The 230686-nt window shown below is 37.0% G+C and carries 206 protein-coding genes, 4 pseudogenes, 1 riboswitch and 1 other annotated feature; of the genes and pseudogenes, 52 read left to right on the top strand and 158 right to left on the bottom strand.

Features of this window, described 5'->3' with window-relative positions:
• Positions 1-85: 85 nt before the first annotated feature.
• From ACQKNC_RS04655 to ACQKNC_RS04535, 25 genes are all read right to left on the bottom strand, one after another.
• Entirely contained in the window at positions 86-322 is a 237-nt protein-coding gene (locus tag ACQKNC_RS04655) for a PRC-barrel domain-containing protein (RefSeq protein WP_049668351.1), read from the bottom strand.
• A 647-nt stretch (positions 323-969) separates the two neighbouring features.
• Positions 970-1743 carry an RNA polymerase sporulation sigma factor SigG gene (sigG, locus tag ACQKNC_RS04650; protein WP_004227313.1) on the bottom strand — a complete coding sequence of 258 codons (774 nt, stop codon included), beginning with the start codon at positions 1741-1743 and terminating at the stop codon, positions 970-972.
• A 114-nt stretch (positions 1744-1857) separates the two neighbouring features.
• Positions 1858-2565 (bottom strand): RNA polymerase sporulation sigma factor SigE, encoded by a 708-nt coding sequence (gene sigE, locus ACQKNC_RS04645; RefSeq protein WP_049668349.1) that lies wholly within the window; start codon positions 2563-2565, stop codon positions 1858-1860.
• A 13-nt stretch (positions 2566-2578) separates the two neighbouring features.
• Positions 2579-3412: a sigma-E processing peptidase SpoIIGA gene (locus ACQKNC_RS04640; protein ID WP_427423705.1), complete on the bottom strand. Its 834-nt coding sequence runs from the start codon at positions 3410-3412 to the stop codon at positions 2579-2581.
• A gap of 530 nt (positions 3413-3942) precedes the next feature.
• Positions 3943-5100: a cell division protein FtsZ gene (gene ftsZ, locus ACQKNC_RS04635; RefSeq protein ID WP_427423704.1), complete on the bottom strand. Its 1158-nt coding sequence runs from the start codon at positions 5098-5100 to the stop codon at positions 3943-3945.
• 53 nt (positions 5101-5153) lie between these two features.
• The gene (gene ftsA, locus ACQKNC_RS04630) at positions 5154-6437 is read right to left on the bottom strand and encodes a cell division protein FtsA (protein ID WP_427423703.1); all 1284 of its coding nucleotides are present in this window, start codon (positions 6435-6437) and stop codon (positions 5154-5156) included.
• Between the two features lie 96 nt (positions 6438-6533).
• Positions 6534-6905, bottom strand: a complete 372-nt coding sequence (locus tag ACQKNC_RS04625) for a small basic family protein (RefSeq protein ID WP_427423702.1) — start codon at positions 6903-6905, stop codon at positions 6534-6536.
• Positions 6906-6908: 3 nt separating this feature from the next.
• Positions 6909-7628 carry a DUF881 domain-containing protein gene (locus tag ACQKNC_RS04620; RefSeq protein ID WP_427423701.1) on the bottom strand — a complete coding sequence of 240 codons (720 nt, stop codon included), beginning with the start codon at positions 7626-7628 and terminating at the stop codon, positions 6909-6911.
• A 127-nt stretch (positions 7629-7755) separates the two neighbouring features.
• On the bottom strand, positions 7756-8484 hold the full coding sequence (locus ACQKNC_RS04615; RefSeq protein ID WP_427423700.1) for a DUF881 domain-containing protein: 729 nt from the start codon (positions 8482-8484) through the stop codon (positions 7756-7758).
• Positions 8462-9283 carry a cell division protein FtsQ/DivIB gene (locus ACQKNC_RS04610; protein ID WP_427423699.1) on the bottom strand — a complete coding sequence of 274 codons (822 nt, stop codon included), beginning with the start codon at positions 9281-9283 and terminating at the stop codon, positions 8462-8464. The genes ACQKNC_RS04615 and ACQKNC_RS04610 overlap by 23 nt, the downstream gene beginning before the upstream one ends.
• Before the next feature lie 20 nt (positions 9284-9303).
• Positions 9304-10383, bottom strand: coding sequence for an FtsW/RodA/SpoVE family cell cycle protein (locus tag ACQKNC_RS04605; RefSeq protein ID WP_427423698.1), 1080 nt, complete (start codon positions 10381-10383; stop codon positions 9304-9306).
• Between the two features lie 40 nt (positions 10384-10423).
• Entirely contained in the window at positions 10424-11773 is a 1350-nt protein-coding gene (gene murD, locus ACQKNC_RS04600) for a UDP-N-acetylmuramoyl-L-alanine--D-glutamate ligase (protein ID WP_427423697.1), read from the bottom strand.
• Complete coding sequence (mraY, locus tag ACQKNC_RS04595; RefSeq protein ID WP_427423696.1) at positions 11770-12744, bottom strand: phospho-N-acetylmuramoyl-pentapeptide-transferase; 975 nt, start codon at positions 12742-12744, stop codon at positions 11770-11772. Before mraY ends, murD begins: the two co-directional genes overlap by 4 nt.
• A gap of 125 nt (positions 12745-12869) precedes the next feature.
• Positions 12870-14786: a stage V sporulation protein D gene (locus tag ACQKNC_RS04590; protein ID WP_427423695.1), complete on the bottom strand. Its 1917-nt coding sequence runs from the start codon at positions 14784-14786 to the stop codon at positions 12870-12872.
• A 57-nt stretch (positions 14787-14843) separates the two neighbouring features.
• Complete coding sequence (locus ACQKNC_RS04585) at positions 14844-17054, bottom strand: penicillin-binding protein (protein WP_427423694.1); 2211 nt, start codon at positions 17052-17054, stop codon at positions 14844-14846.
• Positions 17051-17419 carry a cell division protein FtsL gene (ftsL2, locus tag ACQKNC_RS04580; protein WP_427423693.1) on the bottom strand — a complete coding sequence of 123 codons (369 nt, stop codon included), beginning with the start codon at positions 17417-17419 and terminating at the stop codon, positions 17051-17053. Before ftsL2 ends, ACQKNC_RS04585 begins: the two co-directional genes overlap by 4 nt.
• The gene (gene rsmH / locus ACQKNC_RS04575; RefSeq protein ID WP_427423692.1) at positions 17420-18370 is read right to left on the bottom strand and encodes a 16S rRNA (cytosine(1402)-N(4))-methyltransferase RsmH; all 951 of its coding nucleotides are present in this window, start codon (positions 18368-18370) and stop codon (positions 17420-17422) included.
• A gap of 33 nt (positions 18371-18403) precedes the next feature.
• Entirely contained in the window at positions 18404-18835 is a 432-nt protein-coding gene (gene mraZ, locus ACQKNC_RS04570; RefSeq protein WP_427423691.1) for a division/cell wall cluster transcriptional repressor MraZ, read from the bottom strand.
• 253 nt (positions 18836-19088) lie between these two features.
• Entirely contained in the window at positions 19089-20705 is a 1617-nt protein-coding gene (gene bshC, locus ACQKNC_RS04565) for a bacillithiol biosynthesis cysteine-adding enzyme BshC (protein WP_427423690.1), read from the bottom strand.
• Positions 20706-20979: 274 nt separating this feature from the next.
• Positions 20980-21375, bottom strand: coding sequence for a DUF3397 domain-containing protein (locus ACQKNC_RS04560; protein WP_427423689.1), 396 nt, complete (start codon positions 21373-21375; stop codon positions 20980-20982).
• Positions 21372-22274: a ketopantoate reductase family protein gene (locus ACQKNC_RS04555; protein ID WP_427423688.1), complete on the bottom strand. Its 903-nt coding sequence runs from the start codon at positions 22272-22274 to the stop codon at positions 21372-21374. The genes ACQKNC_RS04560 and ACQKNC_RS04555 overlap by 4 nt, the downstream gene beginning before the upstream one ends.
• A 351-nt stretch (positions 22275-22625) precedes the next feature.
• Positions 22626-23003, bottom strand: coding sequence for a transcriptional regulator (locus ACQKNC_RS04550; RefSeq protein ID WP_427423687.1), 378 nt, complete (start codon positions 23001-23003; stop codon positions 22626-22628).
• 110 nt (positions 23004-23113) lie between these two features.
• Complete coding sequence (locus tag ACQKNC_RS04545) at positions 23114-23881, bottom strand: enoyl-CoA hydratase/isomerase family protein (RefSeq protein WP_427423686.1); 768 nt, start codon at positions 23879-23881, stop codon at positions 23114-23116.
• Between the two features lie 163 nt (positions 23882-24044).
• The gene (gene rpmF, locus ACQKNC_RS04540) at positions 24045-24218 is read right to left on the bottom strand and encodes a 50S ribosomal protein L32 (protein WP_010858320.1); all 174 of its coding nucleotides are present in this window, start codon (positions 24216-24218) and stop codon (positions 24045-24047) included.
• A 24-nt stretch (positions 24219-24242) separates the two neighbouring features.
• Positions 24243-24776, bottom strand: coding sequence for a YceD family protein (locus ACQKNC_RS04535; protein WP_427423685.1), 534 nt, complete (start codon positions 24774-24776; stop codon positions 24243-24245).
• A gap of 201 nt (positions 24777-24977) precedes the next feature.
• Between ACQKNC_RS04535 and ACQKNC_RS04530 the strand changes: the two genes are divergently transcribed.
• A complete protein-coding gene (locus ACQKNC_RS04530; protein WP_427423684.1) occupies positions 24978-26189 on the top strand; it encodes a nucleotidyltransferase in 1212 nt (403 codons plus the stop codon).
• A 700-nt stretch (positions 26190-26889) separates the two neighbouring features.
• Here the strand turns inward: ACQKNC_RS04530 and ACQKNC_RS04525 are convergent.
• Positions 26890-27936, bottom strand: a complete 1047-nt coding sequence (locus ACQKNC_RS04525) for a SepM family pheromone-processing serine protease (RefSeq protein WP_427423683.1) — start codon at positions 27934-27936, stop codon at positions 26890-26892.
• A gap of 101 nt (positions 27937-28037) precedes the next feature.
• Here ACQKNC_RS04525 and ACQKNC_RS04520 point away from each other — a divergent pair, with 101 nt between their 5' ends.
• Positions 28038-28955: a hypothetical protein gene (locus tag ACQKNC_RS04520; RefSeq protein WP_427423682.1), complete on the top strand. Its 918-nt coding sequence runs from the start codon at positions 28038-28040 to the stop codon at positions 28953-28955.
• Positions 28956-29352: 397 nt separating this feature from the next.
• Here ACQKNC_RS04520 and coaD read toward each other — a convergent pair whose 3' ends face one another.
• From coaD to ACQKNC_RS04505, 3 genes are all read right to left on the bottom strand, one after another.
• Positions 29353-29844: a pantetheine-phosphate adenylyltransferase gene (gene coaD / locus ACQKNC_RS04515; protein WP_427423681.1), complete on the bottom strand. Its 492-nt coding sequence runs from the start codon at positions 29842-29844 to the stop codon at positions 29353-29355.
• Between the two features lie 56 nt (positions 29845-29900).
• Entirely contained in the window at positions 29901-30461 is a 561-nt protein-coding gene (gene rsmD, locus ACQKNC_RS04510) for a 16S rRNA (guanine(966)-N(2))-methyltransferase RsmD (RefSeq protein ID WP_427423680.1), read from the bottom strand.
• Between the two features lie 243 nt (positions 30462-30704).
• Positions 30705-32132 carry an RNA polymerase II gene (locus ACQKNC_RS04505; RefSeq protein ID WP_427423679.1) on the bottom strand — a complete coding sequence of 476 codons (1428 nt, stop codon included), beginning with the start codon at positions 32130-32132 and terminating at the stop codon, positions 30705-30707.
• Positions 32133-32187: 55 nt separating this feature from the next.
• On the opposite strand from ACQKNC_RS04505, the gene ACQKNC_RS04500 reads away from it, so the two are divergent.
• The gene (locus ACQKNC_RS04500; protein WP_427423678.1) at positions 32188-32577 is read left to right on the top strand and encodes a DUF7147 family protein; all 390 of its coding nucleotides are present in this window, start codon (positions 32188-32190) and stop codon (positions 32575-32577) included.
• Positions 32578-32579: 2 nt separating this feature from the next.
• Here the strand turns inward: ACQKNC_RS04500 and ACQKNC_RS04495 are convergent, their stop codons facing one another.
• Entirely contained in the window at positions 32580-32852 is a 273-nt protein-coding gene (locus tag ACQKNC_RS04495; protein ID WP_427423677.1) for a YlbG family protein, read from the bottom strand.
• Positions 32853-33099: 247 nt separating this feature from the next.
• Here ACQKNC_RS04495 and ACQKNC_RS04490 point away from each other — a divergent pair, with 247 nt between their 5' ends.
• Positions 33100-33999: a glycerophosphodiester phosphodiesterase gene (locus tag ACQKNC_RS04490; RefSeq protein WP_427423676.1), complete on the top strand. Its 900-nt coding sequence runs from the start codon at positions 33100-33102 to the stop codon at positions 33997-33999.
• A gap of 77 nt (positions 34000-34076) precedes the next feature.
• Here the strand turns inward: ACQKNC_RS04490 and ACQKNC_RS04485 are convergent.
• From ACQKNC_RS04485 to ACQKNC_RS04475, 3 genes and pseudogenes are all read right to left on the bottom strand, one after another.
• Positions 34077-34554, bottom strand: a pseudogene (locus ACQKNC_RS04485) (DinB family protein).
• Between the two features lie 202 nt (positions 34555-34756).
• Positions 34757-35809, bottom strand: coding sequence for a tartrate dehydrogenase (locus tag ACQKNC_RS04480; RefSeq protein ID WP_427423675.1), 1053 nt, complete (start codon positions 35807-35809; stop codon positions 34757-34759).
• 172 nt (positions 35810-35981) lie between these two features.
• Complete coding sequence (locus tag ACQKNC_RS04475; protein WP_427423674.1) at positions 35982-36428, bottom strand: YlbF family regulator; 447 nt, start codon at positions 36426-36428, stop codon at positions 35982-35984.
• A gap of 87 nt (positions 36429-36515) precedes the next feature.
• Here ACQKNC_RS04475 and ACQKNC_RS04470 point away from each other — a divergent pair, with 87 nt between their 5' ends.
• Positions 36516-37016, top strand: coding sequence for a PaaI family thioesterase (locus ACQKNC_RS04470; protein ID WP_427423673.1), 501 nt, complete (start codon positions 36516-36518; stop codon positions 37014-37016).
• On the opposite strand, the gene ACQKNC_RS04465 is transcribed toward ACQKNC_RS04470, so the two are convergent.
• Complete coding sequence (locus ACQKNC_RS04465) at positions 36997-38472, bottom strand: UDP-N-acetylmuramoyl-L-alanyl-D-glutamate--2,6-diaminopimelate ligase (protein WP_427423672.1); 1476 nt, start codon at positions 38470-38472, stop codon at positions 36997-36999. The genes ACQKNC_RS04470 and ACQKNC_RS04465 overlap by 20 nt on opposite strands.
• 152 nt (positions 38473-38624) lie before the next feature.
• Complete coding sequence (locus ACQKNC_RS04460; protein WP_427423671.1) at positions 38625-39737, bottom strand: CAP domain-containing protein; 1113 nt, start codon at positions 39735-39737, stop codon at positions 38625-38627.
• A gap of 147 nt (positions 39738-39884) precedes the next feature.
• On the opposite strand from ACQKNC_RS04460, the gene ACQKNC_RS04455 reads away from it, so the two are divergent.
• Entirely contained in the window at positions 39885-40250 is a 366-nt protein-coding gene (locus ACQKNC_RS04455) for a YugN family protein (RefSeq protein WP_427423670.1), read from the top strand.
• 207 nt (positions 40251-40457) lie between these two features.
• A complete protein-coding gene (gene ytvI, locus ACQKNC_RS04450) occupies positions 40458-41522 on the top strand; it encodes a sporulation integral membrane protein YtvI (RefSeq protein ID WP_427423669.1) in 1065 nt (354 codons plus the stop codon).
• A 15-nt stretch (positions 41523-41537) separates the two neighbouring features.
• Here ytvI and ACQKNC_RS04445 read toward each other — a convergent pair whose 3' ends face one another.
• The 7 genes from ACQKNC_RS04445 to cyoE form a co-directional block, all read right to left on the bottom strand.
• A complete protein-coding gene (locus tag ACQKNC_RS04445) occupies positions 41538-41999 on the bottom strand; it encodes a DUF420 domain-containing protein (protein WP_100545569.1) in 462 nt (153 codons plus the stop codon).
• 35 nt (positions 42000-42034) lie between these two features.
• Entirely contained in the window at positions 42035-42970 is a 936-nt protein-coding gene (gene ctaG, locus ACQKNC_RS04440; protein ID WP_427423668.1) for a cytochrome c oxidase assembly factor CtaG, read from the bottom strand.
• A gap of 1043 nt (positions 42971-44013) precedes the next feature.
• Positions 44014-44358: a cytochrome C oxidase subunit IV family protein gene (locus ACQKNC_RS04435; protein WP_427423667.1), complete on the bottom strand. Its 345-nt coding sequence runs from the start codon at positions 44356-44358 to the stop codon at positions 44014-44016.
• Position 44359: 1 nt separating this feature from the next.
• Entirely contained in the window at positions 44360-44986 is a 627-nt protein-coding gene (locus tag ACQKNC_RS04430) for a cytochrome c oxidase subunit 3 (protein ID WP_427423666.1), read from the bottom strand.
• Complete coding sequence (gene ctaD, locus ACQKNC_RS04425; protein WP_427423665.1) at positions 44986-46869, bottom strand: cytochrome c oxidase subunit I; 1884 nt, start codon at positions 46867-46869, stop codon at positions 44986-44988. The genes ACQKNC_RS04430 and ctaD overlap by 1 nt, the downstream gene beginning before the upstream one ends.
• Positions 46870-46910: 41 nt before the next feature.
• Positions 46911-47999, bottom strand: coding sequence for a cytochrome c oxidase subunit II (gene coxB, locus ACQKNC_RS04420; protein WP_427423664.1), 1089 nt, complete (start codon positions 47997-47999; stop codon positions 46911-46913).
• 100 nt (positions 48000-48099) lie between these two features.
• Entirely contained in the window at positions 48100-49017 is a 918-nt protein-coding gene (gene cyoE, locus ACQKNC_RS04415) for a heme o synthase (protein ID WP_427423663.1), read from the bottom strand.
• A gap of 336 nt (positions 49018-49353) precedes the next feature.
• Between cyoE and ACQKNC_RS04410 the strand changes: the two genes are divergently transcribed.
• A complete protein-coding gene (locus tag ACQKNC_RS04410) occupies positions 49354-50277 on the top strand; it encodes a COX15/CtaA family protein (protein ID WP_427423662.1) in 924 nt (307 codons plus the stop codon).
• 502 nt (positions 50278-50779) lie between these two features.
• Here ACQKNC_RS04410 and pyc read toward each other — a convergent pair.
• The 3 genes from pyc to ACQKNC_RS04395 are packed head-to-tail and all read right to left on the bottom strand — an operon-like array spanning position 50780 to position 55753.
• On the bottom strand, positions 50780-54214 hold the full coding sequence (pyc, locus tag ACQKNC_RS04405; RefSeq protein ID WP_427423661.1) for a pyruvate carboxylase: 3435 nt from the start codon (positions 54212-54214) through the stop codon (positions 50780-50782).
• Between the two features lie 12 nt (positions 54215-54226).
• Positions 54227-55411: an FtsW/RodA/SpoVE family cell cycle protein gene (locus tag ACQKNC_RS04400; RefSeq protein ID WP_427423660.1), complete on the bottom strand. Its 1185-nt coding sequence runs from the start codon at positions 55409-55411 to the stop codon at positions 54227-54229.
• A 60-nt stretch (positions 55412-55471) separates the two neighbouring features.
• The gene (locus ACQKNC_RS04395; RefSeq protein WP_049668302.1) at positions 55472-55753 is read right to left on the bottom strand and encodes a YlaN family protein; all 282 of its coding nucleotides are present in this window, start codon (positions 55751-55753) and stop codon (positions 55472-55474) included.
• Positions 55754-55935: 182 nt separating this feature from the next.
• On the opposite strand from ACQKNC_RS04395, the gene ACQKNC_RS04390 reads away from it, so the two are divergent.
• Both ACQKNC_RS04390 and ACQKNC_RS04385 read left to right on the top strand, forming a co-directional pair.
• Positions 55936-56436 carry a peptidyl-prolyl cis-trans isomerase gene (locus tag ACQKNC_RS04390; RefSeq protein WP_427423659.1) on the top strand — a complete coding sequence of 167 codons (501 nt, stop codon included), beginning with the start codon at positions 55936-55938 and terminating at the stop codon, positions 56434-56436.
• 11 nt (positions 56437-56447) lie between these two features.
• Positions 56448-56651, top strand: a complete 204-nt coding sequence (locus ACQKNC_RS04385; protein WP_427423658.1) for a YlaI family protein — start codon at positions 56448-56450, stop codon at positions 56649-56651.
• Between the two features lie 632 nt (positions 56652-57283).
• Here the strand turns inward: ACQKNC_RS04385 and ACQKNC_RS04380 are convergent.
• The 5 genes from ACQKNC_RS04380 to typA form a co-directional block, all read right to left on the bottom strand.
• Complete coding sequence (locus tag ACQKNC_RS04380) at positions 57284-58078, bottom strand: ABC transporter permease (protein WP_427423657.1); 795 nt, start codon at positions 58076-58078, stop codon at positions 57284-57286.
• On the bottom strand, positions 58071-58838 hold the full coding sequence (locus ACQKNC_RS04375) for an ABC transporter ATP-binding protein (RefSeq protein ID WP_427423656.1): 768 nt from the start codon (positions 58836-58838) through the stop codon (positions 58071-58073). The genes ACQKNC_RS04380 and ACQKNC_RS04375 overlap by 8 nt, the downstream gene beginning before the upstream one ends.
• 1 nt (position 58839) lies before the next feature.
• A complete protein-coding gene (locus ACQKNC_RS04370) occupies positions 58840-59832 on the bottom strand; it encodes an ABC transporter substrate-binding protein (RefSeq protein ID WP_427423655.1) in 993 nt (330 codons plus the stop codon).
• A gap of 262 nt (positions 59833-60094) precedes the next feature.
• A complete protein-coding gene (locus ACQKNC_RS04365) occupies positions 60095-60493 on the bottom strand; it encodes a YlaH-like family protein (RefSeq protein WP_427423654.1) in 399 nt (132 codons plus the stop codon).
• A 30-nt stretch (positions 60494-60523) separates the two neighbouring features.
• Positions 60524-62368 carry a translational GTPase TypA gene (gene typA, locus ACQKNC_RS04360; RefSeq protein ID WP_427423653.1) on the bottom strand — a complete coding sequence of 615 codons (1845 nt, stop codon included), beginning with the start codon at positions 62366-62368 and terminating at the stop codon, positions 60524-60526.
• A gap of 138 nt (positions 62369-62506) precedes the next feature.
• Between typA and ACQKNC_RS04355 the strand changes: the two genes are divergently transcribed.
• Positions 62507-62692, top strand: a complete 186-nt coding sequence (locus tag ACQKNC_RS04355; protein ID WP_427423652.1) for a DUF5325 family protein — start codon at positions 62507-62509, stop codon at positions 62690-62692.
• A 59-nt stretch (positions 62693-62751) separates the two neighbouring features.
• Here the strand turns inward: ACQKNC_RS04355 and ACQKNC_RS04350 are convergent, their stop codons facing one another.
• The gene (locus ACQKNC_RS04350; protein ID WP_427423651.1) at positions 62752-63546 is read right to left on the bottom strand and encodes an inositol monophosphatase family protein; all 795 of its coding nucleotides are present in this window, start codon (positions 63544-63546) and stop codon (positions 62752-62754) included.
• Between the two features lie 246 nt (positions 63547-63792).
• On the bottom strand, positions 63793-63990 hold the full coding sequence (locus ACQKNC_RS04345) for a hypothetical protein (RefSeq protein ID WP_427423650.1): 198 nt from the start codon (positions 63988-63990) through the stop codon (positions 63793-63795).
• A gap of 123 nt (positions 63991-64113) precedes the next feature.
• Here ACQKNC_RS04345 and ACQKNC_RS04340 point away from each other — a divergent pair, with 123 nt between their 5' ends.
• Positions 64114-64740 (top strand): YktB family protein, encoded by a 627-nt coding sequence (locus tag ACQKNC_RS04340; RefSeq protein ID WP_427423649.1) that lies wholly within the window; start codon positions 64114-64116, stop codon positions 64738-64740.
• 302 nt (positions 64741-65042) lie between these two features.
• Here the strand turns inward: ACQKNC_RS04340 and ACQKNC_RS04335 are convergent, their stop codons facing one another.
• Positions 65043-65330 carry a UPF0223 family protein gene (locus tag ACQKNC_RS04335; protein ID WP_427423648.1) on the bottom strand — a complete coding sequence of 96 codons (288 nt, stop codon included), beginning with the start codon at positions 65328-65330 and terminating at the stop codon, positions 65043-65045.
• A 290-nt stretch (positions 65331-65620) separates the two neighbouring features.
• Between ACQKNC_RS04335 and ACQKNC_RS04330 the strand changes: the two genes are divergently transcribed.
• Complete coding sequence (locus ACQKNC_RS04330) at positions 65621-65851, top strand: hypothetical protein (RefSeq protein WP_427423647.1); 231 nt, start codon at positions 65621-65623, stop codon at positions 65849-65851.
• A 34-nt stretch (positions 65852-65885) separates the two neighbouring features.
• Here ACQKNC_RS04330 and ACQKNC_RS04325 read toward each other — a convergent pair whose 3' ends face one another.
• A complete protein-coding gene (locus ACQKNC_RS04325) occupies positions 65886-66842 on the bottom strand; it encodes an NAD(P)H-dependent flavin oxidoreductase (protein WP_427423646.1) in 957 nt (318 codons plus the stop codon).
• 148 nt (positions 66843-66990) lie between these two features.
• Here ACQKNC_RS04325 and ACQKNC_RS04320 point away from each other — a divergent pair, with 148 nt between their 5' ends.
• Together ACQKNC_RS04320 and ACQKNC_RS04315 are read left to right on the top strand one after the other, a co-directional pair.
• The gene (locus ACQKNC_RS04320) at positions 66991-68460 is read left to right on the top strand and encodes an aminotransferase class I/II-fold pyridoxal phosphate-dependent enzyme (protein ID WP_427423645.1); all 1470 of its coding nucleotides are present in this window, start codon (positions 66991-66993) and stop codon (positions 68458-68460) included.
• Positions 68461-68849: 389 nt separating this feature from the next.
• The gene (locus tag ACQKNC_RS04315) at positions 68850-69446 is read left to right on the top strand and encodes a class I SAM-dependent methyltransferase (protein WP_427423644.1); all 597 of its coding nucleotides are present in this window, start codon (positions 68850-68852) and stop codon (positions 69444-69446) included.
• A 34-nt stretch (positions 69447-69480) separates the two neighbouring features.
• On the opposite strand, the gene ACQKNC_RS04310 is transcribed toward ACQKNC_RS04315, so the two are convergent.
• The 7 genes from ACQKNC_RS04310 to pdhA form a co-directional block, all read right to left on the bottom strand.
• Positions 69481-70158, bottom strand: a complete 678-nt coding sequence (locus ACQKNC_RS04310; RefSeq protein WP_427423643.1) for an LrgB family protein — start codon at positions 70156-70158, stop codon at positions 69481-69483.
• Positions 70151-70594, bottom strand: a complete 444-nt coding sequence (locus ACQKNC_RS04305; RefSeq protein ID WP_427423642.1) for a CidA/LrgA family protein — start codon at positions 70592-70594, stop codon at positions 70151-70153. Before ACQKNC_RS04305 ends, ACQKNC_RS04310 begins: the two co-directional genes overlap by 8 nt.
• Before the next feature lie 212 nt (positions 70595-70806).
• Positions 70807-71589: an SDR family NAD(P)-dependent oxidoreductase gene (locus ACQKNC_RS04300; protein WP_427423641.1), complete on the bottom strand. Its 783-nt coding sequence runs from the start codon at positions 71587-71589 to the stop codon at positions 70807-70809.
• A gap of 227 nt (positions 71590-71816) precedes the next feature.
• Complete coding sequence (lpdA, locus tag ACQKNC_RS04295; RefSeq protein ID WP_427423640.1) at positions 71817-73232, bottom strand: dihydrolipoyl dehydrogenase; 1416 nt, start codon at positions 73230-73232, stop codon at positions 71817-71819.
• 5 nt (positions 73233-73237) lie between these two features.
• Positions 73238-74572 (bottom strand): dihydrolipoamide acetyltransferase family protein, encoded by a 1335-nt coding sequence (locus tag ACQKNC_RS04290; protein WP_427423639.1) that lies wholly within the window; start codon positions 74570-74572, stop codon positions 73238-73240.
• Positions 74573-74619: 47 nt separating this feature from the next.
• Positions 74620-75597, bottom strand: a complete 978-nt coding sequence (locus ACQKNC_RS04285) for an alpha-ketoacid dehydrogenase subunit beta (protein ID WP_400721577.1) — start codon at positions 75595-75597, stop codon at positions 74620-74622.
• 3 nt (positions 75598-75600) lie between these two features.
• Positions 75601-76716, bottom strand: coding sequence for a pyruvate dehydrogenase (acetyl-transferring) E1 component subunit alpha (gene pdhA, locus ACQKNC_RS04280; RefSeq protein ID WP_427423638.1), 1116 nt, complete (start codon positions 76714-76716; stop codon positions 75601-75603).
• Between the two features lie 393 nt (positions 76717-77109).
• Here pdhA and def point away from each other — a divergent pair, with 393 nt between their 5' ends.
• Together def and ACQKNC_RS04270 are read left to right on the top strand one after the other, a co-directional pair.
• The gene (def, locus tag ACQKNC_RS04275; RefSeq protein ID WP_427423637.1) at positions 77110-77667 is read left to right on the top strand and encodes a peptide deformylase; all 558 of its coding nucleotides are present in this window, start codon (positions 77110-77112) and stop codon (positions 77665-77667) included.
• A 204-nt stretch (positions 77668-77871) separates the two neighbouring features.
• Positions 77872-78201: a hypothetical protein gene (locus ACQKNC_RS04270; protein WP_427423927.1), complete on the top strand. Its 330-nt coding sequence runs from the start codon at positions 77872-77874 to the stop codon at positions 78199-78201.
• Between the two features lie 55 nt (positions 78202-78256).
• On the opposite strand, the gene ACQKNC_RS04265 is transcribed toward ACQKNC_RS04270, so the two are convergent.
• Positions 78257-79027, bottom strand: a complete 771-nt coding sequence (locus tag ACQKNC_RS04265; protein ID WP_427423636.1) for a Cof-type HAD-IIB family hydrolase — start codon at positions 79025-79027, stop codon at positions 78257-78259.
• Between the two features lie 663 nt (positions 79028-79690).
• Between ACQKNC_RS04265 and ACQKNC_RS04260 the strand changes: the two genes are divergently transcribed.
• Both ACQKNC_RS04260 and rnjA read left to right on the top strand, forming a co-directional pair.
• On the top strand, positions 79691-79900 hold the full coding sequence (locus ACQKNC_RS04260) for a DNA-dependent RNA polymerase subunit epsilon (RefSeq protein WP_427423635.1): 210 nt from the start codon (positions 79691-79693) through the stop codon (positions 79898-79900).
• A 5-nt stretch (positions 79901-79905) separates the two neighbouring features.
• Complete coding sequence (rnjA, locus tag ACQKNC_RS04255) at positions 79906-81573, top strand: ribonuclease J1 (protein WP_427423634.1); 1668 nt, start codon at positions 79906-79908, stop codon at positions 81571-81573.
• Positions 81574-81919: 346 nt separating this feature from the next.
• Here the strand turns inward: rnjA and ACQKNC_RS04250 are convergent, their stop codons facing one another.
• Entirely contained in the window at positions 81920-82753 is an 834-nt protein-coding gene (locus tag ACQKNC_RS04250; RefSeq protein WP_427423633.1) for a TetR/AcrR family transcriptional regulator, read from the bottom strand.
• Between the two features lie 100 nt (positions 82754-82853).
• Between ACQKNC_RS04250 and ACQKNC_RS04245 the strand changes: the two genes are divergently transcribed.
• Complete coding sequence (locus ACQKNC_RS04245; RefSeq protein ID WP_427423632.1) at positions 82854-85943, top strand: efflux RND transporter permease subunit; 3090 nt, start codon at positions 82854-82856, stop codon at positions 85941-85943.
• A gap of 195 nt (positions 85944-86138) precedes the next feature.
• On the top strand, positions 86139-86693 hold the full coding sequence (locus tag ACQKNC_RS04240) for a GNAT family N-acetyltransferase (RefSeq protein WP_427423631.1): 555 nt from the start codon (positions 86139-86141) through the stop codon (positions 86691-86693).
• A 109-nt stretch (positions 86694-86802) separates the two neighbouring features.
• Here ACQKNC_RS04240 and ACQKNC_RS04235 read toward each other — a convergent pair whose 3' ends face one another.
• From ACQKNC_RS04235 to ACQKNC_RS04215, 5 genes and pseudogenes are all read right to left on the bottom strand, one after another.
• Positions 86803-87300 (bottom strand): N-acetyltransferase family protein, encoded by a 498-nt coding sequence (locus ACQKNC_RS04235; RefSeq protein WP_427423630.1) that lies wholly within the window; start codon positions 87298-87300, stop codon positions 86803-86805.
• 224 nt (positions 87301-87524) lie between these two features.
• Complete coding sequence (locus ACQKNC_RS04230) at positions 87525-87719, bottom strand: hypothetical protein (protein ID WP_427423629.1); 195 nt, start codon at positions 87717-87719, stop codon at positions 87525-87527.
• Positions 87720-87826: 107 nt separating this feature from the next.
• Positions 87827-90349: a bifunctional lysylphosphatidylglycerol flippase/synthetase MprF gene (gene mprF / locus ACQKNC_RS04225; RefSeq protein ID WP_427423628.1), complete on the bottom strand. Its 2523-nt coding sequence runs from the start codon at positions 90347-90349 to the stop codon at positions 87827-87829.
• A 328-nt stretch (positions 90350-90677) separates the two neighbouring features.
• Positions 90678-91382 carry a response regulator gene (locus ACQKNC_RS04220; RefSeq protein ID WP_427423627.1) on the bottom strand — a complete coding sequence of 235 codons (705 nt, stop codon included), beginning with the start codon at positions 91380-91382 and terminating at the stop codon, positions 90678-90680.
• Positions 91383-92871: pseudogene (locus ACQKNC_RS04215) on the bottom strand (Spo0B domain-containing protein). It lies immediately after the preceding gene.
• Between the two features lie 437 nt (positions 92872-93308).
• Here ACQKNC_RS04215 and ACQKNC_RS04210 point away from each other — a divergent pair.
• A complete protein-coding gene (locus ACQKNC_RS04210; protein ID WP_427423626.1) occupies positions 93309-94571 on the top strand; it encodes a dicarboxylate/amino acid:cation symporter in 1263 nt (420 codons plus the stop codon).
• A gap of 207 nt (positions 94572-94778) precedes the next feature.
• Here the strand turns inward: ACQKNC_RS04210 and ACQKNC_RS04205 are convergent, their stop codons facing one another.
• The 4 genes from ACQKNC_RS04205 to ACQKNC_RS04190 form a co-directional block, all read right to left on the bottom strand.
• A complete protein-coding gene (locus ACQKNC_RS04205; RefSeq protein ID WP_427423625.1) occupies positions 94779-95258 on the bottom strand; it encodes a hypothetical protein in 480 nt (159 codons plus the stop codon).
• Positions 95259-95264: 6 nt separating this feature from the next.
• Positions 95265-95927: a potassium channel family protein gene (locus tag ACQKNC_RS04200; protein WP_427423926.1), complete on the bottom strand. Its 663-nt coding sequence runs from the start codon at positions 95925-95927 to the stop codon at positions 95265-95267.
• A gap of 435 nt (positions 95928-96362) precedes the next feature.
• Entirely contained in the window at positions 96363-96815 is a 453-nt protein-coding gene (locus tag ACQKNC_RS04195; RefSeq protein ID WP_427423624.1) for a TlpA family protein disulfide reductase, read from the bottom strand.
• Positions 96816-96915: 100 nt separating this feature from the next.
• Positions 96916-97458, bottom strand: coding sequence for a peroxiredoxin (locus tag ACQKNC_RS04190; RefSeq protein WP_427423623.1), 543 nt, complete (start codon positions 97456-97458; stop codon positions 96916-96918).
• A gap of 405 nt (positions 97459-97863) precedes the next feature.
• On the opposite strand from ACQKNC_RS04190, the gene ACQKNC_RS04185 reads away from it, so the two are divergent.
• The 7 genes from ACQKNC_RS04185 (at position 97864) to thiW (ending at position 104796) form a co-directional block, all read left to right on the top strand.
• Positions 97864-98406, top strand: a complete 543-nt coding sequence (locus ACQKNC_RS04185; protein ID WP_427423622.1) for a helix-turn-helix domain-containing protein — start codon at positions 97864-97866, stop codon at positions 98404-98406.
• A 17-nt stretch (positions 98407-98423) separates the two neighbouring features.
• Positions 98424-99530 carry an ABC transporter ATP-binding protein gene (locus tag ACQKNC_RS04180; protein ID WP_427423621.1) on the top strand — a complete coding sequence of 369 codons (1107 nt, stop codon included), beginning with the start codon at positions 98424-98426 and terminating at the stop codon, positions 99528-99530.
• Positions 99520-100332, top strand: coding sequence for an ABC transporter permease (locus ACQKNC_RS04175; RefSeq protein ID WP_427423620.1), 813 nt, complete (start codon positions 99520-99522; stop codon positions 100330-100332). The genes ACQKNC_RS04180 and ACQKNC_RS04175 overlap by 11 nt, the downstream gene beginning before the upstream one ends.
• Positions 100329-101126 (top strand): ABC transporter permease, encoded by a 798-nt coding sequence (locus tag ACQKNC_RS04170; protein ID WP_427423619.1) that lies wholly within the window; start codon positions 100329-100331, stop codon positions 101124-101126. The genes ACQKNC_RS04175 and ACQKNC_RS04170 overlap by 4 nt, the downstream gene beginning before the upstream one ends.
• Positions 101123-102196 carry an ABC transporter substrate-binding protein gene (locus ACQKNC_RS04165; RefSeq protein ID WP_427423618.1) on the top strand — a complete coding sequence of 358 codons (1074 nt, stop codon included), beginning with the start codon at positions 101123-101125 and terminating at the stop codon, positions 102194-102196. The genes ACQKNC_RS04170 and ACQKNC_RS04165 overlap by 4 nt, the downstream gene beginning before the upstream one ends.
• Before the next feature lie 605 nt (positions 102197-102801).
• Positions 102802-103998 carry an MFS transporter gene (locus tag ACQKNC_RS04160; RefSeq protein ID WP_427423617.1) on the top strand — a complete coding sequence of 399 codons (1197 nt, stop codon included), beginning with the start codon at positions 102802-102804 and terminating at the stop codon, positions 103996-103998.
• Between the two features lie 60 nt (positions 103999-104058).
• A riboswitch (TPP riboswitch) is annotated at positions 104059-104166 on the top strand.
• A gap of 129 nt (positions 104167-104295) precedes the next feature.
• A complete protein-coding gene (thiW, locus tag ACQKNC_RS04155; RefSeq protein ID WP_427423616.1) occupies positions 104296-104796 on the top strand; it encodes an energy coupling factor transporter S component ThiW in 501 nt (166 codons plus the stop codon).
• Between the two features lie 79 nt (positions 104797-104875).
• On the opposite strand, the gene ACQKNC_RS04150 is transcribed toward thiW, so the two are convergent.
• From ACQKNC_RS04150 to fadH, 15 genes are all read right to left on the bottom strand, one after another.
• Positions 104876-105355, bottom strand: a complete 480-nt coding sequence (locus ACQKNC_RS04150; RefSeq protein WP_427423615.1) for an EVE domain-containing protein — start codon at positions 105353-105355, stop codon at positions 104876-104878.
• A 15-nt stretch (positions 105356-105370) separates the two neighbouring features.
• Positions 105371-105694 (bottom strand): hypothetical protein, encoded by a 324-nt coding sequence (locus tag ACQKNC_RS04145; protein WP_427423614.1) that lies wholly within the window; start codon positions 105692-105694, stop codon positions 105371-105373.
• A 179-nt stretch (positions 105695-105873) separates the two neighbouring features.
• A complete protein-coding gene (locus tag ACQKNC_RS04140) occupies positions 105874-106296 on the bottom strand; it encodes a MarR family winged helix-turn-helix transcriptional regulator (RefSeq protein WP_427423613.1) in 423 nt (140 codons plus the stop codon).
• A 415-nt stretch (positions 106297-106711) separates the two neighbouring features.
• Positions 106712-109309, bottom strand: a complete 2598-nt coding sequence (locus tag ACQKNC_RS04135; protein WP_427423612.1) for a VWA domain-containing protein — start codon at positions 109307-109309, stop codon at positions 106712-106714.
• Positions 109293-111038 carry a vWA domain-containing protein gene (locus ACQKNC_RS04130; protein ID WP_427423611.1) on the bottom strand — a complete coding sequence of 582 codons (1746 nt, stop codon included), beginning with the start codon at positions 111036-111038 and terminating at the stop codon, positions 109293-109295. The genes ACQKNC_RS04135 and ACQKNC_RS04130 overlap by 17 nt, the downstream gene beginning before the upstream one ends.
• A gap of 11 nt (positions 111039-111049) precedes the next feature.
• Positions 111050-111925 (bottom strand): DUF58 domain-containing protein, encoded by an 876-nt coding sequence (locus ACQKNC_RS04125; RefSeq protein ID WP_427423610.1) that lies wholly within the window; start codon positions 111923-111925, stop codon positions 111050-111052.
• The gene (locus ACQKNC_RS04120; RefSeq protein WP_427423609.1) at positions 111922-112917 is read right to left on the bottom strand and encodes an AAA family ATPase; all 996 of its coding nucleotides are present in this window, start codon (positions 112915-112917) and stop codon (positions 111922-111924) included. The genes ACQKNC_RS04125 and ACQKNC_RS04120 overlap by 4 nt, the downstream gene beginning before the upstream one ends.
• Positions 112918-112928: 11 nt before the next feature.
• Entirely contained in the window at positions 112929-114365 is a 1437-nt protein-coding gene (locus ACQKNC_RS04115) for a hypothetical protein (protein WP_427423608.1), read from the bottom strand.
• A 12-nt stretch (positions 114366-114377) separates the two neighbouring features.
• Positions 114378-115223, bottom strand: a complete 846-nt coding sequence (locus ACQKNC_RS04110; protein ID WP_427423607.1) for an ABC transporter permease — start codon at positions 115221-115223, stop codon at positions 114378-114380.
• Positions 115220-116155, bottom strand: coding sequence for an ATP-binding cassette domain-containing protein (locus ACQKNC_RS04105; protein ID WP_427423606.1), 936 nt, complete (start codon positions 116153-116155; stop codon positions 115220-115222). Before ACQKNC_RS04105 ends, ACQKNC_RS04110 begins: the two co-directional genes overlap by 4 nt.
• A complete protein-coding gene (locus tag ACQKNC_RS04100; RefSeq protein ID WP_427423605.1) occupies positions 116155-118539 on the bottom strand; it encodes a hypothetical protein in 2385 nt (794 codons plus the stop codon). The genes ACQKNC_RS04105 and ACQKNC_RS04100 overlap by 1 nt, the downstream gene beginning before the upstream one ends.
• Positions 118540-119169: 630 nt before the next feature.
• Positions 119170-120057 carry a LysR family transcriptional regulator gene (locus ACQKNC_RS04095; RefSeq protein ID WP_337992200.1) on the bottom strand — a complete coding sequence of 296 codons (888 nt, stop codon included), beginning with the start codon at positions 120055-120057 and terminating at the stop codon, positions 119170-119172.
• A gap of 68 nt (positions 120058-120125) precedes the next feature.
• Positions 120126-120566 carry a cyclic-di-AMP-binding protein CbpB gene (gene cbpB / locus ACQKNC_RS04090; RefSeq protein ID WP_427423604.1) on the bottom strand — a complete coding sequence of 147 codons (441 nt, stop codon included), beginning with the start codon at positions 120564-120566 and terminating at the stop codon, positions 120126-120128.
• Between the two features lie 253 nt (positions 120567-120819).
• Positions 120820-121059, bottom strand: coding sequence for a short-chain dehydrogenase (locus tag ACQKNC_RS04085; RefSeq protein WP_427423603.1), 240 nt, complete (start codon positions 121057-121059; stop codon positions 120820-120822).
• 67 nt (positions 121060-121126) lie between these two features.
• Entirely contained in the window at positions 121127-121894 is a 768-nt protein-coding gene (gene fadH, locus ACQKNC_RS04080; RefSeq protein WP_427423602.1) for a 2,4-dienoyl-CoA reductase, read from the bottom strand.
• A 318-nt stretch (positions 121895-122212) separates the two neighbouring features.
• Between fadH and ACQKNC_RS04075 the strand changes: the two genes are divergently transcribed.
• On the top strand, positions 122213-122419 hold the full coding sequence (locus ACQKNC_RS04075) for a hypothetical protein (RefSeq protein WP_427423601.1): 207 nt from the start codon (positions 122213-122215) through the stop codon (positions 122417-122419).
• Between the two features lie 373 nt (positions 122420-122792).
• Here ACQKNC_RS04075 and ACQKNC_RS04070 read toward each other — a convergent pair whose 3' ends face one another.
• The 5 genes from ACQKNC_RS04070 to ACQKNC_RS04050 all read right to left on the bottom strand — a co-directional run bounded on the left by ACQKNC_RS04070 (position 122793) and on the right by ACQKNC_RS04050 (position 127945).
• Entirely contained in the window at positions 122793-123617 is an 825-nt protein-coding gene (locus ACQKNC_RS04070) for a protein phosphatase 2C domain-containing protein (RefSeq protein ID WP_427423600.1), read from the bottom strand.
• Positions 123610-124062, bottom strand: coding sequence for an HIT family protein (locus ACQKNC_RS04065; protein WP_427423599.1), 453 nt, complete (start codon positions 124060-124062; stop codon positions 123610-123612). The genes ACQKNC_RS04070 and ACQKNC_RS04065 overlap by 8 nt, the downstream gene beginning before the upstream one ends.
• A 142-nt stretch (positions 124063-124204) precedes the next feature.
• Positions 124205-125389 (bottom strand): iron-containing alcohol dehydrogenase, encoded by a 1185-nt coding sequence (locus tag ACQKNC_RS04060; protein WP_427423598.1) that lies wholly within the window; start codon positions 125387-125389, stop codon positions 124205-124207.
• A 22-nt stretch (positions 125390-125411) separates the two neighbouring features.
• Complete coding sequence (locus ACQKNC_RS04055) at positions 125412-126173, bottom strand: 3-hydroxybutyrate dehydrogenase (protein WP_427423597.1); 762 nt, start codon at positions 126171-126173, stop codon at positions 125412-125414.
• A 251-nt stretch (positions 126174-126424) separates the two neighbouring features.
• Entirely contained in the window at positions 126425-127945 is a 1521-nt protein-coding gene (locus ACQKNC_RS04050; RefSeq protein WP_427423596.1) for a CoA-acylating methylmalonate-semialdehyde dehydrogenase, read from the bottom strand.
• A gap of 267 nt (positions 127946-128212) precedes the next feature.
• On the opposite strand from ACQKNC_RS04050, the gene ACQKNC_RS04045 reads away from it, so the two are divergent.
• Positions 128213-128827 carry a TetR/AcrR family transcriptional regulator gene (locus ACQKNC_RS04045; protein WP_427423595.1) on the top strand — a complete coding sequence of 205 codons (615 nt, stop codon included), beginning with the start codon at positions 128213-128215 and terminating at the stop codon, positions 128825-128827.
• A gap of 299 nt (positions 128828-129126) precedes the next feature.
• Here the strand turns inward: ACQKNC_RS04045 and ACQKNC_RS04040 are convergent, their stop codons facing one another.
• From ACQKNC_RS04040 to ACQKNC_RS04015, 6 genes are all read right to left on the bottom strand, one after another.
• Positions 129127-131130 carry an EAL domain-containing protein gene (locus ACQKNC_RS04040; RefSeq protein ID WP_427423594.1) on the bottom strand — a complete coding sequence of 668 codons (2004 nt, stop codon included), beginning with the start codon at positions 131128-131130 and terminating at the stop codon, positions 129127-129129.
• A gap of 29 nt (positions 131131-131159) precedes the next feature.
• Positions 131160-133316, bottom strand: coding sequence for an RNA degradosome polyphosphate kinase (locus ACQKNC_RS04035; protein WP_427423593.1), 2157 nt, complete (start codon positions 133314-133316; stop codon positions 131160-131162).
• The gene (locus tag ACQKNC_RS04030; RefSeq protein WP_427423592.1) at positions 133306-134859 is read right to left on the bottom strand and encodes a Ppx/GppA family phosphatase; all 1554 of its coding nucleotides are present in this window, start codon (positions 134857-134859) and stop codon (positions 133306-133308) included. The genes ACQKNC_RS04035 and ACQKNC_RS04030 overlap by 11 nt, the downstream gene beginning before the upstream one ends.
• A 383-nt stretch (positions 134860-135242) precedes the next feature.
• On the bottom strand, positions 135243-136145 hold the full coding sequence (locus tag ACQKNC_RS04025; RefSeq protein ID WP_427423591.1) for a chemotaxis protein: 903 nt from the start codon (positions 136143-136145) through the stop codon (positions 135243-135245).
• A 300-nt stretch (positions 136146-136445) separates the two neighbouring features.
• On the bottom strand, positions 136446-137774 hold the full coding sequence (locus ACQKNC_RS04020) for an MFS transporter (RefSeq protein ID WP_427423590.1): 1329 nt from the start codon (positions 137772-137774) through the stop codon (positions 136446-136448).
• A gap of 846 nt (positions 137775-138620) precedes the next feature.
• On the bottom strand, positions 138621-138938 hold the full coding sequence (locus tag ACQKNC_RS04015; RefSeq protein ID WP_427423589.1) for a winged helix-turn-helix transcriptional regulator: 318 nt from the start codon (positions 138936-138938) through the stop codon (positions 138621-138623).
• A 157-nt stretch (positions 138939-139095) separates the two neighbouring features.
• On the opposite strand from ACQKNC_RS04015, the gene ACQKNC_RS04010 reads away from it, so the two are divergent.
• Complete coding sequence (locus tag ACQKNC_RS04010; RefSeq protein ID WP_427423588.1) at positions 139096-139488, top strand: DoxX family protein; 393 nt, start codon at positions 139096-139098, stop codon at positions 139486-139488.
• A 322-nt stretch (positions 139489-139810) separates the two neighbouring features.
• Here ACQKNC_RS04010 and ACQKNC_RS04005 read toward each other — a convergent pair whose 3' ends face one another.
• From ACQKNC_RS04005 to ACQKNC_RS03995, 3 genes are all read right to left on the bottom strand, one after another.
• Entirely contained in the window at positions 139811-140677 is an 867-nt protein-coding gene (locus tag ACQKNC_RS04005) for an NAD(P)-dependent oxidoreductase (RefSeq protein ID WP_427423587.1), read from the bottom strand.
• Between the two features lie 370 nt (positions 140678-141047).
• Positions 141048-141224 (bottom strand): Spo0E family sporulation regulatory protein-aspartic acid phosphatase, encoded by a 177-nt coding sequence (locus tag ACQKNC_RS04000; protein ID WP_427423586.1) that lies wholly within the window; start codon positions 141222-141224, stop codon positions 141048-141050.
• A gap of 92 nt (positions 141225-141316) precedes the next feature.
• A complete protein-coding gene (locus tag ACQKNC_RS03995; RefSeq protein ID WP_427423585.1) occupies positions 141317-141505 on the bottom strand; it encodes a hypothetical protein in 189 nt (62 codons plus the stop codon).
• A 124-nt stretch (positions 141506-141629) separates the two neighbouring features.
• Between ACQKNC_RS03995 and ACQKNC_RS03990 the strand changes: the two genes are divergently transcribed.
• From ACQKNC_RS03990 to ACQKNC_RS03980, 3 genes are all read left to right on the top strand, one after another.
• On the top strand, positions 141630-141818 hold the full coding sequence (locus ACQKNC_RS03990; RefSeq protein ID WP_285400261.1) for a YkvS family protein: 189 nt from the start codon (positions 141630-141632) through the stop codon (positions 141816-141818).
• An 81-nt stretch (positions 141819-141899) separates the two neighbouring features.
• Positions 141900-142514: a CPBP family intramembrane glutamic endopeptidase gene (locus ACQKNC_RS03985; protein ID WP_427423584.1), complete on the top strand. Its 615-nt coding sequence runs from the start codon at positions 141900-141902 to the stop codon at positions 142512-142514.
• Between the two features lie 64 nt (positions 142515-142578).
• On the top strand, positions 142579-143265 hold the full coding sequence (locus ACQKNC_RS03980; RefSeq protein ID WP_427423583.1) for a hypothetical protein: 687 nt from the start codon (positions 142579-142581) through the stop codon (positions 143263-143265).
• A 255-nt stretch (positions 143266-143520) separates the two neighbouring features.
• Here the strand turns inward: ACQKNC_RS03980 and ACQKNC_RS03975 are convergent, their stop codons facing one another.
• Together ACQKNC_RS03975 and ACQKNC_RS03970 are read right to left on the bottom strand one after the other, a co-directional pair.
• Positions 143521-143967, bottom strand: coding sequence for a MarR family winged helix-turn-helix transcriptional regulator (locus ACQKNC_RS03975; RefSeq protein WP_427423582.1), 447 nt, complete (start codon positions 143965-143967; stop codon positions 143521-143523).
• A 121-nt stretch (positions 143968-144088) separates the two neighbouring features.
• Positions 144089-145555, bottom strand: coding sequence for a PAS domain-containing sensor histidine kinase (locus ACQKNC_RS03970; protein ID WP_427423925.1), 1467 nt, complete (start codon positions 145553-145555; stop codon positions 144089-144091).
• 211 nt (positions 145556-145766) lie between these two features.
• Here ACQKNC_RS03970 and ACQKNC_RS03965 point away from each other — a divergent pair, with 211 nt between their 5' ends.
• Positions 145767-147509, top strand: a complete 1743-nt coding sequence (locus tag ACQKNC_RS03965; protein ID WP_427423581.1) for a B12-binding domain-containing radical SAM protein — start codon at positions 145767-145769, stop codon at positions 147507-147509.
• 466 nt (positions 147510-147975) lie between these two features.
• Here the strand turns inward: ACQKNC_RS03965 and ACQKNC_RS03960 are convergent, their stop codons facing one another.
• The 7 genes from ACQKNC_RS03960 to ACQKNC_RS03930 all read right to left on the bottom strand — a co-directional run bounded on the left by ACQKNC_RS03960 (position 147976) and on the right by ACQKNC_RS03930 (position 160791).
• Positions 147976-149331, bottom strand: coding sequence for a TrkH family potassium uptake protein (locus tag ACQKNC_RS03960; protein WP_427423580.1), 1356 nt, complete (start codon positions 149329-149331; stop codon positions 147976-147978).
• A 114-nt stretch (positions 149332-149445) separates the two neighbouring features.
• Positions 149446-150201, bottom strand: a complete 756-nt coding sequence (locus tag ACQKNC_RS03955) for a TerC family protein (protein ID WP_427423579.1) — start codon at positions 150199-150201, stop codon at positions 149446-149448.
• Positions 150202-150552: 351 nt separating this feature from the next.
• The gene (locus ACQKNC_RS03950; protein WP_427423577.1) at positions 150553-151638 is read right to left on the bottom strand and encodes an SDR family oxidoreductase; all 1086 of its coding nucleotides are present in this window, start codon (positions 151636-151638) and stop codon (positions 150553-150555) included.
• A 17-nt stretch (positions 151639-151655) separates the two neighbouring features.
• Entirely contained in the window at positions 151656-154709 is a 3054-nt protein-coding gene (locus ACQKNC_RS03945; protein WP_427423576.1) for an efflux RND transporter permease subunit, read from the bottom strand.
• 918 nt (positions 154710-155627) lie between these two features.
• Positions 155628-157205 (bottom strand): peptide chain release factor 3, encoded by a 1578-nt coding sequence (locus tag ACQKNC_RS03940; RefSeq protein WP_427423575.1) that lies wholly within the window; start codon positions 157203-157205, stop codon positions 155628-155630.
• A 281-nt stretch (positions 157206-157486) separates the two neighbouring features.
• A complete protein-coding gene (locus tag ACQKNC_RS03935; RefSeq protein ID WP_427423574.1) occupies positions 157487-158953 on the bottom strand; it encodes a UDP-N-acetylmuramoyl-L-alanyl-D-glutamate--2,6-diaminopimelate ligase in 1467 nt (488 codons plus the stop codon).
• Positions 158954-159402: 449 nt separating this feature from the next.
• Positions 159403-160791 carry an aldehyde dehydrogenase gene (locus ACQKNC_RS03930; RefSeq protein ID WP_427423573.1) on the bottom strand — a complete coding sequence of 463 codons (1389 nt, stop codon included), beginning with the start codon at positions 160789-160791 and terminating at the stop codon, positions 159403-159405.
• A 214-nt stretch (positions 160792-161005) separates the two neighbouring features.
• Here ACQKNC_RS03930 and ACQKNC_RS03925 point away from each other — a divergent pair, with 214 nt between their 5' ends.
• Positions 161006-161161: a hypothetical protein gene (locus ACQKNC_RS03925; RefSeq protein ID WP_427423572.1), complete on the top strand. Its 156-nt coding sequence runs from the start codon at positions 161006-161008 to the stop codon at positions 161159-161161.
• A 219-nt stretch (positions 161162-161380) separates the two neighbouring features.
• On the opposite strand, the gene ssuE is transcribed toward ACQKNC_RS03925, so the two are convergent.
• From ssuE to ACQKNC_RS03850, 15 genes are all read right to left on the bottom strand, one after another.
• Positions 161381-161914: an NADPH-dependent FMN reductase gene (ssuE, locus tag ACQKNC_RS03920; RefSeq protein WP_427423571.1), complete on the bottom strand. Its 534-nt coding sequence runs from the start codon at positions 161912-161914 to the stop codon at positions 161381-161383.
• 372 nt (positions 161915-162286) lie between these two features.
• Complete coding sequence (lpdA, locus tag ACQKNC_RS03915; protein WP_427423570.1) at positions 162287-163624, bottom strand: dihydrolipoyl dehydrogenase; 1338 nt, start codon at positions 163622-163624, stop codon at positions 162287-162289.
• Positions 163625-164525: 901 nt separating this feature from the next.
• Complete coding sequence (locus ACQKNC_RS03910) at positions 164526-166619, bottom strand: catalase (protein WP_427423569.1); 2094 nt, start codon at positions 166617-166619, stop codon at positions 164526-164528.
• A 439-nt stretch (positions 166620-167058) separates the two neighbouring features.
• Positions 167059-168555: a glycerol kinase GlpK gene (glpK, locus tag ACQKNC_RS03905; RefSeq protein WP_427423568.1), complete on the bottom strand. Its 1497-nt coding sequence runs from the start codon at positions 168553-168555 to the stop codon at positions 167059-167061.
• Positions 168556-168601: 46 nt separating this feature from the next.
• The gene (locus ACQKNC_RS03900) at positions 168602-169405 is read right to left on the bottom strand and encodes an MIP/aquaporin family protein (RefSeq protein WP_427423567.1); all 804 of its coding nucleotides are present in this window, start codon (positions 169403-169405) and stop codon (positions 168602-168604) included.
• 164 nt (positions 169406-169569) lie between these two features.
• Positions 169570-170127 (bottom strand): glycerol-3-phosphate responsive antiterminator, encoded by a 558-nt coding sequence (locus ACQKNC_RS03895; protein ID WP_427423566.1) that lies wholly within the window; start codon positions 170125-170127, stop codon positions 169570-169572.
• A 56-nt stretch (positions 170128-170183) separates the two neighbouring features.
• Positions 170184-171827, bottom strand: a complete 1644-nt coding sequence (locus tag ACQKNC_RS03890; protein ID WP_427423565.1) for a glycerol-3-phosphate dehydrogenase/oxidase — start codon at positions 171825-171827, stop codon at positions 170184-170186.
• Between the two features lie 667 nt (positions 171828-172494).
• A complete protein-coding gene (locus ACQKNC_RS03885) occupies positions 172495-173070 on the bottom strand; it encodes an RloB family protein (protein ID WP_427423564.1) in 576 nt (191 codons plus the stop codon).
• On the bottom strand, positions 173067-174344 hold the full coding sequence (locus tag ACQKNC_RS03880) for an AAA family ATPase (protein ID WP_427423563.1): 1278 nt from the start codon (positions 174342-174344) through the stop codon (positions 173067-173069). Before ACQKNC_RS03880 ends, ACQKNC_RS03885 begins: the two co-directional genes overlap by 4 nt.
• Positions 174345-174701: 357 nt before the next feature.
• Entirely contained in the window at positions 174702-175628 is a 927-nt protein-coding gene (locus ACQKNC_RS03875) for an NAD-dependent epimerase/dehydratase family protein (protein WP_427423562.1), read from the bottom strand.
• A gap of 270 nt (positions 175629-175898) precedes the next feature.
• Positions 175899-176426: a YceI family protein gene (locus ACQKNC_RS03870; RefSeq protein WP_427423561.1), complete on the bottom strand. Its 528-nt coding sequence runs from the start codon at positions 176424-176426 to the stop codon at positions 175899-175901.
• Positions 176427-176733: 307 nt separating this feature from the next.
• Positions 176734-177303: a manganese efflux pump gene (locus ACQKNC_RS03865; protein ID WP_427423560.1), complete on the bottom strand. Its 570-nt coding sequence runs from the start codon at positions 177301-177303 to the stop codon at positions 176734-176736.
• Positions 177304-177532: 229 nt separating this feature from the next.
• Complete coding sequence (locus tag ACQKNC_RS03860; RefSeq protein WP_427423559.1) at positions 177533-179251, bottom strand: methyl-accepting chemotaxis protein; 1719 nt, start codon at positions 179249-179251, stop codon at positions 177533-177535.
• A 133-nt stretch (positions 179252-179384) separates the two neighbouring features.
• On the bottom strand, positions 179385-180386 hold the full coding sequence (locus ACQKNC_RS03855) for an HD domain-containing phosphohydrolase (RefSeq protein WP_427423558.1): 1002 nt from the start codon (positions 180384-180386) through the stop codon (positions 179385-179387).
• A gap of 68 nt (positions 180387-180454) precedes the next feature.
• Positions 180455-181948 (bottom strand): helix-turn-helix domain-containing protein, encoded by a 1494-nt coding sequence (locus tag ACQKNC_RS03850; protein ID WP_427423557.1) that lies wholly within the window; start codon positions 181946-181948, stop codon positions 180455-180457.
• A 936-nt stretch (positions 181949-182884) separates the two neighbouring features.
• On the opposite strand from ACQKNC_RS03850, the pseudogene ACQKNC_RS03845 reads away from it, so the two are divergent.
• A pseudogene (locus ACQKNC_RS03845) lies at positions 182885-183291 on the top strand (glycine betaine ABC transporter substrate-binding protein); the annotation flags it as partial.
• Positions 183292-183549: 258 nt separating this feature from the next.
• Here ACQKNC_RS03845 and ACQKNC_RS03840 read toward each other — a convergent pair.
• The 5 genes from ACQKNC_RS03840 to ACQKNC_RS03820 form a co-directional block, all read right to left on the bottom strand.
• Positions 183550-184305: a gamma-glutamyl-gamma-aminobutyrate hydrolase family protein gene (locus ACQKNC_RS03840; RefSeq protein WP_427423556.1), complete on the bottom strand. Its 756-nt coding sequence runs from the start codon at positions 184303-184305 to the stop codon at positions 183550-183552.
• Positions 184306-184336: 31 nt separating this feature from the next.
• On the bottom strand, positions 184337-185647 hold the full coding sequence (gene brnQ / locus ACQKNC_RS03835) for a branched-chain amino acid transport system II carrier protein (RefSeq protein WP_427423555.1): 1311 nt from the start codon (positions 185645-185647) through the stop codon (positions 184337-184339).
• 50 nt (positions 185648-185697) lie between these two features.
• A complete protein-coding gene (locus ACQKNC_RS03830) occupies positions 185698-186309 on the bottom strand; it encodes a GntR family transcriptional regulator (RefSeq protein WP_427423554.1) in 612 nt (203 codons plus the stop codon).
• An 843-nt stretch (positions 186310-187152) separates the two neighbouring features.
• A complete protein-coding gene (locus tag ACQKNC_RS03825; protein ID WP_427423553.1) occupies positions 187153-187770 on the bottom strand; it encodes a thermonuclease family protein in 618 nt (205 codons plus the stop codon).
• A gap of 328 nt (positions 187771-188098) precedes the next feature.
• Complete coding sequence (locus ACQKNC_RS03820) at positions 188099-188680, bottom strand: phosphatidylglycerophosphatase A family protein (protein WP_427423552.1); 582 nt, start codon at positions 188678-188680, stop codon at positions 188099-188101.
• Between the two features lie 112 nt (positions 188681-188792).
• On the opposite strand from ACQKNC_RS03820, the gene ACQKNC_RS03815 reads away from it, so the two are divergent.
• The 3 genes from ACQKNC_RS03815 to ACQKNC_RS03805 all read left to right on the top strand — a co-directional run bounded on the left by ACQKNC_RS03815 (position 188793) and on the right by ACQKNC_RS03805 (position 190541).
• Positions 188793-189512, top strand: coding sequence for an alpha/beta hydrolase (locus ACQKNC_RS03815; RefSeq protein WP_427423551.1), 720 nt, complete (start codon positions 188793-188795; stop codon positions 189510-189512).
• Positions 189513-189593: 81 nt separating this feature from the next.
• Positions 189594-190109 carry a YjcG family protein gene (locus tag ACQKNC_RS03810; RefSeq protein WP_427423550.1) on the top strand — a complete coding sequence of 172 codons (516 nt, stop codon included), beginning with the start codon at positions 189594-189596 and terminating at the stop codon, positions 190107-190109.
• Between the two features lie 3 nt (positions 190110-190112).
• Entirely contained in the window at positions 190113-190541 is a 429-nt protein-coding gene (locus ACQKNC_RS03805) for a GNAT family N-acetyltransferase (protein ID WP_427423549.1), read from the top strand.
• A 140-nt stretch (positions 190542-190681) separates the two neighbouring features.
• On the opposite strand, the gene ACQKNC_RS03800 is transcribed toward ACQKNC_RS03805, so the two are convergent.
• The 6 genes from ACQKNC_RS03800 to ACQKNC_RS03775 all read right to left on the bottom strand — a co-directional run bounded on the left by ACQKNC_RS03800 (position 190682) and on the right by ACQKNC_RS03775 (position 193565).
• Positions 190682-190930 (bottom strand): stage VI sporulation protein F, encoded by a 249-nt coding sequence (locus tag ACQKNC_RS03800; protein WP_337991518.1) that lies wholly within the window; start codon positions 190928-190930, stop codon positions 190682-190684.
• 153 nt (positions 190931-191083) lie between these two features.
• Positions 191084-191275, bottom strand: a complete 192-nt coding sequence (locus ACQKNC_RS03795) for a YjcZ family sporulation protein (protein WP_427423548.1) — start codon at positions 191273-191275, stop codon at positions 191084-191086.
• 65 nt (positions 191276-191340) lie between these two features.
• Positions 191341-191700, bottom strand: coding sequence for a stage V sporulation protein AE (gene spoVAE, locus ACQKNC_RS03790; protein ID WP_427423924.1), 360 nt, complete (start codon positions 191698-191700; stop codon positions 191341-191343).
• Positions 191701-191716: 16 nt separating this feature from the next.
• Entirely contained in the window at positions 191717-192712 is a 996-nt protein-coding gene (locus ACQKNC_RS03785; protein ID WP_427423547.1) for a stage V sporulation protein AD, read from the bottom strand.
• Positions 192706-193161 carry a stage V sporulation protein AC gene (gene spoVAC / locus ACQKNC_RS03780; protein ID WP_427423546.1) on the bottom strand — a complete coding sequence of 152 codons (456 nt, stop codon included), beginning with the start codon at positions 193159-193161 and terminating at the stop codon, positions 192706-192708. The genes ACQKNC_RS03785 and spoVAC overlap by 7 nt, the downstream gene beginning before the upstream one ends.
• On the bottom strand, positions 193161-193565 hold the full coding sequence (locus ACQKNC_RS03775) for a YhcN/YlaJ family sporulation lipoprotein (RefSeq protein ID WP_427423545.1): 405 nt from the start codon (positions 193563-193565) through the stop codon (positions 193161-193163). The genes spoVAC and ACQKNC_RS03775 overlap by 1 nt, the downstream gene beginning before the upstream one ends.
• Before the next feature lie 133 nt (positions 193566-193698).
• Between ACQKNC_RS03775 and ACQKNC_RS03770 the strand changes: the two genes are divergently transcribed.
• The gene (locus ACQKNC_RS03770) at positions 193699-194223 is read left to right on the top strand and encodes a CotY/CotZ family spore coat protein (protein ID WP_427423544.1); all 525 of its coding nucleotides are present in this window, start codon (positions 193699-193701) and stop codon (positions 194221-194223) included.
• Between the two features lie 64 nt (positions 194224-194287).
• Here the strand turns inward: ACQKNC_RS03770 and ACQKNC_RS03765 are convergent, their stop codons facing one another.
• The 6 genes from ACQKNC_RS03765 to ACQKNC_RS03740 all read right to left on the bottom strand — a co-directional run bounded on the left by ACQKNC_RS03765 (position 194288) and on the right by ACQKNC_RS03740 (position 199630).
• Positions 194288-194689, bottom strand: coding sequence for a hypothetical protein (locus ACQKNC_RS03765; protein ID WP_427423543.1), 402 nt, complete (start codon positions 194687-194689; stop codon positions 194288-194290).
• A gap of 52 nt (positions 194690-194741) precedes the next feature.
• Positions 194742-196118, bottom strand: coding sequence for a magnesium transporter (mgtE, locus tag ACQKNC_RS03760; protein ID WP_427423542.1), 1377 nt, complete (start codon positions 196116-196118; stop codon positions 194742-194744).
• Between the two features lie 693 nt (positions 196119-196811).
• Positions 196812-197747: an RluA family pseudouridine synthase gene (locus tag ACQKNC_RS03755; RefSeq protein WP_427423541.1), complete on the bottom strand. Its 936-nt coding sequence runs from the start codon at positions 197745-197747 to the stop codon at positions 196812-196814.
• Complete coding sequence (locus tag ACQKNC_RS03750; protein ID WP_427423540.1) at positions 197722-198516, bottom strand: NAD kinase; 795 nt, start codon at positions 198514-198516, stop codon at positions 197722-197724. The genes ACQKNC_RS03755 and ACQKNC_RS03750 overlap by 26 nt, the downstream gene beginning before the upstream one ends.
• Positions 198513-199184, bottom strand: coding sequence for a GTP pyrophosphokinase (locus ACQKNC_RS03745; protein ID WP_427423539.1), 672 nt, complete (start codon positions 199182-199184; stop codon positions 198513-198515). Before ACQKNC_RS03745 ends, ACQKNC_RS03750 begins: the two co-directional genes overlap by 4 nt.
• 62 nt (positions 199185-199246) lie before the next feature.
• Positions 199247-199630, bottom strand: coding sequence for a hypothetical protein (locus tag ACQKNC_RS03740; protein ID WP_427423538.1), 384 nt, complete (start codon positions 199628-199630; stop codon positions 199247-199249).
• A 160-nt stretch (positions 199631-199790) separates the two neighbouring features.
• Between ACQKNC_RS03740 and ACQKNC_RS03735 the strand changes: the two genes are divergently transcribed.
• The 5 genes from ACQKNC_RS03735 to ACQKNC_RS03715 all read left to right on the top strand — a co-directional run bounded on the left by ACQKNC_RS03735 (position 199791) and on the right by ACQKNC_RS03715 (position 203062).
• The gene (locus tag ACQKNC_RS03735) at positions 199791-199931 is read left to right on the top strand and encodes a hypothetical protein (protein WP_427423537.1); all 141 of its coding nucleotides are present in this window, start codon (positions 199791-199793) and stop codon (positions 199929-199931) included.
• Positions 199932-200088: 157 nt separating this feature from the next.
• Positions 200089-200679, top strand: coding sequence for a CYTH domain-containing protein (locus ACQKNC_RS03730; RefSeq protein WP_427423536.1), 591 nt, complete (start codon positions 200089-200091; stop codon positions 200677-200679).
• A 167-nt stretch (positions 200680-200846) separates the two neighbouring features.
• Positions 200847-201635 (top strand): lytic transglycosylase domain-containing protein, encoded by a 789-nt coding sequence (locus ACQKNC_RS03725; protein ID WP_427423535.1) that lies wholly within the window; start codon positions 200847-200849, stop codon positions 201633-201635.
• Between the two features lie 217 nt (positions 201636-201852).
• A complete protein-coding gene (locus ACQKNC_RS03720) occupies positions 201853-202260 on the top strand; it encodes a globin (RefSeq protein ID WP_049668151.1) in 408 nt (135 codons plus the stop codon).
• Positions 202253-203062, top strand: coding sequence for a DsbA family protein (locus tag ACQKNC_RS03715; protein WP_427423534.1), 810 nt, complete (start codon positions 202253-202255; stop codon positions 203060-203062). Before ACQKNC_RS03720 ends, ACQKNC_RS03715 begins: the two co-directional genes overlap by 8 nt.
• A gap of 99 nt (positions 203063-203161) precedes the next feature.
• Here the strand turns inward: ACQKNC_RS03715 and ACQKNC_RS03710 are convergent, their stop codons facing one another.
• From ACQKNC_RS03710 to spxA, 5 genes are all read right to left on the bottom strand, one after another.
• On the bottom strand, positions 203162-203452 hold the full coding sequence (locus tag ACQKNC_RS03710) for a hypothetical protein (protein WP_427423533.1): 291 nt from the start codon (positions 203450-203452) through the stop codon (positions 203162-203164).
• A gap of 535 nt (positions 203453-203987) precedes the next feature.
• Positions 203988-205799, bottom strand: a complete 1812-nt coding sequence (gene pepF, locus ACQKNC_RS03705) for an oligoendopeptidase F (protein ID WP_427423532.1) — start codon at positions 205797-205799, stop codon at positions 203988-203990.
• A gap of 48 nt (positions 205800-205847) precedes the next feature.
• Positions 205848-206969 (bottom strand): competence protein CoiA, encoded by a 1122-nt coding sequence (locus ACQKNC_RS03700; protein ID WP_427423531.1) that lies wholly within the window; start codon positions 206967-206969, stop codon positions 205848-205850.
• Between the two features lie 182 nt (positions 206970-207151).
• Entirely contained in the window at positions 207152-207820 is a 669-nt protein-coding gene (mecA, locus tag ACQKNC_RS03695; RefSeq protein WP_427423530.1) for an adaptor protein MecA, read from the bottom strand.
• 421 nt (positions 207821-208241) lie between these two features.
• On the bottom strand, positions 208242-208637 hold the full coding sequence (gene spxA, locus ACQKNC_RS03690) for a transcriptional regulator SpxA (RefSeq protein ID WP_024362527.1): 396 nt from the start codon (positions 208635-208637) through the stop codon (positions 208242-208244).
• A 606-nt stretch (positions 208638-209243) separates the two neighbouring features.
• Positions 209244-209476 (top strand) — a binding site (T-box leader).
• An 85-nt stretch (positions 209477-209561) separates the two neighbouring features.
• Here spxA and trpS point away from each other — a divergent pair.
• Positions 209562-210551 carry a tryptophan--tRNA ligase gene (gene trpS, locus ACQKNC_RS03685; protein WP_427423529.1) on the top strand — a complete coding sequence of 330 codons (990 nt, stop codon included), beginning with the start codon at positions 209562-209564 and terminating at the stop codon, positions 210549-210551.
• A 929-nt stretch (positions 210552-211480) separates the two neighbouring features.
• On the opposite strand, the gene fabF is transcribed toward trpS, so the two are convergent.
• From fabF to ACQKNC_RS03670, 3 genes are all read right to left on the bottom strand, one after another.
• Positions 211481-212722, bottom strand: a complete 1242-nt coding sequence (fabF, locus tag ACQKNC_RS03680) for a beta-ketoacyl-ACP synthase II (RefSeq protein WP_427423528.1) — start codon at positions 212720-212722, stop codon at positions 211481-211483.
• A 30-nt stretch (positions 212723-212752) separates the two neighbouring features.
• Positions 212753-213691: a beta-ketoacyl-ACP synthase III gene (locus ACQKNC_RS03675; protein WP_427423527.1), complete on the bottom strand. Its 939-nt coding sequence runs from the start codon at positions 213689-213691 to the stop codon at positions 212753-212755.
• Between the two features lie 387 nt (positions 213692-214078).
• Complete coding sequence (locus tag ACQKNC_RS03670) at positions 214079-215317, bottom strand: chloride channel protein (protein WP_427423526.1); 1239 nt, start codon at positions 215315-215317, stop codon at positions 214079-214081.
• Between the two features lie 585 nt (positions 215318-215902).
• Here ACQKNC_RS03670 and ACQKNC_RS03665 point away from each other — a divergent pair.
• A complete protein-coding gene (locus ACQKNC_RS03665; protein ID WP_427423525.1) occupies positions 215903-216097 on the top strand; it encodes a YjzD family protein in 195 nt (64 codons plus the stop codon).
• A 47-nt stretch (positions 216098-216144) separates the two neighbouring features.
• Here the strand turns inward: ACQKNC_RS03665 and ACQKNC_RS03660 are convergent, their stop codons facing one another.
• Complete coding sequence (locus tag ACQKNC_RS03660; RefSeq protein WP_427423524.1) at positions 216145-218271, bottom strand: ATP-dependent Clp protease ATP-binding subunit; 2127 nt, start codon at positions 218269-218271, stop codon at positions 216145-216147.
• Between the two features lie 271 nt (positions 218272-218542).
• Between ACQKNC_RS03660 and ACQKNC_RS03655 the strand changes: the two genes are divergently transcribed.
• Positions 218543-219229 carry a Crp/Fnr family transcriptional regulator gene (locus tag ACQKNC_RS03655; RefSeq protein ID WP_427423523.1) on the top strand — a complete coding sequence of 229 codons (687 nt, stop codon included), beginning with the start codon at positions 218543-218545 and terminating at the stop codon, positions 219227-219229.
• Positions 219230-219792: 563 nt separating this feature from the next.
• On the opposite strand, the gene ACQKNC_RS03650 is transcribed toward ACQKNC_RS03655, so the two are convergent.
• Positions 219793-220101, bottom strand: a complete 309-nt coding sequence (locus ACQKNC_RS03650; protein WP_427423522.1) for a metal-sulfur cluster assembly factor — start codon at positions 220099-220101, stop codon at positions 219793-219795.
• Positions 220102-220154: 53 nt separating this feature from the next.
• Complete coding sequence (locus tag ACQKNC_RS03645) at positions 220155-220919, bottom strand: prolyl oligopeptidase family serine peptidase (RefSeq protein WP_427423521.1); 765 nt, start codon at positions 220917-220919, stop codon at positions 220155-220157.
• Positions 220920-221040: 121 nt separating this feature from the next.
• Between ACQKNC_RS03645 and ACQKNC_RS03640 the strand changes: the two genes are divergently transcribed.
• Both ACQKNC_RS03640 and ACQKNC_RS03635 read left to right on the top strand, forming a co-directional pair.
• Positions 221041-221850 (top strand): Cof-type HAD-IIB family hydrolase, encoded by an 810-nt coding sequence (locus tag ACQKNC_RS03640; protein ID WP_427423520.1) that lies wholly within the window; start codon positions 221041-221043, stop codon positions 221848-221850.
• A gap of 375 nt (positions 221851-222225) precedes the next feature.
• The gene (locus tag ACQKNC_RS03635) at positions 222226-223083 is read left to right on the top strand and encodes a DegV family protein (protein ID WP_427423519.1); all 858 of its coding nucleotides are present in this window, start codon (positions 222226-222228) and stop codon (positions 223081-223083) included.
• A gap of 97 nt (positions 223084-223180) precedes the next feature.
• Here ACQKNC_RS03635 and ACQKNC_RS03630 read toward each other — a convergent pair whose 3' ends face one another.
• The 5 genes and pseudogenes from ACQKNC_RS03630 to addA form a co-directional block, all read right to left on the bottom strand.
• Positions 223181-224647 (bottom strand): alpha-amylase family glycosyl hydrolase, encoded by a 1467-nt coding sequence (locus tag ACQKNC_RS03630; protein WP_427423518.1) that lies wholly within the window; start codon positions 224645-224647, stop codon positions 223181-223183.
• A gap of 325 nt (positions 224648-224972) precedes the next feature.
• Positions 224973-225341, bottom strand: a complete 369-nt coding sequence (locus ACQKNC_RS03625) for a YisL family protein (protein WP_427423517.1) — start codon at positions 225339-225341, stop codon at positions 224973-224975.
• A 228-nt stretch (positions 225342-225569) separates the two neighbouring features.
• On the bottom strand, positions 225570-226472 hold the full coding sequence (locus tag ACQKNC_RS03620) for a fumarylacetoacetate hydrolase family protein (RefSeq protein ID WP_427423516.1): 903 nt from the start codon (positions 226470-226472) through the stop codon (positions 225570-225572).
• 398 nt (positions 226473-226870) lie between these two features.
• Positions 226871-228037, bottom strand: a complete 1167-nt coding sequence (locus tag ACQKNC_RS03615; RefSeq protein WP_427423515.1) for a DUF418 domain-containing protein — start codon at positions 228035-228037, stop codon at positions 226871-226873.
• 99 nt (positions 228038-228136) lie between these two features.
• A pseudogene (gene addA / locus ACQKNC_RS03610) lies at positions 228137-230593 on the bottom strand (helicase-exonuclease AddAB subunit AddA); the annotation flags it as partial.
• Between the last annotated feature and the right edge of the window lie 93 nt (positions 230594-230686).

Genomic DNA, 230686 nt, shown 5'->3' with positions numbered 1-230686 from the left:
ATTATCAATGAATAGCCTGACCTATGTGAAAGTACATTTTTAATCTTCTTGCACATAAAATTAATAATCATAAAAATTTTGCTCTTTAGGATAATGCTTTTACTAAAATGACATCCTTTCCAACTACAAGTACATCTTTCATATACACTTTCCTGACAGATTCTTCTCCGCGAAAAAAGCCTAGATATTTACGAGGCTCTGCAATCATAAAAGCCGTTACATAGCCTGTTTCTTTGGATACCTCTGCATCTACCACAAATCCTAAAAAGCGTCCGTTGCCTGCTTCAATAACTTCTTTTTGCTGTAACATTGAGAAACGCATTTTATCCCTCCTAAATCAATTACTCTCAACATCGTTTTATCTCAACAAACTATGTTTTCTCTTTATATTTATGTGTTTATTGTTGTTTAAATGAAAATGAAATGATTAAGGAATCTCTCTTCGGCAAAACGAGGAGGTGATTTCCGTTCCAGGCTACTCGCTTTCCTGTGGGCGAGCGTCGAGCCGCTTCCTTCGCTACGCTTCGTGCAGGGTCTCGTCTGTCTCGCTTTCCCACGGGAGTCGAGTAGCCTTCCACTCCAATCAGCAATAGCGTAGAATTTCAATAGTGGACGCTATAACAACATACCTTAAGTTAACACTTCGCCTTCGCACAGAAATCATTTGTTGCTGTCGCATAGACAAAACCTTTTTGCTAAAGTTACGTTTTATCACTTAAATTATAGCGATTGGAAGAGGATACATGCTATATGAATTGGTTGATTGAAGTGGAGACTGGGCGACTCCTTGGGGATCAGCGTCACAGATGAGACCCTGGAGCGAGCAACGCGAGTGAAGCGGCTCATCGGACGCCCCCAGGAAAGCGCACAATCGGAACGGAAATCAACTCCTCATTTTTGCAAGAGCTATTCTTTATTTCATTGGAATAAATTAAAATGCGCACCCTGAATTCGGATGCGCATGTTTTTCTACTTATAATCTTTCTGCATTGTTTCAATTGCATTTTTTTCTAGACGTGAAATTTGCGCTTGAGATATTCCCAATTCTTTTGCAATTTCAGTTTGTGTCTCACCGTAATAAAAACGCTTTGCAACAATCATTTGTTGACGTTCATCTAACTTTTGTAAACTTTCCTTTACCGACACATAGGCAACCCATTGATCTTCTGATACATCATCATCACGTAATTGGTCCATCATATAAACAGCGTCTCCACCGTCCGAATAAATGGGTTCCTGTAAGGAAACTGGGTCTTGAATGGCATCTAAAGCAAATAAAACATCTTCCTTTTTCATGTCAATCATTTCAGCAATTTCTTCAATCGTTGGTTCTCGTAAATTATCGGTTATCCATTGCTCTTTTGCCTGCATCGCCTTATACGCAATATCTCTTAGAGAACGAGAAACGCGTAATGCATGATGATCACGCAGATGGCGACGAATTTCACCAATGATCATCGGTACAGCGTATGTTGAAAATCGTACATTATGCTTCAAATCAAAATGATCAATGGCTTTCATGAGGCCAATACAGCCTACCTGAAATAAATCATCTGCCTGCTCACCCCTGTAGGCAAATCTACCGACAATACTAAGCACTAACCTTAAATTGCACATTACAAGCTCTTCCCTAATCTCAGTTTCTCCAGCCTGTAAACGAATGAATAATTCCTTCATTTCCTCGTGCTTTAAAATTGGCAAAGTCGATGTATCTAAGCCGCAAAGATCTACTTTAGTTCGCATATTCGATTCCTCCGGATGTTATTCTCTGACTAAACCGTTACATCAGTTTGTCCGAGAGAAACGAGAATATGCACAAAAGCTACGACCAATTTTAGGTAGGGTAAATTTCCCTCTCTAAGATATTGGCTGATTCAGATTTTCACGTAAATCTTGAATAATTTTCTTCTCTAATCGGGAAATATATGATTGCGAAATTCCTAAATGATCAGCAACTTCTTTTTGAGTCATTTCAATTTTCCCATTGAGACCAAAGCGACATTCCATAATATATCGTTCACGCGCACCTAGTAAATTAATGGCATGAAACATATGTTGACGCTCAATTTTCTTCTCTACATTGTCTAAAATAATATGCTCTTCAGTTCCTAAAATATCAGACAATAACAACTCGTTTCCATCAGCATCGGAGTTTAATGGTTCGTCTAATGAAACTTCACCCTTCATGCGACTTGTTTTACGTAAATGCATCAAAATCTCATTTTCAATACAACGAGACGCGTATGTGGCAAGCTTAATATTTTTATCTGTATTGAACGTTTCAATCGCCTTTATTAAACCGATAGAGCCAATACTTATTAAATCCTCAATCGGTGTACCCGTATTATCAAAACGTCTAGCAATATAAACAACAAGACGTAAATTACGTTCAATTAGTGTATCTCTAGCTCGTAAATCACCATTCATAAAGGATGCAATGACTGTAACTTCTTCTTCTCGACTTAGTGGCACTGGCAATGAATCATTTCCCCCTATATAGTACGTTTCACGACTCCGAAACTTACTCCAAAATTTTTTCAAGCTAGCAAGTAGCCTAAGAAGCAATAGTTCTCCCCCTCTATGAGTTATTTGAAAGCGCTGAAAAATGTAAAATTGCTGCTGTGCTATGTGGAAAATTTTTAGCTTTTTTTGTTAAAACGATATATTCATTCGTTTTCACTTGTGAGTGCTCCCCTTTGATATGCCACTCTTCAAAGCGAAAACCTAATACAACCGATTGCTGTTGTACTGTATTAACATGAATAAATCGAATGTAACGCTGATAATCTTCTGAAAACATGGATACATTATACGGATCAGTTTCTTGCCATTCTAACAATGATTTGCAAAATGCTGCAGGTAAATGTGGACGTAATGCTGAATAAGAGACAAAGTGAACAGGTTTTCCTGATAGTGGCTCAATCGCTTGATTTCCCGTATCTGCAAATGCAGAAAGCGGTATCTTTACATCAAAAATTTTTAATGTCGTTTCAAACACAAACTGACCACTTAACCGCTCAAGCTTTACAAATCCCCATTGCTTATAAAAAGCAACTAGATTACCAACAGCTAATAGTAGGCAAATAATAATAAAATGGACAACAGAAAGATTCTTTAAATACGGTTGTAATGCTGTTAACAGTCCACCGATAATGATAGTTGCTGTTAAAACAATCGGTCCTTGCTTTTGAAAACTTCGAATCTTGAAGCGAAAAGCTAGTCCAATTAGTAAGATAAAGCTTAGTAGCGTCGTCAACAGCATTTGTCCACCAATTACAGCTACAAAACTACTACAAATAGAACTCATTAATAATCTCGTGTTCTTTACAAAAACCCCTGTTACTTTTGCTGTAAACTTGAGTATCGCTAGATTAAAAAGTGTATTAATGAGCACCAGCCATTCTCCATACATAACAGCCGCCTCCTACATACAAAGTTAGCATGTTACTCCCACAAATATTGTCAAACAATCGCATCATTTTATTAAAATGTTTTGACAAAATACATCTTTTCCTTACACATTTGAACATAATTAATTTATAAGACTCTGAAAATATCAAGGAAACTTTTATGATTGTTGTAGCTTTTTAAATGGGGATGATTTCTGTTCCAGGCTATTCGCCGCTTTTCCGAGAGTCGAACATCGAGCCGTTTCCTCTCTTAGTGTTGTTGCTGTCGCTTCGTTACGTTTATCATCTAATTTAAAGCGACATGTCAGAGGGTACTTGCCATGCCATGTGAGTTGGATGTCATTTTGTTAAAACGTATGTCATGTGAACTAATTGATTGGAGTGAAACACAGATGAGACCCCGTGAAGCGAAGCAGCTCATCGGACGCCCCCAGAAAAGCCATACTCTATTTAATAGGACAACTTATCAATATAAAAAACTCGTATTTCACATAATGTAAAATACGAGTTTTTCAGAATGTTGGATGCTGATTTATCCGCGATTTTTACGGTTACGTAAAAATGCTGGCACCTCAAGCATGTCATCCTGTGCATAATTTTGTTGGTTTTGACGTGGTTGTTCTTGCTGTACATGCATATCTTGACGTTGTTCACGAATTGGAGCTTGCTGTTGCTGTACGGCTTGTCTATTTGTATTTAACGTCGGTCGTGCAGTATTACGCTGTTGCTGTAGAGCTTCCTCTGAGAAACCAGTCGCAATTACTGTCACAATAATTTCATCTTTTAGATTTTCGTTAATAACAGAACCGAAAATCATATTTACTTCTTCATCTGATGCTGAAGCTACAATATCTGCAGCCTCTTGTACTTCAAATAAGCTGAGGTTCGAGCCACCAGTGATATTCATAAGGACACCTTTAGCGCCATCAATTGATGATTCAAGTAAAGGACTTGAAATAGCTTTCTTAGCAGCTTCTGCAGCGCGATTTTCACCTGTAGCAATACCGATACCCATTAATGCTGAACCTTTGTTAGACATAATTGTTTTTACGTCTGCAAAGTCTAAGTTAATAAGGCCCGGCGTTGCAATTAAATCTGAAATACCTTGTACACCTTGTCGTAAAACATTATCTGCTTCACGGAATGCCTCTAGCATTGGCGTAGATTTATCGACAATTTGTAATAGCTTGTCGTTTGGAATAACGATTAAAGTATCTACAGATTCCTTCATGCCACCAATACCACCGATAGCTTGTGTTTGGCGTTTACGACCTTCAAATGTGAATGGACGCGTTACAACACCGACTGTAAGAGCTCCTAAATCACGAGCAATTTGTGCGATTACTGGCGCGGCACCAGTACCAGTTCCTCCGCCCATTCCAGCTGTAACGAATACCATATCTGCACCACGTAGAACCTCTTCTAATTGTTCACGGCTTTCTTCTGCAGCCTTTTTCCCTACTTCCGGATTTGCACCTGCACCTAACCCACGTGTGAGTTTCGTACCAATTTGTAGCTTTATTTCTGCTTTCGATAAATTTAGTGCCTGTGCATCTGTGTTTACTGCGATAAAGTCAACACCTTGTACACCATGTTCTATCATTCGATTGACAGCGTTGTTACCGCCGCCACCAACACCAATGACTTTTATTACTGCAAGTTGATCAACACTTGTATCAAATTCTAACATTTCTTTTTCCTCCCACGGTAACTCGACTCTGTATCATTCATTACGCATTCAAGTTAATCAAAAAACTTATCAAATAATTTTTTTGCTCTTCCAATTACGCTTCCTTTTGATTCTGAAGGTGCAGCATATTCTTGCTTTTTAGGTGTGGCTGCAGGAGATCCTACAACTGCATATTCAATAGGCTGCGTATTAGCACTTTTTCCATAAAAATCATCTTCTAAATAGGCGTAACGAATAAGTCCAACTGCCGTCGTAAATGAAGGCTCTCTAACGCCAATATAGTCAGGTGTGTATATTCTAACACGTGTTTGCAGAATCTGACGTGCCAATTGAGCAATACCCTCAAGCTTTGCGACGCCTCCTGTCAAAACAACACCGCCTGGTAAATCTCTAACACCTAGACGTGCTAACTCGTCGATGACTAACTCAAATAATTCTTCCAAACGAGCGCCAATTATTTCTGATATAAAGCGCTGGCTGTACTGATCTGTTGAATCTGTCCCTACAACCGGTACTTCGAAGAGTTCATCATCTGATGCGTCATCATAATAGGCATGTCCAAATTGATGTTTAATTTGTTCTGCCTGTTCTGTTGGTGTTTTTAACACGATCGAAATATCTTTCGTGATATGATCGCCACCAACTGGAATGACACCCGTATGTGTTAACAGTCCCTCTTCGAATACTGTTATAGTAGTTGAACCGCCCCCTAAATCAATAAAAGCGGTACCTTGGTTTTTTTCATCCTCCGTTAATGCAAAAAAACCTGCTGCTAATGGTTGTAAATAGATTTCTCGAATACTAAGACCTGCACGTTCTACACAACGTAAAACATTGTGTAAAAGTGTTTTGGAAGTTGTAATCATTGTGGCATCCATTTCTAAACGAATACCAATCATACCTCGTGGATCTTTAATCTCATCTAGATTGTCCACAATAAATTGTCTAGGAATAATATTTACTAATTCACGTTCAGGAGGTATTGACATGACTTGTGCAGATTCTACCACTCTATCTAAATCATCATCTGTAATTTCTCTATTTTCACTATTTACAGCGACAACACCTTTAACTAGCTGTAACATCGTCTGGTTAGCTGGAACACCTAAAACGACTTCATTAATTTGATATCCTGTCATTCTCTCGGCTTGTTCTATTGCTTTTCGAATCGATTGAACTGTTGCATCAATATCAACAATTGCACCTTTTCGAACTCCATTCGACTTTGCATTTCCGACTCCAATTACATGTAATTGACCGTCGCTCATTTCTCCTATTAATACCTTGATAGAGGATGATCCTATATCAAGTGAAATATATAAATCTTGCTGATTCAATTAGCTGCACCTCCTTGAAAAAATGCTCTTATTCTCATTCTATTGTAAATTCGGCATAATGTCTAAGCAAATCGAGTATTTTGCTGAATTTTTCTCTCATTCTATGGAATTTTTATTCCTTTTGTGACGTTTCTCCTCCAACCGAGTTAGTAAAATACGCCTAATTATTGCTATGTTTTGGAATAAACGTACTCCGAAAGCGAAAATAGCAGCTAAATACAAATCTATCCCTAAATACACACCTAAAAAGGCTAATCCCGCCGCCAGAATTATATTAAAAAAGAATCCTGATACAAATACTTTATCGTCATATACTTGCTGTAATTGAGCGCGAATACCGCCAAATAATGTATCTAAAGCTGCTAAAACAGCTATTGACAGATAATTTTCATATATAGAGGGTATTTGTATATTTGTTAACAAGCCAAGGGCAAGTCCAAATACCAAACCTAAAAATGGTAGCCACATATATTATTCTCCTTTTTTCACCTCTGTTAAATAATCATTTGTCAATGGCTGATCAAATGCCGGGATTGTTAAATGCTCAATTGGTTCCTCTATGATTAAATTAAAGTTATCTAAATAAAAGGAATCAATAAATGTTGAGGCTTGTAACGAATTGTACATTTTTTGAGCCTCCTTAAAAGAGCTTGTCCCAACATAAATTTCAAAGGGTGGTGAGGACAGTGGTACACTGTTCACTGTAGTCTTTCCATTTATATCTCGAATGGCTGTCGTATGGACAACGCGATTTCCATCTATCGAGACACTCGCTGCATTGTTTTTAAACAGAGCATTTAGTAATTGGGTTAGTAAATCAGGTGAAATCTCTTTGATTTTATACCCCATTTCTACTAATTCGGGCGCTGGTTCAACACGGAGTACAACTCCTGGTCCTGTGACTTCTGTTAGCCCTGCCTGTAGCTTTAAACGATTCAGCGTTTCATCTAATGCTGACTGTAAATTTGCTTTCTCAGATTGCTCATAGCGACCCACTACTTCATTTAGTGAGCGAATTTCTGCTAATAATGTGGAATGCCTTTGCTTTTCTTCTGCTAATTCCTCTCTTATGGCCCAAATATCTCGTGTATCTCGCTCAGCTGGTTGCTTTATGGTATTGTATTGTACCGCTATCATCAAACCGATAATAAATAGCACGATCGTTATTCGGGTGTACATATTTTTTTTCAAAATAGCCCCTCCTAGACGTATCGTAACCCCTCACAGATTTACGGTTTAGATCTTGAATCATGCAAAATCTATAACCTACCTGGAGACTATAACTAAATTTAATCTGTAAATATTGATTAGAAAATGTTTAACTTTCAATTTTCGCTTTTGGCATTGTTAGCTTTTGATCTTCTTCTAATGATACAACTATATTGTCATTTAATAATTGATCCACAATACCACCATTTAAGTTTAAGGAAGCTATTAATGTTGCCGAATCTCCTACTGCTTCGATGACGAATGGAGCTGGATGCTGCTTGCCATCAATAGTAATGACTGGTCCATTACAGCGTATATAAGAATTAGCCAGAACACGTTGCCCATTAATAGCAATTGCCTGAGCACCAGAAATTTTAAGCTCATTGAGCAATTTAAAAATATGGCTTTCATGCACGATATAATCATTAGGATTAGCAGATTTCGGATCGTAATCACCATCTTGAAGCGTTATACGTATGCCTTTTCCTTCTGCATTTAAATCTCCTAACAACAAGCGTAAATCCTCTGCTTCATTAACAAGCTTTGTATAATCCTTTTTGCTAGCGACAAATGACTTTTCATACTTGCGAATTTTTTCTTGTAAAGCATTCGCCTCTTCTGACAATTCTTTATTGCGCTCTTGCTGTGCAATTAACTCCTCACGATATGAATCCTCTTGCTCAAAAAGCTTTGTATTAGTCGAACCTGCATCTCGATTATCTTTTGCCTGGTTATATGAATAGCCAATGATAAACCCCATTGTTATACAAACAATAAGCAACTGAAATTGTTTTCTTGAAAAGAAATTTTCTTTGCTACTCTTTTTCTTGTTGTTCATCTTTTTTCACTTCCTGGTTGGCCACATCTTTTTCAATGTCAATGTTCGTATGGTTGTACTCATTATTGAAAGGACGATAATACGAGCCGACCTCTAAATCGATAACCCCCTTTTCCAAATTTGGAATTTGTGCCACAAGTGAGGGGTAATGATTTAGCTTTTCTGCTAAAGTTTGAATAACAGCACGAACTTCGTAGCCATCATTCATATAGAGCTTGATTGCATTAGGATTTGTATCATTACTGTTAGTATTGACTTGAGAAATTAATGCTAATACTTCCGGATTTAATTTTGCTAATTGCTTCACAAGTTTCTTAATTGTCTTTTCGCCAGTTATGCCGATAAATACAGGTGCATCAATCGGGATGTCATCCCCAGCTTGTTCAAAACGCTGGCCATTTTCAAGTAATGGATAATAAGTACCGTCACCAGCTAAGTACGCAACCTTTTTCCATTCTTTAATTTCTATTGTCACGCCTTGAAGCCAATTTCGTTTAACATGTGCTTCTTTCACCCATTTATCCTTTAGTAATATTTTCTCTACGTCTTCTACTTTAAATCCCCACATCGACTTTCCAGTTGCAAGAGTGCTTGCCTTCAAATAATATTGTTCTTCTACTAATCGAGCGCCGTTGACTGTTATTTTGTTGATTTTACTGTAAGGAGATTGAAAATAAAGGAGTACTGCTAACACGATAAAGAAAAGTAATATTAGCACTATAAATTTCCGATTTGTACGCTTTTTTCGTCGCTTTTTTAGCGTAGGTATGCGATCTTCTATATCAATTACTTTCTCCAAAAAGTACTCCTCCTTTATATTTATTTCGCTAATTGATAAATAATACCTATTATTAGCCACATTGTTACTAAAGATGTTCCTCCATAGCTGATAAAAGGTAATGTGACACCTGTTACAGGAACTAAGCCAATCACTACTGCTATATTTAGAAATGCTTGTACGGTCAGCATTGTTACAAGTCCAATGATCGCGTAATAAGATGTTCTTGTTTTAGCCCGCACTGCAAACTTATAGCCTGCATAAATCGCCAGTATGAAAAGCGCTAAAATAACAAGTCCACCAAGCAATCCAACCTCTTCAAGAATTATTGCGTAAATAAAGTCATTTTGTGGTTCAGGTAAATATAAAAACTTTTGCCTACTTTGTCCAAAACCATGCCCGAAAATCCCAGCAGGACCTATAGCCATTAACGATTGTACAGCCTGAAACCCACTTCCTAAAGGATCGACCCACGGATCTATAAATGCCTGAATCCGCTTTAGTCGGTATGGAGCTGTGACGATCAAGCCTACTAACCCAGCAATCCCAGCGATCAAAAACATCACATATAGCTTTAAAGGATACCCTGCCACAAAAAACAATAAAAACACAGAAACAACAAGAATAAAAACTGAACCAAAATCAGGCTGTAGCATAATAAGTACAACGGGCAATAATAAGATTAATCCATGCCGCCAATTAATAATCGACGTACCTGTTTTATGCTGCGCTAAAATATGGCTCATGTATACAATGACTGTAATTTTCGTTAGTTCTGCTGGCTGAATCGTTAAAGGACCTACGCCAATCCAGCTTTGAGAACCATTTCGTACAAGTCCAATCCCTGGTATTAGTACAAGGACTAGTAAAACTAACGAAAATATATAGGCCATTTTCCAAAAGGACTGCTCTTTCAAAATATTTAATCGAATAGTGATTAAAAACACTACAATGGCTACGGCAAAGTATAGACTTTGCTTCATATAAAACGGCATTTTTCCACTATAATGAACGGCACTCCAATAGGTACCTGCAGAATAGACGAAAATAATGCCGATTATAGAAAGCATCAATGTTGTGACGAGCAATAAATAGCTTTCTTTCCCTCTCAGTAATGCCATCCTTCCAAGTCAAGTATATTCTAAAATAGTTACAGGCTCATTACAGCTTCATTACAGCATCAATAAAAACATCGCCTCGTATTTCAAAGCTGTCATATTGATCCCAGCTTGCACATGCTGGGGATAATAAAATTACATCGCCTTCTGCCGACATCGGCGCCGCATAATGTACGGCATCTTCAACATTTTGTGCAATGACAGTTTGTTGTACACCACACGACTTCGCAAATTCTACAAAGCGTAGCCCTGTTTCTCCGAATGCAACAACACCTTTTACATGGCTCATGCATGGACGTAATTCTTCAAACGAATGTCCTCGATCTAAGCCACCTGCAAGTAAAATAACAGGTGCTTGGAATGCATCTAAAGCACTTTTTGTAGCTAAGCAGTTTGTAGCTTTGGAGTCATTGTAAATTTTGCGTCCGTTCCATTCACGCACGAACTGAGTACGGTGACGAACTCCTTCAAACTTTGCTAAAACTTCTTCCATTTTAGCTTTGTCACAGCCGACTAAAATACAAGCTGCGACAGCTGCTAAAATATTTTCTAAGTTATGCTTACCAGGTAAAGCGATTTTTGCTCGTTCTAGATACGGTTCACCTTGCCAGTAAATTGTTGTGTCATCCGCACTAATACCTTCATCCATACGTCCCTTAGAACTGAATGGTATCTTATTAGCATTAGATTTTGTTGCATAGCCAACAACAATCGGCTGGTCAGCATTATAGATAAAATAATCGCTTTTATCTTGATTACGTGTAACACCAAATTTTGCCTCTGCATAGTTGTCAAATGTCCCATGATAATCAAGATGCGCATCATAAAGATTTGTTAAAATAGCGATTTTCGGCTTATATGTTTTCGTCCCCATTAATTGGAAAGACGATAACTCTGTAACAATTACATTATCCTTTTGTGCCTCTCTTGCAACACCACACGCAACTGTTCCTATATTCCCTGCAATTAAAGGTTTTAAACTACCGTTATTCAGCATGTCAAAAATTAATGTTGTCGTAGTTGTTTTACCGTTTGATCCTGTAATACCAATAAATGGAGCTTCACTAATTAAATAGGCAAGCTCAATTTCTGTCCATACGGGAATTTCACGGCTTATTGCATCTGCTACGATTTTATTGCTATATGGAATCCCTGGATTTTTCACAACTAATTCAAAGCCTTCATCTAGTAAATCCTCTGGGTGACGCCCACAAATAACCGTAATACCCTTTTGCAATAGGCCTTGTGCATCTGGACTTTCATCAAATGGTTTTGAATCATTGACCGTCACAAAGGCGCCTAGCTCATGTAAAATCTCAGCTGCAGCCACCCCACTTTTAGCTAGACCTAAAACAAGGACTTTTTTATGTTGTAAATCTGTAAAGTTTCTCATAAGAACGCCTCCGATAAAACTGCAATCAATGCTACTGCTAAAGCAGTTGACCAAAAGACAAGTACTACCTTCCATTCTGACCAACCTGATAATTCAAAATGATGATGAATAGGACTCATTTTAAAAATACGTTTTTTACGAAGTTTGAAGCTACCTACCTGTAAAATAACGGATAATGTTTCAATAACAAACACCAATCCAATTAATAATAGTAAGAATTCTGTTTTTACTAAAACAGATACCATGGCTAAAGCTCCACCTAATGCTAACGAACCCGTATCTCCCATAAATACCTTTGCTGGATTCGCATTAAAAAGTAAAAATCCTAATAATGCACCTGTCACCGCAAATGCAAATAAGGCGATATCAGCCTGATCTTGGAATAGAGCAATAACACCAAATGCCGCAAAGGCAATGGATGCAGTACCTGCCACTAGCCCATCTAATCCGTCTGTTAAATTTACTGCATTTGAGAAGCCCACTAACCAGAAAATTAAAAAGGCTACATAGAAATTACCAAGATCGATCGTCCAATCTGTAAATGGTATAGCAAGTGTAGTATCAAATGATCCTACATGTAGTAAGAAATAGGCCACAATCGCAATGACAATTTGACCAATAAGCTTTTGAAGCGATGTAAGTCCTAAATTACGTTTAAAAACAACCTTTAAGCTATCATCTAACAAGCCGATTAACCCAAACCCTACTAATACTAATAACAGTACAACGGTTTGTGTTGTAAATAAATCTAAAAAGCTACCTACACCAACAGTAGTAAGGATAATGGCAAGTAAGAAAATAATGCCTCCCATTGTTGGTGTACCAGCTTTTTTCATATGGGATTTTGGTCCCTCTTCACGAATACTTTGACCGAACTTTAATCGACGAAGAAGTGGAATACTAATTGGTGCCAGGATAACTGTTACTATAAAAGCAAGAGCTAAAATGGTAAGCGTTGTTGCGAGTTTCATTGAAAAATCTCCTTTAAATCTTGTTTCACTTTCTTCTTAAAGAAAAAAGCACAAACTTTCATGTATTTATTACTACCCTTCATAATAATAGTGGTTCTTTCCCATTTTTTAAAGGTAAAGTTATATTAGTTTTCTAAATAAAGATGAATGGTGCCATCTTGTTTGATAACACTATCCACTTCAGGCAGTTGATTGCCAATTTTAGTTCCCTCTCCATGCCATACAATACGGAATGGATATTGTTGCTTGGCAATATCATCCTTCGTTTGACCAATAAAACTTGGTACCTTCACAGTGATTGGGTCACCCCAACGATAATCCTTTTCAAGCTGTTCCTTTGATTTTTCAATGCCAACAAAAGGTGCAACATCTTCAATAATTTGACCAACGATTGGAGCTGCTATCACACCGCCAAACTGTGTTCCCTTTTTCGGGTTATCTACTGCTACATAAACGACAATTTGCGGATTATCCGCAGGTGCGAAACCAATAAACGATACGATATATTCGCCGTCTTTATAACGGCCGTTCTCTACCTTTTGTGCTGTACCTGTTTTGCCGCCTATCCGTAATCCATCACGGTAAGCTTGACGTCCTGAGCCCTTCGCTACAACAGATTCTAATGCACCTCGAACCTTTGCTGACGTCTCCTCACGAATAACCTGTTTTTTAACTTCTGGTTTAGTCTCTTCTATAACTTCTCCGGTATTAGGATTAAGAATTTTCTTCACAACATATGGCGTATAAAGCTTGCCCCCATTTACTGCTGCGGCTACTGCTTGCACTTGCTGAATTGGTGTAACGGCAACACCTTGGCCAAATGAAGTTGTGGCCTGCTCAACAGGTCCAAAAGAATCCTTGGAAAATAAAATCCCTGAAGCTTCACCAGCGATGTTAGAACCTGTTTTTTTACCAAAACCAAAATCTTTAATATACTGTAGTAGTTTTTCATTACCTATTCGCTGACCTAATTCAATAAAGCCTGGGTTACAAGAATTTTCTACAACTTCAAGGAAGGTTTCAGAGCCATGACCCTCTCGCTTCCAACAACGCAATCTTGCTCCAGCAACCATTGAATAGCCTGGATCATAAAAAGTATCCTTCTCTAAATCCACTACATTTTCTTCTAAAGCAGCACTAAGAGTTATAATTTTGAACGTTGACCCGGGCTCATATGTCATCCAAACTGGTAAATTCCGATTGTAGATAGCAGGCTCTACCGTTTGATATTCTGCTGGATTAAAGGTAGGATATGAGGCTAACGCTAAGATCTCGCCATTGTTTGGATTCATAGCAATCGCCATTGCTTGGTCAGCTTCATAACGCTCCATTGCCTGTGACAACTCACGCTCTACGACCTGTTGTGCATCTACGTCTATCGTTAGCTCGATCGTTGCGCCATCTTCACCAGCCTTCCATGCACTCTTTACGTTCGGTAAATTATTCCCTTTCGCATCTGTAAAGATCCGTATTGCCGAAGAATTAGCCTTTAACAGCTTATTGTATTCATATTCAATCCCTGCTAACCCTTGAGCATCATAGCCTGTGAAACCTAAAAAGCGAGATAGTAGGGTACCATATGGGTAATCCCTTGAATAATCGACACCACTATATAATCCCTCAATCTGCATACCTTGTAACTCTACTGCTTTTTCATAGGGAATATTTTTCCCTTCAGGTGCCAGCTTGACTAAGTATTCTTTTTTCTTCATTTTTTCCAAAAGCTTTTGTTCATCTACTCCCAAAACCTGTGCAATTTTTGCCGCTGCCCCTTCAATATCCTTACTTTGAGAAGGCATGAAATATAAAGTTGGCGCAAGTTTATTAGTGACAATATTTTTCCCCTTACGATCAGTAATATGCCCCCGCTCATTGGCAAAAGGAATTTCTCGGTCCCAATTCTCTTCAGCTTTCTTTGTTAGTTCTTTTTGATCTAATACTTGCAAGAAGATAAGCCTAATAACTATCGCAGCGGCTACAAACATAAACAATACGTATAAAATACGCAATCGCTTTTTAGAATGGATAGAAATCCACTTCATTCGACATCACACCTTGTTTTTTACAACGTATGAAATAAAGTGGGCTTCTATTCAGGTTTATTCAGTTGTTTCACCCTCGGGTGGGGTCTCTACATCTTGCTTAAAGCTTTCAGCTGGCGTTTTCAGCTTCACGACAATCGGTGAACGATCTGATATTACGGTACCTGCCGATACGCTCTGACTAGCTACAAAGCCCTCTCCAACAACTTCAATTTCTAAATTTGACATTGTCTTAAAAGCAAGTACATTACGTAATGACCAATTGGTGAAGTCTGGCAGTGTTACATCACCCGCTGTCTTTAAAAACACAAAGTTACCTTTAACGAGTTTTTGATGACCTTTTGGATACTGGTCAATAATTTTACCGCCACCACCAACAATAACTGGCTGTAGACCATCGTTCGAAAGCTCTACTTGTATAGCCTCAGCACTTTGACCTGTATAATCCTTTATTGTTGAATTGTCAACATGTTTCACATCTTCAGGATTAACATTTAAATACTTTAAACTATTTAACATAACTGGTTTAAATATTTTTGAAACTGGTACAGAACCCAGTTCACCTGACTTTAACTTTGGTCTTTTTACCGAGACATACATGATGAGCTGAGGATTATCTGCAGGAGCCATCCCTAGGAATGAATACAGGAATTCATTTGAGCCCCACGAATATCTACCATTTCCTAGTGGAATTTGGGCAGTACCTGTTTTCCCCGCAACTTCATATTCATCAAGAACAAAGTCCTTCGCCGTACCATTTTTAGCCGTTAACGTAGATGCAAGGATTTCTCTTACTTGCTTCGCTGTGTCAGCTGAAACTGGTTGTCCCTTTTCAATCGGCTTATGTTTTTGAATAATTTTTCCTGTCGAAGGATCAACGATACGATCTATCACATACGGTTGCATCATTTTCCCATCATTAGCAATCGCTGTCATTGCTTGAATTAACTGAATTGGCGTTACCGTAGAACCTTGACCAAACGTTGTTGTCACTCGTTCTACTGGATATTTCGACAAAAGTGTACCTGATGCTTCATTTGGTAAATCAATGCCTGTTTTCTTGCCAAAACCAAATCGATCTAAATAGTCAAAAAAGACATCCTCACCAATAAGCTTTAATAAATTTGCCATCGCTGTATTCGATGAACGCTGGAAACCATCTAGATAAGTAATTGGCCCCCAACCAACTCCGTTATGATCTCGAATTGTACGATCAAGCACTTTATAACTACCTGACATATACCTTTTATTTGGATCCCAAACCCCAGTATCAATAGCAGAAGCGAGCGTGAACGTTTTCATCGTCGAACCTGGTTCAATGGTCTCTTCAATAGCCTCATTCAGCCACTTCATATTATTGCCTTCACGTGTATCAGGATTAAACGTAGGTCGCTGAGACATCGCTAGGATTTTACCTGTTTTCCTTTCTGCCACAATAGCTGTCATTGATTCAGGATTATATTCTTTTTCAACCGATGTCATCGCTTCCTCTAAAAAGCTTTGAATTGTTTTATCTATGGTTAAATAAATGTCATCACCATTTTTTGCAGGTGTCACCATTTTTTCACTATTCGGTAATAAATAATGGAAAGCATCTGTCTCATATTCGACCTTACCGTTTTTGCCGGTTAGTTCTTTGTTATAGGTAAGCTCTAGACCCATTTTCCCTTTTGTCGTGAACGTACCATCCTTATTTTCCTCTTTTAGTGCAAAGCCAACTAAGTGCGAGGCAAAGATACCATTTGGATAATAACGTTTTAAGTCGTTGATAAATAGAATCCCCGGTAATTTCTCCGCTTTGATTTTACTCATAGTCTCATGACTTATTCCACGGCCCGCACTTCCAAATTCAACTTGATAAGGCTTTTCGCCCTTATCATTTACCCTAGTAAGTTGTTTATAGATTTTTTCTTCGTCCATAGCAGGAATATATTCATGTAATATTTTCGCAGTTTTTTCAGCATCTACTACATGTCGAGGGTTTTTTGCATCCGTCGTGGCCTTTTCATTGACGATTGCGATTAGTCGATAACTAAGTGTATCCTCAGCGATGACTTGACCATTTGCATCATAAATTTTCCCACGGCTTGCTGTTATTGCACTTTCTTTGCTATATTTCGCAGCTGCCCTTGCCGCAAGCTCTTGTCCTTCCACTTCACCTGTCGCCTGTAACATAAACATTCTTGAGAACAATAGAAAAAAGAGCCCTCCATAAAAAATTAATAATAGAAAGGCTCCCCATTGGAATCGAAATCTCTTTTTTTTCATTCTCCCGGCACTACCTTTACATTTTTCTCATTTTGAGTTAAACCGAGTTCTTTAGCTTTTTTCCATATGTTATCGTATGTAGAAAGTTCACTTACACGAACTGTCAAGTCAACATTCTGTTTAGCAATCTCTTCTGCTTTAGTTTCGATTTTTTGAATGTCCATGCTTGTCGTTTGAATTGCTGCTTGCTTATTTAAAACTAGTACTGACAATACAGCAATAATGCCAACAAAAACTATTAGCATTGTCTTTTCAAACTTCTGGTTCGTTTTTTTACGACGTATGATAGTGGGTTGTGGACTAGGGGGTGTTATCGGTTGTTGCACTTGTTGTTGCTGGTGCTGCCTTACACGAACTACTGCCATTTACTCACGCCCTTTGTCGTTAATTTTCTCTACCACTCTAAGCTTTGCTGAACGAGCACGATTATTTACTGCTAATTCTTCATCAGAAGGAACAATCGGCTTTCTCGTGACAAGCTTTAAAGTTGGCTTCATGTCATCAGGAATTACTGGTAAATTCGGTGGTAATTCCGGTAATGATGACGCTTCCTTAAAGATAGTCTTGCATAGGCGGTCCTCCAATGAATGGAACGTAATGACACTTATGCGTCCACCTATGTTTATCATATCAATCGCATCGACTAATGAATCCTCTGCCGCGCCTAGCTCATCGTTAACAGCAATTCGTATTGCTTGGAATATGCGCTTCGCTGGATGTCCACCTTTACGGCGAGCCGCTGCTGGAATACCCTCTTTAATAAGTTCTACAAGTTGGCCGGTTGTTTCGATCGGTGCTACCTTACGTGCTTCTTCGATTTTACGAGCAACTTGCTTGGAGAATTTTTCTTCTCCATAACGGAAAAATATACGTACTAAATCTTCATATGCCCATTCATTCACGACATGAAACGCTGTCAGTGATGCCGTTTGATCCATGCGCATATCTAGAGGTGCATCATGGTGATAACTAAAGCCACGTTCTGGTGTATCTAGCTGTGGTGAAGATACGCCTAAATCATATAAAATGCCATCAACTTGCTCAATACCAAGCGCTAATAGCTCTTCTTTTAAATAGCGGAAATTCGAATGGACAAATGTCACACGCTCAATATATGGCGCCAATCGAATTTTTGCATTATTAATAGCTATCGTATCTTGATCGAAGCAAATTAAACGCCCTTTTTCAGATAATTGTTGTACTAAATATTCACTGTGTCCTGCCCCACCTAGAGTACAGTCCACATACACACCATCAGGATCGATGTTCAACCCATCAACTGTTTCTTTTAATAACACGGTTGTATGATCGAACATACCACTCGCTCCCCTCTGGCCTTAACTAAAAAATTAAAAATCAAAGCCAATCATATTTTCTGCAATTTCATTAAAGGATTGTTCCGACTCACTAAAGTAAGCCTCCCAAGCATCTTTCGCCCATATTTCAATTCGATTCGAAACTCCTAACACTACACATTCTTTCACAAGATGTGCATGTTGCATAAGAGTTGAAGGAATATTAACGCGCCCCTGCTTGTCTATCTCTACTTCCGTTGCTCCAGAAAAGAAAAATCTCGCAAATGCACGTGTATCTTTTTTGGTCATCGGTAAGCCCTTTAATTTTTCTTCGAGTTTTCGCCATTCATCCATAGGATAGCCAAATAAACAATTATCAAGTCCGCGTGTCACAACAAACGTTTCACCTAAGGCTTCACGAAATTTTGCGGGCACGATTAATCGTCCTTTCGCATCAACAGAGTGTTGATATTCTCCCATGAACATGCTATTCACCCCACTTTATTAAATAATGTACCACATCCCCCCACTTTCCTCCACTTTTTTTAAAAAAAACTTGACATTTTAACACTTAATGTGTGATTAGACCTTTAACAATTTTTTGAATCTATGCTAAATGACATAAAAAAAGAGCTATCCTCATTAGGATAGCTCTTTTTTTACTATTTATGTCGACATCGTTCATCAAATTAGCATTGTAACAAATCGATAATTAGGTATAAAGATACACGCATCGGAATTATAAATAAATTATATAGTGGTGATTGCCAATGCTAAAATTTTGTTTCAGCATTTCAGTAATTAACATAGGTCCAAACTCACTGAAATATTGATAAGGATTATAAGATCTTTCTTGGAATCCTTCATTTGGAAATAACTCATTTTGTAGCGTCATAAATTTTCGAATTGTCGTTTCATGCTTGTTAAGCACAGTTTGTTCAACCTTTTGCTGTAAATACTCAAATTGCTTTAGATGATTCTCTTTATTTTTCACAAGTATTTTATCTAGTAATAGATGTTGCTCTTCTAAATAAAGTTGAAGTGCATCATATTTTTCTAAAAGCTCTCGTTTCATCATTTGAATTTGATGCTTCGCTTTAGTATCCTGTACTTCAGCAATAAACTGTTCTTTAAGCTGTAACGCTTTCCCATCCCAAACATCAGCAACATTTAAACGATACTCATATAAAAGTCGTTCTACTTGACGTGTGACAATCGTGATATGAAGACGTGGAGCAAAAATTGGCATTTGTAAGCCTAATACCGAAAATGCATCCTTCAAAGTCGCCCAGTATGCAAGCTCCCCCGGTCCACCAACAAACGCTAGCACCGGCAATGTCATTTCCTGCATTAACGGACGCGTCACAACGTTATTACTTAACTGCTCAGGATGTTTTTCAGCAATTCTTAAAACTTCTTCACGTGATAGCTTGATATTTGCAGCTAGATTAACAAATTGCTGATTTTTTCTTTCTAAAAGATGACGCTCTCCTTCTTCTACATAGAATAGATTGGCCGCTTCGTTTGTTGCCAAAATAGGCTTGCCATAACCCGCACGTTCAAGCTCCGCTTCTTTTTCTGTTACCACTCTAGCAATTTCTTCATTTTTATGAATGATACGGGTAAAATTCTCACTCTCATATTGACGGAATTTAAAGTCCGCTGCATCAATCATCAATAAACCTTCATCTTTAAACAATTGGTTCATAAGTTGTGCAAAGAATTCCGTAAACGTTTCACTCTTATTAAGAGTATCCACTAATTGTTTAATAAGCATTTCAGTGAATTCTGTTTCACCAATATCCTTAGCAATAGTATTTATCAATTGTGTCATGGATTCTTTGTTTATATTCGTTACAGAAGCCATTGTTTTACGTCTTGAACGTTCACCGTAAGCACGTTTTTTAATATCTACACCATGTACAGTATACGTATGGTTAATTTCTTCTAAATCATGATCTTCTCCAGCTATCCAAAATACAGGAACAACTGGTCGCTGAAGCTTTACACTTTGCTCTTTCGCTAATGTAATGACTGAAATCGCCTTATGCACCGAGTAAAGAGGGCCTGTTAAGATACCCGCTTGCTGCCCACCAACAACCGCAACAGCCCCTTGTTCTAGGTTCTGTAAATGTTCATTCGCTTTCTTTGATATACCAAGCGGCTCCATAAATTGACGTATGATAGCTGTTAATTCTTTTTGATCATGCGCATGCTGATCTAAGTATTGCGCTCGCTTTTTAAAAGATTTATCGTTATATTCGTATTCAAAAAACTCATGGATAGTAGTATTTGGCGACCAATAATCTGCTAGCAAACGATTTTTTATGGGTACTTGGATTGACTCCAGTTTCATTTAACACAAACTCCTCTACTCACTAAATCATCTTCTCACTCTTGTATAAGCAACTTGAAATAAAATAAATCCCTTTAATAATTAGAACGTTTATTCAAAATGACAATTCCCAGCAAGAATTCAAAAAACAATAATAAGATCTTGTCAGATAATTAAACGTTGTCGTACATTGGAATTTTATTCATTTTTTTGCACATATAGAGTTATTACTAAAAAAAACAATATTTAATGCTATTATTTTAACGCTTATGGCTTCAACATGAAAAGAAAATGCTTAGACAGCCTGTAAATATTCTGCAATTGATTGAATAACACCTACTATGCAAATAACAATATACGCTGCACTTAGTACTAAAAATAAAAAGCGCCAAATTTTCTTAAGTAGCGATTTTACTTCAATTTCTTTTTTCGTTCGCCAATCAATATATGTAAAAACCATCGCCATCATTATCGCCAATGTTACTAATAGTGCGCTAACATTGACTTTCCATAGCACATTAATTGCTAGTGGTACTGAAAAAAACAAACACAACGTTGTCACGTCCGATGCCACCCCAAAAGCATGAGTGCCACGAATTTTAACCTTTCGACCAATTAAATAAACAATCACAAAAAGGAGGATCGGACAAAAAATAATGATACTTATAAAAATATGTAAAAAATCTTTCAACGTCTTTCACCGCTCTCCTCTATCGCTAGTAATTGGTGATATAAAGTACGTAAAGTAGGCAAATGGTGACCACTCACTAGAGCTTTTTCTAGAATCACTCCAACAATCGTGTCAATTTCACTTTTTCTCCCTTGCATCCGATCCGCTAACATAGATGATGTATTACTTGCTGTTTTTTCACATAAGTCTATCACCTCGAAAAAAGGTATAGCTTGTTCTATGCCTTCAAAAGCATCCGTTAATTCTTGATAGATGGTTTGCATTAACAAAAACGCTTGCTTATTTGTTACTAACTCTCCATTCTTCACTTGCAATATAGCCGTTAATGGATTAATCAAGCAGTTGAATACAGCTTTCTCAAATAACATTTGTTCAGCATTAGCAACCAATTCAACTGGAAAAAGGGAATTTCTTAATTGCAACAAATTATTAAACGCATCATAATTCCCTCGCTCTAACGCAATTTTACAAGCACCTATACCTCTATGTTGTACGGTAGACTGATCTATCATTTGTGCACCAAATGACACAGAGCAAAAGGCAATATTTTTTTGTGGCAAACGTAGTACTTCGTCAAAATGCGCTAAACCATTTTGCATAAACAACAATGATACTGTACTCGGCAACGACGATAATTGTTCGTAAAGTTCTTGTAATTGACCGTATTTAACCGCAACCACAATTAAATCTTGCTGTGGTAGCCCCTCTAACTTCATAGTTGAAGCAATTTTTTGTACAGTTTTCGTTCCATCAACGTTCACTCGCGTTAAATACTTTGCATTAAGTTCATCTACCTGTCCTTGCCTTCTTGCAACTAACGTTACAGACATACCAGACTCAGCTAAAAAACTTGCCGTTAACTGACCCACCGCCCCAGCACCAATAATCGCTACTTCCACTACACTTCACACCTCCCACATTCGCAAATGGGCAATCTAAATGAGAGAATACCCTTCTAAACAGCCTATCACAAATCTTCCTTCTCCGTCCCTCACTACAGAAGGAGGTGCCTCAGAAACAGTTCTAAGGCACCTCCTATGCAGGTTCTTTTATTATACACCAATCGGGCTTTTACAGGCAGTTATTCTCCCACCCATCTTCTTTGCTTTCGGTACAGATAAATTACTGCCCGTTAATGCGGGATAAATAATTGTTGAAACGCTTAGCGCAGGATTATGTTTTGTTCAAGTTTACATTCTTTCTAAGTAACTTACTCTACAGTAGCACTATTAATTTTCGTCAGCCTCATTTTAATCTTTCATTAAAGAATATCCTTGCTGCAACCATTTCACTAGTTTATCATGCTCACTTTGTAATTCACGGTGTCTTATTTCAAGACTTTGATAGGCCTCTGTTAATTCATCAAAACTTGTTAATGCCAATTTCAAATGGCTCCGCATAGATTGTTGCGGTTGATTTCGAACAGCTAATAGTGACTGACTATATTGACTACGTAATGTTTTATTCCAACGGAAACCACACGCTTGCTTTGTACGCCCTAGTTCAGTAGCAGCCATTTCAAAAGCTTCTAGCTGTGTTTTGCCATTTTGCACATTATGCAACACAATTTCTGCTAATCTTTCATCGTCTTCCTTTGTCCATTGATCTTTTCTTTTTTTCAATTCCATAATCTATCACCCTCGCATTTTTTACTACTATATGCATGGGCGAGCAAAATAGAATCATCGAATTAAAAAAGACAGTGATTATGTTTTGTTATAATCACTGTCTTTATACATTATTTATTGTTTTTCTTTGTTAGAAAATTAGCAACTGCCTCATGGTGAGCTTCGCTTTCCCACAATTTCGCACATGTACGAACTTCCTCCATAACACGTTCATACATATTACGCTCACGCCACTTACGAAGCTCAATTTCTTTATAAGCCTTATGAACAGAAGGGTGAATTTTACGCATATGTTCAATAAAATCATTCAACGCGGCTTCTTTCGAACCTTCAAAAACGCGCATTGCCCAACCAATCTCATATAGTAATTCTGCTGAATAAGGCTTTGCATCGACTAGCATCTTCATCGCACGATCATGGCGTAATCCTCGTTCGAATAAGTATGTACCGCCTCCCCAGCCGCTCGTAATTGCTAATGTCCCCTGAATAAAACCACATTTCGCATGACTTGCCACTAGACGAAAATCACAAGCTGTTGCAATCTCACAACCTCCACCAACTGCCGTTCCGTTAATCAACGCAATCGTTGGCACAGGTAATGTTGCAAGGTCGTATAATATTTTACCCATTTTACCCAACATCCCGAACGCTTCATCCTCTGTTTCAAGCGAATGGAATTCAGATAAATCACCTCCTGAGCAAAATGATTTATCTCCTGCACCCGTCACGACTAAAAAACGTACATCATCATGATTTCGAATATATGTAATGACTTCTTGAAGACCATCCATAACTTCATCATTAACTGCATTCCGTTTTTCTTCTCGATTAATCGTAAACGTCATAATACCTTCTTTGTTATCAATTATATAAGCCATACCATTTCCCCCTTTGTCCCGATGTATAAATTGTAACATACAATTATTATAGTACTATATATCTTTTCGTTATTACCGAAATATTCCGTCTCTTAAAGCCAACAAAAAGGCTAGTAAAGAGCCATGGTCTCTCTACTAGCCTTTTAAGTGAGCAAACACTGTATTATTTGCTTACTACTTCTTTACCTTTGTATTGTCCGCAAGCTTTGCAAACACGGTGTGATAATTTTGCTTCACCACAGTTTGGGCAAGCTACCATACCAGGTACAGATAGTTTGAAATGCGTACGACGCTTTCTTTTTGCAGTTTTAGAAGTTCTTCTAAATGGTACAGCCATTGATGGCACCTCCTTACAGATCGTCTATTCGTCTGTTTGATCAAAATACTTAGCTAAATCAGCTAGTCTTGGATCCACTTTTTGTTCGTCAGCTTTTTTGTGTAGTTCAACGTCTTCATCTGTTGCGTAAGACCAGTTTTTACCACCTTGCATTTGTCCTTCGGTATTCTCCTTGAACACTTGCATAGGTATTTCGAGAAGTACTAACTCCTCGATAACCGGCTTCATGTCGATTACTTCACCAACAATATAGTGAATATCTCCGTCATCTTCCCCTCGTTTTTCCTCGTCAATCCAGCTGAAAACTTCAACTGTCTCAACTTCGATAGGAAACTCAACATCTTCCCACGTGCGTGCACATGGTAATGTTAACGTCGCTGCCACAGTTAGCTGACATGTCATTTGCGATGCACCGAAAGTACATAGCCCTTTTACATGAACGGGCGAAATTGCTCGAATATCCTGGTTTCGCTCCATCACCTCGTCCAACTGGACATAGGCATCGATTGGCATCCCGTTTTGGCGGTATTTAGATAATTGATGAATTGACCATTTCATTCGTTTAATCACCTCGAGACAACACTGTTGATTATATAATGTGTAAAAATAGATGTCAAGATAATTTCTTGTCACCACAATAAAACCCACCTATAATTATATACTATAAAAAGTCTTTTTGCTCCAAACAGTTCTATATAAGCAAAAGGATCAAAATTACTAAGTACGAAAAGCAAATGATATTGATAAGGGGGCTTAAATTTGCAAGCAGTCGGAATAGTTGTTGAATACAATCCTTTTCACAATGGACATGCCTATCATTTAGAACGGGCAAAAAAAGTAGCACAAGCGGATATTGTCATCGCTATCATGAGTGGAGATTTTTTGCAGCGTGGTGAACCAGCCATGGTCGATAAATGGACACGCACAAAAATGGCCCTCGCAGGTGGCGTTGATATAGTTATTGAGTTACCATACGTTTATAGCACCGCACCTGCAACTGATTTCGCAAAAGGGGCAATTTCTTTACTATCTGCAATTGGGTGCAATTCATTTGCCTTTGGAAGCGAAGATGGTTCCATTCAACCCTTTATGAATACTTTTCAGCTCATTAATAATCATCGCACTGAATATAACTCTCTTATTAAAGAAAGCCTTAAAACGGGTGCAAGCTATCCTAAAAGTCTACATTACGCCTATACACAGCTTTCTCAAAAGTTCCCTGCTGCATACATTGATTTGGCACAACCAAACAATATACTTGGTTTTCATTATATTGAGGCTGCCATGGAGCTAGGTAGTAACATTAAGCCTTTAACTATCCCTCGTATTGTTGCAGGTTATCATGACGCTTTGCAAGAAGGTGCATCAATTGCTAGTGCCACAGGAATACGCAAGGCTCTAGCAACAACCAGTGCTCTACAATGTGTGCGAGATTTTCTCCCTAAAGCATCGTTTGATTATTTAACTGATTGGCAAGGGAAATATGGTAAATTTGCAAATTGGGAAACTTTTTGGCCTTTTTTACAGTTTACACTTATTCGTCACACACCTAACGAACTTACTCGCTATGCTGAAGTAACAGAAGGCATTGAGAATGCTCTTATTAAAGCTGCAAAAACGAGTCATTCATTCAGTAGCTTTATGGAGAAAATTAAATCAAAACGCTATACTTGGACACGACTTCAACGTATGCTCACTCACATTTATACTGGTTTTACAAAGGAACAGTTGCAAAGCTTTACGGCCCCATCCAACATACGTTTACTTGGTATGAGTAAGAATGGACAAGCATATTTAGGAATGCATAAAAAAAACATACCTTTACCTTTAATCAGTCGTGTTGCAGCTATAGATGATGCTATGCTTGCTGTGGATATTCACGCAGCAGAGGTATACAATTTAAGTATAGAACATGGAACAAATGTGCAAATTCTTCCTAGAGATTATCAAACACCACCGATTCGTTTTTAAGCAACGAAAAAGGATGCCAGAAATTCTAGCATCCTTTTTTTGCTGTTGAAAAACAATTATGTCAATGAAATTAGAGACATCACATTATAGCTCTTGGGCAAAGCGTGGGGTTGATTTCCGTTCCGGCTGGGCGCTTTTATCGCTGCCGCTTCGCTTTCGCGCAGAGCAGAGCTTCCTGGGGGGCGTCCGACGAGCCACTTGGGCCAACAGATGTTTTTTGCGCGAAAGCGTAGTGTTAACGTAGCGGCAGCAAAGTGTTTTTGTCTATGCGAAAGCGTAGTGCAACGTAGCGACAGCAACAGCACCGATGTTGGTCACGAAGGAGTCGCCTAGTCTCCACTCCAATCAACTGTTTCACACGACATCCGTTTTAACAAAATAACATTCAACTTTTTAGTTTTATCAGAAGGCTTCCAGGAATTATCGACTAACTTTTGAATTTTATCGACTAACTTTTGAATTTTATCGACTAACTTTCACGTTTCATCAACCAACTTTTAATTTTTTATCGACATCCACCTTCCAAAAAGCAAAAAAGGATTCACACACAAAACTATGTGTGAATCCTTTTACTTTGTTATGTCGCCCAGGATATCACCCTATTATTAGGGTGTTTATTCCTGCGAAACGCGGAGGAAGCGACTCGACGCTCGCTCACAGGAAAGCAACGGAATTCAACCCCACGTTACGGCGATAAGCCTTATTTCGGCTGTAACTGTTTTAAATATTCGATTGCATCATCGACAGTTTTAACCGGAACTATTTTCATTTTTGTTCCAATATCTTTAGCAGTCTTTACTGCTGTTGCATAATTAGATTCCAGTTCAGGATATTTAGCTTTCATTTCAGGAGAAATTTCATCATCTGGTGCAAAAAAGATTTCCATACCATCACGATCGGCAGCAATGACTTTATAATCTATCCCACCAATTCTTCCAACAGAGCCATCAACCAGCATTTCCCCTGTACCTGCAATAGCATAGCCTTTTGTTAAATCTTCTTTGAGTAGTTGGTCTAAAATTTCTAATGTAAACATTAGTCCAGCAGACGGACCTCCAATATCCTCAGTTTTCATAGACACTTTTGGATTTGTTTCAATAGATTTACTCTCAGTATACGTAATACCTAAACCAGCTCTTTTCTCTTCAGATTTAGGGATTTCCTTTAATGTGATCGTTACCTCTTGTTCTTTTTTATTGCGTATAAACTTAATTGTCACCTTATCTCCAAGTTGCTTTGGTTTTAAAATATCGACAAGCATTTGTTGGTTACTAATGTTTTGTCCATCAACTTCCATAATTTCATCACCAGCTTTTAATAAATTATCCGAAGCACCGCCATCTAGGACATTTAATACAAAAACACCGTTAAAAAGAATTTTTGTTGGAATGCCAGCTCTCTGAAATGCAACATACTTTGCATTAAATTGAGAATCAGACATTAATTTAAGCTGTCGAACATTATATTCCTCTTCATCCTCCAACGGATTTCGAACTTGTTCAATATCCATTAGTTTTTGATATTTTTGAGTTTTCGCCCACAGATATGAAAAAGGCGTAGCTTGCTGCATAGCCACCGTCATTAAACTCATGGATCCTTTATCATCAGTGTGGGTATTTTCAACATTAACAAATTTACTGACATCATAAGCACTTCCAGGCTTCATAATATAAGCGTCTAGTCGGTATAACATAAAAAAACAAATCACGACTAATAACACTGCATAAATACTTATTTTTTTCTTCATTAGAAAACCACCTCCTAGGACGCTGGCAAAACCATACGTTCATGTTTTTGCCTTTTTTACATATATTGATTTTAGCATTTGCCAATGTGAATGACAAAAAGTTGAAACGAGATGATAACATGTATGCGACAATTCAAATAGCGATTTGCATAGTTCTTATTCTATTACTCTTGTTATTCCCACAAACAGCTCATAATGGTACTGATTTAGGTTTAAACCTTTTTATGGATGCCTTATTCCCTTATTTATTACCTTACCTTATTTTGACGCAATGGCTTCTCCGTTTAACGGCTCCTATGCGAACGAAAACAAAAAGAGCTTCTGTATACGTACAAGCCTATATTATTAGTGCACTCGGGGGGTATCCGTCTGGAGCAACAACCATTGTTTACTTAAAAAACAGTGGGCAACTACATCCCAAAGAAGCAAATTTTTTATTAGCAGTATGTCATGCACCAAGTCCACTTTTCGTGCTAGGATTTGTAAGTCTTGATTTATTACACAGTAATACGTTCGGATGGTTGTTTTTATGTTTACTACATAGTTTTAATATTTGTTGTTTAATAACTGGTTACTTTTTATTTCGCAAAACGGATCCTCCTAGCATCTCCATACACAATACACCTTTATATACAGCACCTTTTTCTGAAAGTATTAAAGAAACAGCACCAACACTACTATTAGTTGGGACTACAATAATTTTTTTCACTACCATCCAGACGATTGTCCAGCATGGCTTAGATTCACTTATACCTAAACTTCCCTATACAGCTGAGCTTTCCATAGCCGCCATTCTTGAAGTTACAAATGGTCTTAAAATGACTGTCTCAGCTTTTCCCAATCTTCCATATTTACCATTACTAGTTGTTATGTTGTTAACAATGCAAAGTATAAGCATTCATTTACAAATTTTTGTTATTGCGAAATCAGCCAAGCTTTCCGTTCGACCATATATAAAATTCCGCCTACTTAGCATAATCATTGTACCCACTATTTATGCTCTTTTTTTCTTAAAATAAATAATCGTCTGCATCACCACACCTTCCACTATTGGAGTGAATCGTTCAAACCGACTTAGGAGCAGGCATAGTAGCGGAATTCAATCATTTCCTGCCCATCTAACCTTTTTATTGCAATATAAGAAAATATTATAATAATTTCTAAATTCATCATTTTAGCAAATAAAATGAAGGTTGGGACACATCGCTTTATTACTATAAATTAGAGTGATATGTCAGAAAATACATCTTGTGAAGTGGTTGATCTTCGTTCCGACTTGGCGACTCCTTGGGGATTAGCGATAGAGGAACATTAAAAAATATCACATCAGAAAAGCGCGAGAAATCAACTTTTCAAAATTGATTTCTCGCGCTTTTTAAGGCTTCGACTAGTTTTGCCTAGCCTCTCTTTTTTAGTTTATTTTTTAAAATCATACTTTTCTTTTAAAGCTTCTACAACACAAGCAGGAACAAGCTCACTGACATCACTACCGTATTTTGCAACCTCTTTGACAATGCTTGAGCTTAAAAATGAATATTGATTTTTTGTCATAATGAAAAACGTTTCAATGGTTTCATCCAGAAAACGGTTCATCGAAGTAATTTGCATTTCGTATTCAAAATCCGAAACAGCACGTAAACCACGGACAATCGCTTGTGCTTGTTTCCCCTTAGCATAGTCTATTAACAGCCCAGATGAACTTTCAATACGTACATTAGGCAATGTTTTAGTAACCTCAGCCATTAAAGCCATACGCTCTTCAACTGAAAATAATGGCTGCTTAGATGAATTATTTAAAACAGCAACATAAACTGTGTCAAATACATCTGCCGCACGTTTAATAATATCTAAATGACCAAATGTCACCGGATCAAAACTTCCAGGAACTACAGCAATCTTCTCTGACAACTTATTCTCCCTCTTCCTCTGTAAAACGATCAATTTCTCCTCTATTCAGTTGGTGTTTAGACACCTACTGAATGCAGATAAACAGAAATAATCGTTCCTCCATATGTTTCTTGTCTCTTTAATACAAAGTCCCCAAAACGCTGTGGTAATTCTACTTCTTTTGCATGCTCACATAAAACAATGCCATCTTGTTGAATTTTATCATTGTCGACCAAAATCTGCACTAAGTCATAGTATTCTTTGAGATGATATGGCGGATCTAAAAATACTAGTTTAAACGTTATATCACGTTTTAATAACGCTTTCACAGCACGTTTCGCATCTATACGAAATAGCTCAGAACAATCCTCGTAACGACATTTTTTTATGTTTTCCTGTAGCACTTGGAACGCCTTTGCATCCTTTTCAATAAAAACGGCCTGCTCAGCTCCTCTACTTAAAGATTCGATACCTAAGCCACCGCTCCCTGCAAATAAATCAAGCGCTATACCTCCATCAAAGAACGGACCAATAATATTAAATATGGATTCCTTTACTTTATCAGTTGTAGGTCTCGTCGTGTTCCCTGTAATCGCCTTTAATGGCATCCCTTTACGTTCTCCTGCTACAACTCTCATAGGCAAATCACCGTACTTTCTTATTCCAAATATCAATTTCGCCTTGGCGTAATTGTTGTTGTTGTTGTTGCTGTCGCTTCGCTTTCGCACAGAAAACATTGTTGCTGTCGCTTCGCTTTCGCACAGACAAAACATTGTTGCTGTCGCTTCGCTTTCGCACAGACAAAACATTGTTGCTGTCGCTTCGCTTTCGCAAGATAAAAGTATTTTTGCAGCGAAAGACGAACCTCCGCTGCAAAAAATTTATTCTTGTTCTTGTGTTAAGGTCTTGATATTGATACGACCATCACTTTTTTGTAATTCTACTAAAAATAATCGTTGTAGCCAAGCTTCTTCAACATAATAATGATTGGCAATTTTAATAATCGGTTCTGAGATAGTAGAATATCTACGTTGATTAAATACATAAAATCCTGATTCTTTCGGGAATCTGAACGTGCGGTTATCACTATTGATATAATATCCATTTTCACCTTCACCAGCAGTATAGCCTAGATATGGCAACAATGTATCAGCAGTATATAATACTTGTCCTTCATGAAGAATGACATGAACATTATCTCTCAAAACATCATTAACGTAAACGCTTCGTTCATCCTCAAATAATAGTGGGTATGTGCCTTTTTCTTGGGCAGCATTCAACTTAAAATAAGAAGTTTTTGCATTTAACACCTTGGATAAAAGATCATCCATCGATGCAGGAGAAATCGGCTCTTCCCCCAGTTTTTTCAAAGCTTCCTGCCAAGCCGACTCTTGATCATCTGTCATATATTTTTTTAACGTATTCACAATGGCCTTTGCTTTATCTGAACCAATCGTATCTTTCACTAAATAGGATGCCACTACTTCCGGCAACCATGTTGGTGAATCTACAAATTTATATTGTGACTTTATTTGTGATAATATTACTTCCTGCTCAACAGCTTGCTCAGTTAGCTCTGGCAAAAATAAAAGTCGATTATCATGTTCTTTAACTGGATTCTTTTCTTGAATAATAGCAATGTGCTGATTATTCAAAAACTGTAAATTTTCCAATGATTTTAAGAAATCCTTCGAAATAGCTCCCGGGGCATAAATAGATAATACAGGGGTTTGCTCTTGTACTTTTAGATTACCCGTTTGCCAATAAATATCACGAACTGTACCATATCCACTAAACATTGTATAGTTAACAAGCGATAGTTTTTGCTGACCTACTAAAGGCAAGCCAGTTATCCACTGACCATCAATTTTACTATCAGTTGAAATATGTACAACAGAATAAGATGCTTCACCATTCGTTAATGTGGCAAAAACATTTTGGATGAGCGTTTTATCTTTTAAGCCACCCTCAATTGGAATTATGTATGAAACAGATTGTGATTTAGTCTCTCCTTTTTTAAAATATGAGACTTCTTTTGATAAGCGATCACAGCTTTTCTCGTTATCGATAAAGCAACTAGGATTTACCGCATTTTTTGGCCAATTAATTTTTACTTTTTGGTTGGGTAAATTTTTAAAATATTGACGAATATCCAAGCTGTTTTCTCGATAGACAATTTCTATCTCTTGTGAATAATTGAATTCGCCATTGCCTGTTTCTAAGTCAGACGAATAAGCATGGTACTGGAAAAATAATGTTCCTGTAATGATTAGTCCTAGAATGGAAAAAAAACTCATTGCAAATTTCATGTGCTTGACCTCCCGCAGCATGATACTATGTGTATTGGAAAGGATGTGCTTTTTTATGCCACAACAATTTATAGAATTAGGTGAGGGCTATGGTGATGTTTATGAGCTACTTGAAATAGTGAGAACCAATCAAGATCGCTTCCATCAAGCCTTCATACTAACATCCACTAAAGAAGAAAAAAAGGTTGCCTCTTTAGCAGTCGCTTTAAAACCAGTCGGTGAAAGTAAATTCATGCCGATTTATATTTGTCGAGAAGGCATCCCTTACAATGAGGAGCAGCCTTCACAACGACAAAAAATGTTTGAAGAAAGTATTAAACGACTAGATAGAAAAGCGGTTGTTGTAGAAATAAAGCACTCTTCTATATTTTCGGAATCAAAACTATTTTATCAATACCTAATTGGAATAATGCGACTTCATCACTATATACCGGCATTGACTTAATACTAAAGACCTGCTTTATAGTCGTATTCTTTCGCTTTATCTGGTTTTGCATTTTCATACTCAGTTTTAACGAATGGACGATAAGACTTTACAACGTCTTTCACAAATGGAAGGCGTTGTAGTTTTGTTGTCATTGTTTCAATTTCCTCTTGCTCGCAATAAAGCACTACATATTTTTGCCTCCGAGAAATATAAAGAACATGACCATATTTTCGAAGAGATTTCGCATGTTTTAATTGATGGACGTAAACGATTAGCCCTTGTCGTTCGTTCATAGTATTCCCCTCATTTCTTACATAAAAGAATACCATAGACCGGAAAATGATAGCAACAGAGTTTAGCTGACAGAACGCTCAATTTTCCGTTATAATGGAAAAGCATACAACGATGACTAAAAGTTTTACATTCACTTGTGCAAGTTAATAGAAAACTAAACTTCTCTGATTTTGTTTGCTCACAAAAAATTCAAAAGTGAAATTACCAGTACTATTTATATCATTTTAATTGTTAAGGAGGACGAATATGGGTAAGAAAACAAAGATTGCACTTGCAATCGCAGCGGCAAGTGCAGCTGCTTGGGCAGGTAGTAAAGCTATTTCTAAACCTCAACAACGAGAAGGTAAACAAGCATTACAATTTAATCACCCAATTATTCTCGCACATCGTGGCGGTGCTCATTTAGCACCTGAGCATACAATGCCTGCTTTTGAAAAAGCTTCACAGTTAGGTGTTGACGGATTTGAAATAGATATTCGCTTAACCAAAGATGAGGAAATTATCGTTTTCCATGATGATACTGTTGACCGTACGACAGATGGCTATGGACTTGTTTCAGACATGACTTTAGCAGAAATAAATGCATTAAACCATGGTTATCAATTTGAAGATTTGGATGGGGAATTTCCTTATCGAGATGAAAAAGTAGACGTTGTAACTTTACGTGAACTACTAGAAACTTATCCAAACATGTTGATAAATATCGATATTAAAGATGCACCAGATACGTATGAAGGAAGTTTAATGCCTTCTAAACTTTGGCGTTTAATTGAAGAGCTTGGTGCAGAGAATCGAGTGGTTGTTACAAGCTTTTACGGTGAACAGATAGATCGCTTTAATCTATATGCACAAAATCAAGTAGCACTCGGTGCAGGTGAATCAGATGTTCGTAAAGCATTTGCTTCTTTCTCAAGCCAATTCGGACATTTATATCATCCAAAGGTAGATGTATTCCAGATACCACCTAAATCAGGAGTAATTACACTGGATTCTCCGAAGTTCGTCCAGTTTTTAAACAATTTAAACATCCCTGTTCATTATTGGACTATCAATGATGTGGCAACAATGAATAAATTAATTCAAAACGGTGCAAAAGGTATCATTACAGATCGACCTGATATTGCTGTAGAATTACAACAAAAATAAGAATAATGGAATAGAAACTAATCTCCATTTTATAATAGTTAACACATTGATTGGTGAGGGCTTTCTACTAACAGCCCTTACCTTTCGTTTTTATATTTTAAAATTTCTCTACCAATAAAATTAGCAGGTACCGGGGATAAACCTAATTTTCTTGCCCACACAGATAGCTGCCCAATATGAAGAATTTCATGTGCAATAACATGATGTGAAATTTCATTTTTTGTATAAACATTTGTATCCCAGGAGACCTTTACAATCTCATCGCAAAAAATTCTCATTATGCTTCAAAAATTCAATAGTTTCCCCTCGTAATTCAATTGAAAGATTTTTTACCTATTTAAGCGTTTTATATTCAAGGAAATCAAATATCCTGTCATTTCCACCCTTAATACCACGAATCCAACTATATTCAACATCAATTATATGAAAAAGAGTATATAGAAAACTACCTACTCTACCACTTCTTTTCTGCAACAATTCCTCTATACTTAGCTGATTACACCACTTCAACCATTCGTCCCTTACTTGCCAGTTATATTCAAAAAATTTGATCATGTGGCCTCACCTCAGTCATTTTTTTAGCCATTAACACCCGTTTAGTAAAGACTAATAAACAGTGAAGCTGAATAAAACCCCACTGTTTAAAGTTAGATCACTGATCCCCAAGGAGTCGCCCAGTCGGAACGAAGATCAACTTAGGCATGCGTTTTAACAAATGTCTTCCATAACTTTTGGTGATGAAATTTTAAATTCTGCATTATTGCAAATGACGTAATACCGCATCCGTTACATCACGTAATGTCGCTTTGCCTCCCAAATCACCTGTTTTAATATCTTCTGCTAATGTTGCTTCCATCGCATTTAGCACTTTTGCACCAAGCTCATGATAGCCTAAGAAATCAAGCATCATTTTACCTGTCCAAATTTGTCCAAGCGGATTTGCTATCCCTTGTCCTGCAATGTCAGGGGCAGAGCCATGGACTGGTTCAAACATGGATGGATATTGTCGCTCTATATTTAAATTTGCAGCTGGAGCAATTCCGATACTTCCCATAATCGCACCACCTAAGTCGGTTAAAATATCCCCAAATAAATTTGATGCAACAATGACATCAAAGTTTTCTGGTTTCATCACTAAAAAGGCAGCTAAAGCATCAATATGATTAGATACTTGTCCTATGTTTTCGTAATCTTTACCTACTTCTCCAAATACTTCATCCCAAAAAGGCATACTGTATGTAATTCCATTAGATTTTGTGGCACTTGTAACATGCTGGCGTCGAGTTTCCGCCATTTCAAATGCATATCGCATTGCACGCTCTGTTCCCTTTCTTGTAAAAATAGCATTTTGGATAGCAACCTCATCATGTCCACTATGTATCCTGCCACCACTCTCAGCATACTCACCCTCTGAGTTTTCACGTACAACAACAAAATCAAAGCCATTTGGATTACGTAATGGCGAAGGCAATCCTTGAAGTAGCTTTGCTGGACGCACATTTATAGATTGCTTCATCTCACGGCGGATTTTAATAAGTAGCCCCCATAGTGAAATGTGATCTGGTACTAAATCTGGCATGCCAACAGCACCTAAAAAGATTTGATCGTAACCTTTCAAAATTTCAATACCATTATCAGGCATCATTTTACCTGTCTCTAAATAATAGTCACAGCTCCACGGGAATGTTGTCCATTCAAACTGAAAGCTACCATCTAATTGAGCTGCTTTATTAAGAACTTCTATCGCCGCTGGTACAACCTCTTTACCAATCCCATCTCCTGGTATAACAGCAATTCTATAAGTCTTCATCTGCTGATCCTCCTTTAATTTCTATATTGCCTATTTAATTACTATACAATTTTCCCGTAATAATTACATCCTGATTGTTCATGGCTTTCGCTACAATGGCAAAGTAAAAAAGACTGTATACAAACTCATGCGACGAGTTTGTATACAGTCTAAGAAGAATATATTACCTTGTTTATGCAGAGCAAGAGCAAGAACCGCCTGAGCCACATCCTCCACCACATGAAGAATCTGATGTAAAGAACGGATTACTTACAGGAACTTTTACCGCTTCTGAAACAGTTTTCCCTATAAGTAGGCTTACTTGGTCAAGTAAGTCTTGAAAATCGTTCTCAGCAATTTTTAAGGCTGCAACCTTTTCATTTAAATCGAGTGCGCGTTTTTGCTGACGAATTGATTTCATAATTGTATGATAATCCGGATGATATTTTCCGAAACGTTGTACATCTTCGTACTGCTCTTTCATGCGATTAAATGCGTAAATAGCTTCAACTAATTGGACATCACTATACACAGCATCATACGCTTGTTGTAGCGTTTTCACAGTCTCAGAGGAAAGAATCATCTCACAAAGCGCATCGGCCTCATCCAAAATGATTGCCCAGTCAGAGGTCATCATCATATTTAATTCCCCCAATCTCTTTCCCATCATAACAGATTTTATGATAATTTTACATTAATGATATTTTTAAATGAAGGAGTTTTTAAATTGGTACCATCATCTAAAGAACAAATAGAACAATTACTAGCAAAGATTTTACAACATAGTACAGCTGAAGATGAGGAGGTTTTACTACATTTATTGTCTGGTCTTCGCGATAAACAGCAAGGTATCCATCGACGTTATATTAATGCTGCCTTACACATGGTGGGCAAATTTGAGCCTGAAGTTAGTGAGGTTCGTATCCCCATTACACCCGTTATCCATAATACCATTAAGGTACCACACGGAGGGATCATTGCAACAATTGCAGATGCAGCAATGGGGGGACTTGCTTCGCGTTCGGTACCAGAAGGCTTTAATGTTGTCACAACAAATATTAATATCTCTTATATTGCTACAACAACCAACAAAGAACTAATCGCTCGCGGACGTTTCGTGCATAAAGGGCGTCAGACACTTGTGATGGAATGTGATATCGAGGATGAGACTGGACGAAAACTTGCTATTGCGACTGCTTCTTTCTTTGTCATTCAACGCCGTCCTTAGACATAAGATTTACAAAGTAATCTCGAATACATTGTTGATCGGAAAAAGGGAATTTTTGATTTTTTATTTGTTGGGTCTGTTCATGCCCTTTTCCGGCAACAAGTACAATATCACCTTTTTCCGCCTTTGCTAATGCTTGATGAATAGCAACTTTTCGATCTAGATAGATCTCATAATATTGTTGCTCAGTAAATCCAGCAATAATACTTTCATTAATTAAAATCGGATCTTCATCACGTGGATTATCAGTTGTTAAAAAAATAACATCCGCATACTTACTTGCTACTGCTCCCATCGCAAACCGTTTCGCCTTATCTCGATTTCCTCCACAGCTAAATACAAGGTAAAGGGTTTTCGAGCGATCAAAGGTTTGCAGAACAGCCTGTAATGCCTCTGCAGTATGTGCGTAATCTACGTACACATCAATCCCAAATGGATTGTCTATTTTCTCAAGTCTTCCTTCTGGTAGCTTTAACAACCACATATGCTCTGCTATCTCTTCAATTGAGAAACCTAGGCGCCATAAAGTCATCAACGCAGCTACAGCATTTTGTACATGGTATTTACCAACAAAAGGGATTTCCACAATATGCTCACTCGATGATGTTTGTAAACAAATTACTGTTTTTCCCAATGATTCACTGACAATTTGGATATGTAAATCATTATGATTATCAAAGCCAAATGAGCAGGATTTTTTCTTATCATATATACCAACGGAACGGCAAAAGTTATCATCTCCATTTAGCACTAGCTTTTTCGACAAATCTGCCAATCTTTTTTTTGCACGCTTATATGCCTCAAGTCCTCCGTGATCTTCTAAATGGTCCTCCGATAAATTTAAAAAAACGCCACAATCGATATCACAATGATCAAGTCTATGTTGCTGTAATCCCATTGATGAAGCTTCTAAAACAACATGTGTAACACCATTTCGTACACATTGTTTTAAAATCGGATGTAACTCTTTTGCCTGTAATGTAGTTAATTGCTCATACACTGTTTGTTGTTTCTGCTCATTGATGAAAAATCCTACAGTTCCAATAACTGCAACATTTTTATGTAGGGCTCTTAATAATTGGCTCACAAAATGACTCACTGTTGTTTTACCATTTGTACCTGTAATCGCAATGACTGTTAATGCTTCTGCGGGAAAGGCTGAAAGCTTTGCACTCGCATACGATAAAAATAGAGATGTATTTGGAACCCAAACAAAAGGAATACTTTGATCAATATTAGGCAGTGAAATACTTTCCTCTGATACTATAGCGGCAGCACCCCGAGCTAATGCTTCTTTTACAAAACGACTTCCCGATGTTTTCTTTCCCTTACGCACAACAAAAATATTCCCAGGTTTTACTGCCTGAGCATAATCCTCAACGCCTGTAATAATTGTGCGAATAGATCCTCCAGTTATGCTACACGGCCAGTCTTTCAATAGTTCAGCTAATTGCAAGCTTCATTCCCCCTTTCGGTTCTCTATCATATGACGGCGTATGTAACGGTGTGACGAAAAATGTAGGTAGTCCTTGTGCTTATCTAAAAAATGAAAAAACCGAAGATAAACTTGATTTCGCCAAGTTTATCTTCGGTTTCAGATTTCTATTTCTATTGTGATGATTCATCAATATTTACTTCTGATCCCTCAGAGTCACTATCCAACTTCTGAGAAGGAGATTCTAAAAATATTTGCGTATAATAGTTTAAAAATACTCCCGATCCAACTCTAGTATATTTATCATTTAAAATGACTTTTCGATGCTCAGGTGAATTAAGCCAGCCATGCATTACTTCGATAGCATCAAAATAATCTGTCGCGAGATTTTCATTCGCCTCACTATATTCGATTCCCTGTGTTTCTAATCTCTTTTTTAAATCTCCATTTGTTGGTGATTCATGCCCAATAAAATTTTGAATCTTCATATCTTCACTATGTATTTTTGCAACTTTTTCTAATGATTCATCAATATTTAATGGAGCTAAATCATGTTGAACTCTTGTTACATTTATCAAATCGTCAAGCTGTACAGCACTTGCTTCATTAATATCCTGTTGTAAAAAAGAAGAAGGTGGTGTTGGTATAACAAGCTCACCTTGATAAGTCATTTCATAAGGTTGATGAAGAACAAGTGTTTCATTATTAGTAAAGCGTATTCCTTGTAGCTCACCCGTTTCTCTATCTATATAGAGTTGTGCAAAAAGTCCATCGAATTTTACAAGCAATCGTGTCTGCATATCTTCTTCACTCATTGAGAAAACAAAAATATTTTTACCTACATTCGCAGTTACTTCATAATCAATAATTGTCATTCGGTATATATCATCGCGCTTCTGACCAACCTTAAAAGGGGAAGCATCTAAATCTGTACCAGCTACGTAAACTTGTGTCACAACATTATTTTGAACGCCTACCATAAAAAATGTGGAAGAACTTGCATTATAGATCCACCAATCATATCCAAAAGATGAAGGCTCCTTTCGAGCTGGTTCACCATATCTCTCCAAAACTACCTTAGCTTTTTGACCGATTAATGTCGACATCCCACTTTTTGGACGTGTCGTTGCCCCCATTTCAGGCTGCTTTAACTCGGTTTTGGGAATAATATTTGAATTGGCGTTCGGGCCTTTTAGTGGCTCGTTTTCACGCGGTGTATTAAAAAACATAAAGCCGATCAACGCAATTGCAGCACATGCCATAAAAATGCGAAATAAAGCTTTCATACATGACTCCTTCTTATCACGATTATTCTAAATTATTATAACAATTGTAGTTGGGTTGACACAATGTTGTCATTGCAACAATGTCGAATATGCTCTATTATAAAAATGAGCGTATACTTTGTACGAGAACCTAAAGGAGGATTACAGATGTATTTTGAAAATACTAACCTTGAAAATTTAACAGCTGATCAAGAACTTATTGTAAGCGTCATGAAAAATAATGGTTTAGAATGTGACGGCGGCTGGGATTACGAACGTATGACATTTGATAAGCGTTTCGATACTCGTGAAGGACGTTATTACCTACGTGTATTCGCATATGCAAAATCAGGTGATGTTGGTGCACACGATGCAATCCTAACATTAATGAAACCAGCACTTGGTAAGTACTACTATCCACACGGCGTTGAGTATGGTGATGATGAAGTTTTCCCTGCTCATCTTGTGAAAAAATGTGAAGATATCTTAAAAAAGGTTAAATTAGACCTAGAAGCTTTTAAAATTCACGCATAATTTTAGATAGTTATTTCTCGGTGCATGTATGTCGATTAAACATCGAAATTATTTTATTTTTTTATCAGGGTTAACAGTAAGTCGACAACAGCATGTAGTGCAATAGCTAAATCTGAAAAGACTGGTGGTCCAGTCTTTTTTATTTTGAGTAAAAATTTTATTTCTTCTCATACTAACTATATCTTTTACATGATGTAGGTGAGATAAATGTTACAATTTTTCAAACACCCCTTTTTTCGCCATCCGATCATCGTTATAGCTAGCGGAATTGCTATTCTCTGGTTTATATCCCTGTCATTACCCATACTGCTTGCCTACGTAACTGCATTATTATTGGAACCTGTCATCTTACGAATCAGTAAACGGTTCCGAAAAAAACGCAAAATAGTCGCATCGATTTTTTTTATGTTCTTTTCAAGTATGACATTACTATTATGTATTCTCATTATATTTATTAGCTGGAAACAATTTTCAACATTTATCATTCATATTCCAGAGTATCTTAATCAGCTATCCGCACTATGGATTCAAACACAATCCAAGCTTTCTAACTATACTTATCACTTGCCCTTAGATCTTGTTATACAAATTCAACTTATGATAGCTCGGGCTCTATCTTCAATCGAGAAATATGCTCTTTCTTTAACAAATGTTAATGTTTGGTCATCTTCACTTTCGTATATAACTTCTCGTTTGTTTGATATTTTTGTTTATTGGATTGTACTATATATGTTTCTTTTAGAACTACCGAATATTAACCGTAAAATGTTAGCGCCTATTCCGTTTCACTATCATCAAAAAATACTATTTATTGGACAGCGCGTAAAACTTGCTTTGTTTGGTTTTATAAAAGCACAATTTTTAGTTGGCATTTGCATTTTTGCTATAGCTTTTGGAACCTTTTATTTTCTAAAAACACCATTCCCACTTATTTTAGCACTCTTACTAGTCATTTTAGATTTCGTTCCTTTTTTAGATTCCTTTATATTGCTTCTTCCTTGGGCAATATACAAAGCCTTTACAGGAGATTATATCTTTGCTGTCGTGCTAGTCGTACTTACGATCGTACAGTTTTTAGTTCGACGTATGATTGAACCTAGAGTTATTGGAAATAAAGTTGGACTCTCCTCACTAACAACTTTTATTGCAATGTTTATTGGTTTTGAAATATTTGGATTCCCCGGTATTTTAATAGGTCCATTACTCGTTGTTGTTGTTCTTTCCCTATTTAATCAAACATCCATAAAAAATCTCCCTCCTTCTCAAAAATAAGGAGGGAGATTTTTTTTAAAAGCCTAAAATAGCTTTAATAACAGATGTTGTTTCACCTGGTTCAAACATAACATATAGTAAAATGTATACTAAAACTCCGGTAATAGCTACGAAGAACCAAATAATACTTGTAATTGGTCCAATACGACGGTGAAGCTTGAGATTAGTTTTCAAACCAGAAATGATACTAACAATACCAAATACTGCTCCAGTTGTTGCCAGAGTAATATGGAAAATTAAGAAGAAAGTATAATATGGTTTTAAATCTTCTCCGCCACCAAACGCTGTGTTACCAATAAAGACTGTTCGTGAAGCATAAATAATAAAGAAGATAAGTGCAGCAACTCCTGCTGCAAGCATTACTTTTTTATGTGCCTCTACTTTTCTTTTTATAATTAAGCCCCAACCAATAGCTACAAGTACTGCACTAATAACAATGAATGATGTACTTATAGTAGGCAAAATTTGCAATTCCATTTACAAAACCCCTTATACAAATTAAAGTTTCTATTTTACAACTGATGTTGCTGTTCCTGTTGACTTTCCCATTTCTTTTGATGTTCTTTTAACGCATCTGCCGTAATTTTATCTGGATCCTTTTGTTCTGAACGATACCAATTAATAAAGATTGATCCAAGTAATACCCCAAAAATAAGCTCTTGTAAAATCTTCATTAAAACGCCGCCTAGTTGCTGGTCGGCAACAGGTGACATATTTGTAAAGAGCTCCGGTCCTGAAAGAGATAAACTAGATAATGTAGAAGCTGGTACACACAGTTCCATTGCCTTTAGCCATGCATCGCCATTTGTATACGTTTCATACATAGCATTTGGTGCAAAAATAATTAACGCACACGCAGGTGTAATTAATACCGCATTAGCAATGATATAGGCTAATTTATACAAAGGTTTCATATGTGGACTATTAGGCATCTTTTGTATCAAAGGCCAGTACATTAAAACAGCAGAAACAAATAATACAAACGTATATGTACCATGTAAAGTTTCGTTTAATTTAATGTAGTCTAATACTGCAGGTAAATGGTAGAAAGAAAATAAACCAATAAACATAATCACCGCAACGACGGGTAATGTAAATGTTTTAAATAAAGTTCTAACAACTGGTGCCTCAATTGCAACTTTCCATACCCACCAAGGAATCCCCTTAATTAAGAAAATCGGTACAAGTAACAATAAAATAGCCATTTGCACCATATGCATCGTAAACATAATGTGCGCCATTAAATCTATTGGTGATCCTTTAATAATATAAATCGTTACCATTGCTAGTACAAAATAAATAGCTTCTCCCTTTTTCAAAGGCTCACTTACTTTAAAATCCTTGCGCCACTTTGTTGTGACTAAAAAATAGATGACTGTTATGAAAACAAGAACCCCTATTAAGTATGGGCTCCATAAAGCTTGGAAACCAAATATACTAAGTGGCATACAAAACGCACTCCTTTAACTTCAGTACTCCTATTATAGAACGCTTACACTTATTCTGCAATGAACGAAAGGTGAACAAATTACTATCTATAGTTTACCTTTCTTACAGGATTATCGTATCTATAGAAAAAATATTAAAAGTATATAAACCCAACATGAATTATATTATTTCTTGCTAGCTCATCATCATAACGTAGAGGTGATTTCCGTTCCAGGCTACTCGCTTTGTTGCTGTCGCTTCGCTTTCGCACAGATAAAACATTGTTGCTGTCGCTTCGCTTTCGCACAGTTAAAACATTGTCGCTGACGCTTCGCTTTCGTGCAGGGTCTCGCCTGTCTCGCTTTCCCACGGGAGTCGAGTAGCCTTCCACTCCAATCAACAATAGCGTAGAATTTTTATAAATTTTATGCATTTCAAAATTGAAAGCTAGGACAACGAACCATAATTGAACAGAATATATTCATAACAGAGAGGTAATTGACATTGTTGCCGCTGACACTTTGTTTTAGCGCAGAAAACATTTGTTGCTGTTGCTGCTTTCGCACAGATAAAACCCTTTTGCTAAAGTTGGGTTCTATCACTTGAATTAAACCTACATGTCAAAGAATACATGCTATGTGCATTAGTTGATTGGAGTGGAGACCGGGCGACTCCTCGGGGATCAGCGCGAAGGCTAAAACCATCACGTCCTGTGATAACGCCTTCGTGACCAACATCGTGCTGTTGCTGTCGCTTCGTTGCACTATGCTTTCGCACAGAATGAACCCCTTTTGCTGCCGCTACGTTAGCACTTCGCTTTCGCGCAAAAAACACCTGTTGGCCCGAGACCCTGCAGCGAAGCGAAGCGGCTCATCGGACGCCCCCAGGAAGCTCTGCTCTGCGCGAAAGCGAAGCGTCAGCGGCAAAGCGCCCAGTTGGAACGGAAATCAACCATTCGTTTTGCCCAAGCCATACTTTAAAACTCCTTAATTAATTTCATTGATACAATAGAAAAAAGAAAAGCACGTTCCTACGCTAGGTAGAGAACGTGCTTTTTTGGTGATTACCACCAGATAATTGTTAAAAATGCTAAGAAGAATGTAAATGCGATTAATATTCCCATCCACATGAAGAAACCAATTACACCACCGAAGTGTGTTTTTTTGTCTTCTAAGTGCATGAAAGCGTAAAGTTGAAGAACAACTTGAACACTAGCAAGCAATAAAATAAGTGGTAATATTAAGTATTTAGAGAAATCAGCTGCAACTACTGCGAATGCGATAAACGTAAAGAAAATCATAATCGCAAAGTTGATAACTTGTTTACGCATATGAACGGCATTATGATGACGGTCATACTCGTATTGCGCCTGAGACTTAGCAACTATAGGTGTATCGTGTGAAGACATATTATCCGATCACTCCCATCAAGTATACTACTGTAAAGATGAATACCCAAACTACGTCGATAAAGTGCCAGTATAAAGCAGCCACGAAGAATTTAGGTGCATTGTATAAGTTAAGGCCACGCTTAGCATTACGAAGCATTAACGTAGAAATCCACACAAGACCTAATGTTACGTGGAAACCATGTGTACCAACTAATGAATAAAACGCAGTTGAAAATGCAGATTGATTAAATGTAAAACCAAGACCTACATAGTGATTGAATTCATAGATTTCAAGACCTAAGAATCCAAGACCTAAAAGAATTGTAATACCAAACCAAGTTTGCATAGCTTTAAAGTTAAAGTTACGCATATGGTAAATTGCGTAAACAGACGTTAGTGAAGATGTTAATAATAACATCGTCATAGCGAAAGCTAGAGGTAATTCAAATAAACCTTGTGTTGTGAACTCCATGCCAGCTGGCCCTTTGTTCTTAAGCGCTAGGTAAGTAGCGAATAAACTTGCGAAAAGTACAACTTCACAGGCAAGGAAAATCCAGAAACCAACAACTTTATTTTTCCCTTCCATCGTAGCTTGTTCAGGATGATCTGGCCAAGTATGAGGAGTAAATTTAGTATTGAAATCCATTATTTATTTCCTCCTTTGCCGTAAAGATGTTCTTCAATTTCAAGAATTTCTTCTTTGTGTAAATGGAAGCCGTGATCGTCCTTAACAGAACGGAAAATCATAGCACCAAATGTAATTGCAAGACCAGCAATTAAAATATAAATTGACCATGGTTTATCTGCATCTGGATTATAAAGTGCACCGAATGCCGCGATAAACATGCCTAAAGAAATAACAAATGGGATAGCTGAGTTATTTGGCATATGAATATCACCGATTGGCTCAGCAAATGTAATTTCTTTATTTCCTTCTTGTTTTTCGATCCACCATGGATCTAAACCACGAACAAGTGGAGTTTGACGGAAGTTATAGAATGGGATTGGTTGTGGAATTGACCATTCTAATGTACGTCCATCGCCCCATGGATCGCGACCTGCTGGTTTGCCTTTGATTGACATTAAGCAGTTGATTACCATTAAGATAACCCCTACACCCATCATTAATGCACCGATTGTAGAGATATAGTTGAACTGATCCCAACCTTGACCTTCCATGTAAGTGAATACGCGACGTGGCATACCCATTAAACCTAAGAAGTGTTGAACGAAGAACGTTAAATGGAATCCGATAAAGAATACCCAGAAAGTAATTTTACCAAGCGTTTCGTTTAACATACGGTTGAAGAAAATTGGCCAGTAGAAGTGTGCTGAACCAAATAACGCTGTTACGATACCACCAACGATTACGTAGTGGAAGTGAGCAACGATAAAGTAAGAATCGTGTAATTGGTAGTCAAGAGGTGCAGATGCTTGCATTACCCCTGTAACACCACCCGCAACGAATGACGGAATGAAACCAAGTGCATAAAGCATTGGTGTTGTAACTTTAATAGATCCGCCCCAAATAGTTAAGATCCAGTTGAATACTTTCATACCTGTTGGAACGGCAATTGCCATTGTTGCAACAGCAAAGATTGCGTTGGCTGTTGGCCCAAGACCAACTGTAAACATGTGGTGAGCCCAAACCATGAACCCTAAGAAACCAATTAAAATTGTTGCGAATACCATTGAAGAGTATCCAAATAAACGTTTACGAGAGAACGCTGGAATAATCTCAGAGAATAAACCAAACGCAGGTAATACTAAGATATAAACTTCTGGGTGTCCGAAGATCCAGAATAAGTGTTCCCAAATAATTGTGTTACCACCCATAGTATGGTCAAAGAAGTTACCACCGAACATACGGTCAAATAACATCATTAATAAACCAATTGTTAGTGGAGGGAATGCGAATAGGATTAGTGCACTTGAAACTAGTGCAGTCCAAGTGAATAATGGCATACGCATGAATGTCATACCTGGAGCACGCATTGTAATAATCGTAACGATAAAGTTAAGACCTGAAATTAATGTACCGGCCCCTGATATTTGTAAACCGAGAACATAGAAATCAATACCATGTCCAGGAGAATATAAAGATAATGATGCATAAGACGTCCAGCCCGCATCAGGAGCACCACCCATAAAGAATGACAGGTGAAGGAATACTGCACCTAGGAAGAATAACCAGAACCCTAAAGAGTTAAGGAACGGGAATGCTACGTCACGCGCACCAATTTGTAATGGTACAAGCATGTTCATAAATGCGAATAGTAATGGAGTCGCAGCTAGGAATAACATTGTTGTTCCGTGCATTGTTAATAATTGATTGAAAAAACCAGCTGATACGAAATCGTTATTTGGTTTCATTAATTGAATACGCATTAATAACGCTTCAAAACCAGCGATAGCAAAGAACAATGTACCGGCTAATAAATACATTACTGCTAACTTTTTATGGTCAACAGTTGTAATGTAGTCCCAGACAGTTGCTCCAAAGCCCTTTTTCTGTGTGTATGAGCTCACAACTTTTACCTCCCTCAAAGTTTGTTACATAAAACTTAAAATTATTTCTCAACAGATAAGCCCATGATATAAGTTGCTAGAGCTTGAATTTCTTCGTCAGTTAAATCGCCATAAACTGGCGCAGTACCATCTGCATTCATCATTAAGTTACCTGGTTTGAATTGTTCAGGATTCTTAATCCAAGCTTTTAAGTTTTCTTCATTATGTTCTAACATACCAGCAACACGGTTACGGTCACCAAATGTAGTTAAGTTAGGACCTTTTGAACCTGGACCGCTTGTACCAGATACAGCATGACAACCCATACAGCTCTTAGCAAATGTTGCTTCCCCAAGATCAGCTGAAGTTTTATCAGGCATTTTTTTATCTGTTGTTTTCATTGAAGCTACCCATGCATCAAATGCATCTGGTGTTAATGCTTTAACTTTGAAGTCCATTAAAGCATGTGAAGGACCACATAACTCAGCACATTTACCATAGAATACGCCGTCTTTAAGGTCTTTTGATTCTTTATCGAATTCTAGATAGAACTTGTTTAAGTTATCTACGTTCGTATCCATTTTACCGCCTACAGCAGGAATCCAGAATGAGTGCTTAACATCGGCAGCTTTTAAGTTAAAGTAAACTTTTTGACCTGTTGGTACAACTAACTCTTGTGCAGTTATAATACCTTGGTTAGGGTATTCAAACTCCCACCAATATAAATGTGCAGTTACATTTACTGTAAGTGCTGTTTTGTTACCGTTTTCGTCTACTTCGTCCATCGCAGCAACATCTGCAAATTTGTAAGTAGCCGTAACAACTGGTACAGCTAAGATTAATAATAAAATAATCGGAATAACTGTCCAAATTACTTCAAGAGTGTGACTTCCTTCTACTTGCTTAGGAATAACGTTTTCGCCAACTTTTGAACGGCGGAATTTTAAGAATGCAAGTAAATAGATAACGGATACTATTACTACAACTAACGTCATAATTCCAGTAGCTAACATTAATAGGTTGTATTGTTCTTTACCTACTTGACCAGATGGTTTTAGTGCAGAAATATAATCTTCACCACAACCAGAAAGGAAAACCATCATCACTGCTAGTAGTGAAAAAAGACGCCATTTTTTAAGCCCTTTCATCATAGCTTAATTAAACCCCTCTTTCTTTGTTGTATTTTCATGTGTACCTAGGAAATAAGTTCTGTCTATATGAATTCTTTAGGAAAAGAAAGAATTCCTAAATTTAGCTAAACAACGCAAAAATTATGATGGATACAAATAATATGGTCATATGATTCAACGAATAGATAAACATTTTATTTGCCCATTTCATATCATCTTTTGTGTTAAAGCCTTTAAAAGCTAGAATCAACCAGCCCAAGTTCAATGCAGTGGCAAGAATTAAGAAGCCAACTCCAAGCTCTGGTAAAAGGAAAGGTAACGGTAATAATAAAAGAATCCAGAATAACATCGAGTACTTAGTTCGTTTAAATCCTTTTACTACAGGTAGCATTGGTATGTTAGCTGCACGATATTCCTCAGTACGTTTCATAGCAAGCGCATAAAAATGCGGTGGTTGCCATGCAAACATGATAAGGAATAAGGCAAGTGCTCCAGCACCTAATTTAGGCTCAACAGCTGCAAACCCAATAACTGGTGGAATAGCCCCTGAAATACTTCCTACAACCGTGTTACTAACATGCTTCCTCTTTGACCACATTGAGTACAGAACAACATAAGCAAATATTCCTACAAGTCCCCACATGCCGGCCGCAAACGATGCCGCAAATAACAAAATTTCACCTACAATTAAAAATGAGAGGGCAATGGTCAATACAAAATTCGGCTTAAATCTACCCGTTACTGTCGGTCTTGCTTTCGTTCTTTTCATGATTGGATCAATATCCTGATCAATAAAGTTATTCATTGCGCCCGAGCCACCTATAATGAATGCCGCACCCAGCATGGTGAACAATATGACATCAAGCTCTTGCAAGAAGTGTCTACTAGTAAATTGAAATGCCAGCCACATCCCTGTAAACGTTGTGACAAGATTCGAGTTAACGATTCCAATTTTTATTAGTGCTAAGAAATCTTTTACAACAGATGTTGATTCTGGTCCACCATTTCTAGTAGCCGTCAGTGCACGACCGTTTGACATGATACCTCTCCTTTCATTTTTGTAAGCATATTCCGCTACCAATTACTATAGCGAAATTTGCGATTGATTTCTAGACATTAAGTGAAATTTAGATGAAGTTGTAAAAATTAGCTTTGTCTAGAAATATAATTAAAAACAACATATCTATAGTAAAACATTTTCTAAAATGAATTGTGAAGGTTAAAGTACGAAATTATGAACAATTTGTGAAATGGAAGTGACATCTAATACTCCCTACTCTTTACAAGTTGTTTTTTACCTGTATTTTCGATATTATCTATTAGCAGAAACATTACTTTCATGTAATGTTCATAGATAAAGTAGGTGACTCATTTTATGCAACACAATAGGTATATGAAATGGTTTGCTGTTGCCGCTACAGTTGGAATGCTCCTTATTTTACTAGGTGGAGCACTTGTTACCAAAACAGATAGTGGCTTAGGCTGTGGTCGAAACTGGCCTGATTGTAATGGTTCTCTTATTCCAAAAGAAATTACACCAGCAGTCTTAATTGAATTTTCGCATCGTCTTGTAACTGGAGTCGTATCTATTTCAATTCTTGCGTTAACAATTTGGACATGGCGTAAACTCGGTCATATTCGCGAAGTAAAATTATTAGGTTTCTTAGCGATGTTTTTCTTAATCGCACAAGCTCTTATTGGAGCAGCTCAAGTGTTGTGGGGACAAGGTGATTTCATACTAGCACTCCACTTTGGGATTTCTCTTATTTCCTTTGCTGCTGTTCTCCTTCTTTCTATGATTGTATTTGAAGTGGATCGGAAATTTGATGCCGATAACGTTTTTATTGGTAAAAAATTGCGTTGGCATACGATTGCTGTCACAATTTATTCTTATTTAGTCGTTTATACAGGGGCACTTGTTCGCCATACAGATTCTAGCTTAATATGTCCTGACTGGCCATTTTGCTATAATGACACACCATTCGCATCTTTTAATAATATGTATGAATGGATACAAATGGGGCATCGCCTAGCTGTTCTTATCTTTTTCATTTGGCTTGCATACATAACTTGGCACGCGGTAAAAGAATATAAAAATCAACGTGTTATTTACTATGGCTGGATCATTGCCTTCACTATAGTAATTTTACAAGTGATTGCTGGTATGTTAGTAGTCCTAACTAAATTGAATCTTATAGTTGCATTACTTCATTCGTTATTAATTTCAATTCTATTTGGTCTACTTTGCTACATGGTAATGCTAGTTGCACGCAGCAATTATAATGAAAAAAACAAATAATAGTAGAAAAAGATTCGCCATCCAAAAATATGGCGAATCTTTTTTATTTTTTCAAATGCTTCTATTTAAATGTGTTAAAATATCGATAATTTTATTATCGTAAAATAGTAAATTAATAGGTTCATCACCATAAGTTGGATGACATTTATCACAGATGAGAGCAGGCAGAGGAATGGAGGCTAAGAACATCCTGTCCTGTGATAACGCCATCGTGACAAACATCCTGTTATTCCTGACGCCCAGTCGAAACAGAAATCAACGTTATTGTAATGAATTTATTTTTATATGAATACTTTGTAGATTTATCGGAACAAAATACCATTTTATCGGAACAATTTTAGCTTTTATCGGAATATTATCTCGTTTTATCGGAACATTTTCAGTTTTTATCCATGATGGGCGATTCCTTGGGGGTTAGTCACAGATGAGACCCTGCAGTGTAAAAATAAAAAAGGTTATTAGTATGCTATAAAAGCAATCTAATAACCTTCTTTACTACCAATTATTCAATTTCAATTAACAAATCACCTGTTGAAATGGCATCGCCCGCACTAGCGTATACTTCTTTCACGACGCCGTCTCTCGGTGCTTGGACGGTTGTTTCCATTTTCATCGCTTCGGTAATTAATAAGTGATCCCCACGTTTTACAGGGCTTCCTTTTGCTACAACTACCTTTAAGACCGTACCTGGCATCGTTGCTCCAATTTGATTTGGATTACTTGGATCTGCTTTTAATGCCAGGCTGCCATCTACTTCGACAGTCATATCTTGAATCACCAGTTCGCGGGATTGACCGTTTAGCTCAAAGTAAATAACACGCGTACCATCATGTTGTGGTTCACCAATGGAAACAAGCTTAATAATCAGTGTTTTTCCTTTTTCGATCTCGACTTCGATTTCTTCACCTAGTTTTAATCCATAGAGGAATGTTGGCGTATCTAATACCGAAATATTGCCGAAGGAGTTCACTGTTTTTGAATACTCTTCAAACACTTTCGGATACAAAGCAAACGCTAGCACATCCTGCTTTGTAACGGAACGATTTAATTTTTCCTCTAGTACCGCCTCTAGTTGCTCAAAATTCACAGGCTCCAGTAGCTCGCCAGGTCTTACCGTAATTGCTTCACGATCCTTTAACACAACCTTTTGAAGAGCCTCTGGGAAGCCACCATGCGGTTGTCCCAAATAGCCCTGGAAGAACTCAATCACAGAATCCGGGAAATCAATAGTTTGCCCTCTTGTCAGTACAGTGCTTTCATTTAAATCGTTTTGCACCATAAATAACGCCATATCACCGACTACTTTCGAAGATGGGGTTACTTTGACAATATCGCCAAATAGAAGGTTTACGCGGGAATACATGCGCTTCACTTCTTCCCATCTGTCCCCAAGGCCAACTGCTTTGGCTTGTTGCTGCAGGTTACTGTATTGGCCGCCTGGCATCTCATGGACATAAATTTCTGAATGTGGGCTAATCATGCCGCTTTCAAAATCTTTATAATACTTACGTACATCTTCCCAGTAGTACGATAATTTTTCAAGCGCATCGATATCGGCACGAACCTCACGCTTACTACCCTTCATTGCATAATATAAGGAGTTTGCACTTGGCTGTGACGTTAAGCCCGCCATTGAACCGAGCGCCGTATCAATGATGTCCACCCCTGCCTCGATCGCCTTGGCATATAAATAAATACCATTACCACTTGTATCATGCGTATGCAGATGGATTGGCAGATTTGTCGTCTCTTTTAACTCGGAAATTAAACGATACGCTGCTTCTGGCTTTAATAAACCAGCCATATCTTTTATCGCTAAAATATGGGCACCTGCTGCCTCTAGCTCCTTTGCCATTTCCTTGTAGTATTGAACTGAATATTTTGCTCTTGTTTCATCAAAAATATCTCCTGTGTAACAGATGGCAGCTTCCGCAATTTTACCAGATTGACGTGCAGCATCAATGGCTACTTCCATTCCTTTAATCCAATTTAAGCTATCGAAAATACGGAATACATCAATGCCTGATGCCGCTGATTCAGCTATAAATTCACGAATTAAATTGTCTGGGTAGTTTGTGTAGCCAACGGCATTCGCACCACGCAATAACATTTGGAATAGCACATTCGGTACTTGTTCACGCAGCTTTGCAAGGCGCTCCCATGGGTCTTCTTTTAAGAAACGGTACGCCACATCAAACGTCGCGCCACCCCACATTTCGAGTGAGAAGAAATCATGCATCATGCGCGCTGTTGCGTCTGCAATTTCGAACATATCCTGTGAACGTACACGTGTAGCAAGCAGTGATTGGTGTGCATCTCGGAAAGTTGTATCTGTTAATAGCACTTCTTCTTGCTCCAGAATCCATTTCACAAGCCCATCTGCTCCTTGGGCATCTAAAATTTGTTTTGTTCCCGCCGGAGGAACGATTAATTTATCAACTTTTGGGATGCTCGGCTGTACAAAAATTGGTTTCGCCTTCTTCTCTACTCCTGGGAAGCCATTTAGCGTCACATTACCAATATAACTTAAGAGCTTTGTCCCACGGTCCTTGCGCACAGGGAAATTAAATAGTTCAGGTGTTGTATCGATTAAGCTTGTATCAAATGCACCCGTTAAAAATTTCTCGTGCGTCACGACATTATTTAAGAATGGAATATTCGTTTTTACCCCACGAATACGGAACTCTTTTAAATTACGGTCCATTTTTGCTGCGGCTTCTTTAAACGTCATCCCTGATGTTGAAATTTTCACCAGTAGTGAATCATAGTACGGTGTTACAACAGCCCCTTGGAAGCCATTACCGGCATCTAATCGTACACCAAAGCCACCGCTTGAACGGTACACCATGAGCTTCCCTGTATCTGGCATAAAGTCATTAGCTGGGTCTTCCGTTGTGACACGTGCTTGAATCGCATAGCCAATCATTGGAACATCCGCCTGTTGTGGAATATGAATTTCCTCACTATGCAGACCGTAGCCTGCTGCCACTTTAATTTGGGCATGCACAATATCGACACCCGTAATCATTTCAGTAATCGTATGCTCTACTTGAATACGAGGGTTGACCTCGATGAAATAAAAATCCTCACCTGCAACTAAAAATTCTACTGTCCCTGCATTTATGTATGAGACATTTTTCATTAATTGAACAGCTGCATCACAAATTCGGCTTCTTAAATCTTCCGAAATTGAATTAGATGGTGCGATTTCAACAACCTTTTGATGACGACGTTGTATCGAGCAATCACGCTCATATAAATGAATGATATTGCCCTGTTGATCACCAATAATTTGTACTTCAATATGCTTCGGCTTAATAATGGCCTTTTCTACATACACCTCATCAGAGCCAAATGCTGCCTTCGCCTCTGATTTTGCACGTTCATAGGAGGAAGCTAGCTCCTCTTCTGTATGAACAAGGCGCATACCTCGACCACCGCCGCCTAGCGCTGCCTTAATCATAACTGGATAGTCGTATGTGTTAGCAAAAGCCTCTACCTCTGCTAAATCAGCTACTGGACCATCTGTACCAGGAATAACAGGAATACCTGCAGCAATTGCTTGTTCTCGCGCCTTCACCTTGTCTCCAAACATATCTAAGTGCTTAGAAGTTGGCCCAATAAAGACAATGCCCTCTTCTTCACATCGACGTGCAAATTCTACGTTTTCAGATAAAAAGCCATAACCCGGATGAATCGCATCAACATCTGCATCTTTAGCGATTGTAATAATGCCCTCAATATCTAAATAAGCATCAATTGGTTTCTTGCCAGCTCCCACTAAATAGGCCTCATCTGCTTTAAAGCGATGGAACGCCCCACTGTCCTCCCGAGAATAAATAGCAACAGTTTGAATATTCAACTCCGTACATGCACGGAAAATACGAATTGCAATTTCTCCTCGATTGGCTACGAGAATTTTTTTGATCGATTCCATTGATATCCCCCTTTATGATTGTGTTTTTCTCCTTTCTATCTTTTCAAACATAGAAACATTGATCAATATTCCCATCGCTAAAGATAGAATAATTATAGATGTCCCGCCATAGCTAATAAAAGGTAGCGTTACACCAGTTAACGGGATTAACCCAGTTACACCCCCAAGATTGATAAACGTTTGCCAGCCAATCCAGCTCGCAATACCTGCCGCAATCATACGCGCTAGTGGGTCTTTCGTGCGCAACGCAATCGACAATCCTTTATATACAATAAATCCCAAACCACCTAAAACGATAAGAACTCCCCAAATACCTAGTTCCTCCATAATAATCGCCATAATAAAATCGGTTTGTGGTTCAGGTAAATACCCCAATTTTTGAATTGACTGACCGAGACCTCTTCCTTCTAAACCGCCTCCACCAATTGCATAATAACTATTGACAACTTGGTGACCACTACCATTTTCATAATTAAAAGGGTTTATGTATGATTGAAGACGTCCCATACGGTTTGTAGTTAACATATTTCCTTTAAACAACATTAGTATACCAAAGATGATTCCACCAAAAGCTCCTAGTACTCCGAAGAACTTCCAAAATGTTTTAAACGGAATGCCACTTGCTGCTACAACAGAAACAGCAATTCCACAAAGAATAATACTTGCTCCCAAATCGGTTTCAAAGGCTACACCAGCAACAACAAGAATCCAAAGGAATATTGGATAAAATATTTCTGTTGGTTGTAGCTTTTCAAGCGTATATTTTTGTCCTTTCCGATAAAATGCAGCGGCAAAATATAAAATTATAAATAGCTTTGCATATTCAGAAGGCTGAAAGTTTCCTAAACCTGGAACGTGTATCCAACTTTTAGACCCTATTCCTACCTCATCACCATTACCAGCTACTTTTACCCAAGTAAATAGCACAACTAACACAGCTGTAAGTATCAACATAACTTTTTTATTCGCATAATGCTTATACGGGAAGAATGCTGCTGCTAAAAACCCAAGAAAAGCTACAATTAAATTGATTACTTGCTTGTGATAAAAATAATCTGGATCTTGTTTTTTTATTACAATCGCCACCATCACACTTGAGCTATAAATCATTACTAATCCAAATAAGCTTAAAAATATGAATGTAAAAAATAATGGGTAATCAAAATTTTGTGCATAACGTTTTAAATATTGTTTCATCGGAAAACCTCATTCTAGAAAAAAAACTCAAATCGCAAATTGCGTTTGAGTTTTTTCTTTTTATTTGTCTGTATACGCGTCATGTAATACAGAAAGTTCTTTCTCGAGTGAATCGAGAATTTCTTTGCCTTTTTCGCGATCAACGAGTCCAAGCTTTACAGCAAAGTCAATTTCACGTGAAAGGCCGAACATTTGTGTATCTAATACTTCTTCATATAAAGGGCATTGTGGCATTGTTAAATGATCCATTTGTACTCGAATGAGGCGAGCAATTTTGTCTGCATCAGCAACTAAAAGCTCCAAAGCCTTCTCTTGAAAAGAAGTTTGTGATTTAGTATCCATGAGGACGCCCCCATTATCTGATATTTCTTCGATTCTATCTTAATAAAGTTTAGCTTTTAGTCGTTAAAAATGCAAGTGTCTACATTGGAAAATAGAGAAATCGAATTATATTTCTTTATTATCTCTAGTCATTAGCGTTATACTATTTCATGGATATACAAGATTTGAGGAGGATTTCTATTATGGAAACAATAATTCCTATCAAGGGCGCAGTTTCATTCCAATTAACATTAGATCCCACTGTTTGGATTTTCGATGATCGTAAATTAGATTTAAAAACATACTTCGATGCAAAAGAAGTTGAGGAAGATTCGGATATTAAATATATGCGTGAGGTAGGTGCTCACTGGTCACGTGAGATTATGGAAGGAGCCACTTTCCCACCAACATTGAAATCTGAACGAAAATTTGACCGCAAAGGGATGGAAACAGGTACTTTTGGGATCGAATTAAGTCATTTCTTGAAAAATGCTGAAATTAAACCTGAAGCAACAACAATCGTCATTGAATGTGAAGATGGCAAAGAATATACATTTACAATCGAAGAAGCTTATACATTCATTTTAAAATATAGCCAAGATGGTAAACCATTACTAGAAGATGGTCCTGTTCATGTGCTATTTAGAGACGGTTCAAATGTAGACAACCCTATCAAAAATGTATTAGCTATTCGTGCTGAGTAGGAGGGAATGCAATGCGCGTAAAATGCGTTATTTGCGATACAATTAACAATTTAGATGATAATTTACCGCTAGCAAAAAAATTGCGCAATCGACCAATTCATACGTATATGTGTGGTGCATGCCATGATCGTATTGAAGAAAACACCATTTCACGCATTGAAACAGGAAATTTCCGTTTTTATCGTACTTCTCCACAAATGGATAAAGAATTTTAACTGATCAACCGAAGGAGGTGACTCATTATTTGAGACACCTCCTTTATAGTGTTTAAAAACAAATGTTCAAAGAAATTTCCGTGAATGTTGTGGTTCTTTAGATATATCAAATTAATAGGCTTATTACAGTGACACGATTGTAAAACTGGTGCCGCTGACGCTTCGCTTTCGCCAGAAAACATTTGCTGCTGAAGTTTTGTTTTATCACTATAAATTAGTGTAACATGCAGAAGATACACGTTATGCGAAGTGGTTGATTGGAGTGGAGGCTGGCGACTCCTTGGGGATCAGCGAAAGGGGAACGAAGGCTAAAACCATCACGTCCTGTGATAACGCCTTCGTGACCAACATCGTGTTGGCCCGAGATCCTGCAGCGAAGCGGCTCATCGGACGCCCCCAGGAAGCTTTGCTCTGTGCGAAAGCGTAGTGCTAACGTAGCGACAGCAAATGTTTTATCTGTGCGAAAGCGTAGCGACAGCAACAACAAAGCGCCCAGCTGGAACGGAAATCTACCACTCGTTTTGCCGTAGAGCCATACTTTATTTAATGGGATACCTTAATCTCATTAACATAATAGTTTTTCAAAAAATGAAGGAGGTGGCTCAATATATTTGAGACACCTCCTTTGTCGTTCAACCATTATTTTTTACAATCGCCTTCTCAATCAACTCTACAACCTGATACATAATCGTCGCAAAAAAGGCGATGATGAGCAGTGACATAAGCACAAGATTAAAATTAAACACCTGGAAGCCGTAAATAATTAAATAACCAAGCCCTTTTGAGGCAACTAAAAATTCACCAACAATAACACCTACCCAAGAAAGTCCTACATTTACTTTCAAAGTAGAAATAATCGTTGGGAAAGAAGCTGGTAAAATAACTTCTCTAAATATTTGCCATCTGGTTGCCCCAAAAGTTTGTAATACTTTGCTGTAGTTTGGATCAACCCCTTTAAAAGCTGTATAAACTACGATGGTTGTAATAATTATTGAAATCAACGCACCCATCGCGACAATAGAAAAATAACCAGGACCAAGAGCGACTATTAAAATTGGCCCTAAGGCAACTTTCGGCATGGCGTTTAAAATAACTAAATATGGATCTAGTACCTTCGATAGCATTGGTGACCACCACAATACGATTGCTATTAAAGTACCTATTAGTGTTCCGGCGATAAAGCCAATAATCGTTTCCATTAAAGTAACACCAACGTGAAGTGTTAACGTACCATCGCTTACTTTTTCTACTAATGTGTGCCATACATGCGTTGGTGAACTGAAAATTAATCGGTCGATCCATCCAAATCTCGAAAGAAGCTCCCACCCAACGAAAAATACTATTAAGATGATAAGCTGATATACTCGAACATAGCGCTTTTCTTTTTTTAGCATTTGCTGATACTGTTTAAATAATGTATTATCCAAGACTCTCCAGCTCCTTCCAAATAGTTTGGAATATATCTGAATATGCTGGATGCTGTCGAACATCAAAAGGTGAAAGCTCTTGTAACTCTGATGGTATTTCAAATACTCTATGCAATGTACCTGGATTGGCAGAGAATAGAAATACCCGTTCACTCATCGCAATGGCTTCACCAATATCATGTGTCACAAGAACTGCCGTTTTTTTATAGGCCTTTAAGGTTTCAACAACCAAGTCCTCCAATTTTAATTTAGACTGATAATCCAGAGCTGAAAATGGTTCATCTAGCAATAAAATTTTAGGATCCACTGCTAAAGTTCTTGCAAGTGCTACTCGTTGACGCATGCCACCAGATAATTCTCTCGGATAGTTGTTTCCTACATGCGGTAAACCAATTTCTTGCAAAAGTGCATTTGCAGTTACTTTATGTGTTTTATTGCTTCGCTCCATGATTTTCAAACCAATTGTGACATTTTCTTCTATTGTTTTCCAAGGAAATAAATAATCTTGCTGAAGCATGTAGCCAATGAGAGACTGATTGTGCGTTGAAATTTCCTCACCATCAATGTATACCTTGCCTTCTGTAGACGAAAATAAACCCGCAATAATTGATAATAATGTCGTTTTCCCACATCCGCTCGGCCCTATAAAAGAAACAAACTCACCTTCACGAATATCTAAATTGATATCACGTAAAACTTCCTTTGCCTGCGTATTCGAAAAGTAGCTATGGTGAATATTTTCTAGTTTTAAAATTTCCATATTACTCAACAGCCTTTTTAGCAAAGGTTGTATTCACAAGCTTATCATAATCCACCCGTTGAGGAAGTTCACCTGCTGCCTCCATTATCGTTTGCAAATTATCCCATTCCTTATTATCCAAAATAGGATCTGTAGCATAGGAACCCTGTGATTTATAACGCTCTACTACTGTTTCAATTAATCCAATATCAACATTTTCAAAATATGGCTGAATAATTTTCGCTATTTCGGCCGGAGTCGCTTTTTGTACAAAGTCCTGTGCTCGTTTCAATGCATTTGTAAAGCCTTGAACTGTTTTCGCTTTGTCCTTTAAATAGCTGCTTTTCGCCATAAACGATGTATAAGGCAATTGCCCAGATTCAGTACCAAACGAAGCGACAATATAGCCCTTACCTTCTTTCTCAAACATGCTAGCTGTTGGTTCAAATAACTGTACATAGTCCCCAGTTCCAGAAGCAAAGGCTGTAGAAATATTAGCAAAATCAATGTTTTGAATGAGTTTTAAATCATTCGCAGGGTCAATGCCATGCTTTTTCAGTACGAACTCGCCCGCCATTTGTGGCATTCCACCTTTACGTTGCCCTAAAAATGTAGAGCCTTTCAACTGATCCCACGAAAAATTATCCATCTTTTTGCGTGCAACTAAAAATGTGCCATCTGTTTGTGTTAATTGAGCAAAATTTTGAATCGGGTCATTGGAGCCTTGAAGTGTTACATAAATAGAAGTTTCCGATCCAACTAAGGCGATATCAATTCCATCAGAAAGTAACGCCGTCATTGTCTTATCGCCACCTGCAATTGTTTGTAGCTCAACGGAAAGCCCTTCATCCTTGAAGTACCCTTTTTCAAGTGCTACATACTGAGGCGCATAGAAAATCGAGCGTGTCACTTCTCCAACTTTGACTTTTTCAAGCTCCGTTTTATTACACGCCGTCAAAGAAAGGAGTAACAAAGCAACAATACTAAATAGTAAACCTTTATTAAGCCAACGCATTCCATTTCCTCCTTGATTCATGAAAATAAGCCTATCGACATTAACTTATTCATATCGGAAGATTTCGGTGCCTATCAATTTAGGTTTGAGAGACACAATCGATTGAAAATGGGTTCCGTAGCCAATCGTTTATATGTAGATGGCTTAAAACGATAAAATTTTTTACTATACCAAATAAAACAGCCTTAGCAAATTAATGCTAAGGCTGTTTTATTACTTAAAAACTCAATACAAGTTTCACGGTATAGGAGCCAAGCTACTCTCATTGATTAGCAGCTTGTTGCTCTTCTCTTTTTTCACGCCATAAACGTGTTTTATAGACGATTAGAATTAATGCCGCTACAATAAGACCTTCGACCATAGGAAGATATAACGCAAAAAATGTTAATAAAGTACATCCTAAGAACAGGAAAATATAAATAACAATATTTTGTGTTAGTTTTAATTTCTTTGCAAAGCCTAGTTTATAAACAAGTGCAGAGAGCAAAAACACTAGAGCAAACAGAACATAACCTGCCATTTCTTTGGTAGGTAAGTTTTCATATAAAAAACGCGTAATCCCTGCCATTTTTTCATAGGCATTTGCTGTTTCCTCTGCATTTGTCTGTGCAGCAACTTGAATAAAATTCAGTTGACCCAATAAAGCGGACTTAATAGCCAAGACTCCTCTTCCTTTCATGTCAGCGGAAAATTATTGTTCTGCGTTACGTAATTTTTTCGCTGCTTTCTCACGTTCGTTTTTATCTAGAATTTGTTTACGAAGGCGAATAGATTCTGGTGTGATTTCTAAGTACTCGTCATCACCTAAGTATTCAAGCGCTTCTTCTAGTGATAAAATACGTGGCTTTTTAATAACATTCGTTTGGTCTTTGTTTGCTGAACGGATGTTTGTTTTTTGTTTCATTTTTGTGATGTTTACAGTGATATCAGCGTCACGAGTATTTTCTCCAACGATCATACCTTCGTAAATATCTGTACCTGGCTCCAAGAACAGTGTACCACGGTCTTCAATTTGCATCATACCATAAGTTGTTGATTTACCCGTTTCCATTGAAACTAGTACACCTTGGTGACGGCCACCAATTTTTCCTGGTAATAACGGTTGGTAGCAATCGAACGTATGGTTGATAATACCGAAACCTTTTGTCATCGACATGAATTCAGTTGTATAACCGATTAATCCACGAGCTGGTACTAAGAACGTTAAACGAACTTGACCACTGCCGTTGTTCACCATATCAAGCATTTCACCTTTACGTGTACCAATTGATTCAATAATTGAACCAACATTTTCTTCAGGCACATCGATTTGAACGCGTTCGTAAGGTTCACATTTCACGCCGTCGATTTCACGCACGATTACTTGTGGTTTTGACACTTGTAATTCGAAGCCTTCACGACGCATGTTTTCGATAAGGATAGATAAGTGAAGCTCCCCACGACCTGAAACTGTCCAAGCATCTGGAGAATCAGTATCTTCAACACGTAAAGATACGTCTGTTTGTAATTGAGCACGTAAACGCTCTTCTACTTTACGAGAAGTAACCCATTTCCCTTCACGACCTGCGAATGGAGAATTGTTTACTAAGAAAGTCATTTGTAAAGTTGGCTCATCAATACGTAATGGCGTTAGCGCTTCTGGGTGCTCAACAGGGCAAACTGTTTCACCAACGTTGATGTCTTCCATACCTGAAACGGCGATTAAGTCACCAGCTTTTGCTGTCTCAACTTCTTCACGTTTTAAGCCGAAGAAACCAAAGATTTTCGTTACACGGAAGTTTTTCACTGTTCCGTCTAACTTCATAAGAGATACTTGTTGACCTACAGAAATTGTTCCGCGGAATACGCGACCAATACCGATACGTCCAACGAAGTCATTATAGTCAAGTAAAGCAACTTGGAATTGTAATGGTTCTTCTGAGTTATCAATTGGTGCTGGAATAGCTTCGATAATTTTCTTAAATAGACATTCCATATCCGCTTCTTGCTTAGATGGATCAGCGTCTAAAGAAGCTGTACCATTTACACCTGAAGCATAGACAACAGGGAAGTCTAATTGATCTTCATCTGCACCTAGTTCAATGAATAATTCAAGTACTTCATCTACTACTTCTAGTGGACGAGCTGAATCTTTGTCTACTTTATTAACAACAACGATTGGTGTTAAACGTTGTTCTAATGCTTTTTTCAACACAAAACGTGTTTGTGGCATACAACCCTCATACGCATCGACAACTAGTACAACGCCATCTACCATTTTTAAAATACGTTCTACCTCACCACCGAAGTCAGCGTGTCCAGGCGTATCAAGGATGTTGATACGAGTTCCTTCATAGTTTACTGCTGTATTTTTAGCTAAAATCGTAATACCACGTTCGCGTTCAATATCGTTAGAGTCCATTGCACGTTCTTCAACACGTTCGTTTGAACGGAATGTACCTGATTGTTTTAGTAATTGGTCGACTAAAGTAGTTTTACCATGGTCAACGTGTGCGATAATTGCGATATTGCGAAGATCTTGACGTAAGTTTGTCATTATTCCACTCCATATTCTTTTTTCGAATGTTTAACTGTGATATTATAGCACAAGAAGGGTAGAAATGTCCTTATTAGAATTTTCCTCATTCTAAAAAATATATTTGATTTGCAAATTTTTAATATAGGAGGCTCGGCTATGAATCGTGCAAAATTCGTAATGGCCGTTTACGCATTAGCGGCTGTTTTAGCAATGTGTTCTATCGGATATTCAGTGGCAGCTGGTAGTGTATTAGGTATAATAGCAGGCATTGTGGCTACTTGTGTCATCTTTATGACAGCCTTTAAAATGAAACGTAAACTGCGTGAGCAAGGATTACTTTAATAAGAATTTTATGGACTAAAGTAAGAAGGAGCCTGTCTAAAAAATAGACGGCTCCTTCATTATTTATAAGGCACAATATATTTTTCTAATAATACTTTGTGAATTGAAGGGTTAGCAATGATAAAAGTATCCTGATGCAGAAAATCAAAGCTCTCACCATGTAAATTAGTGGCAATGGCACCAACTTCCTTAGCTATAATAGTACCTCCCGCTATATCCCATGGAGAAAGTCGCATAGATACATAAGCATCTAATTTACCACTGACAACAAACGCTATTTCCATTGCGGCTGAACCATATGACCGTGTACCACGTACTTTCCGAACCATTTCAATTACTTTTTCATGGTGAATATGTCGATTTGGCGCTACCCAGTGTGCGTTTATACCAATGACCGATTCTTCCATTTTGACTGACTGCAATTTACGTAATGGTGAATCATTGTACCATGCCCCTTCACCTGCAATCGCATAAAATAAATCTTCACGCATTACATCAAATATGTAACCAAGCTTCCCTACCCCGTTAACAAAAATACCGATAGAAATCATAAAATGACGATGTTGTTTCACAAAATTCATCGTGCCGTCGATTGGATCAATAATCCATACGACACCTTCTAACGACTCTACTGCCTCTCCCATTCCCTCTTCCCCTAAAATTTTGTGGGTCGGATCGAAATCTCGTATTTTTTCTATAAAAAATAATTCTGTTTCACGGTCAATATTTGTGACAAGGTCATTTGCACTTGATTTAGTCTCGATAACTAAATTGTACGAAAAGGCCTCTCGAATACGGCTACCCGCTTCAAATATAATACTTTTCGCAAATTGATCAATTTGTTGTAAATCCATAAAAACCCACCCTTCGATTATAAGAAAAGGCCCTATGCACTTAGCCTACTTAAAATACTTTTCAACTTTCTCACTACTTAAGGCTTGATTTCTCATGACGTTTTGTTACTACGTAGCACATAATACTTCCTTGAAAATATAACTTCCCATTATGATATAATGTCTATTTTACCCTTTATAGCAATAAAAATCACCTGCTGTCGGAATTTTCAGCAAGTGATTTTTCAAATCGGTATAAATTTTTTATCACGCATAGGCGTGCAAGCTTTCAAGTTCCAGCTGAATTTCAGCGAGACGTTTTTTACTTTTTTCAATTTCAAGCCCATTTTTTTCATTCATTGCCGAGAATAGCGAAGCTAATTCATAATCTAATTCTAATTGTAAAATGTGTTCATATTGCTTTTCAATGTCAACTTTACGTATAATTTTTACGATTGGTTTCATAAAAATCACTTCCTTTTTTTATTTTTCACAAAACTTATTAGATTCGATAAAGTTCTTGTTATAAGATTTTTTCCCATTTTCCTAATAAAATAAACCTTATAAATCGAAAGGAGTTAATAAAAAATGCCGAAAATAAAGTGGACTAACAAAGACTTCAATGTTTTTCAAATAGACGGTTTAGAACAAAGAATGGATGCATTAAATTCGTGTGTACGACCAAAATTCCAATTGCTTGGAGAAGATTTTTCTTCCTTCTTTTCAAGCCATCTTGGAGAAGAATTTTACCCTCATGTTGCGAAGCATGCACGAAGAACAGTAAATCCCCCAAACGACAGCTGGGTTGCCTTCGCTCCGTACAAGAGAGGTTATAAATCATTACCTCACTTTCAGATTGGTCTTTGGGGCACACATTTATTCATCGTCTTAGCTATTATTTATGAAGCTCCACAAAAAAATGTGATGGCTGAACGTTTAATTGCCAACAAAGCAATGCTACAGCAACTTCCTGATGATTTCATTGTCTCTGGGGATCATATGTCTTCAGCAGCAATCTCCATGCAAGATGCAAAGGAAAAAAAGTTAGATGAATTACTTATTCGTTTGCGTGATGTTAAAAAAGGTGAATTTTTAGTAGGTCGACATATTCCAAAAGATCAAGCTGTCAAGCTGTCAGCTAGTCAACTTCATCAATTAACAGAAGAAACCTTTAGCCGCTTACTCCCTATTTATAACATCATTGTTGGAAAATAAAGTTTCACGGATTGTGCTTTACCTTTTGCGACATAATAACTAAAATAATTTTCAATGACTAAACCTTATATTTATATATTGTGGAAAATTTACTTTATTATCCCTAGTAAATGAAAATTTGTTTGAAGAATATTCTTGTGGATGAGGGTTTGAGGAAATTATTTATTTTTTCTCTGCTTTTAAAAAGAATCCGGAAAATGTTGTATATGTAGTATATGAAATAAGCTTATTTTTAACACAGAGATAGTGTATTGCTATCAAATAAAAAAATGTGGACGTGAGAATACTCACGTCCACATTTTTTATCGACGTTGCTTCGGGACAACTTTAATAATCGTACCGTCAGCTGCTTCTTTTGTTTGTTTCACAACAGGGTAACTGACATAGCCACTTGCTTCTTCAAACTCACGAAAAATTGACTTTTCCTCAGCTTGTGAAGGAACGATTTCTTTAAAACGACGATATTTCGCCATCATTACTTCACGCTTAATGCCTTTTTCATAAGCTTGTTCAATTCCTTCAAAAAATTGAACAACATCAACAATTTCCTCAGTTGACCAATCAGTTGAAAACGGATAAGAGTATTCCATTGGACATAACCACCTTTATGTTACTGACCCGATACGATAAACATATACATTTCTAAAAAAATGTAGACATCTCTACTGTGACACAACTTATATCTTTTGATTTTCGTTTTTGTGTCTTCCTTATTCTCCGAGCCTGGTTTCACAAAAAGCTACTGCCATTTAGTAGGACTCTCCAAAGGCTTAAATTCCGCAGTATCGTTGCGTACACTCTAAGGTTTAGTTTCAGATCAATTATGCCTCGGCATAATTGCGTCCGGAATCGGCTTTGTGCTTAGGCCTGCAGATGTTTATTGCGCGAAAGCGTAGCGTCAGCGGCAGGATACAAGTCAGTTAGCCGTTATCGCATGGATGCGATGATTTTTAGGCTAACATCCTTTAAGAACTCCTTTCCGATTCCGTGGCATCCGCCAAAGGCTTTAGGCCCACACGATGTTGGTCACTCAGTCGTTGCCACAGGACGTGGCGTTCTTAGACTGAGTTCCTCTATTTCAGCGGATGTTTGGACACCTGCTGAAAATTAACTTAAACCCGTATACATCTTACCACCTATAGTCGTTAAGCCCATTTTACCCGAATACTTTCTGCTTCTGCAAGCATTCGAGTAATAAGCTCCTCGACTGTTGGAATATCGTGAATCATTCCAGTAACTTGTCCAGCCCAGCCAATTCCTTCATCTTTCTCGCCATCATAAATAAAACGTTTATTTGCTTTTCCGCTAATATAATCTTTTAATGCCTCATACGTAGGTGTAGTACGCTCAATTTCTAAAATCTTTTCCGTAAATTCACTGCGCAACGCTCGTGCTGGTGCACCTATTGAGCGTTTTATAACAGTCGTATCTGCCTCGGTGCTTGCGATTAAGGCTTCTTTATAAGCCTCAGAGGCATCAACGCATTCCTTTGTCGCTATAAAACGCGTACCCATTTCAATTCCCTCTGCACCTAGTGCATGAGCTGCCATCCAGCCACGGCCATCGCCAATTCCACCCGATGCAATAACAGGTATTTTCACGCTATCTACAACCTGTGGCACAAGCACCATTGTTCCAATATCATCGCGCCCAAGATGACCCCCGCCCTCTTGCCCAACAACCATAACAGCATCTGCTCCCAGCTCTTCCGCCTTTTGAGCTTGTCTACGTGCAGCAACAAGTACTAATTTTTTAATTTCCGTTCCTTCTAAAATATCAAAAATAGGTGCAGGATTTCCGCCAGTCATTGTAACAACTGGTACCTTTTCTTCCACTGCAACACGTACCATATCTTCATAACCAGTACCATACATACCAATTGCAAAATTTACGCCAAACGGTTTATCCGTTAATGTTCTTAGTTTATGAATCTCTGCGCGCAATAAGTCAGGATCTCGTAAACTCATTGCTGTTATTTGACCTAGTCCCCCAGCATTCGACACTGCTGCTGCTAAATCAGCATATGCCAAATAGGCTAATCCCCCTTGAATAATTGGGTATTTAATATTTAAAAGCTTCGTCACACGTGTATCCCATTCCATAGTATCTCCCCCTTCTATACTAATTTCTCGAAATTATCAAAAAAAACCTTTTATTTTTATTTTTTTTTACAAACTCTATTTTTTCGTGTCATTAGGTGCTATAATTCATTTGTTTTCTTAGATATTATAAAGTGAGGTGGTACCTGCGTTGTCACAATTAGAGACTCCATTGTTCGACGTATTACTTAAACATCGGAACAGACATCCAATTCAGTTCCATATCCCAGGCCATAAGAAAGGGCAAGGTATGGATCCTGCTTTCCGAGAATTCGTCGGCGACAACGTTTTATCAATTGATTTAATTAATATTGCTCCACTAGATGATTTACATTCACCAAAAGGCGCAATTAAGGAAGCGCAAGCACTTGCTGCCGAAGCCTTTGGTGCTGATCACACATTCTTTTCCGTTCAAGGTACTAGTGGCGCCATTATGACGATGATTCTGACCGTCGTCGGTCCAGGTGATAAAATTCTAGTGCCACGGAATGTTCATAAATCAATAATGTCGGCGATTGTTTTCGCTGGAGCAATCCCGATTTTTATTCATCCTGAAGTAGATAGTGAATATGGTATTTCTCATGGAATATCGCCTGAAGCTGTCGAAAAAGCTTTAAATGCTTATCCGGATACAAAAGCAGTTCTTGTCATTAATCCAACATATTACGGCTTTACAGCTGATTTAAAACGTATTGTTGAAATAGTCCATAGCCGTAATATCCCAGTAGTTGTTGATGAAGCCCATGGTGTACACATTAAGTTCCATGATGAGCTTCCTTATTCTGCGATGGAGGCAGGTGCCGATATGGCAGCTACAAGCGTACATAAGCTTGGTGGCTCCATGACACAAACATCGATTCTAAATGTACGTGAAGGTCTTGTCTCTGCAAAACGTGTACAAGCTGTTTTCTCAATGCTAACAACAACATCAACATCTTATCCATTACTCGCTTCGCTTGACACAGCTCGACGTCAACTAGCAATACATGGTTATGATTTAATCGATGATGCACTTCGTTTGGCTAAAGATGCCCGAAAACGCATTAACCAAATTCCGCATTTAAAATGCGCTGGTAAAGAAAAATTAAACTCATCTGCAACTTATGATATGGATCCGTTAAAACTATTGATAAGTGTTAAGGATTTAGGCATTTCTGGTCATCAAGCTGAAGAATGGCTTCGCCACAATGCTAATATCGAAGTAGAGTTGTCAGACCTATATAATATTTTATGTTTAGTGACATTAGCTGATACGAAAAAGGAAATTAACCTCCTTATCAATGCTCTTAGTCGTATGTCTAAAGCATTTGATTCAGAGGCTGCTATTACTGAAGCAATCGTTAATGTCCCAGATATTCCAGCACTTGCCATGTCACCACGTGACGCATTTTATGCAGATACTGAAGTTGTTCCTCTTGCAGAAGCGGATAATTGCATTTGTGCAGAATTCATAATGGTATATCCTCCTGGTATTCCTATTTTTATTCCCGGGGAAATAATTACTCAAGAAAATATTCGTTACATTCAAATGAATATTGAAGCCGGTTTACCAGTTCAAGGACCAGAAGATACAACATTAAAAACAATTCGTGTCATAAAAGAACGAAAACCAATTATTTAATGACAAAGCTACCTCAAAAAAGAGGTAGCTTTTTGTCGTTTAATAACAGAACCACGTAGAGAGCATAACTAATATAGGAAAAATAATCTACCAACATCTCACAAAAAATCCCCACCAGTTTTTTGATTAGATTTATTTGAATAAGAGGCTGCTGGTGTATGATGTTTTTATCACCTGTAATAAGCCGGTCTACAGAAATTTCATATAAATCACTTAACTTTATTAAATTATCAATATCAAGATAGCCCTTTCCTAACTCCCATTTACACTTTATTCTAGAAGTTATTATTTGCTAATTCACAACGCATAGTTGATTTTAATGAAAACTGAGCAAAAAAGTCGATTCTATAGCATAATTTACTTACAATATTTAGTAAGGGGGTAACGGAATGAATACATGGGATCAACGATTCAAAACAATCGAATATGTTTATGGTGAGCAACCAAATGCATTTATAGAAGACTATGTACACTACTTAGAAGGGCATCCAAACGTGGCTGCATACGCAGAAGGTGAAGGTCGAAATGCTGTATTTTTAGCTTTACAAGGACATACAGTAACTGCCTTTGATTATGCCGAAAGCGGTCTTGATAAAACAGAACAGCTCGCAGAAAAGCATAATGTTACAGTTCAAACAAAGCTTACTGACCTACTTCAAGATCAACTACCAGTAGAAATGTTTGATGCTGCAATTATGGTGTTTGGTCATTTTCCAGCTGAACAGCAACAAGAAGTATTTAAGCGGATTGTAGATTCTGTAAAATCTGGAGGTCGTATTATGATGGAACTTTATTCAATTTATCAACTACCTTACGCCTCGGGTGGCCCAAGACAGCTTGAATTTTTATATGATCCATTAGATGTTCTAAAATGGTGTCAACCTTATAAAATTATCCATTTTTTCACAGGTGAACAAGTACGAAATGAAGGTATGCTCCACACAGGACTTGCTCATACAATTCAATTTATTATCGAAAAAAATTAAAAGACTATATACAGATTCTGTATATAGCTTTTTTTCACAAAAATAAATAAACAAATAGCGGACATAGAAATGCGCCAATAATTGCAGTTAAGGCCATAGATAACGAGCCTACTGATAATTCTTGTTCTCCGTATTCTCTTAATTTAACAAGTCCAACGCCATGTGAAGCACTACCCACTGCAACACCTCTACTAACGGCTGAGTCAATTTTTCCGTATTTAATAACTAACGGTCCAATAATAGCACCTACAAACCCTGCTAGCATTACGAGTACAGCTGTTAATGGTGGAATGCCGCCAATTGTCTCACTCACCTGCATACCTACAGGTGTCGTTAATGATTTAGGCAAGGCCGTCAGCATCCAGCTTTTATTGACACCAATCCATTTCAGCATAACAAATATTGTTACCATGCCTGTAATCATGGCGATAAAAATGCCTGACAAAATAGCATACTTATATTTCATAATGATTGCACGCTGATTATAAAGAGGATAAGCAAGTGCTACAACCGCTGGACCTAGCATTTTTTGAAGCCATTTCCCTCCTTCCATATAAGTAGAATATGGAATATTAAAAACTAGTAACACAACTGCACTGACGATGGTTGTCGTCACTAGTGGAATCATTAAAGGATGTGGGAAACGTTGATAAAGTTTTGTAAATAACACGAATAAGACAACGGTGCCAACGACAACAATAATCTCAATCAACAGTTAATTCCCCCTCTCCGTCTTCTACAATGGCTTCTGTTTCTTTTTTAGCCAGCTCTTTTTTCTCAACCATTTGACTAAGCAATCCTGTAACATAAATAGAGATTAGCGTGCTCGCTATAACGGCTAGAATAATCAATAGGCCAGTGGTTGAAAAAAGTTCCGGGTAGTCAATCACCCCTACTGTTGCAGGAATGAAAAACAAGGTTAATACGCCAATTAAAAAACCTGCTCCATCTTGAATGTATTCTACTTTAATTATTTTAAAATTGAGTGAAAGTGCTAATAATAGTAATCCAATTACACTTCCCGGAAGAGGTACATGTAGTAAAGCAACAATACCGGCGCCCATGTAATAAAAAATATTGAGTATCCCAATCTGAACAATAATACGAACAACTCTCTTTAACATCAAAGTAATATTTTCGTTCAACATTTCGCCACATTTCACCCCCTATAACGTTTATTCTACATCTGTAGGAATTTTCTGTCTATTATAATTTCAGGAAAACAATAGAAAAAAAAGGATAACTCCAAAGCACTTTGAGCCATCCTTTTTCTATACATCAAATAAAGAGGTTGTCTAAAAACTGCTCTACATTCATTTTTTAAACAACGCTGAATAAGCTTTTCTTCAAAAATATTACTCTATAAAGCGTGTCCAGAACCACCATCAATATTAATAGAAGTTCCTGTCACATAACTAGCTGCATCTGATACTAAAAAAGTAATGACATTTGCCGCTTCTTGAGTATCCCCTACGCGACCAAGCGGAATCATTTGACCTACTTTGCGAGAATAATTTTCCCACGAAAGCTTTGGCTCTTCTTCTTTCCATTTCTTCTCTATTTGATCACTACGAATAAGCCCAATACAAACAGAATTCACACGAATATTATCTTTACCTAAGTCTTTGCTCATAGCTTTCGTTAATGCAAGCCCTGCAGCACGGCTTACAGTAGTAGGAAGTGAACTTGCTGGTGGTGTTTTAGCCATTACTGCAGTCACATTAACAATTGCACCGCCACCAACCTTACGGAAATGAGGCACAGCATATTTTGAACAATTGACAGCACCAAACACTTTTAAATCTAAATCAGCCTGCCATAGCTCACTACTAACCGATTCAAATGGATTAGCTGAAGCTGTACCTGCATTATTAATAAGAATATCAAGGCGACCAAAATGCTCTACTGCTCGTTCAATTAAGTACTTACAATCCTTTTCCTTTGTAATATCAGTCGGTACAATTAGAACGTCCTCGCCTGTTTCGTTTTTAATACATCCAGCAGCCACTTGGAGCTGTTTTTCCCCACGAGCACAAAGTACAACCTTTGCTCCCTCTTTCACAAGCTGCATCGCTGTATAATAACCAATTCCCTTACTTGAACCTGTAATAATTGCTACTTTCCCCTTTAAGCCTAGTTCCATTTTTTCTCACCCCAGTTTTTTGTTCAACTTCTCTTGTCTCATAAACAGAATTATCATTTCCGGACATCTAGCAGTCAATTTTAGAATCTATCCGTTAATTGATATATTACCAACCGAACTATATTATTTTGAATATTCATTCGATATACCTACTTTATCAAAATTACAAATAATATACAAAAAACGGCTACAAAGCAAATGCTTTATAGCCGTCTTCATTAAATCTATTATTTTTTCGTTACAATGTGGATTGGGTTGCCAAGTAATACTTCAGCAGTTTCCATTGTAATTTCACCTAATGTTGGGTGAGCATGGATTGTTAATGCAAGATCTTCAGCAGTCATGCCACCTTCGATTGCTAAGCCCATTTCAGCGATCATATCAGATGCACCAGCACCTACGATTTGAGCACCGATTAATAAGCCATCTTCTTTACGCGCAACAAGTTTCACGAAACCTTCTGTTTGGTTTAATGCAAGTGCACGACCATTTGCTGCGAATGGGAATTTCGCTGCAGTGTATTCAATGCCTTCAGCTTTTGCTTCGTCTTCATTATAACCAACTGTTGCCATTTCTGGATCTGTGAAGCATACAGCAGGAATAGCTAAATAATCAACGATTGATTTTTCACCAGCAATTGCTTCAGCAGCAACTTTACCTTCGTAAGATGCTTTATGTGCAAGCTGAGGACCTGCTACAATATCACCAATTGCATAGATGTTCGGAATATTTGTACGACATTGTTTGTCAACATTGATTAGACCACGTTCACCGAATTCAACACCGATTTCAGCAAGGCCCATTTCATCTGTATTTGGACGACGACCTACAGTCACTAATACATAGTCAGCTTCAACTTTTTTCTCTTCTCCGCCAACTTCATAAGTTACTACTACGCCGTTTTCTGTTTCTTCAACGCCTTTTGCAGATGCGTTTACTTCCATTTCAACGCCTTTCTTTTTAAGGCCTTTTTTCACGATTTGTGTCATTTGTTTTTCGAAGCCAGCTAAGATATCTTTTCCACCTTCGATAATTGTTACTTGTGAGCCAAGATTAGCATAAGCTGAACCTAACTCTGTACCAATATAACCTCCACCGATAACTACTAATTTACCTGGTACTTCTTGTAAAGAAAGAGCGCCAGTAGAATTTAGTACGCGATTAGAGAATTTAAATGTCGGAATTTCAACTGGGCGAGAACCTGTTGCGATAATTACATTGTTAAATGTGTAAGTTTGAGCAGATTCACCATTGATGATACGCACTGAATGAGCGTCAACGAAATAAGCTTCACCTTGTACAATTTCAACTTTATTACCTTTAAGTAAACCTTCAACACCGCCAGTTAATTTTTTAACAACGCTGTCTTTAAATGCTTGTGCTTTTGAGAAGTCTAATTTCACGTCAGAAGCGATGATACCCATGTCATCTGAATGTTTAGCATGCTCAAAACGGTGACCTACTGAAATTAATGCTTTTGATGGGATACAACCTACGTTTAAGCACACACCACCAAGTACATTTTTTTCAACGATTGTTACTTTTTGGCCAGTTTGAGCTGCACGAATTGCTGCTACATATCCTCCAGGACCTGAACCAATGACAAGAGTATCTGTTTCGATTGGAAAATCTCCTACTACCATTTTTGTTACGCCTCCATTAATAATAATTCTGGTTCACTTAACAAACGCTTTAAGTGATTTAAAGCATTTTGCGCAGTGGCTCCATCAATCATACGATGATCAAAGCTCAATGATAATGCTAACACAGGTGCGGCTACAATTTCACCATTTTTTATTACAGGTTTTTCTGAAATTCGACCAATACCTAAAATCGCTACTTCAGGATGATTAATTACTGGTGTAAACCATTGTCCTCCTGCAGAGCCGATATTCGTAATTGACATCGAAGCACCCTTCATTTCATGTGGTGCAAGTTTGCCTTCACGTGCTTTAGTAGCTAATTCATTAATTTCGTTTGATACTGCAAAAACAGATTTACGATCCGCGTGCTTAATAACTGGTACTAGTAAGCCTTTTTCTGTATCTGCTGCAATACCAATATTGTAATAATGCTTCTGAATAATTTCTTGTGTTGCATCATCTAATGAGCGGTTAAATTCTGGGAACTCGCGTAAAGTTGAAATAAGCGCTTTAACTACGTATGGTAAATACGTTAATTTGACACCCTTTTCAGCAGCGATATCTTTGAATTTTTTGCGATGTGCTACTAGAGCTGTTACATCAACTTCATCCATTAGTGTAACATGTGGAGCCGTTTGTTTCGAGTGAACCATCGCTTTTGCAATCGCTTTTCGAATGCCAGACATTTTCTCACGTGTCTCTGGGAATTCACCTTCAAGGACTACTGGTGCTGCTTGTGCAGTTGTTTCTTGCTGAGCAGCTTCTTCATTAGCCACTGGTGCTACTTCAACCTCTACAGCACCTCCACCTTTTAGGAAATTCTCAATATCTTGTTTTAAAACACGACCGTTTTTGCCTGTACCTTTAACTTCATGAATATTAACATCATTGTCTCGTGCAAATTTACGTACTGAAGGCATTGCAATGATACGCTTATTATCTTTAGCCACAGCTTCAGTCTTTTCAGGAGTTTTCTCTGGAGCTTGCTCATCTTCAACAGGTGCCTTCGCTACTTCCTTACCAAACTCAGCTGTCGCTTGAACTTGAGCCTCTGTTTTTGCTTCAGCATGGTCATCACCTTTTAGCTTTAAGTCTTCATAGCCAGGTGCATCAAAGCGGATTAAGACATCTCCCACAACCGCTACTGTGCCTTCTCCTACTAAAACTTCCTCTACTGTTCCTTCAACCGGAGAAGGAATTTCTACCACTGCTTTGTCATTTTGTACTTCACAAAGAATATCGTCTTCTTTTACTGTATCCCCAGCTTTAACGAACCATTTCACGATTTCTCCTTCGTGAATGCCCTCGCCAATATCCGGTAATCTGAATTCAAATGCCATTGTACCCATCCTTTCTATTTACTGTTGCTTCAAGTATAGAAACTACATTAGAATGTTAAAACTTTTTTCGCTGTTTCCATTACATCTTTAAAGTTTGGTAACCAAACACCTTCAGCTTGTGGGAATGGGTACACAGTATCTGGTGCAGCCACACGAAGCACAGGTGCTTCTAAGCTTAAAATCGCACGCTCTGTAATCTCAGCCACAACATTTGCAGCAATACCTGCTTGTTTTTGGGCTTCTTGTACAACGATAGCACGACCTGTTTTTTCAACTGATGCAATAATTGTTTCAATATCAATTGGTTGAATTGTACGTAAATCAATAACTTCTACAGAGTGGCCTTCTTTTTCTAGCTCTTCTGCAGCCTTTAAGCTTTCGTGAACCATTAAACCATAGGCAATAATTGTTAGATCTTTACCTTCACGTTTTACATCCGCTTTACCTAGTGGAATTTCGTATGCTTCCTCAGGTACTTCTTCACGGAATGAACGATATAATTTTAAATGCTCTAAGAAAATGACTGGGTTATCATTTCGAATAGATGAAATCAATAAGCCTTTAGCATCGTACGGTGTTGATGGGACAACAACCGTTAAACCTGGCTGTGCTGTCATTAAGCTCTCTAAGCTATCAGAGTGCATTTCAGGTGTATGCACACCCCCACCAAATGGAGAACGGATAGTTACAGGTGCATTATAGACACCACCACTACGATAGCTCATACGTGCTAATTGACCACTAATTGAATCCATTACTTCATAAACAAATCCGAAGAACTGTATTTCAGGAACTGGACGGAAACCTTGTAGAGAAAGTCCGATTGCTAAGCCACCAATACCTGATTCTGCTAATGGTGTATCAAATACGCGATCAACACCGAATTCTTTTTGTAGGCCTTCAGTTGCGCGGAATACCCCACCGTTGACACCTACATCTTCCCCGAATACAAGAACGTTTTCATCGTTCTTTAATTCTGTGCGAAGTGCATCTGTAATTGCTTGAATCATCGTCATTTGTGCCATAGGTTATTTCGACTCCTTCTCTTTGTAGATTTCATACTGTTCTTTTAAATTTGATGGCATTTCGCCTTTATACATGTTTTCCATTAACTCTGTTACTTTTTGTTTTGGAGCAGCATCGGCTTTTTTGATCGCCTCTTTAATTTCTTCTTTTGCACGCTCAATAACAGCCTCTTCTTTTTGCTCATCCCACAGACCTTTTGCCTCAAGATATTTACGGAAGCGTACAAGAGGGTCTTTTAGTGCCCATTCACTATCTGTATCAGATGTACGGTAACGAGTTGGGTCATCCCCTGCCATTGTATGAGGACCATAGCGATAGCATAGTGTTTCAATTAAAGTTGGACCTTCGCCATTAACTGCGCGCTCACGTGCATCACGTGTTGCTACGTAAACTGCTAGCGGATCCATTCCGTCCACTAAAATACTTGGTAAACCTGCAGCTACACCTTTTTGAGCAATTGTTTTCGCAGCTGTTTGTAATTCACGAGGTGTTGAAATTGCATATTGGTTATTTTGTACAATGAAGATTGCCGGTGATTTAAACGCACCTGCAAAGTTAATGCCTTCATAGAAATCCCCTTGTGAAGAACCACCATCACCTGTATATGTTACTGCCACAGCCTTTTTACCACGTTTTTGAATACCAAGCGCTACACCTGCCGCTTGAATATATTGTGCACCAATAATGATTTGAGGTGCTAATACGTTTACACCCTCAGGAATTTGGTTCCCCATAAAATGACCACGTGAGAATAAAAACGCTTTATCTAAAGGTAAACCATGCCATACGATTTGTGGTACATCACGGTAACCTGGTAATATCCAATCTTCTTTTTCTAAAGCAAATTGTGAAGCAAGTTGTGAAGCTTCTTGTCCAGCCGTTGGTGCATAGAAGCCTAATCGACCTTGACGGTTAAGAGAGATAGAACGTTGGTCTAAAATACGTGTATAAACCATACGAGTCATTAGCTCATTTAGTTCCTCATCAGAAAGTTTTGGGTCTGCCTCATCATTTATAATTTCGCCTTCTTCATTCAAAATTTGAAACAGTTCAAACTTATCTTCGATTTCAGTTAGCGTTTGTTTAGCATCAAAAATATTATTGTTTTTCTTGCTCATTTGTCACATCTCCCTTTCAACTGTATTAAAATAAATCACCATTTCAACTAGTACAACTTATTCTTTGCACTCAGTATACTTAATAAAATACTGTCGGTCAATCATATATTACGCGTACAAACAAAGATTTTTTCTAAAATAACGTTTGAACAACTCTGTTTTACACTGTACTATATATTAACGAGAACTGTATTATAACAACATTTTAAAAGTACACAATTAACAAGTTTCCTTACATGATTACCAATAGTAGAATGCCCCAGTTCCAAACAATCTAATAGCTTTAGAAAAATTTTTTAAATATATTCAAATAAGGTTTTTTTCATGTGATTGTTTTAATACGTGATGTATACTTATAAGTAAGCACTACAAAGTTGAAAGGAAGATTCACATATGATTTTAATGGATGATATTATTCGCGAAGGTCATCCGACTTTACGCACAAAAGCTGAGGAGGTTAAATTCCCTTTAACTGATGAAGTAAGGCAGCTTGCAGAAGACATGCTTCAATATTTAATAAACAGCCAAGATCCTGAAATTGCTGATAAATATAATTTACGCGGCGGCATTGGTTTAGCTGCCAATCAAGTAAATAGCCTAGACCGAATGTTTGCTCTTCATTTAACAGATGAAAATGGCGAACAATTAAGTTTTGTTGCTATCAACCCAAAAATTGTTAGCCACTCTGTAGAAAACACATACCTTCCAGCAGGTGAGGGCTGCCTTTCTGTAGATCGCAATGTCCCAGGCTATGTACCACGTCATGCTCGTGTTACAGTTAAATTTAAAACTGTTGACGGTGAAGAAAAAAAAATGCGACTTAAAGGAATGCCTGCAATAGCCTTCCAACACGAATTAGACCACCTTAACGGCATTATGTTTTACGATCGCATCAATGAAAAAAATCCATTTGCGGAAATTCCAGATTCTACACCATATGATCGCGATTAGGAGCACATAAAGAAAGCAAACCCCCGCAGTTATTTTTAATTGCGGGTCTACCTTTTTTTCGGCCTTATTGTGATTTTCTATCAACTTTCGATCAGTCTAACTTAAAAATTCCTATTATTTTTATGCCAACACTATTCCATGTTGTAAACGTTCATTAATTTTTTCCAACAGTGCAGGAAGCTCTTTCATCGTTTGAATCGTATAATGTGCACCTATTTCTTTATATATTCGCTCTGTTTTTTCGACAGTAAATTGCTACTCTTCTTTAGTGGGGGATCACCGGAAAAAGGAAATTCAGATTTCAATATCGAAGAGGCTATCACACGAAAACAAATTATAAATATTTCTCAAACTGTATATGTAGCAGCAGACTTTTCAAAATTTAACAAAGATGTCGCTATCCAAGTTTGTCCAGTAAATGAGGTAGATATGATTATCAGAGATTCCACACCCTCCAAGAGACACGATCAATCATTTCACAGAAAAAGGTGTACAACTGAAAATAGTAAAAAAAACATCAAAGACGCTGAATAAACACAAAAGCAACTAGTTGTAGTCAATTCTTACAACTAGTTGCTTTTCTAGCTTCTTAAATGATATTTAATCGGCGCATGATTTTAGCAAGACCGTCCTCATCAACATGCTCAGCAATATGGGTAGCAACAGCCTTTACTCTCTCATGCCCATTCCCCATCGCCACGCCAGTCCCAACAGCTTGTAGCATTTCAATATCGTTCATACCATCTCCAAAAGCAATGGCATCTTCTAAAGTAAGCCCCATTCTTTCAAGCAACTTTTCAATGCCAGCAGCCTTTGAGCCACCCTTCGGTAAAATGTCACAAGAATAGCGATGCCAGCGTACAAATTGTACGTTTGGAAATGTTTCGCAATACAAAGGTTCATCTTTTTCTTCCATAAATATAAGTGTTTGATAGACACTGTTCTGCATATAATAAGTTGCGTCTATCTCTGGATACGGGTATTTTAATGTATTTAAACTTTCTGCCACCCTAGCATTATTTCCACCAGATGCAATCATGCGCTCGTCATCTAAAAATACTACTTGTTCATTTCGTGCTTCAGCAAAGGCTATAATCTTAGCTAGCTCGTCTTTTTCAATACCATTTGTATAGACAACCTCACCTTTATAAACAACATATTGCCCATTAAATGTCACATACGTATTAATATCTAGCTCTTCTAGTAAGGATTGAATCATGAAAGGTGCACGTCCAGTTGCAATTGCTAGCTCATAGCCATTTCGACGAGCTTCAAAAAGTGCTTCTTTCGCAGAAGCAGGTAATATTTTCTCACTATTATAAAGTGTACCATCTACATCAAAAAATAATATTTTCTTCATCTTATACTCCCCTTCAATATGTATAATTCGCAAAGGTCAATTACTTTACAGAGGCATAATTTTTCATTATAATGATCCTAAGGAGTGATGTGCCATGCTGAAGAAACTCAAACGGAAATTGTTGAAGCAACTTCGCGGCATACTCGGAAAAAAATCAATTGCCTAACATTTGCCCTTCATTATTTGAAGGGCTTTTCTTTATTTTAGAGTAACTGCATGATAATATAAAGGAAATGCATTTATTTGGCTATGTGCAACCACTGTCTCATTGCTTTATTCAATTACACCTTGTTGTAATTTTCGTCTGAATTTTGATATGTGCAAAAGGCCTGCACGAGGGCCGATACGATTTTGGTCATTTCGGTAAAGCCACAGGATGTGACGTTTTTGCCGATGCAGGTCGGCTAGTCGTTATTTGTGCCACATCGCTTTCAGACTGTCACAAGGACGCAGTTAGAATAACATCTATATTTATTCATCTCAAAATCATGACATTTGCTGATTGAAGATAAGCAGTGCCATTTTGAAGCACTGAGATACAAGAACTTCAAACGTCTAATTTCGTCCTTAGTATACTAGAAATTTGCTGTTTTTTCTTGTAGTACGTGCGTGGTATTAGTCAAAGATGCAATAAAATTGTACGCAACAAAAGGAGAGCAAACTATGATTTACAAAGTTTATTATCAAGAAAGTGCAAATGAAATTCCAGTTCGCGAAAATACTAAAAGTCTATACCTTGAAGCTACTTCAGACCGCGAAGTACGTGAAAAGCTAAAAGACCGAAACTACAACATCGAGTTCATTCAACTGCTTGAAGGTAACTATTTAGCTTACGAACAAGCAAGTCCGAACTTTGTCTTGGAGGAAATTTAACAAACATGAAGTTTGTTAAAAATGACCAAGCAGCTGTTTTCGCGCTCGGCGGACTGGGCGAAATCGGCAAAAACACTTACGGTGTTCAATTTCAAGATGAAATCATTTTAATTGATGCCGGTATTAAATTCCCTGAAGACGACTTACTCGGCATTGACTATGTTATTCCGGATTATACGTATTTAGTACGCAACGTCGACAAAATTAAAGGTCTATTTATTACACATGGACATGAAGACCATATTGGTGGTATTCCCTACTTATTACGTCAAGTAAATGTCCCTGTCTATGGTGGTAAGCTTGCACTTGGCTTATTACGCAATAAGTTAGATGAGCACGGCTTGCTACGTACGACAAAACTAATCGAAATTAAAGAAGAGGATGTTATTAAGTTTAGAAAAACGTCTGTCAGCTTCTTTAGAACAACACATAGTATTCCAGATGCTTACGGAATTGTTGTAAAAACACCACCTGGTAACATCGTGCATACAGGTGACTTTAAATTTGACTTTACCCCTGTAGGCGAGCCAGCAAACTTAACAAAAATGGCTGAAATCGGCCGTGATGGAGTACTGTGCTTACTTTCAGATAGTACAAATGCAGAAAAACCGAACTTTACAATGTCAGAGCGTACAGTTGGAAAAAGTATCGATGAAATTTTCCGTAAGGTTGATAGTCGTATAATTTTTGCAACTTTCGCATCCAACATTCACCGTTTACAACAAGCAACAGATGCTGCAATAAAATACGGGCGAAAAATTGCTGTTTTCGGCCGTTCAATGGATAATGCCATTACAATTGGTCGTGAACTAGGCTATATTAATGCACCTAAGGATACATTTATTGATGCCCAAAGCATTAATCGTCTTCCTGCCAATGAGGTAATGATATTATGTACAGGCTCTCAAGGTGAACCGATGGCGGCCCTTTCTCGTATTGCAAATGGTACACATCGTCAAATCCAAATTCAGCCTGGTGACACAGTTATCTTTTCTTCTTCACCGGTACCAGGAAATACGGTAAGTGTAAACAAGATCATCAACTTACTTTTCCGTGCAGGTGCAGAAGTTATTCATGGTGCACTTAATAATATCCATACTTCTGGTCACGGTTCACAGGAAGAACAAAAATTGATGTTGCGTTTAATGAAACCTAAATTCTTTATGCCGATTCACGGTGAATTCCGTATGTTAAAAATGCATACTCATCTAGCAGAAGATTGTGATGTTCCACTTGAAAATACATTCGTTATGGAGAATGGTGACGTGCTAGCATTAAGTGCCAATGAAGCACATGTAGCTGGTCGTATCCCTTCAGGAGACGTTTATATTGACGGTAATGGTATTGGAGATATCGGCAATATCGTACTACGTGATCGACGCATTCTTTCTGAAGAAGGTTTAGTTATTGTTGTTGTAAGTGTGGATATGGAAAATCAAAAAATTGTTTCCGGCCCAGACATTATTTCACGAGGCTTTGTTTATATGCGTGAGTCAGGTACGATGATTAATGAAGCACAAAAAATGCTAAATCGTCACCTGAACGAGTCAATTCAAAGCAAAACTCCTCAATGGACTGAGCTGAAAAATGAAATTACTGACGTATTAGGACCATATTTATTTGAAAAAACAAAACGTCGACCTATGATTTTACCGATTATTATGGAGGTTTAACCTCGATTATAAAAAACTACGCAAAAATGCGTAGTTTTTTTATTTTCATTTTTTCGAAACCTCTTTGCTCTTTTTTTCGTATAGGTAATATAACAACTTTAAAAATTTCTCTAACGACTATTATTTTCGAAATGAATTAGAGTAACACATTCAATAAGAGACCGTTTTTGGAAGAACGGCAGCTTGCATGTTCCTATTGTATCTCTATTAGAAGCACCGCAATCAATTCCAATCACCTAGACTATTACATAATTGCCACCAACACTTCAATTTTTCTAACAACCATTTTTTAATCTCAATAAAATAGGATTGTCACCCTTTAGAGTGAGCAATCCTGTCCATATGCCTAAATATTAAAGTATTTAGCTATTACATAAGCAACCCAACTATAATCTGGCTTCAAGCGTATGTTTTCAATCAGACCTTTTAAAATCGGTTTGCTATAAGTTGGGCTTTCGACTTGAATTTTTAATAATTCAAGAGACTCGCGTTCTATAGACTCTTCAAAGCCATCTAGATGTTGTTCGATTAATTCTAGTAACGATTCCTGTGAAACTTCTTCGTTGCATGGTTCCGCTGTTAATCGAACGAGCTCTTCGGTTATAAATGGAATCGTTGTATGCCGTGCAATAATTTCCGTCTTTTCGGCTAGAGATTTAGCCAATTGATCTAAATCGAGTGGTATATCGGAAAAAATAAAAAGTTCTGAATAACTTTTCATAAATCCTTTGATACAATACATGACATCATATTTTGTCTCGTGGAGTTCATCCTGATATAGCTGCTCCAGCATATAAATGATCGTCTTAGACATATCGGCATCATAGGCCATTATTTTCTGAAACAACTCTTTTTTTGTAAGAAGTACTTTCTCATTAAAAAACACGCGGGCAGATGCAGCATGTTTTTTAAATGCTTGAAAAATACTTTTGTAAAACTCAACTAATTTGATATCTTTACTAAGCGAACTTCTGACTACTTGGTCAACGTCAGTGACAAACTGTTGTAGATAATTCTCTACCATTGAAATTAGAAGCTCGTCTTTTGTTTTGAAAGATAAATAAAATGCGCCTTTCGAAATTCCACATCGTTCTGTAATTTGCTGTACAGATGTAGCTTCAAAGCCTTGTTCTGAGAATAGCTCCAACGCTTTCTCCATAATAAGTTGCTTTTTTAACATACTTTTAATTCTCTCCTAATGTATTTCATTGACAAATGACCGATTAGTCATTATTATAAATAACGAAATCTAGTTAGTCAATAAAAGGGCAGGTGTAAAGGTGAAAGGTTTAGTTAATTTCGTATTGAAAAACAAATTGGCAGTGTGGTTACTAACAATTATCATCACTGTCTCTGGTATTTATTCAGGTACAAGAATGAAAATGGAATCCATACCCGACATTTCTGTACCATATTTAATTGTAATGGGTGTCTATCCTGGTGCAACACCCGAACAGGTTATGAATGAGCTTTCCATACCATTTGAAAAGTCCATAGAAAGCTTAGAAGATGTAAAGGCAGTTTACTCATCATCCTCTTCAAACGTAGCACAAGTTCAAGTTGAATATGACTATGGAATTGATATGGATACGAAAAAGCGCCAATTAGAGTCCGCTTTAGATAAGATAAAATTACCTGAAGGTGCTCAAAAGCCGACAGTTATGGCAATTAGTATGAATATGATGCCTGTTGTCGCTTTATCGGTTAGTAGCTCTAAGGAGGATATTGTTGGATTAACGTCAACAGTAGAAAACATCCTACTTCCTAAAATTGAAAAAATTGATGGCGTTGCTTCAGCAACGATCAACGGTCAGCACATTAATGAAGTATCATTTAAATATGATAAAGCGAAAATGGCAGCTCTTGGCTTAACAGAAGATTCTGTCAAGAAAATGATTCAGGCAAGTGATATGTCATTATCACTTGGTTTATATCAATTTACTGTTGGTGAACAGGCCGTTTCAGTAGATGGTAAAGTTAAATCTATCGATGAGTTAAAAGACTTATTGATCCCAGTCACACCTTCAGCTACAAATCCTTCACCATTCGTTCGCTTAGGCGATATTGCAAAGATTGAAGTAGAAGGTAAAGTACAATCCGTATCACGCACAAACGGCAAAGATGCGATTGCGATTCAAATCGTTAAAGCTCAAGATGCAAATACGGTAACAGTCGTAAATGCAGTGAAGGATTTAATGAAAGACGAAGAAAAATCATTAGACGGCCTAAAAGTGGATATCTCACTTGACCAAGGTAAACCGATTGAAGATTCAGTCTACACAATGATTGAAAAAGCAGTATTCGGTGGTGCCATTGCCGTATTAATTATTTTACTATTCTTACGTGATTTCAAATCAACAATTATTTCGATTATTTCTATCCCAGTTTCAGTATTCATGGCATTACTACTATTAAACTGGATGGATATCACCTTAAATATTATGACTCTCGGCGCGATAACCGTGGCGATTGGTCGTGTAATCGATGACTCCATTGTAGTTGTAGAAAATATTTATCGACGTATCCATTTAAAAGATGAAAAACTAACAGGTCGTGCCCTTATTCGTGAAGCGACAATTGAAATGTTCAAACCAATCCTTTCTTCTACATTAGTAACTATAGCAGTATTCGCTCCACTAATTTTTGTAGGCGGTATGGTTGGTGAATTATTCATGCCTTTTGCGCTAACAATGTCATTTGCGCTAGGTGCTTCATTAATAGTGGCGATTACAATAGTTCCAGCTTTATCTCACTTCCTATTCCGTAAAAAAATATACGGTGAGAAAAAAGAAAGTCAACATAAAGAAGTTGGTAAACTAGCTCTTTGGTATAAAGGTGTATTAGCGAAAGCATTAAATCATAAAATCATTACATCAGTAATAGCGATTGTATTGCTTGTTGGTTCTCTTGCTTTAACACCACTTATTGGCTTCAGTTTCATGGGCTCACAAGAAGAAAAGGTAATGTACTTATCGTATACTCCTGGTACAGGCGAGCTAATGAAAGATACAGAAGCAAATGTTGCAAAAGTAGAAAAAGAATTAATGAAACGTAAAGACGTTAATATTTTACAAGTTTCTATCAATGATCCTAAACATGTTGATCCTTCGGCAATGATGATGGGCGGCGGCGCTGGTGGTGCCTTAATGTACCTCATCTTTGATCCAGATATGAAGGACTTCCCTGAAGCACGTAAAGAAGTTGAAGACTATGTAACTAACATCGGTCAATCAGGAACATGGAAATCTCAAAACTTCTCATCAATGTCGGCATCTTCAAATGAAGTAAGTTACACATTATATAGTGAAGATTTAGATAAGCTTCGCACAGCAGTGAAACAAGTGGAAGGTGCATTAAAAGAAGTTGATGGTTTAGAAGAAATTAAGTCTGATAATGAAGATCCATTTGTTGAACATGTCCTAAAAGTAGAGCAAAAAAATGTTCTACAATACGGATTAACTACTGCTCAAATTGTAATGGCTTTAAATGAAAATACATCACCAGAAGTTTTAACAACAGTTAAATATGATGGTGAAGATATTGATGTTATTGTACAACATGATGAAAAAGCTGCGGCTAAATCTATTGATGATGTATTAGCTACTAAAATCCATACAGCTTTAGGCACAACAATGACAATCGGCGAGTTAGTAAAAGTAGAAGATGGCACTACATTAAACAAATTATCTCGCTCAAAAGGTGAATATTTCGCAAAAGTTTCTGGTACGATTATCGGTGACGATATTTCAAAAGCAACTTCAGCTGCTGATAAAGAAATCGATAAATTAGATTTACCTAAAGGTGTAACGACTGGCGTTGGAGGCGTTGCTGCAGACATGCAAGAAACGTTCACACAGCTCGGAATTGCTATGTTAGCTGCTATCGCGATTGTTTACTTCATCCTAGTAGTAACATTCGGTGAAGGTTTAGCACCATTTGCTATTCTGTTCTCACTACCATTCGCAGTAATTGGTGCATTTGTCGGCTTGTACGTCACAAATCAAACAATCTCTGTTTCTGTTATGATGGGACTATTAATGCTGATCGGTATCGTTGTAACGAACGCCATCGTATTAGTAGACCGCATTATCCATATGGAACGTGACGGACTTGTTATGCGCGAGGCCATTTTAGAAGCTGGAGCAACTCGTTTACGTCCAATCCTAATGACTGCCATAGCGACAATCGGTGCGATGATTCCAATGGCACTTGGTAATGGTGGCAGTGGTCTAATTTCAAAAGACTTAGCAATTACCGTAATCGGTGGTTTACTATCTTCAACATTATTAACATTAGTAGTTGTACCAATCGTTTATGAAATGCTATCTAAAATGTTAAAGAAAAACCGAAAAGACATTGAAGAAAATTAATAATTACATGTAAAAAAGGGCTCTCCTTTGCAGGAGCGCCCTTTTTTCTATGTCTTGAGGAAGCATTGTCGTCATTTGTACAACTACTAAACGGTACTTCCCCTCTCAATCTCTAATAAAAAGCTTAACGGTAATTTACAAATCTTGTTATAATTAAATACACTATATTAATTTCACAAATGAAGGGGGAGTTTTGTGAGCGATAGCATTTTTAAACAAACAATACCTGTTTTAAAAACAGCAAGATTAACATTAAGGCCGATTTCATTAAATGATTTAGAGGCAATGTTTAATTATGCTTCTAGTGAAAATGTAGCACGCTATGTAACTTGGGAACCCCATAAAAGTTTAGACGATACAAAAGAGTTTGTTGAGTTAATTTTAAATGGATATAGCCAAGGTAACCATCTATTTTGGGGTATTGAATATGAGCAAAAATTGATTGGCACTATTGACTTCGTGTCGATTAATACGACAAATAAATTTGCGGAGATTGGTTATGTTCTTTCTGAAGCTTATTGGAATAAAGGGATAACGACTGAAGCAGCAAAAAAACTGATCGACTTTGGCTTTAACGAATTAGGATTAGTGCGAATTCAAGCGCGTTGTTTTGAAGAGAATATTGGATCTCAAAAAGTAATGGAGAAATCAGGAATGCTTTTTGAGGGCATTTTAAGAAAAAGTATGTTTGTTAAGGATTATCATCGAAATGTGAAAATGTATGCCATAACGGATGATAATTATTTTTAATCAAACCACCACCATAGCAAAAAGCTTTCCTGCCCCCCTGCTCAAAGGGTGTTTTCAAAGCAAATAAAAAATGAGCCTTACTGAAAATTCAGTAAGGTCCTACTTAATGTTACAATAATTTTGACATGTAATATTCATCCATATATTCCCCTTCAACATATAAGGAATGTCTTTTTGTCCCCTCAATTTCAAACCCCATTTTTTTATATAATGTTATGCCTGCAGTGTTATTCTCCATCACTGTTAGTTCCAAGCGATGCATGCCCTTTTCTTTGGCCCAATCGTCTAGGTGATTAAATAACGCAGTACCAATTTTCTGACCTCTAAAATCACTATGTATGCCAACGACAATATATGCCCTATGTGACACTCTAGATGGCATATTATTACCTTGAACAATTAAATAACCAACTACTCTCTTTTCCATTTCAGCTATAAATAAATCTGAATGACTGTTATTGTTAATATTCTCGATAAATTTAGTAAATTGTTCAGTCTCTAACTTTCGTTCGCCCGGCCCAAATAACATAAAATTAGACTCTTCCGCATTTTTTATAACAGCTATGATCTGTTCAGCATCTTCACGTATTGCTGCTCTTATTAACATTTTTATTTACCCCCTTCTTTCTATTTAGTGACAAAAGTCTTGCGTGTTCATTGTTGCACAGTGACTAGGTGCGATAACCCGTAAGTCATCACCTACTGTTAGTTTATTGGAATTCGTAAACGTCCCTCCTCTAAAACTTAAATTTGAACTAAAATTTTCTCTATTATTTCAAAGCTTTAATGGGAAATCAAATATAAAATTACAATTTTTTCATATATCTTATTTCATCGTGTAATGAAACGTTGATTTCTCACAACTACCTGCTTTGCTTGTTGTTTATCAGCGATTCCGGCCCTTTTATCAGCGATGTTCGATGCTTTATCAGAGATTCCGGCTCTTTTATCAGCGATGTTCGATGCTTTATCAGCGATTCCGGCTCTTTTATCAGCGATGTTCGATGCTTTATCAGCGATGTCCACTACTCTTCCTACGATAAAAATCCATCAAAAAAGATGCATCGCAAAGTAATTTTGCAATGCATCTTTTTTTGTATTGGCTGTGTGACCAATGCGTTTAATTAGGCTACTTATTTTCTCTTTTTGCCAATTAATAGCGTGACTTGTGCCATTGTAAATGGCAATGAAGATTTCTTTCGATACGCTATATACTTTGGCTCCCAAAAATCAGCATATTTTAATTTAAAGTTTTTTAATCCTTTAAAATGGTAGAAGTGCTGTCCATGTAAAAATATTTGTGCTGCAATTTTTTCACTCAAAAAGGAATACCTAGACTTTCCGACATTTGACAATGGCGACATCCCCATATTAAATACATGATAGCCTTCTGCTTTTGCCCATTCAAATAGCGATAGGAAAATGAAATCCATAGTCCCGGATGGCGCCCCCGGTTTAAAACGCATGAGATCTACTGAGATTCCTTCGCCGTTATCGTACATTGGCATGATACTGGCAAAGCCAATAGCTCCCTCTGTTCCGCGTAAAACGGCAATATTTGAAGTGCTTAAATAATGTTCATCAAAAAAGCCAAGAGAAAAGCCTTTTTCTGCCCTTCCCTGCAACCATTTCGTAGATACTTCTTCCAATTCATTCATTAATTCCTGTGAGAAAGGAGGGCTTACTATTTCAACTGTAAAATTTTCTCGTTCAAATTTATTTTTTACTGCTCGACGTCCCTTCATTCCCTTACCAGCAAGTGTAAACTCATCTAAATCTACAAAAGCTTCCTCGCCAAGCTTAAAAAAACTATACCCATTCTCATGTAAAGAAGGAAAAATCTTATTGTTAATTTCATAAAAGACTGGAGTATAACCATGCTTATCAGCCACTTCCAAAAACTCCTGAATAGCAGATAAAAAATCAGCTTCATCTCCTACTGGATCTCCCAGTACAACGATTTTATCAGCAAATATTTGATAAGAAAATAAAACTGTACCTTTTTTATTCCAATGTACAAATTTGTCATGTAAAAAAATTAAATGTGAATACTCCGTCCCTTTATAGGACATCAGATGATTTTTGATTCTCTCTTCTTGCTCCCTCGATAATAGCTTTTCCATTTTCTTAGGTCCACGGATAAAATAACCTATACAAAAAATAGCAATTGCTATTAGGATGCCTATTACTGCACTATAAAATAGGTCTCGGTAATCTGTAATGATATATTCCTGCAGAGAGGCTGGAATATGAATTTTGGAAGTAGGTAAGTTCACATAACCAATCAATACATACATCACTGTAATAATTGTCACTGCAGCAAGGTCAATCAAAACGATTCCCCATGTCAAAACGTTACTTTCACGGTAAAATTGTTTTTTTGAGGCAATTAACAGCCCTGCTACAATCAGTAAAAAAATAGCTTCTTCATAGTCTAAGCCTTTGAAAATTGAAAATACTGCAGAACTAGTTAGTACAATGAGGCATAGCTGATATGCTCTTTTTACTTTATACTTAATCCCTCTACATAACCCTAAGAGAATAAAGCCAGCTGCAACAGTCATTTGATGAGAGACATGCATGATTGGCGAAGATAAAAATTCTTGAGCTATTTTTAGTCGACTTAAAATACCTGGGACCGACGCCGATAGTAATAATACAATACCGGAGAAAAATACCAATATCGTTAATAGCATGTGACTAAGCCTCTGAAAAATAACATTTGGCAAGTCTTCCCACGATTCATTCCAACGATTCCAATATTCTTTTACAAATAAAAGAGCGGAAACCAAAAATGGAAGCACAAAATAGCCAACCCGGTATAAAATTAATAGAAAAAGCACTTTCTCATCAGCGATTCCTAAACTTTGAGTCCCCCATAAAAAAACAAGGTCAAATGAGCCAACTCCACCAGGTATCATACTAACAATTCCCGCACAGGCAGCAATTAAAAATATGGGAATTAAATTGGATAATTCTATTGGGATCATCAAAATAAAAGTTAATATCCAGATAACAAAAAAAATTGCAACCCATTCAGTTACGGAAGTTATTATCAATTGAAGAGAGATCTTGGGATTTATAGAACCTGCCTTTTTATTGCGAATGATGAGCATCGCAATAAATATCGGAACATATAAGCTGACAAGAATAACTGCTATCTTTAACCATCTTACTTCTTTTAGCAATGGGAAGTCCCAAAAGAATAAATACATAATCCACGCTAACAGTGAAATCCCCGTTAAATAAAAGAGTGTTACGGAGGCTATGCTTTTTAACAAGTCTTCCTTATCCTCTTTATATTTCGAATAGAAATAATTACGCAGAAATACACCAACTAGTCCACCAAAGCCAATAAGATTTGAGAAGGTATTCACAATAAATGAATGATTCAGCAAAATACGTTTGTTTATTTTGATTCCTAATATTTTCACTAAAATAACATCATAAAAAATCATTGGTGTAATGGCACAGAAGGTGATAAAAAGAATAAATAAGAGCTCCCATATCTGCAATTCACTCACTTCTTTCCGAAGTAACTGAACATCTATCCCACTTATCGTTTGTAGAATTTCATAAATTGCTATTGCTAAAAGCGCTATTGGAATTAGAATTTTCAAAAATTTAAATAACGACTCTTTTTGAACGTTGAACATGTGTGTTAAACCTACTCCCCATTAGCTTTCTAAAATCAATTATATCTTTAATTTCCATAATACATCCTCCGAAGAATAACATACCATTATTGTAATGGATTCTCTGCTATATGTATCGTCAAAGTAAATTTGCCACTCTGGATAAAGCATATATTATTCACTCTACTGAGTCTATTTACTGCATAATGTATTCATCAATAAACAAATTTCATTCTCAAAATCTAATCCATATTGGTGAGAAAGCAAATGATGCTTCGAATATCCCCTTAGTTACTAAGGTTTCCATATAAAAGATGTATTAAACCGCTTTTTAAGACACTCTTTCGGTTTAAATATAATATCGATGGATAGGACGTCCCACACTTCCATATTGTATATCCACCTTTAATAAACTTTGTTTTTCTAAAAAATCCAAGTAACGTCGAGCTGTTACACGAGCCGTTCCAATGTACGTGGACACTTCTTCCGCTGATACGGCTTCGTTACTCTTTTGAATATAGGCAAGTACCTTGTCTAATGTCGCTCGGTTAAAACCCTTTGGTAGCTCATCAATTATTATTGTCTCAGTGATTGGAGGAACAACTATTTGCTCAGGGAAACGTTGTTGCATTAGACGATCCACATCATGCTGTGTTAGATCTTGCATACCACTTATTTTCTTTCTATATGCTTGATAATTCTTTAAAGTTTGTTCAATTCGTTCAAACGTAAAAGGTTTCATAATATAATCATAGACACCTAGATGTAATATTCTCTGCACAGTAGACATATCATTCGCAGCAGTTACGGCAATAACATCAACTGGAATATGTTCTTCACGAATTTTTCCTAGCGTAATAATACCATCCTGCTCAGGCATAAAAATATCCATAAAGACAAGTTCAGGGTTTAATTGCTTAATCTCCTCTACCCCTTCTACCCCATTACCAGCATAGCCTATCAATGAAAATCCTTTGATTTGCTCAATAAATTGCCTGTTCACTTCTCGTACCATTGGATCATCTTCAATTAATAACACATTTATTACATCCATCTACTCTTCCCCTAACTCAAATAAAATTAAGAAACTTGTCCCTTTCATAAATTCACTCACTACCTCAATTTCGCCATTACCTTTTCTTACGATTTCATGTATTAAATACACCGTCATGCTCATCTACAGAAATCGCAACATATTTATCATTCTTTGAAAGAACATTTAGCGCTTCAAAGGCATTTTCAATTAAATTTCCTAACAATACGACAAAATCGTGGTGATCTAATAATGGTGGAAAGCGTTTAAAGTGACTTTTTCGATCGATTTCTACTTGTATGCCTAATTCCTTGCCATAACTAACTTTACTTAGCAATAATCCTGAAATATTTTCATTATGAAAACGTTCATTCAAAAACTTCGTTAAAGAAGCTTCATTTTCTGTAGTAGCTGTAACGTATTCAAGTGCTTGCTTTGTATGTCCCAATTGCAGAAGTCCCGCAATAGTATGAAGCTTATTTTTATGCTCATGTGTTTGTACACGCAGTGCTTGAACAAATGCTTTAACACCTGTTACCTCTTCCGCAAGCTTTTTCACTGCTGTTAAATCTTTAAACATAGCAACTGCTCCAACTAACTCGCCATTTACAATAATTGGGACACGATTACTCAAAATACTATGATGATTGATGTAGAGCTCTTGATCGTATACTGGTGTTGCCGTTTCAACAATTTCAGGCAATCGTGTGTCAGGCAAAACATCATAAATCTTTTCTCCGATACAATCCTCTATCTTTCTAGTAACTCCTAATATATCAGCTGCTTTTTCATTAAAAATTGTAATATTCATTCCTTTATCGACCGCTATAATGCCTTCATGCATAGCATTGAACGTTTCTGTTCGTTCCACATACATCTTGGCAATCTCATGAGGCTCAAGCCCAAACATCTGCTTTTTAATATGTCGACCGAGTGTATATGCCCCCCAAATACTAAAAAAGAGCGATATAAGAATAGTAATAAAAATTTCATGCTCATAATTTTGCAACATTTCTATAAAAGTTGGCAGTGAATACCCTACAACGACTATGCCTACTTGTTCTTTTTTGTCATCAATAATAGGGACGAAAGCTCGAATCATTACACCCACTTCCCCTTGCGCCTTCGATACATAATAATGCTCACTAAAGGAAGCATTTAAATCCTGTGATTCACTACGTTTTCCTATTTCTTTACTGACCGGGTGAGATATCCTAATACGATCCATATTCATTACAACAATATACTCTGCTTTATTAACAACACGAATTCCATCTACAATTTTATTGACATTTTTCGCCGCTTCTTTAATATTGTCATTTTTCAAATGCATACTGATTTCTGGCACATTTGATACAGTCCGCGCAACGAGCATGGCACGCTGACCAAACTCCTTTTCTTGCTCAGTTATCAGGTTTCCAAGAACAAAGATGCCACCAAGTAAAAAGGAGAATGCAATGATTAAAAATGTCACTAACAGGATTTTGCCGTTTACAGGCATTTTTATCATTTATATTTCCTTCCTTTCCAAATCTGCATTTTACTATTAGAGAAGCTTAATGGGCTAATTTTGCTTATGATCAGAATGTCACTTCTATCAATGATATGCTTTTAAGATTATCTTCAAAATAATCTTTTGACAACACTTTTAGTTGACATAAGTAGGAGAAAGTCATGAACTTAAAGAACAATATTACGAAAAATTGACGTAAAACAAAATTTTCTTTCATTAATTATTTTTGTATTATAACAATAGTAAATTATTCAGGGAGTATCATAACAGCTTGAGTTATTGAAAACACTACGTTTTATTTAAAATATGGATGAATGTACTTAATGAACGATATGTTTCTTATTTTCTAAATCTCTTTTTTCTAAAAGGATTCGCTATGATAATTCTAGTGAAAACGATATCAAAGAGAAAATTTAGAAAAGAGGTAGCATAAAATGAAATTACTGAAAAATCTGACCTTTCAAGTTATAGCTGCGATCATTCTAGGGGTGATTGTTGGGGCTATCTTCCCTGAGTTTGGTGCAAGCCTTAAAATTCTGGCAGACTTATTCATTAAGCTAATTAAAATGTTAATCGCCCCTATTATCTTCTTAACAGTAGTAATCGGAATCGGTAGTATGGGAGATATGAAAAAGGTTGGTAAAATCGGAGGCAAGGCGTTACTCTATTTCGAAATTGTCTCTACCGTTGCCTTAGCAATTGGTATTGCTGTTGCATTAATCGTTAGTCCTGGTACAGGTTTAGATACATCAGGTGCTTCCGAAGCCGATATCTCAAAATATACAACTGCTGCAGCAGAGTCTGAGCAAGGCTTAGGTGCTTTCATCTCTAGCATTATTCCTGAAAACGTTGTAGGTGCACTTGCAACAGGACAATTACTTCCTGTGTTATTCTCTGCAATCTTGTTCGGCTTAGCTGCTGCTTCTATTGGCGCACCTGCAAAACCTGTCATCACATTTTTTGAACAAGTGGCAGAAATTTTCTTCAAAATCGTAAGTATGGTGATGAAAATATCTCCAATAGGTGCTTTTGGTGCAATGGCCTATACAATTGGTAATTTTGGTTTGAAATCGTTAAGCAACTTAGGTCTATTAATGGCTGCAGTATATATTACAATGTTCTTATTCATAGTCTTTGTTTTAGGAACGATCGCAAAATTCTTCGGCTTCAACATTTTTAAATTTATCGCTTATATAAAAGAAGAAATTTTCTTAGTAATTGGTACTTCATCATCTGAATCTGCCTTGCCATCTATGATGCGTAAATTAGAAAACTTTGGCTGCTCCAAGCAAGTTGTTGGATTAGTAGTACCAACCGGTTATTCATTCAATCTTGATGGAACATCCATTTATCTATCAATGGCGGCATTATTTATTGCACAAGCATACGGAATGGAATTGACGTGGATTCAAATTATTACACTTCTTGGGATATTAATGATTACATCTAAAGGAGCCGCTGGTGTAACAGGTTCTGGCTTTATCACATTAGCAGCTACACTTGCTGCTTTCCCAATGATTCCAGTCGAAGGGATTGCACTATTAATTGGTGTTGACCGCTTCATGTCTGAGGCACGTGCCGTAACAAATTTAATTGGTAACGGTGTAGCTTGTGTAGTTGTATCGAAATCCGAAAAAGAGTTTGATATAGAAATGCAAGAACGTGCACTTCAAGGAAAAAATACTATTGTGTCCTAAGAACAAATGCGCTATAGCGCTGGAGAGCCCGAAGCAAAAGTAAACGCTCCACCACTTTTGTCCGAGGAATCGAAGTGCTTAGAGGATGTAGCAATTTAGCCTAGACGCCTACTATGTTCTAGGGTATTCACAGGCAAAAAATCTATATTTTCCTTAACTACGAAAAAGGGTAGTGATAACAGCTAGTTTGCTGTTTCACTACCCTTTTTATTTAACATATTGTTCAAGCAAGCGTTGCGTATTTGCTGATTGCTCAAGTGCTTTTTTCTCTTTTGCCCAATAGATCAAATATTGCTGATCTCCAACTTTAAAAACCATCTGCTGTAATTCTTCACTTAGCTCAGAGCTAATAGCGACCTTTAAAATATCCACCTCATATAAAGGCTTTCCTTTAATTTCGTAGACAATATGATAGAGTGGTTTTTCTTCAAATATAGCTCGTTCTTTTTTACTTAGTTTCTTAACATGGCTTAGAGGATATTTTTCAATATAGGCTGTTGCATCTTGACCAGTTGCTCTAAATAAAGATTGTTCTCCTTTAAATAGCTCGATTGCATCAATTTCTGCTGTGTGATCTAAAATGTGAGAAATAGCCTCTTCCTCATTTTTTTCTCGAAACTGTAATGTAAAAGCACCAATAAGAATAATTACAACAAATATTACTAGTTTCCATCTTCGTTTATTCATTTTTCATTACCCATTCAATGCCTTTTTGACAAAGCGGTTAATATCTACATCAGCTCCAATAACAAGCATAATGTCTCCTAGCAAAATTTTATCGCTCGCTTGCGGAGATACGATGATATCTGAACCACGCTTAAGACCTACAATATTAATCCCGTACTTTGCACGAATATCTAAATCCATAACAGAGTTACCCGCAATCGCATCATTGGCCTTAAGCTCCATAATTGAATGTTCATCTGAAAGCTCCAAATAATCAAGCACTGTATTAGACAGCATATTATTGGCAATACGTATCCCCATATCGCGCTCAGGATGCACGACAAAATCCGCACCAATTTTACGCAGAACTTTTTCATGGTAGTCATTCTGAGCCTTTACAGTAATCTGCTGAACACCAATTTCTTTTAAAATAATGGTTGTTAAAATACTAGCTTGAATATCTTCACCAATGGCTACGATAACATGCTCAAAATTACGAATACCTAATGAATTTAATACCGATTCATCTGTCGAATCTGCGATAACGGCCTGTGTAGCAATGGAAGCAAACTCGTCCACCCGCTCTGAGGAATTATCTATTGCCATAACTTGTGCACCTTGACTCATTAGTTCGCGAACAATGCTTCCTCCAAAACGTCCAAGTCCAATGACAGCAAACTCTTTTTTCATCATTAAAAATCCCTCCGAAAACTACTATACCATTATTGTAACGCATTCTCTGCTATATGTATCGTCAAAACAAGAAACTATTCGTCAATAAAAGACATCTCTTGGACAGGATCGTTCTGCCTAGTAGCTTTTTTGTTCGGTTGTCGTTAGGAAATGATCGTGTTAGCCTCAAAACTGCTCAGGTTGCCCGAGGAAGTGATCTGGTTTGCCCTAAAACTGCTCGGGTTATCCAATCAAGTGATCAGGGTAACCTCTTTTTCGTTCGGGTCACGCCTTAATTTGATCGGATCACTCCCTTTTTGACTCGGGTCAGATTATGAACGTTCCACCCGATTTTTCTACTCAGGTAACTAGGATACTCTCCGATTCTCTACCGTATATTCTCCATAAAAAAAGACGAGGAATAAAAATATCCTCGCCTCTTAATCTGCTATTTTATGCATTACGCATTTCATCTAAAACACGATTTACACGTTTTTCTAGCATTTTCATTCCGCTACCACCAGCTTGCATATGACGAAGCTGACCATCTTTATCGAAAACAAAATATGCTGGTACGTATTGGTTTTCAAATGCATCCGTTAGCTTTAATTCGCTATCAACAAAGATTGGTTGAACAATATCATGCTCTGCTGCTACCGCTTTGATTGTTTCTAAATCTGTATCTTCCTCAGAACGTGGCATATGGACTGCAATAACGTTTAACTCATCTTTGTATTGATCACGGAAATTGTTCACATCCGGCATTGCTTCTTTGCATAAATGGCAACTAACTGACCAGAAGTGGATTAACGTTGGTTTTTCGCCTACTAAATCCGCTTTTGTTACTTCACCATTTAACCAAGTCGTTGCGCCTACAAGTTCAGGCATTTGTTCACGAAGTTTCATAAAACATTCTCCTTTATTTATATCAAGTTTAAAAAAATCCCCACAGCAAGTTTGTGGGGACTCTTTATTTGTTAAATAATCAATTTTGCCAAGCCTTTAATTATAGAGTTGCTTGACCTGGGCGCCAGTTTGCTGGGCAAAGACCACCAGTTTGTAAAGCTTGAAGTACACGTAAAGTTTCATCTACATCACGGCCAATGTTGTTATCGAATACTGTTTGGTATTTTAATTCGCCTTCTGGGTTGATGATGAATAAGCCGCGTAGTGCGATACCTTCTTCTTCAATTAATACACCATATTCTTTTGAAATTTGGTGATTTGTATCTGCTGCTAATGGATATTTTAACTCACCAAGACCATTTTTAGTGCGGTCAGTGTTAATCCAAGCTAAGTGAGTGTGGATTGTATCAGTAGAAACACCGACTACTTCTGCATCTAAGTCTTCGAACTCATCGTAACGATCGCTCATTGCAGTGATTTCTGTTGGACATACGAAAGTGAAGTCCATTGGATAGAAGAAAAGAACTGTCCATTTGTCTTGCGCTTTAATGTCTTCTAATGATACTTTACCAAAAGATTTGTCTGGAAGTACTGCTTCCATTGTAAAGTCAGGTGCTTGTTTACCTACCATGCGTTCTGCCATAATAAATCCCTCCGATTAAATATGTAGTGTATATATTCCATTCGCACCAGCGAACTCGTCTTCTACGATAGCAGAGTAATCGTAGTTTTTCAAACAAGTAAACTTCCCAAAAGTGCACATATTAAATTATCTGACAAATTTTCGTCAAATCCCCAAATGGAATTGCTACTACAGCCTATTTATTAGCTACTTTTAACAATTTTATTCTAGTTTAAATGAAATTTTTCTACGCGATATTTATGTATAATTTCTAAAAATTTTATCTACTTTTTTTCATAAAAAACGATTGCAAATTCTTTATTATTATGTATAATTGTAATGGTTTTAGTAAACTAAAAGTTTCGTTAAAGTAAACTTCATATTTCAAAAGTTTATGATTGCTAAACTTCTTCTAGGAGGGAAAAGATGCAAATAGGAGCAAAAATCAAAGCGCTTCGTTTAAAAAAGGGTCTTACTCAAGAGGAACTTGGAGAACGTACAGATTTAAGTAAAGGGTATATTTCACAATTAGAACGTGATCTAAATTCACCTTCCATTGAGACATTATTTTCACTATTAGAAGTTTTAGGGTCAACCCCTAAGGAATTTTTCGATGATGAAGCACCTGAACAAAAGGTTGTATATACAGAGGATGATCAATCCATTTATACAGATGAAGAAAAAAAATATGAGATTCAATGGCTCATTCCTACATCAAATGAAAAAGAGATGGAGCCTATTTTCTTAACATTTGCTGCTGATGGTGAATTCAAACAATTTGAGCCCTCGCTCTCAGAAACATTTATTTATGTTGTTGAAGGGCGTATTCGTCTCGTTTTAGGAAATGAGCAGTATATAGCAAGTGAAGGCAATGCTCTCTATTTTGACGCGACAGATCATCATCAAATTTTTAATGCACATGCTGATGAAACAAAAATTTTGCTTGTCGCAACGGATTCATATTTATAGCTTAAGGAGGCACATCTATGACAACGAATTCGATTATCCGCTTTGAAAATGTTTCAAAATCCTATAATGACGGCACGGTCGTCTTAAAAAACATTAACTTGGAGCTAGAAAAAGGGAAATTCTATACACTCCTAGGTCCTTCTGGCTGTGGTAAAACAACTATTCTACGTATGATTGCTGGATTCACAGAACCGACTACAGGAGATATCTATTTTCATGATAAAAAAATTAACTCAGTGCCAGCAAATGAACGTCAAGTAAACACTGTTTTTCAGGATTATGCGTTATTTCCTCATTTAAATGTCTTTGAAAACGTCGCATTTGGACTTCGCATAAAAAAACTTCCTGAAAATGAAATTAAAAATCGTGTTGCGGAAGCATTAAAATTCGTTAACTTAGCAGGCTATAGCAATCGTGAAATTTCTGAAATGTCTGGTGGTCAACGTCAACGTGTAGCTATTGCTCGTGCGATTGTAAATGATCCTGAAGTAATTTTACTCGATGAGCCTCTTTCTGCTTTAGATTTAAAACTACGTACAGAGATGCAGTATGAGCTACGAGAGTTACAACAGCGACTTGGAAAAACATTTGTATTTGTCACACACGATCAAGAAGAAGCACTTGCCATGAGTGATGAAATATTTGTCTTAAGTGAAGGTGAAGTTCAACAATCTGGTACACCAGTAGATATTTATGATGAGCCAATTAACCGCTTCGTTGCTGATTTTATTGGTGAATCAAATATTGTTCCTGGCGTGATGATTGAAGATTTCAAAGTAGAATTTGCTGGCAAAGTTTTTGAATGTGTTGACCAAGGTATGAAGCCAAATGAAAAAATTGATATTGTCATTCGCCCAGAGGATTTAGAAATGACAACAATCGATAAAGGAAAACTTGTCGTTAAAGTTGATACTCAATTGTTCCGTGGGGTGCATTATGAATTATCCACGTATGACAAAGATGGGAATGAATGGCTTGTACATTCATTGAAAAAAGCTGAGGTAGGGACAGAAATTGGCTTAGACTTTGATCCTGAAGCAATTCATGTAATGCGCTTAAATGAAACAGAAGAAGAATTCGATAAGCGTTTAGAGGCGTATGGAGACGACGAAGATGCAAACTAAGACTTCGAAATCAGCCTTATTTCCTTATGTTTTATGGATTGCATTTTTCGTTATCGCACCGATTGCACTTGTTGTTTACTATTCCCTACTAGATATACATGGCAATTTCACGCTCGATAACTATAAAGCATTCTTTACTTCTGTCTATTTAAAAATGACATTAAGTTCATTCTGGTATGCGTTTTTAATTACGTTCTTTACGTTACTTGTTTCGTATCCAACAGCTTATTTTTTAACAAAAACGAAATATAAGCAACTTTGGCTATTACTAATTATTATTCCTTCTTGGATTAATCTTTTGTTAAAAACATATGCTTTTATCGGAATTTTCGGCTTGTACGGCCCATTAAATGCGTTTATCGAAGTATTTGGTTTTGATCCGAAGCAAATGCTATTCACTGACATTAGCTTTGTATTCGTATCCGTTTATATTTTTATTCCATTTATGATTTTACCGATTTTCAACTCTTTGGATCGTTTAAATCCGGCTCTTATTTATGCAGCACGTGATTTAGGGGCATCTGCCTTTACTACATTCCGTCGCGTTATATTGCCATTAACAATGGACGGTGTTAAATCAGGTATTCAAGTTGTATTTATTCCTGCATTATCACTTTTCATGATTACTCGTTTAATTGCAGGAAACCGTGTTATTACACTTGGTACAGCTATTGAACAACAATTCCTTGTAACCCAAAACTGGGGAATGGGTTCAACTATTGCTGTTTTCTTAATTTTATTTATGGTCATCGTTATGTTAATTACAGGACAGAAAAAGGATAAAGGAGGTCGCGTACGATGAAAAAACTATCTGCTACAGCAAGAGTGTATTTAGCGATTGTTTTTATCGTTTTGTATGCACCTATCTTCTATTTAATCTTCTATTCATTCAATAGTGGCGGATCGATGAATAATTTTGAGTCCTTTACGTTAGAACATTATAAAGCGGTGTTTGAGGATTCACGTTTACTCGTAATTCTAATTAATACAGTCATTGTGGCTTTACTCTCTGCGTTGATTTCTACAATCATTGGGACACTAGGAGCTATTGGCATTGTCACTCTAAAAGATTCCAAAATGCGCAATACCCTACTTTCTTTAAACAATGTGTTAATTGTTAGCCCGGATGTCATTATTGGTGCAAGCTTTTTAATTTTATTCACAATGATCGGTATTAAATTAGGCTTTACTTCTGTGTTATTAGCACATGTAGCGTTTAGTGTACCAATTGTTGTACTAATGGTCTTACCGAAACTATTAGAAATGAATAAATCATTAATCGATGCTGCATTGGATTTAGGTGCAACGAAAAAAGATGTTATGATGCGTGTTATTTTACCGTATATTCAACCTGGTATTTTTGCAGGGTTCTTCCTTGCCCTAACGTACTCTCTAGATGATTTTGCGGTAACGTTTTTCGTGACAGGTAACGGCTTTAGTACTTTATCTGTGGAAATTTACTCTATGGCACGTGCCGGTATTTCCTTAACTGTTAACGCTATTTCTGGTTTAGTATTCTTTGTTACGGTTATCATCGTAGTTGGCTATTACTTCATTACAAGCCGAGCTAGTAAAAGAACGGGGGGAGCTCAATGAAGCAATTAATTCAAGCAACAATCGCTATTCTTGTCGTTTCCGCCCTTTTGTTCTATGCTGCTGACGCTCTAAGTGCTGGCGGTGGGAAAAGTGGTAAAGATACGTTAACAATCTTTAACTGGGGAGAATATATTGACCCTGATTTGCTGAAGCAATTTGAAAAAGAAACAGGCATTCATGTCATTTATGAAACGTTTGATTCAAATGAAGCGATGATGACAAAAATTCAACAAGGTGGTACAGCTTACGATATTGCAGTACCCTCTGAATATACGATTGAAAAAATGAAGGAAGAAAACTTACTTATTCCTTTAGATAAATCGAAAATCCCTAATTTAAAAAATATCGATCCTTATTTTTTAGACCTACCATTTGATGATGACAATAAATATTCAGTTCCATATTTCTGGGGAACAGTCGGTATTGTCTATAATCCAAAGCTCGTTGGAAAGCTTGACTTCTCATCTTGGGAGGACTTATGGGACCCATCGTTAAAACGTAAAGTCTTTTTAGTAGACGGCGCGCGCGAGGTAATCGGTATGGGCTTAAACAGTCTTGGCTACTCACTCAACTCTTTAAAAAACCAGGAGCTACGTAAAGCTACTGATAAACTAATCACACTGGCACCAAATGTTAAAGCCATTATCGGGGATGAAATTACACCTCTGATGATTAACAACGAAGCAGCTGTGGCACTCACTTGGTCTGGCCAAGCAGCAGATATGCTGTCAGAAAATGAAGATTTAGACTTTGCTGTACCAAAGGAAGGCTCAAACTTATGGTTTGACAATATGGTCATCCCAAAAACTTCAAAAAATATTGATGGTGCACATGCCTTCATTAATTTTATGCTTAAAGCTGAATCCGGTGCTAAAAATGCTAATTATCTAGGCTACTCTACCCCAAATATTGCTGCGATGAAATTAATGGATAAGAAAGTTGTATCTGATGAACGCTTCTATCCTTCTAAAAAACAACGCGAAACATTAGAGGTATATAAAAATCTTGGCCCTGATAATTTAGGCAAATACAATGAGCTGTTTTTAAAATTTAAAATGAGTATTCGATAACCTCTATCAATTATGCCTCGGCATAATTGCGTCAGGAATCGGCTTTGTGCTTAGGCCTGTACGAGGGCCGACACGATGTCGGTCATTTCGGTAATGCCACAGGACGTGGCGTTTTTACCGATGCAGGTCAGTTAGCCGTTATCGCATGGATGCGATGATTTTAGGCTAACATCCCCTAAGAACTCCATTCCGATTCCGTGACATCCTCCGGAGGCTTAACTTATTTCAGCAATGTTTTCTGTAACGAAAGTGAAACGGCAGTTACAAATGTCTTTTGTACCGAAAGCGTAGCGACAGGTACAGATGTTTAGACACCCGCTGAAAAGTAACTTAAACCCCGTATTCATACCAACACCTATAAAAGTAGGCGACTCCTGCTGAAAGAAGTTGAAGCTGTTCTCACTTTATGCTGAGAACAGCTTTTTTTCGTTTAGCTGGAGCTAAGCTTCTGGGGAAAACTGACGTATTTTTCTTTCATTCTAATAGAACTATTAGAATCCCCATAACTTTACTAGTAAATCTCTTATTTCAGACTTCTAGTCAATAGCAAACGTCCAAGCCTTGTGGTAGACTGTAGTATATTTGATTAAAGAAAGGGGTATTCGATGACCCAGCAGAAGTCTAATAAGGCGGCTTTGTATATTTTAATGTTTAATATGTTTATCGCAATGGGGAGTATCGGAATTATTATTCCTGTCATGCCGGAGTATTTAAAACTATTTGGTGCTGCAGGACAAGTACTTGGCATGTTGATTGCAACGTTCGCCTTAGCACAATTCGTATTTTCTCCAATTGCTGGGAATCTTTCGGATCAATATGGTCGAAAAAATCTCATTATTTTCGGCCTTATCGTAACAGGACTTGCACAAATTGGTTTCGGGCTTTCTACAGATGTGTGGATGCTCTTCTTGGCACGCTTTTTAGGTGGCCTCGGCTCTGCATTTGTGGCACCTCCTATCATGGCTTTTGTGGCAGATGTCACAACGTATAAGGAACGAGGAAAAGGTATGGGTATGCTAGGGGCAGCAATGTCCTTTGGGTTTATGATTGGACCAGGTATCGGTGGATTCCTCTCAAAAGTTAGTTTGCATTTTCCATTTTATACTGCTGGATGTGCAGCTATCTTAGCAGCTATTTTATCGTTCTTTTTATTGCCTGCTACAAAACCGAACACAGCGAAAAAAGCGCAAAAGCAGGATAATCTTGCTAAGCAGATGGCCCGTTCAGTCCGAATGCCTTATTTTGTCATGCTGATTATCATGCTTGTATTCTCATTCGGAATTGCTAACTTCCAAACAACATTATCATTATTTGTGACCGACAAGTTTAATTACACACCTACTGATATCGCCATTATATTAGTTGTGGGTGGCGCTTTTGGTGTTGTTGTACAGATGTTTGTTATTACACCGCTGTTTAATCGCTTCGGCGAAATGAAAGTAGTGTTAGTCAATTTATTTATTGCAGCCGTTTCGATTTTCTTAATATTATTCGCATCTGGTTTTGCACTTATTTTAATTGTAGCGACAATCTTCTCTACAGCTACGACATTGATTCGCCCAGCTGTCAACACACTGATTTCAAAGCTTGCTGAAAATGAGCAAGGCTTTGCAGCTGGTCTGAACAATGCGTATATGAGTCTTGGTAATATGATTGGTCCAGCTTTAGCAGGTATATTATTCGATTGGAACATGAACAGTCCTTATATATTCGGGTCTATTGTTTTAATGGCTTGCTTCTTCCTTGCCCTTATTTGGACAATGAAAAAAGCACCACACCTTATGCATCCTGATACAAAATAGTCTGAAAAGTTATTGACTATTTTTAGTAGTATGCTACATTATTTATGAGAAAAATAAATTAATTACCACTAGGGGAGTCTTTAAAAGGCTGAGACGTATATGGTCATATACGGACCCTTTGAACCTGATCTAGTTCACACTAGCGGAGGGAAGTGGCGACACTTGCTTTTTTAATATGTAAAAATGCAGGGCCGCTTCCTATTGTTTTTAGGAAGCGGCTTTTTCACGCTCTAGCGGCGGAACTTCCTAGCTATCGGCGATAACTTATAAAATTTACATTTCAAAGGAGTGGAAATTATGTCAATTCGAAAATTAACAATCATGGCCTTGTTAGTAGCAATTGCCGTAGCAGGTTCTACCTTCGTTTCAATACCAACGGGAATTGCGCGTGCCTACCCTGTACAACATGCCATTAATGTTATTGGCGCCATCATTCTTGGACCAGTGCCTACTGTTATGGTGGCCTTTGTCACAGCCATTATTCGTATTTTAACAGGCACAGGTTCATTATTAGCTATACCCGGTAGTGTTATTGGCGCTTTATGTGCATCTCTTGCCTATAAATACAGTGGCAAGCAATGGCTAGCAGGCATCGGTGAAATGTTTGGAACAGGTATTATTGCCTCACTCATTGCAGTACCTTACGCACATTTATTAATGGGGACATCCGTTGCTGCTTTATTTTTCATGCCAGCTTTTTTAACCTCAAGTACTATTGGTGCTATCTTAGGCATTGTCGTTGCCAGCAATTTGCGTAAAACAGTATTTATAACTAATCTTAATACTCTGCTTAAATAATAATATAGGCATATTAAAAAAACGTTACTTTCTTAATTATTTACCATTAAGAAAATAACGTTTTTTGTTCCAACCTAATTCACCCATACTTCAATGGTAACCCCATTTCATGAGCAATTAATAAAAAGTCCTTTTTACTGATTTCAAAATGACCAAATCTAAATTTATATCCATATTTCGATTTATCTTCTACAAATTCTAAATAATCTAAGATCCTTTTTATTGGTACAGCTTTTGCATCTTTATAAAAGTCTATGTCTCTTCTAAAAGGTATAAAATTTTCTGCCATTTGGAACTCGTATATTCGCTCATCTTTTACTCTTCCAATTGCGGTAAATGCTCTCACAGGCTCATTACTATCAAGACTTTTTTTAGGAGCATAATAAATGATCCAATCTCCCTTTTGCATTCGTTTCAAAGGTCTCTCTTTACCATGACATAGCTGGCTGAATCCTCCCTCAACTCCTTTTTGCACATGATTAAGAGATGCCACACCAATCCAATATTTCGTTTCTCTTTCAGGTATAGGAAGAGGATTTTTATTAGGATATAATGACATAACTTCTGCCTCCTTTTATTTTGGGATCATAATAAATGATTTTATTTTTTCATTTTCAAGAATCAACCTTTCTTCCAAAATCACAGGGTTTGGCAAACCATCCCAAGTAGTTGAAACTGTAGCAATACATTCTGTACCATCACCTTCAATATTTTGGATAGTTAATTTAAAACCTTTCGGCATAGGTGACGTGTAAAAGTTTTGTATTTCTTTTCTTCCTTTAAAAATTTCACCTTTAAAATTTTTTAATTCTCCATGATCCGCATACATGTCAGATAAATCTTGGCCCTCTTCTTGTGCTCTTCTTAGATACTCCTTCATAACCTCTACAGCTTTCATTTCTCATCACGCTTTCTTTTTTATTGATAAGGCTATCAATTATGCCTCAGCATAATTTCGTCCGTATTCGCCGGAGGCTTTAGGCCAACACGAAGTTGGTCACTCAGTCGTTGCCACAGGACGTGGCGTTCTTAGACTGAGTTCCTCTATTTCAGCAGGTTGCTGAAAGAAGTTAAACCCTATTCACGATTTTCATATACTTTTTTCAATATACTTTTCAACAGCTCTTTTTCTTCCAATGAAAGTACGTTTAAAACTTCATTCTCAGAAATCGAAAGGGTCTTCAATAACTCTTCTGCCAAATTTTCACCCTGTTCCGTAAGGCATATTAAATTCTCTCTTCTATTATCTGGATTTTTCTCTCTATAAACATACTTTCTTTCTTCTAGACCATCGATAAAAAAGCGGACACTATTTTTATCCAACTTTAAAATTTGCCCTATTTGAATTTGACTAAGTTTTTTTTCTTTTACAGCAATCATGATCCCGACTTCTCGAGATTTCAATTGAAATTTTCCGCTAATATATTTCTCGAGATTTACCTCTAAATCCTCTGCTAATTTAAAACTTAGAAAACCAAAAGAATTCATTATATTGGTCATATCCGACCCTCCAAATATGTAGTACTTTAAAATGATAGTAATAATTTATTACTATCATTAATTATTACATTCGTTTATATTATTTACAAGGAAAATTTTGCTTATCATAAAAATTCTCTAATTTCACAAGAGTAGGACTCTAAAATTAGCTCATCATCATAACGTGTGATTGAATTCCGTTCCAACTGAACGCTTTGTAGCTGTCGCTTTGCTTTCGCTACAGAGCAAAGCTTCTTGGGGGCGTCCGATGAGCCGATGATTCCAAGAAGTCGCCCAGTCGGAACGAAGATCAACTAATTATTCATGGTATATGCTTTAACAAATGTCATTCTCAATTTTTAGTGATAGACCTAAAGTAGAATGACAAAAAACGATGGCTCATTACTATAAAGCAATGAACCATCGTTTTAAATTACTAAGGTCGTTTTTTCATACCCTTTAATAGCTGAGCAACATTTGTGTCCTCTGCCTGTATTGGTTTTTCCTCAATAGGCTGTTCTTTTTTCTTCGGCCTTGTTAGGAAGCCCCAACCAAAGCGTCGAATGGTAATATCAATAAAGAATAGTAGCATCCCTGCTAATAAAAGCCATGTTGCAATATTTTGGCGTTCCGCACCTTTTTTGGTAAATTCACGGAATACTTCGCTCGGTTCCTTCAAAACGGAGCCACCTGTTTGCTTTGTTAGTTCTTCAACTAGCTTATCATTCACTGGACGTAATTCATACTCAGCACTATAAGGTACACTTAAGCCTGCCTGGTAAATAGCCTGTTGTTCATCGGCTATGCGGAAGAAGATGAGTCCTGGTTCTGCTTGTACGACTGCTCGAACTTGAGATGCTGAAATTGTTTCTAGCTGAGTTTCAAGTTCTTCACCTGCTTCATTGACAGCAACAATATCTAAGAACGCCGCTTCATTTGTTGGGTCAGTGATAACAAATGAGCCGTCTGATTCTAGACGTACATCATAGGCAACATCGTTATAGCTTGGTAGCATTTTTGAAATAAGTGTTTGCCAAAATGTGCCCCAATTCTGCCATCTTGCCCAGTCTCCTGTCCATTTTCCTGTCGAATCAGAAGTAAAGGCAAATGTTTTGCCAAGGCCATATTGCCACTCTGCTAGTACTGGATCTTCCTTCTCGCTCTCTGCGATAACAGTAGCTCCCTGCTTTGCTGTCGTACCGATATAAGCGTTCATTTTAGGTACACCATTTGTAAATAACGTATTCCAGCCAGAAGCATTAAATATAGTAGGATAGAACGGATTATCCTCAATATATGTGCGTGAAATCATAGCAGTTTCACGAGATAAAATAGAGGGGATCGTCTGTTCATCAACAACATCGTAGAATCGCCCACTCCCCATCTCACTAAGCGCTTCAAGTAAGTTGCCATCTGCATCCTGACCAATTGCAACCGTTGAAAGAGTAATACCATTTTCTTTTCCTTGTGCAATTAAATCTTCATAGTTACCTGACTGTGACTGTCCATCAGTTAATAAAATAATATGCTTCCGCTGTAGCTTTAAATCAGCTAGATTTTCATATGCTTTAGCAAGTGATCCATATATTTCGGTACCACCACCTGGCGTTACAGATAAAATCGTATCCACCGCTTCTTCCTTCTTGCCAAGTGGTCCTGTCTCAATAATTTCCCAAGGTCGATCATCAAAGGCAATAAACCCGAGCGTATCCTCATCTCGTAGCATTTCAACTGAACGAGCGGCTGCCTCCTTAGCGAGCTCTAGCTTCGCTCCTGACATACTTCCAGAGCGGTCAAGTACAATCTCCAGCCCTAGTGATGGTAATTGTTCCTTACCTTTAATCTCCATTTCAACAGGTAGTAAAGTTTCGATTGGCGTTTTAAAATAGCCGCCTAAGCCAAAGCTATTTTCACCACCGACCATTGTAAAACCGACACCAAAATTTTTCACTGCCTGCTCAATGACATTCATTTTTGCCTCGCCTACTAAATGCCCTGGCACATTATCAAAAATGATGGCATTGTATTGTAAATAACTAGAAAGTTCATTTGGCAGACTTTTAGCATCTACAACATCATAGGAAATTGATTGTTTACCAAGTGCTGCTGCGATTGGTGATGCTGTATCATAGCCATTAACAATTAGTAAATGCGGTTCACTTTGCACCATCGTGACGCTTGTTAATTTATTATTTTCAAAAATTGCATCCTGTTCAACCTGCACTAGTGCCTCATATTTTACAAGCCCCTCAGCCGTTGCTGAATGTTTATACGTAAATATATTTGAACCTTCTGCAAGCTCCACTGCTTCACGATGAATAAGCTTATCATTTTCGTATAATAATAGCTCCCCTCGTTCTGCTACAGTTGCATTTATTTCAGTGACTAGCTGCTGCTGTTCACCTACATAAGCAACTTGTGGTGTGACAAAGCTTTTCAGGGATACATCCTTAGCAACAGGTTGGTTAAATGGCACTACATCAACACTAATATTTGACCCTTTAAACTTCGATGCAAATTCTAAGGCATCTCCTTTTGTTTCATTGCCATCCGTTAAGAGCACAAGTCGTGTTGCTTTTTTCGGATCTACAATTCCTGATGCAAGCTGTAGACTCTGTTCAATATTTGTTTGATCTGTTGCTTTTATAGCTGTAAACTTCGGCACTTCCTTTAAAGAATCCGATAAAATGGCTTCCGTTTGTAAGGTCGATGAAAAAGAATACATCCCTGCAAGCTGTTCATCTTTTTTCGACTGTAAACTTTCCGCTATAAAATTGGCCATCTCATCAGCTGTACCATTCATTGAAGCCGAACGGTCAACTAAGTATAATACTTGTTCTTCCTTTACGGGCAATAAAATATAGGGACCAGCAAGTGCAAAAACTAAACAGCATATTGCCACAATACGAATACCTAGTACGACGATATGGCTTTTTTTTAGTCGCTGTCGTTCACGCCAATAGGTCCATCCAAAATACATAAGCAATGGAAGTAAAAGCAACAATGCTAATGGCATATCAATTCGTAAATCCACGCCGTCGTTGCACCTCCCACTCTAAAACAAGTAATACTAGGATTATAAGGATAAGCCAAGGCACGAACGAGGCTTTCGATATTTCTTCCTTACCATTATCCTGAAGCTCTCCAAGCGTATAGCTTGTCCCATTTTCAATCATACGCTCTTGCGCTTGTAGCTGTACGATGAAGCGCTTTTCTTCATCATTTGAGCGAGTTGTATAAATGCCTGGCTTCATTGGAGCTGTTAAAAGACCATTCGTAATGGATGATAAAAACTCATCTGCCTGCGAATATATACTCCAATCGCCCTGCGCTAAGGCAACTGCACGTTGCTCATTTGGTGTAAAAATACCAAGTGAACCAATTGATTCTGAAAGCTCCTGTTCAGCGCTCCATAAAAATAATGGGAATGAAGGATGCAACGGCCAATCTGTATCTGCAATATCGGCTAATACTATAATATCCCCTTTAGGTGAACGTTGAATAAATGGCTGGTCTCCAACTGATGCAATCGTTTTATAGTTGTCGAATCCTGGATATATGGCGCTGACGTAAATATCTTTTAGTTCACTAAATGCAAACAATGAATCACTTGAAGTATCGACTTTCCCAGTAACTCCAACCTTCTCAACGTCATCTCGTCCAAATAATACAATTGGCTTGTCCATCTTTTCGAGTAGCGCCTTCTGATTTGTCACCACTGTGGCATCCAAATTATCAGCCATTTGTGAAGATGGAACAATTTTCACACTACTATTAATCGTTTGCAAGCCTTTTTGAATGAGTTGATGCATACTTTGATCGACAACTATTTTTGAAGTAGCTGTTTGTATCAATACCGTTTGAGAATTATCAACAGCGTAATCGTCCTTAGCATCTATCTTGGCCGTCATAGTATCTTCTAACGATAGGTCTTTAAATGTTTTTGTTACAGCTTCATTTGGAGGTAATGCGACACTCTCTGAAACTAACTCCTTACCTTCAGCATTTTCTATCGAAAGTGTTACATATTGCTCTTGATCGATATCATTTTGTAACTGTACAAACGCCATTGCAGACTTTCCATCTGTAGTAGCAGCAAATCGTGTAATTGCGATATTTGTTAAATTTTTAGCAGACCCTTTTACGATCCACTTCACCGTATCTTTTTCCATCGGTAATTGCTTTTTATCGAGCGAATCTGTAAAGACATAAATAGATGTTGGTGTATTACCGACAAAAGCCTGTGCCGCATCTAAAGCTTTATTCATTTGAGCTGTTTCATAGGTGACGTGCAACTGTTGAATAGCTTTTTCAATATCTTTAGTATTTGTCTCCTGCTGTAATATAGCTTTTGGCGTATTGCCTGTTGTAATGAGCGTCACAGGTCTTCCATTAAGCTCATTGACCAATGACAGCATTTCTTTTTTATGTGTGTCAAATGTTGACTGATCTTTTCCAGCTAACATTGTTGCAGATGTGTCTACAATGAAAATCGTCTGCGCACCAACGATCGTTGACTTTTTAACATACGGATTCATTAATGCCAGTACAAGTAAAAGAAGAGCTAGCAGTTGTAAATAAAGCAGTGCATTTTTTTGTAAATGTTTTAAGTATGGTGATACACGTGTTTCTTGCATAATTTCCGACCAGAAAAGTGTTGAGGATACGGTTTGATCAGTATATTTTTTTCGAAAGAAATAATATAGAAGGACAATGACCGGGATGATGGCCGTCCAGCTAAATAGTAATTGACTAAAGCCCAATACGGCTCACCTCACCTAATCCAATGTGCTTTTAATAATTGTTGGAAGATGGCATGCTGTAATCCATCCTCTACTTTAAGCTGTAATTGTCGAACACCGAAACGCCGACAAATTGCTTCAAATTCCTCTTCGTGTAATAAACGTCTTGCCTTATATGTGTCCAGAACCTTTGAAGACATGGTAACATTCACATCTCTGCCCGTTTCACGATCGAGTAAACGTACATCACCCGAAAATTCTGGTGAAATTTCTTCTTGCGTAACTATTTGCAAAATACGTACATCCCCTGCAAAACGTGGCAGCCTTTTTAAAAGTTGCTCCCATTCCTTGATCGGCTCAAGTCCGTCTGTGACAATAAATAGTACGGTACTATCCTTAGGCAATGCTTTTAAAGCTCCTAGTGCGAAGCTATTTGTATAGGTCGCTTGCTCAATTTCTGTGACTAGCTGTAAAAAAGCACGACGATACATAGCACCTTTACGACGAAACGGCGGCTTCACCTCATCCTGTACACAAGAAAATGATAAGCGATCATCGCGACCGAGCACCATTAGGCCAAGTGATGCGACAATTTGCAGGGCAAAAGTCCATTTTGCTTGATCGCCCATAGATTTAGTTGTATCTAGCAAAATATGTACACGCATCTCCTGTTCATCTAAAAAACGTTTAATGAAGTATTTATCAGTTCTCGCAAAGACGTTCCAATCCACCTGACGTACATCATCACCTAAATGATATTCACGAAAATCTGAGAAATCGAGCGATGCCCCGAAGCGTTGCGAACGGTGCGAGCCCTTGTGCTGCCCACGTAATTTGGAGGCCGTTGCCACTTGGAAGCGACTGATTTTCGCTAGCCAATCCTCGGGCAATAATAATTTTTTTGTCACCTACTAACACCTTGCTGTACTTTTTCTAAAATGACATCAATCACATCGTCTGCTGTTTTGCCTGAAGCCTCCCCTTCATAATTCAACAGCATACGATGGCGTAAGACTGGCTTAGCCACAGATTTAATATCTGCTACAGAAACGTGGAAACGTCCATTCATAAGCGCCCTTGCCTTCGCTAATTTGATTAAACTTTGTAAACCTCGAGGGCCGCTACCATACATGGCATATTGTTTGACCTCAGCGATTGCATCCACTCTTTCAGGATGTGTAGCTACAACAAGATCCGTCGCAAATTCAAGCATTTCATCAGCAACAAGTACTTCCTTCACCATTTGCTGTGCTTCAATAAGTGCTTCTGTATTCATGATCTTTTGTAAATCAATTTCCTTAGCGCCTGTTGTCCGCTTCATAATTTCCATTAACTCACTTTTCTCAGGATACGGCACAAGAATTTTACATAAGAAACGGTCCATTTGCGCCTCTGGTAAAGGATACGTTCCCTCCATCTCAATCGGGTTTTGTGTTGCTAACACGAAGAATGGCCTTGCCATCTTCTTTGTATCTCCCAAGATGGTTACCGTTTTTTCACCCATAGCTTCAAGCAGTGCACTTTGTGTTTTTGGTGTTGCTCGGTTAATTTCATCCGCTAATACCATTTGGCTAAAAATCGGACCTGTTTGGAACGTAAACTGCTGCTTGCCATCAGCTGTGCGTTCAATCATACTTGTTCCTGTAATATCCGCCGGCATTAAATCTGGTGTAAATTGAATTCGCGAAAATGATAAATCTAGTACTTCAGAAATTGTACGGATTAACATCGTTTTCCCTAAACCCGGTAGGCCCTCTAATAATGCATGCCCATCAGCAAGGACTGCGTATAATGTATAATCAATTGCTTCCTCTTGTCCGACGATAAAGTGATGAATTTCTTCCTTTACTTGTTGTAATTTCGTACTCATTTCAACATATTGTTGCTCTGTAAATGACATTCCTTTTCCTCCTACTGAGACTCAATTGACGTGAAATAAGATTGCACGACATTTTGTAAATCCTTCGGTAATTGCAAACGCTCTGAGCTTTCTAAATAGCTATCTTTATAGGAGCCTATAACTTCCTCATATGGGCGGATAGTACCTTTAGTAATCGGGCCATTTCCTTGTTGCTCTGATACATGTGATCCATCTCCTAATGCTCCACCATCAACTGAAGTCTGACTAGAGCCACCAATTCTATTTGGTGTCGTTAATAAATCGCGGCCGCCCTGTCCTGTGCCTGCACCTTTACCTCCTTGAGCATTACCACGGCCATTTCCCTGACCTTGACCATGTCCCTGCCCTTGTCTGTTCCCTTGTCCTTGGCCACTGCCTTGTCCCTGACCTTTTTGATTGCTTTGATTCGACCCTTGTGCCTGACCTTTACCACTAGCCTGTTGGGATCCATTTTGGGAATTAGTTTGGCCTTGTTGTCCTGTTTGACCTTGCTGATTACTTTGCTGTGAATTCGCTGATGGATTGGTATTAGGATTATTTTGCTGATTGTTATTGGCACTATTGGCACTCGCGATAGCATTTTGTAAAGTATTGCTTGCGGGTTTCCCAAGCTTGCTCATAGCTGTCTGAGTAGCATTTGCATTTTGTGTTAGCTCCTGCTGCATTTGGGCAAGCTCCTTCATTTGCTCCACTTCTTCTTTCGATAAGCCTTGCTCTTCAGAAGCGCCATCCTTACTAGCAGTTTGCTTATCTTTTAATTGTTGTTCCTTTAAAGCAAGCTCCTTTTGCTTTTTCACGACTTCGCGTAATGCCTCTTCAGCTGTTTCTGCCTCTTTTAACGTATTTTGCAATTCTTTTAATTGCTCTTTCACTTCTTTTGTTTCTGCTTTTTTCTCTAATTTAGCAACTTCCTTCTTTACGTCCTCAATGACAGCTTTTTCTTTTTCCACTTCAATCGCTTCAATTTGTGTAGCTGCTGGGAACATATAAAGAATGGCCAGTACGACAGCTGTTCCAAATAATCCAATCAATGCTTTTGGACGAAACAAATTTTTCTTTCGTGCCTTAAAATCAGCAAATGCCTTTTCTACGTTTTCTATCGCTTTCGTTAGTAAAGATAGAACGAGTGGGTCCTTATCGTCCTCGAACGATAAGGCTGTCACAAGCTCATTATGAGAAAAATAATCATCCAATGTATGCAATGCTTCCTTTTCCTTTACACGCTTCCACCATATAAATAGCAATGTTCCTAGTATGACAACGATAAAGGTAGCAAGAGCTGTTTGGCGATAATACGGCCAAACAAATAGCCTTGAAACGAGGAAGAGAGAAGCACTCGAAAGCAATGCCAAAAACAAGCCGTACTGTGCAATTGGAACGCTTCTTTCAACTGTTAAACTCGTCTTTGCACGTTGAATATATTTTCGTAATTGCCTACGGCGCTCCATAATATTTCCTCCTTATCGGTTGCTTTTCATATTGGCACGTAATTTTTTAATCGCAATTGTTAAACAAAAAACAATAATCAATGAATAAGCTATTAAATAACTAATCCATACAGGTAATTTCACTCCCGAAACTTGTACTAAAGCATCGCCCATAGCTGGTGAAGTAAGCGTGAGCATTAATGCACCCGGGTTAATAGAAGCCCAGAAGTAAGTCATATAAGAAGTAGTAGTACCTATGGCATTACCCATTTGATGGAAGGCCATTGATAAAAAGAAGAAAAACGCTGTAATGCCACCTAAAAAGATTATCGAACCGTACGTAGAAATCATCGCAACAATTGTTCGCTTTGTAATCGTTGAAAACATAACACCAATACTACCGATTGCTACAACTGTTAATAAATAAAATAAAAATATCGAGATTAATTGAGACGGCGATACACCACCAAATAAAAATACTAAACTATACAATGGTAGCCCTGCGATAAGCATTAATACTAAAAATACTACCGAGGATAATAATTTTCCAATGATGATTTGAGTAGAGCTTTGTGTCGTTGTTAGTAAAATATTTAATGTTTGCTTTTCCCTTTCACTACTAATTGCACCGGCAGTTAAGCTAGGTGTAATAAAAAGAACAAGAGCCATTTGTAATATTGTTAAGACCGCAAACATCATAAAGCTCATATCTGGTCTAAAGAAACCCTTACCTGTGAATCCAGTTGTTATAAGCAAAAATCCTACTATAAAAATACAAATAACAGCTAAATAAAACATTAAACCTGAAAAGCTTTTAAAAGAACGGAAGCGTAACTTCAATTCTTTTACGAATACCGGATTATAAAATCGTTCCATCATTGATTATCCGCTCCTTTCGTAATAGCCATAAAGACATCTTCTAAATCTTTTTCCTCTTCACTTAACGCATAAATAGGTAAATTCGCAAGTATTGCTTTTTTCAATAGTGCTACCTGATCAGCATCTGCCCCACGGTAATTAAAGGCTATCTCTAAACGATTCTCCATTACATTTATAGAAGAGATCAGTGGATCCTCCTCCAAGAATGCACGTACCTCGTTTAAACAATCCGTTACTTTTACTACGATACGCTTCTCCCCCTGTAGCTGTGCTTGAATGGAAGCCACATTGCCATGAGCGATAAGCTTACCATTATCAATCACACCGATTTCATCGCACATTTCTGCAAGCTCAGGCAAAATATGTGAGGAGATTAAAATAGTTTTCCCCATAGATTTTAAATTCCGTAAAATATCTCGCATTTCTACTCGGGCACGTGGATCCAAACCTGAAGCAGGTTCATCTAAAATTAATACTTTAGGATCGTGGATAAGAGCACGTGCCAAACATAGACGTTGCTTCATCCCACGTGACAGTAAATCAACATATTCATAACGTTTATTTGTCAAATTTACGAGTTCAAGCAGCTGTGGAATAAGTACTTTTCGTTCAGCTGCCCCAATGCCGTAGCTGGCACCGTAAAAGTCTAAGTATTCATCTACTTTTAGTTGATCATAGACACCAAAGAAATCTGGCATATAGCCAATTTGTTTTCGAACTTCCTTTGGTTCCTTAATAACACTTTTCCCATTAATAAGAGCATCACCAGAAGTAGGAGCCAGCAAGGTTGCTAAAATCGAAAATGTAGTCGATTTACCTGCCCCATTGGCACCTACAAAGCCAAAGACAACTCCTTCCTCCAAAGATAGATTCAAATGATCTAGTGCTGTAAAGGAGCCATATCTCTTCGTTAAATCACGAATTTCAATCATTATTTCGCCACTCCCTTCAGCTCTACATCTGGTAATTTTGTTTCCTCACCTGTTTGATCTGGTCCGAATTTAATCTCAATCAGCAATTCATCATTATCATTGAAGTATTTTTTTATGTTATCTGTAAACACCTGTTTCGCATCTACCAATGGCTCATAATTTTTCTTCTCGTTATTCCAAATCGAAAGCTGCATACGATCAGTATCCTTATTCGAAATCGTCAGTTCGTTTAATGTTTGAACTGAATTCATAAAATTATCTGGCATCGCAATGGATACTTCATATAAACCATCAGACAAGCGCCAACTATTTAACTGTTCATCCACTTTTTCAGCATACGAATTAGGAGATTGTGGGTTTGCTGTATACATAAAGTTGTTACGTTTCATCGTAAATGGACCTGATAGCTCTACTTTGCCATCAAACGGCTGAACAAAATAGGAAATCGGTGACATATTAGCACTTGTCTCTAGCTCAACGCCAGCAATTGCTTGATCTGCCCATGCTGTAATGACAGGCTTTTTATCATTTTCTACAAGCGGTAATGCAATAGATTTCATATGCTCGATACGTGAAGGATCCACTTCTTCCTTCTTCGCTGGATAATTATTATAATTGTAACTAGTATAATTAGATGGTTTTTGAAGAACTGTTGCTTTTAGCTCCTTATCGACTTTAAGTGTACCGTTCGCTTCAATGTCGCCAAGTTTAACTTCTTTAATGCCAGAGATTAAAGTAACGTCCTTTAGAGCAAACGGGAATTTATTCTTAATTGTCCCAGTTAGCTTTTCATTATTTAGCGTAATATCAATGTCCATCTTGCCAATATTTTGTGCCGCTGACTTCCCTGCAAACGACTGAACAGACCAATAGCTTAAATTACGTAGTGTTAACGTTGAACCATTGGCATTTTCCTTAATATAGGATATTTCATGTAAATCCTCCCTTATCCCTGCGAAATCATTAGAATTTCGTAGCGCGAATGCACTTGTATTCTTATCTGCATTAACAACAAAATCACCACTGCGATTTGTTAAGATGGACTCTACATAATAACCATTTACACTACTATCTTCATTTACTTTATAAAATGCAGATTGTTGAATTTGCGGTTGCCCAATTCGATCTTTTGCACCAAAAATAAATAGGGCAATAGATAACACAATGGATATCGCAGGAATTATCCACCATGCATGTTCACGCTTGTCTATTTTCTTTAAAATGAAATATAGAATAGGTCCGATAATTAAAATATATAAAACAATAACGATTACCATATAGCTTACAGATACTTCAAACGAAGGGAATAATTCATTTATATTACGCAGGTCATATGAAATTTGATCCACCAGCGACTGTCCATTAACGGTCATCCCTTGTGGTGTCATCTTTTGAATATTTAACAATTTTCCCACTAATGCTGGATAGCCATCCATAGACGCTAGTGGCTGATCCCCTAGAGAAAAGGCTGTTTGAATAATTTCTCCACTGCCAACCTTTTTCTTAGACGCTAAAATCTTATTGTTATCTATTAATACAGGAATACTTCCTTGATTTTCAGTAGCTCCATAAATAGAAATAGGTTGTGTAAAAGTTCCGCCGCCTGATAATTTTGATAGACTATCTGCCGAAACAGATGTCATTTGCTTGGATAACTTTAGTGGTAAATAATCCTTGAAAATACCTGCTGTTGCATTTACTTGATCAGCAGCTCCTACTAATAAAGTTCCACCATTCTGTACCCATTTTAGTAAAGAATCTTGTTGCTTTTGCGATAAATCAGCAATAGCAATTTCATCGATGACGATAACGTTCGCCATTGCAAATCCTTGAGTATCCTCCGGCAGAATATAATCCTTGATTTGATTTAAATTGAAAACTTCAACATTATTTTGAGGAGCTAATTGAGATAAACGCAAAAATGCTGCTAAACGATCACTTTTATCCGTTAATGTATAGATAAAAACTGATGAAGGATCTAAAAAGTTAGCTTGTAGCTGCTTTGTTCCCTCATAAGCAACCTTTTTTCCTTTTTCTATGCCTCCTTCAAAAAAGGCAAACGCATCTTCATTTGAATAATTACCATCTAGATAAATATCAAATGTTTTTTCTTCTCCTGCCGCTATATCTATTGGAATAACTTGTGCTGATGTTGCTTGATAGGAACTGGAGGCATTGATCACCATATCTCCAGAAAAATTTGTACCATTATTTTTTACTGTTACCTGAATTGGCACAACTGTTTGGTATTTAGCTTTACCCGCAATCCCTACCTTAGCCTGTACATCCAATGTTGCGGCTGCTTTTGCCTGCTCCACAGGAAGAATAAAGCTAATAACAAGCAAGAATAGTAGTATGAGTGCCGTAATATTCGTTTTTTTCAAAAACCCAACCCCTTTTTTATGTAAATTGATGGTTAAATAATTATACGTTTAAAATTGCATTTTGTTCCATTTCTTATGATATCTTCATGAATATTCATAAACTCTTAAGAATTAACTAATTACCAAAGTGTGGGGTTGATATTTTATTAAAATGTATGCATGTAAGTGGAGTGGAGGTTAAGAAGTTAAAAGTTGAGTGATAAAACGTGAAAGTTGGTCGATAAAATTCAAAAGTTGGGTGATAAAACGCGAAAGTTAGTCGATAAAATTCAAAAGTTGGATGACATTTTTTTAAACCTATGTCATGCGAATAAGTTGATTGAAGTGGAGCTGGGCGACTCCTTGGGGATCAGCGATTAAGAGGAACGAAGGCTAAAACCATCACGTCCTGTGATAACGCCTTCGTGACCAACATCGGTGCTGTCGCTGTCGCTACGTTGCACTACGCTTTCGCGCAAAAAACATCTGTTGGCCCGAGACCCTTGATGAAGCTTTGCTCTGTGCGAAAGCGAAGCGTCAGCAATAAAGCGCCCAGTCGGAACGGAAATCAACCCCACGCTATGGTGAGATTAAGAATCGGATAAAAAAAGCAGCCCCAAGTGAATCACTCGAGCTGCCTTGATATTATTCTTATTTCGTATAATCAAACAAACATCGCGCATGGTCTTGCACTACCTCTACAAAAGCCTCTACTTGTCGTAACTCAAATGAGGATTCATAGCCAATTAGCCAAGTATCACGCGTTAAACCAAATTCTTTTTCATTATTAGTTAATGCTATTTTATTAATACCATCATGGTCATTTAAAGTGATTGAAGGTAAAATAGCATAACCAATGCCGTTCAATGCCATTTGCTTACAAATTTCAATCTGATCAACTAAAATTTGTTTTCTTGGATTTGAAGCGAAATGCTGCTGCCACCATTGTTGAATTTCCTGATAGTAATTAGAATCACTTTTAAATTGAATAAAAGGTCGATCTGTCGTCAGGACATCTTCTATAGTTTTTAGCTCTTTATCTACTAAATAAAGGGTGTCCCGAAAAAGGTGAATTTTTTCTCCTTTCCAATCAACCTGCCCACGCACAATCCCTACATGAGCCTCCCCCTCATAAAGCGCTTTTACAATTTCAGAGCTCCAGCCGGTCATAAGAGAGATTTTTGCCTCAGGATATTTCGTTACAAAATCTTTTAATATTATCGGAAGCCAGTTTTGGCCGACGATCGATGCACAGGCAATTTTCAAGGTCCCGTTTACTTTCGTCGTTAATGATTGGATTGTTTCAAAGATTTCTTCTTTTTTGCTGAGCATTTCAGTTGCATAGGCAATAATAAGCTCTCCAGCAGGTGTTGCTGTAAGTCCTTTTTGAGAACGAATAAATAACTGCGCGCCCCAATCCTTTTCAATAGTTTGCAACCGTTGAGAAAGTGCTGGTTGAGATAAAAATAGTCGTTCTGCTGCTTTACGCATATTACGTTCCTCTGCTAGTACTTTTAAAATTTCAGCCTCCGTTGCCATCAATTAGTATACCTCCGATACAAGCAAAGAGGGCCTCATGATTTTCATCTGAGTCCCCTCTTAAACTACTACTCTTTTTGATAAATATATTTTTTCAATTGCTTTAAAATAACACGTCTCGTTAAAATTCCCGCAAATGTTCCTTCTTCGTCCACAACACATAAAAAGGCGTGATTAATAACTAAGTCAAGAGCTCGTTGAAAAGTATCCGTCAACTTTAATACAGCGATATCTTTCTCCATTATTGTATTCACTTTAATATCGGGTAACTTTTCATATTCTATATGTTCTAGTCCAAGAATGGATTCAGTAATCATTTTCATGCTTAGTAAACCTTGAAGCCGATATTTCAAATCTAAAACAGGTATCGACGAATACCCTGTACGTGTAAGTACTAGGAGTGCATGTTCCGCACTATTTCCAATCTGTACATGCGCAACCTTTTCAGATGAAATAATAAAATCACTAATTGGCATTGCTAAAAAGTCTTTGCTGTTAGTTGAAATCATGAACTTCTTCTCCTTTTCTGTCCTCGCTTTGCAGAACAGGATGCTTCCCTTCTATCATATCATAACTATTCCTTTTATGACCATGACAAGGCCGAGAAGAGTTTTTTATAAGCAATGAATTATTTAAGCATTTTGAACAAAACTAAGTAACGAAAGTGCATATATAACGGAGGTTTTGCCTGAGGACAATGGAGAAATATCTTCATTCAGCCATATTTATATAATATGAACTGAATGAAGAAAAAAATCTTTTTTAATAGCCTGCCTTACTCCAATAATAAAAAATCATTATCCCTAAAAAAAGTAAAAAAATGATATATACCCAAACAATTGGGTTGAGCATAGTCGAATACTCTTCAACGGTTTCTGAAATCGGCGTATCATTTTCTGATTTCCGTTCAGATGTCATTTTGGCAATTTTCAGCGTAGACACAAGCGAAATGACAGAAATAATCGTAATGGCAATAAGAGCCGGTATCAACCACATACCCATAGGCAAAACTCCTTTCTTTACCTTTAGTATGCGTCAACCCAGCTCTTCATTATTCAAAGATTTTTAGTTAGAACGGATATTGATTGAGCCATTGCCCGCCATCAAGTGTCACACATTCACCGTTCATATAACTCGCCTTATCAGACATCATAAATGTTGCTAAATCAGCAATTTCTTCTGGAGTACCTGTACGACCTAATGGAACAGAGTCTAGCGTACGAGCAGCTGTTGCCTCTGACTCCCAGAGCTTTTCTGCACCACCTGTACGCTCAATTGGACCAGGAGCAATCGCATTTACTCGAATGCCATATTGTTTCCCCCATTCAACAGCTAACGTTCGAGTCAATGATAATACACCTGCTTTAGCCGCCGCAGAATGAATAACACCAGCACCTGCATTCCATGCGTAAGTTGCCACCATATTAAGAATAGATCCCTTAATATTATTTTGAATCCAGTACTTTCCGACTGCCGAAGAACAATAGAATGTCCCATTTAAAACAATATCAACAACAGCCTTCCAACCATTCGGTGATAAATCCTCTGCACGCACTATAAAATTGCCAGCCGCATTATTCACAAGCCCATCAACCTGTCCAAACTTTTCAACAGCAAATGCTAGCATTGCCTCTGCATGCTCAGGCACTCGAACATCCATTTGGAATGTTTCAATCGTTTTTCCAGCCTCTAAAATAAAGGCTTTCGCCTCTGCTAATCGCTCCTCGTTACGGCCTGTAATAACAACATTTGCCCCTTCAGCAACGAATTGCTTTGCCATATAAAGCCCCATACCACTTGATCCACCAGTAATAATAATTGTTTTCCCCTTCAACATACAATTTCCCCCTCCGCAAAAATGAATGTTCATTCACATAAGATATTACTATATTTTCTCGTATATGTCATATTAATTCTGCAAAACACACATAGAATTCTTTTCTCGATAGAAGTTTAGGGAAAGGATGAAAGGTGACAACTATATATGTATATTGGGGATTTTTTGTTGCGCGCGGATATTTCCTTCTCTTCCGCAGGTATCCTCGCGTCAAGCGGATAAAAGATACACTATTTTTTGAATATTATTATTTAACTACCAACATAAACGTGTTAACCTTTTATTAAGTGTGGTTAACATAAAAGAGGGGGTTCTATTATGGTCAAATCATTAAAGGGGCAATTCATTCTTGCATGCTTTACATCATCGATGTTTACCATTAATATTTTTATGCTGTTCAATAGAGGACCAATTCAAATAGATAACTTTCAGGTAAATATTTGGATATTTACCGCAGTGGCAGCGGCTTTTAATTTAGGTGTACAATCACAAAGATATTTTCAATCAAAAAAAACAGTACGGTAAAATACTAATCCAATAAAAAAGGACAGATAATATTGATATTCTCTGTCCTTTTAGCATGTTCTTATTACCTAATTTAATGTTTAAAAAGTATAATAAAGTCGTTTAATTACCGAAATGTGCAATAATTAATAAATCTTAGCTTGTGACTTTCAGAGTCTCGGCTAAAACCTTCCAAGCCTCTTCTTCTGTCCAAGCACGATAAATAGTAACTGCTATGTTTGTATTTGAGTTCTTTTTGAACTCAAATACTGTACCTTCTGAAAGGGATGTCCTCACAGCCTGCCTGCTGACCCTTTCGCGGGTATCCGCCATTGCCGCGCGAGTATCCTCCCTTTGCGCAACATTTTATCACAATCATCATTTTTAAAATCAACTAAGAACTTGTTTCTTGATTGCTTGCTCTAGTGGCTTCCTTTGAAATATCAACTTTCCAAAAAACTATGGTAGTGCTATCTCTGACACCATTTTTTTTGATATTCTTTAACATTGACCAAATGCTCTCTTTATCCTTAGATTTAAAGAAGGAATTATAAATGTTAATAGGGTTAGAGTATGGTTCATGGGGACATTCAATTAAGCCATCTGTAGTTAGAAAAAGACGATTTTCGCCTTTTCTTAATTCTTTTATTCCAACACTATAGCAAGGGACGTCCTGTTCAAAAGTATTGACTTGTCCTATCCATTCGTAAAATTGCCTTTGATTTAATTGGTACTGACCTAATGCAGCCAATTCTTGGTGAAATAAAAAAAGAACACAGTCTCCAACTGAAAACCACCATACATATTTATCCTTTCTTACAACAATTAAACATGCAGTTTCTCCAGTAATATTTTTGCAAACAGATAAAAACTCTTCAGATAGAAAAATAGTTAAAATCTTCTCTTCAATCCTTTTAAAGTTTTGATGGTTTGCCGGTAATGATAATAAATGTTTAATTTCATTCTTATTATTAATAAATTGCTCTATGATGATTTGAGCACTCTCAGCTGTATTATGAGCGTCCATTAAAATAGCAAACTCCCAATCTGCCTTTTCATCTATCCATACCAAACATCCATCTTCATTCTTATATTGTCCTGCATCGGAATTACCACCATATCGCCCAACAATAACATGCTTGATTTGATAAAGATTTGGATGATCAATGAAATTTTCTTGGCTGCCTATCCAGCTAAAATCTTCTATAATTTCACTCATCTGCATTATTCTCTAGATATGTTTTTATTCGAGTACAAAGTTTAATAACTTCTATATCGTCACCCATCGGAGCATCTTCCCAATCATACACATCATTTGGTCCCCAATACTGTTTAGGGGTATTAGGATATCGAGGAACTAAATGCATATGCAAATGTGGCACTGAATTTCCAGAAACCAACGAATAGATATGCTCTGCCTTTTCACACTCCAATATTGCCTTACTGACTCTAGCCATAATCACACCAAAAGCTTTTGATTCTTCTATAGTCATATCTCCAAGTGTGGGTGCATGTCTTTTTAAATCAATCATAATATGACCTAAATAATTTGGAGCTCCATTTTTATCAATATGTCCAACATAAACATATTCGTCTTCATAAATCCTTAACTCTGAAGCTTGGATGTTGCCAGCATGTTTATTGCAAATAAAACATTCCTCCATTAATCTCCACTCCCTTGTTCGAATTTCCGAAATTATAACACACCCATTAATTAATTGGTATATTTTTCCTAAACAATAAAAATAGAGTTACAAATTACATATGATTTGTAACTCTATTTTAGACAGTTTCTTTTCCGAAATCCTAAAACTCATAATGATAAGCAATTTTATAAAGCTCTATTAGCTCTTCATGTGTCAGCACCTTAGGATTATTTCCAGGGCTACCACTTGCGATTGCATCCGTTGCCATTTTTGGAATGGCTGCGTAAAATGCTTCCTCATCAATTCCCCATTGCTTTAAATTACCTACATCCATCTTCTTACACATTTCCTTAATCGAAACAATGGCTAAATCGGCAAGCTCTTTTTGAGACAAAGTGGCTTCATCCTTATAAAAAAGTTTACCGATATCTGCTAGTCGGTCGATACAAGCATCTTTTGAATATTCTAATACTGCTGGTAAAAGCATGGCATTGGAAATACCATGCGGCACATGGAAAAGTGCTCCTATCGGACGAGACATGCCATGTACTAAAGCGACAGAAGCATTTGAGAAGGAAAGACCTGCTTGCATTGAACCTAGAGACATTGCTTCCCGAGCATCAATATCGTTACCTTGTTTATAAACTTTTAAAATATTATTAACGATTAGCTCCATTGCTGATAATGCAAGTACATTCGAGTAAGGATGGGCTAAACGTGATAAATAGCTTTCAACAGCATGGCTTAATGCGTCGATACCAGTCGCCGCAGTGATGGCGGGTGGAGATGTAACCGTTAAAATCGGATCTACAATCGCTATGTTTGGCATAAATGCAGGCTGCTTAATCATCATTTTCACTTCATTCTTCGTGTTAGTAATGACTGTTACATCCGTTGCTTCTGAGCCAGTTCCTGCTGTTGTCGGTATCGCAATATGTGGAATCGGTGCTTGCTCTGCAATTTTTGCCATTTTCATATAATCCCCAATATAGCCACCATTCGTTGCAACTACTGCGATAGCTTTTCCTGTATCAATACAGCTTCCGCCACCAACAGAAATGATAATATCACAACCCTCAGATTGTAAAACATGTAGCCCCTCTGCTACATATGTATCCACTGGTTCAGTTGTGACACCTAAATATGAAATCGCTTCCAATCCACTAGCTCTTAGTAAAGCGCTACATTGATTAACAAAGCCTAAGCTATCCATTATTGGATCACTAATAATAAGTGCCTTAGTCCCCAGTTTTTTCGCATAGACTCCCACTTCTTCAAAAGAATCTCTTCCATAAAGGATTGTTCCTGGTGAGTTTACTGTGAAGATTGTTTTTGTTTGAATCATATTTCATCCCCCTTAGCCTTAGCTATTGTGCTGTATAACCTCCATCCAAAATAATGGCTTGACCTGTTAAACCTTTTGCCATATCACTAGCTAAATAAAGAGCTAGTCCTGTAATTTCTGATACATCTAGTAAGCGTTTTTGAGGAACGAGTGGATAAAGCACCTGCTCAAGCACTTCCTCTACTTGAATTCCCCTTGTCTTTGCCAAATCCGCAAACTGATTACGTACTAATTCTGTATCGACATACCCTGGACAAATGGCATTCACCGTTATCCCCTCAGTTGCAACCTCTAGCGCCGCCACTTTCGTTAAACCGACAAGCCCATGTTTGGCAGCATTGTATCCAGCCTTACCTGCAAACCCAATAACACCATTAATGGATGCCATATTAATAATGCATCCAAATTTATTCTTCTTCATATGTGGTAACGCATATTTCATTGCTATAAAAGGTGCAACAAGCATCACTTTTTGCATGGATTCGAAGATTTCTGTTGCGAAATCCTCTATAAGAGAAACATGCTGAAACCCTGCGTTGTTGATTAAAATATCTATGGCCTTAAACTTTTTAACAGTAAAGTCAATCGCATCATGAATTGCTTGTTCATCTGTAACATCACATGTGTATGCAGTTAATTGCGGATTGTGTTGAATTGCCTCCGCTAAAAGCTGTTCATTAATATCTGTTATAACGACGTTCGCTCCCTGCTCAGCAAACGCTAGTGCCATGGATAAACCGATACCACGGGCTGCTCCTGTAATAAAAACAGTTTTTCCTTTCACGCAAAACCCCTCCTATATTTCTCCTGAGAATAATATGTTTGCGAGTATCGTCCTATGTGGAACAGTTGATTTTTTCACGGAGAGTGGCGACTCCTGCGGGATGAGCCTGCAACGAGGATATCGAAGTCAAGCCCGCGGAAAGCGCCAACTCAGAGTAAAAATCAGCCTTTGTTTATTGACATACATTATTTTATATTTATTCTTTTGTCGACATGCTGAGAGCTGCAAAAGAATACAGCTCTTCATTTGAACTAGTCGTTATTACTTGGGAATGCAAACGTAGATGCTGTCGATGCATGACCTGCCATCCAACGCTCTGAAATTGTTTTTGTTTTTGTGAAGAAGCGTGCCTGATCTGGACCAAACATATGCCCTTCTCCAAAACGAGAACCTTTAAATCCAGCAAAGTTATGGTAGCCTACTGGGATAGGAATCGGGACATTTACGCCAACCATCCCAACATCGATTTCTGTTGTAAATTTACGAGCTGCTAAACCGTCATTCGTAAAGATTGTTACCCCATTTCCAAGCTCATGCTTATTAATAAGTTGGATGGCTTCGTCCAATGAATCAACACGTACAACATTTCGAGCCGGGCCAAATATTTCTTGTTCATAAATTTCCATGCCTGGTTTTACGTTATCTAGCAGTGTTGGTCCTACGAAGAATCCTTTTGACTCTTTGACAATATCAAGTTCACGGCCATCACAAATAACTGTTGCGCCTTCAGACTCTCCTCGATTGATAGCAGCAATAATCGATTCCTTCGAATGCTGTGAAATAACTGGGCCAAAATCTGTCTCTGGATCTGTATACGAACCTACCTTCAAGTTAGTGATTTTCTCCTTTAAGATTTCAACAAGACGATCTGCTGTATCCTTTCCAACAGGCATAATCGTAGAAATGGCCATACAGCGTTGAGAGGCTGCTCCATATGCTGCTCCGATAAATGCATTTGCTACCTGGTCAAGATCTGCATCTGGCATAACAACCATATTGTTTTTCCCCCCACCAAGGGCTGTGACACGTTTACCATATTTCGAGCCTGTTTCATAAATATATTTGGCAACTGGTGTCGATCCAACAAATGAAATTGCTTGCACAATCGGGTTTTCTAATAGTTCATTAACCGCATCTTTATCCCCATTTACTACCGTCCAAATACCATCCGGTAACCCAGCTTTTTTCCAAAGCTCACTAACATACAAGGCAGTCATAGGAACACGTTCTGAAGCTTTTAAAATAACTGCATTGCCGACAGCAATTGCCATACTTGTTTGCGCTAAAGGGACCATGATTGGGAAATTAAATGGCGAAATGGCCGCTACAACACCTAATGGATATTTAGCAGAGTAGGCATTAATGTCACCGCCAACATTGACTGAATACTCTCCCTTCATTAAATGAGGTGCACTCATAGCTAAGTCAACAGACTCCAAACCTCGTGTAATTTCACCTTTTGCATCCTCGATTGTTTTACCGCTTTCTTTACATATAATTTGTAAAAGCTCCTCCATATTTTCAGTAATAAGGTTACGGAATTTTAATACGACCTCTGCACGCTTAGCTACTGACGTATCACGCCATTGCGGAAAAGCTGCCTGTGCCTTATCAATTGCCTCCCGAGTTTCTTCTACCGTTGCAAGTGGCACCTTAGCAATGACCTCACCAGTCGTTGGATTGTATACAGAACCAAAGCGACTACTTTTTCCTTCAACAAGTTCTCCACCAATGAAATGAGTTAATGTTTTAACCTCATGTGCCGTTGTCATATTTCTTGTCCTCCTTTAAAGTTGTCATTTTTTTTTTTTTAAATAAGTTGCAGACATATCATTCTTTCTTGAAAATCCAATGCACACTAGCCAACTCTAGTCTTTTATCGTAACATTAGTACGAGAAAATCTGAATGACCACAGTCATTGACTTCAGTCATTTAAATCATAATCAAATTAAATCCATATCGTCAATCAAAATTTTTATATTTTCAGATTTTTTCGCAAGAACATCTTAATATATTTAATTCGGAGGAATATGGGAATATGAATTCATTAACGAGCCGTCAAAAAAAAGCATTAGAAACACGTGAAAAATTACTCAGAGCATCATTAGATTTATTTAATGAATATGGCTTTGAGCATGTGTCTGTTGAACAAATCACTAAAGTATGTAATGTATCGAAGGGAACGTTTTACACTCATTTTCCATCTAAGTACGATGTTATTTTAGAAAAATTTAAGGAACTTGATAGTTTTTATAGCACTGTGGAAAAAAATATAGACTCTTCTTTGCCAGCAAGCGAAAAAATTCTAACACTTTATAAAGAACAAATGATGTATTTAACAAACATTATTGGAAAGGACTTAATGCGCACTGTTTATACTGCGGCGATGACAAGTCAAGTGGAACAAGATCATTATTTAATAAGTCCACAAAGGAAAATATTTCAAATTATCAATTCTTATATAGAGGAAGGCATTAGACTTAAGGAATTTCGTCAAGATTTGCAGATTACTCAGGTGCAGGCTATTATTCAACGTTGTATGCGTGCAAATGTCTATGATTGGCTAATCCATAATGAAGACTTTGATTTATCAGCAGAAATGGCGCAATTTACAGCTATTGTGTTAGATGGAATGAAAGTAGAAAATAAATAGCTAAATTTAGAAGGGTTTGCTCATGCGGAAACTTGTTGCACTCGGGTGAAGTCATTTTCTAATCCGACTGTATCTCCGTTCGTTCAATTTGCCCAGAAAACTGCTGGGTAAAGCTACTATTCGAGTAGCTAGGAGATATGATCAGGTTTGGCCCTTTTTTTGATCGGCTTCGGAGAAGTGATCAGGTTATGCCCTTTTTAGATCAGGTTATGCCTTCATTTTGCTTAGATATCTCTCTAAATTCTAAAAAAGTAGCACTTCATCCAATTCATGATGAAGTGCTACTTAATCAGTTTTCATTAGCTAACAAAATATTTATTAACTATGGTTTCTACGGGTAATGGCTTGTTATATAAATAGCCTTGCCCTTTTTGGCATCGATGGCGTTTTAGAAAATCAACCTGTGATGGTTCCTCGATCCCTTCAGCAATGACCTCTAATCCTAAATTATGGGACATTGAAATAATGGCCTTAATAATTGCTTCATTTTTATCATCTTTCTCAATATCAGCTATAAACGATTGATCAATTTTTATGATATCTATCGGATAACGCTTTAAATAGCTTAAAGATGAATAGCCAGTTCCAAAATCATCAACTGAAACATAAACACCTAGTTGCTTCAATTCGGTTAAAATTGAAAATGTTTCATGGACATTAGTCATGGAGCTTTCGGTAATTTCCACCTCTAATAATTCAGGTGGTATATTATATTTTTTCAAGGCTGCTTTAATTTTCCGAGCAAAGTTTTCTTTTCTAAATTGTTTTGGCGAAATATTGATGGCAATTCGTACCGGTCGATAGCCCTTCATCTGCCACTCCTTTTGATAGCGACATACCTCGTCAATAATCCAATCACCGATTTCAATTATTAAGCCTGATGCTTCTGCAATAGGGATAAACTGCGCAGGAGATACAAAGCCAAATTTTCGATTATTCCATCGTAATAACGCCTCAAAGCTATTTATACTGTTATTCGTTAAATCCATTTGTGGCTGTAAATGAATACTGAGCTCATTAAATTCAATAGCACGACGTAAATGGGCCTCCATCAGCGCCTCATTTGGAAAAATAGTGGTCATATCTTCACGATAGTAACGGAAGTGTGAACGCCCATGCTCTTTTACAGAAAATAATGCTTTATCTGCTTTACGTACAAGGGTTTCTAAATCCTTGCCATCTGCTGGACTAAGTGATATACCAATCGACACGCTAATAAAATATTCCTGCCCATCAATCATGAATGGCTGTTTTAATGCGTCTAAAATAGCGTTAGCCGTATGTTCAATTTTGTTGACGGTTGCATCTTTTAGAACAAAAATAAATTCATCGCTATTATAGCGATAAAGCGAGCATTTGGAGTAACAAAGCTCACGAAGTCTATGACTAAACATTCGCATAAGTTCATCTCCCTTACTTTCACCAAGGGATTCATTAAACTTTTTAAAGCGATCAATATCCACTAAAATAATAGCTGCTTGCTTATTATGCTTTTTATCATTTAAATGCTGAAGCCAATGCTCCTTAAAAGCCTTGCGATTCCAAATACCCGTTAATTCATCCATTAATGCTAGGTAATAAAAGGCCTCATGATCATTCATAAATGAATTGGCGTCTTTCACAAATAAATGTACACCTATAATTTCACCATTAAAGTACGTTGGATGCGTTCTTAAATAAAATGGCTCTTTACTTAGTAATTGACGTTTAAACAGGCATTGGGGCATACCAAATGCTGAACCCTCAATTGTTTTTGCAAATAATAATTTAAATTCGTTGATATACTTACTCTCTAATAATGAAAAAATATTTTGTCCTATCAAGCTTTGATGTTCTTTTGACAAAAGAGAAGTGGCAACAACGTTTTGGTGAATAATGCGACCTTGTAGATCAGTTGTTACTACCGGACTTACATGCTGTTCCACAAATTGCAAATACGGTTCTACTTCATTCTGCTTTTCACGTAGAATAACTGCTACAACTTCGTTTTCTAAGGGCTGTACACACACAACAAATGATTTTACTTTGTGCTCCGTACATTCCTTTAGACTTTGGTCTATAGCTAATTCTTGTTGTAATATATTCGATAATTGCAGCCAGCATTGCTCCGTAAAAAAATGTTCTGCGTTGGTGGCTTTCACATCTTGTAGCTTAATTAATGACGGTAGCTTATCGTTAAAATTAACGATTTCAAACGCTTTTGTATCAACTTTTCTCAAACATACGACTGCATCAAATGGATTAAGTTGTATGATTTGATGATAGTCTGCAAATTGCGCTACATTCTTTTTATATTTTTTCATTATATCCCTCACTAAGTAGCGTGTTTGCTTTATTCTTCGTCTAGCGTAGGCTTTAGTGCATCCTTTAGGAATATTTCCTGACTATTAATTGGATCTTCACTACGATCAAACTCTTTGTAATGATATTTACCATTGGAGTCTTGAATACGAGCTTTTGCTGTATCCTCAAGTTGTGTATTCATGATGTTAATAATACGAGCTTTTGCTTCGCTTGCATATACAGGGAATAAAATCTCTACACGTTTAATCATATTACGAGTCATCATATCTGCTGAAGATAAGTATACTCTATTTTCTCCATTATGATGGAACCAATAAATACGAGAATGCTCAAGGAAACGACCAACAATACTCGTTACTTTTATGTTTTCACTAATCCCAGGGATGCCTGGTCTAATGCAACAAATACCACGAATGATAAGCTCTACTTTCACACCTGCAATAGACGCTTCATACAATTTCATCATTAAATCTTTGTCCGTTAGTGAATTCATTTTAGCTCGTATAAAACCATTACCATGCTTCTTGTGACAAGCAATTTCCTCATCCATTAACCTAATAAATTCATCTCGAATATCAAATGGTGCCACGACTAAATGATTAAAAGTTGGCTTTTCTGTATAACCGCTTAAATAGTTAAAGAAGTTAGTGGCATCAATGCCAAATTCCTTGTCTGTCGTTATTATACCCATGTCTGTATAGATTTTTGCAGTGGCATCATTATAATTCCCTGTTCCAAGATGTACAAAACGCTCAATTTTTCCATTTCGACGACTTACAACAAGCGTTATTTTCGAATGTGTTTTTAAGTTATTCATACCGTAAATGACCAGGCAGCCAGCTTGCTCAAGCTGCTTTGCCCAAAGCACATTATTCTCTTCATCAAAACGTGCTTTCAATTCAACTAAAACTGTTACCTGCTTACCATTTTCTGCTGCAAGCTTTAATGCTTGTATAATAGGTGAATTACCACTTACACGATATAATGTTTGTTTGATTGCTAAAACATTTGGATTAACCGCCGCTTCTGAGATAAAATCTACGATTGGAGCAAACGACTCATATGGGTGATGGAAAAAAATGTCTTGCTGCAAAGCTTTTTCAAAAATATTTTCATCCGATTGCAAATCTAATGGTGGCTGTGGAATAAAGCTTTCATATGCTAAATGTTCTCGACCAACAGATATGCCTTTTACAAACGAGAACATAAAAGTTAAATCTAGCGGTCCATCTATATGAAAGACATCTGTTTCTTCAATTTCAAATTCATCTAGTAAGTATGTAAGAACTTCCTCGCTCATCTCGCCCTCACGAACTTCTAGACGACTCCCTACACCCCATTTACGTTTTTTTAGCTCTTTTTCGATTTCTACAAGTAAATCTCGTGCACCTTCCTCATGAATCGTTAAATCCGCATTACGTGTCAAACGGAAAGCCTGTGCTGATTTAACACTGTAACCATAAAAAAGCTTTTCGATATGTGCTACAATTACGTCTTCTAGTAAGACAATAACTGTCTCTCCGTCTGCTGATGGTACTTTAATATAACGATCTAAGACAGATGGAACTTGGACAATTGCTACCTTTTCACGATTTTCTAAGTCTGCGTCATCTTGCTCTAATAAAACAAGTAAATTTAATGTTTTACCAAGCAAAGTTGGGAAAGGACGATATGCATCTACAGCTACGGGTGTTAAAACAGGAAAGATGGTTTCTGCAAACATTTCATTGACAAATGCTTTTTGCGTACTATTTAAGTCTTTCATGTCTGCAATATGTACATTATGTTGTGGTAATAAATCATATATTAAATGTCTGTAAACTTCAGTTTGTCGGCGCACTAATGCCTGAGTTCGCTCTGCAATTTTCGCTAATTGCTCTTTTGGTGTTAAGCCTGACTTATTTTCAGGCTTATGGAAACCTGCTCGTACCTGATCTTGTAGACCTGCAACACGCACCATGAAAAACTCATCTAAATTCGAGCTAAATATTGCTAAAAATTTCAGTCGTTCTAGCAGAGGATTGTTGACATCCTCTGCTTCCTCCAAAACTCGTTCATTAAAAGCTAGCCAGCTCAATTCACGATTATTATAGTATTGCGGCTTAGCGATTTCCTCTAGTAATCGACTCTGTGTTTCTGTTAATCCCTCTTCAAGTAACTGATTATTCGTAACTTCAGTTGTCATAATTGTCCAACCCTTCTTCAATAAAGTTAATTTTTATAGGTATCTTTAGTGCACGTTCTAGATGTTTTTTATGTCGATCTGCTTGATATTTTTCAGCGGCCACATTGTGTTTCACATAGATGCTAAGCTGTACATAATCTTCTTTTGTATGCATCTTAATGGCATATACAATCTTTCTTTTAGATACATTTAACGAATATACAAATTTTAAAATTGCGCCAAAGTCTCGAATTTTACGATACTCTTCACGACTCATCCATTCTGTAAACGGAGCAGCAAAGCGTTGATAATAATCTTTATTTTTATACGAAGCTAGAAGGGCTAATTTTAAGCGCTCCTTATGATTTAGCCCATCAATAGATTGGTTCGCAATTAAATAAAAGGTATGCTGGCTCGCCGAACTTAACTCAATATACTCTCCTATATTAAAAACCTTTGCCGCTTTCGTTAATAATTGCAAATCTTTAGGATTATGTTGTAAATATCCAAGATTACAACATTCACGGTACAATTGATCCATTAAATTCATCAAGTAGTCCACTTCTTCTTCAGTTCGACCATACTGACGAGCCAATCTTTTAACGTTTCCCTCCATCACATTGTACTTATCAAAAGCACTTTTATCTGTTTGCAAAATACGCTGTATAATGAGTCCTTCTCGCAAACCCTTCTTTGTTATTTGGAACAATTTACTGCCAACAACCTCCATTAACACATTAAAAACCTCTAATGCAGGGACGATGATATCCGCACGATCCACTGAAAGCCCATCTAATTGTTTCAATTCATTAAAGCTTAAATTATCTAAAAATACACTAAGCTCTTCTAAATTTTGCTTCGTCATTTCGTAGCCATGTACACTCGCGATTGGAAATGCATTCTTTTGTTGATGAATTTGAGCAATATTCCGAGCACTACCACCAATAGCGATAATCGGTAAACCTATATCCTGAATCCATGGAAGTGATTTGAACTGTTCTTTGATAAATGCAATGAGTTCCTTTTTTTCACTACTATTCAGAATGTCGCCCTTTACAAAGCGTTGCTTTAAAGAAACTGTACCAAAAGGAAAACTATAAGATTTCTGTAGTTCTTTATTTTTAAAAAGCGTTATTTCTGTACTACCACCACCAATATCGATAGTTACAGCGGACTTCGTGCCCATTGAATGCGCTACAGCAACAAAGCCATAATATGCCTCTTCTTCTTCTGATAAAAGCTCTATTTGAATGCCTGTCCGTTCTCTCATTAAGGTAATGATATTTTCTCTATTTGTCGCCTGACGGATTGCAGCTGTTGCGGCAGCTTTAACATCAGTCACTTCAAAATCATCGAGCATTGCTTTAAAAGTCAATAATGTTTCTGTTAATACTTGTATACCTTCTCCAGACATTTCACCAGATGGCTGTAAATATGTACGTAAACGTGCTACCGTTTTAATATTTCCAATCTCACGAAGTCCCTCTTCTTTATCGTATTTATACAATACTAATCGAATAGTGTTTGAGCCAATATCGATGATAGCGGTTTTTAATTCATTCAAATAATCACTTCCTTAGCGCGTACAGCATATTGTTATTGGTTCTGTATCATATGTTTAAGCGAGCCACAATGTGTAGATACTCAAACAATCCGGGATTACTCTCCCTTTTCGTCGACGGACTGCTTAGCCTAGCCTCCTCGATTTGTCTGTGAGCTCTTCGCTAACCAGTTATTCGGTAATATCAGGATATTTACCTTCGTGTCAAAATTGACCCCAACAAATAGAACCTTATTATTTTGTTCCTAGCATCATTTTTCTATACAAAAAAGTCGGTGCCTAACAGAAGCATCCGACTTTCTTAAAATTATTAATATACTTTCAGGATACTCATTATTAATATTGTGAAGTACCTTTTCCAACTTTATCTTTATTAAAACTGTATTTTATAAGATAAGTTGGTCTATTCGTAAAATAAGCTCCGCAATTTCTGGCTTACTAATTTGATCCTCTGCACCTACTTGATCACCTTTATGACGAAGATCATCCGTAATTAAGCTTGAGAAAATAATGACAGGGAGCTGTTGAAGATCTGGATTTTCCTTAATTTTGCGTGTTAAATGATGTCCATCCATTTGTGGCATTTCAATGTCCGTCACAACTAATTGAATATGTTCAGCTACATTGCTACCACTTTTGACGATGGATTCTAGGTATTCATAAGCATCACTACCGTTTTCAAAGAATTCAACATTCTCATAACCTGCTTCATTCATAGTATCGAATAAGAGCTTTCGAAGTAATGGTGAGTCTTCAGCAATTAAAATTCGTTTTTCAGAGCGCTCACGTTTACCAAGCTTTTTAACAGATTCTACACTAATACCCGAATCCGGATTAATATCTACCATAATTCTTTCGAAATCAAGCAATAAAATCATTTGCTCATTTTGCTTAATAACACCTATTACTTGTGATGTTCCTCCTTGATACATATCAGAAGGTTTCTCGATTTGATTCCAAGAAATACGGTGAATCTGCGTTACATTATCTACATGGAATACTACGCGCTGTTTATTGAACTCAGCTACAATATATTTTTGCTGAGAATTACGCTCTGTATTTTGAATACCTAATACTCGGAGCATATCAACTACTGGTAAAACCTCACCTCGTAATTGAATGATCCCTTCTACATGCGGGTGAGCGTGTGGAATAAATGTTACTGGAATAGGTTGAATTATTTCCTTCACTTTAATAACGTTAATTCCAAATTTATTGTTAGCTACTTCAAATTCAACAATTTCTAGCTCATTTGTGCCACTTTCTAATAATATACCTTTATGTTCCAAAGCAACCCCGCTCCTTTCTTTCTATCTTCAATTTATAATTCAATTGTATCATAGGCAATACATTTCTCCTACTCGCTTTTCCCAATTTTTTCATTGATTTGCCTCAAGAATAACATGGGTTGAATTCCGTTCCGACTGGGTGCTTTTATCGCTGCCGCTTCGCTTTCGCGCAGCGACAGGATGTTGGTCACGAAGGCGTTATCACAGGACGTGATGCTTTTAGCCTTCGCTCCCCTATTGCTTTTCCCCAAGGAGTCACCTTGTCTCCACTCCAATCAACTTATAGACATGGCACATTTTTTAACAAATATTATCTTCAACTTTTGAGTCATTGACTTTTAAATGTATTAATAGGCCTATTACGGTCATCACAATTAATGTCGATAAGGCAACACGACTTGCTAGCGTTCCATAATCTCTCATCCATAATGTAACCGTTCCATAGACTGCTGGCCCAATAATCGAGGATACTTTACCCGAAAATGCAAATAAGCCAAAAAACTGACCCCGTTTTTCTTCTGGAGACAATTCAATAATATATGTTCTAGATGTTACCCACATCGATCCTAGTGAAACGCCAAACATACTACCGGCAAGCCAGAACATCCATTGCTCTGTCGCAAATACTGCAAATGATAAGGCAACAATCATTAATATTGCCACCACGGTGATTGCACGCTTGGCTCCCATAGCTTTTGTAATATAGCCAAATGAAAACGAGCCAATAATAGTCGAAACAGTAGATACTAAATAAAGCACGATAAATTGACCTGAAGTAAAGCCTACAATCGCTGTTGCATATACAGCCATCATTGCAATCGTTGTTGCAATTGCATCATTTAAAAAGAAATAAGCAATCATAAAAGTGAAAATAGCTTTAAATTGCTTCATGTCCTTAAAGGTTTGAACAATTTCCTTATAGCCATCTAGAAATTTAATAGACTTTCTCTGAGACGTCGGAATAGGTGTATCTTTATTTATAAAAAATAATGGCAAAGAAAATAATAAATATAAAATGGCAGTTGGAATAAATGCTCGATGGAAATCACTGTTTCCTACATACAAATAAACAAGTAGTCCTAAAATTGTACCAAGATAACCAATCGCTACCCCATAGCCAGAAATAAGGGGCATTTCCTCTTTTGTCCCTAAATCTCCCATCATTGAATCATAGAATACTAGACTTGAATTAAAGAAAAATTTTGCGATGATGAAACTAGCTACAACTAAAAATAAACTAAGTGGGACACCTGAATAATTTGTTGATGTCTGTAGATTCGCAAAAACACCCATCATAAAGGTGAAGAAGATAGAGATAGATGCAAACCACACTATAAATCTCTTTTTATAACCCGTATTATCAATCCATACACCAAAAAGTGGTGAAAAAACAACGAGGAAAAAGCTTGCAATGGCATTCGCATAAGAAATAAACGTACTTGCCACCTGCTGCATTACCTCATTCGTCCCTAAAACCTCATCCATATAAAACGGGAAAAATATAGTATTAATATTTGAAGAAAATATGGTATTCGCAAAATCATAAAATGCCCACGATAAAATTGGCAGTGATAAATAAAGAGCTAACTGACTCCGATGCTGTGCGTTTACTACTGAATTTCGCTTCATAAAACCCTCCTCCCCATTCTCTATATTATTAAATAAATTCACTTTTGTATTAAAAAATACCCTTTATTTATAGAAAATTAATACTATTTACAATATACAATCGGTTTTATTTAACTAACACTCTAAAATGAACGAATCTTCTCTTTCTCTACGAGCTACCAAAGATGTAGTAAGTATTTATCAAACAGAGACTATTGTTCTAGTACTTTTATAGAGAAACAGTAACTCCTATATCTTCATAAAAAAAGATATCCTAGCTCTCCTTGCTTTCCTCTGGGTGAGAGTCGAGCCAAATATCGCTTTGTAGCTGATGTTGCTAAGTTATCACTGCGTTGCCGCACATCTTGTTGCTACCGCTCCGCTTTCACACATAAAAAACATTGCTGAAGCTTTTTCTTATCATTATTAATTAGAGTTCATACTAGATGTGTGAAGTGGTTGATTGGAGTGGAGTCTGGGCGACTCCTTGGGGATTAGCGATAAAGGAACGAAGGCTAAAACCATCACGTCCTGTGATAACGCCTTCGTGACCTACATCGTGTAGGCCCAAGCGGCTCATCGGGCGCCCCCAGGAAGCTTTGCTCTAAGCGAAAGCGAAGCGGCAGCAACAAATGTTTTCTGTGCGAAAGCGGAGCGGCAGCAACAAATGTTTTCTGTGCGAAAGCGGAGCGGCAGCAACAAATGTTTTCTGTGCGACAGCGATAAAAGCGCTCAGCCGGAACGGAAATCAACCCCTCGTTGCAGAAGAGAGTCCTACTTCCTTAACGGAAATTACCCTCAATTTCCTTGACCATTCTTTCAACACTAAAAAGATATCCAAGCCCCCTCGCTTGGATATCCTTTGTACTATTCTTCTAAATTCACCCACGTAGAAGACCATTGTTCAATGGCTTTAAGGACCGGTGCAAGTGCATGTCCTTTTTCTGTTAGCTCATATTCTATCACTACTGGTGTTGATGGTATAACAGTGCGTTTCACAATGTTCTCGATTTCTAATTCTTTTAATCTCTCCGTCAACACACGACTGCTAATACCCACCTGATTTTTAATTGTTGAGTATCGTTGAGGACCTTCTAATAACTGATAAATAAGCAGGGTGTTCCAGCTATGATTTAATATTTTTAGCGCCTTTTCAAATCGTGGACAAATATTTTTTTGATCCAATTTATTTGCCTCCTTAGTATTTCGTTCTTATATAACAGTATATCATTTTTTCGAAAATCAGTTTCAAAAATAAAATTTAGTTACTTGACAAAAGTTGTTTTTAAAAATAAACTAAGTTACGAAATGTAAGTAAAAAACAAAAGGAGTTTATTAAACTATGCAAAATATCGGTTCAACTATTTTACGTGTGGTACTTGGCATTATTTTTGCAGCTCACGGATTTCAAAAGTTTCAAGGTGGTATCGGCTTCACAGCTGATTATTTTGATGCCATTGGTATTCCAGGCTTTATGGCTTATATTGTAGCCATTATAGAACTAGTCGGTGGTGTAGCAATTATTTTAGGCTTAGGTACAAGACTTTTTGGCGCTTTATTGACAGTGACAATGATTGTTGCCATTTTTACAGCGAAGCTTAGCGTTGGCTTTATCGGCGCAAACGGCTTAGCTGGATATGAATTAGACTTAGCTTTAGCTGCAATTGCTTTATACTTTGCACTTGCTGGGGCATCTAGTTTTTCTTTAGACGCAAAACTTTTTAATAAAGAGTGATGCTTCGTAGTTTGCTATTTTCTGTGTGTTAGTGAGCTGCTTCTTTATCAATTACGCTTTGGCATAATTGCGTCCGGATTTTGAATTGTGCCTGCACAATTCATTCCTTTCAAAATCTGTGACATCCGCCGGAGGCTTTATCTTCATTCAGTAGAAGTTTGGACACATTTGTATTCACATCCGCATTAACCTTACAACCATCATAGGTAGAGTCTTCTACTGAATGAAGATATATGAAAACCCGAAGTATTCATCCTTCCAAAAGATGATACTTCGGGCTTCCTAAAATTTAAAATTCTTCAGTTTTCTAGAGTATTAACTTTTATTGATAAGCCTTTAAAAGTGCTTGTGTACCGTTTTCACCATAGCCCTCTTCCATTAGCTTTTCGTACATATCATAAGCAAGTGCTAGGCCTGGTAATGTAATCCCCATTTTGTTAGATTCGTCTAATGCAATTTTCATATCCTTTACAAAATGCTTTATATAAAAACCTGGCGCGTAATCTTCTTTTATCATACGCGGTGCTAAATTACTTAACGACCAAGAGCCTGCTGCACCAGACGAAATAGATTGCAATACTGTTGGTAAATCAAGTCCTGCCTTTAAACCGTAAGCCAGTGACTCACACACACCAATCATTCCAGAAGCAATAACGATCTGATTACACATTTTAGCATGCTGTCCTGCACCAGCTTCACCTTGATAAACAATATTTTCACCAAAATGTTTCATGACTGATAAAACTTTATTGAATGAAGCTCGGCTACCTCCAACCATAATTGATAATGTCCCATTTTGAGCACCGATATCTCCTCCAGAAACAGGTGCATCTAACGCTTCTACTCCAAGCTTTTGGGCACGCTCAAAAATTTTCTTTGCCAATGTTGGCTCGGAAGTAGTCATATCAATAACGATATTGCCGGATTCAGCTGTTTGAAATAAACCATTATCTCCAAAATAAACTTCCTCTACATCTGCAGGGTATCCAACCATTGTAAAGGCCATTTCCTTATTTTTAAATGCTTCTGCTGGCGTACTTGCCCAAGTTGCACCTAACGCCATAAGCGGCTCCGCTTTCTCCTTTGTGCGTGTATAAACTGTTACCTCATGACCATTTTTTAATAAATGCTTGATAATACTTGCACCCATAACGCCAGTGCCGATAAATGCAATACTCTCTTTTCCCATATGTACATACTCCTTTGTTATAAAGACCATCGATTGATTCTCGCAACATTTTTTAGATAATCAATCATTAGCACTTATTTTTATCTTTCAGTGTAGTTGAATAAGTGCGATAATTCAAACTCCTCTTATTAATTTGTACTAAAATTCTTATGTGCTGCATATATACGAGTAAATCACTTTCAGAGGCTTTAGCTTTCGCTACATAAACCATTTGCTAAATGAAGAAAAAAAAGAGAGCAGATGATGGGGTATCACTGCTCTAAAGGGGGAAATGAGAATGTTGCTGTGTTCATAATAAGTATTTCCCCATCAAATTCCTTTTAAACATATTATTTTAAAAAGTTTATTCTCTGGATACTGGAACATTCTTTCAATCTTCTTGATTTTCTTCTTCTTCAAATGCTGTTTGTCTATAATAAGTATTCATTAACTGATCTAATCTGCGACTCAGTTGAATGGTTTTCGCATTTTGTAACCCGTTCTCTACACCTGAGCGAATCATCATCTCACGAGTTTGTTCCATTTGTTTCAAGAGTAGATTGACCATTCATTAAACCCTCCACACACAAATAATCATACCATTATTATACATTTATATTTCATTTCTTACAGCATTAACTTACGACAATGTTCGACAAATTAGCTTCTTGGAATTTCCTGATAAGTATAGATCACGCGTCCATTTTGTTTGGCCTCACCTCTAAAATGTTTAAATAAAGGATGTTTTACAAGTACTTCTCGAAACTCATAAAATTGTTCCTTTTCTATCTCTATACTTTCTATTTCCCCACTTTGTAATTGTTTAATCATGTTTTCGTATTTTTCCATTTATTCTATTCCTTTCTTTTTAGAGTTTTGTGTAATAAATTATGAATTATTTAAAAAAAGCTTTACGTTTCCCATTTTTTCATGCAAACTGTATATTATTAGTCGATGAAGGAGCTGACTGTCTGTGAAAATAGCTGAAGTTGGAAATATTATCGAGTTTAAAGATGGTTTACAAGGTATAGTCGAAAAAGTAAATGAAAATTCGGTGATCGTTGATTTAACATACATGGAGAATTTCGATTCTCTTGAAATTGAAGAAAAAACGGTCGTCAACCATAAACGTTACAAAATTTTATATACAAATAAAGCTTAATAGTCTGAATAGTCCCTATTTGTCTTAATAGATGATAAGGGGCTTTTTTTTTGATAATATTATAAGCATGGAGGTCGAATGATGCTTACAAATTCGAAACAAACAATAATATTACTCCTTTCTTTATTATTCGTTTACGGCATGCTTGCTTTTACCTTTGCTAACCCAGCTGTTTTTTGGTACCTTTATGCTTTTACTTTGCTTGTATGTATTGCAATTGCAATTTTGGCTAGTAATATTGAAGATCAGTTACCTACCTGGAAATTTTTACTCTTCGGTATTGGATACGGTACAATAACATACGGTATTATACGCTTTGGCTATTGGCTTGCACCATACATTAATGATTCTTTAGTACAATCAGTACAAAAATTTTTAGCAAATTATGGACCACAAAATATTTGGCACTTTATTTTCCTCGTTTTCATTATTGCTATTGGTGAAGAGCTCTTTTGGCGTGGCTATGTTCAGCAACAACTAAAACGCTTTATGCGTCCTACTTTTGCTGTCATTGTAGCTGCGATTTTATGCGCAATCTCCATCGCAATAAGCGGCTTTATACTTGGTATGATCGCTGCACTTGTAACAAGTCTTATTTGGGGCTTGTTATATGAATGGCGTAAAAGTATGCCCCTTGTTATTGTAGCCCATGTAGTTTTTGTACTATTATTATTTTTAGTGTTACCTTTAACATGATAACATTAAAATTTGGAAACATTTTATCTTTACCAACGTTTAATTAGGAAAAGGAGGGCTTTTCATGCAAAAAAAATTATTTTCTATACCTGCATTATTACTAACATCTGTTTTAGTCGTAGGATGTAATACTTCTGATAAAACAGAAGATTCTGATGCTCAAAAAAATGAGCCATCAAATGCCCAGACTGAACAACAGCAACCATCACCTGAGGATAAAGCTGTAGATAAATCGCAAGAAACGCCTACATCAAATGAAACAAATAAAGAAGACAATGCAACTAAAAAAGAACAAGAAGTTAACTATGTACAAAAAGGTGAAGACAAAACTGAAAAAACTACAGAATCTAAAAGTGCTAAACAAGACTATAAAATGCAACAAATACCTGGATTTACGCTTTCCCAAGAAGAACCAGGTAAAGACATGTTAGTTTCTAAAGAAAATTCTGAAGTATTTATGCGTATCGAAACTATTGATGCATCACAATCAAGCTACGAAGATGCAAAAACATCTATGCAAGATTATATGAATGCTGTTGGTGAAACATCAGCTTTATCTTCTGAAGATTTATCTGCATTTAAAGATGTAAAAAACATTGACGGCTTTGTTGTAAACTTTGATACAGAAAAAGTAATCGGCGTTGTTTTTGAAAAAGACGGTTTAATTACAAAACTAACAATTCACGATAACAACGAACTTGATTTAACGGATGCTATGCTTAAAATGGCAGCAACTATTTCTAAAAAATAGTTATTCAAATAGGACTGTAGACAATCTTTTTGCTCTACAGTCTTTTTTATTTTAAGGGCTTATACCATACCGCGAGGGAGATTTTCGTTCTGACTGGATGGATTTGTCCGATAGAGCGGCTAGGGGCGGTCATGAGGGCGTTAAACGTGATTAAGGAAGGGGCTTTCAAGAAAGTGATACATTAGCCTCGCCCCCACATTAGCGACAACTTGCCAAAGTAAAAAAGTTGCCTCAAATTCATTGAGACAACTCTTTTTAATAAGACAAATCCTTAATAGATAGGCCTAATTTTTTTAATAAAGTGATAGCTTGATCTTTTTCTTCAACAGATAACACACTCATCAATTCATGTAAATGCTGTTCATGTTTTGGAAATAGTTCTCCCATAAATGCTTCACCTTTATCCGTAATTTCTGCATAAGTAACACGGCGATCTGATGGACAAGAGACACGTAATAAATAACCTCTTTTTTCAAGTTTGTCAATGACATACGTAATAGACCCACTAGCTAGCAAAATTTTATTGCCAATTTGCTGTAATGGCTGTCTTCCTTTATGATAAAGAAGCTCTAAGACAGCAAATTCAGTAGGGTTTAATCCATTCTCTTGAAAAAATTGATGCGTCGTCTCATTAATTGCTTTATGTGCACGTGATAATACAATGTATAATTTTAAAGATTGCTTTAAATCTTCTGACGTCATATCCTTTTCCTCTCAATTCGCTCTTTATACATGCCATTATAGCGATATTAGAAAAGCGTTGTCAAAAGCAATATTTAATTTGAGCCTTTCATGGTGGTTTATGTTATCATTATAACTATTTTTATGTTACTAAATAAGCAGGATCTTTCGTGGATACCTCTATTGTATCCATCTGATTAAATGTGTAAATTGGGAATTGTAAGTGGAAGCATGTCCCCTTCTGTAATTCACTATTCACACCTATTACTCCTTCATGCTCTTCAATCACCTTTTTCACGAAAGCAAGGCCTAGTCCTGTCCCTGTTGATTTCGTCGTGTAAAAAGGTTGGAATAAGTTTTGAAGGGTAGCACTGTCCATACCGACACCTTCGTCTTTAATCATTAGTTCTACAATCGCACAGTCATTAACATTCATTTCCACTGTGATAGTTCCACCATTATTCATGGATTCCATCGCATTTTTAATAAGATTCATGAATACTTGCTTTAAGCGATTCTCATTGCCACCAATGTATACTTGGGTAGAAGGAGAGATGTATTGAATCATAATATTTTTCATAAGTGCATCTGGAAGCATAAACTCAATCACTTGCTTCACAATGTTGTTTAACTCTAATAATTCCACCTTCATACTTGTTGGCTTGGACAATACTAAAAGCTCGGATAAAATTTGTTCCATCCGTTGAAGTTCACTATCAATGACAGATAAATACATGCGTGACTCTTCATCGGCATTTAGCTTTAATAATTCGGTAAAGCCCTTTAAAGAAGTTAATGGATTACGAATTTCATGGGCTATACTTGCGGCCATTTGACCGACAACATTTAAAGCTTGCTGATGTTCCACTCTATGTTGAAGTTGTTTCTTTTCTGTTTCATCATTAATGACTGTGACAATAATATTGTTATATTCATCAAAGATACTCGAAATTTCATAATAGCAAGTTCTGCTAACTTGTGTTTCATCAACTACATGAATATTTGCATGTTTTTCACCCATCAGTTTAGAAAGGTATGTTGTAATTTGACCTTTCTTCAATGTAAATGCATCAAATATATGTTGATGTGCCTTATGAAGAAGCTGTGACTTTTCTATTTTTAAATACATTTCGGCACACTTATTTAGCCCAAGAATTATCCCGCTAGCATCACTTACAATAACGGCGTACGGTAAGTGATCATAAGCATTGAAAGATTGTGATCTCTCCTGCTCTTGACTAACATATAATTCATGAGCTATGTCATTATTTAACGTTGAAATTTGCGCAACAATTTCTTCTGTGTTTGGATCATAAAAACATTTGAAAGACATCATTTCAAACTCGTTTCCAGCTGTTTGAATATTGAAGATTTCTTCTGATCTCAAATCACTTTCTAATTGTTTGACGAACTTCGCCCAATTTAAATTAGATGGCTCGTCCATAGTTAAATAGCCAATATACGTTGAAGTGAGGTTAAAAAGGTTAATAGCAGCCTCATTCACGTTCAAAATTTTCCCTGCTTTATTAAGAATAAGTGTTGGTGACGAAGTACTTGTCATAAGGTTTCCAAAACATTGATTAATATCATTTTGCTTCAACTTTCTCACCGAACCTTTCAAAAGAGTAAAAAACCCCTTATTCGAATTTTGAGCCTTTACTATAATCTATGATTGCACGATTCTATTATTACAAAATTTAGTAAATTTAAGTATTTAAAATTATTTCACGAACTGTTCACAAAATAAATAGGTAAAAAGGATTATATTGTATGACAGCTACTTGACTGTTACAATTAGAAATTGAAAGGAAGATTATTGCATGAATACTATTTTAACTACTTTAAACGCAAAGTATATTCACACAAATTTAGCATTGCGTTATTTAAAAGGAGCAGCTTTACCAGAATTTAATCCAATAATTGCAGAATATACAATAAAAGATCCTGCTTTTAATATTGTATCAGATTTGTTTCAAAAAAAACCTGATATCGTAGGATTTAGTTGCTATATTTGGAATATCGAAGAAACTATTCACGTCATCAAGATGTTAAAAACTGTCTGTCCAAATGTTAAAATTTTGCTCGGAGGACCTGAAGTTTCTTACGATGCCCACCATTGGTTACGTAGAATTGAAGAGGTTGATTTCATTGTTATGGGCGAAGGAGAAACTTCCTTTAAACAGTTATTACGCTATTTGCATGGAGAAATTGCATTAGACGATGTTCCAGGGATTTGCTACTTAGAGGATGGTAAAGTACGAATTCACGCACAAGCACCAAAAATAGATTTACGTGAATTGCCAAGTCCATTTCGTTTTGAGGAGGACCTCCCTCATCTAAGCAAACGAATTCAATATATTGAAACAAGTCGAGGCTGTCCATTTAGCTGTCAATTTTGTTTATCTTCTATTGAAGTAGGGGTTCGTTATTTCAATCGAGAAAAAATAAAAGAAGATATTCGATTCTTGATGGACAATGGTGCGCGTACTATTAAGTTTGTTGACCGTACATTTAATATAAGTCGCAGCTATGCCATGGAAATGTTCCAGTTTTTAATCGATGAACATAAGCCAGGGGTTGTATTCCAATTTGAAATTACCGCAGATATTATGCGTCCTGAGGTTATCCAGTTTTTAAATGATAACGCACCAAAAGGTCTTTTCCGTTTTGAAATAGGTGTTCAGTCAACGAATGATTTAACAAATACTCTTGTACAGCGCCGTCAAAACTTTGAAAAACTAACGCGTACAGTGACGATGGTCAAAGAAGGTGGAAAGATTGATCAACATTTAGATTTAATCGCTGGTTTACCAGAGGAAGATTATGCAAGCTTCCGTCAAACCTTTAATGATGTTTTCGCAATGCGACCAGAGGAATTACAGCTTGGATTCCTAAAACTTCTGCGTGGGACAGGCCTTCGTCTAGAGGCTGAAAAATTCGGCTATACGTATGTGGACCAATCTCCTTACGAGATTTTCTCAAACAATGTCTTAACATTTGATGATATAGTACGCATTAAACATGCAGAGGATGTACTTGAGAAATATTGGAACGATCACCGTATGGATCATACGATTGAATACTTAGTAACTGAAGTGTTTGAAACACCCTTTGATTTCTTCCAAAATTTCGGTACTTATTGGGAAACAAAAGGTTGGTCGCGTATCGGTCATCAGCTCGAAGATTTATTCCGTCGTTTATTAATGTTTTTAGAAACTGTAGAAGGTGCCGATTTAACTATCATTCAAAGCCTAATGCAACTAGATTATTTAATGACTCAGCAGTTCCAACCACGTAAATTATGGTGGAAAGAGCGCCCTACTGAGGAGCAACAAAAAGCCCTTTATAATGCTTTACGTGAAAACCCTGCAATTGCAGGTGAGGAATTCGCCAGCTTCAATCTATCTGAAAAAGAGTTGTTTAAACATACGCTCATTATTCCACATCATATAGATTACCTAAATTTCTCAAAAGGCAAAATTGTACCAAAAAACGGCTATCTATTAACTTACTTCCGTCATGGTCAAACCCCATACTTTGCAACAATCCACTCTATAAAATAAGAAACGCTAGTCCTTTAATAAAATAAAGGACTAGCGTTTTTTCATTCATCAAGAATTCATAAATTTTTCAGTAACCTAAAATAAAAACCAAACAATTACCTTTTTAATTGAGCCTATTATAAGTTAAAGTCATAGATTAATTGCGGTTAATAGAGATTTTTAGAGGCATTACAATTATCCTAAAAAAGCTTAGTACGAAATTCTCAACTCATTAATACCTTATTATTGTAAATATTACCCACCAAACAGTCCTATTAACCAGGAAAAATAATTTTAAATTTTTCGACAATTATGTGACGACAGCAATTTTTCAGTCAATTAAACAATCTAAGACTCTTTTACGTATAGATTTTCTACTAAGTTAATCTAAAGAAGTTTCTTAAAATCCTCAGATTTAAGTACCACATAAATAGTAAGGAAATTAAAAAAGAGCTAAACATTAGCTCTTCTTCAAAGTTCTAGTACTTTACCCAATAATTACTCGTTCTTTAGGATAGTGATAACTTGATTTTTTGCCTCTACCTCCACCACCAAGAGTGTAAAGGAAGGAAATTAAACCGACACGACCAATAAACATTAAAATCATAATGATAATTTTACCGATTACCGATAGGTCGGAGGTGATTCCTAAAGACATCCCACATGTTCCGAACGCTGATGTGATTTCAAAAATTATTTGAATGAGCGATGCGTGTGGCTCGGTAATGAGTAAAATAATTGTCGAAACTAATACCATAAAGAATGCCAATAAAATAACAACAAACGAGCGGAAAACATCAATTAAATGTATTTCACGTCCGAATACTTGAATATCCTCTCTACCTCGTGAAAAAGTAATTAGGAATAGAATGGCCATTGCAAACGTTGTTGTACGTATCCCACCCCCAACTGAACTCGGTGAAGAACCAATGAACATTAAAAAGCTAATAAAAAAATCTGTCGCTTCACTGAAGGATGTTACATCATAGGTTGCTAGTCCGGCTGATCGGGTCGAGACCGAATGGAACATTGCAGAAAAAAGCGCCTCATGCCAAGACATCCCTTTAAACGAATGGAATGATTCGAGCAAAAAGATAACGACAGCCCCTACCACAAATAGAATTGCATATGTGGAGGTTGTTATTTTAGTAAATAAACTAAAGCGAAAGTTCTCATGACGATGAAGTAAAAAAGTTTTCACTTCTATTAGTACAGGGAATCCTATAGCACCAAGCACTATGAGTACCATCGTTATCAATTGAACAAAGTAATCGTTATGAAACGGTAGTAAACTCATTCCTGTAATATCAAAACCACCATTTGTAGTAGCAGAAACGGAGGCAAAGACACCATGAATCAAGGCTTCTTCCCAAGTATCAAAATAATTGGTAAAGTGCAAAGTTAAAATAATCGCACCAATCGCTTCAATGCCAATTAATATTTTCAAAATTTCTCGAATTAATTGAACAACCCCTGACAAATTGTATTGATTATGGTCAATCATAATTAACTGACGCTCACGCATACCAATTTTCTTCCCAACAAGTAACCAAACAAATGTACCTAGTGACATAATACCAATTGCCCCTAGCTGTAAAATAACAAGAACCATCACGAGCCCAAATGTTGTATAGCTCTCAGATATATTGAATGTTGTTAATCCTGTTACACTAACTGCACTTACTGCTGTAAACAAGCTATCTAATAATGAAACTTTAACACCTTCTTGATGAACGCCTGGTAGTCGTAGTAACAGGAAGGAAATCGCTATAGCTATAAAATAATAAGAAACAAGTACCTGAAAAGGTGTTACAAGTCTATTTTTTGATCTTTTCCAGGGCACTTTGACAACCCCTTCCTTAAATGATGCCAAACTCGATAGATACTAGTATAGAAAAAATATATAAAAAAAGAAAGAGGAATAGATACGACTATTCCTCTAAACTATTATTGAGCTTTATTTTTTATTACGAACTCCTACTAAATAACCTACAAGTGCGATGGCAACTAATACAATCCAGAAAGTTAACTCCCACACAGTAGAATGCGGAAACTCTACAGGTAAGATGCCCACCTTCTCATGTGACAATGTTAACACAACGAGCTTCACACCTACCCAACCTACAATTAAAAACGCAGCTGTTTCAAGTGAAGGATAGTCATTTAATATTTTCACAAACCATTGTGCCGCAAATCGCATCATTATGACTCCGATAAATCCTCCAAGTAACATAACAATAAATTGCCCACCATTGATGCCACCAATTTCAAAGTTCCCTAACTTCGGTAAAGTTACAGCAATGGCAACTGCAGCAAGCATAGAATCAATAGCAAATGCAATATCCGCTGCCTCTACCTTCATCACTGTCATCCAAAAACCAGAGCCCTTTTTCTCCGCCTTATCGTTAGATACTTCTTCTGAATGCCCTTTATAACGCAAATCATATATATTTTTGGCAGACATAAATAATAAATAAGCTGCTCCCAATGCTTGAATTTGCCAATAATTCACTAATACTGTAATGACAAAGAGTGCAGAGAATCGGAAAATTAACGCGCCAAATAATCCGTAAAATAATGCTTTTTTCTGTTGCTCATGTGGCAAGTGCTTCACCATCACTGCCATTACAACTGCATTATCTGCTGCTAATAACCCTTCTAATACTACAAGTACAATAAGTACCCAACCGTATTGTAATAAAATTGATTCCATTCATGTGCCTCCTCTAATGCTCTGTATACCCAAAATAGTCATTACTATACGAGTACAAAAGAAAAGACCTCTGCCCTATAAAAGGCAAAGGTCTCGCTAAGCAAATAATTATCTCTATTACTAGAAGCTGAATACCGCTAGCATAGAGTTATTCGCTTATCACACCCGATGGTAAAAACCATGTAATGACGAATGTGATCCAGATACATCGCTCGTATCTGTTAGCTACTCCCCTTTGACAAAACGTCGAAGGTTCTTCTTCTGTTAACTTATTATAGCACTATCATATATGAGTGGCAAAATTATCTACCCTACTATTAATAGAAGGCTCTGATTTCAGCTACGGGCTACTCACTTTATCTGAATTTGATAGCTTTTATCTTCTTTATGTGCTAAATAAAAATCAATCATTCTAGGCATAGTCTGTATAAAATCGGGGCATGTAATACCACCCTTTTTCAAAATAGTAACCGCTTCTGATGTATCGAACTTAGCATTCCAAGTTAAGTAGTCTAAAGTTTCTTGCTCAACCCTTAGATTTTTTCTAATACATGGCACTTGTAAAGATAATCTTGCTAGAGTTAACGGTAATCGCCCTTTAGGATAATGGTTAGTTAATAATTTCACCATCGTACGATACACTTCCTGCACAGGATGCGGTTTTGGGTCCGTTAGATGCAAAGTTATCCCTTCAGCACATTTTTCATCAACTAGATAAGTCGAAGCGTTTATAATATAATCCACTGGCACCACATTTATTGTTGCTTTCGATTGACCAATATACGGGATAAACGGAAGGCATTTTAATCTATCCACCATATTTAAAAAGAAATAGGGCCCATCGAATTTAATAGTCTCTCCTGTTTCCGAATGTCCACGAACTATGCCAGGGCGAATTATTGTCAGTGGTATTTCTGATTTCAAGTCCTCCACTCGATGCTCAGCTTCATATTTTGTTTCCTCATAATAGTTTTTAAATGCAGGAGGACGAATTAGTTCGTTTTCACGCAAAACACCTTCACGTGTTCCTGCTACATACGCCGTACTAAAATACATATAGCGTCTTAAGTTCGGAAGTGTTCGAACAAAATCATTGACCATCGTCGTACCATGCACATTTACCTTCCATGCTAGTTCACGTGGTACTGCTAGATCATAAATTGCAGCTAGATGCCAGAGCACCTCAATTTGAGGTACAATTTCCTGTATAGCTTGGTTTTCTAGACCAAGATTCGGTAATGTAATATCGCCCTCTACAATATGAATAGAACAGTTAGGAAACTCCGTTAGTATATTTTCTCTTTCAAAATTCGCCTTTATTAATTCACCAGCCAAAACAATTGTGATTACTTCCTGAGATTGATTTTTTCGAAATAACTCTCGAATTAATTGACTTGAAATAAAACCCGGAAACCCTGTAAAAAAATGAACCCCCATCTCTCATCCCCCTGAGCTTACCGCATCTTCCTAGTTTCTTTATCCATTAAGCTGAAGATAATCGGTACAATATATAATGTCAACAAAGTTGATGTCACAAGTCCTCCGATTACTACAATCCCCATTGGTTGATTCATCTCTGTTCCTTCACCAATACCAAGAGCAAGTGGTAGCAATCCTAAGATTGTTGTTAGTGCCGTCATTAAAATTGGTCGAAGTCGATCTTGTGTAGCAAGTAAAATTGCATCATACGTCGCCATTCCACTAGCCTTTTGTTGATTAATGTAATCTACAAGTACAATCCCGTTGTTCACGACAATTCCAACTAGTACTAAGATGCCTATAACAGATGTCACACCAATGAGCGTGTTCGTAGCAAACATTGCAATTGCAACGCCAATAATCATTAATGGCACTGTGAACATGATAACGAATGGATATTTGAATGATTCAAATTGTGCAGCCATTACGATATATACAAGCACTATTGCTAATGCAACCGCTAAAAGCATATCATTAATCGCACTATCATAAAGTTCACGATCTCCACTAAAGACAACTTGAGTTTCAGATGGTAAATCTGCTTTTCCCAATGCTTTGTCCACTTTTGCTGAGATGCCACCTAGTGATTCCTTCGTTTCATACTCTACAAAAAATGCAACCGCAGCCGCCTGATCTGAACGTCTTATCGATACTGGTCCTTCCTGTATAGAAACAGTCGCAATGTCCTCTAGCTTTACAAATAAACCAGCAGGTGAACGAAGCTGCATCGATTTTAATGACTCGATACTATCATTAAACACTTGTCCAAAGCCTGTATAAACAGGCAATACAGCACCATCCTCTGCCATTATTTGCGTAGTTAGCTGACCCTTTGTCATTTGATTGACCGTTTGAGCAATTTGCGCAGGTACAAATCCGTAGTCCTTCGCCTTTTCTCGGTTTACTTCGACTTGAATTTCTTTGACAGTGATATCTAAATCCGTAGATACTTTTGTGATGGCCTTTACTTTTGATAGCTCCTGCTGCACCTTATCAACAGAGCTATGAAGTCTTTGCTCATCCGAGTCTGTTAGCCTAAACGTTAATGTATTTGGTGACGAACCGGTTGTCGTTGAGACATTGAAGTTAATTTCAACTTGCTCACCTAGCTCTTTATTCAAATCTCGCTCAACCTCTTCCACAAATTCAAAAATCGAACGGTCCCTATCTGCTACAGGCACAAGCTTTACATATAGCTCTGCTTGGTTTGCACTTGTTTGCCCTCGTGATTGTGCCTGCTGCGTACCGCCGATTAAGCTAACATATACGTCAACATCTTTCTCCCGTTTCAAGCGTTCCTCAATTTTCGCAACAACTTTTTCTGTTTCTGATACTGCTACCCCTTTTTCAAGATTTACACTAATGGATGCAAATCCTTCATCGGTTGGCGGTAAAAACTCTGTGCCCATTTTCATAAGCCCAAACAATGCAAGTCCAAAACAGACAACTGCTGAGATTAATACAAGCATACGATGACGCAATACCCAAATAATTGATTTTTTATAGCTCTTGTAAAAGGATGACTCATTACGCTTTTCGTAAATATTCGTTGATTTCATTTTTAAAAGACGACTTGCAAGCATTGGGACAACTGTTAACGCAACGACTAATGAAGCAATTAAGCTAAAGGAAATAGTTAATGCAAATTCTGTGAAAATTTGACCTATTAATCCTTCAATAAACATTACTGGAATAAATACCGCAATAGTAGTTAGAGTGGAAGCCGTAATCGCAAGTGCCACTTCCTTCGTCCCTTCCTTAGCTGCTACTATCGGGTCCTTGCCAAGTCCTAAATGTCGTTCAATGTTTTCAATAACAACGATAGCATTATCAACCAGCATACCGATGCCAAGTGCTAATGCCCCTAATGTCATAATATTGAGCGAGAAATTTGCAAAAAACATTAAAACAAATGTAACAATCACTGAATATGGAATCGCAATGCCAATGATAATAGGGCTTTTCACACTACGTAGAAAGACAAACAATACTAACATTGCGAATAATCCACCTAGAAGTAAAGAAGATCCGATATTACTAATCGCTAAATCCACGTAGTTTCCTTGGTCCACTAGCACGTCTGCAACGATTCCTTGATATTGCTTCTTCGTTAATAATTCATTTAAAGCTTCTTTAAAAGCTTTTGATACCTCTGCCGTATTAGCACCTGACTCCTGTAACACAGACATTAATACTGCAGGATGCTCATTTGCTCGAGTAGTAGTTACGGATTTTTGCTCTACGCGTTCAACAGTTGCTACTTCTCCAACTGTTAATGCTTTACCATCTAGGGGATTTACTGAAATGATTAAATCCGCAATGCTTTCTGGCGAATTTAATGTGCTTAAAATACGAGTAGTTAACATCTTCCCATCTGCTGTTAACACTGGTTCACCAGGAAGAGAAACATTGCTCGATTGAATAATTTGAATAATATCTGCTTGGGTTAATCCTTTTTCAACTAGCTTCGATTTATCTAAAGTTATTTGAACTTCTTCTACCAGCTTACCGGAAATATTGACACTTGCGACACCTGCCGTTCGACGAAGTTCTTTTTCTAAGGCTTCCGCCAGTAAACGCACATCTACATTATCATTTTCCGCCCGCAGTGAAAGTTGTATTATAGGAAATTGTGATGGATCAAATTTTATAAAGTTAGGTTTCTCAGCACCATTCGGTAAAGGGGTCATATCGATTCGTTGTAAAATATCAAGCTGAGCATCTTCAATATTGGTTGACCAATCAAACTCGAGAATAATTAAATTGGATCCTTCTTGAGAGGTAGACTGTAGTTTTTTTATCCCTGGTAAGGTGGCAAGCGTTGCTTCTAAAGGCTTCGTTATTTTCTCATTAACCTCTGTTGGACTTGCACCAGGATAATTGGTAACAACGATGCCTATTGGTGGACGTAATTCTGGAATAAGCGTAATAGGTATTTTTAATAATGAAACGCCACCTAATATAATGACTAATATCATCGTAACTAATGTAAAAACAGGCCTTTTAATAGAAAAATTACTAATGTTCACTGTTTATAAGCTCCTTTTAATCTCTTCCTTTCTATAATACCCGAAAAGCAGAATATTTTATAAATTTAGAAACTTCCCCATTTTTTATAGGTTTAAAATATAACCCACCGCCAAAATTAGGAGATGCAATTTGTTAAAGCATATGCCATATGTAAGTTGATTGGAGTGGAGACCGGGCAACTCCTTGGGGACCAGCAATTGCAGATCGAAGGCTAAAACCATCACGTCCTGTGATAACGTCTTCGTGACCAACATCGTGTTGCTGACGCTTCGTTAGCACTACGCTTTCGCGCAAAAAACATCTGTTGGCCCAAGCGGCTCATCGGACGCCCCTAGGAAGCTTTGCTCTGTGCGAAAGCGAAGCGGCAGCGATAAAAGCGCTCAGCCGGAACGGAAATCACCCCCACGTTATGCTGATGAGGCTTATATACCCTAATACTGTATATATTCTACATATAGCTCCAATTTTCCTTGTAAAAAAACACGAATCGCAACATGTCGATTCGTGTTTTTTTATATAATTAAGGTGTCATATAAAAAAGTATGCCACTTTGGCAAAACGAAGCAGTGGCAATAACAGCTATACAATTTGCTTAACTGTTATAAGTCCATTCTGATGAGTAACAACTGCGTTCTCTTTTGCAATGCATAAATTTTATAAAAATTCTACGCTATTGCTGATTGGAGTGGAGGGCTACTCGACTCCCGTGGGAAAGCGAGACAGACGAGACCCTGAGGCCAACATGATGTTGGTCAAGAAGGCATTGTCACAGGACGTGACGCACTTAGCCTTCATTCCTTTAGAGGAGGAAGCGGCTCGAAGCTCGCCCACAGGAAGCTTCGCCCTGCGCGAAAGCGAAGCGTCAGCGACAAAGCGAGTAGCCTGGATCGGAAATCACCCTAACAATTTTGTTTATATTATAAAAGGCTATACAGTTTAATGTTTTCGTTTTTATCAGCGAACCAACGCATAGCAAACTCATTTTCAAATAGGAAAACAAGATTATCAAAACGGTCTTTTACAAGCATTGAACGACCTGAAGACATCGATTCTTTAACATCTTCTTCGTTTTCAATCCATCTTGCAATTTTCGAACCAATTGGCTCCATCTTCACTTCAACATTATATTCGTTTTTCATACGATGCTCAAAAACTTCAAATTGTAATTGACCAACTGCTCCAAGAATAACTTCTTCTGTATGCAATGTTTTATAATATTGAATAGCGCCTTCTTGCACTAATTGTAAAATCCCTTTATGGAATTGCTTAGATTTCATAACATTTTTCGCAGTTACACGAACAAATAACTCTGGCGTGAACTGTGGCAATTTTTCAAATTGGAATGTCTTTTTACCACCAACAACTGTGTCACCAATTTGATAAGTACCTGTGTCGTATAAACCGATAATATCACCAGCAACTGCTTCATCTACTGTTTCACGATCATCAGCTAAGAATTGTGTAGATTGTGTCACTTTGAATGATTTACCTGTACGAGATAAAGTCATGTTCATGCCACGTTCAAATTTACCCGATACGATACGCACAAAGGCAATACGGTCACGGTGTGCAGGGTTCATGTTCGCTTGAATTTTGAAAATGAAGCCAGAAAACTCTTCATGTTCAACTGGATCAATAAATTGTTCATCCTCAGTAATTCGAGGCTGTGGTGTCGGTGCAAATTGTAAATATGTTTCAAGGAATGTTTGTACACCAAAATTTGTTAAGGCAGAACCAAAGAAAACAGGTGTTAATTCACCACGTCGAATTTTCTCTTCAGAATACGCATTACCCGCTTCATCAAGCAACATTATGTCGTCCATTGCTTGTGAATAATATGAAGTCACCTTCATCGGATGCTCGACTGCAAGTTCTCCATTATCATCGATTGGTAAGAAACGTTCTTCTTCTTCAGTACGGAATTGCTCGATACGTTTATTATAGCGATCATAAATACCTAGAAACTCTTTACCCATACCAATTGGCCAGTTCATTGGGTAAGCGTTAATGCCAAGTACCTCCTCAAGCTCTTCAATTAGCTCAAGTGGCTCCTTCCCTTGACGGTCTAGTTTATTGATAAAAGTAAAAATCGGAATACCACGCATTTTACAAACTTTGAATAGCTTTAAAGTTTGTGCTTCAATACCTTTGGCAGCATCTACAACCATGACAGCACTATCCACCGCCATTAATGTACGATACGTATCCTCCGAGAAATCTTGGTGACCTGGAGTATCTAAAATATTGACACGTGAACCGCTATAATCGAATTGCATAACTGAAGAAGTTACAGAAATCCCACGTTGCTTTTCAATTTCCATCCAGTCAGATGTTGCAAACTTACCTGATTTCTTTCCTTTTACCGTACCGGCATCACGAATCGCACCACCAAATAGTAAAAGCTTTTCTGTAATCGTCGTTTTACCAGCATCAGGGTGACTGATAATGGCAAAAGTTCGACGCGATAATATATCTTTTTCTAAATTTGAATTCATCTCGTCATTCTCCTTTTTTCATACTTAATAATAATAAAAGAAGACTTGCCTTTCTTACAACCTTTTTACATGAATTCTCCCAAAAAAGAAGTTTTCTATTGAACACTTGACGAGGTGCAACTATCTTCCTCAATAATTCCGATGAATTGTAAGGAACCCAAAAAGAAAACCCCTTAGCACTAACTAAAAGGTTTTCTAAGTATGGTGAACTTATCGCATAATTGCATGTATGACGTTCACACTATCAAGTAAGTTCTAACATCCTAATTGGAGATCATATATCATACAAATTTTAAACGGCCAGCCTCTATTGCAATTTCTGCATCACTATGCGGATATTTAGTATTCTCAATAATTTGGTAATCTTCATGGCCTTTACCAGCAAAAATAATCATATCCCCTGGTTCAGCAATCTCGATTGCATGACGCACTGCCTCAGCACGGTCTCCTATACATGCATAATGTTCATGTAGCATCCCTTTGGCAAGATCACCTGTAATACTATCGTAATCTTCATAGCGTGGATCATCTGTCGTTAAAATAACGTATTCAGCGGCTGACGCCTTTTCTGCCATTGCTGGACGTTTCGATTTATCACGATTGCCACCAGTACCAACTAGGAAAATAAGCTTGCCTTTTTTATATGGTTGGGCTGATGAAATCGCTTTTTCAATTGCGTCAGGTGTATGTGCATAATCAATAAAAATCTGCACAGGTAAATCTGAACAAACTTTCTCCATGCGTCCCTTTACTGGTGGCAATTGCTCAATTTGCTCAATGATTGATTCCATTGAATAACCACGACCATAAAAAGCAACCATAGCAGCCAGTACATTGTATATATTAAATTCCCCAAGTAAAGGCATTTTCACATGGTATATTCCCTCTGGCATATCAACATCAAAAGATGTCATGAAATCATGATATTCACAGTTAATAGCTCGGAAATCAGCTGTTTCATTTTTTAATCCATATGTCCATACTGGAAATGGTGTCATCGCTGCATAGCGCTCTGACCAAACATCATCAGCATTTAACACTACCATTTTATTCTTTTCTAAGTCTTGTCCAAGTTGAGAGAATAATAAGCCCTTCGCATGGCCATATTCCTCCATCGTCCCATGGAAATCAAGATGATCATGTGTAAGATTTGTAAAAATGGCTACATCATAATCTACGCCAGCTAGACGTCCTAGTGCTAAACCGTGTGAAGAAACCTCCATAGTCATTAATCGGCAGCCTTCCATTTTTGCACGGAAAATCATTTGTTGAGTCGATAATGCATCGCTTGTAGTATTTGCTGACTCATATAAAATACCATTCAAATTAAAGCCAATTGTTCCTGATTGTGCAGATTTCTCGCCCATACCATGCATTATATTTTGAATAATACCCGTTACTGATGTTTTTCCATTTGTCCCTGTTACGCCAATCATTGTCATATCTTTCGATGGATAGTCAAAAAACTTTGCAGCTAACAAGCCAACTGCTCGATCCGTATCTTTCACAATGACCTGCGCAATATTTTCACCTAATGGTAAATGTCGTTCAGTCACAACAATTGTTGCGCCACCATCAACTGCTTTCTGTGCATAGTCATGACCATCTACTGTATAACCTTTTATACAAACAAACATACTATTTGGTTGCACACTTCGCGAATCAATTACAATATCACTTACTTGGTCAGGTAGCACTCCAATTATTTTTTTCAAAGGTAATGCATTCAACAATTCCTCTGCATACATTTCATAGTCCTCCAATCAATCTCTACATTCATTTCATCATTCGTTGTTTATTCGACAAAAAATGACAATATGAATACCCCCACATTCTATTGAATTTATTTTACTACTTATTCGCTCATAAATAAAATGTCTCTTAAGACGTTTTTCGAATGAAAACGCTATCATTTTGATATATCTTTAATATTTCACTGAAATTTAGCTTATCACCATCACGTGGGGGTGATTTCCGTTCCGGCTGGGCGATTTTCCGGGGGCGTTCAGCCGGAACAGAAATCAACTTATATAAATGGCATCTCCAATTATTAATTTAAGAGCCCGAAATTCACCTGACTTATCAAAAATCAACATTTATCGACAATTGTAATTGATTCATGTATGAAGCTTGGTTAATGTGACTACTAAAAAGTGAGGCGTCAAAGACCTTTTTTTGATCCGACGCCTCCTTTTCACTATTTCATAATAGTTCGCACAAGCTTAACCTTTTGTTTATAAGGGGGAAAGAGGACATTCGTCTCTAGCTTCGAAGATTTTTTTAATATTGATTTTGGATGGGTAAAGTTTTCAAAGCTTGCCTTCCCATGGTATGCTTTTACCCCTGATGGCCCGACACCGCCAAATGGTAAATGTAAATTTCCTACATGTGTAATCGTATCATTAATACATCCGCCACCAAATGGTAATTCCTCTAAAAAGTACTGGATAGCTTTCTCATGCTCTGAGAAAAAATATGCCGCTAAAGGTTTTGGTAACTGACGAATTTGATGAATGGCAAGCGGTAAATCATCGTACATCATCACAGGTAATATCGGACCAAATAGTTCATCCTGCATCGAAGGACTTGACCATTTTACATATTCAACAATTGTAGGCTCAATATACAAATCATCACGATCTGTTCTACCACCAAATGTAATTGCATCACGTTCTTCTACTATAATTTGCTGTAAGCGATCAAACTGTTTTAGATTCACAATACGGCCGTAGTCAGGACTTTTTAATGCATTTTTGCCATAGAAGGAACGAATAGTCTCTTTCAATATTTTCATAAATCGTTCATAGACATCTTTATGGACAAAGACATAATCTGGTGCCACACAAGTTTGTCCAGTATTTGCGAATTTACCCCACGCAATTCTTTTCGCTGCTACTTCTAAATTGGCTGTTTGATCGACAATTGCGGGACTTTTCCCACCAAGTTCTAGGGCAATTGGTGTTAATCGTTCCGCTGCTGCCTTTGCAACAACTTTACCGACTGCCACGCTCCCTGTAAAAAATATATAGTCAAAGGATGCATGAATAAGTGCCGTCACTTCTTCTTTTTCACCTTCTACAACTCGCACATAGAAAGGATTAAACGTTTCTTCAATTATTTTTTTAACGATTGCTGCTGTATGCACAGATGTTTCTGATGGTTTTACAATAGCCGTATTACCACCAACAATTGCACCGATTAAGGGCTCCATTACAAGCTGGAATGGATAATTGAAAGGACCAATGATTAATGTTACCCCATATGGTTCTCTTACAATAAAGCTTTTTCCCATCTGGTATTGAATCGGTGTTTTTACAGCTTTTGGTTTCATCCATTCTTCAACATGCTTTACCAAATAAGAAATACTATCTAGAACAATGCCAATTTCTGTTGCATATGCCTCAAACTCATTTTTTCGTAAATCTAAATATAGAGCATTCAAAATTTCTTTTTCATATTTTATAATTACTTTCTTCAATTTTATTAATTGCTCTTTTCGAAATTTTGTACTCTTCGTCGCTCGTGAAAAGTAAAATTGACGTTGTTCTGTAATCATATTTTCTACATCTTGTGACGTAAAATTCATAATAGAAGCACCCCTTTTTTAAAATGGCATACATAGTTTTTTCATTTCGAAACAAACTATCTTTGTCTATACGATACAACATTGACAAACAAATTTCCTCTTTCTTAAATTGGTGGGATGAAAGTATGCAAAAAAAGTAAGAACTGTTGATGGTTTTGTGATTATGAAAATTTTACAACTACATATTGAAAAATTGAAACGGGGGCGTAGATGAATGACAACAACAACAGGAACTTGGTGGGAGTCTATTTTTTCTGGACCATTGGCGCACGGTATTTGTGAAGAAAAATTATTGCTATTGCAAGATGAGGCTTTCTTATATCTCACTACAATACCGGGTGAGGAGAAAGAAGAACCTGAAGTTAATTAAACATAGCGCGTTATAGGGGAGTCCTTTCCTATAATGCGCTATTTTTTGTACTTCATGTCTCATCACCAAAAATTGTGGATGTCATTTGTTTAAACTTATGCCGTTTATATAAGTTGATTGGAGACTAGGTGACTCCTTGGGGATTAGTGTCACAGCCTAGTCGGAACGGATATCAACCACACGTTATGGTGATGAGCTAACTTCATACTTAATGATTTTTCAATTTACAAATACAATTTGCTGTAATTGTTTTAATTCCACATCAAGTCGGTTGATAGCTTCTTCTTCAATGGCAAAGCTTCCATCTTCAAGCCGAATAATTTGTTTATCAACAATATAAACAGAATGTGCAATAGTTGTAGCTCCTAATACAGCTAAAACTGGTTTCAATGCATATTCTAATGCGAGTAAATGTCCAATAGAGCCACCTACAGCAATTGGTAAGATGATCTTTCCTTGCAATGCTTTCTGCGGCAGTAAATCTAAATAAGTTTTCAATATCCCTGTATATGAAGCTTTATAAATTGGCGTCAAAATTACAATAATATCTGCTTCTTCAACCTGTTTATTTTCTGAAATGATGGCCTCACTTGAAAAATTTGCCGTAATTAAGTCCTGAGCAGGTAGTTCATGTACATAATTTATGTGTACCGCTATTCCTTGCGCTTGTAAGTAGTTTTCCACCTTTTCATGAATCGCCGTTACGCGTGAATTTTTTGAATTACTACCATTAATAATAACTGCTTTTATCATATTAGCCACTCCTTTAAGCTATATATTTGTCTATTCTTTCCGCATAAAGAGAACCTCTAGTCAGTGGGGATCACTGATTTAGATCTTTACCAATTTAGTTTTTACAAGAAGTTTATCTCCCACCGAACTTTTTCTAACGGTACAGATAAATTACTGCCTGTTAATGGAGATAAAAAAGGGCTCCTATATTTACGTCGGATGGATATCTGTAACGTAAATTAGAACCCTCTAGATGTCTAGTCAACTTTTCAATACCAAGTAATTTTATAAATTTAATTCAACATAATAACATACAAAGTCAATAGGTTTTAAAAAATCTACATTCCACTAACGAGAGGTTAACCTTCCGTTAAAGAATGTAGATTTTGATAGTTATTGGTGAATGGCTTTATTAAAAATACCTTTTGCAGCATCCCCAATATGCTCTGATACTGTAGGATGTGGGAAAATCATATTTGCGAGAGTATGGACAGTACCACCAGCATTTTTAGTAGCTAAAATAGCATTTAACATTTCTGTTGCCCCATCAGCAACAACACAAGCTCCTAAAATCCGTCCTTCCTTTTTCGCGGCAATAAGTTTTATAAATCCCATTGTATTTCCTTCCATTAATGCCTTGGGATTTGTATGTAAAGGCATTTGAGTCACCGTATAAGGTTCTTTTACCTGCTCTTCTAGTAAACCAAATGTCGCAATTTCAGGATGTGTATAAACACAGCGAGGAATCGATGTTTGATCAATTTGTGCTGGTTTAATTCCTAAAATATGATCTACAACATAAATTCCCTCAGCGCTCGCCGAATGAGCAAGCTGGTAACCACCAACTAAGTCGCCTATAGCATAAATATGTTTCTGACTTGTTTCAAGATGCTCATTGACAGCAATCAATCGACCATCGAACGCTAGACCAAGCTGCTCAGCACTTTCTGTATTCGGGCGTCGACCTGTTGCAAATAAAAGATTTTCATATGTATAAATTCCTTTAGATGTATGAATTTCATTGCCATTAAAATGCTCAAATTGGAAATCCATCACAAGCTCAATACCAAGCTTTTTCATCTTTTCGCGAATAAGTGGGCGTGCATCAGGCTCTTCTGTCTGTAAAATATCCTCACTATGATTCAGCACCGTCACCTTTGTTCCAAGTGGTGCTAAACTAAATGCCATCTCTACTGCAATAACGCCTCCACCGATAATTGTTAACTGCTTTGGTAACTCTTTGATATCAAAAAAAGTATCCGTTGTATAATAGGAAGACGTCTCTAAGCCTTTAAATGGTGGTACAAATGGTTTACTTCCGGTTGCCAAAACGATATCCGTTGCAGTAAAGTTCTCACTACCAACAGTTACAGTTAAATCCTTAGCTACTGCCGCTTCTCCTCGATAAAAGGTAATTTGATTGCTTAAAATATAGCCCTCAATATTCGATAAAAGCTCATCAATAATGGCATCCTTACGTTTCATCAATCGTGGAAAATTCACATTTACTGTAGGAGTTTCAATACCCCAGTCATTACCACGTTTTATCTCTTGAATGAGCTTACTATGCTCCAACAAAATTTTCGAAGGAATACAGCCGACATTATAGCAGGCCCCTCCTACTTTATCGCGCTCTACTAAAGCGACCTTCTTACCATTTTTTGCTGCATGAATGGCCGCTACATATCCTCCAGGACCTGCACCAATAATTGCAATATCAAATTTTTCCACGAAATTCACCTCATTTACCACCATAGCATTTACAAAATTTGAATGCAATGCCATGTAATTTATAGGGAATTCAAAAAACATTCCATCTACCCCTACATCTTCAGCCATAAAAGGAGGATAGTATACCAAAGACATTATTATTATTTGTGCTGCTAACTGTCCGGAAAAACAAGCCGTGAAACCTCCATCTATTGAAAAGTATTTACAAACTGTAACTGCACAACATAGGTAACATCTTTATGAGAAAAAAATCTCTCACTATTCTTTATAGAACAATGAGAGACTTTAATTATAAGTATTTTTACCACTATGGATGAGGTATTTCATAGAAAATCTAATGAAAGTGTCTCGATAGAGTATCGCTTCTTTTCCCGTGGGTGTTCGCTTTGCTTTCGCCGGTATTCACTCTGCTTCCGCGGGTATTCGCTTTGCTTCCGCGGGTATTCGCTCTGCTCGCGGGTATTTGCTCTGCTTCCGCGGGTATTCTCCTTCTTCGCGCGGGTATTTGCTCTGCTTCCGCGGGTATTCTCCTTCTTCGCGCGGGTATTCGCTTTGCTTCCGCGGGTATTCGCTCTGCTCGCGGGTATTCTCCTTCTTCGCGCGGGTATTCGCTTTGCTTCCGCGGGTATTCGCTCTGCTTCCGCGGGTATTCGCTCTGCTTCCGCGGGTATTCGCTCTGCTCGCGGGTATTCTCCTTCTTCGCGCGGGTATTCGCTCTGCTTCCGCGGGTATTTGCTCTGCTCGCGGGTATTCACTCTGCTTCCGCGGGTATTTGCTCTGCTTCCGCGGGTATTCACTCTGCTCGCGGGTATTCTCCGGCTTCGCGCGGGTATTCACTCTGCTTCCGCGGGTATTCGCTCTGCTTCCGCGGGTATTCTCCAGCTTCGCGCGGGTATTTACGTTAATAAATATTTCGCTCCCAAAAGCGTTGTTGGGCAATGGCATTTACAAATTTTTTAGCGAAATCTTTGTCGCCAGTTGCCAACACAATTCCTGGCCCTACATTGGCATTAGACATATTAAAAAATGTCGTTCCGGATGTAGCTATACCAATCGGTTTGTAATGTCTATACGCTTCATTGATATAATTTACAATATGCGAATTAAACTTTGCCTGATTTTTTGCTTTTACGCCTACAACATATAACGAGTCAAATAGTACCGCATCTGTAGTAATAAATGTGTCACTTGCTGTTAACTGTACGCCATCACTACTAGTAACAGCCCCTAATCTGTCGGAAATAATACTGTATCGAACACCCTGTCTCGTTAAATATTTCAGCATTTCTCCAACTTCATTTGCATCAAATCCATCACCTATTAGTACGCCTACTTTAAGTGTTTGTGGCATTTTTATTGTATTAGCCTGGCTAAGTGCAGGTGATGATAGCGTGACATTTATTTGCTCACCTTTTGGACGATTAACACCAATATTTTCGGCCACAGTCGTTGCCATTGCTTTATCAACACGGACAAACATATCGACAACCTGTTGGCGAACGGACTTACTTTTTACCTTCCCTACCTCAAAGCTAAAGGCATCAATAATATGCTGTTTTTCCGGAGGTGACATACTATTCCAAAACAGCCTTGCCTGTGAGAAATGATTTTCAAACGATTTACTACGTGCTCGTGTGATACGTCCTTCAACCTTTTCTTCATAATGAACAAAGCCACCTTCCCTTGCAGTAGATGTTGACGGGGAATTATTGGCCAAGGAATTTTTATGATAGCTCACTTTTCCTACATTAATAGTCTGTCGACTAAAGCCATTGCGCTGATTGTTATGAATCGGGCAAACAGGTCGGTTTATCGGTATTTCTGCAAAGTTTGGTCCTCCCAGACGTATTAGCTGTGTATCTAAATAAGAAAATAGCCGCCCCTGTAAAAGTGGATCATTTGTAAAATCTATGCCTGGTACAACATTTCCAGGATGGAAGGCGACTTGCTCTGTTTCAGCGAAAACATTATCTACATTGCGATTTAAGGTCATTTTCCCAATTTTTTTAACTGGCACTATCTCCTCTGGCCAGAGCTTAGTTGCATCCAAAATATCAAAATCAAATTTAAATTCGTCCTCTGGCTCAAGCATTTGTACACCAAGCTCATATTCTGGATAATCACCAATTTCAATTGATTCCCATAAATCACGGCGTTGAAAATCCGGATCCTTTCCAGCAATAATTTGTGCTTCATCCCAAACGAGTGAATGAACACCTAACACAGGCTTCCAATGAAATTTTACAAATCTCGATTTTCCTTTGTCATTGACGAAACGGAAAGCATGAACACCGAAACCCTCCATCATTCGAAAACTTCTAGGTATTGCTCGATCCGACATATGCCACATAATCATATGTGCAATTTCCTGATTGTTCGCTACAAAATCCCAAAATGTATCGTGAGCTGAGGCTGCTTGCGGCATTTCATTGTGAGGCTCAGGCTTTACCGCATGAATTAAATCAGGAAACTTAATAGCATCCTGAATAAAAAAGACAGGTATATTATTTCCAACTAAATCATAATTGCCTTCATCCGTGTAAAATTTCGTCGCAAAGCCACGAACATCACGTGCAGTATCCATCGATCCTAAGCTTCCAACTACAGTTGAAAATCTAACAAATACAGGCGTTTTCTTATTAGGGTCCTGTAAAAAGCTTGCCTTTGTATATTCTCCCATCGATTCATACAGCTCAAATTCTCCATGTGCTGCAAAGCCCCTCGCATGTACAACACGTTCTGGAATACGTTCATGATCAAAATGCGTTAGTTTTTCTCGAAAGTGAAAATCCTCCATAATGGTTGGCCCACGAAGTCCAGCCTTCAACGAATCCTCATCATTTGAAACTTTTAGCCCCTGATTCGTCGTCATCTTTTTTCCTTCATTATCGACACGAAACGGCTCTAGCTGCTGATCCTTCGCATTTTCGTCTAAATTTTTGCGCTGATTCGACTTAGGTTTATCCACGCAATCCCCTTTCGTTCCAATACTCATGAATCTCAATATACACTATATGTTTTTTTTGAATAAACATGCTTCAAGGCGTTGCTATAGAAGAACTTTATCAAAAAAATCATTTGAGGTTAACTTTGTAAAGGCGGTGAAAGTAATTTAGAATTTTATTGAAAAGAGGAGAGAAAAATATGAAGTCTGAAATAGGATATGCTAATAGTGTATCTAGTAGTTAACGGATACTAAATACTACTACAAATTTGATAAATATTGAGTGATGAGATATGGAGAAACCTTGTTTTTAAATTACGACAGGATCCTCGATATTGCAAATTAATTTCATAATACTACCCTATATCGTTTACCTATAACAAAACCTTGATTGGCAAGTGAAGTGACCCCAGTTAGATTTTTGTCTAACAACTTGGATCCGCTTCAAATTAGCCTATCAAGGTTTTTCCATCACTATTCAGCTATCTTTTTATTTAAATGCTTGAGCAGCTGCCACAGCTTTTTTCCAGCCTGCATAGATTTCTTCACGATGTGAATCATCCATATTAGGTGTGAATTGACAATCTAAATTCCAATACTCACCGATTTCATCAGTTGATTTCCAGAAGCCAACTGCTAAACCTGCTAAATACGCAGCGCCTAATGCTGTTGTTTCGTTAATGACCGGACGATCAACAGGGACATTTAATAAATCTGATTGGAATTGCATTAAGAAATTGTTTGCAACAGCACCACCATCTACACGTAATTTCGTTAGTGGAATATTGGCATCCGCTTCCATTGCACCAAGTACGTCTTTTGTTTGATAAGCTAACGATTCTAGTGTCGCACGTACAAAATGTTCTTTAGAAGTACCGCGCGTTAAGCCGAAGACTGCACCTCGTACATCTGAATCCCAATAAGGTGTACCTAGACCAACGAATGCAGGAACTACATAAACGCCATCAGCCGACTCTACACGTGCAGCATATTGCTCAGATTCTGAAGCAGAACGGAACATTCGTAAGCCGTCGCGTAACCATTGAATAGCAGAGCCAGCTACGAAAATACTTCCTTCTAAAGCGTAAGTCACCTTACCATTTAAGCCCCATGCAAGCGTAGTTAATAAGCCGTTCTCTGATTTTACTGCCTTTTCACCAGTGTTCATCAACATAAAGCAACCCGTACCGTAAGTGTTTTTAACCATACCTTCTTCAAAGCAAGCCTGACCGAATAGAGCAGCTTGCTGATCACCCGCAGCCCCTGCAATTGGAACAGCTGAACCAAAGAACAGAGCTTCCTCCGTATATCCATACACTTCTGAAGAAGGACGAACCTCAGGAAGCATAGAAGCAGGGACGCCTAAAATATCTAATATTTCCTCATCCCATTTTAAATCATAAATGTTATACATTAATGTACGAGAAGCATTTGAATAATCTGTAACATGGACTTTACCACCTGTTAACTTCCATATTAACCATGTATCAATTGTACCGAATAATAAATCACCCGCTTCTGCCTTTTCGCGAGCACCTTCAACATTGTCTAAAATCCACTTTACTTTTGTACCTGAGAAATATGCATCGATCAATAAACCTGTTTTATCACGGAATAAGTCATTGTAACCGTTTTCTTTCAATTCCTCACAAATTGCGTTCGTTTGGCGTGATTGCCATACAATAGCATTATAAATTGGTTTCCCTGAATGTTTATCCCAAACAACAGTTGTTTCGCGTTGGTTTGTAATACCGATCCCAGCAATTTGATTTGAATCAATATTTTTTGCAGAAAGCACTGTAGCGATACAAGAAAGAATAGAAGACCAAATTTCTTCTGCGTGATGTTCAACCCATCCAGATTGTGGGAAATATTGCGGGAATTCTTGTTGTGCGACATGGAGAATGCTCCCATTTTCATCAAACAAAATAGCACGTGAGCTTGTTGTACCTTGGTCCAAAGCTAAAATATATTTTTTTTCTGACATCGGACATACCTCCAAAAATTTTTTTAATTGCTTTCAGCTGATTGATTTACTCTTCACTTTTAACATTTTTCACTGTCATTTGAGCACTGATAAAAATAATAACTACGATAATAGCAAACACCCAAAATGCAATACTATTTTTCCCCTCAAAAATTTGTTGGAAAAATAAGGCGCCAAATGTACCACCGATAATTGGACCTACAACTGGAATCCATGCATATGACCATCCTGAGTCACGTTTACCTGGGATTGGTAAGAAAAAGTGAGCAATACGTGGACCTAAGTCACGTGCAGGGTTAATTGCATATCCAGTAGGACCCCCTAATGCCATCCCGATGACTACAATAAGCATACCAACTAGAAATGGATTTAAACCATCAGTAATTGTATTTGTTCCTAATGCTAGAATACCTAAAACAAGTATAAATGTACCAATCATTTCTGAAATTAAATTTGATAATGGATGTTTAATAGCAGGCATTGTTGAAAATACAGCCAGTTTCGCATCTAAATCTTTCGTGCCTTTCCAATGTGGTAAATACATAAAATAAACGAGTACCGCGCCTAAAAATGCACCAATCAATTGTGCAGCAATGTAAGTTGGTACGTCTTCCCACGGAAAATTACCGATTGTAGCAAGCGCGATTGTTAAAGCAGGATTTAAATGAGCCCCACTAATACCACCAACAGCATATGCAGCCATAGCCACAGCTAGACCCCAAGCGAATGTAATCACTACCCATCCACCGCCAAAACCTTTCGATTTGTGCAGTGATACACCTGCAACAACACCACCACCGAATAAAATCAGAATCATCGTACCGACCAGTTCAGCTGTAAATGTTGACATACAAGAAGCTCCCCCTTTGTTTATAATGCACCTAGTAAAAAAAATAAACCCACACTTAAACAATCTGCACGTTGTAATGCAGATGAATAAATGTGGGTTCCTTTTCCTAACCACGCGCTTTTTAACTTATGTACATTGTAGAAAAAACAATATACATAGTCAACCTATTTTTTGAAATTTTCCCACAAATTTTTATTTGATGTCGTAATAGCTACTGCCCCAGCTGATAGCGCTTCATCTATACTTTCATCAGTGCGGACTAGTCCACCTGTAATAACAGGGATTTTTGTTCGCTGGTGTACTTCTGAAATCATTGAAGGAATGATACCTGGTAATAATTCAATATAATCAGGCTTTGCTGATTCAATCATTGAAAAGCTTTTTTCAAGCGCAATAGTATCAATTAAAAAGACACGCTGAATAGCGATAATCCCACGAGATTTTGCTTTTATTAACATATTCGATCGAGTGGAGATTATACCTGCAGGACGGATATCATTGCATAAAAAATCAGCTGCAAAATTATCCGTTTTTAAGCCATGAATTAAATCTGCATGAATAATTAATTTTTTACCATTACGATCTGCTTCTCGCTTTATTGACATGAGCACACTAATATGCACTTCTAATAGAACAATGTATTCAAATCGACTATTTATTACTTCATCAAATTGCTTTACAGTACGTGCAGCGGGAATAATTTGTTGATTATTGAAATTCATTTAATTTCCCCTTTGTTTAAAAAGTCAGGTCGCCATTAAGACGACCTTCATTCTTATTATAATGCAGTTGTAGCTCTAGTTATTTCTATACTTAAATCTTTTTCATATTGTGTACGTTGTTCAGTAGACCAGTTTAATTGTTTTGCCATTTCATCTAATACCGCCTCTTTATATTGTTTCACAAGTGCGATATTAAAGAACATATAAGCTGTACGGCGAATCATAAAGTCGTTCGGATGAACAACCATTTCATGATGAATACCATATAGTAGCTGAGCATATAGCCCTTGTGGTAAAATGGGATGCTTTTCTTTGGCATATTCAAAAACAACGTCCACATTAGAACCATAATGATGTGCTAAATGTTTTGCTTCCTCTTCTGGTAATCCAATTTCGACACCCATTTTTACACGTTTTGACACGAAGGCATGTAAGTTTTGGGAGCCCCCAACATCTCCACCAGATATATGAATATTCTTTGTATGACATGGTTTTGATGCAATGCCAAATCGCTGTTCTAAATCTTGTGCAATCATATTTAAAACTGTTTCAGCCATTTTGCGATAACCTGTTAATTTACCGCCAGCAATTGTCACAAGACCTGAAGGAGATTCCCATACTTCATCCTTACGAGAAATTTCAGATGGATTTTTACCTTCCTCATGAATTAATGGGCGAACTCCTGCCCAGCTGGATTCGATATCTTCATCAGTGACTTTAACTTTTGGAAACATGTAATGTATTGCCTTCATAATATAATCACGATCTTCTTGATGGATATTCATATCTCGTGCATCGCCTTTGTAAAATGTATCTGTCGTTCCAACATATGTTTTCCCATCACGAGGAATTGCAAACACCATACGACCATCAGGTGTATCAAAATAGACAGCTTGACGTAGTGGGAAATTGGATTCATCAAAAACGATGTGCACACCTTTTGATAAAATTAAATGCTTACCATTTTGTTTCCCTTCGATAGTACGAACTTCATCTACCCATGGACCCGCAGCATTCACAACTTTTTTTGCACGAATATTAAAAGCATTATGGGCAATTAAATCTTGTGCGACGATACCATTAATTTTCTTTTGGTCATCGTATAAAAAGTTTTCTGCCTTTGTATAGTTAATGAGTGTAGCGCCTTTTTCGATGGCAATTTTGGCAACTTCGACTGTTAGACGTGCATCATCTGTACGATATTCTACATATACACCACCGCCACGTAAGTCCTCTGCTTTGACCAAAGGTTCTTTTTCCATTGTTTTTACGGCATTTAACATATATCGACGTTCAGAATGTTTAACCCCTGCTAAAAAATCATAGACACGTAAGCCAATATTCGTTGAGAATTTACCGAATGTGCCTCCTTTATGGAATGGTAGTAGCATCCAAACAGGAGTTGTTACATGAGGTCCATTTTCATAAACGATTGCACGCTCTTTTCCTAAATCTGCAACTTCTTTTATTTCAAATTGTTTTAAATAACGAAGTCCACCATGCACTAATTTTGTCGAACGACTAGAAGTACCAGCGGCGAAGTCTTGCATTTCAACTAACGCTACAGATAATCCACGAGCAATTGCATCAAGTGCAATACCACAACCTGTAATACCACCACCGATAACCAATAAATCGTATTCTTTACTTTGTAATTCTTCAATAATTTGTTGACGTTGCATTGCTGAAGCTGTGCTCATAATGAAATTCCTCCTTATTAAGAACGAAAAAAGAGACCATTAAAAGCACATGTACAAAATGTACATATGTTTTTAATGGTCTCTCAATCGCTCAAACCTTGTATATTAACTTAATTTCATTTTAATGTGTTTAGAGAGAAAAGGCAAGTTAGCTAATTTTTAAAAATAACGAAGACAAAATACACTTTTCAATCATTTATAGGTTTGAGTCGTGTCATATGTACAGTTCAATTATCATGGCTGCTGATATTATTTAATTCCCAATACAAAAAATTTATTTATTCACATTAGTTAGTGGAAATCAATTTCGATTTAGTGTGATTGCGTCCGGAAATACCACCTTGTTCTAGTGAAATATAAAAACAGCAGGTTCTCCATTAAGCAACGGAAAACCTGCTGTTTAGCAATCAATCATGCCTCGGCATAATTACGCCCGGAATCGGCTTTGTGCTTAGCCTGCAGATGTTTATTGTGCGAAAGCGTAGTGCTAACGCAGCGGCAGCAACAGATGTTTTTTGTGCGAAAGCGCAGTGCTAACGTAGCGGCAGTGAGTGTTGCTGTCGCTTCGCTTTCACACAGATAAATTGCCACAGGACGTGGCGTTCTTAGACTGAGTTCCTCTCTCTATTTCAGCAGGTACAGGTTTTTAGACACCCGCTGAAAGAAGTTAAAATATGTATTGTATCATTTCATGTATGTTGCAATAAGGATTGTCACGGCTTTCCGTCTCGCGAAGCGCCATCATATCTGTGCAATTTTTAATAGCAACCTCATGTCGAAGTGCGATAGGTGCAATGACTGACTCATCCGCTTTATGACGAAAGTAACGTGTTACCCCAAGATGTTGCTCCATCTTGTCATTTAATACAGCACGAGGATACTTTTCAGAAATATCGACCTCTTCAAAATGCAATAGTAGCCATAATTCAAATGCTTCGTTTGTATAGGCAATATGAATACTTTTCTCCTCACAAAAAGCATTTACTTCCTCTAATTGCTTTTCGGTCAAATCATCTTTATCAAAAACAATCCAAACCTCATCAGAATATTGATAGCTCGAATCTCGATAGGCATGCTGGGCTAGCTTAATAGCTGAACGCTTAACGTTTTTTATTTTGACACTTACCATTTTGGAACGCTTTAAAATACGCATTTGCTCAAAATAAATACGTTCGGTTTCACCTTCACAATAAACTAAAATTGTTTTACGCAGTGTTCGATTCCCTTGTTGACGTACTCTCACTGCTCGGTTACCTCCACTTCCTCTAGATATTGATCAGATAAATATTCATTAATAACCGGTGTAGCCCCAAATTCTCCTTTTAAGTAACGCTTGGCATAGGAAATATCTCCACGTTTCTTCTGTAAATCTGCAAAATCAAATAAAGAATATAACTCGGATTCATTTTTAAAGCTTTTATTCACAAACCATATTTGATCGGAACGTAGTGGCTGATCTAATAAATCAATTTCATGAGTTGTGACCACAAATTGATTAGTAACGTTACGTTTGCTGTTCATAATGGCCATTAAAAATTCGCAGATGGACACATGAAATGCTGTATCAAATTCATCTATAAAGATAGTCTTTCCTTTATTGTATGCATCTACTATGACACATGCTAAATGCAACATACGGACTGTCCCCTTTGAATCCATCGTCCAATTGATCGTCTCTGCCCCTATCGGCGCACCTGCTTTATTGAACGATAGATAGTGTAAATCGATATCCACCTCTTGAATAACCTCTGAAGTGTCAAAATCATAGCCAATAGTATTTTTCTCTCTACGCTCAACGCGTCTTGCTGTCACATCTTGAATAGAGAAGTCTGCAATCTTAAGTAACTTAATTACCTCTTTTTTAAAGGGCTCCTCTTCAAGTTTACGAATAAGTGGATGACTTGATAACCGATTTGCTTCATCTAAAAACAGTATTTTATGTAAAAACCAATCAAATATTTTCGTAGCATCTGGGTCATTAAAGACATTTAATACTGATAAGAAAGCTGTATTATCACGTGTATATTTTGTCAATTCTAGCGCTGTGCTTTGGGCAGTTTCATACAAATATTCTGTCCCATCCCATTGTCTATTAAAGAGCTGTTCTTTCATAGATTTTGTCGTTTTAGTTAGGCATTCATAAAGGACCTGCGATGCATTATACTGTACCTCATAATCGTACAGTACCCCATCTAGTATTAATGAAATCATAAATTCTGTCGGTTGCCCTTGCTGATCCCCTAACTTAAATGGCTGGTAGGGTAAGCGCAGCTGTTTGACATTATTAAGATTTTCAAAGTTAAACAATAAAGAACGTAAAATTTTAATGGCCGTGAATAAGTTTGATTTTCCACTTCCATTTGGTCCGAAAATAAAAGCACTTTTTACAAGGCGAAACGAGTCAAATTTCATCGTATGTGTGGCCTTTAATTTACGAATGCGGCTGCCCGCCACCATTGAAAATAGTGTTTCATCCTTATAACTTAAGCAATTTTTCACTCTAAAATCTACTAGCATGTATAAGCCCCCGTTCAATTCCGCAACATTCTTTAATTATACTATAGGCGTAAAAAAACACCTATTACTCCACGTAATACTAATAATGCGATGCACAATTATTTACTGATGAATGATTGAACATATAAAAAGACGATTTCCCCTTTATAGTAGGGTAAATCGTCAAAAATTTCATATAATCATCTACATATTCTCACCTTAACGCGAAGTTGATTTCAGTTCCGACTGGGCACTTTCCTAGAGTCACTCCAAAAAATGAAATTGTTCCGATAAAATGAGGTTTTGTTACGATAATTCTTCAAAGTATTCATATAAAAATGAATAAATTCATCACATTGATATACTTTTACAATCCTCTCAAATTTCCACTATCTTTTCATTTTGTAATGCTTGTAATGTCCGCTCTATGCCTTCCGCAAAAGAAGTTTTTGGTCTCCATCCTATTGCCTTTGCCAACTTTTCATTATTTAAAAACGAATGCTCAATATCACCCTCTCTTGCAGGAGCATATTGAATTTCTAAAGGATGATTTAAATGCTGTAATAATAAAACGACTTGATGAATTGACCATGCCTCATTCGTTGATACATTATAAATGCCTTGTAATCTAGCATGTACTCCAGCATAAATAGCATCTGCAATGTCATCTACATATATGAAATCTCGTGTTTGTTCTCCATCTCCATAAATCGTAAAGGGCTTTCCATCAATACTGCTTTTTAGCATGCTAGGAATAACCGCCGCTTCCCCACGCATACATTGCCTAGGACCGAATACATTAGCAAATCTGTAAATTAATGTTGGTAAATGATAATCCTTTTGCCATTTTTCACAGTATGTCTCACCAATACTTTTGTTTAATCCATACATCGAAATCGGTTCACTAACATCGGTTTCTTCTAGTGGAGGATAGTGACTATCTCCATAAACAGCTGCTGACGAGGCAAAAACGAAATGTTTTACCTTATATTTTGACGATAAGAAGAGCATCTGACTTAGTCCTACAATATTCGTTAAAACATCCTTCACTGGCTCTTGCATTGATTTTTGGACACTCGTTTGCGCTGCACAATGGATGACCACATCAAATGATGTTTCTTTAAAGAGATGCTCACAAACTTCATCTTCTACATTCAAAAGATAAGATTTATGCTCAAAATCGACATTGCGTAAATGACCTGTACTTAAATTATCAATAATATAAACATTTGCACCCTCTTTAAAAAAACGCCTCGCCACTGCACTACCAATAAAACCATAGCCACCTGTCACTAATACATTCATCCCATCGCCCCCAAAAACAATATGATGTTTTATATGCTGTAATTACTAAAATTATGCAAGTAACTTATTTATTGTGTTATTTTTTGACAAAGTTTTTTATTCACATAAAAAAAATGTGCCCGATATGTATCGAGCACATTTTACAAAAATCAATTATGCCTCGGCATAATTGCGTCCGGAGGCTTTGGGCCAACGTGATGTTGGTCACTCAGTCATTGCCACAGGACGTGGCGTTATTAGACTGAGTTCCTCTATTTCAGCTGAAAGAAGTTAAGCTGGGTTTACTTCCAGTTCAACTGTAATTTTGATGTCTTTCCCAACTAGAACACCGCCAGTTTCCAATGCCGCATTCCAAGTTAAGCCAAAATCTTCACGATTGATTGATGTTGTAGATTCAAAGCCATAAACTTCTTGGCCCCATGGATTTGTACCTTTACCATTAAATTCAGTATCAAATGTTACTGATTTCGTTACGTCTTTAATTGTTAAATCACCTGTAAGCGCATATTCATCATCTGATTTTTTTGCAATGTTTGTTGACTTGAATGTGATTGTCGGATATTTTTCAGCATTGAAGAAATCTGCTGCTTTTAAGTGATTATCACGATCTTCACTACGTGTATTAATGCTAGCAGCATCAATTGTAAAGCTAATGTTTGCTGTTGTTAAATCTGCAAGATCTGCCGCTTCAATATCAGCTGAATAAGTATCGAATACACCTTTTACTTTTGATACCATCATGTGTTTTACTTGAAAGTTAATTGCTGAGTGTCCTAAATCGATGTTCCATTTTGTCATTATAAATTCCTCCAATTAAGTTGATTTTATCTCGATTTCGAGATATATTTTAAAATATGAAGTAACTACATTAAATATGTTCCCTAAGCTCAAAAGGGATAAATATTGTAGTTACTTCTTTCATACATCCTAGTAAAAAACAGTTACGAAAAGTAATTGATTACTTTATGTAACTTACTATATATTAATAATTTACTTACGTCAAGTTATTTCTTTAAAACTTTTTTCAATCGATAATCCCAAATTTTCCTTTCGAAGATTGTGTACGATAAAAGGTGGACTCTCTCGCTCTGAAATTTTGTAGTATTCAAGAAATTATTTCAATGATTCCTATAAGAATAAGTAACCACCCTGAAATAGCAGTTGAGTATCTTCCAATAAAAGTTTTTGTAAGTAAGACTCCAAAATGAACACCAGCACCTACTGTTATGAACGAAAAGACACCGATAGATATAACTGTCCAAATCGCAGAAATACCATTGGCCCCAAGTGCTATTCCTCCGGCTAAACAGTTGGCTGATAAGACGAAGCCGAGCGTCATTGCTTCTCGAATTGAAATGATATAATTTTTATCCTCATCAAATACTTCAGGATGTTCTAATATTCCTTGTTTAGAAAAGCGACTAGATAATAAAGTCCATATCCCAATTGCACAAAGCAAAAGACTTCCTATTAAGTTTGCGAAATCTGGAGAGACATAATTAATAACTACGCTTCCAGCTGTTACTGCAGCGTATGTGACGATCATTGAAATAAGGGCAATAACCGCATTGGATAATACGGGTATTTTTACTCGCTTAATACCATAGGCGAGACCAATTCCTAAATTATCTAAGTTGGCAGCTATCCCAATAAGTATGATGGCTATCCAATGCATTCCTTTCCTCCTCAATAACGTAAAATCCATTCTCACATATGATATGAAGGGAAAAAATTTTTGTTCATCGATGTTTTGAACGGATTTAATCGAGAAGAGATTGGGATTACCCTCGATTCAATGAACTTTTCACGTAAGGACTTGAGTTCCTCATACTTCAACGCATTTAACCCGCGGAAGACTTGAATGAAATGCATTTTTTCGTCTTTTATCCTCGGGTATATTTTTCCTATAATGTGAACTTATTTAACTCTTGAGAAACCTTTTCAGCAATATTTGCCGTTTCAACGGATGACTCTGCTACATGCTGTATTACTTGTAATGTTTCTGAAATACCCTTTGCTATATCATTTGACTGATCAGATGACTCTATAGCGACATTTGATACATTTTCAATCGCCTCTTGTATTTCCAGCATGGAATATTTCATTGTTTCTACAAATGCTGTCACATCAGTGATTAATACATTAAAATGCTGAGCATCCTCTTCATATTGAATTCCACTGTTTTGGAAAAGCTCATAATCAAGTGTTACTTTATTATCAATAAAGTTTAATAGCTCATGCGCATTGATAGACACATTCGTAAATGCTTCTTCTACTTCACTAGTAACAATTTGTATTTTTTGAACGGTTTCGGATGATTGTTCAGCTAATTTCCGTACTTCATCAGCTACAACAGCAAAACCTTTACCTTGCTCCCCTGCTCTTGCAGCCTCAATCGCTGCATTTAATGCTAACAAATTGGTTTGATCAGCAATATCTGCTATTGTTTCAGACATAACTTTTACTTCGGATACGATTTTTCCGGCTTGAATTGCTTCTAAAACTAGTTTTTGTTTTTCTTCATATAGATTACGAGCTGTACTATATGCTTGAATAGCTGTTTCTTTAATATCAACGGCCCTATTTTTTACTTCTTGTGAGAATTCAAGACTTTGTTCTGTCTTCTCATTTAATTTTTTTGTACTATCGAGCACCTCAATTGCAGTAGCGTTTAATTGCTCGGTTGTTGCACCTAGGGTAGTACTTCCCATAGCGACATCCTTTGAAGTTGTATCAATTTCATCCATTGAAGCAGTAATTTCTTCAATAGTTCCAGTTAAATCTTCACTTAAAGTACGCATTTGTGCCGAGGTGCTACTAACACTAGAAACAAGTTCCTGAATATGAGAAACAGAATTGTTCAACCCTACAGTAATTTCCCCAAGATCGTCAGGGTATATCACCTCAGCATGTCTTGTTAAATCGCCATTTTCAACTCCTAATACAACATCCTGAATATTGGAGATTGCCTTTTTGACATATCTACTTAATAAGATTAGAGCAGTTATACTAAATAATAGAGAAATAGTGATAATAATGATGTTTCTATACAATGTATTTTTATAAGTTACATAACTTTCATCGCTTTTTATATCAGCACTTTCGATATTTATGTGCTCTATTTGCTCCATAAGATCATCTCTTTGCTTCTCTTTTTCTAACAGCGGCTTTAGAAAAATATCAGCATCTTCTATTTCTGCACCTGAGATTACCTGTTGAACCATAGATTCTAATGTTTCTTCATAGTCTTTATCTACTTGTTTTAAAGTCTTAAGTAGTTTACTTTCTTCACTACTCATATTTGTTTTCTCTAATTTATTAAAATTAACAATACTATCTTCTTCCAAAGCTACTATTTCTTCATAATATTTAATTTTTTCATCAATATCATTTGAATTAAAAAAAATTTCAAACTTTAAATTAGTTATTTTTTGCTGATTAACGTAAATATTACTTAAAAAATATACTGATTTTAAATTGTCTTTATAAATATGCTGTGCTCTATTATTCATTTCATTAACGCCCAATATCCCTGTAAACCCTATCATTACAAGAGCTATCAAGATAATGGTATTAAATATTCTGAACTTCCCAACCAAAGATGCATTTTTGTAAAACTTCATTACCTCTCCACCTTAATACATTTTTTGAAAATTTATAATAAAATTGGTAATTACACTTAAAAGTCAATTATGCAGCTGTATAGGTAACAAACAATTTCACTATTACACATATTATTTACCTGAACACTCTGCTTTATTTTAGTATAATACTATTCTTTCCTACTACTTTTTCTATAAACACTTCTACTAAATTCGGGTCAAACTTAATACCCTTCTGTTCTTTTAAATAAGAAAGAGCTTCTTCTTTTGTCCAAGCTTTTTTATAAGCTCTATTACTAACTAAAGCGTCGTAAACATCAACTATAGATATTACTCTCGCTTCAAAAGGAATATCTTCTCCTTTTAATCCCATTGGATATCCTGTTCCATCCCAATTCTCATGATGATATTTAATAATATTTTCAGCTATTTTTGTATTATTAAAAACTTTATTGTCCATTTCATTAGTCAGTTTATTCAATACATCTACACCCATAAGAGGATGCATCTTCATAATTTTCTTTTCATAGACTGTTAATGGACCAGTTTTATACAGTATCGATTCTGGTATACCCGTTTTTCCAATGTCATGTAATACACTGAATTCTATAATTTTACTTACATAATCTAACGATAAATTATAGGTTCTATCTTCAAAGAGGATTAGCAAGAAATCCTCTGCTAACTTTTGCACATTTAAAAGATGTTCAGCTATATTTACATCACGCATTTCACTTGATAGAGCTAATAACTTAAATAGTTCTTTTTGATCTATCTTGTTCTGATTCACTTCTTCTATCAATAATTGTTCTGCTAAGCGTATTACTCCTACATAATAAACAATTCCTTTTATTTCAATAGGTGTAATCGTTATAAATGAATACCTTAGCTCTAATGATTTGTTGACATTAACCATTGTCCCAGACCATGGCTGTCCATTTCTTAATGTACGTTTTAACGATTTATACATAACAAATGGTGTTGCACTCGATTTTAAAGATTCTATTGATAATCCTATTAGAAATTCTCTTTTATAGCCGGTGATCGTTTCGTATTGTTGGTTTATATCAATAATGAATTGATTTTCATCAACGATGACAACAGCATCACCCAATTTTAAATAATATGTTAATTCCTTCGGTATATTTTTACACATTTAACCGACTCCTCATCAATTGTTTAATTCATTAGCAAAACTCATCCCCAAAATATCGACTTATTTCTTTAAACTTCACTTAATAAAGTTTTCAATAGTAGCTTATTTGGCTGTTGATACTTAATAAAATAAATTTCCTGTAGTTTTTTTGATAACCTTTCATAATCGCTTCTTTGAGGAACTGTATTCCATACAAATGTATCTTCTAAATCTTTGTTAATATTCAAGTATAAGCGATCCGTTATAATTAGTTCCGCCTCTTTATCTTCAGAACATAACTCAACATGGATAAAAAGACGTTTTATTTGACTGAATAGATATGGAACATCATTTATCATTGAAAATATTTTTATTTTAATCGTATCTCTATTTACAAAATCAATTGTTTGTTTTAGTAATTTATGATATCGGCCAATTAATATTTCTCTTCGTTTAAATACGGTGTCGAAAGCCTTATTTTCCAATAGCCGATCATAAAACTGATTCATGATTTCTATTTGAGCAGTTTCATGCATGTTTAATCGCTTTTTATAAAGATCTTCTTTAAATAAATTAGCTGGACCAGAAAAGGTTAAAATAAAATAATGAAGATGCAGTAAGTTTACAAAGAGTGCCCCATATTCTTCTACATCTAAAGTAACTGAAAAATGCTCCATGAATACTTCCATCCAGTATATAGTTGTTTGTACAAATAACTCCTGATTATGATGTTGTGCAAAGTTCATCAATAAACTTACTGCATTATCTTTCTTCAGATAATGACGCATACAGCTAATGATGGAGAATGTAAACATTGTTTCTAGTTCGATTTCTTCGTCTGATAAATCAGTAATTTTTTTAAATATATACCTAATTCTTCCTGATAATTGCTCATAGTTATGATGATGTTTCGTAAAGTTAGCGTACATAGGATGATATTCGATTAAGCAACCTAATTTTGCACGTGTTAAGCAAATAGCCAGCCAATATAAAAGTTGTTCGGAATAGGCTATGTCTACTTCCTCCATTAATTCTAGTATTTCTTCTCTAGAAACTTGAGTAAATGGCCATTCCTCTCCCCAACATGAATTCCAGTAGAACAAGAAATAAAAATAACGAAATTGCTTTTCTGTCCCGTCAAGACTGACTTCCGCATAAGATGTATACTTTAAGTGAAATTGATCTAACAAAGGCTTAACTTTTTTTATTCGTCGATATACGGATGCAGGGCTAGTAAAATTATCCAAAACAAACATGTTAATATCAAAAAATTTATTGTAAAACATCTCATCAAAAGCTTTATATGTTAATGAGTTTTGTAAATAATATCTTTCTATAGTCTTCATAGAAAAATTATCTTTATAAATTAATTGAAAATACTTAAGCTCTTCTTTTTGGATAACAGCAGATTCGGTAATAAATTCTAAATCAATTGCTATCTCATTTACTATTTTCAAAATTGTTCTTTCAGACAAATCCATCATTTGAGATAACTCTAAACTTGAATATAGCCTCTGTTCTTCATAAATATGATGTAGAATTCCTACTTTTTGTAAAGATGAACGATCCAAAAAATTATACATAAAAACACCTCAATGTCTTCCACCGGTAAACCCCAGCTGTGTCGTACTAACAGTTTGAATTAGATAAGCTTATATAACTCTTATCATCAATACATTCTCTTCCCCGCTTTTTATGACACTAAACATTAAAAAACAATATTCTTGATACTTTATAACTACTACAGTTAATAAATATTGCTAATAATACAGATAAAACAACTATGTTACTTCCACTGAATACTCTTTTAAACAACAAATGTAACTTATTTTCATCAAATTTACTCATTTTGAGAAACTGTGAATAAATCCTCTTGTATTCAAGGATATTTACACTATATCAGGCATTTTAAAACAAGCAAAATCACTTTTTGTTCGTTTTCGCGCAAAACTTGATAATCCTATAAATCCATTCAAAACATATATCTTTTGGGGATTTTTAATTCTAGTTTTTCATCTTCATCATCAGAATTTCTATCGTGATAGGTTATTTCCCAACGTTACAGGTTGTCATCCTTCTTTCTTATCTAAAAAAAAGAGATGTATCAAATTACGATACATCTTCCTTCATAGTAAGACTTATAAACCAAGTGCTCTATACATGAACGCTGTAAATTGTGCACGTGTTAAGTTTTCATTTGATTCACCCCGATATCCGACAATGGCAACACCGCCATTTAATCACCTTCACTAACACTGTTTGCGTAAGCAGATATATTACTAAATGATAGTTGAGAAGATATCAAAAGTATGACAATCATCAATAATAAGCTTACTTTTTTCATTATCTATAACATCCCCTTTCCTTAACTTATATACTCATATTTTTTGAAATTGGCACTATGGTATTATCTAAAAAATTTATAAAATCAAAACTTGTTAGTTTTGAAGCAAAATTTGATAATCTTTTTTCTTGCAATTTTGAGTTTCTTCAAAATCAGCTTCGTTTTGTACGTTTACACTGAAAATGCTTATAAAGCATATAGTAACCTTGAAGGCTGGAATGTAGTTACTTCATCTGCAGGCGCAATGACAGCAGCCCTTACTCAAGCCATTGCCAAAAATGAAGAAATCATAGTGACGGGTTGGTCTCTACACTGGAAATTTAACGCCTTTGATTTAAAATATTTAGACGATCCTAAAGGTATATACGGAGCAGAAGAATATATTGGTACATTTGCACGGAAAGGATTGAAAGAAGATAATCCGGGAGCGTATAGTGTTCTTAAAAACTTCCACTGGACTCCGGAGGATATTGAAAGTGTTATATTTGATATTATGAAAGGCAGTGATCCTAAAGAGGCAGCAAAAAAAGGATTAAAGACAATGAAGATAAAGTTTCAGAGTGGACAGAAGATGTAACATAATGCGAATGATGAACTTTGATATATGAATTTCAGACCCTACATAAAGTATCGTATACATGCTCAGCAAAAAGTTGGAGTACACTAGCGATACACATAATTATCGAAAAAGCTCCATTCACTGAGCAATCAGTAAATGGAGCTTTTTATATTACTATCTCCGGATGGAAATGACCCTCTTAAGTATATTTTACTCTGATAAATCCTACAGCCATAAGCATTTAATCCGATTTTCATCATCTAGCAAATGTACATTAACAATTAATTAAGGGAGCACTCCTTAATAAAACTCTCAAAAAAGACAGAGTGATTTACTTTGTTTCTCTGCATCATCTCAGGGTGCCATTGAACACCAACAATAAATCTCTCACCTTGAATTTCAATAGCCTCAATGACACCATCATCGGCTTTTGCAGCTACTACTAAATTTTCCCCTAAATCTTTAACTGCTTGATGATGGAAACTATTGATTCCTATACTTTTACTTCCGAAAATTTTTGCAAGTCTACTGTTTGTCTCAATATTTGCTATTTGAGAAATATTTTCGATAGGGTATGACGATAAGAAGTGCTCATTCTTAGTAACATCATCTTTAGCAAGATCTTGATGTAATGTGCCACCAAGAGCCACGTTCAGCATTTGACAACCTCTGCAAATCCCTAATATCGGAATTTGATAGTTCTCCAATGCAGATTTGATTAGTGCCAAATCTACATTGTCCCTTTTCACAGAGACTTCTCCAACTGCACTTGAAGGCATTTCGTTATAACAAAGTGGACTCACATCATTTCCGCCAGTAAAAATAATTCCATCTAGCTTTCCAAGAATCGGAAGGATTGTTTCTGGATTTTCAACAACTGGCAAAATCACTGGAATCCCTCCAGCTTTCTCAATTGCTTGAATGTAGTCGTCTGCAAGAAGTTGCCATTCTTGGCTTGGTGCACCAAGGTGAGACACAACTCCAATCTGTCCATTTGGACTAAAGCTACAAGAAATTCCGATAATAGGTTTTTTCATAAAACTTCCTTCTTTCAATTTGATATGTAAATTATGCTACGATAATATCGCTAGGCTTTTTAATGAATATTTTGTAAATGATAGTTCCCGCAATAAATCCTACGATCGCTGGTATCAACCATGTGAAACCTTGAGAACTGAATGGTATGTTTGCCACAAATGAGTTAAAGGCATCTGATTTAATACCCATTGCATTGAATGCATCATTTAAACTAAAGATGAATGTAAAACATGCTGTTCCAATATAAGACCCTCTATTTGGTATATACTTTCTACACAATCCTAAAATAACGAGTATAATCGAAATTGGGTACAGAGCAAGGAAGATAGGTGCAGCCGCTGAAATAAGTGCATCCACTTTAACATTTGCAAAAATTGCACTTATTATTGTATTAATAGCCACCCAAACAGTATAAGGAATTTTATTCTTTGTTAGGTCTGTCAAGAAGTCACTAGTTGCACTTGTTAATCCGATTGCTGTAACCACGCAAGCTAGTAAAACACATAGTGCAAGTAGTGTCAGGCCACCTTGCCCCATCAATTTTTTCATCAACTCTACTAACAAACTAGTTCTTTCAATATTATTGTTTGAAATTACTTGGCTACCGGATGCTCCAAGGTAGAGCAATCCACCATAAATTACGAAAAGCCCAAGACCAGCAATGGCAGAAACATAAATTGTAACTTTCTTTAATTCTTTTCCAGCGTATCCTTTGGCACGGATTGCTGCGATGATAATATTTGAAACGAGCAACCCAGTCAATACATCAGCTGTTTGATAGGATTGAACAAAGGCGTTCAAAAATGGTTGCGATAAATTTGTTGAAATTGGATTCCCAATAGGAGAAAAAATGGCAACAGCAACGATAACTAGCAGCAATCCAAATTTAAAAGGTGTGAAGAATTTTCCAATTGTATCAATAACCTTTGCTTTGTTAGCAGAGACTAAAAACACAATAGCAAAGAAAATGATGCTGAACAAGACTGTAGAAAAATTAGGAAAAAACGGTTGAATAGCAACTTCATAACTAGTTCCAGCAGTTCGCGGAACATTGATGAAAGTTCCAATGACTATCATGATGAGTGTACAAAACACTTTATAAAACCAAGGTGCTATCGGCTTAGTTAAGTCAGCGAATGTTCCTCCGCTGTTTGATACAGCTACAATTCCTAATACCGGTAAAATTACACCTGTAAGTGTCATACCAAGTAACGCCGGTACCCATTCTGTTCCCGATGTAAAACCAATAAAGGGTGGGAAAATAAGATTTCCTGCTCCAAAAAATATTGCAAATGTGGCAAATCCAATAATAATACTGTCCATTAAAGTTTTATTCTTCATAATTCCCTCCTAGGTTGCTCATTTTAATGAAAACCCCCACTATTTAAAATCTATCCATTTATAATATGTGTTTCTAACTCTTTAATCGCTTGTCTAATGTCTTTAGATTTAATTGCCTCAATTATTTGTTCATGTTCCTTTATATATCTAGAAATTGGATATTCTTTTCTGCGAAAATAATACGGGTTACTAAATAATCTTTCTCGAATATTAGTAAGTGTTTGAATAAATAAGGAGTTTCCATAAACTTCAGTAAGTTGAAGATGAAAGGCAGAGTCCAATTTCAAAAATTGAAATATATCATTGTGTTCTACACACTTTTTCTGTTCTTGAATGATTTCCTCAAGTATCTCCATTTGTTCCTCAGTCACCAATTCAACTATTTTTGGAATGACAAAAGTTTCTAACGCCAATCGCAGTTCATACATTTCTTCTAGTTCATGAACATTCAGTCCTAAAATTTGAATGCCATGGTTTGAAATAATTTTTACAAACCCTTCATTTTGTAACCTTTGTAAAGCAGTCATTATCGGTGTTCTACTTATTCCAAGTTCAGCCGCTAACTGATTTTGGGAAGTGAAACCGCTTTCTAAAAAGTCCCCTCTAATAATTTTGTTTTTAATTTCATGATACGCTGTTTCTTGAAGTGTTGTTCCTTTCAAAGAAAATCCCTCCCTAACTTACATTCAACTTACATGTCAGTTGAATGTAAGTTGATTTTTATAGTACTCTGAATATTAGGAAATGTAAATGTTTTTTTAATGGGAATACTATCCAACTAGTAGAAGATTTTAAGCAAATTTGAGGAATATAATTGTCTTTTGAATATAAACGGTTTCTGGAAGGTACTTCAGAATCTTATTAAAGTGATAATTCAAATACTATCCAAGGAAGGAATAGTATATGAAAATATAGCTGTATTAGTTAATATTTTTACCAAAATTATGCTAGAAATAAGAATTGGAAATTAAGTGATTTTAAAAATCGTTCTAAATCTCTTGAGGAACTAATTAAAGATACAGTTCGGGAGACGTGAGCCACGTGTGAATAGAGACAGGCATCAGTTCAGTATTTTTAAAAGTAGAGCAAAGCTTTTATTAAGTATTGTCTTTTACTATTTCTGAAGAAACTTATTTTCATGGTTGTTACATATATTCAATTGTAATAACAGTTACAATGGCAAACATGACAGCAGGCATAGCTAGCAAAATTTTAATTGTATTCATGTGCTAAACGAATTAACTCAATTCCTAATCCAATTAGTGCAAAAAAAGCGATTTTATTAAAACTTGATTTACCTATTCGATTACTATTACTTACAAGAAGTTTAACACCTGGAGCAAATTCAAACTTATTAATGCTTTTTACTATAAAATCATAGATAAATAAATTAATGATTTTCATAGCTTTACTTTATTTACTACTATAAATTTTGAATAAAGAAAGGACCGCCCTCAAAAGGCATTTTTCATTGCCTTCTGGGACCGTCCCTTGATTGATAACCTTTATTTTAATACTTCCGGATGGAAACCATCTTTTTGGAAGTAATTTTGGTGTGACCAAATATTTAATTTTGCTTTTTCTGCATCTTGTTGGATGTCTCTAAATTCATCCTCAAACGTATTGTTTGGCTTATGGATAAAGCGCACTGCTGCAAGTCCTTCTTTTAATAATGATTCCTGCAACATTACATCATCAATAAAGACATAGGCTAATAAGCGATCATAGTTATCTGTTTCTGGTCCAACATCGTAAACCGCTTCAATCTTTTTGGCGTGTTCTAACAATTTAATCGTATAATCTCTCGCCTCTTTAGCATAAGGCTGTGCTTCACCTTTGTTATAATTCATTTCAGGTGTATCTACCATCAATAGGCGAATTTTTTGTTTCTTGCCATTTATTGTCGCCTGAATTGTATCACCATCATAGGCTTTAATATAATCTACATCAAAGCGTTTATTTCCTGTTTTTCCTTCAACCTGTTCAATAGAAATAGTACCATGCTGGTTAGTCGATGTTGCATCCTTTTCTTGGGCTGGTGATCTGCCAAAAATCATATACAATGCAACAGCAAGAATGATTGTACCACTCGTAATTAACGTTTTTATATCTTGCATTTTCATGTAGTAGGTCCCTCACAACTATTCATCTTTATTACACTTTAAGGAAGCTTCTAAAAGAATCCTTAGCTCATCAAAAGCCCTTTAAAGTTTCACGATGTTTCTATTGTAAAATATCAGGCTACCACATTCAAGCTATGTAGATGCAAAAGCACTCCAATGATTTTGAGATACTTCAACGAGCTGACTATTTTCTCTCATGTGTATTTGTATGTCCTTATTTTCTGCATCCATATAGTGTGTGAGTATACAAAACGATTGGATAAACATACTAATAAAAACAGAGCCTCCTCATATTATTGAGAAGGCTCTGTTATATATTAATACTATGTTAAATCTCATTATGTGATTTTGTTTTTGGCCCTAGCTCTTCTGGCTCGATATCAGCAAATGTCTCGCCCTCTTCTTCCAAGTCACGCATACGATGTGCAATACGTGACGCGGCAGAAGCAGCGATACTGCCAACTAAATCATCTAAAAACGTATTTACATGATGGCCAGGTTCTGTATCCAACTTCTTAATAATACCGATTTTTTGCTTATCTAAATGTCCGAAAGTTGTTACCGCTATGCTACCATATGTAAAAACAGATCCAAGTGCGATTGTTTCATCCACACCAAATAAACCCTCATCGGATTCTATTATTTGCTGTAATGGTGCCGATAATAACTTTTTCTCTGCAAGTTCATCTAATTCTATTCCTACTAATAAAGCATGTTGAACTTCACGCTTACGTAATACACGCTCGACAGAATGAACACAGTGGTCTAATGTTAAACCTTCATTATAGGATTTTTGCATTTCATAAACGATTTTAGCAATATCCTCTAGCGATACACCACGACGAATGAGTGCAGCTTGGGCTGCCTTCGCTACTTCATCAGAGTGTATGCGAATACTTTTATCATGCATAACTAACCCTCATTTCGATTTTATTGCTAGAATAGTGCTAGCCCAACCTATTATACCTTTACTTTAGCTATATGGTACAATTTTGTTACAAACATGAGAAGGAGTGTCATCATTGGATAAGGGAACTGTACAGGATTTAAAGTTCTATAGTGAAGCATTACAGGAGGAATTACAGCTCTATATTTATGTTCCTGCGAATTATTCTCCACTATATAAATATAATATTTTAATTGCATCAGATGGCAAAGATTATTTCCAGCTTGGGGGTATTACCAAACTTGCTGATGAACTTATTGATGACTATGAAATCGAAAATTTAATCATTGCATTCGTTCCTTATAAGGACATTAAGGATCGACGTCATAAATATATTCCAAGTGGAGAGCAACATGAAGCATACCTTCGTTTTTTAGCACACGAGCTTGTGCCATATTTAGACGCTGAATATGCAACATATCAAATGGGAATGGGTCGTGGAGTTATTGGTGATTCAATGGCTGCAACCGCTTCTTTAATGGCCGCATTAAAATACCCAAGTATTTTTGGCAAGGTTATTTTACAATCACCGTATGTTGACGAAGATGTTCTGCAAGCTGTAGAGAATTTTAAAGATCCAGGTGCAATCTCTATTTACCATATTGTTGGGAAAGAGGAAGATAAAGTTGTCACAATGGATAAAACAGTTAAAGATTTTTTAACACCAAATCGTCAACTGCATAATCTCATGTTAAACAAAGGATTTTCTACATTTTATGAAGAATTTGATGGCAATCATACATGGAAATATTGGAAACCTGATTTACGTCGTGCATTAATTGAAAATTTCAATTAATATAGACGATTCAAATTACGAAATCGAAATTTTCTGTTATACTTAAATAAAAAATTGTTTATTTTCGGGAGGTAATGGCCTATGAAATACGGTATTGTGGCATTTCCATCAAAAAAATTGCAAGATTTAGCGAATACTTATCGCAAACGTTACGATCCTCATTATGCGAAAATTACTCCGCACATAACATTAAAAGACAGCTTCGATGCAACGGAAGAAGATATTCAATCTATCGTAAAGCAATTAGATGAACTTGCTGCCAAATATGCACCTTTAAACATTCATGCATTACGCATAAGTTCATTTTTCCCTACAACAAATGCGATTTATTTCCGCATTGAATCAACTGAACAATTAACAGCAATCCACCAAGCTCTAGAAGAAAAAGTGCCTTTTGGTGAGACAAAACATGTATTTGTACCACATATTACGATTGCTCAAAAAATGACAGATTCCGAGCACGATGACATCTTTGGGCAATTACGTATGACAGGCGTTGACGAAAAAGATACAATTGATCGCATTCATCTTTTATACCAATTAGAAGACGGCTCGTGGACAACGTATGAAACTTTCCGATTGACTGGAGCTGAGTAATCTTTGTATAAAGTTAAGATTGTTGAAACAACAAAAGAACATGAGGATGCGTTTGCAGTCCGCAAACAAGTTTTTGTTGAAGAGCAAGGTGTGCCTCTTCATCTTGAATGTGATGCTGAGGATGCATCCGCAACACATTTCATTATGTACGAAGGCAACGATCCTGTGGGTGCTGCACGTTTACGTAGCATCGAGGACGATGCTGTAAAAATTGAACGTGTCTGTATTTTACAAGATCAGCGAGGTAAAAAACTAGGTGCTTTAATTATGAAAGAAATGGAAAATCACTCCATTTCAATAAATAAGAAAAAACTTAAACTCAATGCACAAAGCTATGCTATTCCCTTTTATGAAAAGCTTGGCTATACGGCCACATCTCCTGAATTTATGGATGCTGGTATCCCACATCGTGCTATGGAAAAAAAGATCTAAGAAATAGGTGTTACGAAAATGCTGATGCATATCGTAACACCCTTTTTATTTCTCTACAATGCTTTAAAGGTTGATTTGTAAATGAAAATCCATTTAACCAACCTTGTAGATATATTGCTTTGAATAGTAGATACATCATGTTATTTCATCATTTTAGTAATTTTATCTAAATCTAGTGAACTACCATCTTGAATAATAGATTGTACTAACTGATCTTCAAGCTCTTGCGTAATTTGTCTCTTGGACATTTTACTTACGCGCCGTACGATTTTTCTTACTTGTTTTTCATTTGTAAAATCAGCATGTTGAATTTCATTTGCTAATGCGAAAATTTCATCCATCGATACTCCAGTTTTTTGTTCAATTGAATTAAAAAATCCGCGATTCATGTTCCCCCTCCTATCAGTTAAAATTTAAATTTATTTTCACTGTTGTTTCATTCAAGAAACATTTGACAACTAGTGAAGGCTTTAAACTTTATTCAGATAATGGAGCACTCTGAAGAAAAGCTAAAGCCTCTATCTACTGTCACATTAATCAAATTATATGCAAGCAGCACCAACAATGATCAGAAGAATGAATAGGACAACAATTAAGACAAAAGTTGAACTATGACCATGTCCGTAGCCATAGTAACCGCCATGGTGACCACCGTAGTAACCGCCATAGTCTCCTCCATAACAACAATCAGCATGCCCTCCATACGAATGAGCACCCCAGCCTTGATATCCCATAAAAATACCCCTCCCTTCTACAACCTATAATATGTTTCGGTTGTAAAAATGGGTGGGGTATTCGTCTAATCAACATTTCCTTTTGGTTTAAATATTAATGCTCCTATAAAGCCAAAAACAATGGCAGCACTGATTCCAGAGCTTGTCACCTCAAACATCCCGGTTAATACACCTACAAGCCCATGTTTTTCCGCTTCAACAATTGCACCATGCGTTAAAGAATTTCCAAAAGATGTAATTGGAACAGTTGCACCAGCACCAGCAAAATTAATAAGTGGTTCATACAAACCCATTCCGGAAAGAATGGCACCAGCTACGACTAGAGTACTCAATGTATGTCCAGGTGTTAGTTTACCAAAATCCATTAATAATTGACCTATGGCGCAAATAATTCCTCCTACAAAAAAAGCAAATACAAATGTCATAACCATAGATCTTGCCTCATTTCATTGTAATTTCAATCGCATGTGCCGTACATGGAATTGTCTCGCCTTGTTGAAATGTAAGCGGAGACAGTAATGCTCCTGTCGCCACAAGCAGTACTCGTTTATAGGTACCTGCTCGCATCTGTTGGATTACATAACTAAAAAAAACAGCTGCCGAGCAACCTGCACCACTCGCACCGGATTGGAATGTTTCATCCTGTCCATAAAACTCTGCACCTGCATCACGTAAAGGTTTTAACTCCTCACTCTTTATGCCACTTTCAACAAACATTCCTTTTAGCAGTTTTAAGCCAAGTTGACCTAAATCACCTGTTAAAATTAAATCATAGTGGTAAATTTTTTGATTACGCTGCTCTAAATGTGATTGAATCGTCTGAAAAGCTGCTGGTGCCATCGCTGCGCCCATGTGAAAGGGATCATCCATACCATAATCAACAGATTTTCCAACAGTTGCTGCTTCAATAGAAGGATATTCCTCTTGATGTTTACCAATAAGAGCATATCCAGCAGCCGTTACCGTCCATTGAGCAGTTTGGGGCTTTTGTGAGCCATAATTGATTGGATAGCGGAATTGTCGCTCAACCGCATTGTGCTGACTAGAAGCACCAGCTAGCGATAACTCGGAGGCACCTACTTCTGTTAATAGGCTCGCAACAATTACTGAAGATATAGAGGTGGCACATGCTGAGAATAATCCGATAAAAGGAATGTCTAAGTCTCTTGCCGCAAAATTGGTTGGTGTCATTTGATTAACTAAATCGCCACCCATAAAGTAATCAATGGCAGTATTTTTCACACCCGCTTTTTTCATGGCAAATTCACAGGCCTCTTGCACCATTTTTCGATGACCTTGTTCATTTGTTTTCATTTGCCAACGTTCATCATCGTAATTCGTATCAAAATATTGACTAAATACACTACGTTTCTCTAGTGGGCCAGCTACCACACCACCTGCTATTATGGAAGGCTTCGATTGAAAGACAATTACCATGAAACCACTCCTATCGTCACAAGAATGAATTTAATAAGTGCAATAAAAAAGGCGGAGACAACACCAAATAATACAACTGACCCAGCTAATTTAAATAAATTTCCACCGACACCAAGTACTAATCCTTCAGATCTATGCTCAATGGCAGCAGAAATAACAGCATTACCAAACCCTGTAACAGGCACAGCCGATCCAGCTCCAGCAAACTGACCAATTTTCTTATATAAGCCAAAACCCGTTAAAATCATGGCGAAAAATATCATTGTTGAAACTGTTGGATTTCCGGCTGTTGCTTCGGTAAAATCAAAGAAAATTATATAAAAAAGCGATACTGCCTGCCCGATTAAACAAATAAGTCCACCTACTAGAAATGCCTTTGCAACATTCTTGAAATAGGGCGGTTTCGGCGTGACATTTTGTTCTAACTGTTGATATTGTTCTTTTTCCATTACGTTTCCTCCTTTGCAAGCTTTTTCAATTTCTTAATTTTATCTTTCAGTTTATTATCTTCAACTTGATCCTTTTTTATTTTATTGGCTTCATAATAAATTTTATAATCAGTCGAGACAAAAACATCTTTGTTTGGATATTTTTCATCAAATTTCTTTTGCAACTTTTTCTCTAATTTAGCTTTTTTCCACTTATCCCATGGTTTAATTTGCACCGCTACAAGCATACTATTGTCATATTGTATAACCGTTGTTTTGTCTACAAAGTCCTGTTCTTTTAAAATGGCTTCAACTTCTTTTTCATTTTCCGGTGAACCATAGACAATAAATTTTTCTTTTTCACCACAACCACTTAAAAGCGTTAAACTGACTAATAGAGGTAACATCATTCCTGATAGCTTCAAGTTTTCCCCTCCTTTTCTTTAAAGTTTCTCCATACATAAAAAAACTATTCATTTGACTATGTATACGAAAGCCCGAGTCCATTTTTCATAAGCACATATTGTAGAAGTAGTAACAAGGAAAGGAGGTGACGATATGGGTTGTGGCAAGCCAACAAATCCTATTGAACCAATCCATTCAGCAGGCTGCGTTTGTGACGTAGTACGCGCTATTTTAGACATTCAGAATCAAGCGGTGAGAGAAGAATGTCAACCATGTACAGCTAACTGTTTCTTAGAACCACTTGGAGGCATTGTAAGTCCTGCACGCTCTCATGCAGATACACGTGTATTCATGTTAATTACAAAAGACGGTACTCCTTTTAAAGCATTTTTCAGTTCCCCAACAGCAGATCCATGTATTTGTACATCAGTATTTTTCCGTGTAGAAGATATGTTTGATGAATGCTGCGCTACTTTGCGTGTTTTAGAGCCTTTATGTTCATTTGACTCCAGCGAAAGTACTGTAGATCTATTAAGTCGAGATGGCTGTTGTGTCAACATGAAAAAAATATGTAAAGTAGATGATTGGAATTCAACTGAGAGCTGTATCACTGTAGATTTATCATGCTTCTGCGCTGTACAATGTATTGCTGATGTTGACTTAGGGATTTGTGAATAGTCTTTTCTCCTTTGACACACTACACATAAAAAAAGTGTACAGCATCCTCTGCTGTACACTTTTTTCATAAGGTAGGTAATTGTTTACCTCGCCATAATACTTGTTCTATGTCCTCAAAATATATAATCTCTTGTGTCTTCAATTCGAAAGAAGTAAGCATCAAAGAATCGGTCTGTACATCAGATGCACTACCGCGTAATCTTCTACCATCCTTTAAACATATAACTAACGGTTGATAGGCTTTTTGTCGAAACGGCTTTTCTAAAAATTGAAGTTGCTTTAGTAAATACGGATCTATTTGTATTTCTTCAACCACTTTTTCTTTTTCTTCAATAGTTTGTTCATTGAAATTGCCGTCCTTTATATACACTGACGTACTTTCTTCCAGATCAAGTTCATGTAGCACCTTAGAAATATTTAGAAAATATGATGGTGATTTTATAAACAAGCGTGGCTCTCGACCCACATTACTCACTTCCCTTTTTTCATACAATATGCAAAAGGAAGAAATTTGGTTCTCAGCCTATTTGGCTTAAGAAAACTGTCGCCAAACCTAAGTAAATTAAAATACTGGTAATATCATTTAATGTTGTAATAAATGGACCTGATGCAACAGCTGGATCGATTTTCAGGCGGTGCATTAGCAGTGGTATAAAAGAACCTGCAAGTGTTGCTACTAAAATAGAACCACAAAGCGCTGCTCCTACTAGCATTCCAAGAATAAGCTCTTGTTTCCAAATATAGACGATACCGATCACAATCAGTCCACAAACAATTCCAGACATTAAGCCTGTACCTGCTTCACGCAGAAGTAATTTTAGCTTGCTATGTTCTTCGACATCTCCAGTCGTAATGCCCCGAATAGCTACCGCTAGTGCCTGTGTTCCACTATTTCCAGAAGTACCTGAAATGAGAGGGATAAACACCGCGAGTAATGCAACATGTTCTAACGTTGACTCAAAATGTCCAATTAAATTTGCTGTCAACATCCCTAAAAATAATAATATGACAAGCCATGGTAAACGCTTTTTAGCAGCTTGAAACGAGGTTGTATCAAATTTATCCATATCGGAAATACCCGCTAATTTAGAGTAATCTTCCGATGCTTCCTCATCAATAACGTCGATAATATCGTCGACTGTAATAATCCCTAGTAATTCTCCCTTATCGTCAATAACTGGTGTCGCTAAGAAGTTATAGTCCTTCATAATTTGAGCAACCTCTTCTTGGTCATCTCCTGCGTGCACCATCACAACACGTTCATTCATAATCGAACGTATAAGGGTATCTTCATCAGCAATAATTAAATCGCGAAGCGTAATAACACCTGTTAATCGATGTGCTTCATCAACGACAAATATATAATAAATGGTTTCTGCATCTGGCGCTTCTTTCCTTAAAATCGCCATTGCTGAACGAACAGTGGAATTTTCTGGTATCGCTACATATTCAGTCGTCATGATAGAACCAGCTGTACCTTCGTCATATCTTAATAACTCATTAATCTCTTCAGCTGTTTCCTCATCCATCATGCCCAAATAGCTTTCGCGTTGTTTCGTATCTAACTCATTTAAAACGTCTGCTGCATCATCTGCATACATATGAGAAAGCATTTCTGCACCATATGACGGATCCATCTCAGCTAGATACGCTGTGTATTCATCATCATCTATTTCGATTGCCTCGAAAATATCAGCCATTTCCGTCGGAGACAAGAACGAATAGATAATCTTCCTTATATCAGGCTCCACCTTCTCATAAAACGTTGCCTGATCATATGGATGAAGCTCTAAAAACTCATCGCGGAATGCGTTAATTTCATGTGCTTCGAGCATTTCTCGCAAACGTGCCTCGTCGAACTGTACATCATCCTTTTCTTTTCTTTCCTCTATCATGCTTGTCCCCTCCTTCCGAGCATTGAATCATTTGTACGGGCAATGCCGTAAATCCACCTTTTATATAATAGAGCGTATTGTACCTTTTCTGCAAACCCTTTTTTTACTACTTAGCAATCTACGACATCGCTGCAATCTAATTGGATAAATCTGTGGATAAACGTCTCTATTTTTTTCCTATTGCCATAACATGGGGTTGATTACCGTTCCGACTGGGCGCTTTTATCGCTGACGCTCGCTTTCGCGCAGAGCAGAGCTTCCTGGGGGCGTCCGATGAGCCGCTTGGGCCAACAGATGTTTTTTGCGCGAAAGCGTAGTGCTAACGAAGCGTCAGCAGCAGGATGTTGGTCACGAAGGCGTTATCACAGGATGTGATGCTTTTAGCCTTCGTTCCTCTATCGCTGATCCCCAAGGAGTCGCCCAGTCTCCACTCCAATCAACTAATATACATAACATATAAAAAAATGACATTCTCAATTTATGGTACTGAGCCTAAAAAACTCTCTACTATACTATATCCTACAATCACTTTCTTTTCTGTTAACGTGCTGTTAAGAAAAACTTATTACTTTTATACAAAATAAAATGATAAAGAGATGCCCGTTTGTGCGAACATCTCCTTAAATTTATAACATGATTCAGTAATAGTTTTCACTCTTAGTGAACTAATGACTGTTTAGATAGTCTCGAACTTCAAACTAAGGAGTCACTTAATAATCGTTGCATATCTATGTTTAAGTTACTTGTGAATTGTAAACTCTCACCTGTCAAAGGATGAAGCATTTTTAAGGATACACAATGTAAGGCTTGTCTATTTATATACTCGCGACTTCCACCATAAAGTTCATCTCCAACAAGTGGATGCCCCACATAGGCCATATGCACACGAATTTGATGGGTACGTCCTGTATGCAACTTTAGTTGAATATGGGTCATCGGTTCATTTTGTAAATAAAAGCGCCTTAAAATTGTCACGTCTGTATGCGCAAATTGACCGTCCTCACGCACCTCTCGCTCAATGATACTCGTCTCTTTGCGTCCAATAGGAGCAATAATAGATTGGATATCTTGTGCCACATGTCCATGTACTATTGCTTCATATTGTCGAGAAATCTCTCCACTGCGCTGCGCAAGTCCCGCTAAATGATGAATATGAGCATGTTTAGCAATGCATAGCAAGCCAGAAGTATCACGGTCAAGTCTGGTTACGATATGAGCAGTTGATGCTAGGCCTTGCTGCTGAAAGTGACCGCACACTAGATTAGCTACGCTGTGTGTCGGATGCTCTCGAGAAGGGATCGTACTCTGATGCGCTGGCTTATTCAGCACTAAAATAGCTTCATCCTCATAAATAATAGAAAGGTCACCATGTTCAATAGCGAGCCCTTCACTTTTTTCTTCAGGAGGGAATTTAACTTCAACACGATCTCCAACGTGAAGAGGATGCCTAACATTGCGTTCGACATCATTCACTGTCAGTAAGCCTCCATCAAATTTAATAGCTGTTAAAGCTCGCTTGGAGATGCGCCATTCAGTTAAGGCCTCCCTCAGTAATTGGCCTTCCTTTTCCGCTCTAAAATGCAGTGTAAACCTTGTATCCATTTTACTCATTCGCCACAAATGATTCATGTACTCGTTCCCAGAATGGGAATGGACGGAAACGTGCAAAACGTACTCTTTCATTTGCTACATTAAAAGCAATCGACTTCACATCACCTTGCGTGACTTGTAAATGATCAACTGTCATATTAAAGTTTTGATCATTTACTGGACGTAAGACACAGTGATGGTGTGCTGGTAAAATGAGTGGTGAACCAACTGTACGGAAGACGCGGTTATTAATAGATGCTATTTCAGTAATTTGAAGTGCTGCTAAAGTCGGGTGAATAATCGCTCCACCGAGGGCTTTATTATAAGCTGTACTACCAGAAGGAGTTGACACACAAAGACCGTCTCCACGGAAACGTTCAAACTGATTGCCATTTAACTCTACATCCATAACAAGCGTGACATCTGGTGATTTCACAGTTGCTTCATTTAACGCTAAATACGTATTGGATTCTGCATTATTATGCTCCACCTTTACCTCTAGTAGTGGATACTCCACAACGTTAAAGTCCTTCTTAGCAATAGACAAAACAAGTTTTTCTAATTCAGACGGCTTCCAATCCGCATAAAATCCTAAATGCCCTGTATGGATACCTACAAAAGCAACCTGATCTAGCAAATGAGAATATCGATGAAAGGCATGTAATAATGTGCCATCTCCTCCAATAGAGACTACAATTTCAGGCGCTTCTTCATCATAAGTTAGCCCAAAATCCTGTAAATATGTTCTAGCTAGCTCCATTAATTCGTTCGACTGTGCATCTCTACGTGATTGAATGGAAAATTTCATTGCGTGTCACGCTCCTTCTCCGATAGTAAATTAGGATTCGATGCTTCTTTGTATTCACTAAAATATGCTTGCGCTTCTTGAATCTCACTGCGAATGGACGACATTTCCTCATCCAACCGGAAGGCAGCTTCTGCTGCACTTTGAAGGCGATTTTTTATTTCCTCGGGGAACATTCCCTTATATTTATAATTTAGTGAATGCTCAATAGATGCCCAGAAATTCATCGCTAATGTTCTTATTTGAATTTCAGCTAATACCATTTTTTTCCCCTGTATCGTCTCTACAGGATATTCCACAATCATATGATATGAGCGATATCCACTTGGCTTATTATTTGTAATATAGTCACGCTCTTCCACTACACGCATATCTTTACGTTGACGTATTAGCTCTGTAACTGTTGAGATATCATCTACAAATTGACACATAATACGTAGGCCAGCGATATCTCCTAGCTCATCACCTAGTTGTTTAGAGGGCTCAAAGGCAAGTCCTTTTTCTAATGTTTTGTCATATATACTTGCTAAAGGCTTTACACGTCCCGTAACAAATTCAATTGGCGAATTTGCATTAACAATACCAAACTGCGAACGCATACCTTTTAATTTTACTTTTAATTCATCTACTGCTTGTTTATAAGGACTTAAAAATATTTCCCATTGTCCCATCACAAAAACCTCCCGACATTCGGTATCGAACAAAACCAACACCGTCTGTTCGTTTTGTCTTTTTATTCAGCAAGAATTGGCTTGAAGTGTTGTTCCACCTCTTGGACAAATTCCGCCCCATAATTGTAATTTCCTTCAATATTATACACGAGCATTTCCAATTCATCGTAAAAATTTGTAAGCTCAATAACTTCTTCACCTAATTGTAGCTTTGGATTTTGCTTTTTTTGCAAAATATGTACAAGTTGATCCCAACTACTCGGTGGAAAACGCAAGTAATGATAATTCTCTCCTGCATCAAGTAAATAAATAAACGCAAAGTCATCAGAATCTGCAATTAATTGTGCTGCAGGTTTTAACTGTAAATTTACTTCAATGTCGTTTAAACTAAAATGAAGTTGCTCGTTTTCAAAATTCAATGTTTCTATTGTATAAATTTTACGCACACGCGGTTCCCCTTTTCGTCTTACTCTTCCTCTTATTTTAGCATAGAGGGTAAATAGTTGCAGTGTGTAAATACTAAATCAATGAAATAACGAACTAAACTTTTTATCATAGCGTGTAGTTGATTTCCGTTCCGACTGGGCGCTTTCCTGGGGGCGTCCGATGAGCCGCTTGGGCCAACAGGATGTTGGTCACGAAGGCGTTATCACAGGATGTGATGGTTTTAGCTTCCGTTCCTCTATTGCTAATCCCCAAGGAGTCGCCCAGTCTCCACTACAATCAACTAATTTTGAGCTAATTTAAAATTCGCGTTGACAAACTATTCAGAAAATAGTTAGGTTGACTTTTTCTGTAAGGTGTAACACAGCGTTGGTTACTTTGCGAAAAGTAAAAAATCATTTTAATCCTTTCTTTCTCTTAAGTAACAAACGTAAAAAAATAAAAATAAACAGGTGAGCATATGGCACAACAACTTGAAATAGAATTTAAAAATCTCTTAACTAAACAACAATATGAATATTTATTGCAAGAATTCAACATTTCCGAAAATGCTATTCATCGTCAAAAAAATCATTATTTCGATACACCTTCTCAAGCTATTCGGAAACTACAAAGTGGGCTTCGTATTAGACAAATCGACAAATATTTTGAATGTACTTTAAAAGAAAAAAATGCAGAGCATGCACATTTAGAGACAACTGACGAATTAACTGCTGTGCAAGCTAAAAAAATGCTTGTTGGAGAAGGTTTCTATGCCCAAGAAGTAGCTAAAAGACTAGCTCTATATAACATTCCTTTAGAAGAATTAGAAGTATTCGGTTCACTGACAACTGATCGTGTCGAAATTCCTTATAAGGATGGTCTTCTAGTATTCGATCATTCTTTCTATTTGCAGTGCGACGATTATGAGGTAGAATATGAATCAAAAGATGCAATAAAAGGAAATGCAATCTTCGACGAATTTCTACAGCAATATGGTATCGAAAAACAGGCTACAGATAAAAAAATCGCACGTTTTATGAAAGCATTACAAAAGAATAGCACCATCTAATAGTTCATTTATGCCTCGGCATAAATTGCGTCCGGAGGCATTAGGCCAACGTGATGTTGATCACTCAGTCCTTGCCACAGGACATGCATTCTTAGACTGAGTTCCTCTATACCAGCGGATGTTGCTGAAATCATTTAACTAGTATAACAAGAAAGGATGACAATTCCTTGGATATCCAATCACTGAGAACTTTACTTGACATTCAAGCATTACAAACACTAGGATCTTCAGAAAATTCATCGTCAAACAATCTTACAGACAGTAATTCTATGTTTTCAGACATGATAAGCGAATTGCTAGGCGACTTAACTACTACTAATAAGGCGAAATTATCCAGTTTGCTTGGAGGTGTATCAAGCACTTCGTCATACATGAACCAGCTTAGTAATTTAAATGGGTTATCTGAAAACATGCAAAATAATGCTTATCAAGCATTACTTTATAATGGTTCTAATTCCGTCTTCATACCTTCTGCTGTACAGGCAGCAATAGCAAACACACAATCTAGTACAAAACTCGACTCCTATGTTGCGGATAATGTAATAGGTTCAACAGCATATGCCAATTCATTAGCAGGTGCAAATCAATACGCTTCGATTATTCAAAAGGCGGCAGCTACGTATAATGTGCCTGAGAAACTCATCGCGGCAGTGATTAAGCAAGAGTCTAATTTTAATTCAAATGTGGTTAGTCATGCTGGAGCACAGGGATTAATGCAATTAATGCCAAAAACTGCTCAATATTTAGGGGTTACAAACGCCTTTGATCCTGAGCAAAATATTATGGCAGGGGCCAAATATTTACGCCAATTACTAGATAAATTTGATAATGATCCTACATTAGCGTTAGCTGCTTATAACGCTGGAGCTTCACGCGTTACAAAATATGGTGGTGTTCCTCCTTTCAAAGAAACACAGAATTATGTCCAAAAAGTGATGAATTACTACACTGTTTAATCGCAAAATCACTGTTAATACCGTCTATTTCGGCAAATTTCACCCACGTGGTGAAATTTGTGCTTTTCTGCGAAAAACATTTCAAAAGAGCGCTTTGTTTGTGTTAACGAAAAGACGTTGATAGAATGAAGGTAGTCACAAGAAATTCACATTTTAAAGATAGCCAAGTATAAACATATACTTTACGATATAAAGAATTAAAAGGGGCATTTAACATATGAGTCGAAAATACACTGTTCCTTATGAGGAGCTGGGAGCTGAAAAGCTTTCGGAGCTAATCCATGCGTTCTATAAAAGAGTTGCTCAGCATCCTGATCTTATTCCAATCTTTCCGAAAGATTTGACAGAGACAGCTCGCAAGCAAATTCAATTTCAAACACAGTATTTAGGTGGACCAAATCTTTTTACTGAGGAGCATGGACATCCAATGATGCGTGCACGCCATATGAATTTTCCGATTACACCTGATCGTGCTCAAGCTTGGCTTGAATGCATGTCCGAAGCGATGGATGAAGTTGGGTTGGAAGGGAAATTCCGCGAAACTTATTATCAACGTTTAGTCTTAACAGCTCATCACATGATTAATACACCAAATGACGATGAGGGGGAATTGTTACGTGAATAATATTCAAATGCTGCAAGAGCCAACTCCCGAGATTTTTACTGCTAATAAGCCTATTGAATTGTATATTTTCGTAGATCCACTTTGTCCTGAAGCTTTTAGTATTCAAGCGATTCTTCGTAGGTTACAGCTAGAGTACAACCATTACTTTACATGGCGTCTTGTACTAAGCACAGAGCTTGCCTCTTTGAATTGTTTAAGTAAGCGTGTAAAGGGATGTGTATCAGGTATTGAACTCGACATTAATCATCCTGTTTTACCATCTATCGCTATAAAAGCAGCGGAGTTACAGGGCAGACGTGCAGGAGCACGCTATTTATCGAAACTACAAGAATATGTATTACTAAACCGTCAAGACGTCAATTCTTATGCTACATTGTTAAAAATTGCAGAAGATGTTCAACTAGATATGAATGAATTTTCTGCAGACTTCGGTTCTAAGGAAGCAGCACGTGCCTTCCAATGCGATTTATATATTAAACGTGAAATGGAAGTTGATGAAGTACCTAGCGTTGTATTTTTCAATGAATGTATTGAAGATGAGGGTCTTAAAGTTAGTGGTAACTATTCCTATGAAGTTTATGAACATATTTTACAAGAGATGTTGGATGAACAGCTTGTGCGTCAACCATTACCAACAATGGAAGAGCTATTTACAAAATTCCATACACTTTCAACAAATGAAGTTGCTTTTATCTATTCATTAACAGAACAAACAGCTGAACGTGAATTAAAGAAACGTATGCTGCAACAAAAGATTGAACGAATTCAGACAGATAACGTTACACTATGGCGTATAAAATAATGCAATTATACTATTATTCTAAATAATAGGGACTTGTCCAAGAAACCCTAAAAACAAAGCAAGTGAAGAAAACTTCACTTGCTTTTGTTTGCCCAATAATTAACTTTCTTTCGGATTATACAAACTTAATGTAAATAAATATACAACCTCATCTAGCATCTCATCAATATCCGGATTAATATGCTCATTTATATATGGTAATGTCAATTGGAAAACTAAAATTGACGACAGCAAAGAATAGAAAAAATTCGCTGTATATTTAAAGTTCCCTTTTGGAATTTTCACTTGCTCATGTAATTTAATTAAATAATTCTCTAAATGGTGAAATAACTTATTTTGAACGAAGGCTAAAACCATCACGTCCTGTGATAACGCCTTCGTGACCAACATCGGTGCTGTTGCTGTCGCTACGTTGCACTACGCTTTCGCGCAAAAAACATCTGTTGGCCCAAGCGGCTCATCGGACGCCCCCAGGAAGCTCTGCGCGAAAGCGAAGCGGCAGCGACAAAAGCGCCCAGCCGGAACGGAAATCAACCGCTTGCTTTGCCGAAAACCATACTTTATGTAATTTGACATCTCCCTTCGATAACAAAAAAAAATAAAAGAAGCGCCACTATCCTCGACAGATAGTGACGCCTCTTTTTCACAAAGGGGATGGGAGAAATGTTCACGTTCAAACAAAGGGGTGTATGTTTGTTTTGTGATTTATTTCACATGACTCACTTTATCACGGAATAGTAAATATAGCAATAATTCCAATAGTAGATTCACAAATTTGTCAAATAGAAAGCGATTACAAACAGTATTTTTCCAAGATACGCACTTTTAAACATTTAGAAATCAAAAAAAATCATTATTCTTAATTTTCATTCGTTCAACTAATCATAGAAAAAAGGCTGTAGTGATAATCCTACAGCCTTCCTAATTAATTATTCAACAATAATTTTTCTAACTCATTTAAACGTTCTTCAAATACTTTACATGCATCATCAATCGGTTTTGCAACGTTCATATCAACACCTGCTGCCTTTAATACCTCAATTGGGAAATCAGAACAACCTGCTTTTAAGAAGTTATTAATATAACGTTCTACAGCTGGTGTACCCTCTTCTAAAATCTGTTTACTTAATGCTGTTGCAGCTGATTTACCAGTGGCATATTGATACACATAGTAATTATAGTAGAAGTGTGGAATGCGAGCCCATTCTAAGCCGATTTCCTCATCTATAACAATATCCTCGCCGAAGTATTGTTTATTTAAATTATAGTAAACCTCTGTTAAACGCTCTGCTGTTAAAGATTCACCATTTTTATCCATTTGGTGGATTAGATGTTCAAATTCAGCAAACATTGTTTGTCTGAACACAGTACTTCTGAAGCCATCTAACCAATGATTTAATAAATAAATTTTCTGTTGTGGATCTTCAATTGTTTTTAGTAAATAATCATTTAACAGTTCTTCATTACATGTCGAAGCTACTTCAGCCACAAAAATAGAATAATCGCCATAAACAAACGGCTGAGTTTTACGTGAATAATAACTGTGTACACTATGACCAAATTCATGAGCTAGTGTAAACAAATTATTAACATTGTCTTGCCAGTTCATTAAAATGTAAGGATTTGTTCCATAAGCGCCTGAAGAGTACGCACCACTGCGTTTCCCTTTGTTTTCTAAGACATCCACCCAACGGTTATCAAGACCACCTTGAACAATGCCTTGATATTCTTCACCTAGTGGCGCTAAAGCCTTTACTAAAATATCCTTCGCTTCGTCGTAAGTAACTTTCATATCGACTTCCTTAACGAGTGGGGCAAATAAATCCCACATATGCAGTTCGTCCACACCTAAAAGTTTCTTACGTAATGAAATATAGCGCTGCATAGCTGGTAAATGCTTATGGATTGTTTCTACTAATTGATCATAAACACTTTCTGGAATGAAGTTGTTAGACATTGCTGCGTGGCGTGCAGAATCATAATTACGGATACGTGCGCTGACATTATGCTTTTTAACATTGCCAGTTAGTGTAGCCGAAAACGTATTTTTAAAGTTTCCGTAAGTTTCGTATACTGCTTTAAAGGCATTTTCACGAACTGTACGATCTTTACTTTCTAAAAACTTAATATAGTTACCATGTGTTAACTGTACTTCTTCCCCGTCTTCATTCTTCACTTTAGGGAAGACAATATCGGCGTTGTTTAACATACTAAATGTATTTGAAGCAGTACCTGTAACCTCAGACATTTGTGCAAGTAATGCTTCTTGTTCTGCTGGTAATACGTGCGGACGTGCCATCGTTATTTCTTTTAAAGATTGCGTATACAATTGTAAGTCTTTGTTTTCTGCTAAGTAGCGTTCTATCGTTTCTTCACTCAATGATAAAATCTCAGGTGTTAAAAATGATAGGGCAGCTGAGATACTAGTCGCTAATGTTTGAATACGACTATTCATATCCTGGTAGAAGCTATTTGTCGTATCTTGGTCATTACGCATATGAGCATACGTGTAAAGCTTCATTGTACGTTCATAAATATCATCATGATAAGTTAGAACAGCTAATAATGCATCTGCACCATTTTTTAAAGTACCTACATAACTAGATGCCTTTTTCGCAATTTCTGCAACTTCTTTATACTCCTCTTCCCATAGGGCGTCAGTTGCAAATATATCCTCCAAGCGCCAAGTTAACTCTTCTGGAACTTCATTTCTTACTAAAACTTTATTACTAGCCATGTGCCAGCCCCCTTTATATGTGAGTTTTTCCTATACTCTCATATTTTCTCAGTATATTGCGGCAATTGCAAATAAATGTGCGTACAATTGCTCACAAATATCCGTAAAACAACCATTCTTTTGATCACTTTTCGCCAGTACCATTCCGTAATTTTTGACGGCTTGTACTGCTTGATTTGTAACTTCTACATTTTGTTGGATTAAAAACGATCGTATCGTTCTCTCGTCTAGTTCATGAGGTAATAATTGTAAACTTCGACAAAAATAAAGCAAAATCGTTTGCCATTCAATAGAAAACATCGGAATCGCTTCCGCTTCTTTTACCGGTACACCTACGTAATCAGGCATATTAGTTAAAGCAAAACTTAACTCATAACTACTTCGTAAAAATGAATCTTGCACCCCATTTTTACTACGGAATAATCGTTGGTATACGAATTGCTTACATTGCTTTTTATAAAGCTGCCAATAAAGATGAAATTCCTCTTTCTTAATTGACATAGGCACATAAAAGGGAAAATGTTGTTTGTGAATAGTTAGTTCTTGTACTTTACCTATAAAAGTATGCCCATGAACATGAAGAAGATTCGTCCAATAAATAAATCTCGATGTGTTTGCATCATAGGTCACTAAATAAGATACACCTTGCATTGTAGCAATGATCATCTTTTGCATAATTGGGGAAATAGAAATTTTTTGAATACCTTGTGTAGATTGTCTTTGAGGTGTTTGAAAAAGCCACAATGGCTGTATAGAATTTTTCTCATATCCAGATGTACGCATTACCCACTTTTCATGAGAAATTGTACTACATTGAAATTCAATGGCAATTTGCTTTTGCTTCTTTATCAAAAGTATATCTGGCCTCTGTGAAAGCTTCGGTAAATAAGGTTCCAACTTTACTGTATGCCCGAGTTTTCTCAGCCATTCAAATAGTTGGACTTTCCCTTGTAAATGAAGTTTTGATTCACCTTCTGCAAATAACTGTACACAGCTATTATTAGCAATATGAGCGAAATGAGGAATATTATATTTACCTATCTTTAATTGGACAGGCTGTCGGCATTGGGGACAATAAAATTTCATCTGCCGCCTATATCGTTGTAAATCTTCCCTTGAATATTGGTATGGGAGAAAAATCTGCTGCTGCTCGTTATAGGCCATAAGCATAAAATCATCTCCTTTTTGACTAATTGTAAAGGAGTATTTTTATAGCACAAATAAATAACGGCTTTTTCTTGAAATTTTAAAAATGCCCCTCAATCTCTTTTCAAATTAAAAAGACTGTAAGCAAACTTGATAATCACCAAGTTTGTTTACAGTCTAAACCACTGAATCAAGTACTCATTACTTTAAATAAAATATTCTCGTACTGTTTCAAAGCAATTAAATTCCATAATTTTTTCGCCATATTCCTCTAAGCGATGGATTGTGAAATTTGATGGTATTAAAAATTCTTTGATAACCGCATTTCTATCGTGATGATTTAGATCATCATCTGCATTCGTGAAGTCAACAACTAGATAGTACCAATTTTCATATTTAAATAATGAGGAATCCACTAATTCATCTGTCATTCGTTTTGCTACAGGGATTAACTCATCAATATCTTTAAATTTATAAACATAAATGTCTGTATCCATAAATAACTCTGAATCATCCATGTCACCAAATTGAGTTAGTTGACTGAGAAGATCCTCTCCAACGTCCTCGAATGGGGCAAACATATCTTTGTGTTCATCAAAATGCGAAGAACCATCTAAGGTTTCACCGTCTTTTAAAATATGTGCACGTGTGACAATGATTTCTAAGCCTACTTCAGACGCATTGATATGAATCCAAATTGGACCTTCCACATCAAAATAATCCTCAGTGTTTACTTCATCAATCATATCCCAAAAAAGTTGTTCACCCTTTGCTCGATTGTACCAAATTTCTTCACGACTATAGCCGCGATCCTCTATATCATTGTACGTAATAAAGAGCTTGAGTGTATTTTCGTTTACACGTTCGATGTCCACTAGACCTCATCTCCCTTCACTGTCATTTGTCGAAAAACAGTTTTGTTTCATTAGTATGCTTTTATTCATTGTTTTTAACCTCATACTCCATTTTTGTTTTTCAACCTTTGACCACACTACAGTAAACCCGTTGAGCAACCGAAATCAAAAAATTAATTGTCCACAGTTGTCTCTAATAATATTGTATGCTGTTCTGTCATAAAATGAAAAGGATATACACCGTTTCACAGAAGATATTTGAATTATTGAAATTGTAGTAAACTATTAAGCTTAAATCAAGTTTAACATACTTTACGGAAATATATGACTTTCCCCTATTATTTATTATACTTTATATAGAATGTTTTACATAAGTAAAACACAAAAAAATAGATGTCACAATATGCCTGTTGCATATGTAACATCTAATACTTATTCTATGCTAGTTCACCATGCGCTGTGCTTCTTGCAATTGATAAGCACGAACCTTACGAGGTAAGAAACGACGAATTTCATCCTCGTTGTAGCCGACCTGTAAACGTTTCTCATCTAAAATGATTGGGCGACGTAATAAACCTGGATACTCTTGAATTAATTCATATAAACGTTGTAATGGTAAGCTTTCAACATCAACATTTAATTTTTGGAAAATCTTTGATCGAGTTGAAATAATTTCATCCGTACCATCCTCTGTCATACGCAAAATTTCTTTTATTTCACTAATGCTTAATGGTTCGGAAAATATATTACGTTCTGTATATGGGATTTCATGCTCCTCTAACCATGCTTTCGCTTTTCGGCAAGACGTACAACTTGGTGATGTAAATAAAGTTACTATCATACTGACACATCCTTTCCTTTTAATCATTATCTATAAACCAGTGTGTTAAATTAGAATTAATGTAAAGTAAATCTTCATAACCATTATACAGTACTCTGTGATGTTTGAATATAGTTCCAATAAAAAAAAGAATAGCCTTGTCACTAAATATTTCGTCTATTTATATAACTTTCAAAGTAGTACTTACTTCTTTGTATGTCTAATGCACTACTAATAATATTCCCACTCGTAGAGTATTTTAAACATTCATTTTTTGATTGTTCTTGTTCTCATTTAAAAATTTTAAACGAGAATATTGTCGATTCAGTGTGTACAATATAGACGTATATTTACTAATATTGGTTGCATTTCTACGCCTTAGCAATTTATGATGCCGCTACGTTAGCGCTTGGCTTTCGCACAAAAAATATTTGTTGCATGTTGAAAAAAAAAGCAACAAAATTAGCATATAATTTTTTTTCGAGAAAGAACACCGCCAAAAGTCTGACTTTTTACACTTGCATTTTACGGAACCTTTATAATATAATTTTTTGCAATAAATCAATTATGTCTTTGGTGAATTCACCTTGCTATCTATACAGGTGCAAGACTGATTGAACTAAATAAAAAACGCTGACGAAGAGTAGTACATTTGCCCTTTACACGTTTAGAGAGTCTGTGGTTGCTGCAAACAGATCGTGTAAGCATTTGGAATGGACTTCCGAGTTAGCTTTGTGAACGTCTTAGTTTCTTACTTAAGCCTATTAGCAAAGCTCGTCCCTTCACGTTACGAAGTAAAGTGGCCGTTTTAGGCAAGCTGGGTGGTACCGCGGATTCAAACATCATTCGTCCCTTCATTAGATTACTTTACTAATGAGGACGCATGATGTTTTTTATTTGGTACTTACAATCTAAGGGACGAGATTCAAGGAGGAAATGACAATGACAACTATTTTTTCAGGCGTACAACCAACAGGTATTGTAACTTTAGGTAACTATTTAGGTGCATTTAAGCAATTCCCTGCATTACAAGATGAAGGAGATGCTGTTTATTGTATCGTTGATCAGCATGCAATTACTGTGGCACAAGATCCAAAAGAATTGCGTCAAAATATTCGTAATTTAGCAGCTACGTATATCGCTACTGGTATTGATCCTAAAAAATCTACATTATTTATTCAATCAGAAGTGCCAGCTCATGCACAGGCAGGTTGGATGCTACAATGTGTCGCTTCGATTGGTGAACTTGAACGTATGACACAGTTCAAGGATAAATCACACGGTAAAGAAAGCGTATCCGCGGCTCTTCTAACATATCCACCATTAATGGCAGCAGACATCCTTTTGTATAACACAAACATTGTTCCTGTCGGTGATGATCAGAAGCAGCATATTGAGCTTACTCGTGATTTAGCGGAACGCTTTAATAAACGTTACGGTGACGTTTTAACGATTCCTGAAATTCAATTACCAAAAGCAGGGGCTCGTATCAAATCACTTCAAGAACCTACAAAGAAAATGAGTAAATCAGATCCAAATACAAAAGCGACAATCAAACTTTTAGATTCAGCGAAAGATATTGAGAAAAAAATTAAGTCAGCTGTTACTGACTCTGATGGTATTGTGGCATTTGATGCGGAAAATAAACCTGGTGTTTCTAATTTACTAACAATCGAGTCTGCCATTTCAGGCGTATCTATTGACGATCTTGTAAAAAAATACGAAGGCGTTGGCTATGGTGGTTTCAAGCAAGGTGTTGCAACAGTAGTTATTGATCATCTAACACCAATTCAAGAGAAGTTCTACAATTTAGTAGAATCCTCAGAATTAGATATTATTTTAGATGAAGGTGCTGAAAAGGCAAACGCTATTGCTAGTGCTACATTAAAGCGCATGGAAGAAGCAATGGGCCTTGGTCGTGCACGTAGATAAAAGAAAACTTTATCATCCTAGGATTGAAATCCTTCTATGATATGAAGAAATGTTGTAGCTTTGGTGAGATTAATCGCAAGAGCTTGGCCAAAAAGAGAGTAGGTAAACAGTTACATCTTATCTTTTTCGTTTAAAGTTTTATCATAACCAAGATCAAGCACAACAGCACATAATACGATGGCTGATCCAATTGCCATATAAAATGCTGTAGTATGTGCCATGAATTTAAAAACAACTATCCAGGAATATCCGAGTGTCCGATAATTCAAATACAATATGAGATTCCCTACGGAGAGAATCAATAAGCCGTAGCTCATTAAAAATAAAAAGAGTCGGAACAAGATATGTGCATCCTTTCTATTTCTTCTTAATTATCATCTATTCACAAAACTATAAAAAAAGACGTCAGCCACGTAAATAAAATGTACCCTATAAGATGACCTTTTTGAAAGTGTCTATCTTATAGGGTGCATTTTAAAATTGGGCTGACGTTTTTTTATTGACCATATTAAATAAAGTAAGGCTCTTCTGTAAAACAAGGGGTTGATTTCCGTTCCGACTGGGCGCTTTGTTGTTGCTGTCGCTACGCTTTCGCACAGGATAAAACATTTGCTGCCGCTACGTTAACACTACGCTTTCGCACAGAGCAAAGCTTCCTGGGGGCGTCCGATGAGCCGCTTCGCTGCAGGGTCTCGGGCCAATACGATGTTGGTCACGAAGGCGTTATCACAGGACGTGATGGTTTTAGCCTTCGTTCCTCTATTGCTAATCCCCAAGGAGTCGCCCAGCCTCCACTCCAATCAACCACTTCTCATAGCGTGTATCTTCTGGCATGTAAATCTAATTTATAATGATAAAACAGCCCTTTTGGTGAATACAAAAAATCAGTGGAAGATGAAGAACCTCCCACTGATTTTAGTTTTACTTTATTATTCCTCGATTTTTTTGAATAGTAGACTAGCGTTGTGTCCACCAAACCCAAGTGAATTACTCATTGCAAATTTAATATCTGCATTTCGAGCTTCATTCGGCACATAATCTAAATCACATTCTGGATCTGGATCTGTTAAATTAATTGTCGGTGGTAGAATGCCTTCTTTAAGAGCTAACGCTGTGAAAATAGCTTCAACACCACCAGCTGCACCTAATAAGTGACCTGTCATTGATTTTGTAGAACTCATTGCAAGCTTATAGGCATGTTCACCAAAGACAGTTTTTACTGCCTGTGTTTCAAATAAATCATTATATGGTGTACTTGTTCCATGTGCGTTAATATAGTCAATTTGTGAAGCATCTACGCCGCCATCTGCTAAAGCTTGCATCATAGCACGAGAAGCACCTTCTCCTTCTGGAGCTGGAGCTGTAATATGATGAGCATCTCCTGTTGCACCATAGCCAAGAACTTCCGCGTAGATTTTTGCACCACGTGCTTTTGCGTGCTCATACTCTTCCAAAATAACAATACCCGCACCTTCACCAATAATGAAACCATCGCGATTTTTATCGAATGGACGGCAAGCTGTTTGTGGATCCGTATTTAATGATAATGCAGTATTTGCACAAAAGCCTGCTACTGCCATTGTTACGATTGGTGATTCAGCACCACCAGTAATCATAACGTCTGCATCACCACGTTCAATTACTTTAAAAGCATCCCCAATGGAGTTTGTACCTGAAGCACAAGCAGTTACTGAACAAGAGTTAATGCCCTTTGCACCAAAGTGAATCGACACTTGGCCTGAAGCCATATCTGGAATCATCATTGGAATAAAGAATGGACTTACTCGTCTTGCTCCACGCTCTTGGAATGTTAAAAATTGTTGTTCGTAAGTTTCCATTCCACCGATTCCAGAGCCAATCCAGACACCTGCACGTGGTGCTAGCTCTTCATCAATTGTTAATTGTGCATCTTCCATCGCCATGATGGACGCTGCCAAGGCATAATGTGTAAAGCGATCCATTTTACGAGCTTCTTTACGTTCGATATATTTTTCAATATCAAAGTCTTTCACTTCAGCGGCAATTTTTGCTGCAAAAAGATCTTTATTTAAACGTGTTAACTCGCCAACGCCAGATTTTCCAGCTTTAATGTTAGTCCATGTTTCTTCGATGCTATTTCCTAGTGGTGTAACTGCGCCAATTCCTGTAATTACTACTCGTCGTTTACTCATTGTATTACTCCCCTCAAGCATTTTTCGTTTTTATTTTCCCCATCTTATTGTAACGGCACCCCATGTTAAGCCACCGCCAAATCCAACAAGTACTAATAGATCATCATCTTTTATCTTACCTGCTTCAAGCTCATCTACCAAAGAAATACCAATAGAAGCTGCCGATGTATTCCCATATTTGTGAATCGTTTTTGACATTTTTTCTGGTGGTAGATCTAGACGCTCACGAGCAGATTCCATAATTCGTATATTCGCCTGATGCGGCACTAAAAAATCTACGTCTTCTTTTGTTAAACCTGCTTTTTCTAATACATTTATTGCAGATTCACCCATTTGACGAACTGCAAACTTAAATACTTCACGGCCATTCATAGCGATTGTGTCCTGCTGTGTTAAGTACAAATTCTTTCCACCTGTACCGTCAGCGCCAAGCTCAAATGATAAAATACCTCTACCTTCTGATACTGGACCAACTATTGCTGCACTTGCACCGTCACCGAATAACACAGCGGTATTGCGATCTTCCCAATCAAGTACTTTCGACAGCTTTTCAACACCTACTACTAAGACATATTTATAAGCATTTGATTCAACAAATTGCTTTGCTGTCACTAAACTATATATAAATCCTGCACAAGCAGCCGCTTGGTCCATCGCAGCTGCATTAACTGCTCCAATTTGCTCCTGAACCATACATGCTACACTTGGAAATGTTTGATCTTGTGTTACAGTTGCTACAAGGATTAAGCCTATTTCCTCTGGTGTAATACCTGCTTTTGCAATAGCTTCTTTTGCAGCAGCTACTGCTAAATCTGAAGTTTCTTGATCATCAGCAGCAAAATGACGTTCTTCAATCCCTGTGCGAGTTCGAATCCATTCATCCGAAGTGTCCATAATTTTTTCTAAATCAAAATTTGTAACGACCTTCTCCGGAACGTATTTGCCAATTCCTATAATACCAGCGTTCATTTAGCAACCCCTCTGCTTTCTTACTATCAATTATTAGTAACTGGTCATAATTATAACTCATAATGACGGAATGGTGCAAGATGATTTAATATCAACGGGTTAAAGCTAGCAGTATTGAGGTTTTAGTAATATATACATAAATAGGAGATAATGGTTCTAAACTATAACGTGGGTTGATTTCCGTTCTGACTTATATACATGGCATACTTTCCAGGAAATATAAGAGGTTTTTTCGAGGTAAATAAAGCGAGAAATGTACAAAAATGTGTGAGTAAGGCAACATTAAGACCACCCATGATGAAGTGGTCTTATTATAGCTTATTTAACTAAATACTACTTCACGTTTATCCAAGTTTTCGTGGTTCAAATCAAAGTCTTCCCCTAAAATTAAGCAGTTATTTTTTGCGGGGATTTTTTTCTCAATTTACTTAACAAAATAAATAAAACTACAATCATTAATATTACTGGGGCTAACTCTATCGGAAAAAATAGCATGAGAGACAGTCCTACCAGTAAAGGTGTCTTTAAAATAGCGATCGAAGCACTACCACCTATAACAGCAACGATAAAGAGCATATCTAGTTGTGGAAAAAAAGTCGCGATCGCGTAGCCTTGTAAAATACATGCAAATATAACCGGTAAAACATTCCCACCAACCCAGCCTGACTTTAAACAAAACTCCATAAAAATCAGTTTTAAAATAGAACCCAAAATTAAAGTAGCAATCGAAAGTGTCGGTACTACACTAGGTAATTCTTGCATAGAAAGTTGGCCAGAAAACAGTAGGTTAGGGGCAACTAAAGACATTAAACCAATACCAATACCACCGATAACACCACTTAAAATAATTTTATTGTTCATTTTAGAAAAGAATTTTTTCATCGCTCTTTCCATTAGTTCATAAAGCTTACTGAACAAAATTCCAAATAAAACAAAAGGAATAAAAAGAAGCAATTCATCAAAACCCCAACTCGTTTCCCCTAACTTTGTCACAAAAGGAGGTTGTTCTGATATTTTAATGATAAACATAAAGGTCATAATACCGTTAACGATAAATAACATATATACCAATTTCTTAAATAAAAGCATTTTTTTCTCTTGGGGAGCCCGATCAGAACTATAAGGGATAAGGTACTTATGAGGTAAAGCTAATTTTTTTAGTTTAATTAACCAAGATTCCTTTTTCCACTCGTTGTAGGAAAAATAAAAGTAACGCATTTTATCTGCCTGCCAAACCGATAACGCAATAACAGAACTTAAAACGGCTGCTGCAGGACCTACACTTGCACCAAAGATTAGAATTAAAAAAGCAATAAAAAAATTGAGACTTAGATTTGAATAGTCCATTCTTTGAGTTGTTTTTAATTCAACAATAGCATCAGAAGCTGTTTTAGGTAGAGTAGTTCCATACTTATACCTGCTAACACCTACTAAAAAACCACCTAGTATACATAAAAATAATGTATAGATGGACGGTACTTTAAAATTATTGGATATGTCAGTCCATAAAAAATCTGTCAAGCTATTAACTAATATTAAAAAAACAGAAGAAATAACACCGATTATCCCACTTAAAATTAAGCCATAAACAAGTAATCCGATTATTTTATAATACTTCTTATTCAAAATAAAATTCACCACTTTTAAATGTATATAAGACTCTCTCTTGTTGCATTAAGTAACTATATTCATTAATTTTAATAATGATATAACTATACTAGACTTCACAATAAAAGTGCTAGTATTTTCCTATCTAAATCTATATTGAACTAATAAACAGTCTTTGTCTTTAACTGTGATATACAGGAAATAAAAGAATATGCAATTCTTTTCGGAGAGAACACATTACATGTTGTTGAAAAACTTTATGGATCAAAATGTGTAGTGTAGGACACAATTGCCTAAAATAACTCTTCAAACTCATAATAAAGAAGAAGTGCAAGCTGAATTAAAATTAATGCTTTTTGCCCTATTCTGCTCGACTACGAATTGAGTGACCACGACAATCCCCTGCCTCAAGTATTAACGACGTTTCGAATATTGGTGCTTCTAATGAAATTGCATTAAAATAAAATAAGTATTGTTCTTGTTGTGACAAATTCGCCATGTTTAACAGAAAAGGTTCTTTTTTTTTCAATTTATGTTATGATATTATAATGAATATGTAGTAAAAACTTTATGATATAAAAAAGTTCGGTTGAGGTGAAATTAATGCAATATATCGTAACATTCGTATGGTCATTCCTACTAGTTTCAATGTTAAACTACGTAGTAAGCTCTGTACTTGGTGCACCGTTTGATTTCCAAACTGCTGTAGTCACATCAGTTGTATTTACAATTCTTGTTTTCATTATCGGTGCAGTTATTCCAAACGAGTCAACTCCAGAAGCTGCAGACAATCATTAATTTAACTAAAAAAACCTGTTTCGCTTAATGCGGAACAGGTTTTTTTGTTATTTTTCAACGATACATTGACCATCATGCATTCGAATGTGCAATGTTTCTCCTGGTAAGACTTCACCTCGAAGCAATTCTTTTGCAACCGCTGTTTCAATATATCGTTGCACGAAACGTTTAAGTGGTCTTGCGCCAAACTGAGCATCTGCTCCTTGTTCTACAATCCAATCAATTACATTTTGTTCTACTTGTAAAGAAATGTCTTGCTCTGCCACTCGTTTGACAAGCTGTTCGACATATTTCCAAGCAATCGCTGTAAAGTGCTCATCTGAAAGTGCATGGAACATAATAATATCATCCATACGATTTAACAGCTCTGGTTTAAAGTGTTGACGCAGTGCAGCCATCACTAAATCCTCAACTGCTGTATCGTCTTCCTTTGCTTCCATTAAATAGCTTGAGCCAATGTTAGAGGTTAAAATGACCACTGTGTTCGTAAAGTTGACCATACGGCCTTGGCTATCAGTAATGCGCCCATCATCTAAAATTTGCAGTAAAATATTCGCAACGTCTGGATGGGCTTTTTCAATTTCATCTAATAATACAACTGAATATGGATTTCGGCGAACAGCTTCTGTTAATTGTCCACCTTCCTCGTAGCCAACATAACCTGGAGGTGCCCCTACAAGACGTGATACGCTATGTTTCTCCATATATTCACTCATATCAATACGAATAAAATGATCCTCAGAATCAAACAGCTGAGCTGCTAGTGCCTTCGCAAGCTCTGTTTTACCAACACCTGTTGGCCCTAGGAATAAAAAGCTACCAATTGGTCGATGCGGGTCTTTGATACCAGCTCGAGCACGCCATACCGCTTCTGTGACAAGCTGTACAGCATTATCTTGTCCGACAACACGCTCATGCAATGTATCTTTTAAGCGCAATAATTTTTCACGCTCACCTTCTACTAATTTCGTCACTGGTATTCCCGTCCAGCGTGAGACAATAGATGCGATTTCATCAGCTGTTACCTCTTCACGTAAAATACGTGATTCCGTACCATTCTCTAATTGTTTTTCCATCTCTTGAATTTCCTTTTCAAGAGTAGGAATTTTACCATGACGTAATTCAGCAGCTTTATTTAAATCATATTTACTTTCTGCTTCATCTAAGTCACGACGGTATTTATCAAGTTTTTCACGTTTTTTCTGAATCCCTTGTAACGCTTCTTTTTCGGTTTCCCATTGTTTACGCATGCCCTCAGAGGATTCCTTGAGGTTTGTTAATTCCTCACGTAGTTGCTCTAGACGCTTTTTACTTGCCTCGTCCTTTTCCTTACGCAATGCTTGCTCCTCAATTTCGAGCTGCATAATACGACGAGTTACTGCATCCAATTCTTGTGGCATGGAATCAATTTCTGTTCGAATCATCGCACATGCTTCATCGATTAAATCGATGGCCTTATCTGGCAGGAAACGCTCTGTAATATAACGATTTGAAAGCTCTGCTGCCGCTACGATCGCACGGTCATGAATACGCACCGCATGATGTAACTCAAAGCGCTCTTTTAAGCCTCGTAAAATAGAAACTGTATCCTCAATAGAGGGCTCACGTACAAGTACTTGTTGGAAACGACGCTCTAAAGCAGGATCTTTTTCAATATACATACGGTATTCATCTAATGTTGTAGCCCCAATACAATGTAGCTCACCTCGTGCAAGCATTGGCTTTAACATATTCCCGGCGTCCATTGCACCATCCGTTTTACCTGCACCAACAATAGTATGAATTTCATCGATAAATAAAATGATACGCCCTTCAGATTCCTTCACTTCTTTAAGTACGCCTTTTAAGCGTTCTTCAAATTGACCTCGATAACTAGCACCTGCTATTAACGCACTCATATCAAGCTCGTACAATACGCATTCTTTTAATCCCTCGGGTACATCACCTTTTACAATACGTTGTGCTAACCCTTCTACGATTGCTGTTTTACCAACACCTGGCTCACCTATTAAGACAGGATTATTTTTCGTTTTACGCGTTAAAATACGAATAACATTACGAATTTCTTCGTCACGACCGATAACCGGGTCCATTTTACCGTTCTTTACTTCTTCTATTAAATTACGTCCAAATTGTTCTAATGGTTTCTTATTATCTGTTTGTTGAAATTGCATGTTTAGCACTCCTTTTCAATAATGTTAGCGGAATCCCGTTTGCCATTCTGTTTCAAAAAAAATGTTTGACCTTTTTTGACTAACTTTATTTTACAACATACGACAAACCTTAGCAAAGAATTAGCCCTAAAATTTCTTCCCTTACAACTGGAAAATTACGTTATAATAAAAGTATGTTTCTTGAATTTAGTATCGAAATTATTCACCATCCTTTTGTAATAAACAGCCACTTATTACAAAAAGAAAGCGATGTGTTGGAGATATGGTTATAATGGACAATATGCAAGAGAAATTTCATGGTCTTTTTCAAAAGCACGGTGTTTTTATCAAAGTGAATAAGGATAGCAAAATTTTTTTAGAGGGCGAACGTGCGAAAGAAATATACTATATAAAAACAGGAGCTATCTCGATTAATCAGGAAACGGAGAACGGGAAGGAATTAACCATTCGTATCTGTGGTCCAGATAGTATCATTGGAGAAGGCTCATTATTTTGTAACTTTACGCACAATTCCATGACTGCTAAAGTATTAGAGCCCTCTAGTTTATATGTACTAAGCCGTAAATCACTGGAACTTTCACTAGTGGAACAACCTGTTTTAATGGTGGAATATATGAAGTGGTTGCAGACAGAAAATTTAAAGCATCAAAGTCGTTTGCGCGATTTAGTTTTAAATGGTAAAAAGGGCGCTTTATTTTCAACGCTCATCCGTCTTTCGAATACTTATGGTAAGCCTTTAGAAGATGGTACTATTTTTATCAATTTCCCGTTAACAAATACAGAAATCGCTAATTTATGTGCGACGAGTAGAGAAATGATCAATCGCATGCTTAATGATTTAAAGAAACACAATATTATTTCCTTTGAAAAGAGTTATATAACAATTCATGATGTCCAATTTTTAAAGGATGAAATCGCTTGTGAAAATTGTCCGTTACAAATATGTCGTATCGATTAATTCGTTACACGCAAAATCCCCGCTTACGAGTTAAGCGGGGATTTCATATAATGGTCAAGCTTTATACAAATATACCATTAAATTAGGCCTGTCTGGCAAAGCGAGGGGTTGATTTCCGTTCCGACTGGGCGCTTTCCTGGGGGCGTCCGATGAGCCGCTTCACTCACTTCGCTCGCTCCAGGGTCTCATCTGTGACGCTGATCCCCAAGGAGTCGCCCAGTCTCCACTCCAATCAACCATTTCACTAAGTATGAGCCTTCTGGCATGACACTCTAATTTATAGTGATAAAACAAAATTTCAGCAATGTGTGTTTTGTACGAAAGCAAAGCAACAGAGGAGGAAGCGGCACAATGTTCCAGAATGTCGATCACAGATAAAATTTCGAGAAACGCTGATAGCATCGAGAATCGCCCCCACTGGAAACTGAGTGCCCCGGACCCGGATCCCCCTCATTTTAAAGCCCGCAACAATCACAAAAATTCGACTATTTCGTATTTCAAAACTGCAAAATCCCCGCTTGCTGTTGCAAGCGGGGATTTCTTATCATGCTTTAAGTGGATACTTATCGTACACCTAATGCCATTTTCGCATAGCGAGACATTTTATCTTTTGACCACGGTGGATTCCATACAATGTTTACATTTGTACTTTTCACTTCTGGAAGCTCACCTAATGCTGTGTTCACTTGGTCAACAATCACAGGTCCAAGTGGGCAGCCCATAGAAGTTAGCGTCATTGTAACGGTTGCTACACCTGCTTCATCTAAATCTACATCATATACTAAACCTAAGTTGACGATATCAATACCAAGCTCAGGGTCAATTACATTTTCTAATGCACCGAACATGCTGTCTTTCATATCTTGATCCATCTGTATTTCTCCTTCCGTCACAGTGTTAACTTAATCATAGCAGATGCATCTTATTATGCCAAATGCTGTGCAAGCCATTCAGTTGCTGCTAACATACCGTCTCGAGACACAGCATGGCCTGCTCTTTTATTAGCTAAGAATTTTAAATCTTCTGGATTTGATTCATAATATTTTTGTAAAGTTAAATAAAAATTATACGTATCATTGAAAGGTACAGTTTTATCTAATTCCCCATGCCAGAAAAACACAGGTCGTCCTGCAAATTTTTCTGGTGTTAGGCTGACATCGTATTTAGCAAGAAGCTCATTCGTTTGTTGTACTTCTTCTTCGGACATTGGCCAATCCACACCGCTTTTAGTGAATTGCTGTAATTGATACTCCGCTAATTTAAGAAAACCCGGTGCACCCATACATACTGCTGCTGTTTTCACCCAATCATATTGCTTTAAACATCCTGATGTCACAATTCCACCCATCGATGTACCAGCAACGCCAATTTTATCATTCGCTAATAATTTTTTATTCTTTAATTCATTATATAATTGTTCAACTTCGTGAATAGAATTTAAAACAATATCCCAAAAATGTAAGCTCATTTGCATTTCAGCTAGGCCTTCACTACGGTCGCCATGTAATTTTGCATCAGGTAATAGGACACGCACCCCTCTGCCTACTAATTGATATGCATAATGTAAGTTATGTTCTTTTGCACTCATAAAGCCATGTAAGAAAATCACTACTGGGGTTTCTTCATTCATATCATCTGTATGTATATGTAATAAAGGAATATTTCCCCACATTTCTTTCTCAACAATCATCTTTGTCACTCCCAACATTTGTCTCATCTTTATGTTAGCAAACTTTTCTCGATGTGACAAAATTTTGACGAATGGTTTACAAAGAGATACTATTCAAATTATAGGAAAGGGGCAATGAGCTATGAAACCGCATTTAATCGTTTTAGACTTAGATGGTACGTTATTAACGGACCAACAACAAATTTCAGCCAAAACTAAAAAAACATTATTGCAGGCAAAGGAACAAGGCCATCAAGTTATGATTGCTACAGGCCGTCCTTATCGCGCGAGTGATATATATTATCACGAGCTTGGCCTTACAACGCCCATCGTGAATTTTAATGGTGCTTACGTCCACCATCCAAAAAATGCTGCTTGGCAGACTATGCATACTCCTATTGATTTAGGCGTAGTGCATAATGTCGTCGACTCCATTAATAGCTATGAATACGAAAATATTATTGCAGAGGTTAAGGACGATATTTACGTGCATACAGAGGATGAACGTATATTAAATATTTTTAACATGGGGAATCCAAAAATTACTCTTGGAGATCTCTATACCCATTTACTTGATAACCCAACTAGTTTACTGATTCAAGCTAATGAAGTAAATTCTATGATTATTCGTGATCATTTACAGGCTGTTCATGCAGAGGTCATTGAACATCGTCGCTGGGGTGCGCCACTTCACATTATTGAGATTGTTCGCCGTGGCTTAAATAAAGCAGTAGGAATCGCTCATGTTGCAAAAGATTTAGGTATACCACGCGAGCGTATTATTGCATTCGGTGATGAAGATAATGATTTAGAAATGATTGATTATGCCGGACTTGGTGTAGCAATGGGCAATGGTATTCCTACTCTAAAAAATATTGCCAATGAAATTACCACAACCAATAATGATGATGGTATCGCTAAAATACTCATCGAACGCTTGAAATTATCCTAGTTAAGTAGTAATATCCTATTTTTTAACTCATCACCAAAGTTGTGGAGGACATTTGTTAAAACGTATACCCTGAGTTGATTGGAGTGGAAACTGGGCGACTCCTTGGGGTGCTGAGCTCATTTTTTTCAATTTCACTTTATTCAGGAGTACCCTTTATTCAACGAGTACTTACTGAATAAAGTTATAAATACATCACTATTCCTGAGTTGCAATTATACTGAAACTCGATATGATAATATATCTATATAACATTTCAATAGAAATAGTTTAGAGAAACGTAGAGTGGAAAGTGAGAGCTCGACACTTGTTCACCTGTTATGTAGTATAGGTATTTGAAAACTTCTCATATAGAATATTAAATTAGGGGGACAAATGATGAAAATTTTTACTGATAGTGGATGTGATTTACCAAAGTCTTATTATGAAGAAAACAATGTTGAACTTCTTCCACTACGAGTGCAATTGAACAATAATGAATATGATGATGTCATTTCAATTGATTCCAAAGAAATTTACGATGCTATTCGTCAAGGTGCTCGCCCAAAAACATCCCAAGTATCACCAGAGCTTTTTCTCAAGCATTTTGAAAATCTAGCAAAAAATGAAGAAGAAGGAATCTATATTGCTTTTTCATCGGAATTATCAGGTACCTATAATACGGCTGTCATGATTCGTAATCAAGTACAGGAGCAATATCCATCCCTTAAATTAGCAATCATCGATTCTAAATGTGCTTCGCTAGGTTTTGGCCTAGTAGTCGAAGAAGCCGTTCGACTCCGAAATACAGGTGCTTCATTGGAGGAACTCGAAGCTAAAATTACAGCCCTTACCCCTCAAATGGAACACTTATTTACAGTAGAGGATTTAGATTACCTCGCAAAAGGTGGACGTGTTTCAAAGGCCAGCGCATTTCTTGGAGGACTTCTAAGCATTAAACCTATTTTAAATGTAGAGGACGGTAAGCTTGTGCCGATTGAAAAATCTCGCGGACGCAAAAAAGCCATCGCTCGCATGTTAGATTTAATGCAGGAGCGCGGTGATAATTTTTCTGAGAAAATTATTGGTATTAGCCATAGTGATGATGTGGACTTTGCCAACCAAGTAAAGGCTTCTATCCAAGAAAGATTTTCACCAAAAGCCATTCAAGTAACAATGATCGGTTCAGCTATCGGCTCACATGTAGGACCAGGTACAATTGCCATCTTCTTTACGAATAAAAGCTATCAAGCTTAACAAAAACCCCCCTCCGCACTAAAAAGTGTTGAGGGGGGTTAGCATTTTATCTTGTATTAACGCCTATAAAATCAATGAGGGATGGAGCACCCCTTTATTATTGAGCATCTTGCTCCTTACGTCGTACTTTACCTCGTCTAATAATAACAACTACAAATCCTATGAATATAACCCACACTAATCCTAGGGCTACCATATAAGGTACATTTAAGCCTTCATCATTTCTAACTTGATAAATCTCTACCATTTCACGATCTAAAATAACCGGGTAAACGTCTTTTTCATTAATACGAACTTTTTCTTCGTGTAAAATACCATTTAGCATTTTACCTTTCCCAAGCTGAGCAGGTGTTAAATCAACGCGTTGTGTTTTACTAGTGTTGTTAACCATAATGACCCATTTCTCTTTATCGGATGTACGTGTAAATACAAGTAGGCCATTTTCATTTGTAATAACTTCAAAATCACCGTTGCGTAATGCCTCAGATTTATTACGTAACGATTGTACATTTTTAATATATTTGATTAATTCATCATCTGTTTTAAAGTTGTATATTTGGTGCGTATCTGGCTTTGTTTCCCCGTTCATCGCAATTTCTGTACCATATTGCACAACAGGAATTCCTGGCATCATAAATAAAGCACCCATCGCCATTTTCAGACGCGTTGGTGGGAACATGTTTTCAGCTGCAGAATCAAATGTAAAACGGCGCGTTTCTAGGGAATCAACCATAATTTGAGTTGGTTTCTTATCTGTAAAAGGCTCCATTAACTTAGAAGAATCCATATCAACATTTTTAAATATATTACGGTAAATATCAGCTGTTGCCGGTGAAAAGCTTGCATCAAAGTTTGCATCACTTTCTTCATTTGAAATCACATAGAGCGATTTTTTCTTATCTTTTAATGCTTTAATCACTGCATTGATAAATTCTGTATCAGCACCAGCAATATTAGTTAAACGAATCCCACCAACATCATATGTAGTGACAAAGTCTGTAGCTGATTTAATAAGTGCTTCTTGTACATCTTTGTTTGTTAAATCCCATTGTACTTGTCCATTATTTGTTGAAGCAATCCAGTTCTTTTTCGCTGGATCTTTTGCCCACTCATGATTCGGACTTACATTATTTAATGGAAAATCAACCATGATCGATAAATTTTTAGCTTTATAGGCCTCTATGACACTTTGAAACTCCTCAGATGTCCCAAAATGACGCTCAATTGTAGAGTAGCTCGTCGGCATCGATCCATCATATTTTTCAGTGGCAAAAACCGGACCAATGGAAACGATTGTAAAGCCCATCTCTCCGATAAATTTTAGTTTATCCTGTAAACCTGCAAAATCGCCACCTGCAAATTTAGTAGGGTCTTGAGTATTTGTATCAAAATCGTTAGTGCCCGAACCATTAAAGAAACGGTCAACGAGTAAATCATAGATGCTTTCTTCTGCAATCATTCTTGTCGACGCTTCATCAGCATGTGCAACTGGTGTAGCGCTTACTAATGAAGTTAATAGTAAAAGCGATGCAGCTGTCGCACTTATCCACTTCTTGAATTTCACTTTTATTCCCTCTCTTTCAAACCAATCCATCGTCATTTTACCAAATAAAAGAGTCCCATCGCTATCATTTCAAAATATTTTCTGAAAATGCAAAATGAATTACGGCAAAAAGGTGTCAACTTCTCCATTAAATATATTCATCGGCTTGGTCGTGGTCCCGATTAGTTTTTATGGAGACCTAAGCACTTCTTCGGCTTACCTGATCAGTTTTCTGGGCTACCTGATCACTTCTCCGGCATATCCGATCAGTTTTTCAAGCCCTAAGTGGTTGCATTTTCTTCCCAAAAAAAAGCCGTGAAGCGAAATCTTCACGACTTTTACAAAATTATGCTAAGAAATTTTGACCCATTGGTAATTTGAAGCCTAGGAACATTGTAATCAATAAGAATACTGCAAATAAAATCCAAAACATGCCTGTTGGTTTATTTTTCTTTTGACGTACTAATACCATTTCCATCATGCCAATAACTAAAATACCGCCTAGGAATTTAAAGCCGTAGAGCATACCCATATTAAAATCCATGCCTTTAATGAATAGTGCCCCACCTGTAATAATAATTAAAACGTAAAATAAACGTAATGTCATATGTAAGCCTTTTGACTGCTTGCCCATTAACGCTGCAATTAAAAAGATTACGATTGCAACTACCCAAGTAGTTACATGCAAATGCGTTTGGCTAGTTAAGAAATTCATTATTGTCCCACCTCATATTCTTTTTTCTATCAAATTCTATCCTACCATGTGATGGAAAGGGTTTCAAACATTACAATAGTGTTCACATAATAAACATCAATTATGCCTCGGCATAATTGCGTCCAAAATCGGCTTTGTGCTTAGGCTGACGCTTCGCTTTCGCTACCAAAACACTCGCTGAAAGAAGTTAAAAATCCGCTGAGATAAACTCACGCGGATTTGAAAAAATTATTCAAAATGATTTACTAAAGTACCGATACCTTGGATTGAAACTTTCACAGTATCACCAGCTTTTAAGAATTGTGGCGGATTCATGCCTTTACCAACCCCCGCTGGAGTACCCGTTAAAATAACATCGCCTGGCTCTAATGTTACATGCTGAGACAAAATCGATACTAATGATTCTACAGAGAACATCATATCTTTTGTTGAGCCGTTTTGACGCACTTCATCATTCACTTTTGTTACCACTGTTAAATCTTGTGGATTCGGAATTTCATCTTTTGTTACAAGGTAAGGTCCAAGTGGACAAGTTCCTTCCAAGCTTTTTCCTAAGAAGAATTGCTTATGTTTTTCTTGTAAATCACGAGCTGTAATATCATTGGCAATCGTGTAGCCAAATACATAATCATATGCTAAGTTTTTCGGAATATTTTTACCACGTTTACCAATGACAACTGCTAATTCGCCTTCATAATCCATTTTCGATGAAAGATCAGCATGGATAGAAATTGTTTGCCCATCTGCAGCAATAGCAGTCGGAGATTTTGTAAATACCATTAAATCTATTGGAGCTGCCTCTGCACCCATTTCTTTAGCATGCTCATCATAGTTTTTCCCAATACACATAATATTTTTTGGTGTACGTGGAATCGGTGATAACCACTCGATCGCTGTAAATTCACGTTTGAAGCTATCAGCACGATCTGATTTTTCAGCGGCTTCTACTAATTTACGAATCTGTTCAACAAAATCAAAGCCTAGAGCAATACCATCTACAATTGAACTTGAAAAAGAAGGGAGAACTTGAAGTTCATTTTGAATAGCGAGTACATCCCATACCGCTTCTTCTTTTTTTACTTTTGGTCCAAAGCTTACATGTCCACCTAATTTAAACGATAAAATTTTCATGATTTTCAGAGCTCCTTCTTTTTTCTACATGATACAACAAAATAATAGAAATTGCCTTACTTTTGCGACAATAATTTTTATTCCTAATCAAACGCGGGGCCATTCACCATAACGTAGGGTTGATTTCCGTTCCAGCTGGGCGCTTTCCTAGGGGCGTCCGATGAGCCGCTAATCCCCAAGGAGTCGCCCAGCCTCCACTCCAATCAACTTATATACATGACATATGTTTTAACAAATGTCATCACCAACTTTTTATGATGAGCCAAATCGCAATAAATTATTCTTATAATACAAGACGTGATTATTAACTATATGTTTCCACCACATTGAAGATGAAGGCTGATTTCCGCCCGATTGCTAGATTGCACAAGAATCGAATACCTTATATTGATAAAACATTAACCTACTTTAGCATTCGCCTTATATGTTAATTTACGCCATAAAGCCTCTAATGGACCTTGTTTCCATTTTGCTAGCCAAATCTCCGCCACAATCATTTGTACAACAATAATACCTACTGCAATTAATACGCCTGTTGCGACGCTCACTTTTCCATACAAGCCAAATCCAAATTGATAAAATAAACAAGTGCCAATTATCGATTGAAGTATATACATCGTTAACGACATGCGCCCCATTTTTGCAAACGGACTAAGCAACTTTGGTACAATTGGAAGTAAACAAAGCAAAACAATGAGCCCGATATAGCCAACGGATAAAATTGGACCACCTATGTATACTTTCAAATAGTCTAATAAATACGTACGCGGAAACATAATCGGTAAGCTCTTAATAAAAATACCAATTGTTAACCCAGCTATTGCTAAAGTCAGCCATAGCCATTTTAGCTCCTTTGCTCGTTCCACCAAACGCCATTTAGAGGCTGCGGCACCAATTAACATAAATGGTAGAATTGTAAATAACGCCACAAACCACATGCTAATCCCTGCCTGAATAGATAAATCAGTTAAACGTTGCATAAATGCATCTACCCAATTCCCCGTTCCATAAGCAGTTATTGCCTGCTCTACCGAAGTAATATCTAAATACTCATCAACCACTGTATTAAAATTAATATATCCTACAATAAATAACATAAAAGCTTGCATAACACCGTTAATCATAATACCGATTGACAATAACCAAATAGGATGTAGACGTAGTAATAACAATAAAAAAACGCCGCAAAATGCATACATCATCAAAATGTCGCCCCACCAAATGAGCACAGCATGGATCAGACCAAATACAAATAATACAGAAAGTCTTCGAAGCCCTATCGAATAAAAATTTTGTTCACGGCTTTGCGCTTTCTGCCATTGCATAGCAAGTCCATAGCCAAATAACATGGCAAACAGTGGATAAAAACTACTTTGGACATAAATATCTAAATTTTGCTGCCACACTATATCTGACGGTGTCGTAAACCATGATGCCAAATCAATATATGGCATTGGTAAATAAAAGGCAAATATATTAACAAGTAAAATGCCTAATAAGCTAATACCACGTAAAATATCTAATGTTGCGATGCGTTCCTGCAACATTGTCGGTTTTAACTCCACGAAATAGCCTCCTCTATGTATATGGCGAAAACAGAGCTCCCTAACACTCATTCCCTTATATGAAACTACCTCAGATAGCCCTGTTTACACCGCGTTCACTTATGCATGTAAAGCCCGTTCAATATCGAATAAATATAGAACTTTATCACTCACTTTGATTTGAAGGATAGATTCAATCGCCTCACTATAAACTCTGAGCTGGACACCATATCGTTCTAAGAGTTCCTTAGATAGCGCTGGCTCCTCAGCAAAATGTGATTGGATACGATCTGTCTTATAATCAAGCAAGATCCATTCACCGTTTTCATCTTCAAATAAGCAATCAATAATCCCCTGTACAATTTGAGCATCGCCATCTTCATCTACTCTACTAATCGTAAATGGCAGTTCTCTCCGGACTGTTTTTGCTTTTTTAAAGCATTGTCCAATGTCTGTCGTAAAGAAATTATATATTTTCTTCCATGGAACAACCTTCCCTTCAGCCTCAGTCAGAAGCTGTCTTGCCACTAAATCAGTGACAAACTCCTTAACCTCCTGTACATTCATAAAGCCGTTTTGAGGTACATGCTGCATGACTGTATGGACAGCTGTTCCTATTTCTGCACCTGTAAGCTGTTTGTCCTGTAAAAAGGTTGGACGGGCTGCAATGGCTGTTGATTTTTGCTTAGAAGGTACTGAAAAGTAATATTCAGGCTCCTCCTGTCGCTGTAGATTTTCTAAACGCTTAATTTCACTAACTGATGTTTTTGAGCGTTTTTGTGTTGATTTTTGAAATGGGTACTGTGCTTGAAAGCGCATCGTAATTTCCGACAATAGAGCTTCGTCTTCTGGTGTTTCTAGCAATTGCTGTACCTCATCCTCTAGCGCCTGTATGTCATACGCATAATGGCTCGTTTCAACTGCACGTACCCACCAATGCGATACATCTTCAGGTGCCTTATACAAGGAATTAGCAAGTGAAGCAAAATCTGCGTGTCTTGCAACTGCAGGTCCAAGCCAATCAAAATAGCTATTAGCCCGCGCACGTAAATACTCCTGTAGCGGGGCATCCAACGGCAAACTTTGTGCATCCTGCCAGTTGTCGAGCGTTTTACTCCAATTTTTCACGGAGCCTACTAAAATAAGTCGCTCCTTCGCACGTGTCATCGCTACGTATAATACACGCATTTCCTCTGCACGCATTTCAAGCTCTTTTTTCTCCTTCAGAGCTAAAAATGGCAGGGATGTATACGTAATACGGTTTTCTGGATCAATTGCCTTCACTGCAAGACCAAAATCTTGATCGAATAAATACGGATTGTGGAAATCCATTTTATTAAACGGTCTCCCCATCCCTGCAACAAAGACAACAGGGTACTCTAACCCTTTTGAAGAGTGAATGGTCACTAGACGGACGACGTCATCCTTTTCTCCAATTGATTTCGCTGCTCCTAAATCATCTCCTCGCGTACGCATGCGATCAATAAAACGTAAAAAACGAAATAGTCCTCGAAACGCTGTTTTCTCATACATTAAAGCACGATCATGTAATATGCGTAAGTTGGCCTGACGCTGTTTACCATTTGGCATCGCTCCGACCATCTCATAATAATGCGTGTCTAAATAAATCTTCCAGATTAAATCTGACAGTGAACCACGTCGCGCTAGATCCCGCCAATTTTCAAATGCTAGCATAAATCGTTGAAGCTTCACAAAAGTGTCAGAATGCACACCATGCCCAGCACTTCGAATAAATTGTCTTAATGCTTCATAAAATGGCGCTTTTGCATCTGCTAGCCGTATTTTTGCTAGCTCATTTTCTGTTAAGCCAACAAATGGAGCGCGTAGCACTGAAGCTAAAGGAATATCCTGATATGGATTATCGACAACCTTTAGTACATTCAGCATAATCATAACCTCAAGCGCATCAAAATATCCTTTGGAGGATTCCGCATAGAGAGGGATTCCCGCAAGCTTAAATTCCTCTACTAAATCTGTTGACCATGTCATTGAACGCATTAAAATCACAATATCACTATATTTTAATGGACGTTCTGTCTTCGTTTTAGTATCGAATACAGTTGTCCCATCCTCCATCATCTGCCGAATACGTTCAATGATAAAACGTGCCTCATATTGTGATTTTTTTAATTCCTCTAGTTCAGAGGCGTCGCTTGCAATATCTTCTGCCTCTTCTTCCTGCTCCTCAGCTTCGGGAGGATGCATGATGACTAGCTCTACCGGAACTTCTTTGTCATCATACGGTGCTGCCGGTTTTAATGAAGCATTTTCATCATAAAGAATTTCTCCAACACGCTCACCCATAATTTGTGCAAATACATAGTTTGTAGCGTTCAACACTTCTTTTCGACTACGGAAGTTAGCGTTTAAATCTATACGCATTCCCGTTAAATCTGGGGCCTCTAGAAACTCACTGTACTTGCGCATAAAAAGCTTTGGTTCTGCTAAACGGAAACGGTAGATGCTTTGTTTTACGTCCCCTACCATAAAAAGATTTCCCTCTTGCTCATTACCTGTTTTCACAAGCTGTAATATTGTTTCTTGTAGCATATTTGATATGGATAGGTAAGCCTTTGAAATCATCTCCAGCTTTTCCCCCCATTCACACCGTACGTGAGGGTTTCCCCTCATACGGCGTTCCATCAATTA

Origin of the sequence: Lysinibacillus sp. NPDC094177 (assembly GCF_050279145.1) — a bacterium.
Taxonomy (GTDB): domain Bacteria; phylum Bacillota; class Bacilli; order Bacillales_A; family Planococcaceae; genus Lysinibacillus.
Note: the sequence above shows the minus strand (reverse complement) of the source record. Positions and strands in the feature narration are given on the sequence as shown.

Coding starts and splice junctions, on each gene's coding strand:
- ACQKNC_RS04655 (WP_049668351.1), bottom strand. CDS start 322: ATGCGTTTCTCAATGTTACAGCAAAAAGAAGTTATTGAAGCAGGCAAC.
- sigG (WP_004227313.1), bottom strand. CDS start 1,743: ATGCGAACTAAAGTAGATCTTTGCGGCTTAGATACATCGACTTTGCCA.
- ACQKNC_RS04640 (WP_427423705.1), bottom strand. CDS start 3,412: ATGTATGGAGAATGGCTGGTGCTCATTAATACACTTTTTAATCTAGCG.
- ftsZ (WP_427423704.1), bottom strand. CDS start 5,100: ATGTTAGAATTTGATACAAGTGTTGATCAACTTGCAGTAATAAAAGTC.
- ACQKNC_RS04625 (WP_427423702.1), bottom strand. CDS start 6,905: ATGTGGCTACCATTTTTAGGTTTGGTATTTGGACTTGCCCTTGGCTTG.
- ACQKNC_RS04615 (WP_427423700.1), bottom strand. CDS start 8,484: ATGAACAACAAGAAAAAGAGTAGCAAAGAAAATTTCTTTTCAAGAAAA.
- ACQKNC_RS04605 (WP_427423698.1), bottom strand. CDS start 10,383: ATGGCATTACTGAGAGGGAAAGAAAGCTATTTATTGCTCGTCACAACA.
- murD (WP_427423697.1), bottom strand. CDS start 11,773: ATGAGAAACTTTACAGATTTACAACATAAAAAAGTCCTTGTTTTAGGT.
- mraY (WP_427423696.1), bottom strand. CDS start 12,744: ATGAAACTCGCAACAACGCTTACCATTTTAGCTCTTGCTTTTATAGTA.
- ACQKNC_RS04590 (WP_427423695.1), bottom strand. CDS start 14,786: ATGAAGTGGATTTCTATCCATTCTAAAAAGCGATTGCGTATTTTATAC.
- ACQKNC_RS04585 (WP_427423694.1), bottom strand. CDS start 17,054: ATGAAAAAAAAGAGATTTCGATTCCAATGGGGAGCCTTTCTATTATTA.
- ftsL2 (WP_427423693.1), bottom strand. CDS start 17,419: ATGGCAGTAGTTCGTGTAAGGCAGCACCAGCAACAACAAGTGCAACAA.
- rsmH (WP_427423692.1), bottom strand. CDS start 18,370: ATGTTCGATCATACAACCGTGTTATTAAAAGAAACAGTTGATGGGTTG.
- mraZ (WP_427423691.1), bottom strand. CDS start 18,835: ATGTTCATGGGAGAATATCAACACTCTGTTGATGCGAAAGGACGATTA.
- bshC (WP_427423690.1), bottom strand. CDS start 20,705: ATGAAACTGGAGTCAATCCAAGTACCCATAAAAAATCGTTTGCTAGCA.
- ACQKNC_RS04550 (WP_427423687.1), bottom strand. CDS start 23,003: ATGGAATTGAAAAAAAGAAAAGATCAATGGACAAAGGAAGACGATGAA.
- ACQKNC_RS04545 (WP_427423686.1), bottom strand. CDS start 23,881: ATGGCTTATATAATTGATAACAAAGAAGGTATTATGACGTTTACGATT.
- rpmF (WP_010858320.1), bottom strand. CDS start 24,218: ATGGCTGTACCATTTAGAAGAACTTCTAAAACTGCAAAAAGAAAGCGT.
- ACQKNC_RS04535 (WP_427423685.1), bottom strand. CDS start 24,776: ATGAAATGGTCAATTCATCAATTATCTAAATACCGCCAAAACGGGATG.
- ACQKNC_RS04525 (WP_427423683.1), bottom strand. CDS start 27,936: ATGAAGAAAAAAATAAGTATTTATGCAGTGTTATTAGTCGTGATTTGT.
- rsmD (WP_427423680.1), bottom strand. CDS start 30,461: ATGAGAGTTGTAGCAGGAGAACGTAAAGGGATGCCATTAAAGGCGATT.
- ACQKNC_RS04505 (WP_427423679.1), bottom strand. CDS start 32,132: ATGAAATTTGCAATGAGTTTTTTTTCCATTCTAGGACTAATCATTACA.
- ACQKNC_RS04500 (WP_427423678.1), top strand. CDS start 32,188: ATGCCACAACAATTTATAGAATTAGGTGAGGGCTATGGTGATGTTTAT.
- ACQKNC_RS04495 (WP_427423677.1), bottom strand. CDS start 32,852: ATGAACGAACGACAAGGGCTAATCGTTTACGTCCATCAATTAAAACAT.
- ACQKNC_RS04490 (WP_427423676.1), top strand. CDS start 33,100: ATGGGTAAGAAAACAAAGATTGCACTTGCAATCGCAGCGGCAAGTGCA.
- ACQKNC_RS04480 (WP_427423675.1), bottom strand. CDS start 35,809: ATGAAGACTTATAGAATTGCTGTTATACCAGGAGATGGGATTGGTAAA.
- ACQKNC_RS04475 (WP_427423674.1), bottom strand. CDS start 36,428: ATGATGATGACCTCTGACTGGGCAATCATTTTGGATGAGGCCGATGCG.
- ACQKNC_RS04460 (WP_427423671.1), bottom strand. CDS start 39,737: ATGAAAGCTTTATTTCGCATTTTTATGGCATGTGCTGCAATTGCGTTG.
- ACQKNC_RS04455 (WP_427423670.1), top strand. CDS start 39,885: ATGTATTTTGAAAATACTAACCTTGAAAATTTAACAGCTGATCAAGAA.
- ytvI (WP_427423669.1), top strand. CDS start 40,458: ATGTTACAATTTTTCAAACACCCCTTTTTTCGCCATCCGATCATCGTT.
- ACQKNC_RS04445 (WP_100545569.1), bottom strand. CDS start 41,999: ATGGAATTGCAAATTTTGCCTACTATAAGTACATCATTCATTGTTATT.
- ctaG (WP_427423668.1), bottom strand. CDS start 42,970: ATGCCACTTAGTATATTTGGTTTCCAAGCTTTATGGAGCCCATACTTA.
- ACQKNC_RS04435 (WP_427423667.1), bottom strand. CDS start 44,358: ATGTCTTCACACGATACACCTATAGTTGCTAAGTCTCAGGCGCAATAC.
- ACQKNC_RS04430 (WP_427423666.1), bottom strand. CDS start 44,986: ATGGATTTCAATACTAAATTTACTCCTCATACTTGGCCAGATCATCCT.
- coxB (WP_427423664.1), bottom strand. CDS start 47,999: ATGATGAAAGGGCTTAAAAAATGGCGTCTTTTTTCACTACTAGCAGTG.
- cyoE (WP_427423663.1), bottom strand. CDS start 49,017: ATGTCAAACGGTCGTGCACTGACGGCTACTAGAAATGGTGGACCAGAA.
- ACQKNC_RS04410 (WP_427423662.1), top strand. CDS start 49,354: ATGCAACACAATAGGTATATGAAATGGTTTGCTGTTGCCGCTACAGTT.
- pyc (WP_427423661.1), bottom strand. CDS start 54,214: ATGGAATCGATCAAAAAAATTCTCGTAGCCAATCGAGGAGAAATTGCA.
- ACQKNC_RS04400 (WP_427423660.1), bottom strand. CDS start 55,411: ATGAAACAATATTTAAAACGTTATGCACAAAATTTTGATTACCCATTA.
- ACQKNC_RS04395 (WP_049668302.1), bottom strand. CDS start 55,753: ATGGATACTAAATCACAAACTTCTTTTCAAGAGAAGGCTTTGGAGCTT.
- ACQKNC_RS04390 (WP_427423659.1), top strand. CDS start 55,936: ATGGAAACAATAATTCCTATCAAGGGCGCAGTTTCATTCCAATTAACA.
- ACQKNC_RS04385 (WP_427423658.1), top strand. CDS start 56,448: ATGCGCGTAAAATGCGTTATTTGCGATACAATTAACAATTTAGATGAT.
- ACQKNC_RS04375 (WP_427423656.1), bottom strand. CDS start 58,838: ATGGAAATTTTAAAACTAGAAAATATTCACCATAGCTACTTTTCGAAT.
- ACQKNC_RS04370 (WP_427423655.1), bottom strand. CDS start 59,832: ATGCGTTGGCTTAATAAAGGTTTACTATTTAGTATTGTTGCTTTGTTA.
- typA (WP_427423653.1), bottom strand. CDS start 62,368: ATGACAAACTTACGTCAAGATCTTCGCAATATCGCAATTATCGCACAC.
- ACQKNC_RS04355 (WP_427423652.1), top strand. CDS start 62,507: ATGAATCGTGCAAAATTCGTAATGGCCGTTTACGCATTAGCGGCTGTT.
- ACQKNC_RS04350 (WP_427423651.1), bottom strand. CDS start 63,546: ATGGATTTACAACAAATTGATCAATTTGCGAAAAGTATTATATTTGAA.
- ACQKNC_RS04345 (WP_427423650.1), bottom strand. CDS start 63,990: ATGAAACCAATCGTAAAAATTATACGTAAAGTTGACATTGAAAAGCAA.
- ACQKNC_RS04340 (WP_427423649.1), top strand. CDS start 64,114: ATGCCGAAAATAAAGTGGACTAACAAAGACTTCAATGTTTTTCAAATA.
- ACQKNC_RS04335 (WP_427423648.1), bottom strand. CDS start 65,330: ATGGAATACTCTTATCCGTTTTCAACTGATTGGTCAACTGAGGAAATT.
- ACQKNC_RS04325 (WP_427423646.1), bottom strand. CDS start 66,842: ATGGAATGGGATACACGTGTGACGAAGCTTTTAAATATTAAATACCCA.
- ACQKNC_RS04315 (WP_427423644.1), top strand. CDS start 68,850: ATGAATACATGGGATCAACGATTCAAAACAATCGAATATGTTTATGGT.
- ACQKNC_RS04305 (WP_427423642.1), bottom strand. CDS start 70,594: ATGTTGAACGAAAATATTACTTTGATGTTAAAGAGAGTTGTTCGTATT.
- ACQKNC_RS04300 (WP_427423641.1), bottom strand. CDS start 71,589: ATGGAACTAGGCTTAAAGGGGAAAGTAGCAATTATTACAGGTTCAAGT.
- lpdA (WP_427423640.1), bottom strand. CDS start 73,232: ATGGTAGTAGGAGATTTTCCAATCGAAACAGATACTCTTGTCATTGGT.
- ACQKNC_RS04290 (WP_427423639.1), bottom strand. CDS start 74,572: ATGGCATTTGAATTCAGATTACCGGATATTGGCGAGGGCATTCACGAA.
- ACQKNC_RS04285 (WP_400721577.1), bottom strand. CDS start 75,597: ATGGCACAAATGACGATGATTCAAGCAATTACAGATGCACTTCGCACA.
- pdhA (WP_427423638.1), bottom strand. CDS start 76,716: ATGAGCAAGAAAAACAATAATATTTTTGATGCTAAACAAACGCTAACT.
- def (WP_427423637.1), top strand. CDS start 77,110: ATGATTTTAATGGATGATATTATTCGCGAAGGTCATCCGACTTTACGC.
- ACQKNC_RS04270 (WP_427423927.1), top strand. CDS start 77,872: ATGTGCACCTATTTCTTTATATATTCGCTCTGTTTTTTCGACAGTAAA.
- ACQKNC_RS04265 (WP_427423636.1), bottom strand. CDS start 79,027: ATGAAGAAAATATTATTTTTTGATGTAGATGGTACACTTTATAATAGT.
- ACQKNC_RS04260 (WP_427423635.1), top strand. CDS start 79,691: ATGATTTACAAAGTTTATTATCAAGAAAGTGCAAATGAAATTCCAGTT.
- rnjA (WP_427423634.1), top strand. CDS start 79,906: ATGAAGTTTGTTAAAAATGACCAAGCAGCTGTTTTCGCGCTCGGCGGA.
- ACQKNC_RS04250 (WP_427423633.1), bottom strand. CDS start 82,753: ATGTTAAAAAAGCAACTTATTATGGAGAAAGCGTTGGAGCTATTCTCA.
- ACQKNC_RS04235 (WP_427423630.1), bottom strand. CDS start 87,300: ATGTTAATAAGAGCAGCAATACGTGAAGATGCTGAACAGATCATAGCT.
- mprF (WP_427423628.1), bottom strand. CDS start 90,349: ATGTTCAACGTTCAAAAAGAGTCGTTATTTAAATTTTTGAAAATTCTA.
- ACQKNC_RS04220 (WP_427423627.1), bottom strand. CDS start 91,382: ATGGATGTAATAAATGTGTTATTAATTGAAGATGATCCAATGGTACGA.
- ACQKNC_RS04210 (WP_427423626.1), top strand. CDS start 93,309: ATGAAATTACTGAAAAATCTGACCTTTCAAGTTATAGCTGCGATCATT.
- ACQKNC_RS04205 (WP_427423625.1), bottom strand. CDS start 95,258: ATGAATAAACGAAGATGGAAACTAGTAATATTTGTTGTAATTATTCTT.
- ACQKNC_RS04200 (WP_427423926.1), bottom strand. CDS start 95,927: ATGAAAAAAGAGTTTGCTGTCATTGGACTTGGACGTTTTGGAGGAAGC.
- ACQKNC_RS04195 (WP_427423624.1), bottom strand. CDS start 96,815: ATGAAACTTCGTGAACAAATGCCTGAACTTGTAGGCGCAACGACTTGG.
- ACQKNC_RS04190 (WP_427423623.1), bottom strand. CDS start 97,458: ATGGCAGAACGCATGGTAGGTAAACAAGCACCTGACTTTACAATGGAA.
- ACQKNC_RS04185 (WP_427423622.1), top strand. CDS start 97,864: ATGCAAATAGGAGCAAAAATCAAAGCGCTTCGTTTAAAAAAGGGTCTT.
- ACQKNC_RS04180 (WP_427423621.1), top strand. CDS start 98,424: ATGACAACGAATTCGATTATCCGCTTTGAAAATGTTTCAAAATCCTAT.
- ACQKNC_RS04175 (WP_427423620.1), top strand. CDS start 99,520: ATGCAAACTAAGACTTCGAAATCAGCCTTATTTCCTTATGTTTTATGG.
- ACQKNC_RS04170 (WP_427423619.1), top strand. CDS start 100,329: ATGAAAAAACTATCTGCTACAGCAAGAGTGTATTTAGCGATTGTTTTT.
- ACQKNC_RS04165 (WP_427423618.1), top strand. CDS start 101,123: ATGAAGCAATTAATTCAAGCAACAATCGCTATTCTTGTCGTTTCCGCC.
- ACQKNC_RS04160 (WP_427423617.1), top strand. CDS start 102,802: ATGACCCAGCAGAAGTCTAATAAGGCGGCTTTGTATATTTTAATGTTT.
- thiW (WP_427423616.1), top strand. CDS start 104,296: ATGTCAATTCGAAAATTAACAATCATGGCCTTGTTAGTAGCAATTGCC.
- ACQKNC_RS04150 (WP_427423615.1), bottom strand. CDS start 105,355: ATGTCATTATATCCTAATAAAAATCCTCTTCCTATACCTGAAAGAGAA.
- ACQKNC_RS04145 (WP_427423614.1), bottom strand. CDS start 105,694: ATGAAAGCTGTAGAGGTTATGAAGGAGTATCTAAGAAGAGCACAAGAA.
- ACQKNC_RS04140 (WP_427423613.1), bottom strand. CDS start 106,296: ATGACCAATATAATGAATTCTTTTGGTTTTCTAAGTTTTAAATTAGCA.
- ACQKNC_RS04120 (WP_427423609.1), bottom strand. CDS start 112,917: ATGTCATTTACAGAGCAACAATATGTTGAAATGAGTACGAAATTACAA.
- ACQKNC_RS04115 (WP_427423608.1), bottom strand. CDS start 114,365: ATGGAGCGCCGTAGGCAATTACGAAAATATATTCAACGTGCAAAGACG.
- ACQKNC_RS04110 (WP_427423607.1), bottom strand. CDS start 115,223: ATGATGGAACGATTTTATAATCCGGTATTCGTAAAAGAATTGAAGTTA.
- ACQKNC_RS04105 (WP_427423606.1), bottom strand. CDS start 116,155: ATGATTGAAATTCGTGATTTAACGAAGAGATATGGCTCCTTTACAGCA.
- ACQKNC_RS04095 (WP_337992200.1), bottom strand. CDS start 120,057: ATGGCAACGGAGGCTGAAATTTTAAAAGTACTAGCAGAGGAACGTAAT.
- cbpB (WP_427423604.1), bottom strand. CDS start 120,566: ATGATTTCAACTAACAGCAAAGACTTTTTAGCAATGCCAATTAGTGAT.
- ACQKNC_RS04085 (WP_427423603.1), bottom strand. CDS start 121,059: ATGGGTATGTGGTTGATACCGGCTCTTATTGCCATTACGATTATTTCT.
- fadH (WP_427423602.1), bottom strand. CDS start 121,894: ATGTTGAAGGGGAAAACAATTATTATTACTGGTGGATCAAGTGGTATG.
- ACQKNC_RS04075 (WP_427423601.1), top strand. CDS start 122,213: ATGGTCAAATCATTAAAGGGGCAATTCATTCTTGCATGCTTTACATCA.
- ACQKNC_RS04070 (WP_427423600.1), bottom strand. CDS start 123,617: ATGAGTGAAATTATAGAAGATTTTAGCTGGATAGGCAGCCAAGAAAAT.
- ACQKNC_RS04065 (WP_427423599.1), bottom strand. CDS start 124,062: ATGGAGGAATGTTTTATTTGCAATAAACATGCTGGCAACATCCAAGCT.
- ACQKNC_RS04060 (WP_427423598.1), bottom strand. CDS start 125,389: ATGATTCAAACAAAAACAATCTTCACAGTAAACTCACCAGGAACAATC.
- ACQKNC_RS04050 (WP_427423596.1), bottom strand. CDS start 127,945: ATGACAACGGCACATGAGGTTAAAACATTAACTCATTTCATTGGTGGA.
- ACQKNC_RS04045 (WP_427423595.1), top strand. CDS start 128,213: ATGAATTCATTAACGAGCCGTCAAAAAAAAGCATTAGAAACACGTGAA.
- ACQKNC_RS04040 (WP_427423594.1), bottom strand. CDS start 131,130: ATGAAAAAATATAAAAAGAATGTAGCGCAATTTGCAGACTATCATCAA.
- ACQKNC_RS04035 (WP_427423593.1), bottom strand. CDS start 133,316: ATGACAACTGAAGTTACGAATAATCAGTTACTTGAAGAGGGATTAACA.
- ACQKNC_RS04020 (WP_427423590.1), bottom strand. CDS start 137,774: ATGAAGCGAAATTCAGTAGTAAACGCACAGCATCGGAGTCAGTTAGCT.
- ACQKNC_RS04010 (WP_427423588.1), top strand. CDS start 139,096: ATGCAAAATATCGGTTCAACTATTTTACGTGTGGTACTTGGCATTATT.
- ACQKNC_RS04005 (WP_427423587.1), bottom strand. CDS start 140,677: ATGGGAAAAGAGAGTATTGCATTTATCGGCACTGGCGTTATGGGTGCA.
- ACQKNC_RS04000 (WP_427423586.1), bottom strand. CDS start 141,224: ATGGTCAATCTACTCTTGAAACAAATGGAACAAACTCGTGAGATGATG.
- ACQKNC_RS03995 (WP_427423585.1), bottom strand. CDS start 141,505: ATGGAAAAATACGAAAACATGATTAAACAATTACAAAGTGGGGAAATA.
- ACQKNC_RS03985 (WP_427423584.1), top strand. CDS start 141,900: ATGCTTACAAATTCGAAACAAACAATAATATTACTCCTTTCTTTATTA.
- ACQKNC_RS03980 (WP_427423583.1), top strand. CDS start 142,579: ATGCAAAAAAAATTATTTTCTATACCTGCATTATTACTAACATCTGTT.
- ACQKNC_RS03975 (WP_427423582.1), bottom strand. CDS start 143,967: ATGACGTCAGAAGATTTAAAGCAATCTTTAAAATTATACATTGTATTA.
- ACQKNC_RS03965 (WP_427423581.1), top strand. CDS start 145,767: ATGAATACTATTTTAACTACTTTAAACGCAAAGTATATTCACACAAAT.
- ACQKNC_RS03955 (WP_427423579.1), bottom strand. CDS start 150,201: ATGGAATCAATTTTATTACAATACGGTTGGGTACTTATTGTACTTGTA.
- ACQKNC_RS03950 (WP_427423577.1), bottom strand. CDS start 151,638: ATGGGGGTTCATTTTTTTACAGGGTTTCCGGGTTTTATTTCAAGTCAA.
- ACQKNC_RS03940 (WP_427423575.1), bottom strand. CDS start 157,205: ATGAATTCAAATTTAGAAAAAGATATATTATCGCGTCGAACTTTTGCC.
- ACQKNC_RS03935 (WP_427423574.1), bottom strand. CDS start 158,953: ATGTATGCAGAGGAATTGTTGAATGCATTACCTTTGAAAAAAATAATT.
- ACQKNC_RS03930 (WP_427423573.1), bottom strand. CDS start 160,791: ATGAATTTTACGTCACAAGATGTAGAAAATATGATTACAGAACAACGT.
- ACQKNC_RS03925 (WP_427423572.1), top strand. CDS start 161,006: ATGACAACAACAACAGGAACTTGGTGGGAGTCTATTTTTTCTGGACCA.
- ssuE (WP_427423571.1), bottom strand. CDS start 161,914: ATGATAAAAGCAGTTATTATTAATGGTAGTAATTCAAAAAATTCACGC.
- ACQKNC_RS03910 (WP_427423569.1), bottom strand. CDS start 166,619: ATGAGTATTGGAACGAAAGGGGATTGCGTGGATAAACCTAAGTCGAAT.
- glpK (WP_427423568.1), bottom strand. CDS start 168,555: ATGTCAGAAAAAAAATATATTTTAGCTTTGGACCAAGGTACAACAAGC.
- ACQKNC_RS03900 (WP_427423567.1), bottom strand. CDS start 169,405: ATGTCAACATTTACAGCTGAACTGGTCGGTACGATGATTCTGATTTTA.
- ACQKNC_RS03895 (WP_427423566.1), bottom strand. CDS start 170,127: ATGAATTTCAATAATCAACAAATTATTCCCGCTGCACGTACTGTAAAG.
- ACQKNC_RS03890 (WP_427423565.1), bottom strand. CDS start 171,827: ATGAGCACAGCTTCAGCAATGCAACGTCAACAAATTATTGAAGAATTA.
- ACQKNC_RS03880 (WP_427423563.1), bottom strand. CDS start 174,344: ATGCTAGTAGATTTTAGAGTGAAAAATTGCTTAAGTTATAAGGATGAA.
- ACQKNC_RS03875 (WP_427423562.1), bottom strand. CDS start 175,628: ATGAATGTATTAGTGACAGGTGGCTATGGTTTTATTGGTAGTGCAGTG.
- ACQKNC_RS03870 (WP_427423561.1), bottom strand. CDS start 176,426: ATGACAAAATGGAACATCGATTTAGGACACTCAGCAATTAACTTTCAA.
- ACQKNC_RS03865 (WP_427423560.1), bottom strand. CDS start 177,303: ATGCATTGGATAGCCATCATACTTATTGGGATAGCTGCCAACTTAGAT.
- ACQKNC_RS03860 (WP_427423559.1), bottom strand. CDS start 179,251: ATGAAGTTTTACAAAAATGCATCTTTGGTTGGGAAGTTCAGAATATTT.
- ACQKNC_RS03855 (WP_427423558.1), bottom strand. CDS start 180,386: ATGTGTAAAAATATACCGAAGGAATTAACATATTATTTAAAATTGGGT.
- ACQKNC_RS03850 (WP_427423557.1), bottom strand. CDS start 181,948: ATGTATAATTTTTTGGATCGTTCATCTTTACAAAAAGTAGGAATTCTA.
- ACQKNC_RS03840 (WP_427423556.1), bottom strand. CDS start 184,305: ATGAAAAAACCTATTATCGGAATTTCTTGTAGCTTTAGTCCAAATGGA.
- brnQ (WP_427423555.1), bottom strand. CDS start 185,647: ATGAAGAATAAAACTTTAATGGACAGTATTATTATTGGATTTGCCACA.
- ACQKNC_RS03825 (WP_427423553.1), bottom strand. CDS start 187,770: ATGAAAATGCAAGATATAAAAACGTTAATTACGAGTGGTACAATCATT.
- ACQKNC_RS03820 (WP_427423552.1), bottom strand. CDS start 188,680: ATGCATGATAAAAGTATTCGCATACACTCTGATGAAGTAGCGAAGGCA.
- ACQKNC_RS03810 (WP_427423550.1), top strand. CDS start 189,594: ATGAAATACGGTATTGTGGCATTTCCATCAAAAAAATTGCAAGATTTA.
- ACQKNC_RS03800 (WP_337991518.1), bottom strand. CDS start 190,930: ATGAATCGCGGATTTTTTAATTCAATTGAACAAAAAACTGGAGTATCG.
- ACQKNC_RS03795 (WP_427423548.1), bottom strand. CDS start 191,275: ATGGGATATCAAGGCTGGGGTGCTCATTCGTATGGAGGGCATGCTGAT.
- spoVAE (WP_427423924.1), bottom strand. CDS start 191,700: ATGACATTTGTATTTGCTTTTTTTGTAGGAGGAATTATTTGCGCCATA.
- ACQKNC_RS03785 (WP_427423547.1), bottom strand. CDS start 192,712: ATGGTAATTGTCTTTCAATCGAAGCCTTCCATAATAGCAGGTGGTGTG.
- spoVAC (WP_427423546.1), bottom strand. CDS start 193,161: ATGGAAAAAGAACAATATCAACAGTTAGAACAAAATGTCACGCCGAAA.
- ACQKNC_RS03770 (WP_427423544.1), top strand. CDS start 193,699: ATGGGTTGTGGCAAGCCAACAAATCCTATTGAACCAATCCATTCAGCA.
- mgtE (WP_427423542.1), bottom strand. CDS start 196,118: ATGATAGAGGAAAGAAAAGAAAAGGATGATGTACAGTTCGACGAGGCA.
- ACQKNC_RS03755 (WP_427423541.1), bottom strand. CDS start 197,747: ATGAATCATTTGTGGCGAATGAGTAAAATGGATACAAGGTTTACACTG.
- ACQKNC_RS03750 (WP_427423540.1), bottom strand. CDS start 198,516: ATGAAATTTTCCATTCAATCACGTAGAGATGCACAGTCGAACGAATTA.
- ACQKNC_RS03745 (WP_427423539.1), bottom strand. CDS start 199,184: ATGGGACAATGGGAAATATTTTTAAGTCCTTATAAACAAGCAGTAGAT.
- ACQKNC_RS03735 (WP_427423537.1), top strand. CDS start 199,791: ATGAGCCGCTTGGGCCAACAGGATGTTGGTCACGAAGGCGTTATCACA.
- ACQKNC_RS03730 (WP_427423536.1), top strand. CDS start 200,089: ATGGCACAACAACTTGAAATAGAATTTAAAAATCTCTTAACTAAACAA.
- ACQKNC_RS03720 (WP_049668151.1), top strand. CDS start 201,853: ATGAGTCGAAAATACACTGTTCCTTATGAGGAGCTGGGAGCTGAAAAG.
- ACQKNC_RS03710 (WP_427423533.1), bottom strand. CDS start 203,452: ATGTTGGTCACGAAGGCGTTATCACAGGACGTGATGGTTTTAGCCTTC.
- pepF (WP_427423532.1), bottom strand. CDS start 205,799: ATGGCTAGTAATAAAGTTTTAGTAAGAAATGAAGTTCCAGAAGAGTTA.
- ACQKNC_RS03700 (WP_427423531.1), bottom strand. CDS start 206,969: ATGCTTATGGCCTATAACGAGCAGCAGCAGATTTTTCTCCCATACCAA.
- trpS (WP_427423529.1), top strand. CDS start 209,562: ATGACAACTATTTTTTCAGGCGTACAACCAACAGGTATTGTAACTTTA.
- fabF (WP_427423528.1), bottom strand. CDS start 212,722: ATGAGTAAACGACGAGTAGTAATTACAGGAATTGGCGCAGTTACACCA.
- ACQKNC_RS03675 (WP_427423527.1), bottom strand. CDS start 213,691: ATGAACGCTGGTATTATAGGAATTGGCAAATACGTTCCGGAGAAGGTC.
- ACQKNC_RS03665 (WP_427423525.1), top strand. CDS start 215,903: ATGCAATATATCGTAACATTCGTATGGTCATTCCTACTAGTTTCAATG.
- ACQKNC_RS03660 (WP_427423524.1), bottom strand. CDS start 218,271: ATGCAATTTCAACAAACAGATAATAAGAAACCATTAGAACAATTTGGA.
- ACQKNC_RS03655 (WP_427423523.1), top strand. CDS start 218,543: ATGGACAATATGCAAGAGAAATTTCATGGTCTTTTTCAAAAGCACGGT.
- ACQKNC_RS03650 (WP_427423522.1), bottom strand. CDS start 220,101: ATGGATCAAGATATGAAAGACAGCATGTTCGGTGCATTAGAAAATGTA.
- ACQKNC_RS03645 (WP_427423521.1), bottom strand. CDS start 220,919: ATGATTGTTGAGAAAGAAATGTGGGGAAATATTCCTTTATTACATATA.
- ACQKNC_RS03640 (WP_427423520.1), top strand. CDS start 221,041: ATGAAACCGCATTTAATCGTTTTAGACTTAGATGGTACGTTATTAACG.
- ACQKNC_RS03635 (WP_427423519.1), top strand. CDS start 222,226: ATGAAAATTTTTACTGATAGTGGATGTGATTTACCAAAGTCTTATTAT.
- ACQKNC_RS03625 (WP_427423517.1), bottom strand. CDS start 225,341: ATGAATTTCTTAACTAGCCAAACGCATTTGCATGTAACTACTTGGGTA.
- ACQKNC_RS03620 (WP_427423516.1), bottom strand. CDS start 226,472: ATGAAAATTTTATCGTTTAAATTAGGTGGACATGTAAGCTTTGGACCA.